General features: G+C 71.3%; 190 protein-coding genes, 1 tRNA gene and 12 pseudogenes (1 of these 203 cut by a window edge). 105 read left to right on the forward strand and 98 right to left on the reverse strand.

Annotated elements, in window-relative coordinates:
* Nucleotides 1–330, reverse strand: the 5' portion of a protein-coding gene (locus ACIQAK_RS07790; RefSeq protein ID WP_093691401.1) for a GntR family transcriptional regulator. 435 nt of this gene lie to the left of the window's left edge; 330 of the gene's 765 nt are visible here — the first part of the coding sequence; the start codon lies at nucleotides 328–330; its stop codon lies off the left edge, out of view.
* A 279-nt stretch (nucleotides 331–609) separates the two neighbouring features.
* Here ACIQAK_RS07790 and ACIQAK_RS07795 point away from each other — a divergent pair, with 279 nt between their 5' ends.
* The 4 genes from ACIQAK_RS07795 (at nucleotide 610) to ACIQAK_RS07810 (ending at nucleotide 5441) form a co-directional block, all read left to right on the forward strand.
* Entirely contained in the window at nucleotides 610–1908 is a 1299-nt protein-coding gene (locus tag ACIQAK_RS07795) for a sugar ABC transporter substrate-binding protein (RefSeq protein WP_366387393.1), read from the forward strand.
* A 114-nt stretch (nucleotides 1909–2022) separates the two neighbouring features.
* The gene (locus tag ACIQAK_RS07800; RefSeq protein ID WP_366387394.1) at nucleotides 2023–3033 is read left to right on the forward strand and encodes a sugar ABC transporter permease; all 1011 of its coding nucleotides are present in this window, start codon (nucleotides 2023–2025) and stop codon (nucleotides 3031–3033) included.
* Complete coding sequence (locus ACIQAK_RS07805; RefSeq protein WP_366387395.1) at nucleotides 3030–3890, forward strand: carbohydrate ABC transporter permease; 861 nt, start codon at nucleotides 3030–3032, stop codon at nucleotides 3888–3890. The genes ACIQAK_RS07800 and ACIQAK_RS07805 overlap by 4 nt, the downstream gene beginning before the upstream one ends.
* Before the next feature lie 9 nt (nucleotides 3891–3899).
* Nucleotides 3900–5441, forward strand: a complete 1542-nt coding sequence (locus tag ACIQAK_RS07810; protein WP_366387396.1) for a glycoside hydrolase family 3 protein — start codon at nucleotides 3900–3902, stop codon at nucleotides 5439–5441.
* 117 nt (nucleotides 5442–5558) lie between these two features.
* Here ACIQAK_RS07810 and nagB read toward each other — a convergent pair whose 3' ends face one another.
* Nucleotides 5559–6344 (reverse strand): glucosamine-6-phosphate deaminase, encoded by a 786-nt coding sequence (nagB, locus tag ACIQAK_RS07815; RefSeq protein WP_366387397.1) that lies wholly within the window; start codon nucleotides 6342–6344, stop codon nucleotides 5559–5561.
* Nucleotides 6345–6577: 233 nt separating this feature from the next.
* Here nagB and ACIQAK_RS07820 point away from each other — a divergent pair.
* Both ACIQAK_RS07820 and ACIQAK_RS07825 read left to right on the forward strand, forming a co-directional pair.
* Nucleotides 6578–7290, forward strand: a pseudogene (locus ACIQAK_RS07820) (SIS domain-containing protein); the annotation flags it as partial.
* 372 nt (nucleotides 7291–7662) lie between these two features.
* Entirely contained in the window at nucleotides 7663–9129 is a 1467-nt protein-coding gene (locus tag ACIQAK_RS07825) for a PAS domain-containing sensor histidine kinase (protein ID WP_366387398.1), read from the forward strand.
* 180 nt (nucleotides 9130–9309) lie between these two features.
* Here ACIQAK_RS07825 and ACIQAK_RS07830 read toward each other — a convergent pair whose 3' ends face one another.
* Nucleotides 9310–9567, reverse strand: a complete 258-nt coding sequence (locus ACIQAK_RS07830) for a WhiB family transcriptional regulator (RefSeq protein ID WP_003953983.1) — start codon at nucleotides 9565–9567, stop codon at nucleotides 9310–9312.
* 320 nt (nucleotides 9568–9887) lie between these two features.
* Nucleotides 9888–10856 carry a diacylglycerol kinase family protein gene (locus tag ACIQAK_RS07835; protein ID WP_366387399.1) on the reverse strand — a complete coding sequence of 323 codons (969 nt, stop codon included), beginning with the start codon at nucleotides 10854–10856 and terminating at the stop codon, nucleotides 9888–9890.
* Between the two features lie 307 nt (nucleotides 10857–11163).
* On the opposite strand from ACIQAK_RS07835, the gene ACIQAK_RS07840 reads away from it, so the two are divergent.
* On the forward strand, nucleotides 11164–11613 hold the full coding sequence (locus ACIQAK_RS07840; RefSeq protein WP_366387400.1) for a hypothetical protein: 450 nt from the start codon (nucleotides 11164–11166) through the stop codon (nucleotides 11611–11613).
* 32 nt (nucleotides 11614–11645) lie between these two features.
* Here ACIQAK_RS07840 and ACIQAK_RS07845 read toward each other — a convergent pair whose 3' ends face one another.
* The 3 genes from ACIQAK_RS07845 to ACIQAK_RS07855 form a co-directional block, all read right to left on the reverse strand.
* On the reverse strand, nucleotides 11646–12572 hold the full coding sequence (locus ACIQAK_RS07845; protein WP_366387401.1) for an RNA polymerase sigma factor SigF: 927 nt from the start codon (nucleotides 12570–12572) through the stop codon (nucleotides 11646–11648).
* A gap of 23 nt (nucleotides 12573–12595) precedes the next feature.
* Nucleotides 12596–13009 (reverse strand): anti-sigma regulatory factor, encoded by a 414-nt coding sequence (locus ACIQAK_RS07850; RefSeq protein WP_014048265.1) that lies wholly within the window; start codon nucleotides 13007–13009, stop codon nucleotides 12596–12598.
* A 231-nt stretch (nucleotides 13010–13240) separates the two neighbouring features.
* Complete coding sequence (locus tag ACIQAK_RS07855; protein ID WP_366387402.1) at nucleotides 13241–13501, reverse strand: UBP-type zinc finger domain-containing protein; 261 nt, start codon at nucleotides 13499–13501, stop codon at nucleotides 13241–13243.
* A 35-nt stretch (nucleotides 13502–13536) separates the two neighbouring features.
* On the opposite strand from ACIQAK_RS07855, the pseudogene ACIQAK_RS07860 reads away from it, so the two are divergent.
* Nucleotides 13537–15138, forward strand: a pseudogene (locus ACIQAK_RS07860) (Na+/H+ antiporter).
* Here ACIQAK_RS07860 and ACIQAK_RS07865 read toward each other — a convergent pair.
* Nucleotides 15114–16043 (reverse strand): pyridoxal-phosphate dependent enzyme, encoded by a 930-nt coding sequence (locus ACIQAK_RS07865; protein WP_366387403.1) that lies wholly within the window; start codon nucleotides 16041–16043, stop codon nucleotides 15114–15116. The pseudogene ACIQAK_RS07860 and the gene ACIQAK_RS07865 overlap by 25 nt on opposite strands.
* Before the next feature lie 129 nt (nucleotides 16044–16172).
* Here ACIQAK_RS07865 and ACIQAK_RS07870 point away from each other — a divergent pair, with 129 nt between their 5' ends.
* From ACIQAK_RS07870 to ACIQAK_RS07885, 4 genes are all read left to right on the forward strand, one after another.
* Nucleotides 16173–17579 (forward strand): family 2B encapsulin nanocompartment shell protein, encoded by a 1407-nt coding sequence (locus ACIQAK_RS07870; RefSeq protein ID WP_366387404.1) that lies wholly within the window; start codon nucleotides 16173–16175, stop codon nucleotides 17577–17579.
* A 96-nt stretch (nucleotides 17580–17675) separates the two neighbouring features.
* On the forward strand, nucleotides 17676–18719 hold the full coding sequence (locus ACIQAK_RS07875) for a family 2 encapsulin nanocompartment cargo protein polyprenyl transferase (RefSeq protein WP_366387405.1): 1044 nt from the start codon (nucleotides 17676–17678) through the stop codon (nucleotides 18717–18719).
* Nucleotides 18720–18812: 93 nt separating this feature from the next.
* Nucleotides 18813–19409 (forward strand): GNAT family N-acetyltransferase, encoded by a 597-nt coding sequence (locus ACIQAK_RS07880; RefSeq protein ID WP_366387406.1) that lies wholly within the window; start codon nucleotides 18813–18815, stop codon nucleotides 19407–19409.
* Between the two features lie 57 nt (nucleotides 19410–19466).
* Nucleotides 19467–20135, forward strand: a complete 669-nt coding sequence (locus ACIQAK_RS07885) for a DUF6304 family protein (protein ID WP_366387407.1) — start codon at nucleotides 19467–19469, stop codon at nucleotides 20133–20135.
* 232 nt (nucleotides 20136–20367) lie between these two features.
* On the opposite strand, the gene snpA is transcribed toward ACIQAK_RS07885, so the two are convergent.
* The gene (gene snpA / locus ACIQAK_RS07890; protein ID WP_366387408.1) at nucleotides 20368–21024 is read right to left on the reverse strand and encodes a snapalysin; all 657 of its coding nucleotides are present in this window, start codon (nucleotides 21022–21024) and stop codon (nucleotides 20368–20370) included.
* 297 nt (nucleotides 21025–21321) lie between these two features.
* On the opposite strand from snpA, the gene ACIQAK_RS07895 reads away from it, so the two are divergent.
* The 5 genes from ACIQAK_RS07895 to ACIQAK_RS07915 all read left to right on the forward strand — a co-directional run bounded on the left by ACIQAK_RS07895 (nucleotide 21322) and on the right by ACIQAK_RS07915 (nucleotide 26173).
* Nucleotides 21322–22275, forward strand: coding sequence for a LysR family transcriptional regulator (locus tag ACIQAK_RS07895; protein WP_366387409.1), 954 nt, complete (start codon nucleotides 21322–21324; stop codon nucleotides 22273–22275).
* Between the two features lie 74 nt (nucleotides 22276–22349).
* Nucleotides 22350–23357 carry an NAD-dependent epimerase/dehydratase family protein gene (locus tag ACIQAK_RS07900; RefSeq protein ID WP_366387410.1) on the forward strand — a complete coding sequence of 336 codons (1008 nt, stop codon included), beginning with the start codon at nucleotides 22350–22352 and terminating at the stop codon, nucleotides 23355–23357.
* Nucleotides 23358–23465: 108 nt separating this feature from the next.
* Complete coding sequence (locus ACIQAK_RS07905) at nucleotides 23466–24899, forward strand: choice-of-anchor A family protein (protein ID WP_366387411.1); 1434 nt, start codon at nucleotides 23466–23468, stop codon at nucleotides 24897–24899.
* 9 nt (nucleotides 24900–24908) lie between these two features.
* Nucleotides 24909–25295 carry a DUF952 domain-containing protein gene (locus ACIQAK_RS07910; protein ID WP_366387412.1) on the forward strand — a complete coding sequence of 129 codons (387 nt, stop codon included), beginning with the start codon at nucleotides 24909–24911 and terminating at the stop codon, nucleotides 25293–25295.
* Nucleotides 25292–26173: an SDR family oxidoreductase gene (locus tag ACIQAK_RS07915; RefSeq protein ID WP_366387413.1), complete on the forward strand. Its 882-nt coding sequence runs from the start codon at nucleotides 25292–25294 to the stop codon at nucleotides 26171–26173. The genes ACIQAK_RS07910 and ACIQAK_RS07915 overlap by 4 nt, the downstream gene beginning before the upstream one ends.
* 15 nt (nucleotides 26174–26188) lie before the next feature.
* Here ACIQAK_RS07915 and ACIQAK_RS07920 read toward each other — a convergent pair whose 3' ends face one another.
* From ACIQAK_RS07920 to ACIQAK_RS07945, 6 genes are all read right to left on the reverse strand, one after another.
* On the reverse strand, nucleotides 26189–27373 hold the full coding sequence (locus ACIQAK_RS07920; protein ID WP_366387414.1) for a DUF1266 domain-containing protein: 1185 nt from the start codon (nucleotides 27371–27373) through the stop codon (nucleotides 26189–26191).
* Complete coding sequence (locus tag ACIQAK_RS07925; RefSeq protein WP_401847801.1) at nucleotides 27370–28647, reverse strand: DUF1266 domain-containing protein; 1278 nt, start codon at nucleotides 28645–28647, stop codon at nucleotides 27370–27372. The genes ACIQAK_RS07920 and ACIQAK_RS07925 overlap by 4 nt, the downstream gene beginning before the upstream one ends.
* Nucleotides 28648–28937: 290 nt before the next feature.
* Complete coding sequence (locus ACIQAK_RS07930) at nucleotides 28938–29612, reverse strand: response regulator transcription factor (RefSeq protein ID WP_366387416.1); 675 nt, start codon at nucleotides 29610–29612, stop codon at nucleotides 28938–28940.
* On the reverse strand, nucleotides 29609–31042 hold the full coding sequence (locus ACIQAK_RS07935) for a sensor histidine kinase (protein WP_401363968.1): 1434 nt from the start codon (nucleotides 31040–31042) through the stop codon (nucleotides 29609–29611). Before ACIQAK_RS07935 ends, ACIQAK_RS07930 begins: the two co-directional genes overlap by 4 nt.
* Nucleotides 31035–32219, reverse strand: a complete 1185-nt coding sequence (locus ACIQAK_RS07940) for an acyltransferase (RefSeq protein WP_366387417.1) — start codon at nucleotides 32217–32219, stop codon at nucleotides 31035–31037. The genes ACIQAK_RS07935 and ACIQAK_RS07940 overlap by 8 nt, the downstream gene beginning before the upstream one ends.
* Nucleotides 32212–33180, reverse strand: a complete 969-nt coding sequence (locus ACIQAK_RS07945; protein WP_366387418.1) for an alpha/beta hydrolase — start codon at nucleotides 33178–33180, stop codon at nucleotides 32212–32214. Before ACIQAK_RS07945 ends, ACIQAK_RS07940 begins: the two co-directional genes overlap by 8 nt.
* Before the next feature lie 337 nt (nucleotides 33181–33517).
* Between ACIQAK_RS07945 and ACIQAK_RS07950 the strand changes: the two genes are divergently transcribed.
* From ACIQAK_RS07950 to ACIQAK_RS07985, 8 genes are all read left to right on the forward strand, one after another.
* Nucleotides 33518–33853: a helix-turn-helix transcriptional regulator gene (locus tag ACIQAK_RS07950; protein WP_366387419.1), complete on the forward strand. Its 336-nt coding sequence runs from the start codon at nucleotides 33518–33520 to the stop codon at nucleotides 33851–33853.
* Nucleotides 33854–34008: 155 nt separating this feature from the next.
* Nucleotides 34009–34326: a hypothetical protein gene (locus ACIQAK_RS07955; RefSeq protein ID WP_366387420.1), complete on the forward strand. Its 318-nt coding sequence runs from the start codon at nucleotides 34009–34011 to the stop codon at nucleotides 34324–34326.
* A gap of 163 nt (nucleotides 34327–34489) precedes the next feature.
* Nucleotides 34490–35236, forward strand: coding sequence for an ATP-binding cassette domain-containing protein (locus ACIQAK_RS07960; protein WP_366387421.1), 747 nt, complete (start codon nucleotides 34490–34492; stop codon nucleotides 35234–35236).
* Complete coding sequence (locus ACIQAK_RS07965; protein WP_366387422.1) at nucleotides 35233–36471, forward strand: hypothetical protein; 1239 nt, start codon at nucleotides 35233–35235, stop codon at nucleotides 36469–36471. The genes ACIQAK_RS07960 and ACIQAK_RS07965 overlap by 4 nt, the downstream gene beginning before the upstream one ends.
* Entirely contained in the window at nucleotides 36464–37078 is a 615-nt protein-coding gene (locus ACIQAK_RS07970) for a hypothetical protein (RefSeq protein WP_366387423.1), read from the forward strand. Before ACIQAK_RS07965 ends, ACIQAK_RS07970 begins: the two co-directional genes overlap by 8 nt.
* 653 nt (nucleotides 37079–37731) lie before the next feature.
* Entirely contained in the window at nucleotides 37732–39264 is a 1533-nt protein-coding gene (locus tag ACIQAK_RS07975) for an AAA family ATPase (RefSeq protein ID WP_366387424.1), read from the forward strand.
* 274 nt (nucleotides 39265–39538) lie between these two features.
* Complete coding sequence (locus ACIQAK_RS07980) at nucleotides 39539–40255, forward strand: hypothetical protein (protein ID WP_366387425.1); 717 nt, start codon at nucleotides 39539–39541, stop codon at nucleotides 40253–40255.
* A complete protein-coding gene (locus tag ACIQAK_RS07985; protein ID WP_366387426.1) occupies nucleotides 40252–40608 on the forward strand; it encodes a hypothetical protein in 357 nt (118 codons plus the stop codon). The genes ACIQAK_RS07980 and ACIQAK_RS07985 overlap by 4 nt, the downstream gene beginning before the upstream one ends.
* 27 nt (nucleotides 40609–40635) lie before the next feature.
* Here the strand turns inward: ACIQAK_RS07985 and ACIQAK_RS07990 are convergent, their stop codons facing one another.
* From ACIQAK_RS07990 to ACIQAK_RS08010, 5 genes are all read right to left on the reverse strand, one after another.
* Nucleotides 40636–41133 carry an NUDIX domain-containing protein gene (locus ACIQAK_RS07990; protein WP_366387427.1) on the reverse strand — a complete coding sequence of 166 codons (498 nt, stop codon included), beginning with the start codon at nucleotides 41131–41133 and terminating at the stop codon, nucleotides 40636–40638.
* A 170-nt stretch (nucleotides 41134–41303) separates the two neighbouring features.
* Complete coding sequence (locus ACIQAK_RS07995; RefSeq protein WP_366387428.1) at nucleotides 41304–42113, reverse strand: aminoglycoside phosphotransferase; 810 nt, start codon at nucleotides 42111–42113, stop codon at nucleotides 41304–41306.
* Nucleotides 42114–42190: 77 nt separating this feature from the next.
* Complete coding sequence (locus ACIQAK_RS08000) at nucleotides 42191–42328, reverse strand: hypothetical protein (protein WP_266640844.1); 138 nt, start codon at nucleotides 42326–42328, stop codon at nucleotides 42191–42193.
* Between the two features lie 3 nt (nucleotides 42329–42331).
* Nucleotides 42332–43444, reverse strand: coding sequence for a radical SAM protein (locus ACIQAK_RS08005; protein ID WP_366387429.1), 1113 nt, complete (start codon nucleotides 43442–43444; stop codon nucleotides 42332–42334).
* Nucleotides 43432–43884, reverse strand: a complete 453-nt coding sequence (locus ACIQAK_RS08010) for an ATP-binding protein (RefSeq protein WP_366387430.1) — start codon at nucleotides 43882–43884, stop codon at nucleotides 43432–43434. Before ACIQAK_RS08010 ends, ACIQAK_RS08005 begins: the two co-directional genes overlap by 13 nt.
* Nucleotides 43885–44034: 150 nt before the next feature.
* Between ACIQAK_RS08010 and ACIQAK_RS08015 the strand changes: the two genes are divergently transcribed.
* On the forward strand, nucleotides 44035–45345 hold the full coding sequence (locus ACIQAK_RS08015; RefSeq protein WP_366387431.1) for a helix-turn-helix domain-containing protein: 1311 nt from the start codon (nucleotides 44035–44037) through the stop codon (nucleotides 45343–45345).
* A 4-nt stretch (nucleotides 45346–45349) separates the two neighbouring features.
* On the opposite strand, the gene ACIQAK_RS08020 is transcribed toward ACIQAK_RS08015, so the two are convergent.
* From ACIQAK_RS08020 to ACIQAK_RS08040, 5 genes and pseudogenes are all read right to left on the reverse strand, one after another.
* Nucleotides 45350–45889, reverse strand: a complete 540-nt coding sequence (locus ACIQAK_RS08020) for an NUDIX domain-containing protein (RefSeq protein ID WP_366387432.1) — start codon at nucleotides 45887–45889, stop codon at nucleotides 45350–45352.
* A gap of 74 nt (nucleotides 45890–45963) precedes the next feature.
* Nucleotides 45964–47643 carry a relaxase/mobilization nuclease domain-containing protein gene (locus tag ACIQAK_RS08025; protein WP_366387433.1) on the reverse strand — a complete coding sequence of 560 codons (1680 nt, stop codon included), beginning with the start codon at nucleotides 47641–47643 and terminating at the stop codon, nucleotides 45964–45966.
* Nucleotides 47633–48200 (reverse strand): annotated as a pseudogene (locus tag ACIQAK_RS08030) (hypothetical protein). The gene ACIQAK_RS08025 and the pseudogene ACIQAK_RS08030 overlap by 11 nt, the downstream one beginning before the upstream one ends.
* A 315-nt stretch (nucleotides 48201–48515) precedes the next feature.
* Nucleotides 48516–49955, reverse strand: a complete 1440-nt coding sequence (locus ACIQAK_RS08035; RefSeq protein ID WP_366387434.1) for a DUF3631 domain-containing protein — start codon at nucleotides 49953–49955, stop codon at nucleotides 48516–48518.
* Between the two features lie 147 nt (nucleotides 49956–50102).
* Entirely contained in the window at nucleotides 50103–50297 is a 195-nt protein-coding gene (locus ACIQAK_RS08040) for a helix-turn-helix domain-containing protein (RefSeq protein WP_350984469.1), read from the reverse strand.
* A 120-nt stretch (nucleotides 50298–50417) separates the two neighbouring features.
* On the opposite strand from ACIQAK_RS08040, the gene ACIQAK_RS08045 reads away from it, so the two are divergent.
* A complete protein-coding gene (locus ACIQAK_RS08045; RefSeq protein WP_365520288.1) occupies nucleotides 50418–50918 on the forward strand; it encodes a helix-turn-helix transcriptional regulator in 501 nt (166 codons plus the stop codon).
* Between the two features lie 24 nt (nucleotides 50919–50942).
* Nucleotides 50943–52096: pseudogene (locus ACIQAK_RS08050) on the forward strand (tyrosine-type recombinase/integrase).
* Nucleotides 52097–52103: 7 nt separating this feature from the next.
* On the opposite strand, the gene sodN reads toward ACIQAK_RS08050, so the two are convergent.
* Nucleotides 52104–52499, reverse strand: a complete 396-nt coding sequence (sodN, locus tag ACIQAK_RS08055; protein WP_109163657.1) for a superoxide dismutase, Ni — start codon at nucleotides 52497–52499, stop codon at nucleotides 52104–52106.
* A 121-nt stretch (nucleotides 52500–52620) separates the two neighbouring features.
* Between sodN and sodX the strand changes: the two genes are divergently transcribed.
* Nucleotides 52621–53112, forward strand: coding sequence for a nickel-type superoxide dismutase maturation protease (gene sodX, locus ACIQAK_RS08060; protein WP_366387435.1), 492 nt, complete (start codon nucleotides 52621–52623; stop codon nucleotides 53110–53112).
* On the opposite strand, the gene ACIQAK_RS08065 is transcribed toward sodX, so the two are convergent.
* Nucleotides 53025–53645 carry a CGNR zinc finger domain-containing protein gene (locus tag ACIQAK_RS08065; RefSeq protein ID WP_366387436.1) on the reverse strand — a complete coding sequence of 207 codons (621 nt, stop codon included), beginning with the start codon at nucleotides 53643–53645 and terminating at the stop codon, nucleotides 53025–53027. The two genes, sodX and ACIQAK_RS08065, sit on opposite strands and share 88 nt — an antisense overlap.
* A gap of 89 nt (nucleotides 53646–53734) precedes the next feature.
* On the opposite strand from ACIQAK_RS08065, the gene ACIQAK_RS08070 reads away from it, so the two are divergent.
* Complete coding sequence (locus tag ACIQAK_RS08070; protein WP_366387437.1) at nucleotides 53735–54496, forward strand: class I SAM-dependent methyltransferase; 762 nt, start codon at nucleotides 53735–53737, stop codon at nucleotides 54494–54496.
* A 77-nt stretch (nucleotides 54497–54573) separates the two neighbouring features.
* Here the strand turns inward: ACIQAK_RS08070 and ACIQAK_RS08075 are convergent, their stop codons facing one another.
* From ACIQAK_RS08075 to ACIQAK_RS08085, 3 genes are read right to left on the reverse strand one after another with little or no spacing between them, the layout of a single operon-like run.
* Nucleotides 54574–55338: an amino acid ABC transporter ATP-binding protein gene (locus ACIQAK_RS08075; RefSeq protein ID WP_366387438.1), complete on the reverse strand. Its 765-nt coding sequence runs from the start codon at nucleotides 55336–55338 to the stop codon at nucleotides 54574–54576.
* Complete coding sequence (locus ACIQAK_RS08080) at nucleotides 55335–56303, reverse strand: amino acid ABC transporter permease (protein ID WP_366387439.1); 969 nt, start codon at nucleotides 56301–56303, stop codon at nucleotides 55335–55337. Before ACIQAK_RS08080 ends, ACIQAK_RS08075 begins: the two co-directional genes overlap by 4 nt.
* A 28-nt stretch (nucleotides 56304–56331) precedes the next feature.
* Nucleotides 56332–57294, reverse strand: coding sequence for an ABC transporter substrate-binding protein (locus ACIQAK_RS08085; protein ID WP_366387440.1), 963 nt, complete (start codon nucleotides 57292–57294; stop codon nucleotides 56332–56334).
* A gap of 525 nt (nucleotides 57295–57819) precedes the next feature.
* Here ACIQAK_RS08085 and ACIQAK_RS08090 point away from each other — a divergent pair.
* The 6 genes and pseudogenes from ACIQAK_RS08090 to ACIQAK_RS08115 all read left to right on the forward strand — a co-directional run bounded on the left by ACIQAK_RS08090 (nucleotide 57820) and on the right by ACIQAK_RS08115 (nucleotide 62619).
* Nucleotides 57820–59061 carry an NADP-dependent malic enzyme gene (locus tag ACIQAK_RS08090; protein WP_366387441.1) on the forward strand — a complete coding sequence of 414 codons (1242 nt, stop codon included), beginning with the start codon at nucleotides 57820–57822 and terminating at the stop codon, nucleotides 59059–59061.
* Between the two features lie 149 nt (nucleotides 59062–59210).
* Nucleotides 59211–60179 (forward strand): zinc-binding dehydrogenase, encoded by a 969-nt coding sequence (locus ACIQAK_RS08095; RefSeq protein ID WP_366387442.1) that lies wholly within the window; start codon nucleotides 59211–59213, stop codon nucleotides 60177–60179.
* 108 nt (nucleotides 60180–60287) lie between these two features.
* Nucleotides 60288–61715 carry a cellulase family glycosylhydrolase gene (locus tag ACIQAK_RS08100; RefSeq protein ID WP_366387443.1) on the forward strand — a complete coding sequence of 476 codons (1428 nt, stop codon included), beginning with the start codon at nucleotides 60288–60290 and terminating at the stop codon, nucleotides 61713–61715.
* Nucleotides 61693–61782: pseudogene (locus ACIQAK_RS08105) on the forward strand (GNAT family N-acetyltransferase); the annotation flags it as partial. The gene ACIQAK_RS08100 and the pseudogene ACIQAK_RS08105, both read left to right, overlap by 23 nt.
* A gap of 49 nt (nucleotides 61783–61831) precedes the next feature.
* Nucleotides 61832–62041 (forward strand): sigma factor-like helix-turn-helix DNA-binding protein, encoded by a 210-nt coding sequence (locus ACIQAK_RS08110; protein ID WP_366387444.1) that lies wholly within the window; start codon nucleotides 61832–61834, stop codon nucleotides 62039–62041.
* Nucleotides 62041–62619: a Clp protease N-terminal domain-containing protein gene (locus tag ACIQAK_RS08115; RefSeq protein WP_366387445.1), complete on the forward strand. Its 579-nt coding sequence runs from the start codon at nucleotides 62041–62043 to the stop codon at nucleotides 62617–62619. The genes ACIQAK_RS08110 and ACIQAK_RS08115 overlap by 1 nt, the downstream gene beginning before the upstream one ends.
* A 59-nt stretch (nucleotides 62620–62678) precedes the next feature.
* Here the strand turns inward: ACIQAK_RS08115 and ACIQAK_RS08120 are convergent, their stop codons facing one another.
* Nucleotides 62679–63758 (reverse strand): helix-turn-helix transcriptional regulator, encoded by a 1080-nt coding sequence (locus tag ACIQAK_RS08120; RefSeq protein ID WP_366387446.1) that lies wholly within the window; start codon nucleotides 63756–63758, stop codon nucleotides 62679–62681.
* A gap of 1 nt (nucleotide 63759) precedes the next feature.
* Nucleotides 63760–64617 (reverse strand): DUF4097 family beta strand repeat-containing protein, encoded by an 858-nt coding sequence (locus tag ACIQAK_RS08125; RefSeq protein ID WP_366387447.1) that lies wholly within the window; start codon nucleotides 64615–64617, stop codon nucleotides 63760–63762.
* Between the two features lie 153 nt (nucleotides 64618–64770).
* Here ACIQAK_RS08125 and ACIQAK_RS08130 point away from each other — a divergent pair, with 153 nt between their 5' ends.
* Nucleotides 64771–65613, forward strand: coding sequence for a hypothetical protein (locus ACIQAK_RS08130; RefSeq protein ID WP_366387448.1), 843 nt, complete (start codon nucleotides 64771–64773; stop codon nucleotides 65611–65613).
* Between the two features lie 3 nt (nucleotides 65614–65616).
* Here the strand turns inward: ACIQAK_RS08130 and ACIQAK_RS08135 are convergent, their stop codons facing one another.
* From ACIQAK_RS08135 to ACIQAK_RS08155, 5 genes are all read right to left on the reverse strand, one after another.
* Nucleotides 65617–65802, reverse strand: coding sequence for a DUF6104 family protein (locus ACIQAK_RS08135; protein WP_003966321.1), 186 nt, complete (start codon nucleotides 65800–65802; stop codon nucleotides 65617–65619).
* Nucleotides 65803–65901: 99 nt separating this feature from the next.
* Complete coding sequence (locus ACIQAK_RS08140) at nucleotides 65902–69789, reverse strand: multifunctional oxoglutarate decarboxylase/oxoglutarate dehydrogenase thiamine pyrophosphate-binding subunit/dihydrolipoyllysine-residue succinyltransferase subunit (RefSeq protein ID WP_366387449.1); 3888 nt, start codon at nucleotides 69787–69789, stop codon at nucleotides 65902–65904.
* A 282-nt stretch (nucleotides 69790–70071) separates the two neighbouring features.
* On the reverse strand, nucleotides 70072–71148 hold the full coding sequence (locus ACIQAK_RS08145) for a HAMP domain-containing sensor histidine kinase (protein ID WP_366387450.1): 1077 nt from the start codon (nucleotides 71146–71148) through the stop codon (nucleotides 70072–70074).
* Entirely contained in the window at nucleotides 71145–71882 is a 738-nt protein-coding gene (locus tag ACIQAK_RS08150; protein WP_018509977.1) for a response regulator transcription factor, read from the reverse strand. The genes ACIQAK_RS08145 and ACIQAK_RS08150 overlap by 4 nt, the downstream gene beginning before the upstream one ends.
* 243 nt (nucleotides 71883–72125) lie before the next feature.
* A complete protein-coding gene (locus ACIQAK_RS08155; protein WP_366387451.1) occupies nucleotides 72126–72827 on the reverse strand; it encodes a spermidine synthase in 702 nt (233 codons plus the stop codon).
* A gap of 463 nt (nucleotides 72828–73290) precedes the next feature.
* On the opposite strand from ACIQAK_RS08155, the gene lon reads away from it, so the two are divergent.
* Nucleotides 73291–75711: an endopeptidase La gene (gene lon / locus ACIQAK_RS08160; protein WP_366387452.1), complete on the forward strand. Its 2421-nt coding sequence runs from the start codon at nucleotides 73291–73293 to the stop codon at nucleotides 75709–75711.
* 106 nt (nucleotides 75712–75817) lie between these two features.
* Here lon and ACIQAK_RS08165 read toward each other — a convergent pair whose 3' ends face one another.
* Nucleotides 75818–76582: a polysaccharide deacetylase family protein gene (locus tag ACIQAK_RS08165; protein ID WP_366387453.1), complete on the reverse strand. Its 765-nt coding sequence runs from the start codon at nucleotides 76580–76582 to the stop codon at nucleotides 75818–75820.
* A gap of 317 nt (nucleotides 76583–76899) precedes the next feature.
* Nucleotides 76900–77002, reverse strand: a pseudogene (locus ACIQAK_RS08170) (transcriptional regulator); the annotation flags it as partial.
* A gap of 197 nt (nucleotides 77003–77199) precedes the next feature.
* Between ACIQAK_RS08170 and ACIQAK_RS08175 the strand changes: the two are divergent.
* Complete coding sequence (locus ACIQAK_RS08175) at nucleotides 77200–77682, forward strand: MarR family transcriptional regulator (RefSeq protein ID WP_366387454.1); 483 nt, start codon at nucleotides 77200–77202, stop codon at nucleotides 77680–77682.
* A 125-nt stretch (nucleotides 77683–77807) separates the two neighbouring features.
* Here the strand turns inward: ACIQAK_RS08175 and ACIQAK_RS08180 are convergent, their stop codons facing one another.
* Complete coding sequence (locus tag ACIQAK_RS08180; RefSeq protein WP_366387455.1) at nucleotides 77808–78599, reverse strand: hypothetical protein; 792 nt, start codon at nucleotides 78597–78599, stop codon at nucleotides 77808–77810.
* A gap of 363 nt (nucleotides 78600–78962) precedes the next feature.
* Between ACIQAK_RS08180 and ACIQAK_RS08185 the strand changes: the two genes are divergently transcribed.
* Genes ACIQAK_RS08185 through ACIQAK_RS08205 form a run of 5 tightly spaced genes read left to right on the forward strand, consistent with a single transcriptional unit; the run spans nucleotide 78963 to nucleotide 84980 of the window.
* Nucleotides 78963–82172, forward strand: coding sequence for a nitrate- and nitrite sensing domain-containing protein (locus ACIQAK_RS08185; protein WP_366387815.1), 3210 nt, complete (start codon nucleotides 78963–78965; stop codon nucleotides 82170–82172).
* Nucleotides 82169–82660: a roadblock/LC7 domain-containing protein gene (locus ACIQAK_RS08190; RefSeq protein ID WP_366387456.1), complete on the forward strand. Its 492-nt coding sequence runs from the start codon at nucleotides 82169–82171 to the stop codon at nucleotides 82658–82660. Before ACIQAK_RS08185 ends, ACIQAK_RS08190 begins: the two co-directional genes overlap by 4 nt.
* Nucleotides 82657–83076, forward strand: coding sequence for a DUF742 domain-containing protein (locus ACIQAK_RS08195; RefSeq protein ID WP_366387457.1), 420 nt, complete (start codon nucleotides 82657–82659; stop codon nucleotides 83074–83076). The genes ACIQAK_RS08190 and ACIQAK_RS08195 overlap by 4 nt, the downstream gene beginning before the upstream one ends.
* On the forward strand, nucleotides 83057–83707 hold the full coding sequence (locus ACIQAK_RS08200) for an ATP/GTP-binding protein (protein WP_366387458.1): 651 nt from the start codon (nucleotides 83057–83059) through the stop codon (nucleotides 83705–83707). The genes ACIQAK_RS08195 and ACIQAK_RS08200 overlap by 20 nt, the downstream gene beginning before the upstream one ends.
* Before the next feature lie 37 nt (nucleotides 83708–83744).
* The gene (locus ACIQAK_RS08205) at nucleotides 83745–84980 is read left to right on the forward strand and encodes a styrene monooxygenase/indole monooxygenase family protein (protein WP_366387459.1); all 1236 of its coding nucleotides are present in this window, start codon (nucleotides 83745–83747) and stop codon (nucleotides 84978–84980) included.
* A 54-nt stretch (nucleotides 84981–85034) separates the two neighbouring features.
* On the opposite strand, the gene ACIQAK_RS08210 is transcribed toward ACIQAK_RS08205, so the two are convergent.
* The 5 genes from ACIQAK_RS08210 to ACIQAK_RS08230 all read right to left on the reverse strand — a co-directional run bounded on the left by ACIQAK_RS08210 (nucleotide 85035) and on the right by ACIQAK_RS08230 (nucleotide 91433).
* Nucleotides 85035–86309 carry a C40 family peptidase gene (locus ACIQAK_RS08210; protein WP_366387460.1) on the reverse strand — a complete coding sequence of 425 codons (1275 nt, stop codon included), beginning with the start codon at nucleotides 86307–86309 and terminating at the stop codon, nucleotides 85035–85037.
* 171 nt (nucleotides 86310–86480) lie between these two features.
* A complete protein-coding gene (locus tag ACIQAK_RS08215; RefSeq protein WP_366387461.1) occupies nucleotides 86481–89315 on the reverse strand; it encodes a PQQ-binding-like beta-propeller repeat protein in 2835 nt (944 codons plus the stop codon).
* Between the two features lie 93 nt (nucleotides 89316–89408).
* Nucleotides 89409–89684, reverse strand: coding sequence for a hypothetical protein (locus ACIQAK_RS08220; protein WP_366387462.1), 276 nt, complete (start codon nucleotides 89682–89684; stop codon nucleotides 89409–89411).
* Between the two features lie 4 nt (nucleotides 89685–89688).
* Complete coding sequence (locus tag ACIQAK_RS08225; protein WP_366387463.1) at nucleotides 89689–90462, reverse strand: TetR/AcrR family transcriptional regulator; 774 nt, start codon at nucleotides 90460–90462, stop codon at nucleotides 89689–89691.
* A gap of 35 nt (nucleotides 90463–90497) precedes the next feature.
* Entirely contained in the window at nucleotides 90498–91433 is a 936-nt protein-coding gene (locus ACIQAK_RS08230) for a diiron oxygenase (RefSeq protein ID WP_366387464.1), read from the reverse strand.
* Between the two features lie 245 nt (nucleotides 91434–91678).
* Between ACIQAK_RS08230 and ACIQAK_RS08235 the strand changes: the two genes are divergently transcribed.
* From ACIQAK_RS08235 to ACIQAK_RS08245, 3 genes are all read left to right on the forward strand, one after another.
* Entirely contained in the window at nucleotides 91679–92788 is a 1110-nt protein-coding gene (locus ACIQAK_RS08235) for a ferritin-like domain-containing protein (RefSeq protein WP_366387465.1), read from the forward strand.
* Between the two features lie 214 nt (nucleotides 92789–93002).
* On the forward strand, nucleotides 93003–93902 hold the full coding sequence (locus tag ACIQAK_RS08240) for an ADP-ribosylglycohydrolase family protein (RefSeq protein WP_366387466.1): 900 nt from the start codon (nucleotides 93003–93005) through the stop codon (nucleotides 93900–93902).
* Nucleotides 93903–94078: 176 nt separating this feature from the next.
* Complete coding sequence (locus tag ACIQAK_RS08245; RefSeq protein ID WP_366387467.1) at nucleotides 94079–94948, forward strand: hypothetical protein; 870 nt, start codon at nucleotides 94079–94081, stop codon at nucleotides 94946–94948.
* A 76-nt stretch (nucleotides 94949–95024) separates the two neighbouring features.
* Here ACIQAK_RS08245 and ACIQAK_RS08250 read toward each other — a convergent pair whose 3' ends face one another.
* From ACIQAK_RS08250 to ligD, 9 genes are all read right to left on the reverse strand, one after another.
* Nucleotides 95025–96101 (reverse strand): amidase family protein, encoded by a 1077-nt coding sequence (locus tag ACIQAK_RS08250; protein ID WP_366387468.1) that lies wholly within the window; start codon nucleotides 96099–96101, stop codon nucleotides 95025–95027.
* 33 nt (nucleotides 96102–96134) lie between these two features.
* Nucleotides 96135–97592: a penicillin-binding transpeptidase domain-containing protein gene (locus ACIQAK_RS08255; RefSeq protein WP_366387469.1), complete on the reverse strand. Its 1458-nt coding sequence runs from the start codon at nucleotides 97590–97592 to the stop codon at nucleotides 96135–96137.
* Nucleotides 97589–98968 carry an FtsW/RodA/SpoVE family cell cycle protein gene (locus tag ACIQAK_RS08260; protein ID WP_366387470.1) on the reverse strand — a complete coding sequence of 460 codons (1380 nt, stop codon included), beginning with the start codon at nucleotides 98966–98968 and terminating at the stop codon, nucleotides 97589–97591. The genes ACIQAK_RS08255 and ACIQAK_RS08260 overlap by 4 nt, the downstream gene beginning before the upstream one ends.
* 137 nt (nucleotides 98969–99105) lie before the next feature.
* On the reverse strand, nucleotides 99106–99603 hold the full coding sequence (locus ACIQAK_RS08265) for an SH3 domain-containing protein (RefSeq protein WP_366387471.1): 498 nt from the start codon (nucleotides 99601–99603) through the stop codon (nucleotides 99106–99108).
* Between the two features lie 105 nt (nucleotides 99604–99708).
* Nucleotides 99709–101052, reverse strand: coding sequence for a HAMP domain-containing sensor histidine kinase (locus ACIQAK_RS08270; protein WP_366387472.1), 1344 nt, complete (start codon nucleotides 101050–101052; stop codon nucleotides 99709–99711).
* Nucleotides 101049–101771 (reverse strand): hypothetical protein, encoded by a 723-nt coding sequence (locus ACIQAK_RS08275; protein ID WP_366387473.1) that lies wholly within the window; start codon nucleotides 101769–101771, stop codon nucleotides 101049–101051. The genes ACIQAK_RS08270 and ACIQAK_RS08275 overlap by 4 nt, the downstream gene beginning before the upstream one ends.
* A gap of 101 nt (nucleotides 101772–101872) precedes the next feature.
* Nucleotides 101873–102187: a zinc-ribbon domain-containing protein gene (locus ACIQAK_RS08280; protein ID WP_366387474.1), complete on the reverse strand. Its 315-nt coding sequence runs from the start codon at nucleotides 102185–102187 to the stop codon at nucleotides 101873–101875.
* Complete coding sequence (locus tag ACIQAK_RS08285; protein WP_366387475.1) at nucleotides 102184–104349, reverse strand: PBS lyase; 2166 nt, start codon at nucleotides 104347–104349, stop codon at nucleotides 102184–102186. Before ACIQAK_RS08285 ends, ACIQAK_RS08280 begins: the two co-directional genes overlap by 4 nt.
* 223 nt (nucleotides 104350–104572) lie before the next feature.
* The gene (gene ligD, locus ACIQAK_RS08290) at nucleotides 104573–105472 is read right to left on the reverse strand and encodes a non-homologous end-joining DNA ligase (protein ID WP_366387476.1); all 900 of its coding nucleotides are present in this window, start codon (nucleotides 105470–105472) and stop codon (nucleotides 104573–104575) included.
* Nucleotides 105473–105551: 79 nt separating this feature from the next.
* Between ligD and ACIQAK_RS08295 the strand changes: the two genes are divergently transcribed.
* Nucleotides 105552–106667 carry a Ku protein gene (locus ACIQAK_RS08295; protein ID WP_366387477.1) on the forward strand — a complete coding sequence of 372 codons (1116 nt, stop codon included), beginning with the start codon at nucleotides 105552–105554 and terminating at the stop codon, nucleotides 106665–106667.
* A gap of 274 nt (nucleotides 106668–106941) precedes the next feature.
* Here ACIQAK_RS08295 and ACIQAK_RS08300 read toward each other — a convergent pair whose 3' ends face one another.
* Together ACIQAK_RS08300 and ACIQAK_RS08305 are read right to left on the reverse strand one after the other, a co-directional pair.
* Nucleotides 106942–108438, reverse strand: a complete 1497-nt coding sequence (locus ACIQAK_RS08300; protein ID WP_366387478.1) for a hypothetical protein — start codon at nucleotides 108436–108438, stop codon at nucleotides 106942–106944.
* A 439-nt stretch (nucleotides 108439–108877) separates the two neighbouring features.
* Nucleotides 108878–108949: transfer RNA gene (locus ACIQAK_RS08305), tRNA-Arg, on the reverse strand.
* 203 nt (nucleotides 108950–109152) lie between these two features.
* Between ACIQAK_RS08305 and ACIQAK_RS08310 the strand changes: the two genes are divergently transcribed.
* The 26 genes from ACIQAK_RS08310 to ACIQAK_RS08435 all read left to right on the forward strand — a co-directional run bounded on the left by ACIQAK_RS08310 (nucleotide 109153) and on the right by ACIQAK_RS08435 (nucleotide 137295).
* The gene (locus ACIQAK_RS08310; protein ID WP_366387479.1) at nucleotides 109153–109632 is read left to right on the forward strand and encodes a response regulator; all 480 of its coding nucleotides are present in this window, start codon (nucleotides 109153–109155) and stop codon (nucleotides 109630–109632) included.
* Nucleotides 109633–109782: 150 nt separating this feature from the next.
* Nucleotides 109783–110898 (forward strand): ArgS-related anticodon-binding protein NrtL, encoded by a 1116-nt coding sequence (nrtL, locus tag ACIQAK_RS08315; RefSeq protein ID WP_366387480.1) that lies wholly within the window; start codon nucleotides 109783–109785, stop codon nucleotides 110896–110898.
* Between the two features lie 29 nt (nucleotides 110899–110927).
* Nucleotides 110928–112319, forward strand: coding sequence for a diaminopimelate decarboxylase (lysA, locus tag ACIQAK_RS08320; protein WP_366387481.1), 1392 nt, complete (start codon nucleotides 110928–110930; stop codon nucleotides 112317–112319).
* 95 nt (nucleotides 112320–112414) lie between these two features.
* Nucleotides 112415–113716: a homoserine dehydrogenase gene (locus ACIQAK_RS08325; protein WP_366387482.1), complete on the forward strand. Its 1302-nt coding sequence runs from the start codon at nucleotides 112415–112417 to the stop codon at nucleotides 113714–113716.
* 7 nt (nucleotides 113717–113723) lie between these two features.
* Nucleotides 113724–114794, forward strand: coding sequence for a threonine synthase (gene thrC, locus ACIQAK_RS08330; protein ID WP_366387483.1), 1071 nt, complete (start codon nucleotides 113724–113726; stop codon nucleotides 114792–114794).
* A 348-nt stretch (nucleotides 114795–115142) separates the two neighbouring features.
* Nucleotides 115143–116060: a homoserine kinase gene (thrB, locus tag ACIQAK_RS08335; protein ID WP_073878335.1), complete on the forward strand. Its 918-nt coding sequence runs from the start codon at nucleotides 115143–115145 to the stop codon at nucleotides 116058–116060.
* Between the two features lie 388 nt (nucleotides 116061–116448).
* Nucleotides 116449–118512 carry a transcription termination factor Rho gene (gene rho / locus ACIQAK_RS08340; RefSeq protein ID WP_366387484.1) on the forward strand — a complete coding sequence of 688 codons (2064 nt, stop codon included), beginning with the start codon at nucleotides 116449–116451 and terminating at the stop codon, nucleotides 118510–118512.
* Nucleotides 118513–118664: 152 nt separating this feature from the next.
* Entirely contained in the window at nucleotides 118665–120386 is a 1722-nt protein-coding gene (locus tag ACIQAK_RS08345) for a trypsin-like serine protease (protein WP_366387485.1), read from the forward strand.
* 187 nt (nucleotides 120387–120573) lie between these two features.
* Nucleotides 120574–121689 carry an LCP family protein gene (locus tag ACIQAK_RS08350; protein WP_366387486.1) on the forward strand — a complete coding sequence of 372 codons (1116 nt, stop codon included), beginning with the start codon at nucleotides 120574–120576 and terminating at the stop codon, nucleotides 121687–121689.
* Between the two features lie 170 nt (nucleotides 121690–121859).
* On the forward strand, nucleotides 121860–122084 hold the full coding sequence (gene rpmE / locus ACIQAK_RS08355; protein WP_030915942.1) for a 50S ribosomal protein L31: 225 nt from the start codon (nucleotides 121860–121862) through the stop codon (nucleotides 122082–122084).
* Nucleotides 122085–122237: 153 nt separating this feature from the next.
* Entirely contained in the window at nucleotides 122238–123314 is a 1077-nt protein-coding gene (gene prfA / locus ACIQAK_RS08360) for a peptide chain release factor 1 (RefSeq protein ID WP_366387487.1), read from the forward strand.
* A 46-nt stretch (nucleotides 123315–123360) separates the two neighbouring features.
* Nucleotides 123361–124206 (forward strand): peptide chain release factor N(5)-glutamine methyltransferase, encoded by an 846-nt coding sequence (gene prmC, locus ACIQAK_RS08365; protein ID WP_366387488.1) that lies wholly within the window; start codon nucleotides 123361–123363, stop codon nucleotides 124204–124206.
* Between the two features lie 52 nt (nucleotides 124207–124258).
* A complete protein-coding gene (locus ACIQAK_RS08370) occupies nucleotides 124259–124906 on the forward strand; it encodes an L-threonylcarbamoyladenylate synthase (protein ID WP_366387489.1) in 648 nt (215 codons plus the stop codon).
* Nucleotides 124903–125544, forward strand: coding sequence for a protein-tyrosine-phosphatase (locus ACIQAK_RS08375; protein ID WP_055558678.1), 642 nt, complete (start codon nucleotides 124903–124905; stop codon nucleotides 125542–125544). The genes ACIQAK_RS08370 and ACIQAK_RS08375 overlap by 4 nt, the downstream gene beginning before the upstream one ends.
* A gap of 303 nt (nucleotides 125545–125847) precedes the next feature.
* Nucleotides 125848–127128: a serine hydroxymethyltransferase gene (gene glyA, locus ACIQAK_RS08380; protein ID WP_366387490.1), complete on the forward strand. Its 1281-nt coding sequence runs from the start codon at nucleotides 125848–125850 to the stop codon at nucleotides 127126–127128.
* Nucleotides 127129–127260: 132 nt separating this feature from the next.
* A complete protein-coding gene (locus tag ACIQAK_RS08385; RefSeq protein ID WP_366387491.1) occupies nucleotides 127261–128652 on the forward strand; it encodes an MraY family glycosyltransferase in 1392 nt (463 codons plus the stop codon).
* Nucleotides 128653–128934: 282 nt separating this feature from the next.
* Nucleotides 128935–129366 (forward strand): hypothetical protein, encoded by a 432-nt coding sequence (locus tag ACIQAK_RS08390; RefSeq protein WP_366387492.1) that lies wholly within the window; start codon nucleotides 128935–128937, stop codon nucleotides 129364–129366.
* Between the two features lie 246 nt (nucleotides 129367–129612).
* Nucleotides 129613–130440 (forward strand): F0F1 ATP synthase subunit A, encoded by an 828-nt coding sequence (gene atpB / locus ACIQAK_RS08395; RefSeq protein ID WP_366387816.1) that lies wholly within the window; start codon nucleotides 129613–129615, stop codon nucleotides 130438–130440.
* An 87-nt stretch (nucleotides 130441–130527) separates the two neighbouring features.
* A complete protein-coding gene (atpE, locus tag ACIQAK_RS08400) occupies nucleotides 130528–130758 on the forward strand; it encodes an ATP synthase F0 subunit C (RefSeq protein ID WP_366387493.1) in 231 nt (76 codons plus the stop codon).
* A gap of 37 nt (nucleotides 130759–130795) precedes the next feature.
* Entirely contained in the window at nucleotides 130796–131332 is a 537-nt protein-coding gene (locus tag ACIQAK_RS08405; protein ID WP_366387494.1) for a F0F1 ATP synthase subunit B, read from the forward strand.
* Nucleotides 131329–132144 carry a F0F1 ATP synthase subunit delta gene (locus tag ACIQAK_RS08410; RefSeq protein ID WP_366387495.1) on the forward strand — a complete coding sequence of 272 codons (816 nt, stop codon included), beginning with the start codon at nucleotides 131329–131331 and terminating at the stop codon, nucleotides 132142–132144. Before ACIQAK_RS08405 ends, ACIQAK_RS08410 begins: the two co-directional genes overlap by 4 nt.
* 135 nt (nucleotides 132145–132279) lie before the next feature.
* Nucleotides 132280–133851, forward strand: coding sequence for a F0F1 ATP synthase subunit alpha (gene atpA, locus ACIQAK_RS08415; RefSeq protein ID WP_366387496.1), 1572 nt, complete (start codon nucleotides 132280–132282; stop codon nucleotides 133849–133851).
* 3 nt (nucleotides 133852–133854) lie between these two features.
* Nucleotides 133855–134772 carry a F0F1 ATP synthase subunit gamma gene (locus tag ACIQAK_RS08420; RefSeq protein ID WP_366387497.1) on the forward strand — a complete coding sequence of 306 codons (918 nt, stop codon included), beginning with the start codon at nucleotides 133855–133857 and terminating at the stop codon, nucleotides 134770–134772.
* Nucleotides 134772–136223 carry a F0F1 ATP synthase subunit beta gene (gene atpD, locus ACIQAK_RS08425; RefSeq protein ID WP_366387498.1) on the forward strand — a complete coding sequence of 484 codons (1452 nt, stop codon included), beginning with the start codon at nucleotides 134772–134774 and terminating at the stop codon, nucleotides 136221–136223. Before ACIQAK_RS08420 ends, atpD begins: the two co-directional genes overlap by 1 nt.
* Before the next feature lie 108 nt (nucleotides 136224–136331).
* On the forward strand, nucleotides 136332–136706 hold the full coding sequence (locus ACIQAK_RS08430; protein WP_366387499.1) for a F0F1 ATP synthase subunit epsilon: 375 nt from the start codon (nucleotides 136332–136334) through the stop codon (nucleotides 136704–136706).
* Nucleotides 136707–136848: 142 nt separating this feature from the next.
* Nucleotides 136849–137295 (forward strand): DUF2550 domain-containing protein, encoded by a 447-nt coding sequence (locus ACIQAK_RS08435; RefSeq protein WP_030569125.1) that lies wholly within the window; start codon nucleotides 136849–136851, stop codon nucleotides 137293–137295.
* 97 nt (nucleotides 137296–137392) lie between these two features.
* Here the strand turns inward: ACIQAK_RS08435 and ACIQAK_RS08440 are convergent, their stop codons facing one another.
* The 3 genes from ACIQAK_RS08440 to ACIQAK_RS08450 all read right to left on the reverse strand — a co-directional run bounded on the left by ACIQAK_RS08440 (nucleotide 137393) and on the right by ACIQAK_RS08450 (nucleotide 141290).
* Nucleotides 137393–139267, reverse strand: a complete 1875-nt coding sequence (locus ACIQAK_RS08440; protein ID WP_366387500.1) for a glycosyl hydrolase family 18 protein — start codon at nucleotides 139265–139267, stop codon at nucleotides 137393–137395.
* 176 nt (nucleotides 139268–139443) lie between these two features.
* On the reverse strand, nucleotides 139444–140094 hold the full coding sequence (locus ACIQAK_RS08445) for a response regulator transcription factor (RefSeq protein ID WP_366387501.1): 651 nt from the start codon (nucleotides 140092–140094) through the stop codon (nucleotides 139444–139446).
* Nucleotides 140091–141290, reverse strand: coding sequence for a histidine kinase (locus ACIQAK_RS08450; RefSeq protein ID WP_366387502.1), 1200 nt, complete (start codon nucleotides 141288–141290; stop codon nucleotides 140091–140093). The genes ACIQAK_RS08445 and ACIQAK_RS08450 overlap by 4 nt, the downstream gene beginning before the upstream one ends.
* A 151-nt stretch (nucleotides 141291–141441) precedes the next feature.
* On the opposite strand from ACIQAK_RS08450, the gene ACIQAK_RS08455 reads away from it, so the two are divergent.
* Nucleotides 141442–142008: a hypothetical protein gene (locus ACIQAK_RS08455; RefSeq protein ID WP_366387503.1), complete on the forward strand. Its 567-nt coding sequence runs from the start codon at nucleotides 141442–141444 to the stop codon at nucleotides 142006–142008.
* A gap of 22 nt (nucleotides 142009–142030) precedes the next feature.
* Here the strand turns inward: ACIQAK_RS08455 and ACIQAK_RS08460 are convergent, their stop codons facing one another.
* Nucleotides 142031–142603, reverse strand: coding sequence for a cob(I)yrinic acid a,c-diamide adenosyltransferase (locus ACIQAK_RS08460; RefSeq protein ID WP_366387504.1), 573 nt, complete (start codon nucleotides 142601–142603; stop codon nucleotides 142031–142033).
* A gap of 207 nt (nucleotides 142604–142810) precedes the next feature.
* On the opposite strand from ACIQAK_RS08460, the gene ACIQAK_RS08465 reads away from it, so the two are divergent.
* The 3 genes from ACIQAK_RS08465 to ACIQAK_RS08475 all read left to right on the forward strand — a co-directional run bounded on the left by ACIQAK_RS08465 (nucleotide 142811) and on the right by ACIQAK_RS08475 (nucleotide 147021).
* Complete coding sequence (locus ACIQAK_RS08465) at nucleotides 142811–143659, forward strand: 3-hydroxyacyl-CoA dehydrogenase family protein (protein WP_366387505.1); 849 nt, start codon at nucleotides 142811–142813, stop codon at nucleotides 143657–143659.
* Nucleotides 143660–143884: 225 nt separating this feature from the next.
* Nucleotides 143885–144208 carry an STAS domain-containing protein gene (locus ACIQAK_RS08470; RefSeq protein WP_018492200.1) on the forward strand — a complete coding sequence of 108 codons (324 nt, stop codon included), beginning with the start codon at nucleotides 143885–143887 and terminating at the stop codon, nucleotides 144206–144208.
* Nucleotides 144209–144507: 299 nt separating this feature from the next.
* Complete coding sequence (locus ACIQAK_RS08475) at nucleotides 144508–147021, forward strand: ATP-binding protein (RefSeq protein WP_366387506.1); 2514 nt, start codon at nucleotides 144508–144510, stop codon at nucleotides 147019–147021.
* A 61-nt stretch (nucleotides 147022–147082) separates the two neighbouring features.
* Here ACIQAK_RS08475 and nucS read toward each other — a convergent pair whose 3' ends face one another.
* The gene (gene nucS, locus ACIQAK_RS08480) at nucleotides 147083–147754 is read right to left on the reverse strand and encodes an endonuclease NucS (RefSeq protein ID WP_366387507.1); all 672 of its coding nucleotides are present in this window, start codon (nucleotides 147752–147754) and stop codon (nucleotides 147083–147085) included.
* 272 nt (nucleotides 147755–148026) lie between these two features.
* On the opposite strand from nucS, the gene ACIQAK_RS08485 reads away from it, so the two are divergent.
* A complete protein-coding gene (locus ACIQAK_RS08485; RefSeq protein ID WP_366387508.1) occupies nucleotides 148027–148419 on the forward strand; it encodes an SCO5389 family protein in 393 nt (130 codons plus the stop codon).
* Nucleotides 148420–148524: 105 nt separating this feature from the next.
* Here ACIQAK_RS08485 and ACIQAK_RS08490 read toward each other — a convergent pair whose 3' ends face one another.
* Nucleotides 148525–149559 carry an LLM class flavin-dependent oxidoreductase gene (locus ACIQAK_RS08490; protein ID WP_366387509.1) on the reverse strand — a complete coding sequence of 345 codons (1035 nt, stop codon included), beginning with the start codon at nucleotides 149557–149559 and terminating at the stop codon, nucleotides 148525–148527.
* Between the two features lie 236 nt (nucleotides 149560–149795).
* Here ACIQAK_RS08490 and ACIQAK_RS08495 point away from each other — a divergent pair, with 236 nt between their 5' ends.
* The gene (locus ACIQAK_RS08495; RefSeq protein ID WP_366387510.1) at nucleotides 149796–150125 is read left to right on the forward strand and encodes an ATP/GTP-binding protein; all 330 of its coding nucleotides are present in this window, start codon (nucleotides 149796–149798) and stop codon (nucleotides 150123–150125) included.
* A 19-nt stretch (nucleotides 150126–150144) separates the two neighbouring features.
* Here ACIQAK_RS08495 and ACIQAK_RS08500 read toward each other — a convergent pair whose 3' ends face one another.
* The 7 genes from ACIQAK_RS08500 to mce form a co-directional block, all read right to left on the reverse strand.
* Nucleotides 150145–151002 (reverse strand): ABC transporter permease, encoded by an 858-nt coding sequence (locus tag ACIQAK_RS08500; RefSeq protein ID WP_366387511.1) that lies wholly within the window; start codon nucleotides 151000–151002, stop codon nucleotides 150145–150147.
* Nucleotides 150999–152168 (reverse strand): ABC transporter ATP-binding protein, encoded by a 1170-nt coding sequence (locus ACIQAK_RS08505; protein ID WP_366387512.1) that lies wholly within the window; start codon nucleotides 152166–152168, stop codon nucleotides 150999–151001. Before ACIQAK_RS08505 ends, ACIQAK_RS08500 begins: the two co-directional genes overlap by 4 nt.
* A gap of 130 nt (nucleotides 152169–152298) precedes the next feature.
* Nucleotides 152299–153078 carry an ABC transporter permease subunit gene (locus ACIQAK_RS08510; protein ID WP_366387513.1) on the reverse strand — a complete coding sequence of 260 codons (780 nt, stop codon included), beginning with the start codon at nucleotides 153076–153078 and terminating at the stop codon, nucleotides 152299–152301.
* Between the two features lie 2 nt (nucleotides 153079–153080).
* The gene (locus ACIQAK_RS08515; protein ID WP_366387514.1) at nucleotides 153081–154103 is read right to left on the reverse strand and encodes an ABC transporter ATP-binding protein; all 1023 of its coding nucleotides are present in this window, start codon (nucleotides 154101–154103) and stop codon (nucleotides 153081–153083) included.
* Between the two features lie 79 nt (nucleotides 154104–154182).
* Nucleotides 154183–155121, reverse strand: coding sequence for a cellulose-binding protein (locus ACIQAK_RS08520; RefSeq protein WP_018509889.1), 939 nt, complete (start codon nucleotides 155119–155121; stop codon nucleotides 154183–154185).
* Nucleotides 155122–155343: 222 nt separating this feature from the next.
* Nucleotides 155344–159237, reverse strand: a complete 3894-nt coding sequence (gene scy, locus ACIQAK_RS08525) for a polarized growth protein Scy (RefSeq protein ID WP_366387515.1) — start codon at nucleotides 159235–159237, stop codon at nucleotides 155344–155346.
* A gap of 180 nt (nucleotides 159238–159417) precedes the next feature.
* Nucleotides 159418–159870, reverse strand: a complete 453-nt coding sequence (gene mce, locus ACIQAK_RS08530; RefSeq protein WP_366387516.1) for a methylmalonyl-CoA epimerase — start codon at nucleotides 159868–159870, stop codon at nucleotides 159418–159420.
* Between the two features lie 145 nt (nucleotides 159871–160015).
* Between mce and ACIQAK_RS08535 the strand changes: the two genes are divergently transcribed.
* Together ACIQAK_RS08535 and meaB are read left to right on the forward strand one after the other, a co-directional pair.
* On the forward strand, nucleotides 160016–161221 hold the full coding sequence (locus ACIQAK_RS08535; RefSeq protein WP_366387517.1) for an acetyl-CoA C-acetyltransferase: 1206 nt from the start codon (nucleotides 160016–160018) through the stop codon (nucleotides 161219–161221).
* A 34-nt stretch (nucleotides 161222–161255) separates the two neighbouring features.
* Complete coding sequence (meaB, locus tag ACIQAK_RS08540) at nucleotides 161256–162224, forward strand: methylmalonyl Co-A mutase-associated GTPase MeaB (protein WP_366387518.1); 969 nt, start codon at nucleotides 161256–161258, stop codon at nucleotides 162222–162224.
* A 355-nt stretch (nucleotides 162225–162579) separates the two neighbouring features.
* Here the strand turns inward: meaB and ACIQAK_RS08545 are convergent, their stop codons facing one another.
* Nucleotides 162580–163293: a PepSY domain-containing protein gene (locus tag ACIQAK_RS08545; protein WP_366387519.1), complete on the reverse strand. Its 714-nt coding sequence runs from the start codon at nucleotides 163291–163293 to the stop codon at nucleotides 162580–162582.
* A 119-nt stretch (nucleotides 163294–163412) separates the two neighbouring features.
* On the opposite strand from ACIQAK_RS08545, the gene ACIQAK_RS08550 reads away from it, so the two are divergent.
* Together ACIQAK_RS08550 and ACIQAK_RS08555 are read left to right on the forward strand one after the other, a co-directional pair.
* Nucleotides 163413–164075, forward strand: a complete 663-nt coding sequence (locus tag ACIQAK_RS08550; RefSeq protein WP_366387520.1) for a response regulator transcription factor — start codon at nucleotides 163413–163415, stop codon at nucleotides 164073–164075.
* The gene (locus tag ACIQAK_RS08555; protein WP_366387521.1) at nucleotides 164072–165517 is read left to right on the forward strand and encodes a HAMP domain-containing sensor histidine kinase; all 1446 of its coding nucleotides are present in this window, start codon (nucleotides 164072–164074) and stop codon (nucleotides 165515–165517) included. Before ACIQAK_RS08550 ends, ACIQAK_RS08555 begins: the two co-directional genes overlap by 4 nt.
* A gap of 72 nt (nucleotides 165518–165589) precedes the next feature.
* Here the strand turns inward: ACIQAK_RS08555 and ACIQAK_RS08560 are convergent, their stop codons facing one another.
* The 4 genes from ACIQAK_RS08560 to ACIQAK_RS08575 all read right to left on the reverse strand — a co-directional run bounded on the left by ACIQAK_RS08560 (nucleotide 165590) and on the right by ACIQAK_RS08575 (nucleotide 168268).
* Nucleotides 165590–166066: a MarR family transcriptional regulator gene (locus tag ACIQAK_RS08560; RefSeq protein WP_366387522.1), complete on the reverse strand. Its 477-nt coding sequence runs from the start codon at nucleotides 166064–166066 to the stop codon at nucleotides 165590–165592.
* Nucleotides 166067–166215: 149 nt separating this feature from the next.
* Entirely contained in the window at nucleotides 166216–166989 is a 774-nt protein-coding gene (locus ACIQAK_RS08565) for an AIM24 family protein (RefSeq protein WP_366387523.1), read from the reverse strand.
* Nucleotides 166986–167636: an AIM24 family protein gene (locus tag ACIQAK_RS08570; protein ID WP_366387524.1), complete on the reverse strand. Its 651-nt coding sequence runs from the start codon at nucleotides 167634–167636 to the stop codon at nucleotides 166986–166988. Before ACIQAK_RS08570 ends, ACIQAK_RS08565 begins: the two co-directional genes overlap by 4 nt.
* The gene (locus ACIQAK_RS08575) at nucleotides 167636–168268 is read right to left on the reverse strand and encodes an AIM24 family protein (RefSeq protein WP_366387817.1); all 633 of its coding nucleotides are present in this window, start codon (nucleotides 168266–168268) and stop codon (nucleotides 167636–167638) included. Before ACIQAK_RS08575 ends, ACIQAK_RS08570 begins: the two co-directional genes overlap by 1 nt.
* 222 nt (nucleotides 168269–168490) lie before the next feature.
* Between ACIQAK_RS08575 and ACIQAK_RS08580 the strand changes: the two genes are divergently transcribed.
* Together ACIQAK_RS08580 and ACIQAK_RS08585 are read left to right on the forward strand one after the other, a co-directional pair.
* The gene (locus tag ACIQAK_RS08580) at nucleotides 168491–168841 is read left to right on the forward strand and encodes a DUF3817 domain-containing protein (protein ID WP_366387525.1); all 351 of its coding nucleotides are present in this window, start codon (nucleotides 168491–168493) and stop codon (nucleotides 168839–168841) included.
* Nucleotides 168838–168975, forward strand: a pseudogene (locus ACIQAK_RS08585) (MTH1187 family thiamine-binding protein); the annotation flags it as partial. The gene ACIQAK_RS08580 and the pseudogene ACIQAK_RS08585, both read left to right, overlap by 4 nt.
* A 73-nt stretch (nucleotides 168976–169048) precedes the next feature.
* On the opposite strand, the gene ACIQAK_RS08590 reads toward ACIQAK_RS08585, so the two are convergent.
* The 6 genes from ACIQAK_RS08590 to ACIQAK_RS08615 all read right to left on the reverse strand — a co-directional run bounded on the left by ACIQAK_RS08590 (nucleotide 169049) and on the right by ACIQAK_RS08615 (nucleotide 173388).
* Nucleotides 169049–169975: a hypothetical protein gene (locus ACIQAK_RS08590; RefSeq protein WP_366387526.1), complete on the reverse strand. Its 927-nt coding sequence runs from the start codon at nucleotides 169973–169975 to the stop codon at nucleotides 169049–169051.
* Between the two features lie 59 nt (nucleotides 169976–170034).
* Complete coding sequence (locus ACIQAK_RS08595; protein WP_366387527.1) at nucleotides 170035–170490, reverse strand: NUDIX domain-containing protein; 456 nt, start codon at nucleotides 170488–170490, stop codon at nucleotides 170035–170037.
* A 621-nt stretch (nucleotides 170491–171111) separates the two neighbouring features.
* Nucleotides 171112–171960: a helix-turn-helix transcriptional regulator gene (locus tag ACIQAK_RS08600; RefSeq protein ID WP_366387528.1), complete on the reverse strand. Its 849-nt coding sequence runs from the start codon at nucleotides 171958–171960 to the stop codon at nucleotides 171112–171114.
* Nucleotides 171961–171972: 12 nt separating this feature from the next.
* On the reverse strand, nucleotides 171973–172491 hold the full coding sequence (locus tag ACIQAK_RS08605; protein ID WP_366387529.1) for a DUF6879 family protein: 519 nt from the start codon (nucleotides 172489–172491) through the stop codon (nucleotides 171973–171975).
* The gene (locus ACIQAK_RS08610) at nucleotides 172472–172738 is read right to left on the reverse strand and encodes a hypothetical protein (RefSeq protein ID WP_164186468.1); all 267 of its coding nucleotides are present in this window, start codon (nucleotides 172736–172738) and stop codon (nucleotides 172472–172474) included. The genes ACIQAK_RS08605 and ACIQAK_RS08610 overlap by 20 nt, the downstream gene beginning before the upstream one ends.
* A gap of 257 nt (nucleotides 172739–172995) precedes the next feature.
* Nucleotides 172996–173388: a recombinase family protein gene (locus tag ACIQAK_RS08615; protein WP_366387530.1), complete on the reverse strand. Its 393-nt coding sequence runs from the start codon at nucleotides 173386–173388 to the stop codon at nucleotides 172996–172998.
* A 139-nt stretch (nucleotides 173389–173527) separates the two neighbouring features.
* On the opposite strand from ACIQAK_RS08615, the pseudogene ACIQAK_RS08620 reads away from it, so the two are divergent.
* The 5 genes and pseudogenes from ACIQAK_RS08620 to ACIQAK_RS08640 form a co-directional block, all read left to right on the forward strand.
* A pseudogene (locus ACIQAK_RS08620) lies at nucleotides 173528–173689 on the forward strand (thiamine-binding protein); the annotation flags it as partial.
* Between the two features lie 173 nt (nucleotides 173690–173862).
* A complete protein-coding gene (locus ACIQAK_RS08625; RefSeq protein WP_366387531.1) occupies nucleotides 173863–175686 on the forward strand; it encodes a cellulose synthase catalytic subunit in 1824 nt (607 codons plus the stop codon).
* A 3-nt stretch (nucleotides 175687–175689) separates the two neighbouring features.
* Nucleotides 175690–177645 carry a galactose oxidase-like domain-containing protein gene (locus ACIQAK_RS08630; RefSeq protein WP_366387532.1) on the forward strand — a complete coding sequence of 652 codons (1956 nt, stop codon included), beginning with the start codon at nucleotides 175690–175692 and terminating at the stop codon, nucleotides 177643–177645.
* Between the two features lie 148 nt (nucleotides 177646–177793).
* On the forward strand, nucleotides 177794–178732 hold the full coding sequence (locus ACIQAK_RS08635) for an SDR family oxidoreductase (protein WP_366387533.1): 939 nt from the start codon (nucleotides 177794–177796) through the stop codon (nucleotides 178730–178732).
* A 76-nt stretch (nucleotides 178733–178808) separates the two neighbouring features.
* Nucleotides 178809–181091: a catalase gene (locus ACIQAK_RS08640; protein WP_366387534.1), complete on the forward strand. Its 2283-nt coding sequence runs from the start codon at nucleotides 178809–178811 to the stop codon at nucleotides 181089–181091.
* Between the two features lie 96 nt (nucleotides 181092–181187).
* Here ACIQAK_RS08640 and ACIQAK_RS08645 read toward each other — a convergent pair whose 3' ends face one another.
* Entirely contained in the window at nucleotides 181188–182237 is a 1050-nt protein-coding gene (locus ACIQAK_RS08645) for a glycoside hydrolase family 6 protein (protein WP_366387535.1), read from the reverse strand.
* 366 nt (nucleotides 182238–182603) lie between these two features.
* Here ACIQAK_RS08645 and ACIQAK_RS08650 point away from each other — a divergent pair, with 366 nt between their 5' ends.
* The 3 genes from ACIQAK_RS08650 (at nucleotide 182604) to ACIQAK_RS08660 (ending at nucleotide 185271) form a co-directional block, all read left to right on the forward strand.
* Nucleotides 182604–183113 carry a MarR family transcriptional regulator gene (locus ACIQAK_RS08650; protein ID WP_366387536.1) on the forward strand — a complete coding sequence of 170 codons (510 nt, stop codon included), beginning with the start codon at nucleotides 182604–182606 and terminating at the stop codon, nucleotides 183111–183113.
* Nucleotides 183114–183168: 55 nt separating this feature from the next.
* Nucleotides 183169–183495, forward strand: coding sequence for a DUF3817 domain-containing protein (locus ACIQAK_RS08655; RefSeq protein ID WP_366387537.1), 327 nt, complete (start codon nucleotides 183169–183171; stop codon nucleotides 183493–183495).
* A gap of 75 nt (nucleotides 183496–183570) precedes the next feature.
* Nucleotides 183571–185271 (forward strand): methylmalonyl-CoA mutase family protein, encoded by a 1701-nt coding sequence (locus tag ACIQAK_RS08660; RefSeq protein ID WP_366387538.1) that lies wholly within the window; start codon nucleotides 183571–183573, stop codon nucleotides 185269–185271.
* 334 nt (nucleotides 185272–185605) lie between these two features.
* Here the strand turns inward: ACIQAK_RS08660 and ACIQAK_RS08665 are convergent.
* Nucleotides 185606–187014: pseudogene (locus tag ACIQAK_RS08665) on the reverse strand (sensor histidine kinase).
* Nucleotides 187011–187502, reverse strand: a pseudogene (locus ACIQAK_RS08670) (response regulator transcription factor); the annotation flags it as partial. The pseudogenes ACIQAK_RS08670 and ACIQAK_RS08665, both read right to left, overlap by 4 nt.
* Here ACIQAK_RS08670 and ACIQAK_RS08675 point away from each other — a divergent pair.
* Both ACIQAK_RS08675 and ACIQAK_RS08680 read left to right on the forward strand, forming a co-directional pair.
* A pseudogene (locus ACIQAK_RS08675) lies at nucleotides 187489–188070 on the forward strand (UDP-N-acetylglucosamine--N-acetylmuramyl-(pentapeptide) pyrophosphoryl-undecaprenol N-acetylglucosamine transferase); the annotation flags it as partial. The pseudogenes ACIQAK_RS08670 and ACIQAK_RS08675 overlap by 14 nt on opposite strands.
* The gene (locus ACIQAK_RS08680) at nucleotides 188067–189074 is read left to right on the forward strand and encodes a GDP-mannose 4,6-dehydratase (RefSeq protein ID WP_366387539.1); all 1008 of its coding nucleotides are present in this window, start codon (nucleotides 188067–188069) and stop codon (nucleotides 189072–189074) included. The pseudogene ACIQAK_RS08675 and the gene ACIQAK_RS08680, both read left to right, overlap by 4 nt.
* 49 nt (nucleotides 189075–189123) lie before the next feature.
* On the opposite strand, the gene ACIQAK_RS08685 is transcribed toward ACIQAK_RS08680, so the two are convergent.
* Entirely contained in the window at nucleotides 189124–189750 is a 627-nt protein-coding gene (locus ACIQAK_RS08685) for a TetR/AcrR family transcriptional regulator (protein WP_366387540.1), read from the reverse strand.
* A gap of 404 nt (nucleotides 189751–190154) precedes the next feature.
* Between ACIQAK_RS08685 and ACIQAK_RS08690 the strand changes: the two genes are divergently transcribed.
* The 4 genes from ACIQAK_RS08690 to ACIQAK_RS08705 all read left to right on the forward strand — a co-directional run bounded on the left by ACIQAK_RS08690 (nucleotide 190155) and on the right by ACIQAK_RS08705 (nucleotide 194369).
* Complete coding sequence (locus ACIQAK_RS08690) at nucleotides 190155–191123, forward strand: tetratricopeptide repeat protein (RefSeq protein ID WP_366387541.1); 969 nt, start codon at nucleotides 190155–190157, stop codon at nucleotides 191121–191123.
* A gap of 620 nt (nucleotides 191124–191743) precedes the next feature.
* Nucleotides 191744–192385, forward strand: a complete 642-nt coding sequence (locus ACIQAK_RS08695; protein ID WP_366387542.1) for a DUF6230 family protein — start codon at nucleotides 191744–191746, stop codon at nucleotides 192383–192385.
* 96 nt (nucleotides 192386–192481) lie between these two features.
* Entirely contained in the window at nucleotides 192482–193051 is a 570-nt protein-coding gene (locus ACIQAK_RS08700; RefSeq protein ID WP_366387543.1) for a DUF6114 domain-containing protein, read from the forward strand.
* Nucleotides 193041–194369 (forward strand): hypothetical protein, encoded by a 1329-nt coding sequence (locus tag ACIQAK_RS08705; protein ID WP_366387544.1) that lies wholly within the window; start codon nucleotides 193041–193043, stop codon nucleotides 194367–194369. The genes ACIQAK_RS08700 and ACIQAK_RS08705 overlap by 11 nt, the downstream gene beginning before the upstream one ends.
* Before the next feature lie 133 nt (nucleotides 194370–194502).
* Here the strand turns inward: ACIQAK_RS08705 and pyk are convergent, their stop codons facing one another.
* The 3 genes from pyk to pta form a co-directional block, all read right to left on the reverse strand.
* The gene (gene pyk, locus ACIQAK_RS08710) at nucleotides 194503–195930 is read right to left on the reverse strand and encodes a pyruvate kinase (protein WP_366387545.1); all 1428 of its coding nucleotides are present in this window, start codon (nucleotides 195928–195930) and stop codon (nucleotides 194503–194505) included.
* A gap of 104 nt (nucleotides 195931–196034) precedes the next feature.
* Complete coding sequence (locus tag ACIQAK_RS08715) at nucleotides 196035–197246, reverse strand: acetate kinase (protein WP_366387818.1); 1212 nt, start codon at nucleotides 197244–197246, stop codon at nucleotides 196035–196037.
* Nucleotides 197247–197299: 53 nt separating this feature from the next.
* The gene (gene pta / locus ACIQAK_RS08720; protein WP_366387546.1) at nucleotides 197300–199435 is read right to left on the reverse strand and encodes a phosphate acetyltransferase; all 2136 of its coding nucleotides are present in this window, start codon (nucleotides 199433–199435) and stop codon (nucleotides 197300–197302) included.
* Nucleotides 199436–199749: 314 nt separating this feature from the next.
* On the opposite strand from pta, the gene ACIQAK_RS08725 reads away from it, so the two are divergent.
* Nucleotides 199750–200775: an ATP-dependent 6-phosphofructokinase gene (locus tag ACIQAK_RS08725; RefSeq protein WP_366387547.1), complete on the forward strand. Its 1026-nt coding sequence runs from the start codon at nucleotides 199750–199752 to the stop codon at nucleotides 200773–200775.
* Here ACIQAK_RS08725 and ACIQAK_RS08730 read toward each other — a convergent pair.
* The 3 genes from ACIQAK_RS08730 to ACIQAK_RS08740 form a co-directional block, all read right to left on the reverse strand.
* A complete protein-coding gene (locus tag ACIQAK_RS08730; RefSeq protein WP_366387819.1) occupies nucleotides 200772–201419 on the reverse strand; it encodes a helix-turn-helix transcriptional regulator in 648 nt (215 codons plus the stop codon). The two genes, ACIQAK_RS08725 and ACIQAK_RS08730, sit on opposite strands and share 4 nt — an antisense overlap.
* Before the next feature lie 264 nt (nucleotides 201420–201683).
* Nucleotides 201684–202358, reverse strand: a complete 675-nt coding sequence (locus tag ACIQAK_RS08735) for a response regulator (protein WP_366387548.1) — start codon at nucleotides 202356–202358, stop codon at nucleotides 201684–201686.
* Entirely contained in the window at nucleotides 202355–204025 is a 1671-nt protein-coding gene (locus ACIQAK_RS08740) for a sensor histidine kinase (protein ID WP_366387549.1), read from the reverse strand. Before ACIQAK_RS08740 ends, ACIQAK_RS08735 begins: the two co-directional genes overlap by 4 nt.
* A gap of 153 nt (nucleotides 204026–204178) precedes the next feature.
* Between ACIQAK_RS08740 and ACIQAK_RS08745 the strand changes: the two genes are divergently transcribed.
* Entirely contained in the window at nucleotides 204179–205543 is a 1365-nt protein-coding gene (locus tag ACIQAK_RS08745) for a cation:dicarboxylate symporter family transporter (RefSeq protein WP_366387550.1), read from the forward strand.
* Between the two features lie 246 nt (nucleotides 205544–205789).
* Here the strand turns inward: ACIQAK_RS08745 and glgB are convergent, their stop codons facing one another.
* From glgB to ACIQAK_RS08765, 4 genes are all read right to left on the reverse strand, one after another.
* Nucleotides 205790–208231, reverse strand: coding sequence for a 1,4-alpha-glucan branching enzyme (gene glgB / locus ACIQAK_RS08750; RefSeq protein ID WP_366387551.1), 2442 nt, complete (start codon nucleotides 208229–208231; stop codon nucleotides 205790–205792).
* Nucleotides 208232–208288: 57 nt separating this feature from the next.
* Nucleotides 208289–209710: a maltokinase N-terminal cap-like domain-containing protein gene (locus tag ACIQAK_RS08755; protein ID WP_366387552.1), complete on the reverse strand. Its 1422-nt coding sequence runs from the start codon at nucleotides 209708–209710 to the stop codon at nucleotides 208289–208291.
* Between the two features lie 216 nt (nucleotides 209711–209926).
* Nucleotides 209927–211633 carry a maltose alpha-D-glucosyltransferase gene (gene treS, locus ACIQAK_RS08760; RefSeq protein ID WP_015611444.1) on the reverse strand — a complete coding sequence of 569 codons (1707 nt, stop codon included), beginning with the start codon at nucleotides 211631–211633 and terminating at the stop codon, nucleotides 209927–209929.
* Nucleotides 211630–213660: an alpha-1,4-glucan--maltose-1-phosphate maltosyltransferase gene (locus ACIQAK_RS08765; protein ID WP_366387553.1), complete on the reverse strand. Its 2031-nt coding sequence runs from the start codon at nucleotides 213658–213660 to the stop codon at nucleotides 211630–211632. Before ACIQAK_RS08765 ends, treS begins: the two co-directional genes overlap by 4 nt.
* A 693-nt stretch (nucleotides 213661–214353) precedes the next feature.
* Here ACIQAK_RS08765 and glgP point away from each other — a divergent pair.
* Nucleotides 214354–217023 (forward strand): alpha-glucan family phosphorylase, encoded by a 2670-nt coding sequence (gene glgP / locus ACIQAK_RS08770; RefSeq protein ID WP_366387554.1) that lies wholly within the window; start codon nucleotides 214354–214356, stop codon nucleotides 217021–217023.
* A 103-nt stretch (nucleotides 217024–217126) separates the two neighbouring features.
* Here the strand turns inward: glgP and ACIQAK_RS08775 are convergent, their stop codons facing one another.
* The 4 genes and pseudogenes from ACIQAK_RS08775 to glgX form a co-directional block, all read right to left on the reverse strand.
* Nucleotides 217127–219169 (reverse strand): M4 family metallopeptidase, encoded by a 2043-nt coding sequence (locus ACIQAK_RS08775; RefSeq protein WP_366387555.1) that lies wholly within the window; start codon nucleotides 219167–219169, stop codon nucleotides 217127–217129.
* Between the two features lie 419 nt (nucleotides 219170–219588).
* A complete protein-coding gene (locus tag ACIQAK_RS08780; RefSeq protein ID WP_366387556.1) occupies nucleotides 219589–221490 on the reverse strand; it encodes an ABC transporter ATP-binding protein in 1902 nt (633 codons plus the stop codon).
* A pseudogene (locus tag ACIQAK_RS08785) lies at nucleotides 221487–223327 on the reverse strand (ABC transporter ATP-binding protein). Before ACIQAK_RS08785 ends, ACIQAK_RS08780 begins: the two are co-directional and overlap by 4 nt.
* Before the next feature lie 149 nt (nucleotides 223328–223476).
* Nucleotides 223477–225810 carry a glycogen debranching protein GlgX gene (glgX, locus tag ACIQAK_RS08790; protein ID WP_366387557.1) on the reverse strand — a complete coding sequence of 778 codons (2334 nt, stop codon included), beginning with the start codon at nucleotides 225808–225810 and terminating at the stop codon, nucleotides 223477–223479.
* 153 nt (nucleotides 225811–225963) lie between these two features.
* On the opposite strand from glgX, the gene ACIQAK_RS08795 reads away from it, so the two are divergent.
* Together ACIQAK_RS08795 and ACIQAK_RS08800 are read left to right on the forward strand one after the other, a co-directional pair.
* Nucleotides 225964–227205 carry an Ig-like domain-containing protein gene (locus ACIQAK_RS08795; RefSeq protein WP_366387558.1) on the forward strand — a complete coding sequence of 414 codons (1242 nt, stop codon included), beginning with the start codon at nucleotides 225964–225966 and terminating at the stop codon, nucleotides 227203–227205.
* A 306-nt stretch (nucleotides 227206–227511) separates the two neighbouring features.
* Entirely contained in the window at nucleotides 227512–228756 is a 1245-nt protein-coding gene (locus tag ACIQAK_RS08800; protein ID WP_366387559.1) for an Ig-like domain-containing protein, read from the forward strand.
* Nucleotides 228757–228843: the final 87 nt, after the last annotated feature.

The raw sequence follows: 228843 nt of genomic DNA on the forward strand, positions 1-228843 counted from the left end.
CGTCGGCTCCAGCCCCTGGGCACGCATGTCCTCGGTGTACGAGGTCAGCTGGAGCGCCTGGGAGACCTTCGGCTTGGCGACGAACGTCCCCTTGCCCTGGATGCGTTCGAGCCGGCCCTCGACGACCAGCTCCTGCAGGGCCTGGCGCACGGTGGTGCGCGAGGTGTCGAACTCGGCCGCCAGGGTGCGCTCCGGCGGCACCGGGGTGCCGGGCGGCAAGGTATCGGTCATGTCCAGGAGATGGCGCTTGAGCCGGTAGTACTTCGGTACGCGCGCGGTGCGCGCACCGTTGCCGGTCTCGCTCCCCGAACTGCCCCCGTCGGCACCCATGGCCCGCCTTTCCGACGCTTGCGTTGCTGCCGTCACCGGCTCCTCCGTCTGTCGCGGCTCACATGGTGGCACGGTCCGGTCACGGGTCGTCGCCCTCCCTTAGGTGTCGGTCCTATAACGGACGCGAGTGCACTTCTTATACACCCTTGACACCCATAAAGGTCTAGGCCAAGCTCCCGGTACTGGTCTAAACCATTAAAGACCAGGTCCAGCCCCAGCAGAACTCGTCGAATGTCTTCGCGGTGGGTGGGGTTGCAGCATCCCTGAGGAGGGTTTGACGTGAAGCGCAAGCTCATCGCGGCGATCGGTGTCGCGGGCATGTTGGTTTCGGTCGCGGCGTGCGGTTCCGACGACAAGGCATCGTCGCAGGACCCGAAGGACCGCAAGGAGACCCTGACCGTCTGGCTCATGGGCGAGGCCCAGTCGACCTGGCCTGAGCTGGTCAAGGACGTCAACGCCGAGTTCAAGAAGAAGTACCCGGGTGTCACGGTCAAGGTTCAGTACCAGCAGTGGGCCGACAAGGTCAAGAAGCTGGACACCTCCCTCGGTGGCGACAAATTCCCGGATGTCGTCGAACTCGGCAATACCGAGACCATGCAGTACATCCTCAATGGTGCGCTCGGGGAAATCGACCCCAAGAAGTACGAGAACTCGGACACCTGGATCAAGGGCCTGAAGGACACCTGCACCTTCGAAGGCAAGACGTACTGCGTTCCCTATTACGCCAGTGCGCGTCTGGCCGTCTACAACAAGGACATGCTGAAGGCGGGCACCGGCACCGACGCCCTCCCGCAGACCGAGGACGAGTTCCTCGCGGCGATGGACAAGGTCTCCGCCGAGCTGGCCAAGAAGGACAAGCGCGCCTCCTCGCTCTACTTCCCGGGCCGCTACTGGTACGCCGCGATGTCCTACGTCGCCGCGTACGGCGGCAAGATAGCCACGTACGACGAGGGCGCCAAGGAGTGGAAGGGCGCGCTGTCCTCCCCCGAGTCGCAGAAGGGCCTTGAGCACTTCGTCAACCTGGTCAAGAAGTACAACAAGGCCGACCAGACGAAGGACGAGCAGGACCACGCCAACGTCATGGCCAACGAGAAGGCCGCCGTGATCTACGGCCAGGCCTGGGAGGCCGGCAGCGTCACCACGGGCGAGAACGGCAACCCGAAGCTCGAGGGCAAGATCGCCACCGCCGGTATCCCCGGCCCCGAGGGCAAGGCGCTCCCGTCCTTCATCGGCGGCTCGGACCTCGCGACGATCTCCAAGTCCAAGGTCCAGGACCTCGGCCAGGAGTGGATCGCCCTCTTCACCAACGCCAAGGGCGGCGAGGTCCTCGCGTCGAAGAACGTCCTCCCCAACAACGAGAAGCAGCTTGAGCCGCTGAAGACGAAGCCGGAGACCGCCGCCATCGCCAACGCGGTGCCGGACGCCTGGTTCACGCCGATCGCGCCGGGCTGGGCCTCCATCGAGAAGGAGGAGATCCTGGAGAACGTCCTCCTGGAGATCCTCAAGGGCTCCTCCGTCGCCGACGCCTCCAAGAAGGCCGACGACAAGATCAACGCCCTGATCAACAAGAAGGCCTGACCTTCCGGTCGCCAGGCGGGGCCCGGTGCAGCTGCCGGGCCCCCGCCCCCTTTTCAGCAAGTAACGCCGTGAATTCCGGGGCCCGCCTCGGACCCGCGATGGAAGGTCAGCCACGTGTCTGCCGCTGATACCAAGGCCGTCGGGCCGCCGGTCCCCCTGCCACCCGACCCGCAGCCGACCGGGAAGTCGTCGTCCGTCGACGGCGACGCGCCCCGGGCACAGAAGAGGAAGCGGAAGAAGGGCGAACTCCTCCCCTACTTCCTGATCCTCCCGGCGATCGTGGCGATCGCCGCCGTGTACCTCTACCCCCTCGGCAAGACGGTGGTCATGTCCTTCCAGGACATGGGCCGGCGCGAACTGTGGACCGGAGAGCCCGCCCCCTGGGTGGGCTTCGAGCAGTTCACCAACATCCTCGGCGACCCCGAGTTCTGGTGGGTCACCTTCCGCACGGTCGTCTTCATGGCCATCTGCGTGTCGCTGACGATGGGCATCGGGCTGCTCGTCGCGCTGCTCATGCGCAAGCTCTCCACCTGGGTCCGGCTCGTCCTGACCGTGGCCCTGATCGCCGCCTGGTCGATGCCGCTGATGGTCGCCGCCTCCATCTTCCGGTTCATGGCCGACTCCGACTACGGCCTGATCAACACCCTGATCGCCAAGGTCGTCGGCGAGGACTGGCTCGGACACAACTGGTACCTCGACCCGGTCCAGGGCTTCGGCATCATCGCCCTGCTGGTCGTCTGGGGCGCCATCCCCTTCGTCGTCGTCACCCTGTACGCCGCCCTCACCCAGGTCCCCCAGGAGCTGGAGGAGGCCGCCGCGCTGGACGGCGCCAGCAGCTACGGCATCTACAAGTTCGTCACCTGGCCGGTCATCAAGCCGGTCTTCACCATGGTCGCCACCCTCTCGGTGATCTGGGACTTCAACGTCTTCGGCCAGATCTGGCTGCTGCGCGGCAACAAGCCCGAGCCGGAGTACGAGACCCTCGGCCTCTACTCCTACTCCAAGGCGTTCGAGTCCACCTCCTTCAGCCAGGGCACCGCGATCGCCCTGATCACGGTGCTGCTGCTGTCCGGCGTGGCCGTGTACTACCTGCGCCAGCTCATGAAGACGGGAGAGGTCGAATGAGCAGCACGACCGACACACAGGCGCTGCGCCCCGACCGCAAGAAGAGCCGGCTCCACTTCGACCTGCTCGGCCTCGGTATCGCCGCCGTCATGATCTTCCCGGTCTACTGGCTGGTCATCAGCGCCCTGCGGCCCAACCGGGAGATCCGCAGCTACGACCAGACCCTGTGGCCCACGTCGGTCACCTTCGACAACTTCGTACGGGCCACCGAGCAGCCGAACTTCGTCACCGCCATCCAGTCCAGCCTGATCGTCGCCGTCACCGCGGTGGTCGGAGGCATGATCATTGCGACGCTGGCCGCCCTGGCGATCGGCCGGTTCCGGTTCTTCGGCCGCAAGGCCCTCGTCCTGGTCATGATCCTGGTCCAGATGCTGCCCCCGACCGCGATGCTCATCCCGATCTACGCCCAGCTCAACGCCATGGGCGGGATCGACGAGTACTGGGGCCTGATCGTCGTCTACCTGGTCTCCACGCTCCCCTTCGCCACCATCATGATCCGCGGCTTCGTGGTGAACATCCCGGTGGAGCTGGAGGAGTCCGCGATGGTGGACGGCTGCACCCGCTTCGGCGCCTTCCGCCGCGTGGTCTTCCCGCTGCTCGCCCCCGGGCTCGCCGCCGCGTCGATCTTCGCCCTGGTGAACGCGTGGAACGAGTACCTCTTCGCGTACATCCTGATCAACGACAACTCCAAGTACACGCTGAACGTGTGGCTGATGACGTTCACCACCGAGCGCGGAACGGACTACGGCGCACTCATGGCGGCCTCGACCATGATCGCCCTGCCCGTCGTCGTGTTCTTCATGATCATCCAGAAGAAGATGGCCGCAGGCCTCACTTCCGGCGCTGTGAAGGGATAGTGCGGGCCCATGACGACCCTCGTTTCCACCACGGACACCCTGACGCGCGACGCGCTCGCGGTGCTCCAGCCCGGATTCACCGGAACCGCCGCACCGGACTGGCTGCTGCGCCGCGTCGGTGAAGGGCTCAATTCCGTCGGGCTGTTCGGCCGCAACATCGCCTCGCCCGAGCAGCTCGCCGCCCTCACCGCGCGGCTGCGCGCCGAACGGGACGACGTCCTCGTCGCCATCGACGAGGAGGGCGGCGACGTGACCCGCCTGGAGGTCAGGGACGGCTCCTCGTTCCCGGGCAACCTCGCCCTCGGCTCCGTCGACGACGTCGACCTCACCCGGGCCGTCGCCCACGAGCTGGGCCGCCGGCTCGCCGCGTGCGGCGTCAACCTGAACTGGGCGCCGTCCGCCGACGTCAACTCCAACCCGGCCAACCCGGTCATCGGCGTACGCTCCTTCGGCGCCGACACCGCACTGGTGGCCCGGCACACCGCCGCGTACGTCGAAGGGCTCCAGGCCGCCGGCGTCGCCGCGTGCACCAAGCACTTCCCCGGCCACGGCGACACCGCGGTCGACTCGCACCTGGCGACGCCCCGCATCGATGTGGATCTCGACACCCTGCACGCCCGTGAGCTGCTGCCTTTCCGGGCGGCCATCGCGGCGGGTTCCCAATCGGTGATGAGCGCGCATATCCTGCTCCCCGCACTCGACCCGGACCGCCCCGCCACCCTGAGTCCGCGGATCCTGACCGGTCTGCTCCGTCAGGAGCTGGGCTACGACGGCCTGATCGTCACCGACGGCGTGGAGATGGAAGCCATCTCCCGGACCTACGGCATCGAGCGCGGATCGGTCCTCGCGATCGCCGCGGGCGCCGACGCCATCTGCGTCGGCGGCGGGCTGGCCGACGAGGAGACGGTGCTGCGCCTGCGCGACGCCCTCGTCGCCGCGGTGCACAGCGGCGACCTGGCCGAGGAGCGGCTCGCGGATGCGGCCGCCCGGGTACGAGCCCTCGCGTCCTGGACGCAGGGGGCCCGGGGGGATGTCCCGGAGCCGGGCGCGGAAGTGCAGGAGGGGACCGCGCCCGGCACCGGAGTCAGCTCCGACATCGGCCTGGTGGCCGCCCGCCGCGCGGTCAGGGTCACCGGCACCGGCGACCGGCTGACCGAGCCGGGTTACGTCGCGGAGTTCTCCGCGGTGGCGAACATCGCGGTCGGCGACGAGACCCCCTGGGGCGTCGCCGCCGGACTCACCCGCCTCCTTCCCGGGACCGCCGCGGGCCGGTACACCAGCGAGAGCGCCGACCCGGCGGCCGAGGTGGTCGCCGCGGCGGGGGAGCGGCGCATCGTCGCCGTCGTCCGCGACGAACACCGCCACGCCTGGATGGCCCAGGCGTTGGACGCCCTGCTGGCGGCGCGCCCGGACACGATCGTGGTCGAGATGGGCGTCCCGGCGTCCACCCCCCGGGGAACCCTCCACATCGCCACCCACGGCGCGTCCAGGGTCTGCGGCCAGGCGGCCGCGGAAGCGGTGACGGACATATCCAGCCCGTCCGGCCGGTAAATCGAGCCCGTCCGGCGATCGAGGACAAAGCCTCTCGCCGGACGGGCGGCACAACGGCCGAGGGCCGGGACACCTGATGGCGTCCCGGCCCTCGGCCGTAGGCGTGCGGCGTACGGACTACAGCCCCTGCCACACCGGCTTCGCCGCATACGTGGCGCGGAAGTACTCCGCCAGCTTCAGCTTCGACGCCGCCGCCTCGTCCACCACCACCGTCGCGTGCGGGTGCAGCTGGAGCGCCGAGGCCGGCACGATCGCGGCCACCGGCCCCTCCACCGTCTGGGCGATGGCCTCCGCCTTGCCCTCCCCGGTGGCCAGCAGGATCGGGTGCCGGGCGTCCAGGATGGTCCCGATGCCCTGGGTGATCACGTGATGCGGCACCTGGTCGATGTCGTCGTCGAAGAAGCGCGCGTTGTCCACCCGGGTCTGTTCGGTCAGCGTCTTGATCCGGGTGCGCGAGGCGAGCGAGGAGCACGGCTCGTTGAAGCCGATGTGCCCGTCGGTGCCGATGCCGAGCAGCTGGAGGTCGACCCCGCCGGCCTCGGCCAGCGCCCGGTCGTACGCCTCGCAGGCGGCCTGGACGTCCTCGGCGGACCCGTCGGGGCCCATGAAGGACGCCTCGGACAGCCCGAGCGGCTCGACGACCTCCCGCAGGACCACGGAGCGGTACGACTCCGGGTGGCCCGCGGGCAGCCCGACGTACTCGTCCAGCTGGCAGATGCGGGCGCGCGAGGCGTCGACGGCCCCGGCGGCGACCTTGGCCGCCAGCGCGCGGTAGATGGGCAGCGGGGTCGAGCCGGTGGCAACGCCGAGCAGGGCGTCGGGCTTGCGGCCGAGCAGGGAGGCGATGGCCTCCGCGATCAGTTCGCCGCCCGCCGTGGCGTCCGGGACGATGACAACTTCCACGCTGTGCCTGCCGATCTGGTGAGGGGAGCCGTGTGGTATAGACCAATCAAGTCCCAATCTAGCAGAATCGGGCAGCCGTGCGCTGAACGGCCAGGCACCGGCCCACCCGCCCGGCCCCGCTGGCGTACCCCGCGTCCGCCTGGTCGACTTGTCCGGTACGGCCCCGGTGGGGCGGTCCGCGGGTGGCTCCGAACGCCGCCACCGCCGACGACGCCGCATGGGAGGCACCCCACATGTCCGCCACCCCTCCGTCCGGCCCGGACGACCGGGGCGACGTGCCCGGTCGCATCATGTCCGGCGAGATGGCCGAGCAGCCCGCGATGCTGCGCCGCATCCTCGACCAGGGTGCTCCCCGCATCGCGAGGTGGCCACCCGGATCGCTGCCGGAGAACCGCGCTTCGTCCTGCTGACCGCGCGCGGCACCTCCGACAACGCGGCGCTCTACGCGAAGTACCTGCTGGAGATCCGGCTCGGCCCGCCCCGCGGCCTCGCCTCCATGTCCACCACGACGGCCTACGGCGCCCGGCCAGACCTGCGGGACGTGCTGGTCGTCACCGTCAGCCAGTCGGGCGGCTCACCGGACCTGGTGGCCTCCACCAAGGCGGCCCGGGAGGCCGGGGCGGTGACCCTGGCGGTCACCAACAACCCGGACTCCGCCCTGGCGGCGGTCTCCGCGCACCACATCGACATCCTGGCGGGCCCGGAGAAGGTGCTCCCGGCCACCAAGACGTACCCGGCCTCCCTGCTCTCGCTCTACCTCTTCGTGGAGGGCCTGGGCGGCGGCGACGGCACCGCGGCCGCCGCTGCCCTGCCCGACCTGGCGGGCGCCGTCCTGGGCCGCCGGGCCGAGGTCAAGGCGTTGGCCCCCCGCTACCGCTTCGCCGAGCGCATGGTGATCACCTCGCGCCCTGGCGAAGATCACGGAGACCCGCCGGCGGCGTCGGCCGTCCCCGGAAACACCCGCGGGCCACGGCGCCGGGACGGGACCCTCAGCCCGCCCGGCACCGCAGCCCGGAGATACCTGGCCGGCGGTGTGCGGTGCCTCCGGCCACAGGAGGCACCGGCGCAGTCAGGGCAGAGAGCGCCGGGTGCCTCGGTCCACTCTCCTGTGCGGGGAGAGCGGAGGTCTTGGTGAACTCATTGTGGACTAGACCAATTACCCCTGTCCATCGGTGTCCAGGACATTCTCCGGCCGCACACCGCACCCTGTCCATGGACATTCCGTGCGACAACGGCCTCCTTCCCCACGGCACGGCCCACCGGACCGATCGGTTCGAACACCTCCATTCACCCCGGGTACGCTCCACAGGTGCCCTCCATGAACGATCTCGTCCGCCAGCACACCGCCCTGAGCGACACCGACCTCGAGTGGCTCCACCTGCTGGTCTCGGAGTGGCAGCTGCTCTCCGACCTGTCCTTCGCCGACCTCGTGCTGTGGGTCCCCACCCGTGACGGCACGCGGTACGTCTCCGTCGCCCAGATGCGGCCCAACACCGGCCCCACCTCCTACCAGGACGACATGGTCGGCCACCTGGTGCCGCGTGGCCGCCGCCCGCTGCTCGACGCCGCCCTGGACGAGGGGCGGATCGTGCGCGAGGGCGACCCGGAGTGGCGCGAGGAGGTCCCCGTACGGGTCGAGTCCATCCCCGTACGCCGTGAGGGCCGGGTCCTCGGGGTGATCGCCCGCAACACCAACCTGCTCACCGTGCGCACCCCCTCCCGGCTGGAGCTCACCTACCTCCAGTCCGCCTCCGACCTGGCCCAGATGATCGCCGCCGGGGCCTTCCCCTTCCCCGGCCAGCAGGTCGACATGGACGCCTCCCCGCGCGTCGGCGACGGCCTGATCCGGCTGGACGCCGACGGGGTCGTGCAGTACGCCAGCCCCAACGGCCTCTCCGCCTACCACCGCCTCGGCCTCGCCTCCGACCTGGTCGGACACCACCTCGGCACCACCACGGCCGAACTGGCCCCCTCCCGGGGGCCGGTGGACGAGGCCCTGGTCAAGGTGGCCAGTGGGTACGCGCCGCGTGAGTTCGAGGTGGAGTGCGCGGGCGGGGTGATCCAGCTGCGGGCCATCCCGCTCAAGCCCAAGGGCGTCCGCATCGGCTCGCTGGTCCTGCTCCGGGACGTCACCGAACTCCGCCGCCGCGAACGCGAGTTGATCACCAAGGACGCGACCATCCGGGAGATCCACCACCGGGTGAAGAACAACCTCCAGACGGTGGCCGCCCTGTTGCGCCTCCAGGCCCGCCGGATGGATTCCGAACAGGGGCGCGAGGCGCTCAACGAGGCGGTGCGGCGCGTCGGTTCGATCGCCATCGTCCACGAGACGCTCTCCCAGAACCTGGACGAGCGCGTCGAGTTCGACGAGATCGCCGACCGGGTCATCGCGATGGTCTCCGAGATCTCACCCGGCAAGGTGACCTGCCGGCGCACCGGACGCTTCGGCATCCTCGAAGCCGAGGTCGCCACCCCGCTCTCCATGGTGCTCACCGAAGTCCTGCAGAACGCCCTGGAACACGCGTTCACCGTGGCGGATCAGGGGACGGTGGAGGTCTCCGCCGTGCGCGGCGGCTCGCCCACCGAGGGCCGGCTGCTCATCACCGTCACCGACGACGGGCGCGGTCTGCCCGAGGGGTTCGACCCGCAGCGGGCCGGCAATCTGGGACTCCAGATCGTACGGACGCTGGTGGAGGGGGAGTTGGGCGGCACCTTCGGCATGGTCCCGGCGCCGGAGCGCGGCACCCAGGTGGTGCTGGACCTGCCGGTCCGGGGCGACAAGTAGGAGCGGATACCGCAGGCGCACACAGCGGAGCGGGCCCGGACCGTGGTGACGGTCCGGGCCCGCTCCGTGATGCTCACGATGCGATGCGCTCCGGGGTACTGCGCGCTGCGACTCGAAGGCGGGGCTGTGCGTACGCTCTGTACGCGCCGCCGGGCTGAGGCGTGTTCGTGGGGGCGTCGGTCAGGCGCTGGCGTTACGCGCCCGGTTGCGAGCGGCGCGGCGCTTCATCGCGCGGCGCTCGTCCTCGCTGAGGCCACCCCAGACGCCGGAGTCCTGGCCGGACTCGAGCGCCCACTGCAGGCACTGCTCCATGACGGGGCAGCGACGGCAGACGGCCTTGGCTTCCTCGATCTGCAGCAGCGCAGGACCGGTGTTGCCGATGGGGAAGAACAGCTCGGGGTCTTCCTCACGACAAACGGCGTTGTGACGCCAGTCCATGGCTGCTACCTCTCCTTGGTATTACACGCTTGTTGCTTGTGAATGTGAACGCTTTCACGAATCCCCCCGCAGATGACGGGCCGACTCCCAGAAGTACTGGGTGTGGTCTGTGATGGTGAGGAGGGGTTCTGGCTCTCAGTGGAGGCCGGTGTTGCGGGCCGTCCCGATCGCCATGTAGAGATTCGCAAACCTCGGCGGCGGATACAACCCCTTCTGGAAAGTTTTTTTTGATTCCTCGGTGTCGACTAGGTCACAGCCGCACTTCTAAGGGGTGGGGGCCAGTCCAAACGTTCGAGTTAAAGGACTTTGAGCCCTTCCACTCACACAATCACACGCAGTGCACGGCGTACGCCTGTGAACGTCACGCTCGTACGCAGTCCCAGGTGGTCGCCGTCCATCTGGAAGGGCAGTGGGACCTTTGAATGCAAGGTGAAGTCCGTGAGGTCATGCAGTGAAACGGCGTGCTTCCCACGCGGTCCTCTGTCAGGGCTGGAAGTGAGCAGCTGGGTGCCGTACCGGGCCACCGCCGTGGTCGACAGACGCTTCAGCCCGAGGACGTCGAGAGCGGTGTCGAAGGAGGCCCTGGGGGAGGCGTACACCGGACGATTCCCCAGGTAGGTCCAGGGGGCGGTGTTGCAGATTATGGAAAGGGCGAGGTCGGTGACGGGGTCCTGGCCGGGCACGTCGAGCGTGATCGTCCCGTGTCTGCGGTGGGTGTCGTCGAGGAACTGCCGTACCACTTGGCGCACATACAGCGCGTGGGTCGACCGCTTGCCGTGCTCGCGTTTCTGTTCGACCCGGCCGACCACTCCGGCGTCGAAGCCGAGGCCGGCACAGAAAGTGAACCAGCGTTCGGGGACGGACTCGTCGTCGGTGCCCGGGGTGCCGGCCGCGAGGCCGAGACCCACCGTGCGCTCGCGCCGGTTCTCCAGGGCGTCCAGGATCGCGCCCGTCGCCTCCACCGCGTCGTTGGGCAGCCCCAGGGCGCGCGCGAAGACATTGGTGGAGCCGCCGGGGACCACGGCGAGCCTCGGCAGGCCCTCCGGGTCCGGCCCCCGGTGCAGCAGACCGTTCACGACCTCGTTCACCGTGCCGTCGCCGCCGAGGGCGACCACCAGGTCGATGTCGTCGCTGTAGGCCGCCCTGCGCCCCAGGTCCCGCGCGTGACCCCGGTACTCCGTGGTCACCGCCTCCAGCTTCATCTCGCTGGCCAGGGCGTGGATGAGAACGTCCCGGGTGCGTGCACTGGTGGTGGTAGCTGCCGGGTTGACCACGAGGAGTGCGCGCATGCCCGCCAGAGTACCTACCGGGCGGTTCGGGCCTGAAGTCGCGGTTCACCGGGCTCCTGGGCAGTCACGCTCCGTGATCCCCTCCTCTGGGGAGGCCGGGCCGGCTGCCGCGGGCCTGGGTGTGACGTGTGCCCGCGGGCCTGTACGTGACGTGTGCCCGCGGGCCTGCACGTGAGGCGCCCCGAGGCCGGGCGCATGCGCGCCCCGGGCCCGGACGGGATGCGCGCCCCGGGCCCGTACGTGATGTGCGCCGCGCCCACGCACCCCGGCTTCACTTACCGCCCCCGGGGATGCCAACCTGAAAGGCGTGAGCACTCAAGCGACCTCGTCCACCCCCTCGCCGGCCGCGACCGGCCGCCCGCGCAGGATCACGGCCCTCGCCGGGATCAACGCCCTGGAAGGTGCCGCGCTCGCCATCAGCGGGCTCTACCTGCTGGTCACGGGGGTGCTCGGCCGCCCCGACAGTCCGCAGCAGGCGGAGACGGTCGGCATCACGCTGATCGCGCTGGGCGCCATCCCGCTGGTCGCCGCCCGCGGACTGATGCTGCTGCGCGGCTGGAGCCGGGGTCCGGCGCTGATCACCCAGATCATGGCGCTGCCGGTGGCCTGGACGCTGCTGCGTTCCCAGGGCGCGCTGATCCCCGCGGGGATCGTCCTGGCGGCGGTGGCCGTGACCGGTCTGACGCTCGTCCTGAACCCCGCGACCACCCGGATCCTGGGCCTGCGCAGGGGCGCCGGGGCGAACCCCGAGGGCTGAGGCCGCCGGGCCTGCCGGGGGGAGCGGGCGGTCTACTCCTCGACGAGCAGGCGCTCGCGGAGCTGGGCCAGGGTGCGGGCCAGCAGCCGGGAGACGTGCATCTGCGAGATGCCGACCTCCTGGGCGATCTGCGACTGGGTCATGTTCCCGAAGAACCGCAGCAGCAGGATCCGCTTCTCGCGCGGCGGCAGGTCCTCCAGGAGCGGCTTGAGCGACTCGCGGTACTCCACGCCCTCCAGCGCCTCGTCCTCCGAGCCCAGCGTGTCCGCGACGGCGGGGGACTCGTCGTCGGTGTCCGGCACGTCCAGCGAGAGCGTGCTGTACGCGTTGGCCGACTCCAGGCCCTCCAGCACCTCCTCCTCGGAGATGCCGAGCCGCTCGGCCAGCTCGTGCACGGTCGGGGAGCGGCCGTGCTGCTGGGAGAGCTCCGCGGTGGCCGTGGTCAGCGACAGCCGCAGCTCCTGGAGGCGCCGTGGCACCCGAACCGCCCAGCCCTTGTCCCGGAAGTGGCGCTTGATCTCGCCGACGACCGTGGGGGTCGCGTACGTGGAGAACTCCACGCCCCGGTCCGGGTCGAACCGGTCCACCGACTTGATCAGCCCGATCGTGGCGACCTGCGTGAGGTCGTCCAGCGGCTCCCCGCGGTTGCGGAAGCGCCGGGCCAGGTGCTCGACCAGCGGCAGATGCATCCGCACCAGCCGGTTGCGCAGCTCCGCCTTCTCCGCGGAGCCGTCGGGAAGCTCCCGCAACTCGACGAACAGGGCCCGGGCCCCGCTGCGGTCGTGTGGATCGTGGTGCCCGTGCTCGCTCATCTGGCCCGCCCGCTCTGCCTGCGACTGCTCCACCGCGACGTTGAGCCCCTGGGACCCGTCCGCTCCGTCCACCGGATGCGGCCGGGCCTGTTGCTCCGGGATGCCCGCTGGGCGCACCACCCCGGGTCGGATCGTCTCGTCCCGCACAGGACCGTCCCCGTTCCCCTCGCTCACGCCGGCCCGGGGCCCGCGCCGCGCTGTTTGTAGAGGCTGATGCTGACCGTACGGTCGTCGGCGACCGTCGAGTCGACCTTGCCGGCCAGCGCGGAGAGCACCGTCCAGGCGAAGGTGTCACGCTCGGGTGCGCGGCCGTCCGTCGTAGGGGCCGACACCGTCACCTCGAGAGAGTCGTCGATGAGACGGAAGACGCAGCTGAGGACGGAGCCGGGTACGGCCTGCTGAAGCAGGATCGCGCAGGCCTCGTCGACCGCGATGCGAAGATCCTCGATCTCGTCGAGAGTGAAGTCCAAACGCGCTGCGAGACCGGCCGTGGCCGTTCGCAGCACCGACAGGTAGGCACCCGCAGCGGGCAGCCGGACCTCTACGAAGTCCTGATTCCCGGGCTCGCCTGCGATCTGGGACACCCTCACCTCCAAGGTGGCACAAACTCTTTCGAGGTTCCGGGAAGGGTGGCCCGGAGCCATGCGGTCGGTCGACGGTTCTCAGCTCGGCGACGCTATCGGATCCATGATGCCGTGTCGCCCGGACCCCATCCCCCGGCCGTCACTCATGGTAAACCCACGAGTACGCACAGTGGCTAGGGGTCTGCGGCGTCCAATTACGAAGAACCGGCGCCGGATTGACGTACCCAGACGTCAGACGATCGAACCGTCCTCGAAGCACCAGCGCCAGCCCTCGCCCGGCTCGAAGCTCCGCATCACCGGGTGACCGGTCTCCCGGAAGTGCCCGGTGGCGTGCCGCAGGGGTGAGGAATCGCAGCAGCCGACGTGCCCGCAGGTCAGGCAGAGCCGCAGCTGTACGGGGTGGGTGCCCGCGGCCCGGCACTCGGGGCAGGTCTCCCCGAGCGGCACCGGCTCGGGGCGTGGCAGTTCCGCTACATGCGCACACTCGCTCATGATGGGCAGGTTACGACGGATCCGAGGACGGTGAGATGGACGCGTTGCCGCTGGTGGCGCTGGTCGCGGCCAGTGCGGCGGTTGCCGGTGCCGCGCGCCGCACCCCGGTCCCCGCCCCGCTGGTCCTGGTCGCCGTGGGCCTTGTCGCGGGCCTGCTGCCGGGCGTTCCGACGTACCACCTGGACGCGCACATCGTGCTCCCGCTGCTGCTGCCACCGCTGCTCCACACGGCGGCCGTCGACAGCTCCTACCTGGACCTGCGGGCCAACATCCGGCCGGTCGCGCTGCTCTCCGTGGGGTACACCCTCTTCGCCACCGTCGCCGTGGGCTGGCTGGCGTACCTCGTGATCCCGGAGTTGCCGCTCACCGCCGCGCTCGTGCTGGGGGCCGTCGTCGCGCCGCCGGACGCCGTGACGGCCGCCGCGATCGCGCGCCGGGTGGGGCTGCCCGCCCGGGTCACGACCATCCTTCAGGGTGAGTCGCTGGTGAACGACGCCACGGCGATCACCGCGTTCCGGGTGGCGCTCGCGGCGGCGGTGGGGGAGGGGATGAGCTGGGGAGCCGGGATCGCGGAGTTCCTGCTGGCGGCGGTCGGCGGGGTCGGGGTCGGGCTGCTGCTGATGGTGCCGCTGCACTGGTTGCGCACCCACCTGAAGGAGGCCCTTCTCCAGAACACGCTCTCTCTTCTGATCCCGTTCGTGGCGTACGCGGCGGCCGAACGGGTGCACGCCTCCGGAGTGCTCGCCGTGGTCGTCGTCGCCCTCTATCTGGGGCACCGGTCCTGGCAGGTCGACTTCGCCACCCGCCTCCAGGAGGCCGCGGTGTGGAAGATGGTCGCCTTCATCCTGGAGTCCGCGGTCTTCGCCCTGATCGGGTTGCAACTGCCCTTCGTACTGAAGGGGCTCGAAGCGGGCGGCGCGGCGGAGGCGCTCGGATACGCGGCCATCGTGTTCGTCGCGGTCGTCGTGGTCCGCTTCATCTGGGTCTACCCGGCCACGTACCTCCCCCGGTAACTCTCCCGACGCGTACGGGAACGGGAGCCGGGCACCGACTGGACCGCACCCCTGATCGTCGGCTGGGCGGGCATGCGCGGGGTCGTCTCGCTCGCCGTCGCCTTCTCCATCCCGCTGACCACACAGGACGGCGAGCCCTTCCCGGGCCGCAACCTGGTGCTCTTCCTGACCTTCACCACCGTCATCGCCACGCTGGTGGTCCAGGGCCTGACCCTGCCCGTCCTCGTCCGCGTACTGAAGCTGCCGGGGCGCGACCCGCAGACCGAGACCCTCATCGAGGCGCAGGCCCAGAGCGAGGCGTCGGTGGCCGCCGAGGCCCGCCTGGACGAGCTGCTCGCCGACCCGCACAACAGCCTGCCCCCGCCACTGGCGGACCGGCTGCGCACCGTGCTGGAGCGCCGCCGCAACGCCGTGTGGGAGCGGCTGGGAACGGCCGACCCGGTCACGGGGGAGTCGGCGGACGACACCTACCGCCGGCTCTCCCGCGAGATGATCGAGGCCGAGCGGGAGGTCTTCGTCCGGCTCCGGGACGAGCGGCGGATCGACGACGAGATGCTGCGTACGCTGCTGCGCCGACTGGACCTGGAGGAGGCGGCCGCCTACCGGGAGACGGACGACTCCTGAGGGGCCGGCGCCTCGGGGGTGCCGGTGATCACGGCGGTCACCCGGGTGCCTGGCGCGAACCCGCCCTCCCTCGCCAGGGCCGTCAGCGCGAACAGCAGCTTGGCGACGTAGACCCGCTCCACCGGCAGTCCGTGCCGGTCCTCGAAGTCGGCGGCGAAGGCGTCCAGTTCCGGGGTCGTACGGGCGTAGCCGCCGAAGGTGAAGCGCTCGTCGAGGGACCAGTTCCCGGCCGGTCCGCCGAACGCCTCCTGCTGGAGCGCGCTGACGGCCGCCCCGAGGAAGCCGCCGCGCAGCACCGGTACGCCGAGGGCGCGCTGCCCGCCGTCCAGCCCGGCCGCCAGTCCGGCCAGGGTGCCACCGGTCCCGCAGGCCACGGCCGCCACATCGGTGTGCCCGCGCAACTCGCGCCCCAGCGCTGCACAGCCCTGTGCGGCCAGCGCGTTGCTGCCGCCCTCCGGGATCACCTCCACGTCCCCGAACAGGCTCAGCAGCCCCTTCAGGACCTCGGGTGAGTGCTTCTCCCGGTAGGTCCCGCGGTCCACGAAGTGCAGCCGCATGCCGTCGGCGGCGCACCGGGCCAGCGAGGGGTTGAGCGGCCGGTGGGCCAGTTCGTCGCCGCGCACCACGCCGATGGTGGCGAACCCCAGCAGCCGACCGGCCGCCGCGGTGGCCCGCAGATGGTTGGAGTACGCGCCGCCGAACGTCAGCACGGTCCGCCCGGCGGCCGCCTCCAGGTTGAGAGCGAGTTTGCGCCACTTGTTGCCCGGCAGGTCGGGATGGATCAGGTCGTCCCGCTTGAGGAGCAGGGCCACCCCGCGCCGGGCGAAGCGCTCGTCCCGGAGCTCCCGCAGCGGGGACGGCACCCGGGGTCGCGGGAGGGTCGCGGGGCGGGGCGGGTGGTTCACCCCTCCATTGTGGCGCCATGTGCCCCGACCGAAGGCCGATTAGTCACACTCTTTTGTGTAATGGCGGGCCGCGTCCTCCTGCTGAAAGGCTTCTCCACGCAGGTCAGCCCATGATCGAAAGGACGTCAGATGTCCGTTGGTGAAGAGGTTCGTGACACGCAGGCGACGCCGCAGCAGAGTCTGGGGACGGCGGCCGCGCGGAACCTCGCCACGACCACCAAGTCCGCGCCGCAGATGCAGGAGATCACCTCGCGGTGGCTGCTGAAGATGCTGCCGTGGGTGCAGGTGCAGGGCGGTACGTACCGGGTGAACCGTCGGCTCAGCTATTCGGTCGGTGACGGCCGGGTGACGTTCGTCCAGACCGGGGGCCGGGTGTCCGTGATCCCCGCCGAGCTGGGGGAGCTGCCCGCTCTGCGCAATTTCGGGGACGAGGAGGTCCTCGCCGAGCTCGCCCGCAGGTGTGAGCAGCGGGACGTGGCAGCGGGAGAGGTGCTCGCCGCCTCGGGGGACGCGGCGGACCGGGTCTTCCTGCTGGCGCACGGAAAGGTGGCGAAGATCGGCTCCGGTCTCTACGGGGACGAGACGGAGCTCGAAGTGCTCGCCGACGGGGCGTACTTCGGCGACCAGAGCCTGGTCGACGGTGACGCCGTCTGGGAGTACACCGCCCGCGCGGTCACCGCGTGCACGCTGCTGACGCTCAGCCGTGCCGACGTGTTCAACCTGGCGGAGCGGGCCGAGCCGCTCCGTGCCCATCTCGCCGGTCTGCTCTCCATCCCGCACCAGCGGACCAACCGGTACGGCGAAGCGGCGATCGATGTCTCCGCCGGGCATGTGGGCGAGGCCGTCGTCCCGCACACCTTCGTCGACTACGACGCCGCGCCCCGCGAGTACGAACTGAGCGTCGCGCAGACGGTGCTCAAGGTGCACAGCAGGGTCGCCGACCTCTACAACCAGCCGATGAACCAGACCGAGCAGCAGTTGCGGCTCACGGTCGAGGCGCTGCGCGAGCGCCAGGAGCACGAGCTGATCAACCACCGGGAGTTCGGCCTCCTCAACAACTGCGACTACGGCCAGCGGCTCCAGCCGCACGACGGGGTGCCCGGCCCCGACGACATGGACGAACTGCTCTCACGCCGGCGTGGATCGAAGCTCTTCCTCGCCCACCCGCGCGCCATCGCCGCCTTCGGCCGCGAGTGCAACCGGCGCGGACTGGTCCCCGAGAGCGTCGACATCGGCGGCCACCACGTGCCGGCCTGGCGCGGGGTGCCGATCTTCCCGTCCAACAAGATCCCGGTCACCGATGCCCGCACCACCTCCATCATCTGCATGAGGACCGGCGAGGCCGAACAGGGCGTCATCGGCCTCCAGCAGACCGGAATCCCGGACGAGATCGAGCCGAGCCTCTCGGTCCGCTTCATGGGCATCGACGAGCAGGCGATCATCTCCTACCTGGTGACCGCGTACTACTCCGCCGCCATCCTGGTACCGGACGCCCTCGGCGTGCTGGAGAACGTGGAGGTGAGCCGCTGGCGCTGACCCCGTGTCACCCCCCGGGGTGGCCCGGTCGGCCGACACCGGCCGGGCTCCCCGGGGGCCCGCCCCATCGCGCCGCCCCAGGGAGTGACCGTGACCATGACCAGTACGGACGCAGCGACGGAAGGGCACGAGGCCGCGGCGCTGCTGGAGCGCACCCGCCGGCTCGTCGACCCGCATCTGCGGTCGGCCGTGGCATCGCTGCCCGGTGGCATACGCCGGATCGCGATGTACCACTTCGGCTGGGAGAACGCCGACGGGACCCCCGCCGCCGGACAGGCGGGCAAGGCCATCCGGCCGGCGCTGGTGCTGGCCGCCGCCCGGGCGCTGGCCGGCGATCCGGAACACGCGGTGCGCGCCGCCGTCGCCGTCGAGCTGGCGCACAACTTCACCCTCCTGCACGACGACGTCATCGACGAGGACACCACGCGCAGACACCGGCCCACCGCCTGGGCCGTCTTCGGCGTCCCGGACGCGATCATCACCGGCGACGCCATGCTCGCCCTCGCCCAACGGCTGCTCGCCGAGGACGCCCACCCGGCCGCTCCGCAGGCCGCCGCCCGCCTCTCCTCCTGCGTCATCGAGCTCTGCGCGGGGCAGCAGGCCGACTGCGCTTTCGAGGGGCGCGGCCCGGACGAGGTCACCCTGGACGAGTGCCTGACCATGGCGACCGCCAAGACCGGGGCCCTGCTCGGCTGCGCCTGCGCGCTCGGCGCCCTCTACGCCGGCGCGGAGGACCGGGCGGTCCGCGCCATGGACGGCTTCGGGCGGGAGGCCGGCCTCTCGTTCCAGCTCATCGACGACCTGATCGGCATCTGGGGCGACCCGGCCCGCACCGGCAAGCCCGTCGGCGCGGATCTGACCGCCCACAAGAAGTCGCTGCCCGTCGTGGCGGCCCTGACCTCCGGCACCCAGGCGGCCGCCGAGCTCGCCGCGCTCTACCGGGGACCGATGACCACCGCCGCGGAGGTGGACCGCGCGGCCGACGCCGTGGACCGGGCCGGCGGCCGGGACTGGGCGCAGGTCTGCGCGGCCGACCGGATGGCCCGGGCGGTGCACCACCTCTCCCGGGCGATCCCCGACCCCGGCGCTGCCGGCGACCTGCTGGCCCTGGCCGAATTCGTCACCCGCCGGACCAACTGAGCGGCCTGCCCGGACCTGCCCCCGCCTCCCAACTCTAGTATTCCGGAGGTCGATCGAGCGTCGAGAGCAGCGGGTGAAGGGCGGGAGCCGGTGATGGGCATACGGATACAGCAGGCGGGCCAGGGCGACAGGGACCTGGTCGTGTCGGTCCTGGAGGAGGCCTTCCACCACGACCCGGTCAGCAGCTGGGTCTTCCCCGACGAGGCGCACCGGCGGGCGGTGCACGGCAGGTTCCTCGGCGTGTTCGCCGACGTCACCCTCGCCGAAGGACGCATCGATGTGGCGGACGACGGCGCCGCGGTGGCCCTGTGGCTGCCGGTGCCCGCCGGTGCGCCCGAGGAGGAGGACCCCACGCCCGCCCTGATGCGGCGGACGGCCGACCCCGACAACGAGCGGTGCGAACTGGTCGGGAGGCTGACCGGGAAGGTGCACCCGCACGACCGCGCCCACTCCTACCTGCTCATGATCGGCGTCCGCCCCCAGCGCCAGGGCGAGGGCGTCGGGGCCGAACTCGTCCGGGCCGAGCTGGACCGCTGCGACCGGGACGGCGTACCCGCCTATCTGGAGGCGAGCAGCGCCCGCAGCCGTACGCTCTACGAACGGCTCGGCTTCCACTTCCTGGGCAGTGCCGTCGAGCTGCCGGACGGCCCCTCGATGTGGCCCATGTGGCGTGAGCCGCAACCGGGTTGAGCCGTCGGTCGAGGGTGGCACGGGGACCGTACCGGGCAGGGGCTACAGTCCCTGCTCATGACAGATGAGTCGTGGGCCGGCTGGTACCGGGACCGGGACGGTTCCGACGCCGTCGTTCTCACCACGGACGGACAGCAGCTCCGGATCCGGATCAGAGGGGTCGACTTCGAGGGCGAGAGCTTCGACGACCTGGCACCGGTGGCGGGCACCCCTCCGGAGAGCGGGATGTTCGCCCTGGCGGACGGCGCGCTCACCGACTGCGTACTGGAGTGGGACCTCCCGCTGCCGGTCCTCGTCGAAGGCGTCCTGCGCCAGGCCACCCTCGGCTGTCTACTCTCCCTGCGCCGGACCGACCCGGACCTCTACCTCACCCTCCACCTGGACGGCGCGGCCTACGAGTCCGCCCGCGCCGAGAGTGACTTCGCCGCCGCCCTGACGGCGATCCAGCGCATCCTCCCGGACGGCATCCAGCTCCAGACCTGCATCGCCTGCGCCTTCTCCGACTACTTCCCGGCCTTGGGCCGCGGCCTCTCCGGCGGCCTCGCCTGCTTCCGCGGCGCCAAGGACGCCTACCGGGACACGGAGGGCGAGGACGCCGTGCTGGACCTGTGGGACCGGCGTACCGGGTTCGTCCAGGAGATCTGGAGCTGCGAGGAGTTCGAGGTGCGCCCGGTCAAGGGCGCCGGGACCGGCCACCGGGGGGCCTTCCCCCTCGAACCGGCCTGAGCCCCGACGCCCTTCCGACCCGCCCGCCCTGCCCCTTTCCGCAACTCCGGTACAGGGCAGAGCTGTTCCGGCAGCCGGGAGACGAGTCAGGAGGCCCGGGTGACGAGTCAGGAGGGCCGGGCGACGAGTCAGGAGGCCACCGCCGTACGGCAGCGGCCCACGCCGCACAGGGCCGTTCCGCGTCCGGAACGGCCCTGCGCTCATGCGGGTGGTGCGGTCGGTGCGCCCGAGGTCAGCGGGCGGTACGGGCCAGAGCGGCCGCGAAGCCGTTCTGCCAGAGGTAGTTCACCCGCGCCCGCTCGTTCGCGTCCGGCTGGGCGTTGGTGCACGACGGGCCGGGGCCCCCGCCGGACATCAGCTGGCTGCACGGACCGGAGTAGGTGTCCGGCAGACCGAGCACGTGCCCGGTCTCGTGAGTGGTGACGCGGGTCGAGTTGTACTGCTGGTTCTGCCGGTAGTCCAGGAAGATGAAGCCCCGGCCGTGCCCGTTGGTCGAGGCGTACGAGCCGCGCGGGTCGTTGCCCTCGCGGTAGGTGAAGTCGGCCCTGGAGCCTTCCTGGAGCCGTACGTTGGTGACCGAGCTGTTCCAGATCCGGGTGCTGTTGGCTATCTGGGTGCGGAAGCTCGGGGCACTGGCCGCACTGTAGGTGACGGTGACGGCCTGGGTGCCCGGGTTGGCGGCCCGCTTCTCGGCGACGGACTTCATGACCGCGTCGAAGAAGGCCCGGTTCGCGGCGGCGTTCTCACCCGACCCGTTGTACGCGGCGATGGTGGCGGGGGTGGAGACGGCAGGGGCAGGAGCGGCGGAGACCGCGGGAGCCGCGCCGAGCGTGGCGACGAGTCCGAGACCGGCGATGGCGGAGGCGATGGCGGTCTTGAGGTGTCTCATGGGGGATTTCTCCTACTGTCCGGTGAACCCGCGCCGTGGGGGTTGTCCGCTGAACGGACGGGGCGCGGGGCGGTACGGGGAGAGTGTGGGGGAGCGGACGCCCGCCGGGGATGATGCCAACCCCCGATAGCACCGCCCTATCCCCGCGACCGCCGAAAGGCCCGCCCTCGGGCCCGCCGGGCCGCGTCATCCTGACATCGCTCGATGTCGTACCGCCCAACACTCCCTGAATTAACGCCCTTTGATGGGGTTGTAGCCGCTGGTGCCACAGGTGCGGCCGGTCGTAGTCTCCGCTCCATGGAGCTTGAGGTGAGGCACCTCAGGGCGCTGTGCGCCATCGCCGACGCGGGCAGTCTGCACCAGGCCGCCCGTCGTCTCGGCGTGAGCCAGCCCTCCCTGACCACCCAGCTGCGGCGGATCGAGAACTCGCTGGGCGCCGAGCTGTTCCGCCGCGAACGCACCGGCTGCCGCCCGACCCCCCTGGGGCGGGCCGTCCTCAGCCGGGCCCGGCCGCTCGTCGACGGGATGAACGCCCTGGTCAGCCACGCCCTGGCGGAGGTCGACGCCAACCGGTCCCGGGGGCCCCGGCTGCGCATCGGCTCCACCGCGAGCCGGGTCATCGGGGGCTGGCTCCGCAGGCTGCGGGTCGCCCTGCCCGGTACGGAGATCTCCCTGCGGGTCGACGTCTCGGCCCACGCCCTCCTGCGCTCGGTCGAGGCGGGCCGGCTGGACGTCGCCTTCGTGCACGAGGTGGAGGGCAGTCCGCTGGCCCTCCCGGACGGCCTGGACCAGCGGGTACTCCTGGACCGCGAACCGCAGTTCATCTCCCTGTCCCGGGACCACCCGGCCGCCCGCCGCAGCGTCGTGGCGCTCGGGGACCTCGCCGGGGACCGGTGGATGGTCGACCCGACGGTGGACGGCGAGTGGGACGGGGTGCGGCGGGTGCTCGGTGCCGCCGGGCTGGACCCGCCGGTCCTGCACGGGGACTACCTCACCGCCGCCTCCCTCGTCGTACTGGGCGAGGCCGTCGCGCCCTGCCAGCCCACCTCCGGACCGCGCGAGGACATGGCGATCCGCCCGCTGCTGGGCGACCCGCTCGCCGTCCGGCTGCTCCTGGTCTCCCGGCCGGAGACGGACACCTCGGTGGCGTACGCGGAACTGGAGGCGGCCTACATGGAGGCGGCCCGGCGGTCCAGCGGCTACTACGCGTGGCTGCTGCGCCACCGCAGCCCGCTCGCCCGCACCCCGTGACCTCGGAGAGTTCCCCGTTCCGCTGACAGCGTCCAGGTGTTCCCCGGGGCGGCCGGAGCGGGCAGGCTCGGTCCATGCGACTACTGATGCTGGGCGGTACGGAGTTCGTCGGACGGGCTGTCACCGAGGCCGCGCTGGAGCGGGACTGGCGGGTCACCGTCTTCCACCGCGGCCACCACGCCCCGCCGCCGGGCGTGGACGTGCTGACGGGCGACCGCACGGGCGGGCGGCAGGGCCTGGTGGCGCTGGCGGACCGCACGGGCGACTGGGACCTGGTGGTCGACACCTGGAGCGGGGCGCCCGCCGCCGTACGCGACGCCGCCCGGCTCCTGGCCGGTCGCGCGGGCCACTACACGTACGTCTCCAGCCGTTCGGTGTACGCCCATCCCGCGCCGGCCGGGCTGGACGAGGACGGGCCGCTGGTGACCGGGGCGTCACCCGACGAGGACGGCGCGGACGGTGACGTGCCGTACGACCGGGCCAAGCGCGGTGGCGAGCTGGCGGCCCTCGACGCCTTCGGGGACCGGGCGCTGCTGGCACGGGCGGGGCTGATCATCGGACCCGGGGAGAACATCGGACGGCTGCCCTGGTGGCTGACGCGGATCGCCCGTGGTGGCCCGGTGATCGCCCCCGGCCCGCGCACCGCAGGCCTCCAGTACGTCGACGCCCGCGACCTGGCGGGCTGGATCCTGGACGCCGGGGCCGCCGGACTGCACGGTGCGTACAACACGGTCAGCCGCCCCGGCCACGCCACCATGGGCGAACTGCTCGACGCCTGCGTCCAGGTCACGGGCTCCGACGCCGAGCTGCGCTGGACGGACCCGGACGCCCTGCTGGCCGCCGGGGTCGAGCCCTGGATCGGGCTGCCGATCTGGCTGCCGGAGGGGGAGTTGTACGACACCCTGTTCCTGGGCGGCCACGCCAGGGCCGAGGCCGCGGGGCTGCGCTGCCGGCCGGTCGAGGAGACCGTGGCCGACACCTGGGCCTGGCTGCGCGAGTGCGGTGGTACCGCACCCCAGCGGCCGGACCGGCCGATCGTCGGCCTCGATCCCCGCCTGGAGGAGAAGCTGCTGGCCCGATGAAGCCTCCGCCGGATCGGCACCCAGCTATAGGCCGACAGATAGGGGTAAATGCAATCCATCCGGCGCGTCATAACAAATGACTAATATTAAAGATGCATATTGCGCGGCATGGAACAACAGGCGCGCAGGCGCGGCAACGCGATCCGGGTGGCCGGGACGGTGGCCACGGCCGTGGCGATGGTGGGCGGGCTGGCCCCGGCCGCGGTCGCCGACCCGCTGCCGGGCGGGCTCGGCCCCTGCCTCGGCGACAGGTGCCCGTCCGTCTGGCACGACCCCGGCAGTGGATCGGTCGTGGGTTTCGACGGCAACGTCAACATCTACGTCGGCGGGGACTTCCTGGTCCGGGAGGCCGCCGCCGAGGCCGAGGGGAAGATCGTCACCCTCGGCCGGTTCGACATGGACAAGCGGCCCGAGGCCTCGCGGATCTACAACGTCGGTGTCGCGGGCGTCGGTTCGCGGGTTCCCCCGCCGGACGGCTCCGACCATCTGACGGTGGGCGGGGACGTCACCATCGCCGCCGGTAAACGCCTCCTCGCCGAGGAAGGCGACCACGCGGGCCGTATCGCCCACGCGGGGGCCCTGACCGGCACGGTGAACCCCACGGGCGCTCCGCGCCGCGACCCGCAGGCCACCGCCCCGTTCACCGGCCTGCGCCCTCAGCTCACCGAGGCCAGCCGGTGCTACGCGTACGAAGGCGACGAGCACCGTGCGACCACCGGCAGGTGGGCGAGGTCCGGGGACACCTTCACCTTCACCGGGGACGGCGCATCGGCGATCCAGATCTTCGACGTGGACGCGGACCTGGTCTCCTCGACGGGCGGCAACGCGGGGTTCGCCTTCGACGCCATCCCCGACGGGGCGACCGTCCTGGTCAACGTCTACGGGAACACGCGCACCGTCGCCACGTTCATGGGCTCCCTCCCCGCCCCGGGGTTCGGCCGGCGCCTGCTGTGGAACTTCCCGGACGCGACGGACCTGACACTGAGCGGACCGGCCCAGTTCCAGGGCAGCGTGCTCGTCGGGCGGCCGACCAGCACCACCAGGCTGTCCATGAGCGGCACCAACGGCCGCTTCTACACCGCCGGTTCGCTGACCCATACCTCGTCCGGGGCCTCGGGCGGCCAGGAGCTCCACGCATACCCCTTCGACGGCGACCTCCCGACCTGCGCCCCGGACCCGACGCCGACGCCGACGGAACCGACCCCGGCCCCCACGGAACCGACCCCGACGCCCACCGGCCCCACGCCGACACCGACGTACCCCTCCCCGGCGCCGACGGACCCGACGCCCGCCCCCACCGAGCCCACGCCGGACCCCACCGAGCCGACGCCCGCCCCCACCGAGCCCACGCCGGACCCCACCGACACGCCGACGTGGCGGCCGAGCCCCTCGCCGTCCCACCCGGATGAACTGCCCGACACCGGATCGTGGGGCGGCGAGTGGATCACCGGGTCCATCGCGGCGGCGCTGGTGGCCACCGGCGGAGCGGTCCTCGTGGCCACGCGCCGGGCGCGCCGCCGCACCTCTGGCAGCGCCCGCTAGCGTGGTCCGATGACCGAACCTCTGCTGCACCTCGCCGAAGCACCCCTGTGGGAGGCGGCCCGCCGGTCAGGGACGTACGAGATGTCCACCCGCGGCCGCACCCTCCAGGAGGAGGGCTTCATCCACCTCTCGCTGCCCCGCCAACTCCCGGGCGTGGCACGGATGCTGTACGGAGACGGACACGGAGACGGGGGCGGGGGTGAGGGTGAGGGCGACGGCCATGACCTGGTGGTCCTGGTCATCGACCCCACCCGCCTCACCGACCCCGTCCGGTACCAGGCGATGAAGCCCGGTGGCGAGGAGTTCCCGCACCTGTACGGACCGCTCCCGGTGGAGGCGGTCGTGGAGGTGCGGCCCTGGAACGGAGTACGACGAGAGGAAGACGAACCCCAGTGATCGGCCCCCTCACCGCGGTGACCGGAGCGAGCGGAGCGGTCGGCGGCCGGGTCGCCGAGCGGCTCGCCCGTACCGGAGTCCCCGTACGCCTCCTCGGCCGCGACCCGGCCCGCCTCCCCGACCTCCCCGGCGCCGACCACGCGCCCGCCGCCCCCTACGGCGACGGGGAGGCGATGCGCCGGGCCCTGGACGGGGCGCACACCCTGTTCCTGGTCTCCGCCCACGAGAGCCCCGACCGGGTGCGCGAGCACATCACGGCGGTGGACGCGGCCCTGGCGGTGGGCGTGGAGCGGATCGTCTACGTGTCCTTCCAGGGCGCCGCGCCCGACGCCACGTTCACCTTCGCCCGCGACCACTGGCACACCGAGGCACACCTGCGCACGGCCGGGGTGCGCCACACGTTCCTGCGGGACAACTGGTACCTGGCGGGGCTGCCGGCGATGACCGGCGCGGACGGGGTGATGCGCGGTCCGGGCGGTGACGGCAGAGTCGCGGCCGTCGCGCACGAGGACATCGCGGACGCGGCGGCCACCGTACTGCTGGACGAGTCGGCCGCCCACGACGACCGGGCCTACGACCTCACCGGCCCCGAGGCGTTCACCCTCGCCGAGGCCGCCGAGGAGCTGAGCCGGGTCACCGGACGCTCCGTCCGGTACGTCCCCGAGACCCGCGAGGAGGCCTACGCCTCCCGGGCGGGGTACGGGGCGCGGGAGTGGGAGGTGGCCGGCTGGGTCACCTCGTACGAGGCCATCGCGGCCGGCGAACTGGCCGACGTCTCGGACGCGGTGCCCACGCTCACCGGCCACCCGGCCAGGAGCTTCGCAGAATTCCTCGCGGAACACCCGGAGAGCTACCGCCACCTGCTGCCCGACAACTGACCGGGAGACCCCGGTTCACCGCCACGGGATGTGGCGCCACGGACTGCCCTCGCTCGTCGCCAGCAGACGGTGGGCGAGGACGCTCTGTTCGTAGAACGGGCCGTACTCCTCCTCGTCGAACCGCAGCACCCGCCCCAGCGCGTACCCCGCGGAGAACTCCTCCCACGACCGGTGGGCCGACTTGCTCAGCGCCCCCGCGTAGACGATCGCCTGCTCGGCGTCGGCCGGGGCGCAGTAGCGGGCCGACAGCCCCCACCGCGCCAGGTTCACCGCCCGCCCGTAGTCGTAGGCGACCGTGGTGCGCACCCGGCCGTCCGGCTCCAGCAGCCCGTCCGCGCGGAACCGGGCCTCGTAGCGCATGATCCGGCGTACGAGGTCCTCGATGCCCTTCACCGTCCCCGCGTCGGCCCCGAGGTCCTGGGCGTGACCGGCGGCCGTCTCCCGCCACAGGTCGGCCGACGGCAGCTCACCGAGGCCGGCCGCCAGCTGTTCACGGGCGCGCAGCACGAAGTCCGGCTCCGGCGGGCTGTTACGGGCGTCCAGCAGGGCATCCAGCTGCCTGCGCCACCCGGCGTGGTCGGTGATGCCCCAGGCGTCGCGGAGCTGCTCGCGCTCGGTCGCGTACTCGCGGTAGACCGTGCCGACCTCGTTCCACGGCACCGCGTTCCCGATGGCCAGGTGCGCCCCGCAGGCCAGCCCGTACGCCAGCGGGCCGTGCAGCGCGCCGTGGCGCACGGCGAGCAGCCGGTTCTCCTGGAGGCGGTCGTTCTCCGCGTACGCGCGCTGCCACAGTGCCAGCTCCGTCGGGGCCGTCGGCAGCAGCAGCTGGCCGGGCGTCCCCACGTTCACCCCCAGGAACACGCCCGGGTCGGGCCAGCCGAACTCGGCGGCCCAGCGCAGCGTGACCCCGTGGAAGACCCAGTCGGGGTGCCATGCGGGGAGCATGCCCCGGGTGAGCACGGGTCGGCAGACGAAACCCGAGGGGTCGCGGTGCGCGCGCCAGGTGATGGTGTCCGGTTTCGCGTCCGCCTCGGCCCGTGGGGCCGGGATGTACAGCTCGGCCCCGGCCAGCGCGGCGAGTTGGCCCCGCGCGTCACAGCGCAGCGTCGCCTCGTGGAGGAGCTGCTCGGTCTCGGAGGGCGGGACCCAGGGGGCGGGCGTCCAGGGGGCCGGGGGAGTGGTGGGGAGGTTCGGGTTCATGACCAGGGGATGTTCCGGTAGGGGCTGGAGGGGTCCTGGGTGAGGGTGCGGTGCTCGGCGAGCGACTGCCGGTACGTGGACTCCGCGGCATCCGGGCCGTCGTCCTCGGCCCGGTGGACCAGGCGGGCCATCAGGTAGCCGAGGGAGAAGTCCGCCCACGACGGGTAGGCCCCCCGGGCGAGTGCGCCGATCCGCAGCACGTCCTGCTCGGCCTCGTGCGGATCGCCGTACCGGGCGCCGAGGGCGAGCCGTACGACGTTGACCGCCCGGCCGAGATCGAAGGCGGCCAGGGTGTCGACGCGGCCGTCCGGGGCAAGCGCGCCGTCGGCCCGGAGCCTGTCCTCGTACCGGGCGATGTGGTGCAGTGACCGGTCCGCCGGCGCCCGGTCGTCGGCGTCGCGCGCGGCGAAGGTACGGGCCACCGCCGCGGACCACTCCTCGCGCGTCGGCGTACGCCCCAGCCGGGCGGCCAGGGTGTGCCGGGTGCGCAGGACGCCCTCCTGGACGCGCCCGACCAGCTGGTTCTTCATCAGCGACGCGAGCCGGTCGCGGTACTCGGCGCGGTGCGGGATGCCCCACGGACTGCGCAGCCGGGCCCGGTCGTTCGCGTAGTCCTCGTAGGCGGCGCCGAGCCGGTTCCAGATCAGGCCGTTGGTGACGGCCAGGTGGGCGCCGAGCGCCAGCCCGTGGGCGAGCGGTCCGTACAGCGGCCCGCCGGTGTCGGTGAGCAGGACACCGTGCTCGTGCCCGCCGGAGTGCTCGTCGGCCCGGAGCCAGGCCTTCAGGTGCTTGGGCCGGGCGTCGACCATCGCCGGGTACGGGGTGCCGTGGTTCACCGCGAGCCGGCGCACGTTGTACGGCCAGGTCCGGGCCAGCTCACCGAGGGTCACCGCGCGGAAGACCCACTCCGGGTGCCAGGGCGGCAGCATCCCCGGGGTCAGCACCGGGACGCAGGTCCGCCGGGTGGCCTCGTCGCGGATCGTGGGCAGCGGGGCCGTCCAGCCGGGGATGTCCGCGTGCAGCCGCGCGACGAGCACGTACAGCCGGGTCCGCGCCAGCACCTCCACCACCGCGTCCCCGCCTCCGCCGGCGACCGCCACGGCCAGCGCGCGCTCGATCTCGGTGGGCGGCGCCGGGGCCGGGTACGCCGGGGGGTGCGGTGCCATGCCCTGCGGTGGCACGCCCGGGTACGCCGGTGGCCGCGGCCGGTACGCCCCGTGCGGGGACGCCACCGCTCCGCCGCCCTCTGTTCCTGCCCCGTTCCCCGTGATCACGGAGCCGATCCTACGGAACGGGGTCCGGCGGTCCGGCGGGGGACGGCCGCAGACCGCACCGAGCGGGACGGAGACCGGCGGGAGGCGAACCGGAGGCCGGCCAGGTCCGGATCAGAGGCCGGCCGGGGCGAACCGGAGGCCGGGCAGGTCCGGATCAGAGGCCGGCCAGAGCGGATCAGAGGTCGGCGACCAGGTCCGGATCAAGGGCCGGCCGGGCGGATCAGAGGTCGGCGACCAGGTCCGGATCAAGGGCCGGCCGGGCGGATCAGAGGTCGGCGACCAGGTCCGGATCAGAGGCCGGCCGGGCGCACCAGCCCCGACTCGTACGCGAACACCGCCGCCTGGGTCCGGTCGCGGACGCCCAACTTGACCAGGATGCGGCCCACATGGGTCTTCACCGTCTGCTCCGCGAGGATCAGACGCTCGGCGATCTCCGCGTTCGACAGACCGGCCGCGATCAGGGACAGCACCTCCGTCTCCCGCTCGGTCAGATCTCCGATCCGCTCCTTCAGCGGGGCGCGCGGGGCCCCGGCCGTCCGGGAGAACTCCACGATCAGCCGCTTGGTGATGTTGGGGGAGAGCAGCGCGTCGCCCGCCGCCACCACCCGCACCGCATGGGCGAGTTCGTCGGCGGAGGCGTCCTTCAGCAGGAAGCCGGAGGCGCCCGCGCGCAGCGCTTCGTACACGTACTCGTCGAGATCGAAGGTGGTGAGCACGAGCACCTTCACCGTGGAGCCCTCGCGCGCGGTGATCCGGCGGGTCGCCTCGATGCCGCCCAGCTCGGGCATCCGGATGTCCATCAGGACGATGTCCGGAGCGCGTTCGCCCACCTGGGCGACCGCGTCGAGGCCGTTGACGGCCTGCCCGACGACCTCGATGTCCGGCTCGGCGTTCAGCAGGACGGTGAAGCCCTGGCGGACCATCATCTGGTCGTCGGCGATCAGTGCGCGGATGGGCGGCGTCATGGTGTGTCCTCGGTCGTGGTGGAGCCGGTGAGGGAGGCCGGGGCGGTGACGGGCAGCAGGGCGGTGACTTCCCAACCCCCGTCGGGTGTCGGCCCGGTGGCCAGATCGCCACCGAGCATCGTGGTGCGCTCGCGCATCCCGAGCAAGCCGTGGCGGACCCCGTGGGAGGGGGGCGCCGGGCGGAGTGCCGCCGTGTTGGTGATGCGGACGGACAGCCCGGCGGCCCGGTGGCCGATCTCCACCCGGGCGCTCGCCCCGGGGGCGTGCCGCATCACGTTGCTCAACGCCTCCTGCACGATGCGGTACGCCGACAGCTCGACGCCCGGCGGCAGCGGGCGCGGTTCGCCGGAGGTGGAGAGGGCGATGGCCAGACCGGCGGAGCGCAGGGAGGCGATCAGGCCGCCGAGCCGGTCGAGGCCGGGCTGCGGGGTGTGCCGGGCGCTTTGCGCGGGTGCCTCCTCCGAGCGCAGGACGCCCAGCACCCTGCGGAGTTCGGCGAGGGCTTCCAGGGCGTTCTCGCGGATGCCTGTGAGGTTCTCCTTGAGCGCGTCCGACGGATCCTCCACCAGGTGCGGGGCCACCTGCGCCTGGATGGAGATCACCGACATGTGGTGGGCCACCACGTCGTGCAGCTCGCGCGCGATCCGGTGCCGCTCCTCCAGCAGGGTGCGCCGGGCCCGCTCGTCGGCGGTCAGCTCGACCTGGTCGACGAGGTCCTGGCGGGCGAGCCGCAGGCTGCGCAGCGCGTTACCGAGCACCATCGAGGTGCCGAACACCAGTACCGAAGCGACCAGGCCCACCTGAGGCAGCGGTGGCGTACGCAGGGCCAGGAACAGCGCCGGTACCAGCGAGAGCACCAGCGCCGCCACCGCGCGGCGGGGCCGGACCCGCAGCGCCAGCAGGAACAGGGCGCCGCCCTGCAGCGCCGCCCCCGCGAAGGGGGAGGGGTACAGAACCTCGGGACTCAGGGGGACGCCGCTGATCCGCCGGAACGGGTCATCCGCAGGCGCGCCGGCCACGACGACCAGTGCCGCCACGACTGTCAGCGCGGTGGCCGCCCACCATGCCTCCACCGGACGGCTCATCCCGGCCACCAGCACCGCCGACTGCGCGACGGCCACCAGCACCGCCAGTCCGCTGACCGTGCCTCCGTGCGGGGAGAGTTCCACGGTACGGAGCACCGTGAGGCCGACCGCGATGATCACCAGCAGCACCAGGAACACCGGCCGCCACACCGGGGCGGCGACCTCCCCCATGCGGGGCACCCGGTCGGCGGGCGACGACCACAGGTCCTCGTACAGGGCGCGCGGCGCCCGTCGCACCGCGGCCCGCAGCCGCGCGCTCCTCGCCGCCCTTCCGGCCCTCGACACCCTCACCGCCCCCACCGCCCCCACCGCCCCCTCGGTCTCACCCGCGTTCAGACTAGGCACGACGCGCCTCCTGCTTCCGCTCGGGGGAAGACTCCCGCACGAGGAGGGAGGGCGCTCCCTCCCGCCGGCCGCCCTGTTCGTAGCCCCGGAACGCGGCCCAGCACACCAGCAGGGCCAGGGCGAACACCGGGAGCCAGAGCAACCGGGCGAGCACCCACCCGGCGCCGTCGGGCACGGTGTGCAGGCCCGGCAGCGGCTCACCGGCGACCAGCAGCGCACTCGCCGTGACGACGATCATCGCCGTCTGGTGCCAGAGGAAGACGGTCATCGCCGCCAGGTTCACCAGCGCCACCGCGGCCCACGCGGCGGGCCTGCGCAGCGCCCGGCGCAGTGGCCCGAGCAGCAGCAGGGCCGCCCCGCACTGCGCCAGGCCGAAGGCGACGGCGGCGAGGGTCGGCGGGTCCAGGTTGGAGATCCGGCCGCCCGGTACGCCGACCATGGCGGCGGGATACCCGGCCCACAGCACGAGCGCGGCGGCCACCGCGGCGCCGCCCAGTATCAGCGCCCACCGGTTCCTCCGCCCGCCCCGCGCGACCAGCGCACCCAGGCAGTACGGCACCAGCCAGCCCGCGACCACGTTGACCCACCCGAGCTCACCGGGCCCGCCGAGGCCAAGGCGTACGAGGTCGACGTGGAGCACCACGGCGAGCGGCCACAGCGGATGGAGCCGGGCCACCAGGGGGGTCAGCGCGGTCAGCGCCGCGAAGACCAGCAGGAACCAGAGTGGCGACCAGACCAGCTTGGCCAGCACCAGCACGGTGGGCTCACCGACCCCCGAGACGAGCATCGCGCCCGCCGCGAGCGTCCACACCACGAGCACCGCCGCCACCGGCCGGAACAGCCGCCTCAGACGGCCGCCCACCCACTGCCCGTACGGCACACCCCTCTTGCGCGCGGAGTCCCAACCAGCGGCCGCCACCTGCCCGCCCACCAGGAAGAACACCGCGAGGGTCTGGAACACCCAGGAGACCGGGGCCAGTTCCGGCAGATACGCCAGCGGGCTCGCCCCGCGCACGGTGCCGCTGTCGGCGACCAGCGCGGTCACCAGCCAGTGCCCGCCCACCACGCCCAGGATGGCCAGGGCCCGCAGGGCGTCGACGGCCCGGTCCCGGCCCTGCGGGGTGGCGGCCTCGATCCGCGCGACCAGGCCACGGGAGGGCTCACGAACTTCAGGCACGGGAGGCCTCCAGCGGGGCGCGGCCGGACGCGATCCGGGCCAGGTTCGTCAGGGAGCGCGAACCGGACAGCAGATAGTCGCTGTGGCCACCGCCGCCCGCGTCGAACACCTCCGCTCCGAACTCCTCCGTCACCGGATCGGTCCCGAAGCCCACCGTTGCGACGAACGGCACCCGCACCCGGGCATGGGGCACCCGGGCGATCCAGTCGTCCCCGCCCCGACCGGCCCACACCCGCGCCCCCGTGCGCAGAGAGGCCACATCCCGGGCGCCGGTCCCCGGACTCCCGTACAGCACGATGGCGTCGGCCGCCGTCCCGGAGGCGGCCCGGGCGCAGATCACCGAACCGTAGGAGTGGCAGAGCAGCGTGATCCGGGCACCCGGCAGCGCGGCCCCCAGCCGGCCCACCAGCGCCCGCAGCCCCGGCGCGGCCTCGGCCGCCCGCGCCTCGGTCACCGAGGCCGGGCTCACGGTGGCGGGCGAGCGGTACCCGAGCCAGGCGACGACCGCCCCGGCCTCCCCCAACTCCCGCTGGAGCGCCACCGCCCCGCGCCGCAGCCGCCCGTACGCGTCGAGCCCGACGCCCGCACCCGGTACCAGCACCGCGACGCGCCGAGCCGAGGACAGCTCCCCGACGACCTCCACGCTCCGGCCGCCGTCGCGCCCGTCGAAGGAGAGGAACTGCCGCCCCGGCGCCGCCATCTCCCGCAGGGAGGCCGCCCGCTTGAGGTCCCCGTGCCCGTCCGCTGCCCGCTCGGCCGCCCGGATGTCCCGCCGGCTCACCGCGTACCGCTCCTCCAGCGCCGCCGCGCTCAGGTCCCGCAACGGCGCCGACACGGTCGGCGCGGGGGCGGGCACGGCGGCGGGCCGGGCCGCCCCGGACACCGGAACGGCCACCGCGAAGGTGACGAGAGCGGCGAGCAGGGTGCGGCGCAGACGGCGTCTGCGCGGGCGGTCCGCCATGGGGTGGGGTCCTTCCGTACCGGGGAGCTTTGCTGCTGTTTCCGGTACAGAAATTACGGAGAGCGAAGGGTAGTTGACGTCACACCGCAGAGTGGATCTTCGGCGTAGCTCCCAGGTATGACAAGGATGAGGCGAAACGACGTCAGCTCCGCCCGGTGCGGTCCGGGATCGCGGCGGCGAGCGGAGCGTGCACCTCTCGGGCCAGCGCGTCCGGGTTCGGCAAGTGCGGTGAGCGGATAGGGCTGATAGCCGGTCACCCGGGCCGGGGCACCGGATTGTGAAGCGCTCGTGCGCGCTCGATGGGTAAAGTGATGATCAAGAGATTCAAGGGGGATGAATGCTCGATCATGCTGTGGTTGTCGATGCGCCGGGCGAGGAGGAACGTGTCGCGCGCTGGCGTGGCGCGGTGGGGCGGACCGCGTCGCTGGCGGGCCCGCAGAGGGAGCTCCTCATGCTGGTGGCCCGGGGATACACCAACGCCGATATCGCGCGCAGGGTCTTCCTGTCCGAGCGCACGGTGGGCGACAGGCTCCGCCATCTCGCGCGCGAGCTGGGACTCGAATCGCGGGACGAGCTCGTCATCGTCGCCGTGTGCATCCACCCTCCGGTCGGCGGTGGGCACATGCGCCACCAGCGCCCCCGGCCGGCGCGAAGCGGTGCCCGGGTCGAGTGAGTCGGGGGTACGTCCCCCTCCCTCCCTGGCAGGGCTGCCACTTATTGGCAGAGATCGCCTTCTTCACTTGTCCGAAAAACATTGGTCGCCATAGGTTCACATCCGGTCCGGCGGCCAGAAGGCCGTCGGCAGTGATAGAGCCTCCAAGGAGAGCGATGTTCAAGAAGGTTCTGCCCATCCTGGCGACGAGCGCCGCGGCGACGGCCCTCGTCCTCGTGCCGGTCACCACCGCTTCGGCGGTGTCGTTCGGCAACTCCGTGAACAACTGCTACGGCGAGCGCTGGAGCACCGACTGGAACCAGGACTGCGACTCGCCCGGCGCGTCCAAGACCGGTACCTACCAGACCGAGGCGGCGTGCGACGCCCAGGCCGACCGGTACGTGACGGCGAAGCGCAACAAGGGTTCCACGGACGAGATCGACGGCTCCGACTGCGCGTTCAGCATCAGCGGTGTCTACACCGTCTTCTGGTAGGCCCAGGCCCCAGATGACCGACATCCCCCGGTGACACAGCACAGGTGACCTGGGGAGCTGGAGGGGTCGTGGCTGGCCTAGAGCCACGACCCCTTCTTTTCACGGTACAGGCGCCCGCCCGACGACACGGTGAGGCCGCCGGAGACATGCGGGAAGAGGACACATGCGCGTGACGTTGAGGAACGCGAGTCAGGGGTACGGGAGGCAGCCCGTATTCCAGGGCCTGGATCTTGAACTCCAGCCGGGGATAACGGCATTGCTCGGACCCAACGGCGCGGGCAAGAGCACGCTGATGCGGTCCATGGCCACGATCCAGCCACTGCGGGCGGGCGAGTTGGCCTTCGACGGCGAAGCCGTCGAGGGCGCGGCGGCCGCACGCCGGGTGCGGCCCCGGATCGGCTACCTGCCGCAGCGGTTCGGCTTCGACCCCGGAACGCGGGTCGGGGACTTCGTGGAGTACGGCGCGTGGCTGCGCGAGGTACCCCGCGACGAGCGCACGGAGCTGGTGCGGGAGGCGCTGGAGCGGGTCAAGCTGGGTGACGAGGCGCGGACCAGGATGTCCGCCCTGTCCGGGGGCATGAGGCAACGGGCCGGGATCGCGTGGGCCACCGTAGGCGACCCGTCGTTCATCATCCTCGACGAGCCGACCGTCGGACTCGACCCGAAACAGCGGCTGTTCTTCCGGCAGGTCCTCGAGCGGCTGACGGACACGACGGTCCTGCTCAGCACGCATCTCATCGACGACGTCTCGGCCATCGCCGACCGCGTGGTCGTCCTGCACGACGGTCGGATCCGCTTCACCGGCACCATCGACGAGATGCTGGAGCGCGGCGACGACTCACTGCCCGGTGACACCGCGCTGGAACGCGCCTACATGGGCGTACTCCCGGAAGTGGAGCGTGCCCTGTGAACGCTCTCCTCCTGCACTGGCGGATGCGTCCGCTGAAGTGGCTGCCCGTCGCGCTGCTCGCCATCCAGCTCACGGTCCTGTTCTGGCGCTTCGACCTCTGGTACGGCCTGTGGGGCGAGACCGGCGCCAACGGCATGGCAAGCGTCCTCTACACCGGCGGGATCGCCGCTGCAATGGCCGCCTGGACAGCGGGTCTGCGCCGCAAGGACGCCGAGATCAACGAGCAGTTGACCTGCTCGCCCAAGCCCACCTGGCAGGTCGAACTGCCCCGGATGGGGGCACTCGTCGTCGGCGTCGTCGGCGCCTACCTCGCCGGGCAGACCGTCGCGTTCGCCGTGACCGCCACGAGCTGGCCCGCGGGAATCGTCCTCTTTCTCGGCTATGTCGCCCTCGGGGCGGCCGCACTCCTGATCGCCTGCGCGGGGGGCTGGGCCCTCGGCATGATGTTCAACCAGTCATGGGGACCGGCTCTGGCCATTCTCGGCTGGCTCGCGAGCTATCTGGCCCTGGACAGCAACCTCGTGGTCATCCAGGGACCGGCCCGCTGGGCGGTCGTGCCCTGGGCGCCGCCGCTGTACGCCCTGGCCGCCTGCGCCCTGCTGGCGCTGTGCCTGTGGCGGACCTGGTTCCAGGAGGCCCCCCGACGCCGCTTCGTGCTGCGGGCCTGCCTGCTCGCCGGCGGTCTCGCACTGGCGGCCACCGTCACAGCGGCACCCGCCGTGGCCGACCGCGACCCCCAGGGACAGGCACGGTGCATCGGGGTCAAGGACGTCGAGACGCTGGTGTGCCTGTGGCCCGAGGAGGAGAAGTACTACCCCATGGCCATCGAGGTCCTGGAACGGCTGGCGGACACGGACGTCGGCCTGACGGACACCGATCGCGTGTACTCCTACGGCCATCTGTACGACAAGCTCAACGACTGGTACTACGGCGACTTCGACCTGGACAACGGGTCGCGGTGGGAGATGGCCGACGGCATCGCTGCTGCGACCCTGGAGTCGACCTTCGCCAAGTGCGACTTCGACCCGGAAGACCTCTCGGTGACCAAGCTCGAGGCCTGGCTGGAGAAGCGGCTCGCCGGCGGCGGCAACACCCCCTACACCATCGAGGGCGCCCGCAAGGAGATCCTCACCGCCATCGAGGAAGGCCGCGCCGCGGCGGATCTGCCGGAGCGCGAGCAGCTCGCTTGGGCGCGCTCGCTGATCACCACGTACAAGTCGACGCACTGTGGTTGACCTCGTCCGCGCCCCGGCGGGCGTATACCGGATCTGGCGTACGGTCCTGGCCTCGGCCGTCCTCGGCCTGGCCGGGTTCCCGCTCAAGGACCAGGTCCTGAAGGTACCGGAGTTCACGGACGGGGCCACCCCGATCCCGGTGTGGACCCTGCTGTCGTCGTTCGCCGCCGTGCTGCCCTGCCTGTGTCTGCACACTCCGATGGGCGAGCTGGAAGCCATGGGCGGCAAGGTGTACGAACGGCGGCGGCTGGCCCGGTTCTTCCTCGCGGCCGTCGCGTCCTGCCTCGCCCACCTGGCCGTCCTGGCCCTCTTCGCGCCGGACCGGACCCTCGCCGCGGTGGCGCTGGCCCTGCCCGGCTGGCTGGGCCTCGCCCTGCTTTCGGGGCGCGTCCTCGGCTGGCGGCAGTCGTGGCTGCTGCCGACGGTGTACCTGGCGGTCGTGGGGTCGACGGGGGCGAAGGACGCGTCGGGGCGTTCCGTGTGGTGGGACTTCACCGAAGGGTTCACCGCCGGCGGCCTGGCGACGGTGACCGGCACCGCGGTGCTGCTGGCATGTGGCACCGCCGCGTTCAGGACGTCCCACCGCAGATGGCTGCCCGTACGCTGACCCGCGGCCCGACACCGGAACCGGACCCACCGGCCGCACCCACACCTTTACCCACCCGCACCCGGAAGACCGCACCCGGACGTGGAAGACCCCACCCGCCCCCGGAAGACCGCACCGGGACGCGGAAGACCGCACCCGGTCCGCAGCAGCCGCCGAGATCGGCGGCCCGCGGACCGGGTGCGGTCGTAGGGGCGGGCCGGCCCACCGCGCGGTGGGCCGGCCGGTCCCATCGAGATCAAGCCTTTTTGGTCTCCTAGTAACGGGCCGGGTCGGTGACCTGCGGGGATCGCTCCTGCGGGCCGCTGACCTGGCCTTTTGTCGTTGGCCAGCGATGGGACGCGACGGTCCTGATCGGGTGTCTTGCGGACTGTGTGCGGACTGCCGCCCGCTCGCAGATAGCAGCGTTCCTGACACATCGACGGACACGAGCCGCGCCGACAAGCGGTGCCGCTGCTGCGCCGCCTGGTCATGGCCCCATGGCTGGCGTTGCCGGCTTCTGCGGATCTTATCATTGTGAATCAGGATGTAATTCGCCAAGTGGACATAAGTACCCGGATGGCCGAGGGACTCCAAAAACCCCATACGTCCGCACCGCCCCACCGCTAGCATTACCCCCCTACATGTGGCACAAGCACCATGGCAGTGGAGTCGGCATGACCGTCACAGATGACCAATCCTTCGATGCAGAACTCCCGGAGAGTGGGGGCGAGCATCGAGATTCGGAGGAAAAGCTCTCTCTGCTGACCTACGCCGACTTGGCCAAGGCTGCTACGAAGATGCAAGCTGGCGCAACTAAGACGAAAGCCGGATGGGAAAACCTGCGAGCGTTGATTGCTCGGCTCCAAGGTGAGAACGAGGGTGCGCTAGACCCCACCCAGGGGGATTTGTGGGGTATCAAAGGGCTTCGCCTCTGCGGGTTTCAGGGAACTGCATCCGAAATTGCCGTGGAGATCGATCCTTCTCCTGGGATCAGCATCTATCACGGGCCGAATGGATCCGGTAAGTCCACCATTTCTGATGGAATTCGAACCGCTCTCTCAGGAAAAACGGGGTGGTGGGCTGAGGTAGCCGCGTCGACAGGGCGAAGTAAATTTGATCCGCTCTGGGAAAAGATCAATAGAGCGCGTGACAGTGTGCAATCTTGGGCAGAGGTCACCCTTGTGCGCAATAGCGAAGAGTTGATCCTGCGTTGCGTGCTCACTGAGAACGGTGATGTTAGCGACGCCTACGGGGAATGGACAACCTCGTCCGGCGAAGTTTGCCGTGTCGACATGGGAAGCACATGGCGTCATGCTCTCGAAGGGCATCCGCCTGTCTTTTCGTACGCCGAGGTGGAGCGGCGCGTTCAGCAAAGTAATGATCTGCAGCGCTATATCGCCAATCTCCTTGCGTTGGGAGGGGCGTTTACGCACCTAGAGGCACTAGTTTTGGAGTTGAGCGAAAGCGCTTCGGCGAGTAAAAGGAAGATCGATGCTGCTCTCAAGGATGGTAAGGAACGAGTTGCCGAGGTTGACCGCCGTTTCCGTCTCAGCGAACCAGTGGTCGATATTGGCGACATTTGCTGGCCAGTCATTACCGAAAACATCGAGGACTGGCTGACTCGGCATAACCTTGTGGACGTTGGTTCCCCTACAGTTGAAGTCACGAACTCCGACGTAGACCGCCTGCGGCGGGCCTTGTTGGCAGTGGACGCAGCCTTCCAGAAACTGGAAAGCGCCCCAGAGTTGACTAGTCCGAGAATCGCCCAGCATTTGGATGCGCTTTATAGGGATGCCATGGAGATCGCTCCAGTCAGCCCCATCTGCCCTGTTTGTGATTCGGAGGTTGCTAACTGGGTGGAAGCCTTGCGGGGAAACGTGGAGCGGCATGCTGTGCTGGCACCGATCCACGAAGAGGCGCGCCATTCATTGACCGACCTAAGGGATACTTCCGTCGTCGTGAATTACGTTGCGGAAGTTCTTGCGCTGACTAAATCGTCTGAAAATAGCGACAGAGATGCGGCGGCGTCTGCAGCGACAGTTGCAGAACGCCTCCGTGCAGTGATGAATTATCACGGAAGTCGGCCCGCTCCGGAGGTGCGTGAGGGATTCCTGGCCTTGAGGAACTCCGTCAACACTTCCGGATGGCGCCAAGCGAGCAGCGCGGCAGTCGAGGCAAGCGAGATCACGCGGCAGTGGCTTCGATAGCGCAGGGGCGCCCTCGAAGGCTTCTTTCATACCTGGCGTATGGAACAAGAGGAAGGCAGAGAGAGTGCCCTATGGCAAGAAACCAAGAAGTGTTCAGCCTCACTCGCCGACAAGCTGAGAAAGGAGCGGACTGAATATTTTAAAGAAAAGGCTGATAAGCGGGTTAGGCAGTTGCTTGAAGACGTTGGAATCTATCTGGACAAAATTCATCTGACGACGGCTCGGGCCGATGTGAGCGTAAGTAATTCGAGTGGTCAAGTAATTGACTCTCTCTATGCTGAGTGCCGGGCAGAGGAATGCCTTCCTGCTCGCTCCGTTGCTCTCTACTGCAGAGTCAGGGCCGTTTTCTTTTCTGATCCTGGATGACCCGGTTCACGCGTTTGATGAGATCCGAGTTGACCGACTGGCCTCTGTTTTGGTTGATCTCAGTTCCGAGCGACGGATTATTGTATTTACCCACGACGAGCGGTTGAAGCAACACCTCCTTGCTCGGGCAGTAAACGGTCAAGCCTGGCGGGTAAGCCGTGATGTCGAGAAGGGGGAAATTAGCATCGAGTCAACGGACGAGATGTGGAGAGTCTTGCTGGATGATGCAAATAACATCGTGCATTGGGCTCCCCGGCCATCGCCTACGGCTTACTTGACTGAATCTCAGGTCGTTAGGGGACTGTGTCGGCAGGCTGTCGATCACGCTCTACATTCCTGCGTCGTCCGTTACTCGCTGGCGCAGAAGAAGGATGTGACGCACAACGTTTCGTATCTTGATGTATTGGATAATACCGCCAGGAGGGTAGCGTTTGTGGAAGGGGTGATAAATCAGACCCATGATGGCAGGAATCCGATCGATGAGTTCAATAGAATTTGTGGACATTACCTGCGCGGCTGGAACAAGGCAATTCACGGATCTGACGACGTTAAGGCGAATCTAACCCAGGAGATTGAGAAGGCTCGGGAGGCTTGCGCAGTGATCACTTCTTGGGATTTCTCATGAAACTCGATACTGCATTTCGGCGTCGCATCGAAGTTTTTGAGCTGAGGCTGCGCATTGAGCTGGCCACTATTAAGGCTTACCATCGGGTTTGTCAACCGGAAAGCCCGCTTTTGTATATCAATAACGTACCTGGCCGGATTTCTATCGTCATCGGACTAGTGCCCCTGGAGGAAGTTACGGAAGCCGCCGGGCTGGTGCGATTGGTCAGGCATGTACATGCTCGAGCATCGGATATTTTGCACGGCAGGTCGAGTATGTTGGATGCTCCGGCCGTGATAATTGATGAATGGCGGAGCATCGTTGAGCGGTTGGAAGCTTTAACCGGTGTGCGGTCGAATGTGGGGTCGCGCTGAACATATCGTCAGAAGGGCCGGGCACCCCTAATTCCAGCCGTTAAGGGAAACCTCTAGGCCCCCCGTGAGGTATCGGTGGAGGGCGCTTGCGGTGGTGTCTACGAACTCTTCGGGAATGGCGTTGGCGTGGACCCAGCGGACCTGAGAATGCTTCCGGGGTTCGCGGTTTTCGGGTTCGCCGGTCCACTCGTGGGCAGTGAATACGACGGTGAGGAACCCGTTGGGGGCTTCGACGCCCCAAGCGCCGTGGATGATGTGGGCGACCTTGAGAGACTCGGTCTTCACGGTGAGGCCGGTCTCCTCATAGAGTTCGCGGACCGCGGTCTCGGTGATGGGCTCACCGGGTTCGCTCTTGCCGACCGGCAGGTCCCACATGCCTTGGGCGAACTTGGCTTTCTCGCTGCGTTGGAGTAGGACGACGCGGGTGGTGGCCCTGTCGTGGACGATGACCGCAGCGACCAGCAGGGTCATCGAATCGAACGCCGGTTTGAGTGCCTTCGGCGGGTCGTCGGTCTGCTGGGGCATTGGGGTCCCTTCGTAGGACTGATTCTCGAGCGAGGGCTCCACGGGGCCGCTATAACAGTTCCGCAGAAGAGGGCAGTTCGGAGAGGTTCGCCGACCCGTCTGTTCGCAGGAGCACGAGATCAAGGTGCGGGAGACTGTGCCACGGTCGATCCATACGCAGGCTACGTCTGTCAGGGGCGATGGCTTCGATGCTGTTGCCAGAGCCGTGCGGCGTTGAGAATGTTCATTGTCCAGTCGTCTGAAGCGGAGCCCGCGATCTCTTCCCAGAGGTTCGCGCTGGCGTGGGCGAAGGCGTCCACTGCTCGGGGTGGCGCCAACGTCCAGGCGGGAAGAAGTGCGACTGACTCTTCTGCGTCGGAGGGTGCGTGGCCCGTCGCGATAAGCCAGATGATCCAGTGGGCCGGATCGAGCCAGGCGACTCCGCGGGTGGCCCAGCCCCAGTCGACGAGGTGGGCGCGGTCGTGGGTGATGAGAACGTTGTGGTTGTTCCAGTCCGTGTGGAGCAGGGCGTCCCCTGCGAAGGCTTCCGCATCGGCGGGGTCGGCCACGTAACCAGCCAAGCGCTGTTCGGCGAGCCGGAGTTCGATGCCAGGGCAAGGAAGAGCCGCAAGCTCTCTGAGGGCCCCGGTCACTTTGGGCAAGTCGGGGGAGCCTGGGGAGTAGTCGGCATGGTGGCCATCAATGGCCTCAAAGCCCAGGAGATTCCAGCCGCCGGCAATGACGTGGAAGAGCAGGCGCGGGGCGAGCGGGGTCACGTACGGGTTGATGTCTGCCTCGCGTTGCTGCGTCCAGACCCATCGGTGGTCGGAACGCAGGCCCTTGAGGAAGACGACTCCGCCTGCGGTGTGTGCGAGCGCGGAGAGGGAGCTGTTGAGACCGGTGCTGACGTCTTCGACCCTGAGAATCGAGCCGATCTCGGCTTCGATGGCGGTACGAGCGCCAGAGGGGAGACCGGCGAAGGTGATGGAGGGTGCGGGCATGGCCGTCAGGTTTCCAGATCTACGCGCCAACAGGGGCCTCCGGCGCGAGGTGCCGCCGAAAGCCCCTGAAGGGATGGTCAGTTGTACGGGTTGTCGTCCCCGCAGCCGGGCGTGGTGGCCGCAGCGAAGGCGTCCACGTCGTCGATGAGGATGATCTCCGCATCAGGCTCGGACGGCGGGCGGATGGGGGCGATCTCGACTGCTACGGCGGTCATGGTTCAGCTTCTTGTAGTCGCGTGTTGGCAGTACCTGTCCAGTGGTGCCTTCGCCTCCTGATAGACCTTGGCCAGCGGCCGGCAGACCCGGCAGGTGCCGGAGAGCTGGCAGCCGGTGCAGCCACCGGTGCGAAGCATCAGGGAGTCAGCGATGCCGCCGAGGCGGCTCAGGCCCTCGACTCCCGTGGTCATGAGGGGGATCGCCTCGTCACGGCCGACCTTGCAGATGGTCGCCATGCCGTGCGGGTCGACGTGGAAGAAGGTGTGGCCGGCGTTGCAGCCGTTGAAGGGTTCGCGGTCTGCGAGGTGGTCCGGGGCCTGGGTGGCGAGGGTTTCCGCGCCACCGTAGATGGTCGGCGACATGTGGGTGTACTCGCGGTACGGCAGGTCGTAGCGGCCGGCGAAGGCGCGCATCTGGTCGGCCTCGTGGGCGTTGTGCCGCGTGATGATCAAGGCGAGATCGAGGGGTAGCCCAGCTTCGTGGGCTGCATCCAGTCCTTTGAGGAACATGCGGTACGCGCCCCGGCGCCGGGTCAGCCCGTCGTAGGACTCTGCGGTGGCCCCGTACAGGCTGAGTGTGATGCGGTTCGGCCTCAAGCGAGTCAGCAGGGCGAGGTTCTTCGGTGCGGCAAGACGCGAGCCATTGGTGAGGATCTCGACCATCATGCCCAGCTCGTACGCCAGCCGGTACGTCTCGGGGAACAGCTTGTCGATCATCGGCTCACCGCCTGTGAGCTGGAGCCAAAGCACCCCCGAGTCCCTGACGGCGTACAGCAGGCGCTCACGCTCAGGCCACTCCAGGCCGGCGAATTGCTTCAGGCCGAGGTAGCAGTGTTCGCAGTCGTAGTTGCAGCCGAGATTCAGCTCGTACGAGGCGCGCCCGTATGCATACGGAGAGCGGGATCGAACCAGCACAGTTTCATCGAGGCGTCGGTCGCTGAGATCGATCTTCCAAGCCTGACGGGCCACGTCGGCCAGCCACGCGGGCACTGCTGAGGTACCCGATGCGGAGTGCAGTTCGTCGTACCGGGAGGCGGGAAGGCGTGCTGCCTTCGGGTTGCCCGGCCGTACGAGGAGGTGGTGGTCGAGGTACGGGGCAGCGATCAGCTCGTGCATACGGACTCCTCGCTCGGGCTGCTGAGGACCAGGCGGGCCCAGACGGTCTTGCCGATCGGGTGGCGGTCGTGGTGGCCGGTTCCTTCAGAGAGCGCTGCGACGAGAAGCAGGCCCCGGCCGCCTTCGTCGTCCTCCCCGGCCTGGATGGGGCGGGGAGGGGTGCGGCCGGCATCGGAGACTTCGACCAGGCAGTGTGGGCCGTCAACCGTCAGTCGAACTTCGAAGAGGTGCCCTCGTCTGCCGCCGTGTTCGACGGCAGTGGCGGAGAGCTCTCCGCAGACGAGGACCACCCGGTCAATGCACTCCTGGCCATATCCCCAGCTGGCGAGCGTCTTGGAGACGAGGGCGCGGGCCAGAGGCACGCACTTGCGTACCGGGCTGAACTGCATCTGCCACCGCAGCGGGGTGGTCTGTCGGTCGTACGTCGTCATCGCGTGCATCGCGTCCCCTCGTCGCGGGCGGGCTGTGGGACACAAGTTCACTGCCGCGACGATCACAGAGTCAGGTCACCGTGGTTACCCAACGTGGGTAATCTCTTTGGCAGTCGGTCCCACGGGCAGCCCGTCCGGACGGGCGAGTGAGGGGGACGAATGGCACGCTCGCAGGATCACCGGGCTCTGCCGGCCGAACTGCTGGCCAGTGCGGAATGGCAGGAAGCCTGTCGCGGCAGGGACTTCGCCCGCATCTTCCGGCTGGTCAAGGTCAAGGCCGGGATCTACCCGTCGCGGGTCGCCGCACTGTGCGACATGACGCCGAGCAGAGTCGGCGAGATCATGGCGGGGCGTCGCGGATTGGCACACATCGACGTGATCGAACGCGTCGCCGACGGCCTTCGCATCCCCGGGGCGATGCTCGGCCTGGCCCACCGCCCTTGGGAGATCCCTGCTTCCTCCACCACCGAGGTGAGACCGCCCGAGCTACTTCCTGCCGCGCCGCGCGAGCCTCAGCGCACCGAAGCGGCAGAGGAATTGGATGACCTTCTTGCCTTGGTCGACGGCCGTGCAACCCGCTCCACCCTCACGGCCCTGCGCTCCTCGGTCCAGGACTACTGGCGGCGCGACAACGCACACGGCGGCGCGACCCTGCGGCCTGCCGTCGTGGGGCATCTGCGATATGTCGGCCGGCTACTCGATACCGCCGAGGCTGGCTTACGGCACGACCTCCAAGGGGTCGCGGCGGAGCTGGCACGGCTTTCCGGCTGGGCCTACTTCGACGCCCGTCAGTACAGCACCGCTCGCACTTACTTCACCCAAGCGCTCAAGCTTTCCCACACGCAGGGCAACAGCCTCTTCATGGCCAATGTGCTGTCCTGCATGAGCCTTCTGGCCACCTACGACGGCAACCCGAGCGATGCCGTGGCCCTTGCATGCCGTGCCCAGGACGCCGCCCGCGCCGCCGGGGAACAGCCGCTCGTCATGTCGATGCTGCACTTGCGTGAAGCGTTCGCCCACGCTGCCCTTCGAGATGCTCAGGCTTGCCACCAGGCCGTTGATCGCTCCCGTGCGCAGTACGAACGCTCACGGGGACATGAGGCCGAGGCGCCTGACTGGGTCCAGTACTTCGACGAGACGAAACTCCTCGTGGACACAGGCATCGCCTACGCGCGCCTCGGCGAACCAGCCCGCGCCGAACCCCTCATCGCCGAGGGCTTGCGTCGAGAAAATACCGACCAGCAGCGAGGCCGGGCCTTCCACTCCTACTGGCTGGCCAGCGCCCAGCTCCAGCTGGGCAAACTCGACGAGGCATGCACCAGCGCCGGCCTCGCCCTCGACCTCGCCGCAGCCATTGACTCGCCACGAGTGAGCGGCCACGTCCAAGAGCTTCACCGCCGAATGCTGCCCTACGCACGCGAAGCCCCCGTCCTCGCCTTCGAGCAACGCATGCGCGAGGCCCTCGGCTGACCCCTCACGAGCCGCCGGTTGCCTCGTCCAGCAGCAGATACAGCAGACCGACCAGGCTGCCGCTGCTGACGATCTCGCGACGGTCGATCATGCCCCTGATATCCGAGATCGGAACCCACTCGATTCGGTTTGACTCGTTCAATTCGGTCGGCGGGCCCGCGTACGAGGCGGGCTCGGCACGAAAGACGAAGTGCTCGGAATCCGTGATGCCGTTCGCTGGTTGCGCGTACACGAGCGGCTTGACGCCCTTCACCCGCCAGCCGGTCTCCTCCTCGGCCTCGCGGGCAGCAGCCTGTTCCGGGGTCTCGTCGGCCTCGATGAGGCCCATCGGAAGCTCCCAGCCCCAGGTGTCGGTGATGAACCGGTGCCGCCACATCATCAGCACGCGCTTCTGGTCGTCGACCACGGCCGCTACGGCCAGGTGCCGCATCCGGACCACATGGTGTTCCCACCGCCGACCGTCAGGCTGCTGAACGTCGACGAGCCAGAGGTTCACCCATGGGTTGTTGTAGATCTGCCGCTCGCCATGGACGGTCCACTGCATGAGCCCAACTCCCTTGTTTCAGTGAAGTATCCAGCATGTCACTTTGACGAGAATCCGACCGCCAGGTTGGGGCATCATCGCCCACGCCGACGAGAGGGAGGAACTTTGAAGTCGGCAGGCACGACCCCCGGCGTGCTCGGTTCTACAGCCATTGTGCTGCTTGCCTTCGCGGCTGCGAGTCGCCGGCTTGACGCGTTGTCGAGCCGCCAGATCAGCACCTGGGCAGGGTGGTCGGGGGTGTCGAGTTCACGTCCTTCAGCGGCTGCGGTGAGAACAGAGGACGGCGAGTAGCTGCCAGCCTCTGCACGGCGCAGGGCAGTGGTCAGAGCAGGCCACGCGGGGTCGGCCAGGATTCGGTCGGCTTGGGCGGGGAGAGTGGCCCGCAGGATGCCTTCGTAGCGCGCGACAGCTTCGAGGGGCGGGGTACGACGGATCAGTTCCGACAGGATGGGTGCAGTCTGTGCCTCGTAGGTGGTGCGGAGGAGGGCGTAAGCCTGCTGGGCGGCGGCTGCCTGCTGGTGGTGATCGCGCTGCTCGTGCCAGTGGGCGGCGGCGAGGGCCAGGTGGACGGTGGCGGCGAGTACGGCGATGACGAGGTCGCCCGCGCTGTTGATTCCATAGAGAAGTTCCTGTCCTGCCTTGCGCAGGGCGTGGCCCGCTCGGTGGTCGGCGCGGATCATGGACCGGTTGGCGCGATTGAATGCGCTGGCCGCAGCCTGTATCTCAGCTCGCAGAGGACGGGGTGCGTGCAGGGAGGCGGTGTGGAGGAAGTCGCCGAATGCCGCAATTTCGCCCTGAGCCCGGTGCACGTCACCGTTCGGGTCCGTGAGGGCAGCGTGTGCAGTGCGCAGAGAGCGTTCGGCCTGGCGCCACGGATGGGCCGGTGGCGCGGTCAACGGGGCGTTTGGCTGCAGGGTGAAGCGTTCGCGCAAACGGTGGATCGACAGGTCGGGTGAGAGTTTGGAGCCGCCGAATTTAACCGGCTCACCGGCAGCAGTGTCACCGGAGGTTGAAAGGCTGTACCCAATGACGTCACCGGTTTCGGGACCGATGCGGGTGTGGACCGTGATACCCAGATCGGTCAAAATCGAGAAGTAGTCCTCCTCGTTGCGTGACGCCGCAGCGGCGGTGTGGGCTTGTTTGCGCAGCCAGGCGCGAGTGGTCACAGCACGGCCCTGGCGCTCCGCCTTGGCGCGCTCGGCACCAGTCGGAGTCTTGGGCCCGGTGGCGTCTCCTTTCTTGAGTTGCCGGAGCCCCAATTCCTTCTCGATCTTTCGGCATTCGGCTTGTGCCCTCTGCCCGCCCCGGTGGGTTCGAGGTATGCGGCCGTCAGCGCGGACGGTGGTGGCCATGATGTGGATGTGGTCGTCAGCGTGGCGTACCGCAATCCATCGGCAGGCCCTCTCGTCGCCGTTGGGGGCGATGCCGGTGGCGTGCACGACGCGGCGGGCGACCTCGGCCCATTCGGTGTCGGTGAGGTAGCGGTCGCCGGGCGCGGTGCGAACCGGGCAGTGCCAGACGTGCTTCGCTGGCTTCGTCCCACCCAGCTCGCGGGTGCGTAGGTCGACGTAGTGGTCGAGTCGCTTGGCGAGCTGGGAGTAGGTGGCTGCCGGGTTGCGGCCGGGGTCTGGAGCGCCGTTCATGTCCCAGGCGGCGACGATGTGGGGGTTGGTGTGCTCGTCGCGGCGGCCGGGGCCGAAGAGGTAGGCGATCAGTCCGCGGCTGTCGGAACCGGTGGAGACGTCAGGAACCATGAGCCGTGCCGTTCGCGAGGAGCTGGTCGATGAGGTGGAAGCTGTTTCGTGCTGCTTGCTCGACGCTGTCGAGAACCGCCTCGGCGCGCTCGGGCACGGTTCCTCGATTGATGGCTGCGGTGATCTGGTTGGGGTTGCCGCCGATGCGGTTCAGCGCGATCGTGTGCGCCTCGACGGCCTCGATCAGCGGGCGCAGAGGATCGTCCTCCGGGCTGCCGACCAGTCCGGCCTTGCCCTGGGCCACGGCCAGGGCGGCGTCCCCGACGAATCCGGCGAACCTCTGACCGCGCTGGCGAGCGGCGGCGCTGATCACCTGGACCGCAGTGCGCGTGAACCGGATGGTCTTCTCCTGGTCGCGCTTCTCCACGGTGCGCTTGCGGTTCATTTGCGCGGGCAGGGCGGGGGCGTCGAGATCCCGCCAGGAAGGCTGCTCGACAAGTGGTGGGGCATCAGCTGGCGTACGGCGAGGAGCGGAGTCGGCTGCGGGCTGGCAAAAGTCCCCGGCCACTCCCTCTTCCGGCTCGGCGCCCCTGGCGCTCGGCCTTGTCCCCCGCCACCCCTGGGGCGGGGGCAAGCGCGAACGAAGCCTCGTTAGAGGCTCGTTCGCTCCAGCTTGCTGCTGGTCGTCGGGTGAGCCTGAACAGCTTCCTGCGGCGGCGGGAGGTGGTGTCGTCGTCGTTCAATTCGGGCATGGTGGTGCTCCGTCAGTCGTGGGGGGTGGGGCTTCGTCGCATCCGTCGCATCCGTCGCGTGGCTGGTCAGCACAGGTACGGAGAGGACCGCAGGTACGGAGTGATCCGTAACGCCGAGGAGATCCGTCCCCGCGCTGACCCGCACGGGGACGGATGCGACGGATTGATGCGGACCTGGTGTCAGCGAGCGACCCGGGGGCTTGCGGGCCCGCTGGGCGGGCGGGCGGGAAGCGTCCCGGACGGAGGGGAGGGCGGCCTGCCCTGGGCCGGACGTGCCGTGATCTCGGCGGTGGGTACCGATGCGGCGGGGGCAGGGCAGTAGCGGGCCCAGGCGTCCACGAACTGGTTACGGGCGTACGCCTTGGCCTGCCTGCCGTTCTCGAACCGTTGGTTGGCCGGGCTGATGCCGAAGTCGCGCAGCAGATTCGCCAGGTGGTAGGCGTTGAGCCCCTTCGTGCCGTACTCGGCCCACGGTGCCTCGGCGTCCTGGATGAGCACGGCGAGCAGGTCCTGGCTGCGCAGCGCCTCCCTGCCGTTCTCTTGGTCGAAGACGCGGCGGATGTCGCGCAGCAGCCGGGTCTTCAGCGTCGTCTGCTCGTCCTGGACCACCTCGTTGCGCGTCATTGCCAGACAGGCGGCACGTGCTCGCGCGGGCCAGTGCCCACCGGCGAGATCGGCGACGATCACGAGCGGCTCCCATGTGTCGGCGGCGCGGTCCTCGACGGGCATCTTCGGCACCGCGCCTGCGACGGTTCCGCGCAGCGGGACCAGCCAGTTGGCCAGCCGGTCGCGCAGCGCGTGCAGTTCCGGCACGGAGTATCGGGAACGGAACGGGGTGATCCGCTCGCCCGGCTTCCGCTTCTGCATCCGGATGACGATCGCGCGGTCCATGATCGTGTCCGGCAGGTCACCGATGCCGGCCAGTGCCGCCATCGCGAAGGTGGGGAAGGCGGTCGGCTTGTGCTCCGGCCCGGAGATCCGCCAGGCGGGCCGGTTGCGCTGGTGCCCGGCGTTCAGCAGGCCGCGCAGGTCCTCCTTGTCGCCTGCCTTGGGGCCGAAGATGGTGTCGGCCTCATCCACCAGCAGAGTCGGCGGGTTCTTGCCGATGACGCGGAAGACAACGGCCGGGGAGGTGTTCACCGTCATCATCGGCTGGTGGACGGTCTCGTAGAGAACGTCCAGGAGACGGGACTTGCCGCACCCCTTGGTCGGCCCGACGACCGCCAGCCGTGGCGCGTGCTGGAGGCCGGGCTGGATGTGGGAAGCCGCGACCCAGAGTGTGACGGCGGTCAGGGCCTCGTCACTCGGCAGAACGACGTACTGCCCAATCGCCGTACGGAGGTCGTCCAGCGGCACGGTGCCTTCGCCTGCTGCCCCGCCGCTGTCTTGGATTTCTGGTCCGCCTGGAGCAGGATCGCCTGCGCTGTCCGACGCAGTCGTCGGGTCACTGACCTTGACAGGTCGCGAATCGCGCGTGCTCCGGTGCGGAGCATCGGTGGCCGGGCCTCCGAGGGAGGGGCCTGCTTCCCGGTCACGAGGCAGGCCCCGGCCCGGGACTGCGATGGGCGGCCAGACAACACGGGATGTGTTCGAGACGGCGGGGGACGTAGGGTCCTTCATAGACGTTCCTCTCGGGTGAGGGGCGAGACGGGCAAGGTCTCGCCCCCACCGGTTCGTTCGTTCAGGGATGGGCGATGTGCAGGGGAATCTCCGGCCCTCGGCGTTGACGCGCCGGGGGCCGTTCCTGCGTCCGGGCAGGGCGGCGGCTCATGAGGCCAGGCCCCACTCGTTTTCGCCGTCGATCAGCGCGCGCTCGTAGCGCAGGAGTTCGACCTCGGGGTAAAGCACCCGCTTGCCGACCTTGATGCCGCGCGGCCCCTTCTTGAGCTGCCGCCAGTAGCGGACGGTGCTCTCGGCGGTGCGGTAGCGCTCAGCGACCTCGGCGGTGGTCAGGTATCGCATGCGTTCCCATTCGGCTAGATGTTGATTCGATCTGCATAATCAGTACCTCACGATCGGCGGTTAGCCAAACCGGGAAGCCCATGTTTCTATTTGGATAGCGACGGTCGCGATGGAGGTTCGATGGCAAGCGAGAAGGCCGGGGGCGGCGAGGTGCCGCTGCTCTACAGCGAAGGCAACGTTGCTGGCCGCGTGGCCCTGGAGCGCGAGGTCAGAGGGTGGAGCACGACGGAGTTGGCAGAGCGCGTGACCAGAGCCGGCGTGAAGATGAACCAGACGGCTGTCTGGCGTATCGAGAACGGGTCGCCCCGCCGTCGGATCAACCTCGATGAGGCGCTCGCCTTCTCCCGGGTCTTCGAGCTCCCCCTCGAAGAGCTGATGTCCCCGCCCCTCGAAGGGCTCGACATCGACAGCCGACGGCTCGTCCAGGAAGCCGTCGAAGCGTTCTACGAAACCCGCGACGCCCGCGACCGCCTGCACCGCGCCGTGGTCGCCGTCGCCGGCCACATCAAGGCCCACCCGGACAGCTCGCGGGCGATCCACGAGCAATGCCTCCGCCTCATGGGGGACGAGCGAGACGCCCGCGTCCTCAGCGGAGACATCGAGGACGGGGGCCACTACTGACAACCAGCACAGAGAAGAAGCCACTTGGCGAACGTACAGAAGCGCCCCAACGGCAAATGGCGCGCCCGATACCGCGACCTCGACGGCAAGGAGCACGCCCGCCACTTCGACCGGAAGCTCGACGCCCAGCGCTGGCTCGACGAGGTCACGGCCAGCGTGGTCACCGGTCAGTACGTCGACCCGCGCGCCGGTCGCATCACCTTCGCGAAGTACGCCGAGAGGTGGCAGGGCTCGCTCATCGCCAGCGAGGCGGGTGAGCGCATCACGGACAACGCGCTGCGGCTCCACCTCGTACCGGCGTTGAGTGTGCGCTCACTGGCGGCGATACGCCGTAATGACATACAGGTGCTCTTCAAGCACCTGTCCGATCAGCTCGCCCCCGGCAGTGTGCGAAACGTCTATGACATCCTCGTGCGTCTCATGACGGCGGCCGTGGACGACAAGGTCATCGCCTCCAGTCCGTGCCGCCGGATCACCCTTCCGGTCATGCCGGACGAGGAGGTCACCCCGCCTACCGTCGCGCAGGTCGAGGCGATGGCGCGTGCGATGCCGCCTTACATCCGCGCGGCCGTCGTCGTGCTCGCCGGGTCAGGCTTGCGGATAGGTGAGTTGCTGGGCTTGAAGGTGGCGGACGTCGACCTCAAGGCCGGCAGCATCCGCGTGGAGCGACAGCGGCTCCAGTCGGGAAAGGTCGGTCAGCCGAAGACCGCCAAATCCCGGCGTACGGTCCCCGTCGGGGAGGTCGTCACCGACGCGCTCCTCGGACACCTCGCCGCGCGCCCTCCACGGAGTGGCTGTTCACGATGGAGGAAGGGGAGCCGCTCAACTACCGCCGCTGGAAGACCGAGTGGAACTGCGCCCGTAGGGCGCTCCAGGCGGAGGAGAGCGAGGAGGCCAAGAACGAGGGCCGCAAGCCCGTCGAGCTGCCGCACATGGTGACCCACGACTTGCGGCACTTCTACGCCTCCGCGCTCATCGCGGGCGGCGCGAGCGTCAAGCAGGTCCAGATGGTCCTCGGCCACGCGTCCGCCGTCATCACGCTGCGGATCTACGCGCACCTGTGGCCCGGCGAAGAAGACCGCACCCGGGCCGTCATGGACGCCGTGCTCGGCGGCCTGCGGACCGGGTGCGGACCGGTAGGGAGCCTGACCGGCGAAACCACAGGTCAGACGGCCTAGTCAGAGATCAAGCCTTCTTGGTCTCCCAGAAGATCTTGTCGACCTCGGCGATCAGGTCCAGGGCCTTCTGGCCCGTCGCCGGGTCGTTCGAGCCCTTGGCCGCGGAGAGCGCCTTCAGGGTGTCGTTGATCAGCTGGTGCAGCTCCGGGTACTTCTCGAAGTGCGGGGGCTTGAAGTAGTCGCTCCAGAGCACCGACACGTGGTGCTTCGCGAGCTCGGCGCGCTGTTCCTTGATCAGGACCGCGCGGGTGCGGAAGTCCGCGTCCTCGTTGGCCTGGTACTTCTCCTGGACGGCCTTGACCGACTCGGCCTCGATGCGGGCCTGGGCCGGGTCGTAGACGCCGCAGGGCAGGTCGCAGTGGGCGCTGACCTTCACCTTGGGGGCAAACAGGCGGGAAAGCATGGAGCTGTCCTCCTCGTGATCGTCTTCTCAGGTGGGACATTACTCCGTGGAGCGCCGCTTTCCGCGGCTGCCCCTGGGGCTTAGGTCAAAAGTCCGGGGTGGGATGCGGGCCGTCGGCCGAATGTACGGAGCGGAACGCGGTACGCGGGACGGTGTGCCGGAGGAGGACCGGGAGGTGGCCGAGGTGCCGGAGCGGGGACGGGTGTCCGGAGGCGGGCGGGCCGGGCGCGGGCCGTTGCGGGTGGTGGAGGTGACGGGACCTTCGATGGTGCCCACGCTCTACCACGGGGACCTGCTGCTGGTGCGGTACGGGGCGCCCGTCCGTCCCGGGGACGTGGTGATCCTGCGCCACCCCTTCCAGCAGGACCTGCTGGTGGTGAAGCGGGCGGTCGAACGGCGGCCGGGCGGCTGGTGGGTGCGGGGGGACAACACGTTCGCCGGCGGGGACAGCACGGACTACGGGGTGGTCCCCGAGGAGCTCGTGCTCGCCCGGGTGCGGGCCCGCTACCGGCCCCCGGCCAGGGGTCAGCTGTCGGTGGCCGAGGTGCTCGGCTGGGCGGTCTCGGCGGTGCGGCCGGTCCGGTCCGACTCCGCGCGCTTGCGGGCTCGGTAGGCGGCCACGTTGGCCCGGGTCGCGCAGCGGTCCGAGCAGTAGCGCCGGGAGCGGTTGGTCGAGGTGTCCAGGTAGGCGTTGCGGCACGGGGCCGCCTCGCACAGGCCCAGCCGGTCCACGCCGTGCGAGGTCAGGTGGAAGGCGAGGCCCATCGCCGCGATGGCCGCGTATCCGGCGGTCGCGTTCGACGGGTGGTCGGCCAGGTGCATGTGCCAGTCCGGCCTGCCGTCCTCGTCCCGGGTGTCATGGCCGGAGATCTGCGGGCTCACCGGGAACTCCAGCAGCAGCGAGTTGAGCAGGTCGACCGCGAGCGTCTCGTCGCCGCTGTCGGCCGCCTCGAAGACCGCCCGCAGCCGGCCCCGTACGGAGCGGAAACGGGTCACGTCCGCGTCCGTCGTCCGCCGCGCGGCCTGCTGGTTGGCGCCGAAGAGCTCCCGTACCGCCTCGACCGAGGTGAGGGCGTCCTTGTTGCGGGCCGGCTCCTCGGTGTTGACCAGGCGCACGGCGTAGTCCGAGTAATAGGCCAGTTCCACTTGTAGTCCTTACCAGGTCGGTCTAGGGTTCGGGGTGTCGGTCAGTGTAATAGGTGGCCGAGGTCCATGAGGCTTACTTGGAGGTTGGCGTGACGGAGACGGGGACGAGCACCGACTGGCAGTCCTGGCAGGAGAGCTGGGACCGGCAGCAGGAGTGGTACATGCCCGACCGCGAGGAGCGGTTCCGGGTGATGCTGGACATGGTCGAGGCGGTCGTCGGCCCCGCGCCCCGGGTGCTCGACCTCGCGTGCGGTACGGGAAGTATTACGGACCGGCTCCTGAAGCGGTTCCCGGACGCCACGAGCACCGGCGTCGACCTCGACCCCGCGCTGCTGGCCATAGCCCGGGGCACCTTCGAGGGCGACGACCGGGTCACCTTCCACGCCGCCGACCTCAAGGACCCCGGCTGGACCACGCGGCTGCCCCACTCCTCGTACGACGCCGTCCTCACCGCCACCGCCCTGCACTGGCTGCACAGCGAGCCGCTCACCACCCTGTACGGGCAGCTCGGCGGCCTCGTCCGGGACGGCGGCCTCTTCATGAACGCCGACCGCACCATCGACCCGGACACCCCCCGGATCAACGCCGCCGAACGCGCCCACCGGCACGCCGCCATGGACCGCGCCAAGGCCGCCGGCGCCCTGGACTGGGCCGAGTGGTGGGCCGTCGCCGCCGAGGACCCCGTACTCGCCGGACCCACCGCCGAACGCTTCGCCATCTACGGCGAGCACGCGGACGGCGACATGCCCTCCGCCGCCTGGCACGCCCGCACCCTGCTCGCCGCCGGCTTCGGTGAGGCCCGCGCGGTCTGGGCCTCGCCCTCGGACACGCTGGTGCTCGCCGTGAAGTGAGGCAAGGGGACGGCAAGCCGCAGCGCCCCGGGCCGACGAGGCCCGGGGCGCTGCGGTCGTACGTGCGGACCGTGCGGCTACAGCACCTTCGACAGGAACGACTTCGTCCGGTCGTGCTGCGGGTTGCCCAGCACGTCACGCGGGTGGCCGGACTCGACCACCACGCCGTCGTCCATGAAGACCAGCGCGTCACCGACCTCGCGGGCGAAGCCCATCTCGTGGGTGACGACGATCATCGTCATGCCGTCCTCGGCCAGACCGCGCATGACGTCCAGGACATCGCCGACCAGCTCCGGGTCGAGCGCGGAGGTCGGCTCGTCGAAGAGCATCAGCTTCGGCTCCATCGCCAGCGCGCGGGCGATGGCGACGCGCTGCTGCTGCCCGCCGGAGAGCTGGGAGGGGTAGTTCTTCGCCTTGTCGGCGAGACCCACCCGGTCCAGCAGCTTCTCGGCGCGGGCCCGGGCCACGGCCCTGGACTCGCCCTTGACCTGGACGGGAGCCTCCATGACGTTCTCGAGGGCCGTCATGTGCGGGAACAGGTTGAAGCGCTGGAAGACCATGCCGATGTCCCGGCGCTGCAGGGCGACCTCGCTGTCCTTCAGCTCGTAGAGCTTGTCGCCCTTCTGCCGGTAGCCGACCAGCTCGCCGTCGACCGAGAGCCGGCCGGCGTTGATCTGCTCCAGGTGGTTGATGCACCGCAGGAACGTGGACTTGCCGGAACCGGACGGGCCGATCAGGCAGAACACCTCACGCGGGGCGACCTCCAGGTCGATGCCCTTGAGGATGTGGGCGGCGCCGAAGGACTTGTGGACGCCCTCGGCCTTCACCATGGGGGTGGTCATGCGGAGACACCTCCGGAGGGCCGGTTGCTGAACGAGGCGAGGTTCACCTTGATGCGCTGCAACGGCGTGAGCGGCAGCGAGCGCAGCGAGCCGCGGGCGTAGCGGCGCTCCAGGTAGTACTGGCCGACGCTGAACACGCTGGTCATCACGATGTACCAGATGGACGCGACGAACAGCATCTCCATCACCGCGTACGACGTGGAGCCGATCTGCGAGGTGGAGCGGAGCAGCTCGTTGTAGGTGACCGCGTAGACCAGCGAGGAGGTCTTCAGCATGTTGATGAACTCGTTGCCGGTCGGCGGGATGATCACCCGCAGCGCCTGCGGCAGGACCACGCGGCGCATGGTCTTCGCCTGCGTCATGCCGAGCGCGTGCGACGCCTCGGTCTGGCCCTCGTCGACCGACTGGATGCCGGCCCGGCAGATCTCCGCCATGTAGGCGGCCTCGTTCAGGGCGAGCCCCAGCAGGGCGCACATGAACGGGGTCATGACGTCCGTCATCTCGTCCTTGTAGATGAACGGGATGTTCAGGACCGGGAAGATCAGCGCCAGGTTGAACCAGAGCAGCAGCTGTACGTAGACCGGGGTGCCCCGGAAGAACCAGATGTACAGCCAGGCGACCCAGCTGGTGACCGGGTTCTTCGAGAGCCGCATCACGGCCAGGACGACGCCGAGGATCACGCCCAGCACCATGGCGAGGACGCTGATCAGCAGGGTGCGGCCCGCTCCGGCGACGACGTTCCTGTCGAACAGCTTGTCGCCCACGGCCTGCCACTGGATGTTGCCCTGCGAGAAGGCGTATCCGAGGGCGATGAGGAGGCCGATGACCACGATGCCGCTGATCCAGCGGCCGACGTGGCGGACCGGGATGGCCTTGATGTTCTCCGGGGCCGTGGTGGCGGTCTTGGAGACGGACACCTGGCCGGCCGGTGAGCCGGGGGGTGTCTTGTCGAACTTGTCAGTCATGGTGACTGCCCTTCGGTGAAGCGTCCGGTCACTTGCCGCCGTTGACGGCGGCCTTGTCGATCGCTCCCGTGCCGGCGCCCCACTTGTCGAGCACCTTCTGGTACGAACCGTCGGCGATGATCGCGTCGACGGCCTCCTTCAGGGCGTCCCGCAGCCCGGTGTTGCCCTTCTTGACGGCGATGCCGAACGGCCCCGCGTCGATCTGCTCGCCGACGACCTCGAAGGCCTTGCCGCCGTCGGCCTTGCGGGCCAGGTCGACCGCGACCGGGTAGTCGTTGACACCGGCGACCGCGCCGCCGGACTTGACCCGGGTCTGGGCCTCGGTGTCGTTCTCGAACGACTCGATCTTGACCGCCTTCTTGCCGCCGTCCGTACACGCCTTGGACTGCTTCTCGAGGGCTTCCTCGTACGTGGTGCCGCGCTGGACGGCAGCGGCCTTCCCGCACAGGTCCTCGATGGACTTGATGTTCTGCGGGTTGCCCTTCTTCGTGTACACGGCGGTGCCGGCGAGGAAGTAGTCGACGAAGTCGACGCCCGCGCCCAGCTTCTTGCCGGAGTCGTCCAGGCCCTCCTGGCGCTGCTTGTTGTCCGTGATGGACGACATGGCGATGTCGTGGCGGCCGGAGTTCAGGGCGGTGATCAGCCCGTCGAAGGAGCCGGAGGTGAACTCGAACTTCACCCCCAGCTGCTTGCCGAGGGCCTCGGCGATGTCAGGGTCGACGCCCACGATCTTGCCGTTCTCCACGGACTCCATCGGGGCGTACTCGGCGTTCGTGCCGACCTTGATGACACCCGACTTCCGGTACTTCTCCGGCAGCTTGGCGAAGAGCGGGGCGCCGGCCTTGGTGGCCGTGCCGTCGCCGCCCTCCGAGGAGGCGCTCTCGGTCTGGTCGCCACAGGCGGTGAGCAGCAGGGTGCCGGCGACCGCGATGGCGCCGACCGCCGCAATCCGGGACTTCGCGGTCTTGCGACGCATGTTGCTTGCGGTCATGTCGGGATCCTCCGGCAGATGAGGGTGAGGTGCTTTCGGGGCGGCTTGGCACGCACCTTCGAGTGTCGCCACCTTGTGTGATGACGGCATCCTGCCATTCGGACCGGCCCATTCAGGGGCCCAGCCATGTCAAAATCGGATAACGGGCGACCCGCGAACTCACGTGGCCGGTACCTCGGGACCGGACCATCTGTCGTGAAGCCTCCCCACCGCCGGAGAATCTTCGGTGTGTCTCTCCTGCTGGGCGGCATTTATGCCGGTTTGCCGACTTGTCCAGATATTCGACTATGAGTCACGTCACCGCATCGGAATGGACTCGTGCGGGAGCGGGTTGGTCCGGTAAGAAAGACGTTTACACCCCTCATCCGGGGCTCAGGGCGCGTGTGCGGCGCGCCCGCGCGTATGTACCTCACCCTGCCGGGGCGGGCCAACCGCTCGGCGCAGGGCTCGTACGCGGTGCCCGCCCACCCCTCCTCAACCAGGAGTGGCCACCCTCAAACGATGAAGACTTAAGGGGTCAACACCATGGCAGCGGAGATCGTCAATCCTCGCAGCGACAGCACGACCGACAGCGGCATCGAGCGCACGAGCGCAGCGGACACCGGGGCCGACGAGCCCTTCGATCCGGCCTTCGCCCTCCACCGGGGAGGAAAGATGGCCGTGCAGTCCACCGTCCCGATCCGGGACAAGGACGACCTTTCCCTGGCGTACACGCCCGGCGTGGCGAAAGTGTGCAGCGCCATCGCCGAGAACCCCGAGCTCGTCCACGACTACACCTGGAAGTCCCAGGTCGTGGCCGTCGTGACGGACGGCACCGCCGTGCTCGGTCTCGGTGACATCGGGCCCGAGGCGTCCCTCCCCGTGATGGAGGGCAAGGCCATCCTCTTCAAGCAGTTCGGCGGCGTCGACGCGGTGCCGATCGCCCTTGCGACCACCGACGCCGACGAGATCGTCGACACCGTCGTCCGGCTCGCCCCCTCCTTCGGCGGGGTCAACCTGGAGGACATCTCGGCGCCCCGGTGCTTCGAGATCGAGCGCAAGCTCCAGGAGCGGCTGGACATCCCGGTCTTCCACGACGACCAGCACGGCACCGCCGTCGTCACCCTCGCCGCCCTGCGCAACGCCGCCAAGCTCTCCGGGCGGACGCTCGGCGACCTGCGCGGCGTGATCTCCGGCGCGGGCGCGGCGGGCGTGGCGATCGCCAAGTTCCTGCTGGAGGCCGGCATCGGCGATGTCGCCGTGGCCGACCGCAAGGGCATCGTGAGCCGGGACCGGGACGACCTGACCGACGTCAAGCGCGAGCTGGCCGAGCTCACCAACCGGGCCGGGATCTCCGGTTCGCTGGAGAAGGCGCTCGCCGGTGCCGACGTCTTCATCGGTGTTTCCGGCGGTACGGTGCCGGAGGCGGCGGTGGCGTCGATGGCGCCCGGTGCGTACGTCTTCGCCATGGCCAACCCGAATCCGGAGGTCCACCCCGAGGTCGCGCACAAGTACGCGGCCGTGGTGGCGACCGGGCGGTCCGACTTCCCGAACCAGATCAACAACGTGCTGGCGTTCCCGGGGATCTTCGCGGGGGCGCTCCAGGTGCGGGCCTCCCGGATCACCGAGGGCATGAAGATCGCCGCGGCGAACGCGTTGGCCGACGTGGTCGGCGATGAGCTGGCGGCGGACTACGTCATTCCCTCGCCGTTCGACGAGCGGGTGGCTCCGGCGGTGACGGCGGCGGTCGCCGCGGCCGCGCGGGCGGAGGGTGTGGCTCGGCGCTGAGGCCGGGCTGAGCGGTTGGAGGTGGGCGGGGTCCGGTCGGTACGGGCCCCGCCCCTTCCCATCCCCTCCGGCGTGTGACCGGGCCACTTGGTGTGCGTCACACGCGCAGGCGGTTACGCCGCCGGGGCCGCCCCGCCTATCGTCTAGCCATGTTCGCCGCCTACGCAGCCCGCATCGATCCCGACCAGCCCCTCAACGGCCTTGAGCTGGGCGAACGCCCGGCCCCGCAGGCGCGTGCCGGATGGAGCACCATCACCGTCCGGGCCGCCTCCCTCAACCACCACGACCTCTGGTCGCTGCGGGGCGTGGGCCTCGCGGAGGACCGGCTTCCGATGATCCTCGGCTGTGACGCCGCCGGCATCGACGAGGACGGCAACGAGGTCGTCCTGCACTCCGTGATCGGCCAGTCCGGGCACGGCGTCGGGCCGAAGGAGCCGCGCTCCATCCTCACCGAGCGCTACCCGGGCACCTTCGCCGAGCAGGTCGCCGTCCCCACCTGGAACGTGCTGCCCAAGCCGAAGGAGCTCTCCTTCGAGGAGGCCGCCTGCCTGCCGACCGCCTGGCTGACCGCGTACCGGATGCTCTTCACCAATGCCGGCGTGCGGCCGGGTGACTCGGTGCTCGTCCAGGGCGCGGGCGGCGGGGTCGCCACCGCCGCGATCGTGCTCGGGAAGGCCGCCGGACTCCGGATCTTCGCCACCAGCCGCGACGAGGCCCGGCGCAAGCGGGCGGTGGAGCTCGGTGCGCTGGAGGCGTACGAGCCCGGGGCGCGGCTGCCGCAGCGGGTGGACGCCGTCATCGAGACCGTCGGGGCCGCCACCTGGTCCCACTCGGTGAAGTCGCTGCGCCCCGGCGGCACCCTCGTCATCTCGGGCGCCACCAGCGGGGACCGGCCCTCGCACGCCGAGCTGACCCGCATCTTCTTCCTGGAGCTGAAGGTCGTCGGCTCCACCATGGGCTCCAAGGACGAGCTGGAGGACCTGCTCGCGTTCTGCGCCACGACCGGGGTGCGTCCGGTCATCGACGAGGTACTGCCGATGGACCGGGCCCGTGAGGCATTCCAGCGGCTGGCCGACGGCGAGCAGTTCGGGAAGATCGTGCTCCGGCCGACCGCGTAGGGCCGGGGGCCGAACGCCGGGACCCGGCAGAATTCACCGGTGACCCATACTTGAACAAGTGTCAGCTCTGCTGATGGGATGCGCCCCATGCGAATGGGCAGAGCACTCATGGCAGTTGTCGTCGCGTCCGTGCTGGCGGCGGGGGTCCTCGTCCCCGCTGCCTCGGCGCACCCCGCATCCACCCCGGCCCCCGCCCCGGCGTCGTACGAACGCTCCATCCCGCCCCTGACCGACGACCGGGGCCGCACCCTCACCCTGCGCGGCTGGAACGTCGAGGACAAGGCGAACCGGGGCGAGGCCGCACTCAGCGCCATCACCGAACGCCACTTCCGCGACCTGCGGGCGAACGGCTTCAACTTCGCCCGGCTGCTGGTCTTCTGGGACGACCTGGAGCCCCGGCGCGGCCAGTACAGCGAGCGCTACCTCCGGCGGATCGAACGCGTCCTGGACTGGGCGAGCAAGCACCGCGTCCACGTCCTCATCGACGCCCACCAGGACGTCTTCGGGCCCGTGTTCGGCCACCGGGGCATCCCCGCCTGGGCCACCAGGACCGACGGGCTGCCGTTCACGCCGAACCCGGACGACTGGTTCTCCGAGTACTTCCAGCCCGCCGTCCAGCGGGCCTTCACCCACCTCTACGAGGACCCCGACCTGCGACGCGCCCAGGCCGCCATGTGGCAGGTCCTCGCGGCACGCGTCGGCCGCCACCCGGCCGTCATCGGCTACGACCTGATCAACGAGCCGATGGGGGAGCTGCGCGAGGGCGAGGACCTGCCCACCGCCGCCCGCCGGATCGAGGCCCAGCACCTCACCCCGATGTACAACCGCCTCGCCCGGGCCATCCGCGCCGAGGACCGGGACACCTGGCTCTTCGTCGAACCGACCCCGATCGTCGGCGAGGGCGTGCCCACCGGCCTCGGCCGGATCGAGGACAGCCGGACGGTGTACGCCCCGCACTTCTACAACACCGCCATGGAGGCGGGCGCGGACTACGACCCCGGGGCCGACTGGATCGAGGCGTACGAGGCCGCCGTCACCGCCTACCCGGCCCGCCACCGGATGCCCGTGGTCGTCGGTGAGTGGGGGCCGCTCAACAACTCCCTCCCCAGCATGGGCCGCTTCTACCGCGAGGCCGTCGCCTCCCTGAACCGCTACAGCTCCGGCTGGGCCGGGTACGTCTGGTGCTACGGCGGCGGCTACTGCGCGGTGGACGAGCGGGGCCGCTTCCGTACGAACAAGGAGCGGACGGCGACCCCGTACGCTCCCGCCGTGGCGGGCACCGTCCGCTCCGACACCTACGACGCGGAGAGCCGCTCCTACCGCATCGCCTACCGGGCCGCCGCTCGCCCCGGTGTCACCGAGCTGTCCCTGCCGCCTTCCGCCCGTGGCTGGCGGGTCTCCGTCACCGGCCGGGCCGCCCGCGTCCTCGGCAAGGCGCCGTACGGGGGCCGCCTGACCGTGCTTGCGTGGCCGGGGACGGAAGTGGTGGTGACGGTGCGGGAAGCTGGTCCGCATGGCCGAACTGACCACCCCTGAAGGGTTCCTGCTGCGCCCCTGGCTCCCCGCCGACGCCTCCGCCGTGCTCCACGCCTTCGCCCCCGCCGGTGTCAACTTTGATTGACGTGACGGTGGTGTCAATGTAGGTTGACGTCATGACCGAAGCAACGGATCTGGCCGCACGCGCCGGTGACCGCGACCCGTGCGTCGGGCTGCGGGCGGTGGCCGCGCTGCGGCGGCTGCTGGAGCAGCTCGAAGCCGTACAGGTACGCAGTGCCCGCGTCCAGGGATGGTCGTGGCAGGAGATCGCCGCCGAGCTGGGTGTCAGCCGGCAGGCCGTGCACAAGAAGTACGGGAGGCGCTGATGTTCGAACGGTTCACCCAAGGAGCCCGCGCGACCGTAAAGGGAGCCGTGGCGCAGGCGGAGCGCGTCGGGGCCGGATCGGTCACCGAGGAACACCTGCTGCTCGCCCTGCTGGATCAGGAAGGGAGCCGGGCCTCCTTCGCCCTCGCCGCCCTCGGGCTCAGCGGGCGCCGCGCCTCCCTCGACGCCTCGTTCGCGGAGGCCCGTCGCCGGGGCGGGCTGACGAAGGCCGACACCGAGGCCCTCGCGGGGATCGGGATCGACGTCGGCGCCATCGTGGACCGGGTCGAAGGGGCCCACGGCGAGGGCGCTCTCGACGCCGGCCGGGGCAGCCGCCGGTGGTGGTCGGGGCACCGCCCCTTCACGCCGGGAGCGAAGAGCATCCTGGAGAAGTCGCTGCGGGTCGCCCTGGGGCGCGGCGACCGCTTCATCGGCGAGGAACACCTGCTCCTGGCGCTCACGGCGACCCCCGGGACCGTCGCCGACGTCCTCGCCGAGCACGGGGCGACGTACGCGACCGCGCACCGCGCACTGTACGGGCCCGAGGCCGACGGGCAAGGGCACGCCAAGGCGGGGTGAGGTGAGGATACGGAGACGGGGCGGGTGCCCTGTGTGTGGCACCCGCCCCGTCTCCGGCCTCAGCTCTTCTCGTCGCCCGTCGCGCCCACTGGGTTCTCCGCGCCCTCCGGCGTCAGCAGCGCCTCGATCCGCGCCGCCGCCGCGCCCAGGTGGCCGCGGGCCTCGGCCAGCTGGTCTCCCGTCACCCCGTGGTCGCGGGCCGTGTCTCGGACGGTGTCGCGGAACCGGTCCAGCAGGCGGTCCAGGTCGCGCGCCGGATCGTCGGTGACCGGGACGTCCGTGCCCCAGTCGGAGGCGGCGTCGGGGCCCGGAGCGGTCTCGGTGGCCGAGGGGCCCTCCGTGGTCTCGGCGTCGAACGGGCCCGGCTTGCCGAACGAGGTCCAGCCGCCCGAGCGGGCGAAGCCGCCGAGCTGTCCGGTGATCTCGGCCAGCCCCTCCCGTACGCCGGAGGGCCAGTCGCCCCGCGCGAAGTGCTCCTGCACCTGGCGGGCGGCGTCCCGCATCTGCTCGCGCGCCCTGTCCTGGGCCTCCTTGGCCTGGCGGCGGGCCTGCTGGGCCTCCTCGCGGGCGCGCCGGGACTCGTCCTTCGCCCGGCGCGCCTGCTCCTTCCACTCCTGCTTGGCCCGGCTCAGCTCCTCCTTGGCCGTGCGCCACGCGTCGCTGTCGCCGAAGTCGCCCAGGGTGCCGAAGTCGCCGAAGTCCCCGAAGGGGGACGACCGCTTGTCCTTCGTGCCGCCGGTCCCCGCGCCCTGCCGGGACTCGGAGGCGGCGGCCCGCATGTCGCTGCGGAGCCGGCCCGCGGCCCCGCGCACGTCGTCGCGTATCTCGGCGGCCAGTTCGGAGAGGGAGTCGCGGATCTCCAGCTCCAGATCGGCCAGTTCGCCGCCGCGGCCCGCGAGTTCCTCGCGTCCGGCACCGGTGATCGAGTAGACCTTGCGGCCGCCCTCGGTGGCGTGGGTGACCAGGCCCTCGGCCTCCAGCTTGGCCAGCCGGGGGTAGACGGTGCCCGCGGACGGGGCGTACAGGCCCTGGAAGCGCTCCTCCAGCAGGCGGATCACCTCGTAACCGTGGCGCGGCGCCTCGTCCAGGAGCTTGAGCAGATACAGCCGCAGACGGCCGTGGGCGAAAACGGGGGGCATGTCAGAGAACCTTTCCGGCCGGTTCGGCACCGTACACGTCGTCCTTGGCGGGGGGCCTGCGCAGCAGGGCGATCGAGCCGGAGAGGGTCGTCGCCCTCAGGGTCCCCGTTCCGGCGCCGAGGGTGCCGGAGATCTTCTTCGCTCCCCACTGCCCGCCGACCCGCAGATCCTCGAAGGCGTTGGAGACGGTCCCGCTCGCGGTGTTCGCCTCGACCCTGGCGTCCGCCGGGTGCGGCAGCCGGATCGCGATCTCGCCGGAGACCGTGGTCAGCCGGATGTCGGTGGGCTTCCCGGAGGGGTCGAGGTCCAGCACCATGTCCCCGCTGACCGACTCGGCCCGGACCGAGGCCCCCGCCCCGTCGACCACCGTCAGATCACCGGCCACGGAGTGGAAGCGCAGGTCCCCGGTGACCCGCTGGGCCTCCAGGCTGCCCGAGACGGACTCCCCGCGCACCGCGCCGGTCAGCCCGACGAGGGTGATGTCGCCGGCGATGCCGCGTACGTCGGTGCGGCCGGCGATCCCGGAGACCACGGCCCCGGCGCCGACCACGCCGACCTCCACCGAGGCGGCGGCGGGCACGGCCAGTGTGACCACCGCCCTGCGGCGGCGCCCGGCGGGGTCGAGCCGGCGCAGGAGGTCCTGCCAGGGGAGGTCCTCGTACGCCACGGTCAGGCGGCCGTCCTCGTGGGTGACGAGGAGTGGCGGCCCCTCGATGGCGGAGACCTCCAGCCGGGCGCCCGGCTCGTCGGTCCCGACCACGTTGACCGTGCCGCCCACGATGCGTACGTGGAGCGCGGTCACCGGGTCGTCGAAGGTGAGCTTCTGCGGCTCGGCGACGGTCCGCTTCGGCACAGTCATGGACAGGACCTCCCGGAGAGGGGTTCCGACGCAACATATCGCGTCTCGTAGGAACACGATATATCGCGGATGGGGGAAGTCAAGCCGCATGTGTGCGTGCCACCGACCGGCAAAGGGCACCAGAGTCGGGCAAATTGCCCTAGCGTGTGGCGTATGAACGCGACATCCACGGGGGCGCTCCTGCTGTGCCGCGCCGAGCCCGAGACCGTACGGCCGCTCGCCCACCTGCTGCGCGAGCAGATGCTGCTGACGCGGGCCGGCGAGGAGTGGAGCGTCCTCGTACCGGAGGGGAAGCCCTGGCGGGACGCCGGCGGCGGTGACGCCGAACCGGTCGACCGGGTCATCGGCGGCTGGGCCACCGCCCTGGCCGTCGGCTCCACCTGGCCGGTGCTCGCCCTGTGGTGGGACGGGGACCGGGCCGGATACACCCTGGCCGCCGGATTCCGCCGCACCGTCGGCTACGTCTGGCTGGCGGACGGCACCCCGGTGGGCGAGGACGAGGCCATGCGCACCTTCGCGGCCCGGCTGGGCCTCGACCCCGTACTGGACCTCCAGGCGCTGGAGGAGCTGACCCGGCCCGACCCGGAGGCGGACGCCGAGGCCCGGCTGCGCGGCCTGCTGGCGGTCCTGACCCGTACCGGACTCACCCTGCCGCCGGGGCTCGGCCCGGGCGGGAGCGCCGACCGGCTGCGCAGCGTCGCCGGGGTGCAGCGCGGGGCGGAGCGCATCGCGTGGGCGGGGTGGCGCGACGCCGTACGGGTCGAGCTCGACGCGGTCGAGAGCAGCGGCCTCGGTCCCTGGGTGCGCGGCCCCCGGGCCCGTGCCGTGGCGGCTCTCCAACTCGCCGCCGGACTCCCGCTCCTGCTGTGGGGCGCGCGCCGCCGCAGCGGAGGCTGGGCGGCCGCCGGGGCGGTGCTCCTGGCGCAGGGCGCACTGGGGCTCGCGTACCACCGGGCCCGGGCGGGCGCGGAGGCCGGTCAGCCGCAGCGGCCCTGACGACTACGCGTCCTCGTCGTCCTCGTCGTCCAGCCGGGCCAGCCAGGTCGCGAGGCGCTCGACCGGCACCTCGAAGTCGGGGTTGAGATCGACGAACGTACGCAGCTGCTCGGCGAGCCACTCGAAGGTGACCTCCTCCTCGCCGCGCCGCTTCTCCAGTTCCTCGATGCCACGGTCCGTGAAGTACATGGGGAAAGGATAGCGAGGCCCGGAGGTGCCCGGAACGCCGGAGACCCGGCCCCGCGACGAGCGCGGAACCGGGTCCCCGGAGGTGCTGCCGTGCGCTGGTCAGGCCTCGAAGACCTCGTTGACCAGCTGCGTCTGCTCCGCCTGGTGACGCTTGGCCGAGCCGACCGCCGGGGACGAGCCGTGCGGCCGCGAGATGCGGCGCAGGCGCTCGCCGTGCGGCACGTCCGCGCCGACGGCCAGGTCCAGGTGGTCGATCAGGTTGAGCGCGATGAACGGCCACGCACCCTGGTTGGCCGGCTCCTCCTGCGCCCAGAGGTACTTCTCGGCGTTCGGGTACTTGGCGATCTCGGCCTGGATCTCCGCACCCGGCAGCGGGTACAGGCGCTCCAGCCGGATGATCGCGGTCTCCGTGTCGCCGCGCTTCTCCCGCTCGGCGTCCAGGTCGTAGTAGAGCTTGCCCGCGCAGAAGACGACCTTGCGGACGTCCTCGGCCTTGACCGACGCGTCGCCGATCACCGGACGGAAGCCGCCGGTGGTGAACTCCTCGATCTTCGACGCCGCGGCCTTCAGACGCAGCATCGACTTCGGGGTGAAGACGATGAGCGGCTTGTGGTGCGGGTTGTGCACCTGCCAGCGCAGCAGGTGGAAGTAGTTCGACGGCAGGGTCGGCATGGCGACCGTCATGTTGTCCTGGGCGCACATCTGCAGGAAGCGCTCCGGGCGGGCGGAGCTGTGGTCCGGGCCCTGGCCCTCGTAGCCGTGCGGCAGCAGCAGCGTGACGCCGGAGGTCTGGGCCCACTTCTGCTCGGCCGAGGAGATGAACTCGTCCACGACGGTCTGGGCGCCGTTGACGAAGTCACCGAACTGGGCCTCCCAGATCACCAGCGACTCCGGGCGGGCCAGCGAGTAGCCGTACTCGAAGCCCATCGCCGCGTACTCGCTGAGCAGCGAGTCGTAGACGTTGTAGCGGGCCTGCTCCTCGGTGAGGTACAGCAGCGGGGTGTAGTCCTCGCCGGTGACCTGGTCCACCAGCACCGCGTGGCGCTGACCGAAGGTGCCCCGGCGGGTGTCCTGGCCGGCGAGCCGGACCGGCGTGCCCTCCATCAGCAGTGAACCGATGGCCAGGGTCTCGCCCATGCCCCAGTCGATCGTGCCGTTCTCTACCGAGGCCGCGCGACGCTGCATCTGCGGCATCAGGCGGGGGTGGACGGTGATCGACTCGGGGATGTTGACCTGGGACTCGGCGATCCGCTTGACGACCTCGGCGGTGACCGCGGTCTCCACGGTGACCGGGAACGCGGCCTGCGGCTCCGGGATGTGCGGGGCGGCCGGCTGCGAGGTGGCCTCGCGGACCTCGGCGAAGACCTTCTCCAGCTGACCCTGGAAGTCCTGGAGCGCCTGCTCCGCCTCTTCCAGCGTGATGTCGCCGCGACCGATGAGGGACTCGGTGTAGAGCTTGCGCACCGAGCGCTTCTTGTCGATCAGGGTGTACATCTGCGGGTTGGTGAACTCCGGGTTGTCGCCCTCGTTGTGACCGCGGCGGCGGTAGCAGATGAGGTCGATCACGACGTCCTTGTTGAACGCCTGCCGGAACTCGAAGGCGAGCCGGGCGACGCGGACCACGGCCTCCGGGTCGTCCCCGTTGACGTGGATGATCGGCGCCTCGATCATGCGCGCCACGTCGGTGGCGTACATCGAGGAACGCGAGGACTCCGGGGCGGCGGTGAAGCCGACCTGATTGTTGATCACCACGTGCACGGTGCCACCGGTGCGGTAGCCGCGCAGCTGCGACATGTTGAGCGTCTCGGCGACGACGCCCTGGCCGGCGAAGGCCGCGTCGCCGTGGAGCGCGATCGGCAGGACCGTGAAGTCCGTGCCGCCCTTGTTGATGATGTCCTGCTTGGCGCGGGCGATGCCCTCCAGGACCGGGTCGACCGCCTCCAGGTGCGAGGGGTTGGCGGCCAGCGAGACCTTGATCTGCTCACCGTCCAGACCGGTGAAGGTGCCCTCGGCGCCCAGGTGGTACTTGACGTCGCCGGAGCCGTGCATCGAGCGCGGGTCGAGGTTGCCCTCGAACTCGCGGAAGATCTGCGCGTACGACTTGCCGACGATGTTCGCCAGCACGTTGAGGCGGCCGCGGTGGGCCATCCCGATGACGACCTCGTCGAGGCGGGCCTCGGCAGCGGAGTCGATGACCGCGTCGAGCAGCGGGATGACGGACTCGCCGCCCTCCAGCGAGAACCGCTTCTGACCGACGTACTTGGTCTGCAGGAACGTCTCGAAGGCCTCCGCCGCGTTCAGCCGGCGCAGGATGCGCAGCTGCTCCTCGCGCTCGGGCTGCTGGGCGCGGGGCCGCTCCACCCGGTCCTGGAGCCACTTGCGCTGCTTCGGGTCCTGGATGTGCATGAACTCGATGCCGGTGGTGCGGCAGTACGACTCACGCAGCACGCCGAGGATGTCGCGGAGCTTCATCATCGACTTGCCTGCGAACCCGCCGACCGCGAAGTCCCGCTCCAGGTCCCACAGGGTGAGGCCGTGCTCGGTGATGTCGAGGTCGGGGTGCTTGCGCTGGCGGTACTCCAGCGGGTCGGTGTCGGCCATGACGTGGCCGCGGACCCGGTAGGAGTGGATCAGCTCGAAGACCCGCGCGGCCTTCGTCACGTCGCTGTCGTGCGACGCGTCGATGTCCGTGAGCCAGCGGACCGGCTCGTACGGGATGCGCAGGGCCTTGAAGATCTCGTCGTAGAAGTCGTTCTGACCGAGCAGCAGCTGGCTCAGCACCCGCAGGAACTCGCCGGATGCCGCGCCCTGGATGACCCGGTGGTCGTAGGTCGACGTCAGCGTCATGACCTTCGAGATGCCGAGCTTGTTCAGGGTGTCCTGGGAGGTGCCCTGGAACTCGGCCGGGTAGTCCATCGCGCCGACGCCCATGATGAGGCCCTGTCCGGGCATCAGGCGGGGCACCGAGTGGACGGTGCCGATCCCGCCGGGGTTGGTCAGCGAGGCGGTGACGCCGGAGAAGTCGTCCATACCGAGCTTGCCGATGCGGGCGCGCCGGACGATGTCCTCGTACGCCTGCCAGAACTCGAAGAAGTTGAGCGTCTCGGCCTTCTTGATGGCCGCGACGACCAGCTGACGGTCGCCGTTCGGCTTCACCAGGTCGATGGCGAGACCGAGGTTGACGTGCTCCGGCTTGACCAGGGTCGGCTTGCCGTCCTTCACCGCGAAGGAGTAGTTCATCGACGGCATGGCCTTGAGGGCCTGCACCATCGCGTACCCGATGAGGTGCGTGAAGGAGATCTTCCCGCCGCGGGCGCGCTTGAGGTGGTTGTTGATGACGATGCGGTTGTCGAAGAGCAGCTTCACCGGCACCGCGCGGACGGACGTGGCCGTCGGCAGCTCCAGCGAGGCGTTCATGTTCTTCGCCACGGCGGCCGAGGGGCCGCGCAGCGTCACGTACTCGGGTCCGACCGGGGCCTCGGTGGCCCCGTCCGCCTTGGCCTTCGCCGGGGCGGGCGCGGCTGCGGGCTTGGCCGCCACGGGCTTCGCCGGGGCCGGTGCGGCCTTGGCCTCGGCGGGCTTCGGCTCGGCGGGCTTCGGCTCGGCGGGCTTCGTCTCGGCCGGCGCGGCCTGGGCCGGGGCTGCCGGAGCAGCGGCGGCGGGCTTCGCCGGGGCCGGTGCGGCCTCGGCGTCGGCGCCGGCCGTCGGCGCGGCCTGCGCCGGAGCGGTGGCGGCCGGGACCTCGGTCGCCGCAGCCCCCGAGGCTGCGGCGCCGGGAGCGGGCTTGTCCGCCGTGCCGGAGGTACCCGGCTTGTAGTCGGCGAAGAAGTCCCACCAGGCGCGATCGACCGAACTGGGATCCTGGAGGTACTGCTGGTAGATCTCGTCGACGAGCCACTCATTCGCGCCGAACGCGGCGGCCGGGTTGGTGCCCGGGCTGGCTTGGTCGGTCGAGATGCTCGAGTTACTGGGGGACTGAGACGACACGGCGGCAACCGCCCTCTTCCGCTTCACAAGGTGATGGACAGCGGAAATCAAGGCTACGCCCCCCGAACCGTTCCTTGCAGACCGGGCCGGTGCTTCGTCGTGCACATCACATCGCAACGCGGGTTTCGGCGCAGGAAATGGCGGGAAACAAGCGAGGTTCCACTGCACTTCGGGTACGCGGGACCGTGGATACGATCAGCTGACCGTATCCCCTTGAGATCCTCTTCCAGGAGGACACGGAGAACGTACCCTTCCGGTTCGAACCCTATGTCAACCGCACCGTCAACCGCGTCGCTCGGTCAACCCCGGAAGGGTGACCTGGATGCGGCAACCCCGAGCGGATTCGGCCACTCCGATCCGGCCGCCGTGCAGATCCACCGCCCAGCGGGCGATGGCCAGCCCGAGCCCCGTCCCTCCGTCGCTGCCCGGACCGTGCGGTGAGGGGGCCTGGCCCCGGTTGAACCGCTCGAAGACCCGGTACCGCTCCGCCTCCGGGATGCCGGGACCCTCGTCGACGACCTCCAGCTCCAGCGACTCCGGGTGGGCCCCGCGCCGCGCCAGGACCGTCACCCGGCCGTGCGGCGGGCTGTGCTTGACCGCGTTGTCGATGAGGTTGGCCACCACCTGGTGCAGCCGCTCCGCGTCCGCGTGCGCGGTGAGCTCCGGCGGCGAGACGTCCAGATGCAGATGGACGTCCGTACGGGAGTGGTTGCCCGACCCCGACGACAGGCGCCGCTGGGACGCGGCGAGATTGGCTTCTTTCAATACGCCCGAGAGATACGGCCACACCTCGAAACGGCGCGCCTTGAGCGTCACCACCCCGTTGTCCAGCCGGGACAGGTCCAGCAGCGTCTCCACCAGCCGGCCGAGCCGCTCCGTCTGCTTCAGCGCCGTACGCATCGTCTCGGGGTCCGCGGCGGACACCCCGTCCACCACGTTCTCCAGCACGGCCCGCAGCGCCGCGATGGGCGTCCGCAGCTCGTGGGAGACGTTGGCGACCAGCTCCTTGCGGTGCCGGTCCTCCGCCTCCAGGTCGTCCGCCATGCGGTTGATCGTCTGGGCCAGGTCGCCCAGCTCGTCGCGCCGCCCGGCGCCGCTCACCCGGCGGGTGTAGTCGCCGTGCGAGATCGACCGGGCCACCGCCCTCATCTCGTCCAGCGGCGCGGTCAGACCGTGCGCCACGAACTGGGTGATCAGCAACGTGGCGATCACCGAGAACACGGTGATGAACTGGAACTCGGTCCGGGTCCGCAGGGCGACGATCAGCAGCCCCGTGGTGATGAACACCGAGACCACGACGAGCGTGCCGAGCTTGGCCTTGATGGAGAAGGGCCGCATCCCCGACCCTGGCCGGCTCATGGGGCCGGGGTCTCCAGGGCGTAGCCCACGCCGTGCACCGTACGGATCCGCTCGGCGCCGATCTTGCGGCGCAGCGCCTTGATGTGGCTGTCGACCGTACGGGTGCCCGAGGCGTCCGCCCAGTCCCAGACCTCGGCCAGCAGCTGCTCACGGGAGAGCACCGCGCGCGGGGTGTTGGCGAGGCACACCAGCAGGTCGAACTCGGTCGGCGTGAGGTGGACGTCCTCCGCGCGCACCCGCACCCGGCGCTGCGCGTGGTCGATCTCCAGCTCGCCGAGGCGCAGTATCCCGCTCCGCGGGGTGACGGCGGCCAGCGCGGCCCGCTCCACCCGGCGCAGCAGGACGTGCACCCGGGCGGCCAGCTCCCGCATGGAGAACGGCTTGGTCATGTAGTCGTCGGCGCCGACCCCGAGCCCGACCAGCATGTCGGTCTCGTCGTCGCGCGCGGTCAGCATCAGCACCGGCACCGGGCGCGTCGCCTGCACCCGGCGGCAGACCTCCAGGCCGTCGAAGCCGGGAAGCATGATGTCGAGCACCATCAGGTCGGGCTGCCAGGCCTCGGCCGCGTCCACGGCCGCGGGCCCGTCCAGTGCGGTCTGCACGAGGAAACCCTCCGCCCGCAACCGGGCGGCGATGGCGTCGACGATCGTGGCGTCGTCCTCGACCACCAGCACCCGGCGTTGAGCCCCTGGGGTGGCCGCGACGCCGTTGTGGGTGGTGTGTGTCTGTTCCATCGCCCCGCCCCTGCCCGTTCTCGCGGAGGCCAATCCCCGCGAGGCACGGTCTTCGCTCGTGGATTTCGTCGGTGATCCCTGTGTGCCGGTCAGCAGCGTAAAGGCTGTGGAGGGCCCACGGCTACGCAGGGTGTTGCCCCGGGGGGCGCGGGCGTATCCGGTGGGGCGACGGATCGTCTGCCTTGTGCCGGTTGACCCCGCTCGCCACCGGACCGCACCCGCCGGGAGGGGCCGGCCGACCCGTCAACGAGCCTTCGATGCGAGATGGACCACGTCGGGCACACCTCGGGCAACAGCCACTTCTTCCGTCCTAACCCCGCTGAACCCGGCATTCCACAGGGCCTGCTCGAAGGCCGGCGACGGCTGCGCGGACCAGACGGCGAGCACCCCGCCCGGGGTCAGCCGGTCATGGCAGTGGGCCAGCCCGGTGGGGGAGTAGAGGCTCCCGTTGTCGTCCGTGACGGTCCAGTCGGGCCCGTTGTCGATGTCCAGGCAGAGCGCGTCGTAACGCTCCGTGGCGGTACGGAGATGGGCGACCAGGTCCGCGTGCAGGACCTCGGTCCGGGGGTCGGCCAGCGCCGCCCCGGAGATCCGCTCCAGCGGCCCTGTCCGGTGCCAGTCGACGATCGCCTGCTCCCGCTCCACGACGACGATCCGCCCCCAGCGGTCCTCCTCGGCGGCCCGTACCAGCGAGAAACCCACACCGAGCCCGCCGATCAGCACGCGGGGGCCGGTCCGGTCGCCCGGCAGGGCGGCCAGAGCGGCGTCGATCAGCAGCCGCTCGGAGCGCCCGTCGGAGGTGTCCATCAGGAAGCAGCCGTTGGCGATGATCTCGAAGTGCTCCCCGCGCTCGCGCAGGACGACCTCGCCGAAAGGGCCTTCGCGGCGGTCCAGGGGGACGGGGGCCGGGGGAACCATGGCGCGGGAGAAGGTGTCGGGCTCCATGGCCCGGATTCTAGGAGAGGGACAGCACCCGGCCTCAGCCGTTAGCCGTTCCGGTGACGGTCACCGGTCCGGGTGCGCGCCGCGCAGGGCCAGGAGCGCCGCCCCCACCACGTACGCCGTCCCCGCCATCACCCAGGCCGCCGTCTGGGGCCCCGGCTGCGTCGGCCAGGGCGGCCGGGGCGGCCGGGGCGGTCCACGGGGCGGCGTGAGGCGATCACCCACAGCCACTACCGGGGCGCAACAGCTGCACACCCTCCCTGTCGACGGCCGGACGCCATGCGGTTCACCAGGCGGGGAGGGCGGCTCCGGGGAATAGCCGTTCCCCGCCGGACGCTCCCGTGGACAGGTGGATCGGGGTGGCGGCGGCCGGCTGATCGCTCACAGCGAACACCACTCGGGGAACAGTCGGCGGCTCAGCAGCATTGAGTCCACATAGCTCAACTTGCCTGCCGAAGGGGAGATCATGACTACCGAGTCCAAGGCGTTCACACCGATCGACCTGCCCGTGCTGCCGCTAGACGACGAGGTCGTCCTGCCCGGCATGGTGGTGCCGCTGGACCTGTCCGACACCGAGGTGCGCGCCGCCGTCGAGGCCGCGCAGGCCGCCGCCCGAGCCGGCGGCGGCAAGCCCGAGGTGCTGCTGGTGCCGCGGATCGACGGGACGTACACGGGGACCGGTGTCCTCGGGACCGTCGAGCAGGTCGGACGCCTTTCGGACGGCGACCCGGGGGCGCTCATCCGGGCCCGCGACCGGGTGCGCATCGGCGCCGGGACCAGTGGACCCGGGCGCGCGCTCTGGGTCGAGGGGACCGTCCTCGACACCGTGGTGCCCGACCCCCTGCCCGGTTCCGCCGTCGAGCTCGTCAAGGAGTACAAGGCGCTCGCCACCAGCTGGCTGAAGAAGCGCGGCGCCTGGCAGGTCGTGGACCGGGTCCAGCAGATAGACGACGTCTCCGCGCTCGCCGACAACTCCGGCTACTCACCGTTCCTCACCACCGCGCAGAAGGTCCAGCTCCTGGAGACCGTGGACCCGATCGCGCGGCTGAAGCTCGCCATCCAGTGGCTGGGCGAACACCTCGCCGAGCAGGATGTGGCCGAGTCCATCGCCAAGGACGTCCAGGAGGGCGTCGACAAGCAGCAGCGCGAGTTCCTGCTCCGCCGCCAGCTGGACGCCGTACGCAAGGAGCTCTCCGAACTCAACGGCGACCCGGAGGACGAGTCCGACGACTACCGGGCCCGCGTCGAGGCCGCCGACCTCCCCGAGCACGTCCGCACCGCCGCGCTCAAGGAGGTCGAGAAGCTGGAGCGCTCCAGCGACCAGTCGCCCGAGGGGTCCTGGATCCGGACCTGGCTGGACACCGTCCTCGAACTGCCGTGGACCGAGCGCACCGAGGACGCCTACGACATCCGCGGCGCCCAGGCGGTCCTGGACGCCGAGCACGCCGGGCTCGCCGACGTGAAGGAGCGCATCACCGAGTACCTGGCGGTGCGCAAGCGGCGCGCCGACCGGGGGCTGGGCGTGGTGGGCGGTCGCCGAGGCGGCGCGGTCCTCGCCCTCGTCGGGCCGCCCGGCGTCGGCAAGACCTCGCTCGGGGAGTCCGTCGCGCACGCCATGGGCCGTAAGTTCGTCCGCGTCGCGCTCGGCGGTGTCCGGGACGAGGCGGAGATCCGGGGCCACCGGCGTACGTACGTGGGTGCTCTCCCCGGCCGTATCGTGCGGGCGATCAAGGAGGCCGGTTCGATGAACCCGGTCGTCCTGCTCGACGAGATCGACAAGGTCGGCTCGGACTTCCGGGGCGACCCGGCCGCCGCCCTCCTCGAAGTCCTCGACCCCGCGCAGAACCACACCTTCCGTGACCACTACCTGGAGGTCGAGCTGGACCTCAGCGACGTCGTCTTCCTGGCCACCGCCAACGTGCTCGAAGCCATCCCCGAGGCCCTGCTCGACCGCATGGAGCTGGTCCGCCTCGACGGCTACACCGAGGACGAGAAGGTCGTCATCGCCCGGGACCACCTGCTCCCGCGCCAGTTGGAGCGGGCCGGTCTGGAGAAGGACGAGGTTGCCCTGGAGGAGTCGGCGCTGCGCAAGCTGGCCGGCGAGTACACCCGCGAGGCGGGCGTACGGAATCTGGAGCGGGCTGTCGCCCGGCTGCTCCGCAAGGTCGCGGCCCAGCACGAACTGGGCGACCGCGAGCTGCCGTTCACGGTGACCGACGCGGACCTGCGCTCCCTGATCGGGCGCCCGCACCACGTGCCCGAGTCCGCCCAGGACCCGGCCGAGCGCCGCACCGCGGTGCCGGGCGTGGCCACCGGGCTCGCGGTGACCGGGGCGGGCGGTGACGTCCTCTTCGTCGAGGCGTCGCTCGCCGACCCGGAGACCGGGGCGTCCGGACTGACCCTGACCGGCCAGCTCGGTGACGTCATGAAGGAGTCGGCCCAGATCGCGCTGAGCTTCCTGCGCTCGCACGGCGCGGAGCTGGAACTGCCGGTCGCCGACCTCAAGGACCGGGGCGTGCACATCCACTTCCCGGCGGGCGCGGTGCCCAAGGACGGCCCGAGCGCGGGCATCACCCTGACGACCGCCCTGGCCTCGCTGCTGTCCGGACGGCTGGTCCGTACGGATGTGGCGATGACCGGTGAGGTGTCGCTGACCGGGCGGGTGCTGCCGATCGGCGGTCTGAAGCAGAAGCTGCTGGCGGCCCACCGCGCGGGCATCACCACCGTGGTGATCCCCCAGCGCAACGAGGCCGACCTGGACGACGTCCCGGCCGAGGTGCTGGAGAAGCTGGACGTCCACCCGGTCACCGACGTCCGCCAGGTGCTGGAGATCGCCCTCACCCCGGCTTCGGCCCGGGCGCAGGAGAGGATCCCGGCCGCGGCCTGACCGCCACGCAGTGACGGGCGCGGTATCAGGTACGTGGCCGGTACGGACGGCCCGCTTCCCGAGTCAACGGGGGCGGGCCGTTCCGCAAGCACCGGCATCACGGCGCTCAGGGGCGGTAGATCGTGCCCGGCACCGGCTCGGCGGGAGCCATCAGCTCCGGGACGGTCACGAAGGTGTAGCCGTCCTTCTGGAGCGCGTCGACGATCCCCGGCACGGCGGGCACGGTGCCCGGGTAGATGTCGTGCAGCAGGATGATGCCGTCCTTGCTCGCCTGGTCCACGATCCGCTTCGTGATCAGCGCCGAGTCGTTCGTCGAGTAGTCCTTGGCGGTGGCGCTCCACAACACCTGCGAGAGCCCCAGGTCCTTGGATATCTCGGAGACCTTGTCGTCGGTGCGGCCCTGCGGTGGGCGCATCAGCCGGGGCTTCTGGCCGGTGACCTTCTCGATCGCCACCTGGGTCTTCTCCAGCTCGGCCCGTATCTCGTCCGGCTCCCGGTCGGTGAGGACCTGGTGCGTCCAGGTGTGGTTGGCCACCTCGTGGCCTTCTTCCTTGATGCGCCGCACGGTCTGCGGGTGCTTGAGGACGTGGTGCTTGCCCAGCAGGAAGAAGGTGGCGTGGACCTTCTTCTCCCTCAGGATGTCCAGCAGCTCCGGGGTGTCCTTGCCCGGCCCGGCGTCGAACGTGAGCGCGATGCACTTCGCCTTGCGGCAGTCCGCCCGCCCGAAGGAACCCTTGGCGTCGGAGGCCGCGTCCTGCCGCGCCGAGCCCGGCGCCGTCGTCTCCATCGAGCAGCCGTTAAGGGTCAGTGTGAGCGCCGTCACCAGGGCGGCGGCCAACCCGCCGCCGAGCAAGGTCGTCTTCTTGGGCACGGGCACACCACTCCTCTGCGCGGAAATCTCCGCACAGGTGTGCGGTACGCCCCGGACTATACATAGCGCGTATACATGGAGTTCATAGCGGGGTGCGAAGCGCCGTTGATCACGGCGGAGGAGTGACACGAGGGCCGACCCGGCCGGATGAAACGGGGCCGTGTCACACCGTCTGCCGTGTCACCGCGCACCGCCGCCTTCCGCATTCTCCTGCTGCGCCTTCCGGGAGCGGGGAACGATCAGGCGGTCGCGGTGAGGGCTGCGCGTGCCGCGCTGAGGATCTCTTCGGAGAAGGGGGAGTCCTGGGCGGCGCCGCGCTTCCCGGAGCCGATCGCTGAGGACCGCCTCCGACAGGCCGATGTGACGGCGGAAGTCCTCGAAGCGGCGGACCCTGTTGCAGGCGTCACGCAGGATCCGCAGGCCGGCCGACTGCCCGCGCCCCCGGTCGGCGCCACGCTGGGCTTCACCTTGCCGGAGGTGGAGAAGGGGCGAGTGGTTTTCTCTGCGCGCCGCCGACGAGCGGACCGGCCCACGCCTGCGAAATACTGGCCGAGCTGCGGCGTTGACCAGCTGCGGCGGAAACTTTCATCGGCAGGAACCGTACGAGGGGTACTGACGTGCAGGGGAGCGAGAGCGCGCGGGAACCGGCCGCGGCTGCCGGAACGGGCGTGGACCACGAATTCCTGGCGCTGGAGCGCGAGCTGGCGGTCTTCCTGCGCCGGGCGCGGGCCAGCTCGGGCGAGATGGCCCGCGAGGTCCACCCCGAACTGGAGCCCGCCGCCTACGGCTTGCTCGTCCGCCTGGAGTCGGCGGGCCGGCAGCGGGCCACCGAGCTGGCGGCCTACTTCGGCGTCGGCAAGGCCACCATGAGCCGTCAGCTTCGGGCCCTGGAGACTCTCGGGCTGGTCGCCCGCGAACCCGACCCGGCGGACGGCCGCGCCTGGCTCGTCCGGCTGACCGACGAGGGCCTCGTCCGCTTCCGCAGCGTCCGTGACGCCCGGCGCGGGCGGTACGTCCGCAAGCTGGCGGGCTGGGACCGGGCCGAGGTGGCGGAGCTGGCCCGGCTGCTGCACCAGCTGAACGCCCGCGCGGAGGACTGAACTCGCTGCCGCACCGGCTGAACGTCCGGGCGGAGGACTGAAACCGCCGCCGCACCGGCTGAACGCCCGCGCGGAGGTGCTGAACCCACTTCGGCGCGGGCGTACAGCTCAACGCGGCGCGGGCCTCACAGCTCCACGAAGACCGCCGTCGCGTCGTCGTGCGTCTTACCGCGACGCAGCCGTACGCGCCCGGCGGCCGCGTCGGCCTCCTCCAGCCCCCGTACCCGGTCGATCAGCCCCTGCGGCCCCGCCGTGCGCAGCAGCTCCAGCGCGGCCGTCCAGTCGCCCTCCTGGAACAGGTCCCTCCAGCGGCTCGCCCCGTCCGTCAGCGCGGCCAGCGACCGGACCCCGGCGGCCGGGACGCTGCCGGTCACCGCGCGTGCGGACACCGCGGGGTCGGCGGCGGCCGTGAAGAAGCCGCCCTCCCTGTTCCGCAACCGGGTGTCGACGACCGCCGCCGAGGAGAGCGACCCCGGCGGCAGCCGGTCGAGCCGGTCGTCGAGCACCGCCCGGACCGTGCCGTCCGGGGCCTCCAGCAGGAGCGCCGAGTCGGAGAGCACCAGGTACTCGACCGCGTGCGCGCTCCAACGCGCCAGGGCCACGGTCGCCTGAGGCGTACGTACGTGAGAAAGGTCACAGGTGATCCGGTGGGCATCGGCGGTGCGCCGGATGGACGCCGACAGGATCTCGGCCAGGCCCATATCTCGCCGTGAACCCGACAGTTCCACCAGCGCGCCGCCCAGCCGGTCGGTGAACCAGGGGACGGAGTGCACACAACCGTCGTCCCCCGCGGGCGGGGTGACGCCGTCGAGCACCACCAGCACTCCCCCCTGGCCGGGCGTGGGCAGGACGGCGGATGCCCAGTCCTCGTTGGGGCGTTCGGGGCCGCCGGGGACGGTGGCGAGTTCGAGACGCATGGCGCCAGTCTGCACGAGCCCTCCACGGAGGCCGCACGGAAGCGGATTCCGGCCGTACCAGCAGGTCAACGCGGGCCCGCCACGCGGCGGGAAAGCCATCAGGGGAGTGCGGGCGGGCATACTGCCAAAGGCTGCGCCGAAGTTCCACCCCGCGCCCTATGCATGGTCAGGGGCGCGCCTGGGGAGACTTGTTCGCCAACTCAAGAGTGATGTTCACTCGTTCGAGTGGCGGAGCGGTTGATGCGCGCCCCCCTCTCAAAAGCGCTGGAATGGTCAGAAGCCGTACCAGGAGCGGGGGGTCCTTCTACGTGACCGAGCGTCACCTCTGCTTCAAGGGTGGACGAGTCAAGATTGCGAGCACCGGTGCAGAAGAAGCGGCCGCGGAGCCAGGGCAGCACGCGCGACGGTTCCGGGGCGACGCCTCCGGCTCCGGGCGCCGACAAGCGGGCCGTACGGGTACGGAGTCGGCTGGTCGCCGGGGTCGCCGTCGTCGGGATCATCGTCATCGCCGCAGGAGCCCCCGCGGCGCTGGGCGCGTCCGCCGATCTGGCCGAGTCCCAGCGGCTGGTGACCCTCGCCGGGCTGAACCAGCAGGCCGTCACCCTGGCGCACTCCCTCGCCGACGAGCGGGACGCCGTCACCGCGTACATCGCGGGGGGCCGCGCCGATGACGGCAAGGCCGGCGCCGAGAGCCGCCTCACCCGCACCACCCGGGTCGACCAGCAGATCGACGAGATCCACCAGCCGGCCCCCGCCGCCCTGCGCCGCGACCTGTCCACCGTGCCCTCCCTGCGCCGGGACGCCCTCACCGGCAAGGGCACGGCGTCGGAGGCCCACCAGGCGTACTCCGAGGTCATCGCCAAACTGCACGGCATCTCCGCCGAGCTGGCCGAGAAGACCCCGCCGCGCGCCGCCGACGCCACCCGCGCCCCGCTCGCCCTCGGGGGAGCCGTCGAGCAGGCCTCCGCCACCCGCGGTCTCCTCCTCGCCGCCCTCGCCGTACCGAACCCCGAGCCCGCCGCCCCGCAGACCGACCCCTTCACCGGCCTGCCGGTGGAGACGAGGAACGACGAGGGCAGGCGGGCGGACCGCGAACGGGACGAGCTCAGCGCCGCCGCCCAGCAGGCCCGGGTCCGGGAGCTGGCCTCGCTCGCCGAGTTCGACCAGTCCGCGAACCCCGTGGCGCGCGACAAGCTCTCCGCCACCGTCACGGGACCCGAGGTCAACAGCGCGGAGAAGTACCTCACCCGCCTCACCGACCGCCCCGAGCTCTCCGGCGACGAGCGCGACACCAGCGCCAAGAAGCTGGAGGCCGTGCTCACCGCCCGGGTCGACCGGATGCGCAGCGTCCAGTCCGCTCTCGGCACCGCCCAGGTCCAGCGCCTGGAAGGGCTCCGCGACGACGACGTCACCGCTCTCGAACTGAGCATCGCCCTGCTCGGCGGCTGTTTCCTGCTCGCCGTCGGCGTCTCCACCGCCGTCGCCCGCACCCTGACCCAGCCGCTCGCCGTCCTGCGCATCGGCGCCGCCCGCCTCGCGGACGAGCCGCAGAGCGCCGACCCGGTCCGCTACACCGGCCGCAACGACGAGTTCGCCCAGGTCGTCCGCTCGACGAACACCCTGCACGCCAAGTTGACGGGGTTGCAGCAGGAGTTCACCGGCCGCTTCGAGAGCCTCAGCGGCGAGCACGCCGAACTGATCGCGGGCCGCGAGGCGCTCACCCTCCAGCGCGCCGAACTCCAGGTCCAGGCCGCCGAGCTCGCCGCCCAGTTGGAGCGGCTGAAGAACACCGTCCACGACACCTTCGTCAACCTCTCGCTTCGCAACCTCGGCCTGGTCGAGCGGCAGCTCGGCGTCATCGAGAGCCTGGAGGAGCGCGAGCAGGACCCGGAGCGCCTCGCCACTCTGTTCAAGCTGGACCACATGGCCACGGTCATGCGCCGCCACAGCGAGAACATGCTCGTCCTGGCGGGCACCGAGCACGGGCACAGCCACGCCGGTCCGATTCCGCTGGTGGACGTGGCCCGTGCGGCCGTCAGCGAGATCGAGCGGTACGAGCGGGTCACCATCCAGTCCCTGCCGCCGCACGCCCAGATCGCCGGCTTCGCCGCCGACGACCTCAGCCACCTCCTCGCCGAACTCCTGGAGAACGCGACCTCCTTCTCGCCGCCGGACTCCCACGTCGAGCTCTCCGGCTGGCTGCTGGAGACCGGCGAGGTGATGCTCTCCGTGCAGGACGGGGGCATCGGCATGTCGGCGGTCCGGGTGGGCGAGCTCAATGCGAGGCTGGCCGACCCGGCCTCGTTCGAGGCGGGGGAGCAGAGTGCCGACGGGGCCGGACTGGGCCTCCAGGTCACCTCGTTGCTGGCCGCCCGGCACGGCGTGCGGGTCCAGCTGCGCGAGCAGAAGGGGAGTGGAGTGACGGCCGTCGTCGTCCTGCCGCAGACCCTGCTGCCCAACTCCCTTCCCGCCTCCTCGCCGCCCACCGTGCAGCTGCCCGGCGAGGCGCCGACGCTCAACCTGCCGGGCTCGGTGGCCGAGGCCAACTCCAACGCCCTGCCCAGCCGTACGCCGATCCTGCCGCCGCCCCCGGCCGCGTCGGAGCCTGGTGCCGAGCCCGGCAGGCCCAAGCCCGAGCCGATGCCCGAGCCCGAGCAGGCCGCCGAGCCCGCCGCCGACCCGATGATCGCCGCCGCCGAGCGGGCGATCCGTGAGGCCGGCGCGAAGGAGCCCGCGCCCATCGAGGACGCGCAGGCGCCCGCGGACCCCGGAGCCACCGCCGTACCGCAGCCCAAGCCCGAAGCGGACGCACAGGTGGAGGCACCGGCGGAGGCACAGGCGGAGGCAAGGGCAGAGACCGAGTCGGAGACGGCGACGGCGACGGAGTCCGAGTCGGACTCCGAGATCACGATGCAGGTCCGGCTGCCGAAGCCCCCGGCAGCCCCGGACACTCGGACGGCTCCCGCCACCCCGGCCGCCCCCACCACCCCCGCCACCCCCACCACTCCGGCCGCCCCCGAAGCCTCGCGGCCCGGCCCGTACGCCATCGGCCCCGACCGCCACGAGCGTCCGGCCGAGAGCGGTCCGGGTGACCGCGACCCGGACGGGCCCGCCGTCCACCCCGCCCCCCGCGCCGAGGCCGCCGCCGACACCGTGCCCGGTCCCCGGAAGCCGCAGGCCGGGCGGGTCACCGACAAGGGGCTGCCCAAGCGCACCCCCAAGGTCGTCCGGCCCGAGGGCGCCCCCACCGCCGGCCGCACCGGCAGCCTGGACAAGGACGACCTGCGCCGCAGGCTGGGCAGCTTCCACCAGGCGGCGAAGGAGGGCCGGCGCGATGTCGAGGCCGAGATCGCCGAGTCCACCGGCAACATCGCCCTGGCCGACCACGGGGGCGTGGCCACCGGCCGCACCGGGCACGAGACCACCACCGCACCCGCGACCGGCACCGCACCCGAGACCACCACCGCACCCGCGACCGGCACCGCACACGACACAGGGACCGAGCAGACCGGCGGCCGCACGGACCGCCGGAACGGAGAGACGGGGGACACAGTCGAGGAGGCACGCAGTTGACTGCGCCCAGCACGTTCGGGCTGAGTACCGAGGCCCGGAACCTTCACTGGTTGCTGAGCAATCTCGTGGAGGAGGTGGCAGGGATCCGCTCGGTCACCGTCGTCTCGTCCGACGGGCTGATGCTCCTCTCCTCCGACCCCGGCCATCTGACCGCGAGGACGGCGGCCCCGGAGGCCGGGAAGCCGGACGGGCCCAAGGGCTCCAGCGCCGACCTGGCCACCATCGTCTCCGGTATCGGATCGCTGACCGTCGGAGCCGCGAAGTTGATGGACGGCGGCGGCGTCAAACAGACGATGGTCGCCATGGACGAGGGCAGCGTCTTCGTCATGTCGATCAGCGACGGCTCCCTGCTCGGCGTCCACGCCACCCCGGACTGCGACATGAGCGTCATCGCGTACCACATGGCCCTCTTCGTCGGCCGGGCCGGACACGTCCTCACCCCCGAACTCCGCAGCGAGCTGCGAACATCGATGGAGAGCGCCCAGTGACGACCGCCGCCGCAGCCGAACCCTCCCCCCGGCTTCCGGTCCGCGGGGCCGGCAGGCGCCCCGCCCGGGTCCGCCCGTACTCCCTCACCGGAGGCCGCACCCGGTTCGGGCACGTCCTGCTCGTGGAGACGTTCGTCGCCGCCCTCGAAGCACCCGAGGAGCGCCGCGAGCTCACCAACGGCAACCTGGCCTCGCGGGTCATGCCCGAGCTCCAGGCCATCGTGGAGATCTGCCGCCGGATGCGTACGGTCGCGGAGATCTCGGCCCTGTTGAAGATGCCGCTCGGAGTCGTCCGGGTGCTGCTCAGCGACTTGGCCGACCAGGGAAAGATCCGCGTGTACGGAACCGGTCACGGCACCGGCCAGCCCGACCGCGCATTGCTCGAAAGGGTGCTCAATGGACTCCGCCGTCTCTGAGGCGCCGCTCTTCGCCCCGCGCCGGCCGGGGCCCCGGGACCAGGCCGAGGAAAACCCCCAGGCCTGGCAGCTCGACCACACCCGCGCCCCCACCGCGACCAAGATCGTGGTGGCGGGCGGATTCGGCGTGGGCAAGACGACGTTCGTCGGCTCGGTCTCCGAGATCACGCCGCTGAAGACCGAAGCGCTGATGACCCAGGCCAGCGAGGAGACCGACGACCTCTCCGCGACGCCCGAGAAGACCACCACCACCGTGGCGATGGACTTCGGCCGGCTCACCCTGGACGACGACCTCGTGCTGTACGTCTTCGGCACCCCCGGCCAGCAGCGCTTCTGGTTCATGTGGGACGACCTGGTGCGCGGGGCGATCGGCGCGGTCGTCCTCGCCGACACCCGCCGGCTGGAGGACTGCTTCCCCGCGCTCGACTACTTCGAGAGCTGCGGGCTGCCGTACATCGTGGCGGTCAACCACTTCGAGGGGACGCCCGGCTACGAGGCGCAGGACGTCAGGGAGGCCCTGACCGTACCGCCGCGGGTGCCGATAGTGATCATGGACGCGCGCAACAGGATCACGGTCGTCGAGTCGCTGCTGGCCCTGGTCGGCCACGCTCTCGACGTCACCCCCGCGTAGACCGCCTCGAATCAGAGACAGACAACGGAGAGCCGCGATGCGGAAGATACTCATAGTGGGAGCCGGCCAGTCCGGACTCCAGCTGGCCCTGGGACTGCAGTCCCGCGGGTACGAAGTCACGCTGATGTCCAACCGCACCGCCGACGAGATCCGCACCGGCCGGGTCATGTCGACGCAGTGCATGTTCCACACCGCGCTCCAGCACGAGCGGGACTACCAGCTGAACTTCTGGGAGTCCCAGGCCCCGAAGATCGAGGGCCTCGGCGTCTCCGTCGCCGCTCCCGACTCCTCCCGCGCCATCGACTGGGTCGGCAGGCTCGACGGGTACGCCCAGTCCGTCGACCAGCGCGTGAAGATGGCCGGCTGGATGGAGACCTTCGCCCAGCGTGGCGGGCAGCTCGTCATCCACGGGGCGGCCGTCTCGGACCTGGACTACTTCTCCCGCGCCTACGACCTGGTGATGGTCTCGGCCGGCAAGGGCGAGCTGGTCTCCATGTTCGGCCGGGACGCGGCCCGTTCGCCGTTCGACGCCCCGCAGCGCGCGCTGGCCGTCGCCTACGTCCACGGGATGGGCCCGCGGCCCGAGCACCCGGAGTTCGACGCGGTCCGCTGCAACCTGGTGCCAGGCGTCGGCGAGCTGTTCGTGATGCCGACCCTGACCACCTCAGGCCGCGCCGACATCCTCTTCTGGGAGGGCATCCCGGGCGGCCCGCTGGATGCCTTCCAGGGCATCAAGGACCCCTCCGAGCACCTGGCCAGGACGCTGGAGCTCATGGAGAAGTTCACGCCGTGGGAGTACGCCCGCGCCACCAGGGTCGAGCTGACCGACGCCAACGCCACCCTTGCCGGGCGGTACGCCCCCACGGTCCGCAAGCCGATCGGCCGGCTCCCCGGCGGCGGTCTGGTCCTCGGCGTCGCGGACGTCGTCGTGGCCAACGACCCGATCACCGGTCAGGGCTCCAACTCGGCCTCCAAGTGCGCCAACTCCTACCTGGACTCGATCATCGAGCACGGCGGGAAGGAGTTCGACGCGGCGTGGATGCAGTCCACCTTCGACCGCTACTGGGACACCGCCCAGCACGTCGTGAAGTGGACCAACGCGATGCTGGGGGTCCCGCCGGAGCACGTGCTGAACCTGATCGGCGCCGCCGGCCAACTCCAGCCCGTCGCGGACCGCTTCGCCAACGGGTTCGACGACCCGGCGGACTTCGACGACTTCTTCTTCGAGCCGGAGAAGACGAACGCGTACCTGGCCTCGGTCTCCGGAGCCTGAGCGGCCCACCGCTCCGGTGGCCGGACCCGCACCACCGGTCCGGCCGCCGCGAGCCTATTCGGAAGTCTCTTCCGGCGCCGCCTCCGTGCTGTACCCGGTGTCCGAGCCGTCCCGGGCGCCCTCGGGCAGCTCCGGGAGCGTGTACGCGGACAGCGGTACGCCACCGGGGTCGGGGCGGACGGCCCCCAGCAGCGGGTTGGACGCCACCGGGGAGACCTTCACCTTCGTACCGGGGCGGGGCGCCTGCACCACCAGGCCGTCGCCGATGTACAGCGCCACGTGCGTCGCCTTCGGGAAGTAGACCACCAGGTCACCGGGGCGCAGCGAGGAGACCGGCACCTTCGAGAGCCGCTTCCACTGTTCCTGGGACGTGCGGGGGATCGCCCGGCCCGCCGCCGCCCAGGCCCGGGAGGTCAGCCCGGAGCAGTCGAAGGAGCCGGGCCCCTCCGCGCCCCACTCGTACGGCTTGCCGATCTGCCGGACCGCGTACGTGATGGCGTCACCGCCCTGCCGTGTCGGTGGCCGGGTCGAGCTGAGCGCCCCGGAGGCGACCAGTTCGCGCTGGGCCGCCTCCACGCCCCGCTGTTCCAGGCCCGCCAGCTGGGCCAGCTGCTCGGCGGAGAGCGTGGCCAGCAGCGTCTCCACCTTCTCCAGCTTGCCGCGCACGGTGTCGCGCTGCTTCTTCTGCTGCGCGACCAGCTTCTTCTGCCGGTCGACCGCCTTGCGCGAGGCGGCCGCCAGGGCGTCGGCGCGGCGGGCGTCGCCGGTCAGCCGCTCCACCGTCGCCGCGCGGCCCGCCGCCACCCGCTCGATGACATGGCTCCGGTCCAGGGCGTGCAGGGGGTCCTTGGCCAGCAGCAGCTGGAGGTAGGCGGAGAACTCGGTGCGCCCCTGGTACTGCTCCCGGGCCAGCCGCCCGGCCTCCCCGCGGCTGAGCTCCAGCGAGGCCCGCGCCTTCGCCAGGCCGGCGCTCACCTTCTTCGCCTGCGCGGTCCGCTGCTTCAGCTTCTCGGCGGTGGCGTTGTAGGCCTCGCTCGCCTCCTCCGCCTCCTGGTAGCGCGTCTGCAACTCCCGCAGCAGGGCGGCGACGCTCTTGGGCGCGACGGCCTCGGGGGCGGCGAGCGCGGTCTCCGCGTCGACCTCTTCCGCGTCGGCCTCTTCCGCGTCACCAGGTGCCGCCGCCGCGTCCTCGCCTTCCGGGCTTTTGGGGCGTACGGGCTCCTCGGACGGTACGGGGGCCGGCTCGGCCGGTGCGGCGACGGCGGGGGAGACCGCGAGGGCCGCGGTGAGCGCGGCCGTGCAGACCACGCGCAGGAGCCTGCCTGACACGACATCACCTCCGTGACGGAGACAAGACCCGGGACCGGGGCTCGTTCATAAGTGAGCAAATCTGATTAATCCGGTCACTTGGTGTCAGGTGATGCAAGCACCGCACGGCGTGCCGCCCGGCGGGTTCCCCGGACGGCGGTACGGCCGCCGGCCCCGGCTCGGGCCCGTCGCTCAGGCCGCCGGGAAGGCGTAGAAGGACCTGTCCCGCTGGACGACGACACTCCCGCCGACGGTGAGGGCCCGGTACGGGGCGCTCACCGTGGCCCCCTTCGGGTCGGCCGCCCCGACGTCCTGGAACTTCCACAGGCGCTCCCCGTCAGCCGCGGAGAACGCGGTGAGCTGGGTGGCGTCGGCGGCGAAGAGTGTCCTTCCGCTGCTGCTCAGGGTGAGGGCGGGAGCGTTCCCGATGCCCGGCACCTCGGTCGAGCGCCGCCAGAGGAGACGCCCGCTCTCCCGCTCCACCGCGCCGACCTGCCGGCTCCGCTCGGTGGTGTGGACGAGGGGTCCGGCCACCACCGGGGTGCCGAAGAGCGAACCCGCCGTGCCCGCGACCCGCCAGAGTGGCTTGGTGGTGTCCGCCTCGAACGCCTGGAGATCGGCGCCGACCGCCGCGTACAGGGTCCCGTCCTCGTCGCCCGCGATGCCCGCGACGGGGGAGGCCGTGCCGTACTGCCTGGCCCACCGGAGCTTGCCGGTCTTCCGGTCGAAGGAGCGGATGGAGCCCTTCCCCTTGGCCGCCTTGACCTCGGCCGCCGTCAGGGTGACCGCTTCCTGGCGGACGAGCAGATCGGCCGAGCGCGCCGCGACGACCCGGTGGAGAGGCGTGCCGGGGGCGCGACCCGCCGGTACCGGCGTACGCCAGACCTCCGCGCGCCGGACGATGTCGTACGCGAAGAAGAACGCCTGGACGACCCGCTTGTCCGCCGCCTTCTTCTTGCCCTTCTTCGGCTTGGGGGCCCTCACGGTGACCGCGTGCGAGCCGGTGAACCAGATGACGGGCCCGGACTGGCCCGCCAGGCGTCCGACCTGAAGGTCCGGCAGGTCGGCGAACCCGTCCGCGTACCGCACACGGTGCACGACCGTGCCGTCCTTCGGCGCCAGCCAGAGGAACTCCGTGGGGCTCGCCACGAAGCACAGGTCGCCCGCCGCCAGCGCCGCCTGGCCCTTGGCGGCGTCCGCGCGCTGCCAGACACGCTTGCCGGTACGCAGGTCGACGGCGCTCGCCTGGCTCTCGCTGGTCACCACCAGCAGCCGGTCCCGCCAGAGCGCGGCGGTCAGCGGGGAGGACTCGGAGGCCGGGTGGGAGTAGCTCCATCGTGGCTCGGGGGGCCGGCCCGGCAGCGTACGGCGCGGCTTCGGCGCGGGCTTGTCGTCCGTGGCGGCCACGCTCTCCCCGCCACCGATGGCGGCGACCGCCCCGCCGCCCACCACGAGCCCGCCGACCGCTGCGGCCGCGATGGCGATCAGGGTCCGGCGGTCGGTGGCGGGGCCGGCCGGAGGAGCGGGCGCGGGCGGGAGGGGCAGCGCCACCATGGGGCTGCCACCGCCTCGCCCACCGCCGCCCTGGCCACCGCCGTGGCCACCGCCGCCGTGGCCACCGCCGTCAGGTCCTGCCCCGTCGGGTCCTGCCCCGTTGGGGGCTTGGCCCGGGCCGGCGGAGCCCGGAAGCACGGCGGCCGGGTAGGGGGCAGGGCTGCCGTAGGCGTGGTGGTGGCCCGGGTCGGAGGCCTGGGCCAGGGCCGGGTTCGGGCCTGGGGGCAGCTCGGGGGGGAGGGTGAGCTGGGCGGTCGCGCGGTCGGACCGGGGCTGCTTGGGGCCGGTGTTGAGGAAGCGGGTGGTGCCCCGGTCCTCGCCGATGTCCCCGCTGCCGGTGCCCTGGGTCTTGCCGGGGCGCGCGTCCGGCGGGGTGGCGGGAGCGGCGACGGCAGCGGCAGCACTCGCGCCCGCTGCTGGAGCCACGTCGGCAGCGGTGGCATCCGCGTCCGCCGCTGGAACTACGCCGGTAGTGGCGGCATCCGCGTCCGCTGCTGGAACCGCGCTGGCAGCGGCGGCATCCGCGTCCGCCGCCCCCGAGGTGTCGGTCTCCTCGGCCTCCCCCGGCACCTCCAGCGCCCGCACCCGCGCCTCCTGGTCCGCGATCGCCGCCGTGAGCCGCTCGGGGAGCCAGCCGCCCCGGGCGAGGCCCGCCGCGCCCTCCAGGGCCAGGTCGGCGGCGACCGTGCCGGCGGTGGGCCGCTCGGCCGGGTCCTTGGCCAGGCAGCCCGCGATCAGGCCGCGCAACTCCTCCGGTACGGCGTCCAGTTCCGGGTCGGCCTCGGCGATCCGGCGGGCGGCCTCCTCGGGCGGGCCCTCCGTGAACGGGGTCGACCCGGTAGCCGCGTACGCCAACAGCAGCCCCAGCACGAACAGGTCGGAAGCCGTACCGACCTCCTGGCCCTGGACCTGCTCCGGCGTGAGATAGCCCAGGCGGACCGAGAGCTGTCCGCCCGGCTTCGCCTCGGCCGCCGCTGCCGCGCCGAGCGGCCCGAACGCGGTGAGCCGGGGCCCGTCCTCGGCCAGCAGCACCGTGCCCGGGGCGAGCCCCTGGAGCGCGGAGCCGGCCGCGTGGACCCGGGAGAGGATCTCGGCGATGCCCGCACCCAGTATCCGCAGGGCGCGTCCCGGCAGCGGACCTGCGACGCCGATCGCCTCCGCCAGCGGCAGCGCGGGGACGTAACCCGTCGCCGTCCACAGGAGTCCGGAGCCCCCGGTCCCGCCCTCACCGGTCTCCAGGAGCGGGGTCACCCAGCCGCCCGCGAGGCGTTCGGCGGTGCGGGCCTCGGCCTGGAAGCGGCGCCGGAAGGCCGGTACGGCGGCGAGCGCGGGGCGCGCGGCGGTGATCACGGCGAGCTCGCCGGAACCGGTGTCCCGTGCCACGTACTGCACGGCGCTCGCGGTTTCGCGGAAGCGGTCCAGCACGGTGAAACGGCCGAACCGGCGCGGATCTTCGCTACGCAGCGCCTCCATGGCGCACCCCCCTTGTGACCGTCCTTCAGCGCCGGGCGACCCGTCCCCCGGCACCTGACCGTCGATCTTAGGGCCTGCGCCCCCGCACGGGTCTCAGCCGCCGCTCGCGGGCTTCGACCAGGGCCACTTGAGGGTGCGGCGGACGCGACCGCCGGGTGCGTAGGCGTACACCCAGCCGCGTTGCAGCCCGAGGCGCTTGGTGTAGCCGGCCGGGACGCGTTCGTAGGCGTACACGGTGGGCGGGCCGCCGTCCGGGGAGGGCACGGGGACCTCGTACCACTTGGGCGGGTGGCCGGTCGGGCCGACCAGGACGGGCAGTACCCGGCCGTCCAGGGGGCCGCCCTTGAAAGGGGTGTTCTCGCTCTTCACCTGGTCAGTCTGCCGCAGGGGCGTGCGGCAGCAGGTGCGCCGCCTCGGCCACGACCGGGATCACCAGCTCGGCCAGCCGTCCGGCCGGTCCGTCCGAGGACTCCAGGGCCAGCAGGTCGCGCACCACCGACGCGGTCTCCTCGTCGGTGGCGGCGGTCGCCGCGAGCAGGGCGATGAGCTGGTCGACCAGCCAGCCGCGCAGCTCGGCCGCCGGGGGCTGCTTGCCCTCGTCCAGCCAGATCAGCGACGCCGCCTCGACGGCCGCGATCCAGCTGCGGACCATCATGCGCAGCCGCGGCCCGGCGCTGCGCGGCCCGGTGCCGCCGATCCGGCCCAGGTGACTGAGGATCTCCTCGGCCGCCGCCCGGCGTACGCCGTCCACGATGGTCGTCGTACGGGAGGTCTCCACCACGCTCCCGCCGCGCAGCAGCGCGCTGAAGCCCGTGTCGTGCTCGTCGACGAAGCGGAGGTAACGGTCCAGCACCCGGGCCACCCGCTCGGTGGGCGGGCCCACCGGCGGCTCGGTGAAGCAGAGCTTCAGCTCGTCGGCGGCCGAGCCGAGCGCGGCCTCGTACAACTGCTGCCGGCCGCCCGGGAAGTAGCGGTAGACCAGCGGCCGGGAGACCCCGGCCGCCACCGCCACCTCGTCCAGCGAGACGTCGTCGGGGGCCCGGTGGGCGAAGAGGCCGAGCGCCGCGACCAGGAGCTGGGCGCGGCGCTCCTCGACACTGAGCCTGCGGTACGCGCGGGGCGGCGGGGCTGCGGCGGTGGACGTCATGCCCCCGAGACTAGAGGGTGTCCGCCGGTACACCCTCAGGCCAGCAGTCCGGAGCTGCGCCACAGCCTGCGGCCGACGCCGTTCAGCAGCCCGATGTCGTCGAAGAAGTCCGTCAGCCGCTTGGCGCCGGTCTGCATCACCTCCGCACGGTGGCCGCTCGCCTTCACCTGGGCGACGGCCTCGCGGCGGTCCAGGCCGACGTTCTCGTACACCTGCGGGTTGACGAAGCAGACGGAGAAGACCCGGGCCGCCTCGCCGCAGCTGACCTTGGTGAGCTCGCGCTCCCAGCGCGGGGCGGTCACCATCTGGCGGCGCAGCTCCTCCCGGGCATACCGGACGTGCCGCGCCTCCTCGATCACATGGATGCGGGTCACGCCGCGCACCAGGGTCTGCACCCGCTCGTCCGGGAAGGTCAGCCGCTGCATCCAGTCGAGGATCTCCTCACCGAGCAGGGTCGCGGCGAACGAACCGGGCGTGGTGGAGACGGTCTTCAGGACCCGGGCCAGGTTGTGGTAGACGCGCGGCACCGGGTAGGTCGGCGCGCCACCCCAGTCGATCATGCGGCCGAACATCATGGAGTGCCGGCACTCGTCGGCTATCTCCGTCAGGGCGTAGCGGACGTGGTTGCTGGTGACGGGCTTGTCGTAGACGTGCCGGACCAGCAGCTGCATCAGGATGATCTCGAACCAGATGCCGAGCGAGGCGAGGGCCGCGCCCTCGTGCCGGGAGAGGTCCAGGCGCTGTTCCTGCGACATCCGGTGCCACATCGGGGTGTCGTAGAGCGAGAGCAGCTCCGGCGGCCAGAACCACCGGCCCTCCTCGACCGCCGCGTCCCAGTCGAGTTCGGTGTCGGGGTCGAAGGAGTGCTTGGCCGAGGATTCGAGCAGGCGCGCGGCGATCTGCTCACGGTCGCGGAGCGGTCCGAGTGCGTCGCGGAGCACGGTGACAGCGCGATCGGTCACGGTCGTCATGGCGGGAGCACCTCACACAGGGGTTGCCGGGCACAGGAGTTACCGGCGGTCATCCCTTATGAGACTGCTCGTCAGCAAGGCCGTCAATCCCTTGCGCACAACTCCGCGCGACTTGTTGACCCGCCGTCTACCAACGTGTGAACCTGCGGGAGGGGGCGGCAGGCGGCCGGCGAACGCGCTCAACCGCCTCCGGCGTCACGGAACTTGTCAAGCCGCACGCGTCAGTCGAGGCGAAGGAGCCGTCCGTGTCCACTCATGACCTCTACACCACCCCGCCGGCGGAACCGCTCTGGCAGGTCCCCGCCACCGGGGCGGCCCGGTTCAGCTGGGACTACGACGACGGCCGCGAGCGCCTCCTCGCCCTCTACCAGAAGGGCAAGGACAAGCAGTGGGACGGTGACAAGCGCATCGACTGGTCGCTGGAGGTCGACCCCACCGACCCGCTCGGCACCCCCGACGAGGCGCTGACGCTGTACGGCACCCCGCACTGGGCGAAGATGACGGAGCGGGACCGGGGCGAGCTGCGCAAGCACTACACCTCCTGGCAGTTCAGCCAGTTCCTCCACGGCGAACAGGGCGCGATGGTCTGCGCGGCCAGGATCGTGGAGTCCGTCCCCGACCTGGACGCCAAGTTCTACTCCGCCACCCAGACCATGGACGAGGCCCGGCACGCGGAGATCTACGGCCGCTTCCTGCACGAGAAGATCGGCATGCTCTACCCGGTCAACGACAACCTCCAGGGGCTGCTGGGCGACACCCTGCGCGACTCCCGCTGGGACATGCCCTACCTCGGGATGCAGGTACTCATAGAGGGACTGGCGCTCGCCGCCTTCGGGATGATCCGCGACACCACCACCAAGCCGCTGCCCAAGCAGATCCTCGCCTACGTGATGCAGGACGAGGCCCGGCACGTCGCCTTCGGGCGGATGGCGCTGCGCGACTACTACAAGCAGCTCGGCGACGCCGAACTCCGCGAGCGCGAGGAGTTCGTCATCGAGGGCTGCTACCTGATGCGCGACCGGCTCAGCGGCGTGGAGGTCCTGGAGAACTTCGGCATCGGCAAGCAGGAGGCGAAGGACCTCTCGGAGCACTCGGAGTTCCTCCAGCTCTTCCGCAAGCTCCTGTTCAGCCGGATCGTCCCGTGCGTCAAGGACATCGGCCTGTGGGGGCCGCGGCTCCAGAAGGCGTACGTCGACATGGGCGTCCTGGAACTCGGCGACTCCAACCTGGACCTGCTCATGTCCCAGGACGAGGAGATAGCCGAGGAACTGGACCGCGAACGCTTCGCCGCCGAGGAGGAGGCCCGGGTGGCGGAGGTCGCGGAGGCGATCGGGGAGGGGCGGGACGCGGCCTGACACGCGTGGCCGCACCGGAGCGTGCGCGCGTACACGAGGAGCGTGCGCGCCTGACAGGGGCGTCGAACGGGGAGCGTACGAGCGGGATGCGCGTCGTCGCACCGGGAGCGTGCGCCGGTGCGGGCCGGCCACCGGTGCGGGCCGGCGACCGGTCGCGGGCCGGCCACCGGATGTCGGGTGTACGCCACCGGCGTCCTCGCGGCACGATGCCGGTATGACGAAGAACCAGCCCCCGACCACCGCCGCCGGACTCACGGCCGCCCGCCGCAGCCTCGAAGCGCTCGCACTCGGCGACGCGTTCGGTGAGCGCTGGTTCCCCCTCTTCCGCGAACGCCGCCGGGCCCTTGAGGAGATCCGGGCCCGGCGCACCCCGCAGGAACCGCTGTGGCCCTGGACCGACGACACGGCCCTGGCCCTCGCCCTACAGCGCTCCCTCGACGAGCACGGCCAGGTCGACCAGGACCATCTGGCGCTCTGCTACGCCCTCGCCTTCGACGCCGACCAGGCCCGTGGCTACGGGCACGGCATGCACCTCCTGCTGCCCCAGCTCCTCGTCGCCCCCTCCGACTGGCGCACCCTGGCCCCCGGGCTCTTCGACGGGGGCAGCCTCGGCAACGGCGCGGCCATGCGGGTCGCCCCGCTCGGCGCCCGCTTCCACGAGGACCTGGACCGGGTGGTGGAGCAGGCCGCGCTCTCCGCGGCCGTCACCCACGCCCACCCGGACGGCATCGCGGGCGCGGTGGCGGTCGCCGTGGCGGCGGCGCTGTCGGTGCGGGGCGAGTTCACGCTGGAGGCGGTCGCGGACCGGACGCCCGAGGGTCCGGTACGGGAGGGAGTGCGGCACGCCGCGCGAACCCCCCTCACCACGGAACCCGCGCGGGCGGCGGATCTCCTCGGCAACGGGCAGCGCATCCGGGCCGACGACACCGTGCCCTTCGCCCTGTGGACCGCGGCCCGCCACGCAGGCGACCTGGAGGCGGCACTCTGGGCCACGGCGGAGGGGTTCGGCGACGTGGACACGACCTGCGCCATCACCGCCGGGGTGGTCGGGGCGGCGACCGTGACGGCCGGGGCACCGGAGGAATGGCTGCGCAGGCGCGAGCCGTTGGGGTGAGGCCCACCGGGGCGACCGGGGCCTCCGGCGCCACTGGGGCCCCCGGGGCGACCGGGGCGACCGGGGTGACCGGGGCCACTGGGCCCACCGGGCCCACCGGGCCCACCGGGGCCGCCGGGGCCACTGGGGCCCCCGGGGCGACCGGGCCCATCGCACACGTGTCGTACGGTGAGCGCATGACCACCCCGCCGCAGGGCCCGTACGGGCCGCCCCCGCCCCCGCAGAACCCCTACGGCTCGCCGGCCGCCGCTCCCGGGGTGCCGCCGCAACAGCCCTACGGCTCCCCGCAGCAGCCCCCGGCCGCCCCGCCCCAACAGGGCGGCGGCTGGGGGCAGCCCGGCTGGGGACAGCAGCCCGGCATACCCGGCGCGGGCGGTCCGGGTGCGGCCGGCTGGCCGCCCCAGGGGCCGCCGCCGCGGAAGAAGCGGACCGCGCTGATCGTCGGCATCGTGGCCGGCGCGGTCCTGTTGGCGGGCGGAATCACCTACGGCGTCTCCCAGTTGGCCGGCAGGACCACCGATGCTGCGTTTCCGGAGGCGGAGTACAAGGTCGTCCTGCAACAGAAGCTGCTGGAAGGCGAGTTCACCCTGTCCCAGGACCTGTCGTCGACCGAGGGCAAAAAGATCGAGGAGATGTACGACCCCACCGTCCGGGACGCGAAGGCCGTGGTCGGGCAGTACAGCTCGGCCAAGGGCGGGGCCTTGGTGATCTCCGGGATGTACGGGCGGTTCAGCAGCCCGGAGGTCATGACCGGCAAGATGATGGAGGGCGGGGCCGCCGGGAACGGCGCGACCGTCCTCGTCCAGCCGAAGGAATTCACCCCCGCCGGCTACGACATCACCCTGACGTGCCAGGTGCTCCAGTCGAGCCAGGGCGGTGTGCGGGCCAACGTGCCGATGTGCGCCTGGGGCGACGACAACACCGGGGTGTCCGTGGGGATCATCCGCCCCGAGACCGCCTTGAAGGACGGCAGGACGATCGACCTGGAGGCGGTCGCGGAAGAGACCGCGAAGATCCGCGAGGAGGTCCGCCGACCGATCGGCTGACCGATCGGCGTCCGGGTGGACGGCGGGGTCCGGTGGACGGCCGGGGTCCCGGTGGACGGCCGGGGTCATGTCGAGGTCATGGCCGCACGGTGGGCAGGGCGTTCTCCACCGCGCGGGCCATGCCGAGCAGCGAGGCGTCCGCCCCGCGCGCCGCCACCAGCTGGAGCCCCACCGGGCAGCCGTCCCCGGTGAAACCGGCGGGCAGGCTGGCTGCCGGATGTCCGCTCAGGTTGAACGCCCAGGTCAGGGCGGTGGAGTACAGCGCGCCCGGGCCTTCGTGCCCGTGCGGCCGGTTCGGCGTGACCGGGGTCAGCAAGAGGGGTACCGCGGCGAAGAGGTCGTCCAGCCGCCCGTCGTTCGCCCGCCGGACCAGGGCCGCCGCCGGGGCCTCGGGCGATCCGCCCCGTACCGCCTGCCAGGCCCGCCCCGGGTCGAGCAGGGCGCAGCCGGTGTCCACCAGGCGTACGGTCCCCGCCGCGTCGAGCCGGTCCACCGCCGCCCGGACGACGGCCGCCACCTCCGGGTCCACATCCGCGAAGCCGAGGTCGTCGCTGTACACGGCGGTCAGCGGGAGGGCGGGGGCGGCGGGCTCCTCGTAGCCGTCGAGTACATGGCGGAGATACCGTTCGGCTCCGGCCGCCGACCGGGCCAGCACCCCCGCCGACGCGAGCCCGGACCGGTCGGCGGAGGGGAGCAGCCCGTTCGTCGTCTTCAGCCCGAACACCCCGCACCAGGCGGCCGGGATGCGGACCGACCCGGCCCCGTCGCCGCCCGTCGCCAGCCCCACCATCCCCGCCGCCACCGCGACCGCCGCCCCCGCCGACGAACCGCCGGGCGTCCGGTCCGCCCGCCACGGGTTGACCGTACGGCCGCGAACGCCCTGTCCCCAGGTCTGCCAGTACGTGCCGGGGCCGGGCACCGAGGTCGCGCCGACCGGGACACCGCCCGCAGCGATCAGCCGGCGGGCCGCGTACGAGCGGATACCGGTGGGCCCCTTCACCGCGAAGGGCAGCCCACGCAGGGGGAGTCGCCGCGCGGCCGGCTCGCGGGCGAGGGCCTCCTCGGGCCAGACCTCGATGAAGGCGTTGAGCGCCGGGTCCCGTCGGGCGATCCGCTCCAGGGCCCGCGCCACGGCGGACGGTGTCCTCGTCATGCGCCCCACTCTCCCCCGTACCACCCCGCCCCCTCACTCCTCCAGCGCCGCCTCCATCACCGCCCGGGCGATCGGGGCGGCGCTGCCGCCGCCGCTGATGTCGGCCCGGTCCGCGGCGGCGTCCTCCACCACCACGGCGACCGCGACGGCCGGGCGGCCGGAGCCCGGGGCCTGGGCCCAGGAGATGAACCAGGCGTACGGCAGACCGGAGTTGTCGACGCCGTGCTGGGCGGTGCCGGTCTTGCCGCCGACCTGCACCCCGTCGATCGCCGCGTTCGACCCGGTGCCGTTCTCCACCACGTCGACCATCATCCGCTGGAGCTGCACCGCCGTGGAGGGGCTCATCGCCCGTTCGAAGGAGCGCGGCCCCTGCTGCTGGACCGTGTCCCCGCCGCCCGTGGTCAGCCGGTCCACCAGGTACGGCCGGCGCAGGTCGCCGTTGTTGGCCACCGCCGCGGCGACCATGGCCATCTGGAGCGGGGTCGCGGTGGTGTTGAACTGCCCGATCGAGGAGAGCGCGAGCTGGTCCTCGCTCATGTCGGTGTCGAAGTTGCTCCGCGCCACCGCGGACGGGATGCGCAGCCCGGTCTCGTTGAAGCCGAAGTTCTCCGCCGCCTCCACCATCCCCGCCAGCCCGACCTCCACCCCCAGGTGGGCCATCACCGTGTTGCAGGAGACCCGGATGGCATCGGCCAGCGACGCCTCCTCGCAGCCCGTGGCCTCGTTGGGCAGGGTGGTCCTCGTGTTCGGCAGGACGTACGGCGACGGGGTGTCCGTGGGCGCGTCCGCGTCGGTCACCACCCGGGCGTCCAGGGCCGCCGCCGCCGTCACGATCTTGAAGGTGGACCCCGGCGGATAGGTCTGCCGGATGGCCCGGTTGAGCATCGGCAGGCTGGTGGCCGCGTTCAGCCGGGCCCAGGCGTCGGTGACCGCGGGGCCGGTGCCGGAGAGCCGCTCGGGGTCGTACGACGGGGTCGAGACCAGCGCCAGGATCTTGCCCGTCGAGGGCTCCAGGGCGGCGACCGCGCCCCGCCGCCCGCTCAGTCCGGCGTACGCGGCGCGCTGCATCGACTCCCTGACGGTCGTGACGATGTCGCCGCCCGGCTGCCGGCCCCGCGTGAACTCGTTCCAGAAGGGCAGCGGGGCCAGCAGCGAGTCCCTCCCCGACAGGACACCGTCCTCCGCGTTCTCCAGGAGCGTGGTGCCGTACGTCTGCGAGGCGTACCCGGTGACCGGCGCGTACAGCGGGCCGTGCAGATAGGTGCGCTCGAAGCTCAGCTGCTCGCCGGTCTCCTTGTTGCCCGTCACGGCCCGGTCGCCGACCAGGATGTTCCCGCGCGGCTGGTCGTAACGGACGATGGTGTCACGCCGGTTGGCCGGGTTGTCGTCCAGCTCCCCGGCCTCGAAGAGCTGGACGCGGGCCGCGTTGACGAGCAGCGCCACGAGCAGCAGCAGGCAGAAGGCCGCGGCCCGCCGGATGTAGCGGATCACCGGTCCTCCTCCCCGGCCCGCGCGATGACCCCGGTCTCCACCTGTTCGGGGTGGGGTCTGCGCGAGACGTCGCTGAGCCGGATCAGCAGCGCCACGATGATCCAGTTGGTGACCACGGAGGAGCCGCCCTGCGCGAGGAACGGCATGGCCATCCCGGTCAGCGGGATCAGCCCCATCACCCCGCCCGCGATCACGAACACCTGGAGCGCCAGGATCGAGGCGAGGCCGATCGCCAGCAGCCGTCCGAACGGGTCGCGCAGGGCGAGCCCGGCCCGGTAGCCGCGCGCCACGAGGAGCGCGTAGAGCAGGAAGACGGCGGTCAGGCCGCTCAGCCCCAGCTCCTCGCCGGCCGTCGCCAGGATGAAGTCGGACTTGGCGGCGAAGCCGATCAGGATGGAGTGGCCCGCTCCGAGCCCGGTCCCGAGCATCCCGCCCGCCGCGAACGCGAACAGCGACTGGGCGAGCTGGCCAGGACCCCGCCCGGCGTCGATCGAGGCGAACGGGTCGAGCCAGTCCTGCACCCGGCTGTGCACATGCGGTTCGAACGAGCCGACGACGAACGCCCCGACGGCGGCGAGCAGCAGCCCGACCGCGATCCAGCCGGTCCGGCCGGTCGCCACGTACAGCATGATGACGAAGAGTCCGAAGAAGAGCAGCGAGGTACCGAGGTCCCGCTCCAGCACCAGCACGCCGACGCTGAGCAGCCAGATCGCCACGATGGGACCGAGCACCCGGCCGGTGGGCAGTTGCAGCTTCCAGAACGTGCGACCGGTGTACGCGAGCGCGTTGCGGTTGGCGGCGAGGTAGGCGGCGAAGAACACCGCGAGCAGGATCTTGGCGAACTCGCCCGGCTGGAAGGAGAGCCCGCCGACCCGGATCCAGATCTTCGCCCCGTTCACCGCCGGGAAGAAGATCGGCACGATCATGAGGACGAGCGCGGCGGCGACCGAGAGATAGGCGTAGCGCTGGAGTACCCGGTGGTCGCGCAGCAGCACCACGACGACGGTGAAGAGCGCGACGCCGAGCGTGGACCAGATCAGCTGGGTGGGCGCGGCCTGGTCGCGCGGGGTCTCCAGGTCGAGCCGGTAGATCAGCACCAGACCCAGACCGTTGAGCAGGACGGCGATCGGCAGCAGCAGCGGATCGGCGTACGGGGCCCGGAAGCGGACCGCGGCGTGGGCCAGCAGGGCGAGCATGCCGAGCCCGGCGCCGTAACCGGCGACATCGGGGGGCACGGCCCCGTCGTGGGCGAGGCCGACGGCCGCGTAACCGTAGACGGAGATCAGCACGGCCCCGATGAGGAGCGAGAGCTCGACCCCACGCCGTCTGGGCAGGCGGAGCTCGGGCGGGGGAGCGTCCGCCGTCGTTGCGGTCATGGATCGCAACGTAGCAAGAGGCGCGCCGTATTTCCCTTATGCCCCAGCTCTTTCGCCCCGGTACGGCGCGTCCGCCCGGGGGGCCCACGGCTGAGGGGCCGGGCTCCACGGGCGGACGGTTGGTGCGGCGGAGGCGGTCAGCACCAGTGCGGCGCGGTACCGATGTTCTCGATGTAACGGGCCGAACCCCAGGCCCAGGTGCCGTCGGTCAGCAGGTACCAGCGGTTGTTGCCGTCGATGTTGTCACCCTTGGTCTTGCAGAAGATGTTGACCACGGTGCCGTACTTCACCGAGCCCACGACCCGGCTGCTGCGGTAGGGCCGGTCGCGGAGCAGCAGGTTCGGCTTGGCGACGACCCGTCCCCTGTAGTTCTTCTCGGCCGCCTGCGGCCGGGCCTGGCCCTGGGCCTCGGCCTCCTGGCGGGCCTCCTGGCGCTGCGCCTCGTGCTCGCGCTGGAGGGCGGAGGCGGACAGTTCGTCGGATGACGGCTTCGGCGCGGCGGCCTCCGTGCGGTGGTCGACGGGGTGGGGGTCCGCCGCCAGAGCGGGCGCGGCGGCCGTGACCGCCGCGAGGGCGCCGGTGGCGACGCAGAGACCGATCCGGCGGAACCGTGAGGGGCGGGACAGGGGGGACATGCTGCCTCCATGAGAAGGAAGGGGGACCGTGGGGGCGCGAGATGAGCTCGCCCTCGCCACGCTAGGTTCGCCACGGAGAGTCCGCAACGCGCACTGTGCGTGAGGTCACCCCGGGCGACCGGTCCCCGCGCCTTCGCCGCCGGTGTTCCCGGCGGAATCCCCGTCGTCGAGGCGGACGTACTCCGGCAGCGTCAGCCGGGCCAGCGCCCCGCCGTCCGGGGGGTTGCCGAACTCCAGCCGGGCCCCGATCACCGCGGCCTGGCCCACGGCGATGGTCAGCCCGAGTCCGTGGCCCCTGCCTGCGCCGTCCGTGCGGAACCGCTGCGGACCGCCCTCCAGGAGGTAGCCCGGGAAGCCCGCGCCGTGATCGCGTACGGAGACCACCGCGCCCGCCACGCCCAGCACCACCGGCCCGGCGCCGTGCCGGTGGGCGTTGGCCACCAGGTTGCCGAGCACCCGCTCCAGCCGCCGCCGGTCGGTCTCCACCCGCGCCGGAGCCTCGACCCGCACCTCGGTGTCCGTGCCGGAGGCCCGCACCACCCGTTCCGCCACCGGGGCGAGATCGTGCACGGCCAGGTCGACCTGCTCCGTACGGGCGTCCAGGCGCGAGATCTCCAGCAGGTCCTCGGTCAGCGCGCGCATCGCCCGCACCCGGTCCCGTACCAGCTCCGCGGGCCGCCCCGGCGGCAGCAGCTCGGCGGCGGCCGACAGGCCGGTGAGCGGGGTGCGCAGCTCGTGCGCCACGTCGGCGGTGAACCGCTGCTCCGTCTGGAGCTTGCGCTGGAGGCTGGAGGCCATGGTGTCCAGCGCGCCCGAGACGATCGCCACCTCGTCCTGGCCGCGTACCGGGCGAGCCGTACGGGGGTCGCCGACCCGGGCGTCGAGGTCGCCCGCGCTGATCCGGCGGGCCACCCGCGCCGTCTGGTGCAGCCTGCGGGTCACCCGGCCGACGGCGAAGAGGCCGACGACCAGGGTGGCGGCGATGGCCAGCAGCGAGGAGCCGACGATCGCCCGGTCCAGGCCGCCGATGGTGGAGGCGCTGTGGCTGTAGTCCGTCCAGGTGGCCAGCGCCCGCCCGTCCGCCGGGCCCGCCGCCCACATCGCGGGGCCGCCCCGTCCGTCCGGGTCACCGGGCCGGTGCGGGCCTTCCGCGACCATGGTGCCCCGCTCGCCGCCCGCCGCCAGGGCGCGCAGCGAGCCGGGCAGCCCCGGCGGGTCGATGCCGGAGCCCCGGGGCAGCGGCTCCCCGGCCTCGTACGCGTCGGTGACGACCTCCAGCCGGTCCAGCGCCTTCTCGCGGGCGTGGGAGACCGTCTGCCGGGTCACCGCGGTGTGCACGAGGATGCCGAGCAGGGCGGCGAGGGTGCAGCACATGGCGGTCAGGAAGACCGCGGACTTCCAGGTGAGGGTCGCGGTCCAGGCGGGAGCGCGCAGGCGGCGCCGCTTCATCGGCCGTCCGCCGAGGGGCTGGAACGGGAGCTGTCCGGGGTGGGGACCGGCCGTCCCTCGGGCCGCTCCGGAGCCCGCAGGATCTCGTCCCGGGTGGCCAGCATCGCGTGCTGCCGGCCGTCCCAGGACCACGCGGTGCGGTACTCGTACCCGGAGATCGCCGACGGGGTCCGCAGGATCAGGTCCCGGCCCGCCAGCTCCACGCTGATCACCGCGTCCGACGTGGACATGATCCGGGTCAGCGCGCCCCGGCCGGCCCGGTAGGCGCGCACGGTGAGCTGACGTTCGGGCATCCGGATGCCGAGCACCAGCTCGTCCCTGCCGTCACCGGTCAGGTCGAGGTGATACGGGGCCAGTACCGGGCAGTCGTCCGGTGCCGTCCGGCACTCCCGGATCTCCCGGACCGTCCCCTCGGGCAGCTCGTCGAGGCCGCTGTCCCGGTCGGTCCTGGCCCTCAGCCCGGCCTGCACCACCGCCACCGGGTCCAGCCGGTGCACGTCGTCACCGGGCACCGTGATCCCGGGGATGCGGGCCGTCTCGCCTTCCCCGTAGTCGTACGGGGCGGCCGAGGCGGGCGGCAGGTCCGGCCAGAGGCGGGCGGGCTCGACCGCCGATGGGGCCTCGCCGGCGCTCTCCAGCCCGCCGGCCGAACCGCAGCCGGAGAGCAGGGCGAGTGCGGCCCCGGCGGACGCGAGGGTACGGACGCGGACCGGGCGCACGGCTCACCCTCCTCGTGGACGTCAGGGGGCCTACACCCTAGGACGTCTCCGTGCGCAATGCCCACTTCGTACCCTTACGGGACCCGAGGGGGCCGGCCGGCTCAGCGCTGGTACGGGTTCTGCCCCGGCTGCGTGAAGCCGGGCTGCTGCGGGGCCTGCCCGTGGCCGCCGTCGGGACCCGAGCCGTGCTGGGCGAGCAGCTGGTCGGCCTGGTCCTTGGATATCTGCTGCTCCCCGCCGCAGAAGGTGCACTGCGTCGCGTACTTCGTCGAGAAGGGGAAGAGCGGCACGAAGAACAGCGTGAACTTCGTGATCCGCTTGCGCAGGGTGTGCGCCGCCGGATTGCCGCACCAGTGGCACACCATCGTCAGGACGGCCAGCTGGTACAGATAGCCCTTGGTACCGAAAATGATCATGACGTGGTCCCCTTTCCCGTCCCCCGGAGTGCCTGCCGGCACAGCGCCAGGAGCTTTTCGTCCTCGTAGGTGTCATGGCTGCCGTACCCGCCGTCCAGTGCGTTGTGACGGCGTACGGAGGAGAGCTCGGCGCGCAGCACCTGTGCCGCCATGGACGCCGGGCCGACCGGTCCCATCCTTGCCAGGCATTCTGCCACCCGGACGCGGACATGGCGGTTCTTCTCCCAGGCGGCGAGCAGCACCTCGGTGCTCTCCTCCGGCCGCCCGGTCACCTCCCAGAGCGCGATCGCCGCGTCCACCCGCAGCCACAGCTCGTCGTGGCCGAGCAGCCCGCGCAGCCGGGGCGCGACCACCGCGGCGTGCGGGCCGAGCGCCCCCAGCGCCGCGGCGGCGGCCCGCCGGTCGTGCACCTGGTCCGACCCGAGCCCCTCGACCAGCACGGGCAGCACCGCGTCCCGGTCCCCGGCGACCGCCCACAGCGCCTCGGCCGCCTCCGTGGCCGTCCCCGCACGGTGGAGCATCGCCCGCAGCTCCGGCACGGCCTCCCGGGCGGCCGGCCCGAACGCCCCGAGCGCCCGCAGCGCCGCCGTACGCAGCCACTCGCCCCGGTACTCCGGGGCGCCGCGCAGCACCCGCAGCACCTCCGGCGTCGCCTCGCCCGCCCGCAGCGCGGTGAGCCCGGCCAGCAACGGGCTCGCCCGGTCGTAGGCCCCCTCATCCAGCTCCACCCCGGCGAGCCTGTGCCGCAGCGCTCCGGCCAGCGGACGGGCGGCCGGCCCGAGATGGCCGACGGTGAACCCCACGTCGTGCGGCACCTCCGGCAGCTCCAGGGCCGCCGCCAAGGCGGGCACCGCACGGGCGTCGCCGAGCCGGGCCAGCGCCTTCACCGTGGAGCCGAGCCCCGGCGGACCGCTGGCCCAGGCCTTCACCCAGCCACCGGGCTCGGCCGCCAGCCGGGCCGCCAGCGCGTCCGCGGTGGGGGCGGCCAGCGAGAACAACTCCTCCAGCACGTGGGAGGCGGCCTCGGCCAGCCGGGGCTCGGGATCGGCGAGCTGATCGCCGACGAGCGCCACCAGCTCCTCGTACGAACCGCGCCAGGCCCGCATCAGCCCGCCGCTCATCCGTACGGCGTCGATGCGCTGCCAGCGGTCGGGGCTGCGCAGCTGGTCGATGAGCAGGGCCGTACGGTCGCCCACCCGGTCGTCCAAGCCGACGTGCAGGGTGCGCAGCAGATCGGCGGCCCAGGGGGCGCCGCGCCCGGCGGCCTCCTGGGCGGAGAGGGCCCGCAACTGGCCCACCAGGGTCGGCGCCGCCACCTGCTCGGCCCGGGAGGCGTCCGTACAGCCGACCGCGTCGGTCTCCGGCTCCGGCTCGGCGTCACCCTCCGGCTCACCGTCCTGGTCGTGCTGCTCGTGCTCCGGAGCGCCGCCCGGGGCCGTACGCAACTCGCGCAGCAGGCCCGACACGACCGGCACCACATCGCGGGGCAGCGCGTCGGGCGAACAGCGCGCCAGCTGGGCCAGGGCCGCCAGCCGCAGCCCCGGCGCGCGCTCCCGGTCCACCAGCCGGGTCAGCCACTGGGCCACCCGCCCCGCCAGCGGACGGTGGCGCAGGGCGACCCGCCCGGCCGCCTCCACCAGGGCGAGACGCACCTCCTCGTCGGGCTCCACCGGCAGCCGCTCCCGCAGCAGCGTCAGGACGCGCACGGGGTGGCGGTGCAGGGTGGCCAGCGCCAGCGGCGCCGCCAGCCGCACCCCGGGGTCCTCGTCGGCGATCAGCTCGAAGAACACGCCCGCCCCCGCGGTGACCGCGGCCGCCGCCATCGCGTAGTTCGCGGCGCCCTCGATCTCGTCCTCGTCGATCTCCGCCTCGTCGTCCTCGTCCAGGTCGAAGCCGCCGATGCTGGTGAGCAGTTCGACGACGCTGCCCCGGTCCTGCACGTCCGGGTCCACGGCGAGCTCGAACAGGAAGGGGATGCACGCGAGGGTGCAGGCGTAGACGTCCCCCTGGTGGTGCACGGCTCCGTACATGCCGTCGAGCGCGCTCTCCCGCTCCGCCGGATCGGCGGAGGCGAGCCCCCGAAGGAGCACCGGCACGTCGTCGGCGGGCCCGTAGGCATGCTCCATCGAAGCCCAGTCGACCTCATCGATCCCCGAGAACACGCCATCCCCTCCCCACGTCACGGCGGCGTCCGGAAACTCCACCCGCTTCCGCACGCCTGTTCCCCACACCCCTGCGGCGCGTCCCGAAGAAAGCGCCTGCGCAGAGTGTGCACCACGGCTCCGACAATCCACCCGCCACTTGTGGCCTTTCCTCATGCCGTAACCAGGTCATGACCCTGTCATGACGCGATGGCGGCGGGAGAACCCGCGGGTTGCCTGTGGATCAGGACGAAACCGTCGGCAGTGGCCGCGCCCGGTCCGGGTCGAGCAGCGGGCCGAGCAGGTCCCCGTACCGCTCCAGCCGCCCGGCCATCCCGTCCGCGCGGAACACCAGCGCCCGCGGCGACCGGCACCCTTCGATCTCGTCCCAGGTGACGGGCGCGGACACGGCGGGCTCCGCCCTGGCCCGCAGGGTGTAGGGCGTGGCGGTGGTCTTCGACGCGGAGTTCTGGCTGAAGTCGACGAAGACCTTTCCCGGCCGCAGGGAGCGCTTCATCCGGTGCAGCGCCAGCTCCGGCAGGGCGCTCTCCGCCTCCATCGCGAGCCTCTTCGCATACGCGGACACCTCGGCGGAGGGGACCGGCTCCAGCGGGACCAGCAGATGCAGTCCCTTGGAGCCGGACGTCTTCCCGTAGGCGAACAGTCCATCGGCGGCGAGCCGCTCCCGCAGCCAGAGAGCCACCGCACAGCACTGCACGACGGTGGCGGGGGAGCCGGGGTCCAGGTCGAAGACCATCCGGTCGGCGATCTCGGGCGTCTCGACCCGCCACTGCGGGGTGTGGAACTCCACCATCAGGTTGGCCGCCCACATCAGCGAGGGCAGGTCCTGGACCATCACCTGGCGGGCGCCCGGGTCCTCGCTCCGCGGCACGGGGGTGGTGCGCACCCAGTCGGGCGTACCGGGCGGCGGATTCTTGGTGAAGAAGAGCTGCCCCTCGGGCCCGTCCGGATAGCGCAGGAAGGAGACCGGTCGGTCGCGCAGATGGGGCAGGATCGCCCCCGCCGCCGTGGCCGCGTAGTAGTGCAGCACCTCGCCCTTGGTCGTCCCGGTGGCCGGATATAGCACCTTGTCGAGATTGCTGAGCGAGAGGCGCCGCCCCTCCACCTCCGTGATCGGCGTCATACGATAAGGGTCACACGAACCACAGGAAAATCGTCCTGACTATCCGTGATCATCATGAACGGCCCAAAAGGGGTGAACGGTGAGGTCCATCTGGAACGGCGCGATCTCCTTCGGGCTGGTCAGCATCCCGATCAAGCTCGTCAACGCCACCGAGAACCACGCGATCCACTTCCGGCAGATCCACCTCGCCGACGGTGGCCGGATCCGGTACCGCAAGGTCTGCGAGCTGGACGAGGAGGAGGTGACCGGCGGCGAGATCGGCAAGGCCTACGAGGACGCCGACGGCACGATGATCCCGATCACCGACGATGATCTCGCCCAGCTCCCGCTGCCCACCGCCAAGACCATCGAGATCGTCGCCTTCGTGCCCGCCGACGAGATCGACCCGCTCCAGATGGACGCGGCGTACTACCTCTCCGCCAACGGGGTGCCGGCCGCCAAGCCGTACACGCTGCTGCGCGAGGCCCTCAAACGCAGCAACAAGGTCGCCGTCGCCAAGTACGCCCTGCGCGGCCGTGAACGGCTCGGCATGCTCCGGGTGGTGGACGACGTGATCGCCATGCACGGGTTGCTGTGGCCCGACGAGATCCGGGCCCCCGAGGGCGTCGCCCCGGACGGCGACGTCACCGTCCGCGACGCCGAACTCGACCTGGCGGACGCCCTGATGGACACCCTCGGCGAGGTCGACATGGACAGCCTCCACGACGACTACCGGGAGGCGTTGGAGGAGCTCGTCGCCGCGAAGGCCTCGGGTGAGGCGGTGCAGCCCTCGGAATCGAAGGACGGTGGCGGGGGCAAGGTCATCGACCTGCTCGCGGCCCTGGAGAGCAGTGTCCGCGCGGCGAAGAAGTCCCGGGGTGAGGGGGAGGACGGGGAAGAGGCCGAGGGCGAGGGGGACATGGCGGACGTCCACCCCATCGAGAAGACGGCGTCAGGCTCGGGGAGGACGGCGAAGAAGACGACCCAGCAGAAGTCCGCGCAGCAGAAGCCCGCCGCGAAGCCGACGCCCAAGTCCACCGGCACGACGAAGTCCACGGCGTCCACGGCCAGGAAGACCGCGCAGAAGAAGACGCCGGCCAAGTCGACGTCCACGGCCAAGGGGTCCTCGTCATCGGCCAAGAAGCAGACGTCGTCCGGCGGCCGGAACACGACGAAGAAGACGGCGGCGGCACCCCGCAAGCGCGCCTCGGCCTGACCCGAGGCGGAGCGCGGGCGCACCTGGCGGCCGGGCCATCGAAAGGCACCGAAAGGCACCCGCAGCAGGACGGCTGAGACCCGGCGGGGCCCTGGCCCCTCCGGGGCCTCGCCCGTCCAGGGCCCTGGCCCCTCGGGGCCCTCGCCCGTCCGGGGCCCTCGCCCGTCCAGGGCCCTGGCCCCTCCGGGCCATCGCCCGTCCGGGGCCCTCGCCCGTCCAGGGCCATCGCCCGTCCGGGGCCCTCGCCCGTCCAGGGCCATCGCCCGTCCGGGGCTCAGTTCCGGGGAGCCGAGACCGGATCGATGTAGTCGGGCAGGGTGGGCAGGTCGAGCCCCAGCGGACTGCGCTCGACGACATAGGTGCAGCTGGTGTAGGTGTACCCGGGCTGCACCTTCGACCCCGCCGCGTAACTGTCCACCCGGGACGACGCACCCGTACCGTGCTTGTAGAGGAAGTGGTATTCGCCGGAGGGCAGTTGGAGCCGCGCCTTCGGGTAACTCCTGCCGCCGTCCTTGCAGGCGAGGCGTGGGCCGGCCGACGCGCCGTAGCGCTTGCAGCCGGCACAGGGCTTCAGGGTGACGGTGCCGGTGACCGGCCCGGTGTAGAGCACCTCGACCGCGTTCGGCGCGTCATTGCTGATGACCAGCTCCATCCGGGGCCCGCCGGGCCGCCCGGACGGCGGCAGCCGCTTGCCCGCGGCCGGCCGGTCGTCGGCTATCTCGGCGGCGATGGCGATCTTCCTGGCCTGCGCCGCCCGGCCGTCGCCCTTGTAGGACCGGGCGAAACCGGCCAGCGTCGTACGGGCCTCGCCGAACTCCTTCTCCTTGAACTGGTCCACCCCGCAGGCGTACACCCCGTTCCGGATCCCCTGGTCCGCCCTGGCGCCCAGCCCCGGGACGCTCTCGGCGGGCAGGGCGGAGACGGTGGAGCTCAGCCCGCGCAACCCTTCGGTGGCCGCACACGGATCGGCGCCCTTCACCTCCGCGAGCCGGCCGTCGATCCGGCCGCCGATCGCGGGCGCCACCTGCCGCGCGGGCGCGGACTCGGGGAAGGTACGCAACAGTTGACCGAACTCCGACGAGCCCCCCGCGGAAACCCCACCCAGACGCGAGACACCACACCCGTACAACGACTCGGCGAGCGGCTCGTCGGGCCAGCCGGCCAGCTTGCCCAGCAGGTCACGCCCGACCGAGTCCGGCAGGGTCCGCAGATACGTCAACGGCTCGATGGCCTCGCAGTGCCGCTTCCCCTGGTACGGGGAGGAGACGGCGTCGTAGTACGCCTCAAGCCGGTCCGGGACGAGCTTGGCCGCCCGGGAGTCGGGGTGGTCCCGGTCGAGCGCGCGGTAGACGCCGAGTGCCCCCTCGTACTCGGCCCGCGCCGTCCCGAACGGCTGCCGGGCCGCGGCCGCGACCCTCCGGTCCCCGGACTCCAGCCGGTCGAGCAGCAGCTGCTCCCTGGCCTCGTCCCGCGCCGACCCGTACGCCACCACCCCACCGGCCGGAACGGCCAGCAGCACCACGCCCAGACCCACCGCCAGCACCGGCCGCCACGAACCACCGAGCGCCGACCGCAGGGCGATCCGCGCCCCGTCGGCGGCGGCGAGGACGAGCACGAGGAGATATCCGACGACGACACCCCCCGCCACCCCGTCCGGATCGGCGGGCAACGCCACGAACAACAGCACCCCGGTGGCAACCCAGCACCCGACGGCCCGCCCCCACCGTCCCAGCAGGGCATACCCCAGCCCCAGCCCGGTCAGATTGAGCAACCCGGCCCCCACGGCCCGGAGTCCCGCACCGGGCGGCGGCGGGCCGACAGCCGGCGCGTGGGAGGGCGGCGGCGGGGCAGGACCGAATCCGGGCGGGTCCGAAGGCGGCGGCGGGGGAGGACCGAACCCGGGCGGCTCCGAAGGCGGCGGCCCGTACCCGGGTGACCCCGAGGGTGGCGGCGGAACGGCCCCACCGGCCCTACCCGCGTGCCCGTCCCCGCCCGCGTCCCGTCCCGCAGTCCCGTTCAGATCACCGGACTCCATCACGGCCCCCCGCCGTCGAGCCTCATAGGTCCTCGTCACTCTGCCCGGTTCGGCCCCGATCCACGCACGATCGGGCGCTCGCCTCCCGGACCCCGCCCCCACCGCCTACCGGAGCTCACCATGAAAAAGACCCCCTGATCAGCGTTTCCACCGATCAGAAGGTCTTTCCGGAAAGTGCCCCCGGCAGGATTCGAACCTGCGCACCCGGCTCCGGAGGCCGATGCTCTATCCCCTGAGCTACGGGGGCGTATCGCGCTGTTGCTCTGCGACGGGTGAAACACTACCAGCTCCCACCGGGTCTCCGTGAACAGGTATTCCGTCGCGTCAGCCCGACCCTCACCCAGCCACGGGACCAGGGCGGGCGCGGCCCGTGGAGGCCGGCGCCACCCGTCCGGGGCGGAAGTGACCAAACGCCGGACGCGGTCGCTGGGGCCGACCTACTCTCGAAGAGTGCCAGGGGCGTACGGCCGCGTGCTGGTTGTCGACGACAACCAGGTCATCCGGCAGCTGATCAGGGTCAATCTCGAGCTGGAGGGCTTCGAGGTCGTGACCGCGGCCGATGGTGTGGAGTGCCTGGACCTGGTCCACCGGATCCGCCCCGATGTGATCACCCTCGATGTCGTGATGCCGCGCCTCGGAGGCCTGGAGACCGCGTCCCGGCTCCGCTCCGACCCCCGCACCCGGCATGTCCCCATCGCCGTCATCAGCGCTTGTACGCCCTATGAAGTGGACATGGGTACGTCGGCCGGGGTCGACGTGTTCCTGGCGAAGCCGTTCGAGCCCAGTGAGCTGGTGCGGATGGTGCACCGGCTGGCCACCGGGGAGGAGCTGCCGTCGGTCGACGGACGGACTGGTGCCGGACGGACCGGTGCCGGACGGACCGGTGCCGGACGGACCGGTGCCGGACGGGCGGGGAGTGCCACCGGCTGACCGGCTGCGGCTGACCGGCTGCGGCGAGCAGGGGACCGGCTCCGCTGACCGCCACCGGCTGACCCGCTCCGGCCAGGCGTGACCGCCACCGCTGACCGGATGGCGAAACCGGGTCGCGGAGTGCCCCTCCTCCTCCCATACGCTTGTCCCGTGACCCCCGCCGATCTCTCCCGGACCGTGCTGCGCGCCGTGCGCCGTGCGGTCGACGAGAATGCGCTGCGCGCGCCCGTGCCCGCGCGCGTGCGGGTGGAGAGGAGCCGGCCCGGCGGAAGCGGCGACTACGCCTGCGCGGTCGCGCTCCAGCTCGCCGGGGACGCCGGGCTGCCGGCCCTGGAGGTCGCCCGGATCCTGCGCGAGCGGGTCGCCGCCGAGCCCGGTATCGGGCGGGTCGAGATCACCGGTCCCGGGTTTCTGAGCCTCACTCTCGACGCCCCCTGCGACAACGACCGGGCCGTGCTCGACGCCGTACGGGAGCAGGGGAGTGCGTACGGACACGGGGGCGCGCTCCGGGACGAGCTCCTGCGGTTCCACCACGCGCGCGAGGTGCGCGCCGCCGTCACCGCCGATGCCGTGCGCCGGCTCCTGATCTCCCAGGGCGCCCGGGTCCGGGTCAGCTGCGAGGAGGCGAGCGATTCGGACTGGAGCCGGCTCGGCGTCACCGTCGACGCGCACGGTACGCCCCCGGTTCCGCTCACCTCGATCCGCCCGGTGCCCGCCGGCGCCACCGCGGCGGAGCTGCTGGAGCGGCTCGGCGCGGACGCGGCTCGCTGGGGGCTGCTGCGGCCCGCCTCGCACGACCGCGCCCCGCTCGGTGACGACCTGCTCGTCCAGGCGGAGGCCAACCCGCTCTTCCGGATCCGGTACGCCCACGCCAGGGCCCGCGCGCTCACCCGGGGCGCCGCCGCCCTCGGGTTCTCCTCCGCTCCGGCTGCCACCCCGTACACCGCGCCCGCCGTCCACGTACACGCCGAGCCCACCCCAGTCCCGTACGGCGGCGCCGCCCGCCCTCTCCTCGATCTTCTCGCCGACCACCCCGGCGTCCTTCTCGCCGCAGCCCGTCACCGCGCGCCCGACCGGGTCGCCCGGCAGCTGGAAGCCGTCGCGCACGCGTTCTTCGACTTCCACGACAGCTGCTCCCCGCTGCCCTCGGGCGACGAGAAACCCTCGGCCGCCCATCGCTCCCGGCTGGCCCTCGCCGAAGCCGCCGGGACGGTGCTGGCAGGCGGCCTGTCCCTGCTCGGTATCAGCGCGCCCGCACACCTCTGACGAATCTGACGAATCCGAGAGACCTCACCATGAGCCGCTCCGCACACCCCGCCGGTCCCCGTCACGCCGACGTCCTGACCGAGGGGCACTACTCCGCCCCCGCCGCCGACCTCAACGTCCTGGACGAGAAGGTCTGGGCCCGTACCGTCACCCGCGACGCCGACGGCGCCCTCACCGTGGGCGGAATCGGCGTCGCCCGGCTCGCCGAGGAGTTCGGCACCCCCGCCTACTTCCTGGACGAGAGCGACTTCCGCGCCCGCTGCCGGGCCTGGGCCGACGCCTTCGGGCCGGACGCCGACGTCTTCTACGCCGGCAAGGCCTTCCTCTCCCGCGCCGTCGTGCGCTGGCTGCGGGAGGAAGGGCTGAACCTGGACGTCTGCTCCGGGGGGGAGCTGACCACCGCCCTCGACGCCGGCATGCCCGCCGAGCGCATCGCCTTCCACGGCAACAACAAGACCGTCGCCGAGATCGAGCGGGCCGTCGAGGCCGGGGTCGGGCGGATCGTGCTCGACTCCTTCCAGGAGATCGTCCGCGTCGCCCACATCGCCCGGAGCCACGGCGTCCGCCAGCGCGTCCAGATCCGGGTCACCGTCGGTGTCGAGGCGCACACCCACGAGTTCATCGCCACCGCGCACGAGGACCAGAAGTTCGGCATCGCGCTGGCCGACGGGCTGGCCGCCGAGGCGGTCCGCAGGGCCCTCGCGCTCGACAGCCTCGAACTCATCGGCATCCACTCGCACATCGGCTCGCAGATCTTCGACATGGCCGGCTTCGAGGTCTCCGCCCGGCGCGTGGTGCAGCTGCTCGCCGAGGTCCGCGACGAGCACGGCGTCGAGCTCCCCGAGATCGACCTGGGCGGCGGCCTCGGTATCGCGTACACCTCCGAGGACGACCCCCGCGAGCCGCACGAGATCGCCAAGGCGCTCAGCGACATCGTCACCCGCGAGTGCGAGGCGGCGAGGCTGCGCACCCCGCGCATCTCGGTCGAGCCGGGGCGGGCCATCGTCGGACCCACCGCCTTCACCCTCTACGAGGTCGGCACCATCAAGCCCCTCGAAGGGCTGCGCACGTATGTCAGCGTCGACGGCGGGATGTCGGACAATATTCGTACCGCGCTGTACGACGCCGAGTACAGCGTGGCGCTCGTCTCACGCACCTCGGACGCCGAGCCGATGCTCGTCCGGGTCGTCGGCAAGCACTGCGAGAGCGGGGACATCGTGGTGAAGGACGCGTTCCTCCCCGCCGACCTGGCACCCGGGGACCTGCTCGCCGTCCCCGCCACCGGCGCGTACTGCCGCTCGATGGCGAGCAACTACAACCACGCCCTGCGCCCCCCGGTCGTCGCCGTCCGGGACGGCGAGGCACGCGTCATCGTCCGGCGCGAGACGGAGGAAGATCTCCTGCGTCTCGATGTCGGCTGATGAAATAGTCATCTCAGGATCCGGACGGGGGTCAGAAACGCCCGTCCGGTGAGTGAGACTGGTCCACACGTGAGCTTGATGAGAAACGAGGTCGGATGATGCGTACGCGTCCGCTGAAGGTGGCGCTGCTGGGCTGTGGAGTGGTCGGCTCAGAGGTGGCGCGCATCATGACGACGCACGCCGATGACCTCGCGGCGCGCATCGGCGCCCCCGTGGAGCTCGTCGGCGTCGCCGTCCGCCGCCCCTCGAAGGTGCGTGAGGGCATCGACCCCGCACTGATCACCACCGACGCGACCGCGCTCGTGCGGCGTGGCGACATCGACGTGGTGGTCGAGGTCATCGGGGGCATCGAGCCGGCCCGCACGCTCATCACCACCGCCTTCGAGAACGGCGCGAGCGTCGTCTCCGCCAACAAGGCGCTGCTCGCCGAGGACGGCGCGGCCCTGCACGCCGCCGCCGAGAAATACGGCCGCGATCTCTACTACGAGGCCGCCGTCGCGGGTGCCATCCCGCTGGTACGGCCACTGCGCGAGTCGCTCGCCGGTGACAAGGTCAACCGGGTGCTCGGCATCGTCAACGGCACGACCAACTTCATCCTCGACAAGATGGACACCAGCGGCGCCGGCTACTCCGAGGCGCTCGACGAGGCCACCGCCCTCGGGTACGCCGAGGCCGACCCGACCGCCGACGTCGAGGGCTTCGACGCCGCCGCGAAGGCCGCGATCCTCGCCGGGATCGCCTTCCACACCCGGGTGAAGATCGGCGATGTGCACCGCGAGGGCATCACCGAGGTCACCGCGGCCGACATCGCCTCCGCCCGCCGGATGGGCTGCACGGTCAAGCTCCTCGCCATCTGCGAGCGCGCCGCCGACGGGGCCTCGGTCACCGCCCGCGTCCACCCCGCGATGATCCCGCTCAGCCACCCGCTGGCCTCCGTCCGCGAGGCGTACAACGCGGTCTTCATCGAGGCCGACGCGGCCGGGCAGCTGATGTTCTACGGGCCCGGGGCCGGCGGCTCCCCGACCGCCTCGGCCGTCCTCGGCGACCTCGTCGCCGTCTGCCGCAACAAACTGGGCGAGGCCACCGGCCCCGGTGAGTCCGCCTACACGCGCCTGCCGGTCAGCCCCATGGGCGAGGTCGTCACGCGCTACCACATCAGCCTCGACGTGGCCGACAAGCCGGGCGTGCTCGCCCAGGTGGCGACGGTCTTCGCCGAGCAGGGCGTATCCATCGATACGGTACGCCAGCAAGGACGTCCGGACGGAGGCGGCGAGGCGTCCCTCGTCGTCGTCACCCACCGCGCGCCCGACGCCGCCCTCTCCGGGACCGTCGAAGCGCTGCGCAAGCTCGACACCGTGCGCGGTGTCGCCAGCATCATGCGTGTTGAAGGGGAGTAAAGGACCCATGACCAGCAAGGGCACCCATCAGTGGCGCGGCATCATCGAGGAGTACCGGGACCGGCTTCCGGTCACGGCCGCCACGCCGGTCGTCACGCTTCGTGAGGGCGGTACGCCGCTCGTTCCGGCGCAGGTCCTCTCCGAGCGCACGGGCTGCGAGGTGCACCTCAAGGTCGAGGGCGCCAACCCCACCGGTTCGTTCAAGGACCGCGGCATGACCATGGCCATCACCCGGGCCAAGGAGGAGGGGGCGAAGGCCGTCATCTGCGCCTCCACCGGCAACACCTCGGCCTCCGCCGCGGCGTACGCGGTGCGTGCGGGGATGGTCTGCGCCGTCCTCGTACCGCAGGGCAAGATCGCGCTCGGCAAGATGGGCCAGGCGCTCGTGCACGGCGCCAAGATCCTCCAGGTCGACGGCAACTTCGACGACTGCCTCACCCTGGCCCGCTCGCTCTCGGACAACTACCCGGTGGCGCTGGTCAATTCGGTCAACCCGGTCCGTATCGAGGGCCAGAAGACCGCCGCGTTCGAGATCGTCGACGCGCTCGGCGACGCCCCCGACATCCACGTCCTGCCGGTCGGCAACGCGGGCAACATCACCGCGTACTGGAAGGGGTACACCGAGTACGCCGGGGACGGCGTCTCCACGCACGCCCCGCGCATGTGGGGCTTCCAGGCCTCCGGCTCCGCGCCCATCGTGCGCGGCGAGGTCGTCAAGGACCCCTCCACCATCGCCACCGCCATCCGCATCGGCAACCCGGCCTCCTGGGACTTCGCCCTGGCCGCGCGGGACGAGTCGGGCGGGTTCATCGACGAGGTGACGGACCGGCAGATCCTGTCCGCCTACCGGCTGTTGGCCTCCCAGGAGGGCGTCTTCGTGGAGCCCGCGTCGGCCGCGTCCGTCGCCGGTCTGCTCAAGGCCGCCGAGGAGGGCAAGGTCGACCCCGGCCAGCGCGTCGTCTGCACGGTCACCGGCAACGGCCTCAAGGACCCGGACTGGGCCGTCGCGGGCGCCCCGCAGCCGGTCACCGTGCCGGTCGACGCGGCCACCGCGGCACAGAAGCTCGGACTGGTCTGACCGGCGTCCGGCCGTCCGTGACAGCCGCCCGTGCCAACCGGGCCCGGCAGACACGGGCGGCCGAGCCGACCAGGACAACCCAGCTCAACCGCCCTCTTTTCGGGGCGGAGAGCGCATAGGAGGCGTGCGACACGCATCGTGCGCCTCCTGTGCGCCCTATGTCGCGGCAGAACCTTCCTTCGATAAGCTGTACCCCATCCGCCCGACCTCCGCCCGCCGGTCCGCCGCGGCGCGGCAGCCGTCGTGACGGCGCGTACGGGCCGGGCCACCGGCCCCATCCGCAGACCCCCACCGCCGCAGAGCCACCGCACCGCAATCCCCGCCGCCTTACAAGGAGTCGTCCAACCGATGGCCGGTCCCGCGTTCCGAGCCGCCGCCGTCCGGGTGCGCGTCCCCGCAACCAGCGCCAACCTGGGCCCGGGCTTCGACGCCCTCGGCCTCTCGCTGGGGCTGTACGACGACGTCGTCGTCCGGGTCGCCGACTCCGGGCTCCACATCGACATCGCGGGTGAGGGCGGCGAGACGCTGCCCCGGGACGAGAGCCACCTGCTCGTACGCTCCCTGCGCACCGCCTTCGACCTGCTCGGCGGCCAGCCCCGCGGCCTGGAGATCGTCTGCGCCAACCGCATCCCGCACGGCCGCGGCCTCGGCTCCTCCTCCGCCGCCATCTGCGCCGGAATCGTCGCCGCCCGCGCCGTGACCACCGGCGGCGACGCCCGTCTCGACGACGAGGCCCTGCTGGAGCTGGCCACCGAGATCGAGGGGCACCCCGACAACGTGGCGGCCTGTCTGCTCGGCGGATTCACCCTCGCGTGGATGGACGGCGGAGCGGCCCGGGCCATCCGGATGGACCCCGCGCCGTCCGTCGTTCCGGTGGTCTTCGTGCCCGGCCGGCCCGTGCTCACCGAGACGGCGCGCGGCCTGCTCCCGCGCACCGTCCCGCACGTCGACGCCGCCCTCAACGCGGGCCGGGCCGCCCTGCTCGTCGAGGCGCTGACCAGGCGCCCCGAGCTGCTGCTCGCCGCCACCGAGGACCGCATCCACCAGGAGTACCGGGGCCCGGCGATGCCTGAGAGCGTCGAGCTGGTGCACCGGCTGCGCGCCGACGGCGTGCCCGCGGTGATCTCCGGCGCGGGCCCCACGGTGCTCGCGCTGGCGGAGGAGGGTTCCGCCGACAAGGTCGCCCGGCTGGCGGGGGAGGGCTGGGCCGCGAACCGGCTGGCCCTCGACGCCGCGGGCGCCACCGTGCTGCCGCTGGCCGCGTGACCGCATGTGATTACCGGTGGCCGAGAGGGGGAATGTTTGTTGGAGCCGGTAGTGTTAACCTCAAGTCTGCAACCGACGTCTTTGAGGCGCGTTGCTTCGTGTCCCCCTCCGGGACCGCCATTCTTCCGGGAGCCTCCCCAACTGCCTGAGCAGCCTGCCTGAGCAGTTTCGAGCACGCTCCGGAACCGGCACGACACCCTCGCTCGTCCAGGAGTGGGCCGAGCAGGGGGATCTCGCGCCGGACCCCGCACGTTCATCTCTCCGCCGTACCCGGCGGACCACCGCCCCGGCAAGGTCCGCGATCCAGCAAGATCAACAGACCGCAGTCGGACAGCACAACCGGTCGCCGAGCCAGAAGGCCGACGTCCGCTCCAGGGAAGGACCCTTCGTGAGCGACACCACCGATCTGATGGGCGTGACTGCCGACAAGAATGTCGACAGCGCCGCGCCCGCCGAAGGTGCTGCCACTGGCACCACCGCACGGCGCCGCCGCTCCGGCACCGGCCTCGAGGGCATGGTCCTGGCCGAGCTGCAGCAGGTCGCGTCCGGCCTCGGCATCAGGGGCACTGCGCGGATGCGCAAGAGCCAGCTGATCGAGGTCATCAAGGAGGCGCAGGCGGGCGGCGGATCCGCCGCCCCCAAGACCTCCGCCAAGACTGGTACCGGGGACGAGGCCCCCGCCGCCGAGGCGGAGAGCAAGCCCAAGCGGCGTGCCACCTCCAAGGCGCGCACCGGGGACGAGGCCGCCGCTGCCGAGCAGGCCACGGCCCAGCAGCAGATCGACATCCCCGGCCAACCGGCCAGCGACGACCAGCCCACGGGCGAGCGCCGTCGCCGCCGCGCGACCGCGCAGGCGGGCAGCCCCGAGACCAAGGCCGAGGCGAAGACCGAGGCCAAGGCGGAGCCGCAGGCCGAGCAGAAGACCGAGGACCGCGGCGAGCCCAGGGGCGAGGCCAAGGCCGAGGCCGCGGCCGACACCGCCGAGGGCCGCCGTGGCGACCGCCAGAGCCGTGGCGACCGCGAGCGTGGTGACCGGGGCGAGCGCGGGGAGCGCCGCGAGCGCCAGCGCGACCGCCGGGGCAAGGGCGACGACCAGGGCCAGCAGGGCGGCGGCGGGCAGCGCCCGCAGCGCCAGGGCCAGGGGCAGAGCCAGAGCCAGGGCCAGGGCCAGCAGAACCGTGACAACGGTCCGCAGGACGACTTCGACGACGAGGCGGGCGGCCGCCGTGGCCGTCGCGGACGCTACCGCGACCGTCGCGGCCGTCGCGGCCGTGACGACTTCGCCAGCGATGTGCAGGTGGCCGACGACGACGTCCTGATCCCCGTCGCGGGCATCCTGGACATCCTCGACAACTACGCGTTCATCCGGACCTCCGGCTACCTGCCGGGCCCGAACGACGTGTACGTCTCGCTCGCCCAGGTCCGCAAGAACGGCCTGCGCAAGGGTGACCACGTCACCGGTGCGGTGCGCCAGCCCAAGGACGGCGAACGGCGCGAGAAGTTCAACGCGCTGGTCCGCCTCGACTCGGTCAACGGCATGGCCCCCGAGTCCGGCCGGGGTCGCCCCGAGTTCCAGAAGCTGACCCCGCTCTACCCGCAGGACCGGCTCCGTCTGGAGACCGACTCCAACATCCTGACGACGCGGATCATCGACCTGGTGGCCCCGATCGGAAAGGGCCAGCGCGGGCTCATCGTGGCCCCGCCGAAGACCGGCAAGACGATGATCCTCCAGGCCATCGCCAACGCCATCACGGTCAACAGCCCCGAGTGCCACCTGATGGTCGTCCTGGTCGACGAGCGTCCGGAAGAGGTCACCGACATGCAGCGGTCGGTGAAGGGCGAGGTCATCTCCTCGACCTTCGACCGTCCCGCCGAGGATCACACCACCGTCGCCGAGCTGGCCATCGAGCGCGCCAAGCGCCTCGTGGAGCTGGGTCACGACGTGGTCGTCCTGCTCGACTCGATCACCCGTCTGGGCCGCGCGTACAACCTCGCGGCGCCCGCCTCCGGCCGCATCCTCTCCGGTGGTGTCGACTCGACCGCGCTGTACCCCCCGAAGCGCTTCTTCGGTGCCGCGCGCAACATCGAGGACGGCGGCTCGCTGACCATCCTGGCCACCGCGCTCGTCGAGACCGGCTCGCGCATGGACGAGGTGATCTTCGAGGAGTTCAAGGGCACCGGCAACATGGAGCTCAAGCTCGACCGGAAGCTCTCGGACAAGCGCATCTTCCCGGCGGTGGACGTCGACGCGTCCTCCACCCGTAAGGAAGAGATCCTGCTCGGCACCGACGAGCTGGCGGTCGTCTGGAAGCTGCGCCGGGTGCTGCACGCGCTCGACCAGCAGCAGGCGATCGAGCTCCTCCTGGACCGGATGAAGAAGACCCAGTCCAACGCGGAGTTCCTGCTGCAGATCCAGAAGACGACGCCGGGCAGCGGAAACGGCAACGACTGATTGCGGTCCTGCGGTTTTCGCCAACCGCCTTGTGAATCCGCCCCGTTACTCGAGTGACGGGGCGGATTCATGCATGTAATATCAATCTGCCGTCAATCTCCCCCCACTTGCGGCACTTTCACCTCATGCCTTTGGACCAACGGGAGACTTGCGTGCGCATATCGCGTCATGCCGGATCAGCACGAATAGCCGGTCGCCTGGCGGCCGTCGCCGCCGCCACACTGGCACTGCTGGGCGGGGGCCTGACGGCCGGCGCTCAGGCGACCGAGGGCGGTGAGCGATTCCTGCCGCCGAAGGGCGTCGAGGTGGTCAGCCCGCAGAAGCTCTCGCCGAAGATCATCGGTGGGACGAACACCGCCTTCAAGGACGCACCCTGGATGGTGCAGCTCCTCTTCGAGTACGACAACGACGGCATCTTCTACTTCTCCTGCGGCGGGACCCTGGTGGCCCCCAACAAGGTGATGACGGCGGCCCACTGCGTCACCGACGACAACGGCAAGGCCCTCGACATGGCCGGCCGCGGGATGGTGCTCGCCGGGACCGCAAAACTGGCGGGCGGCCCCAACGACGAAGGCACGGCCGTCGGGATTTCCCGCTCCTATTTCGCGGGCACGTACAACGCGGCCGAGATAGACAACGACATCGCGCTCCTGACGCTTTCCAAGCCGCTGCCCTATACGCCTGCGCAGCCCGCTTCGTACGGCGATAACGCGCGTTACGCCCCCGGAACGACCGCCACCACCTACGGCTGGGGCATGACCGGCTCCGACTGGGACTTCTCCCCCCTCTCGGACACCCTGCTGCGGCTGCAGCAGCCGCTGCGTTCGGACGCCGAGTGCTCCGAGAACCTCGACGGGGCCATCGGTGTCCCGGGGGCCTACAAGCCGGGCCACATGATCTGCGCGGGCATCGGCGGCACCGGTGACGACTCCACCGGCCGGGCGACCTGCCCCGGCGACTCCGGCAGTCCGATGTTCGTCAGCGGCCGCGTCATCGGCATCACCTCGTGGGGTCCGGCCACCACCTCCCAGGCGTGCAACCTGGAGGGCACCTACGACGCCTACACCAAGGTGTCGACGTACTACCGGTCGATCCAGCCCCGCATCGACGACACCAGCTTCAGCGGTGACCACCGGGCCGACCTGTTCGCCCGGACCACCGGTGCCACCGCGTACACCTTCCCCTCGTCCGGCGAGAAGCTCGCCGCACGCAAGGTGTTCGGCGGCTCCTACAGCGCGTACAACCTGTTCGTCCAGACCGACATCGACCGGGACGGCTACCAGGACCTGATCGCCCGTGAGGCCTCCACCGGGAACGTCTTCTGGCTGCACCGGTCGGCGAGCAGCTCCACCTACGCCAAGACGAAGATCTTCAGCAACTGGAAGTCGGTCCGGGCGATCATCGCTCCGGGCGACGTCAACAACGACGGCAAGGGCGACATCCTGGCCGTCAACGCCGCGGGCGACCTCATGACGTACCCGAGCTTCGGCAACGGCAAGTTCAACACCCCGGCGAAGGCGGCAGCCGGATACCAGGTCTACAACCAGGTGCGCGGGCACGGCGACCTCACCTACGACGGCAAGAACGACCTGCTCCTGCGTCGCGGCGGCTCGAACGACCTCTACCTGGTCAAGGGCACGGGCAAGTCCACCGCCCCCTTCGAGGCGCCGGTCAAGGTCCGCAGCAACCTGTCGGCGTACAACCACCTGGTCACCCCGGGCGATGTGAACGGCGACGCGAAGGCCGACCTCGTGGCGCGCTCCACCTCCGGCGACCTGTACCTCCTCAAGGGCACCGGCCAGGCCACGTCGGAGATCTTCGCCACACAGGTCAAGCTCGGCAGCGGCTGGAACAGCTACTACACCGTCGGCTGAAACCCCAGGTGAGCGGCGGCTGACCGACCGCGCACCGGCACTTCCTGTGGCCCCCGTCGTCCGACGGGGGCCACAGGCGCGTATGCAACCCTTCTTCGTGCTTCGGCCGTCCTGACACGAGGGGCCGGCCGCGCGTGGATCGCCACGGCAGGGGGCAGACGGGCAACAGAGGTGACGAGGGAGACGCGTGAGCGAGCAGAGGAAGACCCCGGGGCGGATACGCGGCACCGGCACCCGCCGGAGAAAGGCCTCGGGCCGGCACCGCGCGAAAGTCGTCACGGCCTGGACGGTGGCGGGTGTGGTGGTCGTCGGCGGGGCCGGCCTCGGATACGCGTACGTCACGCTCGACGGCAACCTCTCCAGCGTCGACATCGACGCCGAACTCGGCACCGACCGCCCCAACGACGTGGACGACGGCTCCCAGGACATCCTGGTGCTGGGCTCCGACTCGCGCTCCGGCGCCAACGGGAAGTACGGCGCCGACGAGGGCGCCGCCCGCTCCGACACGGCGATGGTCGTGCACGTCGACAAGGGCCACAAGTCGGCGAGCGTCGTCTCGATACCCCGCGACACCCTGATCGGACGCCCCGCCTGTACGAGCGACACGACGGGTGACCCGGTCGGCGCCGAGCGGCGCGCCATGTTCAACACCGCCTACGAGGTCGGCGGGCCGGCCTGCGCGGTGAAGACCGTCGAATCGATGTCCGGTATCCGCATGGACCACTACGTCGAGGTCGACTTCACCGGCTTCGAGAAGCTCATCGACGAGCTGGGCGGTGTCGAGATCACCACGAAGACCGCCATCAACGACTCCAAGAGCCACCTCGACCTGGAGCCGGGCACCCACACCCTGGACGGCGAGGAGTCCCTCGGCCTCGTCCGTACCCGCAAGAGCGTCGGCGACGGCAGTGACCTCGGCCGCATCCAGCTCCAGCAGGCGTTCGTCAAGGCGCTGATGGAACAGGCCAGGAGCGTCGGGGTGTTCTCCAGCCCGAGGAAGCTGTTCGGCCTCGCGGACGCCGCCACCAAGGCCGTCACCACCGACTCCGGCCTCGGCTCGGTCAAGAAGCTCGCCGCTTTCGCCGACGGGCTCAAGGGGCTGGGCGCGAAGAACGTGCACATGGTGACCCTGCCGGTGGAGTACGACCCGGCCGACCCCAACCGGGTCCTCCCGCAGGAGCGGGCCGGCCGGCAGGTCTGGGCCGCGCTGAAGCAGGACCGGCCCATCCCGGCCTCCGCGACCGAGAATTCGGCCGGGGACAAGGGGGACGTCGGAAAGGTCGTCGGACAGACCGTCGGATAGGCCGTCGGACAGGCCGCCGGACCGGGTCTGGTGCACCCGGGGGAATACCTGCGGTCCGCCCCCGGTTTTGGGAGATACGGCCGGTCCTGGCAGACTGGTACGTCGGCCCCGGTTCACGGCCGCGCAATCCGCGCGGACGACCCGGCGCCCTCCCGAAACTAGGAGACACCTTGAAGCGCGACATCCACCCCGAGTACGTCGAGACGCAGGTCAGCTGCACCTGCGGTGCGTCGTTCACCACGCGGAGCACCATCGACGGCGGCGCCATCCGTGCCGACGTCTGCTCCGAGTGCCACCCGTTCTACACGGGCAAGCAGAAGATCCTCGACACCGGCGGCCGCGTGGCCCGCTTCGAGGCCCGCTTCGGCAAGGCTGCCGGCTCCGCCAGCAAGTAGCGAGCCACTGCGCCGGTTCTCGGCGCCCTCTTCCCGGGGGCGTCGGAACCGGCGTTTTTTCCGGTCGGGTGTGGGCGGGGGAGCCCCCGGACGCCCCACCGGGCAGTACGCCCTCCAGCAGGCCCGTAGCCGTAACCAACCAGGAGCCCCCGAATGTTCGAGGCGGTCGAGGAACTGATCGGTGAACACACCGGTCTCGAGAAGAAGCTCGCCGACCCGTCGGTCCACGCCGACCAGGCCAACGCGCGCAAGCTGAACAAGCGCTACGCGGAGCTGACCCCGATCGTCTCCACGTACCGGGCCTGGAAGCAGACCGGCGAGGACATCGGGACCGCCCGCGAGTACGCCGCGGACGACCCCGACTTCGCCGCCGAGGTCAAGGACCTGGAGAAGCAGCGCGAAGAGCTCACCGAGAAGCTCCGCCTCCTCCTCGTCCCGCGCGACCCCAGCGACGACAAGGACGTGCTCCTGGAGATCAAGGCGGGCGCGGGTGGCGACGAGTCCGCCCTGTTCGCCGGCGATCTGCTGCGTATGTACCTGCGCTACGCCGAGCGCGTCGGCTGGAAGACCGAGATCATCGACTCCACCGAGTCCGAGCTCGGCGGCTACAAGGACGTCCAGGTCGCCGTCAAGACCAAGGGCGGCAACGGGGCCACCGAGCCCGGCCAGGGCGTCTGGGCCCGGATGAAGTACGAGGGCGGGGTGCACCGCGTGCAGCGCGTGCCCTCCACCGAGTCCCAGGGCCGCATCCACACCTCCGCCGCGGGCGTGCTCGTCACCCCCGAGGCCGAGGAGGTCGACGTCGAGATCCACGCCAACGACCTGCGCATCGACGTCTACCGCTCCTCCGGCCCCGGCGGCCAGTCCGTCAACACGACCGACTCCGCCGTCCGCATCACGCACCTGCCGACCGGCGTCGTCGCCTCCTGCCAGAACGAGAAGAGCCAGCTCCAGAACAAGGAGCAGGCCATGCGCATCCTGCGCTCCCGGCTGCTGGCCGCCGCCCAGGAGGCCGCCGAGCAGGAAGCCTCCGACGTGCGCCGCAGCCAGGTCCGTACGGTCGACCGCTCCGAGAAGATCCGCACCTACAACTTCCCGGAAAACCGCATCTCGGACCACCGCGTCGGCTTCAAGGCGTACAACTTGGACCAGGTGCTCGACGGAGAGCTCGACGCCGTCATCCAGGCGTGCGTCGACGCCGACTCCGCCGCCAAGCTCGCCAACGCGTAAGCGAACCGCCCGCCCCGCACACCCGTGAACCGTACGGAGAACCGCGATGAACCTGCTGCTCGCCGAGGTGGCCCAGGCCACCCAGCGGCTGGCCGACGCCGGTGTCCCCTCACCGCGATTCGACGCCGAGGAACTCGCGGCCTACGTCCACGGTGTGAAGCGGGGCGAGCTGCACGCCGTGCCCGACACCGACTTCGACGCCCGGTACTGGGAGACGATCGCCCGCCGTGAGGCCCGCGAACCGCTCCAGCACATCACCGGCCGCGCCTTCTTCCGCTACCTGGAGCTCCAGGTCGGACCCGGGGTCTTCGTGCCCCGGCCGGAGACCGAGTCGGTCGTCGGCTGGGCCATAGACGCCGTCCGCGCGATGGACGTCGTCGAGCCCGTCGTCGTCGACCTGTGCACCGGATCGGGCGCCATCGCGCTCGCCATGGCGCAGGAGGTCCCGCGCTCGCGCGTCCACGCCGTGGAGCTCTCCGAGGACGCGCTCAGGTGGACCCGGAAGAACGCCGAGGGGTCCAGGGTCACCGTCCACAAGGGGGACGCCCTGAGCGCCCTTCCCGAGCTCGACGGCCAGGTCGACCTGGTGATCTCCAACCCGCCGTACATCCCGCTCACCGAATGGGAGTACGTCGCCCCCGAGGCCCGCGACCACGACCCGGAGATGGCCCTCTTCTCCGGCGAGGACGGCCTCGACACCATCCGCGGCATCGAGCGCACCGCCCACCGTCTGCTGCGCCCCGGCGGCCTCGTCGTCATCGAGCACGCCGACACCCAGGGCGGCCAGGTGCCGTGGATCTTCACCGAGGAGCGGGGCTGGGCCGACGCGGCCGACCACCCCGACCTGAACAAGCGGCCCCGGTTCGCCACCGCCCGCAAGGCCCTGCCGTGACCGGCCCCCGGTTCCACACCCCGTACCCGTACCCGCTTGAGGAGGCCGGCTGATGGCACGGCGATACGACTGCAACGACGCCACCGACCGGACCACGGGACTGCGCGAGGCCGCGTCCGCCGTCCGCCGCGGCGAACTGGTCGTGCTGCCCACCGACACCGTGTACGGGATCGGGGCGGACGCCTTCAGCTCCGAGGGCGTCGCCGACCTGCTGGACGCCAAGGGGCGCGGCCGCAACATGCCCACCCCCGTCCTCATCGGCTCCCCGAACACCCTGCACGGCCTGGTCACCGACTTCTCCGAGCAGGCCTGGGAGCTGGTCGACGCCTTCTGGCCCGGCGCCCTCACCCTGGTCGCCAAGCACCAGCCCTCGCTCCAGTGGGACCTCGGTGACACCCGGGGCACCGTCGCCATCCGGATGCCGCTGCACCCCGTCGCCATCGAGCTGCTGACCGAGGTCGGCCCGATGGCCGTCTCCAGCGCCAACCTCACCGGACACCCCTCGCCGGAGGACTGCGACGCGGCCCAGGGCATGCTCGGCGACTCCGTCTCCGTCTACCTCGACGGCGGCCCGACGCCCGGCATCGTGCCGTCTTCCATCGTCGACGTCACCGGCACGGTCCCGGTCCTCCTGCGGGCCGGCGCGCTCTCCGTGGAGGAGCTGCGCAAGGTGGTCCCCGACCTCGAGGTGGCCAATTGACCGCGCCCGAGGGGCGTGGCATAGCGGGGCGGACCGACACCTTCCGCATCCTCCACGTCAGCACCGGCAACGTCTGCCGCTCGCCGATCACCGAGCGGCTGACCCGCCATGCCCTGATGGACCGCCTCGGCGACCCGCTCAGCGGCGGCCTGATCGTGGAGAGCGCGGGCACCTGGGGCCATGAGGGCGCCCCCATGGAGGCCAACGCCGAGGTGGTGCTCGCCGACTTCGGCGCGGACGCCACCGGCTTCGTCGGCCGAGAGCTCCTCGACGAGCACGTGATCCGCGCCGACCTGGTCCTCACCGCCACCCGCGACCACCGCGCCCAGGTCATCTCCATGGGCCACTCCGCGGGCCTGCGGACCTTCACGCTCAAGGAGTTCACCCGGCTGGTGCGGGCGATAGACCCCGCCACGCTGCCCGACCCGCTGGACGAGGGCGTCGTCGAGCGCGCCCGCGCCCTGGTCCGCGCCGCCGCCGCGCTGCGCGGCTGGCTGCTGGCCCCGACCGCCGAGGCGGACGAGGTCTACGACCCCTACGGCGCCCCCATCACGTTCTTCCGCTCCATCGGCGACGAGATCAACCAGGCGCTCGACCCGGTGGTCACGGCGCTCACCGGCGTACGCGCCCCGCACTGACGGTTCCGCGCGCCCGGCACTGACCGGCGTACGCGCGCCCGCGTCCAGCGTTCGACCGGCACGCGCGCCCGGCGCCGACGGGCCTACGCCGACCCCGCCGAACGGTCTGCGCACGTCGCGTCGCACGCCGACGGGCCTACGTCGACCCCGCCGAACGGCCTCGGCGCCCCGCCCCGCCCGCCGGTGCGCCGACCGGCGTACGGGGCGCCGCGACAGCGGGCACACCGCCCCGCCCCGGCCTACATTGGAGCTGACACCGGTACCCCTCGCCGGCGCACCCACCTCCAGGCCCGGAGCCCTCCCATGCCGGTCACCTCTCCCGCTGCCCCCGCACCCGCGTCGCCCGCGCCCGACACCCTGCCCCAGGACTTCGGCGCGCTGCTCCGCCAGGACCCGGAGATCGCCGGGGTCCTGCTCGCGGAGAGAGGCCGCCAGGCCACCACCCTCCAGCTGATCGCCGCCGAGAACTTCACCTCGCCCGCCGTCCTCGCCGCCCTCGGCTCCCCGCTCGCCAACAAGTACGCCGAGGGGTACCCGGGCGCCCGCCACCACGGCGGCTGCGAACACGCGGACGCCGCCGAACGCGTCGCCGTGCGCCGGGCCACCGCCCTCTTCGGCGCCGAACACGCCAACGTCCAGCCGCACTCCGGCTCCTCCGCCGTCCTCGCCGCCTACGCCGCGCTGCTGCGCCCGGGCGACACGGTGCTGGCGATGGGACTCCCGTACGGGGGACACCTCACCCACGGGGCGCCCGGCAACTTCTCCGGCCGCTGGTTCGACTTCGTCGGGTACGGGGTGGACCCCGCGAGCGGGCTCATCGACCACACCCGGCTGCGCGCCCTGGCCCGAGCCCGCCGCCCCAAGGCGATCGTCTGCGGCTCGATCTCCTACCCCCGCCACCCCGACTACGAGGCGTTCCGCGAGATCGCCGACGAGGTCGGCGCGTACCTGATCGTCGACGCCGCCCACCCGATGGGGCTGATCGCCGGGGGAGCGGCGCCGAGCCCGGTCCCGTACGCCGACGTGGTCTGCGCCACCACCCACAAGGTGCTGCGGGGGCCGCGCGGGGGCATGATCCTGTGCGGCGCGGGACTGGCCGAGCGGATCGACCGGGCGGTGTTCCCGTTCACGCAGGGCGGCGCGCAGATGCACACGGTGGCGGCGAAGGCGGTCGCGTTCGGGGAGGCGGCGACACCGGCGTACACGCTCTACGCCCACCGGGTCGTCGCCCACGCCCGGGCGCTCGCCGCCGGTCTGGAGGCCGAGGGGTTCGAGGTGACCACCGGCGGCACCGACACCCACATCGTCGTCGTGGACCCCGCCCCGCTCGGCGTCGACGGCCGCACCGCCCGCGAACGGCTGGCCGCTGCCGGGATGGTCCTGGACACCTGCGCGCTGCCCTACGGGGAGGCCCGGGGCATCCGGCTGGGGAGCGCGGCCGTCACCACCCAGGGGATGGACGAGAGGGACATGGCGAGGATCGCCGCCCTGTTCGGGGCGGCGGTGCGCGAGCCGGGCGACGTGAGCCCGATCGCGGCGGAGGTCCGGGAGCTGGCGGCGCGCAATCCCCCCTACCCGCAGTAGCGGGCCGCGCCGGATCCGGAGTTGTGGACTCCGCCGCACCCGGGGCAGACGAACCCTGTGCAACCATCACCCGTACCGTGGAGTCCTTGTTTCAGAGACTAGGGTGTGGGGTTTGGATGGCCGGCGAGTTCTGTGGGGCAGCCCGTGCGTGATTACCTGCTGACGCTCTGTGTCACGGCAGCGGTGACCTACCTGCTGACCGGACCGGTGCGTAAGTTCGCCATCGCGGTCGGGGCGATGCCCGCGATCCGTGCGCGCGACGTCCACCGGGAGCCGACACCCCGGCTCGGTGGGATCGCCATGTTCGGCGGACTGTGTGCGGGACTGATCGTCGCCGATCACCTCTTCAATCTGAAGGGTGTCTTCGAACTCTCCAACGAGCCACGGGCGTTGCTCTCCGGCGCGGCCCTGATCTGGCTGATCGGCGTGCTCGACGACAAGTTCGAGATCGACGCCCTGATCAAGCTCGGCGGCCAGATGATCGCCGCCGCCGTCATGGTCATCCAGGGCCTCACGATCCTGTGGCTGCCGATCCCCGGTGTGGGCACGGTCGCCCTCACCCAGTGGCAGGGCACGCTGCTCACGGTGGCGCTGGTCGTCATCACGATCAACGCGGTCAACTTCGTCGACGGCCTGGACGGGCTCGCGGCGGGCATGGTGTGCATCGCCTCGGCCGCGTTCTTCCTGTACGCCTACCGCCTCTGGTTCGGGTACGGGATCGAGGCGGCGGCCCCCGCGACGCTCTTCGCGGCGATCCTGATGGGCATGTGCCTGGGCTTCCTGCCGCACAACATGCACCCGGCGAGGATCTTCATGGGCGACTCGGGCTCGATGCTGATCGGCCTGGTGCTGGCGGCGGGCGCGATCTCGGTCACCGGCCAGGTCGACCCGGACAACATGCGGATCTTCTTCGAGGGCAGCGAGCGCGGGGCCACCCACGCGATGCTCCCGGTCTTCATCCCGCTGGTGCTGCCGCTGACGATCATCGCCATTCCGGCCGCCGACCTGATCCTGGCCATCGTCCGGCGCACCTGGAACGGCCAGTCGCCGTTCGCCGCCGACCGCGGCCACCTGCACCACCGCCTGCTGGAGATCGGCCACTCGCACAGCCGGGCCGTGCTGATCATGTACTTCTGGTCGGCCCTCATCGCCTTCGGCGCCGTCGGTTACTCGGTGCACTCGGCCTCGATGTGGATCGTCTTCGTGATCATCGTGGCGAGCGCGGTGGGCCTGATCCTGCTGCTGATGCCGCGCTTCACCCCCCGCACCCCGCACTGGGCCAACCGCTTCGTGCCGCCGCGCTACCGGCGCCGGGCGGGGGAGCGGGCATCCTCCCCGTCGTACGAGGAGAAGCCGGCACCCGTGCCCTCCGGGGCCCAACAGGGCGCGGCAGAGGCTCAGATGGGCGAGGAGAGCCCCGAACGGGCTCCGGTGGCCGTCGGGGTCTCCGGCGTCAACGGCGCGACCGCGATCGGCGCTCGTTCGCGTCTTCCCGAACGTCGCTCCATCGACTCCTCGCGCTGACGATTCGGATGCTGCGGTGCATTACCAGACATTGCGCTGCCTTGTCGTGCACACACGCGCGGAGTAACTCTCATGTGTGACAGTTGGCACACTTTCCGGGTAAAGACCTCATCAAATAGTTTGTGATACCGTTCACGAGACCTACTGGGCAGCCGATGAACCTGATTGCAGCAAACGGTTCGTCCGGTGCAAGACTCGGCCAGAATCGGTCCTGCTTGTTCGTGCGTCCGTCCGGACGACACCACCGCCCGTCCCCCCCTTTTTGTTAGCGGAGTTGCCGCCATGCCGTCCAACGACGACCGGAACCTCCTTCGGACCGTATTGCCCACCGCCGCCGTCGGTGCGATCGCCACGGTGATCAGTGCTGTGTTCGCCGGGGGGCAGGGGGCGATCGGGGGTGTCCTCGGCGCGGTGGTCGTGATCGCGTTCTTCGGGTCCGGGCTCTACGCCCTGGCCCAGATCGGCCGGCGCTGGCCCGAGGTCTTCCTCGGGGCGGCGATGCTGGTGTACACGACCCAGATCCTGGTGCTGCTCCTGTTGCTGAAGCTCTTCCGGGACGCCACCTTCATGGACGGCCGGGCCTTCGGGTTGACGGCGTTGGTGTGCGTGCTGGTCTGGCTCGGCGCGCAAGCCCGAGCTCAACTGAAGTCCAAGACCCTGTATGTCGAGCCCGCGTCGGACGAAGCTCCGGTCGCGCCCGGTCGGCGCCCGTGACGGGTGCACTCATCAGCCCCCCGGGTAGGGGCGGTATAAGGGCGCCCGGGACGGGCTGCTATCGTCCGCAATCGAGAGCGGAGCGAGTCACGGGGCGCGCGTTGTACGGGACAGCGTTGCGAACCACCCGTCCTCCCCTGGGCCGTACCGCCACCGCGGTGGCCCCATCCTCCCGAGAACCCCAGTCCAGTGCCGCTACGTGGCGTGTGCCACGCAGACACATCGAGGTAGCCGTACCTATGCGTCATATCGAAGGAGCTCGCGGTGAGTGCTGACCAGTTGCTCGCCTTCGAGACCGATTGCCACCTTTTCAAAGGGTGCGGGTTCCCGGCTCCCAGCGTGTGGTCGTTCATCTTCGACCCCATTGCCACCGTCGGCCCGGTCGAGATCAACAAGCCGATGCTGCTGGCGTTCGTCGGCAGCATCGTCATCCTCGGTTTCTTCTGGGCAGGCTTCTCGAAGCCGAAGGTCGTGCCGGGCAAGCTGCAGATGGTCGCGGAGGCGCTCTACGACTTCGTGCACCGCGGCATCGCCAAGGAGGTGATGGGCAAGAAGGGTGAGCCGTTCGTCCCCTTCCTGGTCTCCCTCTTCTTCTTCGTCTGGATGCTGAATCTCTGGGCGATCATCCCGCTCGCCCAGGTCCCGGTGAGCTCGATCATCGCTTACCCGGCCGGTCTCGCGCTGCTCGTCTGGGCCACGTACATGACCGTGACGTTCAAGACGAACGGCTTCGTCGGCGGCATCCGCAACCTCTGCGTACCCAGCGGCCTGCCGAAGCCGATCTACATCATCCTGACGCCGATCGAGTTCGTCTCGAACATCTTCGTGCGACCGTTCACGCTGGCGGTCCGGCTCTTCGCGAACATGTTCGCCGGCCACATCCTGATCCTGATCTTCACGATCGCCACCTGGTACATGCTCGGTACGGTGCTCGGTACGGTCTACGCCTCCGCGTCGTTCATCCTGACGCTGGTGCTGACGGTCTTCGAGCTGTTCATCCAGGCGCTCCAGGCGTACGTGTTCACCGTGCTGACCGCCACGTACCTTTCCCAGGCGCTCGAAGAAGCTCACTGAGAGACCGAAGCCACCGCTCGGTCCCCCGCCCCATAGACGTCCGGTGGACAGACCCCCACCGGCCCATTAAGAGAAGGAACCAAGGACATGTCTGCTCTTGAGACCCTTGCGGCTGTCGAAGGCAACATCGGCACCATCGGTTACGGCCTCGCAGCGATCGGCCCCGGTGTCGGCGTCGGCATCATCTTCGGTAACGGTGTGCAGGCCATCGCCCGCCAGCCCGAGGCCGCCGGCCTCATCCGCCAGAACATGCTGCTCGGCTTCGCCGTCGTCGAGGCCCTGGCCCTCATCGGCTTCGTCGTTCCGTTCATCCTCTGACGTACGGCAGTAGCTCGATTCGACGGAAAGGTCCACCATGATGTACCTGGCAGCTGAGGAACCGCAGAACCCTCTGCTCCCGGTGTGGCCCGAGATCGTCATCGGCCTGATCTGCTTCGCCATCGTCTTCTTCGTCTTCTCCAAGAAGCTCCTCCCGAACATCAACAAGGTTCTGGACGAGCGTCGCGAGGCGATCGAAGGTGGCATCGAGAAGGCCGAAGCGGCTCAGACCGAGGCGCAGAGCGTTCTTGAGCAGTACAAGGCTCAGCTCGCCGAGGCCCGCCACGAGGCTGCTCGTCTCCGCCAGGAGGCGCAGGAGCAGGGTGCCGTCATCATCCAGGAGATGAAGGCGGAAGGTCAGCGGCAGCGCGAAGAGATCATCGCCGCCGGTCACGCCCAGATCGAGGCCGACCGCAAGGCCGCGGCCTCCGCGCTGCGCCAGGACGTGGGCAAGCTCGCCACCGACCTGGCCGGCAAGCTCGTCGGTGAGTCCCTCCAGGACCACGCCCGGCAGAGCGGCACCGTCGACCGTTTCCTCGACGAGCTCGAGGCGAAGGCCGAGGCGGCCCGATGAACGGCGCGAGCCGCGAGGCACTGGCCGCCGCACGCGAGCGGCTCGACGCGCTGACCGACAACACGTCGGTCGACGCGGCGGCCCTCGCCGACGATCTGGCATCGGTCACCGCGCTGCTCGACCGCGAAGTGTCCCTGCGCCGGGTCCTCACCGACCCGGCCCAGAGCGGCGAGAGCAAGGCCGAGCTGGCCGCGCGCCTGCTCAGCGGTCAGGTCAGCGGCGAGGCCGTCGACCTGGTCTCCGGGCTGGTCCGCTCCCGCTGGTCGCAGTCGCGTGACCTGGTGGACTCGGTCGAGGAGCTGGCGAACACCGCAGACCTCACCGCGGCCCAGCGCGGCGGCGCTCTCGACGACGTCGAGGACGAGCTGTTCCGGTTCGGCCGGATCGTCGGCTCCGACACGGAGCTGCGTTCCGCGCTCACCAGCCGTACGGCCACCGCCTCCGCCAAGGGTGAGCTGCTGCGCAGCCTGCTCGGCGGCAAGGCGCGGCCGGTCACCGAGCGGATCATCGTCCGCCTGGTGACGCAGCCGCGGGGACGTAGCCTGGAGGCAGGGATCGAATCCCTGTCCAAGCTCGCCGCGGAGCGCCGTGACCGCGCGGTCGCCGTCGTCACCTCGGCGGTGCCGCTCAGCGACCGGCACAAGCAGCGCCTCGGCGCCGCCCTGGCCAAGCTGTACGGCCGCGAGATGCACCTGAACCTGGACGTGGACCCCGCGGTCCTCGGCGGGATCTCGGTGCGCGTCGGTGACGAGATCATCAACGGCACGGTCGCGGACCGCCTCGACGAGGCGACCCGTCGCATGGCCGGCTGAGACAGCGCAGCGCAGAAGAACAAGCAAGACCAGCGGCCCGGTTGGGCCGTGCAGAAATTGCAGAAGATTCCTGGGGGTCGGCCCCCAGACCCCCTTAAGAAACTTCGGGCCCAACAAGGAGAGCAGGGAACCCAGATGGCGGAGCTCACGATCCGGCCGGAGGAGATCCGGGACGCGCTGGAGAACTTTGTCCAGTCGTACAAGCCGGACGCGGCCTCGCGCGAGGAGGTCGGTACGGTCAGCGTTGCCGGCGACGGCATCGCGAAGGTGGAGGGCCTGCCCTCCGCCATGGCGAACGAGCTGCTGAAGTTCGAGGACGGCACCCTCGGTCTCGCCCTCAACCTCGAGGAGCGCGAGATCGGTGCGATCGTCCTCGGCGAGTTCAGCGGAATCGAGGAGGGCCAGCCGGTGCAGCGCACCGGTGAGGTGCTCTCCGTCGGCGTCGGCGAGGGTTACCTCGGCCGCGTCGTCGACCCGCTCGGCAACCCGATCGACGGCCTCGGCGAGATCGAGACCGACAGCCGCCGCGCCCTCGAGCTGCAGGCCCCTGGCGTCATGGTCCGCAAGTCGGTGCACGAGCCGATGCAGACCGGCTACAAGGCCGTCGACGCCATGGTGCCGATCGGCCGCGGCCAGCGTCAGCTGATCATCGGCGACCGTCAGACGGGTAAGACCGCGCTGGCCGTCGACACGATCATCAACCAGCGCGACAACTGGCGCTCGGGCGACGTGAACAAGCAGGTGCGCTGCATCTACGTCGCCATCGGTCAGAAGGGCTCCACCATCGCCTCCGTGCGTGGTGCGCTCGAAGAGGCCGGTGCGCTGGAGTACACGACCATCGTCGCCGCCCCGGCGTCCGACCCGGCCGGCTTCAAGTACCTGGCGCCGTACACCGGTTCGGCCATCGGCCAGCACTGGATGTACCAGGGCAAGCACGTCCTGATCATCTTCGACGACCTCTCGAAGCAGGCCGACGCCTACCGCGCCGTGTCCCTGCTGCTGCGCCGCCCGCCGGGCCGTGAGGCCTACCCGGGTGACGTCTTCTACCTGCACTCGCGTCTGCTGGAGCGCTGCGCCAAGCTCTCCGACGAGATGGGTGCCGGTTCGATGACGGGCCTCCCGATCGTGGAGACCAAGGCGAACGACGTGTCGGCGTTCATCCCGACCAACGTCATCTCCATCACCGACGGCCAGTGCTTCCTGGAGTCCGACCTGTTCAACGCGGGTCAGCGTCCGGCGCTCAACGTCGGTATCTCGGTCTCCCGAGTCGGTGGCTCCGCCCAGCACAAGGCCATGAAGCAGGTCTCCGGCCGGCTCCGCGTGGACCTCGCCCAGTACCGCGAGCTGGAGGCGTTCGCCGCCTTCGGTTCCGACCTGGACGCGGCCTCGAAGGCCTCGCTGGAGCGCGGTAAGCGCATGGTCGAGCTGCTGAAGCAGCCGCAGTACGCCCCGTTCCCGATGGAGGAGCAGGTCGTCTCCGTCTGGGCCGGCACCACGGGCAAGATGGACGACGTCCCGGTCGAGGACATCCGCCGCTTCGAGGCCGAGCTGCTGGAGTACCTGCGCCGTGAGCGCAAGGACCTCCTGACCAGCATCGCCGAGGGCGGCAAGATGTCCGACGACACGCTGCAGTCGATCGCCGACGCGATCGCCGCCTTCAAGCAGCAGTTCGAGACCTCGGACGGCAAGCTCCTGGGCGAGGGCTGATCGATGGGCGCTCAGCTTCGCGTTTACAAGCGCCGCATCCAAGCCGTCACCGCGACCAAGAAGATCACCAAGGCGATGGAGATGATCGCCGCCTCGCGCATCGTCAAGGCGCAGCGCAAGGTGGCGGCGTCGATGCCGTACGCGACCGAGCTCACCCGTGCGGTGACCGCGGTGGCGACCGGCTCCAACGCCAAGCACCCGCTCACCACCGAGGTCGAGGCGCCGGCCCGCGCCGCGGTCCTGCTCGTCACGAGCGACCGCGGTCTGGCCGGCGGCTACTCCTCCAACGCCATCAAGGCCGCGGAGCGGCTGCGGGAGCGCCTTGCCGGCGAGGGCAAGGAGGTCGACACGTACATCGTCGGCCGCAAGGGTGTCGCGTACTACGGCTTCCGCGAGCGCAAGGTCGAGGAATTCTGGACGGGCTTCACCGACAACCCGGCGTACTCCGATGCCAAGCGCGTCGCCGCCCCGTTGATCGAGGCCATCCAGAAGGAGACGGCCGAGGGTGGCGTCGACGAGCTGCACATCGTCTTCACGGAATTCGTGTCGATGATGACGCAGAACGCGGTCGACGACCGGATGCTGCCGCTTTCGCTCGACGAGGTGGCGGAGGAGAGCACCCGCAAGGGCGAGATCCTTCCGCTGTTCGAGTTCGAGCCGTCGGCTGAGGACGTCCTCGACGCCCTTCTGCCGCGCTACGTCGAGAGCCGTATCTACAACGCCCTGCTGCAGGCTGCCGCTTCCGAGCACGCCGCCCGCCGCCGCGCGATGAAGTCGGCCACCGACAACGCCGGGGACCTCATCAAGAGCCTCTCCCGGCTTGCCAACGCGGCCCGCCAGGCCGAAATCACCCAGGAAATCAGCGAGATCGTCGGCGGTGCCAGTGCTCTGGCCGACGCGACCGCGGGGAGTGACAAGTAATGACGACGACTATTGACAGCGCCGTGACGGCCGCTGCCACGGGCCGCGTCGCCCGGGTCATCGGCCCGGTCGTCGACGTGGAGTTCCCCGTCGACGCGATGCCGGAGATCTACAACGCCCTGCACGTCGACGTGGCGGACCCGGCCGAGGCCGGCGCCCGCAAGACGCTGACCCTCGAAGTCGCCCAGCACCTGGGTGACGGCGTGGTCCGGGCGATCTCGATGCAGCCCACCGACGGTCTGGTCCGCCAGGCCCCGGTGACCGACACGGGCGCGGGCATCACCGTCCCGGTCGGTGACATCACCAAGGGCAAGGTGTTCAACACCCTCGGCCAGATCCTGAACGAGCCGGAGGCCGAGGCGCAGATCACCGAGCGCTGGCCGATCCACCGCAAGGCCCCGGCCTTCGACCAGCTCGAGTCCAAGACCGAGATGTTCGAGACCGGCCTCAAGGTCGTCGACCTGCTGACCCCGTACGTCAAGGGCGGCAAGATCGGTCTGTTCGGTGGTGCGGGCGTCGGCAAGACGGTCCTCATCCAGGAAATGATCATGCGTGTGGCGAAGCTGCACGACGGTGTGTCGGTGTTCGCCGGTGTCGGCGAGCGCACCCGTGAGGGCAACGACCTCATCGACGAGATGACCGAGTCGGGCGTCCTGGAGAAGACCGCGCTGGTCTTCGGCCAGATGGACGAGCCGCCGGGCACCCGTCTGCGGGTCGCGCTGTCCGCCCTGACCATGGCGGAGTACTTCCGCGATGTGCAGAAGCAGGACGTGCTGCTCTTCATCGACAACATCTTCCGTTTCACGCAGGCCGGTTCCGAGGTCTCCACGCTGCTCGGCCGCATGCCGTCCGCGGTGGGTTACCAGCCGACCCTGGCCGACGAGATGGGTGTGCTCCAGGAGCGCATCACCTCGACGCGTGGTCACTCGATCACCTCGATGCAGGCGATCTACGTCCCCGCGGACGACCTGACCGACCCGGCCCCGGCCACCACGTTCGCCCACCTCGACGCGACGACGGTTCTCTCCCGTCCGATCTCCGAGAAGGGCATCTACCCGGCCGTGGACCCGCTGGACTCCACGTCCCGCATCCTGGACCCGCGTTACATCTCCCAGGACCACTACGCCGCGGCCAGCCGCGTCAAGGGAATCCTGCAGAAGTACAAGGACCTCCAGGACATCATCGCCATCCTCGGTATCGACGAGCTGGGCGAGGAGGACAAGCTCGTCGTCCACCGTGCCCGTCGCGTCGAGCGCTTCCTGTCGCAGAACACCCACGCCGCCAAGCAGTTCACCGGCCTGGACGGTTCGGACGTGCCGCTCGACGAGTCGATCGCCGCGTTCAACGCGATCTGTGACGGGGATTACGACCACTTCCCCGAGCAGGCGTTCTTCATGTGCGGTGGCCTGGACGACCTCAAGGCGAAGGCCAAGGAGCTCGGCGTCTCCTGAGCCTCCGGCTCACGGAGGGGGGTGGGTGTGTCCCACCCCCCTCACCACGCCCCGTAGAATTGACCCAACACCCGGCCGGGCGGCCGGGTGGTGACCCGAGGAGCCCCCTTGGCTGCTGAGCTGCATGTCGAGCTGGTCGCCGCGGACCGCAGCGTATGGTCCGGCGAGGCCACCCTGGTCGTCGCGCGTACCACGTCCGGCGACATCGGCGTCATGCCCGGTCACCAGCCGCTTCTCGGTGTGCTGGAATCGGGCCCGGTGACGATCCGCACGAGCGAGGGCGGTACCGTCATCGCCGCTGTGCACGGTGGTTTCATCTCGTTCGCGGACAACAAACTGTCGCTGCTGGCCGAGATCGTCGAGCTGGCGGACGAGATCGATGTCCAGCGCGCCGAGCGTGCGCTGGAGCGCGCGAAGGCCGACGCGGACGCCGCTGCTGAGCGGCGCGCCGAGATCCGTCTGCGCGCGGTGGCGGTGCACTAGCACCCCCACGGACAGATGTTCTTACTCAGCCGCGGCCCGAGCTGGATCCATCCAGCCGTGTCGCGGCTGAGGCGATGCAGGTGCAATTCAGTTCGATTCGGTTCGTTACCCGTTACTCGACGATGCGAGGAGGTCGGTGGAGATGGTCCTCGCATTGTGGGTGGGCGTATCGGTCATCGTGCTGGTCCTGGTGGGGCTGTTCGTCTTCGGCTTGCGCCGGCGGCTGATCCAGCGGTCCGGAGGCACCTTCGACTGCAGCCTCCGCTGGGACGTCTCCGAGGAGCCGGACCCCTCCGGCAAAGGCTGGGTCTACGGGGTCGCCCGCTACAGCGGGGACCGCGTCGACTGGTTCCGTGTCTTCTCCTACGCTCCTCGCCCCCGCCGGGGCCTGGAGCGTTCTGCGATCGAGGTGATCGCCCGCCGGCTGCCGGAGGGCGAGGAGGAGCTCGCGCTGCTGTCCGACTCCGTCGTGCTCGGCTGTCTCCACCGGGGGACCCGCCTGGAGCTGGCGATGAGCGAGGACGCCCTGACCGGCTTCCTCGCCTGGCTGGAGGCGGCGCCGCCCGGCCAGCGGGTCAACGTGGCGTAGGGCGAAGGCTCGTACACAGCGAAAAGCCGGGGAGACGGGGGGCGGACCCGTCTCCCCGGCGCTTTTCGGGGTGGTGCGTGCCGTTATGGCGTGGGGGTCACTTCAGACCGCTGTTGATCGCGCTCACCAGTTCACCGTTGCTGGTGTCACCGGAGAACTCCCAGAAGAACGCGCCACCGAGGCCCTGGCTCTTCGCCCAGGTCATCTTGGTGCCGATGGTGGCCGGGGTGTCGTAGCTCCACCAGTTGGTGCCGCAGTGGGCGTAGGCCGTGCCGGCGATGGTGCCGGTGGCCGGGCAGGTGTTCTTCAGGACCTTGTAGTCCTCGTTGCCCGCCTCGTACGTGCCCGGGGCCGCGCCGGTCGCCGTGCCGCCGGGGGCGGACTGGGTGACGCCGGTCCAGCCGCGGCCGTAGAAGCCGATGCCGAGCAGCAGCTTCTTGGCCGGGACGCCCTTGGCCTTCAGCTTGGCGATGGCCTCGGAGGAGGTGAAGCCCTGCTGCGGGATGCCGGTGTACGGGGTCAGCGGCGAGTGCGGGGCCGTCGGGCCCTTGGTCGCCCAGGAGCCGAAGAAGTCGTACGTCATCACGTTGTACCAGTCGAAGGACTGGGAGGCGCCGCCGTAGTCGGCCGCGTCGATCTTGCCGCCGCTGGAGCCGTCCGCGGTGATGGCGGCGGTGACCAGGTTGTTCGGGCCGAACTTCGCCCGCATGGCGTCGGCCATGTTCTTCAGCGCGGCCGGGCCGCTGGTGTCACAGGTCAGACCACAGGCGTTGGGGTACTCCCAGTCGAGGTCGATGCCGTCGAAGACATCGGCCCAGCGGGGGTCCTCGACCAGGTCGTAGCAGGACTGCGCGAAGGCGGCGGGGTTCTGCACGGCCTGGGGGAAGCCACCGGACCAGGTCCAGCCGCCGAAGGACCAGAGGACCTTGATGTGCGGGTACTTGGCCTTCAGCTTGCGCAGCTGGTTGAAGTTGCCGCGCAGGGGCTGGTCCCAGGTGTCGGCGACGCCGTCGACGGACTGGTCGGCGGTGTACGCCTTGTCGTAGTCGGCGTAGGAGTCACCGATGGTGCACTTGCCGTTCTGCACGTTGCCGAAGGCGTAGTTGATGTGCGTGATCTTCGCCGCGGAGCCGGACGTCACCAGGTTCTTGACGTGGTAGTTGCGCCCGTAGACGCCCCAGTTGGTGAAGTAGCCCAGGTTGATCTTGTCGCCGCCGGGCTGCTCGCCGCCGCCACCACCGGTGGTGCGGACCGAGACGGAGGCCGAGACGGGGCCGGTCTGGTCGATCGTGTCCCGGGCCTGGACCGCGTAGGTGTAGTCGGTGCCGGCGGTCAGTCCGGTGTTGGTGTACGTGGTGCCGGTGACCGTGGCTACCTTGGCGCCGTTGCGCAGGACGTCGTAGTTCTTGACGCCCTTGTCGTCGGTGGCCGCGCTCCAGCTGAGCTTCACCGAGGTGTTGGTGACGTCGCTGGTGGTGGGGGTGCCGGGGGCCGAGGGCGGATTGTCGCCGGGGACGGTGGAGCCGTCACAGGAGGCGCCGTTCAGCTTGCAGCCCGAGGGGGAGCCGGAGCCGGACCCGTTGAAGCCGAAACTGACGCTGGCGCCGGGGGCTATGGACCCGTTCCAGCTGAGGTTCTTGGCGGTCCAGTGGGTCCCGGCACTCGTGACGGTGGCGTCCCAGGCGGAGCCGACCGAGGTGCCGGAGGGGAAGTCCCACTCGATGGTCCAGGAGGAGAGGGCGGTGGTGCCGGTGTTCTTCACCGTCCACTGGCCCTCGAAGCCGTTGCCCCAGTCCGACTTCTTGGTGTACGTGGCGGTGGCCGACGCGGCTGCCGAGGCGGGAGAGGCCAGACCCACCATCGCGGCCAGCGGGACGACGAGTGCGGTGAGGCCGGCGACGACCTTGGACCGGCCGCTCCGGGTGGGGATCCATCTGAATCTGGAACGGCGTAGGGGGGATTCAGTGCTCAACGGTGCTCCTCGGGTGAGGTCCAGCAAACGGGGGTAATTCGTGGACTGCAAACCCTGCGCCGCCCTGAGTACGGGTGCTTCCGTACTCACCGCAGTGTGTGTGGTGACAGTAGGAAGGTCTGGACCAATCGTCAAGAGGTCTGGACCAAAGACCGAAGGCCGGGAGCCGACCGGGGTCAGACCCCCAACTCCTGTGCGAGGACGGCCGCCTGGACCCGGCTCCGCAGCCCCAGCTTGGCCAGCAATCTGCTGACGTGCGTCTTCACCGTCGCCTCCGCCATCGAGAGCCGCAGCGCGATCTCCGCGTTCGACAGCCCCTCGCCGAGACACCCCAGCACCTCCCGCTCGCGCCGGGTCAGGGAGTCCAGCACCGCCGGATCGGCCGCGGCGGCCGTACGAACGGCCCGTGTCCCGGCGAACTCCGCGATCAGCCGGCGGGTCACCGCGGGCGCGATCAGCCCCTCGCCGCGCCCCACCGTCCGTACCGCCTCCAGCAGGTCGTGGGCGTCGGTGTTCTTCAGCAGGAAGCCGGAGGCGCCCGCGCGCAGCGCCCCGAACACGTACTCGTCCAGGTCGAACGTGGTCAGGACCAGGACGTCCGCCAGCTCCTCGGCCACCACCTGACGCGTCGCCGACACCCCGTCCAGGCGCGGCATCTGCACATCCATCAGGACCAGATCCGGCCGGAGTTCACGCGCCAGCCGCACCGCCGCCTCGCCGTCCCCCGCCTCCCCGACGACCTCGATGTCCGGCGCGCTGGAGAGGATCAACACCAGCCCCGCCCGCACGGCCGCCTGGTCCTCCGCGACCAGTACCCGGATGGTCATTCCCGCATCGTCCTCTCCGTCACGGGCAGTTCGGCCCGCACCCGCCAGATCTTCGTGCCGTCGACCCCCGGTTCGGCCTCCGCGCCGAACGTCCCGCCGAGCAGCGCCACCCGCTCCCGCATCCCCACCAGACCGGCGCCCGAACCCGGCGCCGTGGGCCCGGGACGGCTGCCGAACATACTTCTCACCTCGACCCTCAGCACCTCCCCGTCCCGGCTGAGCCGCACCACGACCGGACCTGGCGCCGCGTGCTTGAGGGCGTTGGTCAGGGACTCCTGCACGATCCGGTACGCGGCCAGCTCGACCGGCGTCGGCAGCGCGCCTGACCCCGCCTCCCGGGTGTCCTCCAGGGTGCAGACCAGCCCGCTGGACGCGCCGTTGCCGTTCGCCTGCTCGATCAGGGCGTCCAGCGAGGCGAGCGTCGGTGCGGCGGCCGGGGCGCCGTCCTCGCCGCCTTCCCGCAGCAGCCCGATCAACCGGCGCATCTCCGCGAGCCCCTCGACGCTGTTCTCCCGGATCACCCCGAGCGCGCGCCGTGAGGTCTCCGGGTCGTCGATGGACAGGGCCGCGGTGGAGTGGATGGCGACGGCGGAGAGATGGTTGGCCACCATGTCGTGCAGCTCCCGGGCCATCCGGGCCCGCTCGGCGATCACCGCCTGGACCCGGTCCATCTCGGCCAGCCGCGCGGTCTGGTCGGCGGCCAGCCGGGCGGCCTCGGCGGCGGTGCGGTGATTGCGCACACTCACCCCGGTGATGGCGGGGACGAAGGAGACCAGCCCCGTGACCACCCCGATCAGCAGCGCCTCGGGGGTGCGGAACCAGGCCAGGAAACCGATCGTCGCCGCCACCGTGATCAGCAGCGTGACCACCGGGATACGGCGGGCCGCCGCCGGGGTCCCGTACAGCACGGCCGCGTACATGACGTCCGTGAACATCAGCACCGTGGCCAGGTCGCCCCGGGTGAACTGGTCCGCGACCAGCGCGGCCGTGCCGACGAGCAGCGCCGTCCGCGGGGCGCTGCGCCGCAGCAGCTCCATCGCGGCCAGCACGGTCAGCGGCACCAGGGTGATCCAGGGTGCGGCGAAGGGGCGGCCGCCCTGGGTGTGCAGCCCGAGCAGCCACAGGAGCAGCCCGCCGAGCAGCCCGGAGACGGCGAGGGCCACGTCGTCGCGGTGGGGGCGGATCGAGGTGAACACCTCTCCATCCAACACGCACCGCCGCCGCCGGGCCTCCCTTCGCAGACCGATGCGCGGCTACATCGAAGGATGCAGTGCCGTTTCGTCACTGCCGACGACGTATCCCCGCCCGGCGGACGGGACGCTGAAGGGGAACGGGAGGAGAGAAACTGTGATTGCCCTGCTGGTCGTGGCCTGCGAGGTCGCGTTCTGGGTGCTGCTGGCGGCAGGACTCGCCCTGCGGTACGTCGCCAGGAGACCGAGGCTCGGCGCGGCCGTGCTGCTCTGCGAGCCGCTGCTGGAGGTCGTGCTGCTGGTGGTGACGGCGATCGACCTGAAGAACGGCGCCGAGCCCGACTGGAAGCACGGTCTGGCCGCCGTCTACATCGGCTTCACCGTGGGCCTCGGCCGCCACACCATCCGTTGGGTGGACGCCCGCGTCGCCCACCGCTGGTTCGGCGGGCCGCCGCCGGTGCGGCCGCCGAAGTACGGCACGGCGCGCGCCGTGCACGAGTGGCGCACGGCCGCCCGCTGGATCCTCGCCGCGGTGGTCGCGCTGGGCCTGCTCCAGGCGGCGATCCGGTACGTCGGCCCCAGCGGGGAGATCAGCTCGCTGCAGGGCTGGCAGCAGAAGATGGTCCTGGTGATCGGCATCAACCTGATCATCGCCGCGGGCTACACGCTCTTCCCGAAGCGGGCGCCCGACGGTTCCGTCGAGCGGGAGCCGGCCGGGAAGTAGGACAGGCGCCGGCCCGGGAGGGTCAGCGCTCGCCCCCCGGCACCCACAGCACGTCCCCGACCTCCTTGTTCGCGCTCCGCGCCAGGATGAACAGGAGGTCGGAGAGGCGGTTGAGGTAGGTGGCGGTCAGCGCGTTCATCACCTCGCCGTGCACCTCCAGCGCCGCCCAGGTGGACCGCTCGGCCCGCCGGACCACCGTGCACGCCTGATGGAGCAGGGCGGCCCCCGGTGTGCCCCCGGGGAGGATGAAGCTGCGGAGCTTCTCCAACTCCTCCAGGAAGCGGTCGCAGTCCGCCTCCAGCTTGTCGACGTAGGACTGCTCGACCCGCAGCGGCGGGTACTTCGGCTCCTGGACCACCGGTGTGGACAGATCGGCGCCGACGTCGAAGAGGTCGTTCTGCACCCGTACGAGGACCTTCACCACGTCCTCGGACAGCTGCCCCAGCGCGATGGCGGTCCCGATCACCGCGTTGGCCTCGTTGGCGTCCGCGTACGCCGCGATCCGCAGATCGGTCTTGGCGGTGCGGCTCATGTCGCCGAGGGCCGTGGTGCCCTGGTCGCCGGTCCGGGTGTAGATGCGCGTCAGATTGACCATGGGGCCAGCCTAGTGAGGCTCCGGGGCCTCAACTACTCGTGGCACGGAGCCTCATGACGCGTCCCGGTGTGATGTCCGTCATTCGAGACGTGACGCGCATCTCTTCACGGCCCGAGCGCCCCCGACGGGTACTAATCTCCGCCGGAGAGCATGTGAACCGTCGTGAACGGACGCCGCAGAGGCGGACAGAGAACAAGGGGTGCGAACGTGGCCAGGAAGCTCGCCGTCATCGGAGCCGGACTCATGGGATCCGGGATCGCGCAGGTCTCCGCCCAGGCGGGCTGGGACGTCGTGCTGCGCGATGTCACCGACGCGGCGCTGACCCGCGGCCTCGACGGCATCAAGGCCTCGTACGACAGGTTCGTGTCCAAGGGCAAGCTGGAGGCGTCCGACGCCGAGGCCGCGCTCGCCCGCATCACCGCGACCACCGACCTCGACGCCGTCGCGGACGTGGACGTCGTGGTGGAGGCGGTCTTCGAGAAGCTGGAGGTCAAGCACGAGATCTTCCGCGCCCTGGACAAGGTCGTCGGGGAGGACACCGTGCTCGCCTCGAACACCTCCGCCATCCCGATCACCAAGATCGCGGCCGTGACGGAGCGTCCGGAGCGCGTCGTCGGCGTGCACTTCTTCTCGCCGGTCCCGATGATGCAGCTCTGCGAACTGGTACGCGGCTACAAGACCAGCGACGAAACCCTCGCCACCGCGCGGGAGTTCGCCGAGTCCGTCGGCAAGACCTGCATCGTCGTCAACCGCGATGTGGCAGGCTTCGTCACCACCCGGCTCATCTCCGCCCTCGTCGTCGAGGCCGCGAAGCTGTACGAGTCGGGCGTCGCCACGGCCGAGGACATCGACACCGCCTGCAAGCTGGGGTTCGGCCACGCCATGGGCCCGCTCGCCACCGCCGACCTGACCGGCGTCGACATCCTGCTCCACGCCACCGGCAACATCTACACCGAGTCCCAGGACGAGAAGTTCGCCGCCCCCGAGCTGATGCGCCGGATGGTCGACGCAGGTGACATCGGGCGCAAGAGCGGGCAGGGCTTCTACACGTACTGACGGCAGCCGCACCCCTGCCCCGCCGGCCCGCCGCCGTCGGGGCCCGGGGAGCCGGGGCGTGCACCCGGCCGTGTCCGGCCTCCTGCGAACCGACGTCACTCCACCGGGTGAATTCGGTATCGGTTCGCTTACAGACGGCAACTTCCCTGTCGTTGCGGCAGTCAGTTGTGGCAGAGACAGAACAGACAGACGACCTCGCTACGGAGCGACAGCAGGGGAGCGCATATGCATATCAGGGGCGACCACGCCGAGCTGGTCGTCGGGGGCCGCCTCGACGTCCGAAGCGCGGCGGACGCCCGTACGGTCCTGCACTCGGCCGTCGACGACGGAGCCGGCGATCTGGTGCTGGACCTGACCGAGCTGAATTCCTGGGACGCCACCGGACTCGGCGTCATCATGGGGGCCCACCGCCGGGCCGGCCGGGCCGGGCGCCGTCTGGTGCTGCGCGGCGTGCCGCCGCAGATGCAGCGCCTCCTGGTGGCCACCCGGCTGCACCGCATCCTGGCGATCGAGGGCGGGATCGCCGCCGACTCGCTGCCGCGCGTCTGAGCCGGAACGGAACCGGCCTGCTGCCGCGCGTCCGGGCCGGAACGGGACCGGCCCACCGACGCGCGTCCGACTGCGGACGGACGGACCGCACCCAGCGGCAGAAGACGCGCAATCCTCACCGGAATGTGACGTCCCGGACGGCATGGCACCCCGCCCGTGCGTGGATACTGTGCGAAGGTCTAGGGTTCGGCCGTCTGCCCCATGACACCCACCCGAGGCAGACACCGGACCGGAAGCGACAGCGGGGCGTGCGAGGCCGGAGGGGCATACCGAGCGCGACGCGTCTGGGGGACTTACCGATGGACCCGACACACCAGGGGCCGGAAGAGTACGGGCAGGGCCACGACCGCTCCGACGACCGGCGACGGCCGTCCCGCGAGCCCAACGCCGCCGACTTCGGCCAGCCGGCACCGCAGCAGGTCCGCGTCGTCCAGCTCACGGTCGGCGACCTCCTGCTGACGGTCAACCCGGTCGACGGCAGCGAGGTCGAGACCTGCCCGCCCGGCGCGGAGCCCGAGGCACCCGTGCGCCGCACCCCCGCCGAACGCGCCGACCACGAGCGGGCCGGCGCCCCGCCCGTACCGCCGGGTCCGCCCGCCCCGCAGCTGCCCCTGCTGGAGCGGCAGGAGGAGCGCGAGCGGCTGGTGGGCCTGCTGGCGCGCGGCCGCAGCGTCCGCCTCACCGGCCAGGCCGGATCGGGCCGCACCGCGCTGCTGGACGCCGTCGCCGCCGACTGCGCGGACCTGGCCCCCGACGGCGTCGTACGCCTCAGCGGCCACCGGCGCACCGCCGCCGACCTGCTGTACGGCCTCTTCGACGCGGTCCACCGCGCCCCGCTGCACCGCCCGGACCCCGAGGAGTTGCTCGCCCTCGTCCGTACCGTCGGCGCCGTCGTCGTCATCGACGACCTGGAGATCGGCGGGGCCGCCCTCGGCGAACTCCTCGAAGCCACCCCCGAGTGCGCCTTCCTGCTCGGTACCGCCCCCGACCTCACCGCCTCCGGTGTCGAGCCCCACCTGGAGGAGGTCCTCCTCGCGGGCCTCGGCCGCGCCGCCTCGCTGGAGCTGCTGACCAAGGTCGTCGAGCGCCCGCTCACCGAGGACGAGCGGAACTGGGCGGGCGACCTCTGGTTCGAGTCCGAGGGGCTGCCGCTCCGGTTCGTCCAGGCCGGGTCGCTGCTGCGCCAGCGCGACCGGCTCAACACCGACCCCGCGCCCTTCGACGAGTACGACTACTTCGAGCCACGCCCCGGCGACGCGCCCCCGGTGCCCGAGGCGCCCACCCCCGAGACCGCGGAGGTGCCGCTGCCGAGCCTCGGCGAGGGGGCGGCACCCGCCGTCCTGCTCGCCTCCCGGCTCAGCGAGGCGGCCCGTGAGACCCTGCGCTTCACCGTCGCCCTCGGCGGTGAGGTGCCGCACCAGGCCCATCTGCCGGCCCTCGTCGGCGACACCCACGCGGACGCCGCCCTCGGTGAACTCGCGGGCTGCGGGCTGCTCTCCCCGGCGGGCCCCCGCTACCGACTCGCCGCCGGTGTCCTCGCCCAGCTGGAGGCGGGCGGCTACGCGGAGAGCGCCGCGACCCACGCCCGTACCGCCGCTCAGCACTACGCCTGGTGGGTCTCCCACCCCTCGGTCACCCCGCAGCGGGCCGCCGCCGAGGCCGACGCGATCGTCGCTGCCCTGGGCCGGCTGATCCCCGACGCCGAGGCGGGCCAGGCCAGTGCGGCCGTCCTGCTGGCGCGCAGCGCGGCTCCGGCCCTCGCCGCCGGGCTGAGCTGGGGCGCCTGGGAGAAGGCGCTCAGGGCCGGCCAGGAGGCCGCCAGGATCGCCGGTGAGGTCGCCGAAGAGGCGTACTTCCACCACGAGTTGGGCGTCCTCGCCCTGTGCGCCGGCAGCCTCGACCGGGCCCGTACGGAGCTGGAGACCTCGATCTCCATGCGCGGTGCGCTGGCCGACCGGTCCGGGGCGGTGGCCGGCCGCCGAGCCCTCGCCCTGGTCGCGGACCGCTCCGGCGGCCTCGAACCCCCGGCCCGGTCCCAGGCGGGCGACGAGCTGCCCGCCGTACGCCAGGACGTCCACCCCGGTACGCCGCCGGCCGGGTTCCCGGCCCCGCCGCTCCTCGCCCGGCAGTCGGTCGGGGAGGCCCCGACCGTGGTCGCCCCGCACCCTGCCCCCGCACCGAAGCGGGGCCGCGGCGGCGCGATCCTGGGCGGCGCCCGGCGCAACCTGGCCGCGGCGGGTGCGGGCGCGCTGCTGATCGCCGTGCTCGGCACCGTGGTCACCCTCGGCGTCACCGCGGGCGACAGCGAGGAGCCGGGCAGCCGCAACGTCACCACCGAGCAGTCGTCCCCCGAGGACAGCACCGACGACGGGATCCCCGCCGACGAACCCGACGACGGCCCGGCGCCGGACGGCGGGGCGCCCGGCAACGGGGCCCCCGTGACGCCGGGCTCCTCGGGATCCGCCACGCCCGCCACCTCCGGCTCGCCCTCCCCGGACCCCTCGTCGTCCAACGGGAGCCCGCCGGGTACGGGCGAGCCGTCGAGCGGGCCGCCCACCGACGACCCGACCTCCGGCGGGCCGTCCCCGAGCGGGAAGCCGACCCCACCCACGAAGCCGCCGACGACCCCGCCCACCACACCACCGACGACGCCGCCCACCGAGACGCCGACGACCCCGCCGACCGAGACGCCCACCGAGGAGCCCCCGGGCGACCCGGACACCTCCTCCTCCGCCAGCGGCCCCGCCGAGTCGGCCACCGCCACCGCTGAGACCCCCGCGCAGAGCGGCGACCCCACCGAGGCGGCCGCCTGACACACAGAAGCCGGGCGTCCCCACTGGGGGCACCCGGCTTCGGCCGCTCAGGGGCGGACGGTCAGAACAGCCGCAGCTTGTCGTCCTCGATGCCGCGCATCGCGTCGTAGTCGAGCACCACACAGCCGATCCCGCGGTCGGTCGCCAGCACGCGCGCCTGCGGCTTGATCTCCTGGGCGGCGAAGATGCCCCTGACCGGGGCGAGGTGCGGGTCGCGGTTGAGCAGTTCCAGATAGCGGGTGAGCTGTTCCACCCCGTCGATGTCGCCGCGCCGCTTCAGCTCCACGGCCACCGTCCGGCCGTCCGCGTCCCGGCAGAGGATGTCCACCGGGCCGATGGCGGTCGGGTACTCGCGGCGGATCAGGGTGTGGCCCTCGCCGAGGATCTCGATCCGGTCGGCGAGCAGCTCCTGGAGGTGCGCCTCCACCCCGTCCTTGATGAGTCCCGGGTCGACGCCCAGCTCGTACGAGGAGTCGTGGAGGATCTCCTCCATCGTGATGATCAGTTTTTCGCCCGCCTTGTTCACCACGGTCCAGACGCCCGCCTCATCGCCGGCGCCCTCCTTGAGGGTGCACGGCGGGGACATCCAGTTGAGCGGTTTGTACGCCCGGTCGTCGGCGTGGATCGAGACGCTGCCGTCCGCCTTCACCAGGATCAGACGGGGGGCGGAGGGCAGGTGGGCTGTGAGCCGGCCCGCGTAGTCGACGGAGCAACGGGCGATGACGAGACGCATGGTCGGCAACGCTACTCGACGACGGGGGCCCGACGCGATTTCCCCATCCGTCGACCCCTGTCACTCGTACCCCGGGCCTGAGCGGCCGAACGGGCTTGCCCCTCTTTGCGCCCCTTCGATCGTGGCCGGTTGTGTTCCCAATCTCCTGGTGCGGCTCCTCCCGCACACTTAACGTGGATGCAGGAGGTCGCCGCCCGTGCACGCTGCGTCGTCGCCCTTCTTCCCTGCCCGTAAGGCCTCGGTCACCGTCCGGGGCCGCGAGAGGAGAACCCATGTCGCTCGACGTCTCACCGGCGCTGTTGGAACAGGCCGAGCGAGGCGAGGTCGACGAAGCCGACTTCGTCGACTGCGTCCGGACCTCCCTGCCTTTCGCGTGGGAGATGATCAGCTCTCTGGTGGCTCAGCTGAAGGTCGACGGCGGCCAGTTCGCCGACAACCGGACGCCGCCGCCGGACGAGCAGGCACGTGGTCAGCTGCTGCGTGCGCTCGCGAGTGATGCGATACGCGGCGCGCTCCAGCGGCACTTCGGAGTGCGTATCGCCTTCCAGAACTGCCACCGCGTCGCGGTGTTCCCGCTGGACGCCTCGGTCGACGACCGACTGGCCAAGTTCACCTCGGTGAGGGGCCAGTTGCTCAACCAGTCGCCCGAACTCCGGGACTGCTGAACGCTTCTGCTGCCGCTTCGGGCCGCGGGAGGTGCAACTGGCTCCGGGGCGGCAGCTCCCGCACCACCGCACCACGCGAGGTCGTTTCGCATGCACTGCCGCAGGTCAGGTGAGCAGCGGCAGCACATCGGCGCCCAGCCGCCGCACGTTCTCCTCGGTCGCCGCGAGGTCGCCCGACCCCTCCACCAGGAGCGCGAAGCGGGTGATGCCGGTCCGCTCGGCCGTGGCCGCGAGCCGGTCGGCGGCCAGCCGCGGCGGGCCCACCGGGTGCAGTCCGCACAGCAGCTCCGTGTACGCGACGGGGTCCCGCATCACGCGCTGCCGGTCGTCGACCGTGACATGGGCGTCCAGACCCTGACGCAGCCAGCCGGGCATCGTCTTCACCAGCGTCTCCGTGGCGTCACCGGGCCCGTCCGCGATCTGGGCCACCCCCGCGGACACATGTGCGGCCCCCTCGACCACCTCCGGCGGATGGCCGGCCTCCCGGGCCGTCGTACGCCACAGGGCGACCATCTCCGCCTTCTCCTCGTCCCCGCAGTGCATGCCCAGCAGCATCGGCAGCGCCCGGCCCGCCGCCAGCCGCACGGTCTTCGGCGAGGTGCACGCCACGATCACCTCGGGGCCCCCGGCCGAGCCGTCGTCCAGCAGCTCGTCCGCGCGCGGCACCACCGCCACCTCGCGGAAGCCGAACCGCGCCCCGCGCCCGGCGACCCGCGGCTCCCGCAGCCAGTCGAGCAGCAGCTCCAGCGCCTCGGGGAAACCGTTCTCGTACGCGTCGAGACCGCCGCCGAAGACCTCCAGGTCCACCCACGGTCCACCCCGGCCCACCCCGAGCGAGAACCGTCCGCCGCTGGTCAGATGGAGCAGCGCGGCCTGCTCGCCGAGGGCCACCGGGTGGTGGTTGGGCAGCACGCTGACGGCGGTGCCGACCCGGATCCGCCGGGTCCGGCCGAGCAGCAGCGCGGCCAGCGTGGTGGCGGACGGGCAGACCCCGTACGGCACGAAGTGGTGCTCGGCCAGCCACACCGAATCGAGCCCGGACTCCTCCGCCGCCTCGGCGGACCGGACGGCCCGGTGCAGGGCCTCGCCCGGCCCCTGGCCCGGGAACTGAGCTGCCAGAACGAACGTTCCGATGCGCATCGCGTGTTGCCTCCTCGCGGCCGACGCGTGTCTCCCCCACCGGCAACAACGTCTGACACGTGCCAAAGGCACGGTCCGGGGCGAAGTTGTTGCGATTTTCCGCTAACTCACTCCCGTGCCCGATCGTGTCGGATCTCGTACGGATCGTGCCGCCCCGCCCCACCCGGCACCTGCCCCCGTCGCCAGCCTCTAGGCTTGGAACGAACCGTGCCCGAGCCGCCCCCGTGAGGTGTCCTGTGTCCCCGCGCCGCAACCGCCCCCGTGGCGGCGAGAGTCCCGACGAGCACCCCGGTACGGCGCTGGGGCGGTACGGCGGGGGAGGGGCGACCGAGAGCTGGCAGGGCGAGGAGTGGTCGATGCGCCCGGTGAGCGGCGCGAGCGCCCAGGGCAAGCGGTACCGCTGCCCCGGCTGCGACCAGGAGATCCCCTCCGGCGTCCCGCACCTCGTCGCCTGGCCCGAGTTCGGCGGCATCGAGGACCGCAGGCACTGGCACAAGGCCTGCTGGAACGCGAAGGACCGCCGCACCACCCGGGTGCAGCGGTCCAGGAACGCGCCGCGTTACTGAGCGGCGGGCGGCCGGCGGTTCAGACGTCGCGCCGGTCCAGCGCGAGGTAGGCCCCGCCCATGGCCACGGCCGCGATGCCCAGCATCAGCAGCAGGGGCTCCCAGCCGGACGGGCCGGTCTCGGTGACCACCGAGCCGTACAGCGCGCCGAGCTGGTTGGGGATCGAGTACTCGAACAGGACGCGCTGGAGACCGCGCAGGCTGTCGGAGAACATGAACAGCGCGAGGACCAGCGGCAGCAGCACCACGGCGATCATGACCGTGATGGCGCCGGCGGAGTGCCGGATGATCGCGCCGACCGCCAGCGACACCAGGCCGAGGGCCGCGATGTAGAGACCGACCCCCACGGTGGCGCGCAGCCACACCGAGCCGGAGTCGACGCCACCGCCCACGATCGCCGTCTGGAACGCCGCGACGGCCATGGCCGTCACCGTGGTGATGACGAAGGCGAGCAGGAAGAAGACGATCGCCTTCGCCGTCAGCACCCTGGCCCGGCTCGGGCAGGCGGTCAGCGTCGTACGGATCATGCCGGTGCTGTACTCGGAGCCGATGGTCAGCACGCCGAGGGTGATCACACAGATCGAGCCCAGCAGCACCCCGAAGAAGCCGAGGGACACGACCGGCTGGCCGGCCAGGTCGGTGTCGGCGGCGGCGACCAGCAGCGCGGACGTCAGCCCGATCGCGACCATCAGCACGATCATGACGCCCAGGGTCCACATCGTGGAGCGGACGGAGCGGATCTTCGTCCACTCCGACGCGACCGCGTCGCCGAGCGTGGCCTGGCGGATCGGGATGGGCGACTCGTAGTACCCCGGCAGGCCGCCCGGCACGTACGGCTGCGGCTGCTCGTGGGCCTGCGGGGCGGCCGGCGTCGTCATCGGGAGTCCTCGCTGGTCTGCTCCCCGGCCGGTGCGGCGGGGGAGGGGGCGGCAGCGACCGGGAGCGGCGCGGCGGCCGGGCCGGGGGTCGCGTACGGGTTCTGGCCGGGCGGCGGCGGGGCGTACCAGCTCTGCTGCGCGGCGTGGACCGGCCGGGGCTGCTGCCCGTGGCCGGGCGCGGCTCCGTAACCGCCCTGGGTGTCCCCGTACGCCGCCTGCGGGGGTTCCTGGAGCCCCGCCCTGGCGTCGTCCGTCGAGCGGTAGTCCACGACGCCCTGCGTCATCCGCATGTACGCCTCCTCCAACGAGGCCCGGTGTGGCGACAGCTCCCAGAGCCGTACATCGGCCCCGTGGGCCAGGTCGCTGATCCTCGGCAGCGGGAGGCCGGTGACGCGCAGGGCGCCGTCCGGCTCGGACAGCACGCTGCCGCCCGCCTCGATGAGCGAGGACGTCAGCTTCTCCCGCTCCTCGGGGCTGCTCGAAGGGACCCGGACCCGGGCGAAGTCGGCGGAGTTCGCCGAGATGAAGTCGGTGACGCTCATGTCGGAGAGGAGCCGGCCCCGGCCGATCACGATCAGGTGGTCGGCGGTGAGGGCCATCTCGCTCATCAGATGGCTGGAGACGAAGACCGTGCGCCCCTCCGCCGCGAGCGTCTTCATCAGGTTGCGGACCCAGTGGATGCCCTCGGGGTCGAGACCGTTGACCGGCTCGTCGAAGAGCAGCACCTGCGGGTCGCCGAGCAGCGCCGCCGCGATCCCGAGCCGCTGCCCCATGCCGAGCGAGAAGCCGCTGGAGCGCCGCTTGGCGACGTCCTGGAGCCCGACGACACCCAGCACCTCATCCACCCGCCGGGCCGGGATGCCGGCCAGCTGGGCCAGCGACAGCAGGTGGGTGCGGGCCGTCCGCCCGCCGTGCACGGCCTTGGCGTCCAGCAGCGCGCCCACCTGGCGCGGCGCGTTCGGCAGGCTCCGGTAGGGGTGCCCGCCGATCGTCACCCGGCCCGCCGTCGGCCGGTCCAGGCCGAGGATCATCCGCATGGTCGTGGACTTGCCCGACCCGTTGGGACCGAGGAAGCCGGTGACGGCCCCCGGCCGCACCTGGAAGGAAAGGTCGTCCACGGCCGTCTTCGCGCCGTAGCGCTTGGTCAGGCCGACTGCCTCGATCATGCTCCAGCCCCATCGACTCACTCTGTCGTTCGGGGCTCGGCCCACCTGGCCGCACACCCCCGTAAGAGTTAGGAGGATAACCAGGCGCCGACGGTTCCGGCCAAGTTCCGCACAGCCTGCGAGCGGGCCGCTACGCGTCCCGCTTCCGCAGGACCAGGTAGCCGCCGAGCACCGCCGCCACCACCCAGGCGACCATGATCGCCAGACCGGCCCAGGGTCCGTACGGCGACGGGTCGCTGCCCATCGCCTCCGGAACGACCTGCATGATCTTCGACCCGGCCTGGTCGGGGAAGTACCGGGCGACGTCCTTGGCGTACGGCACCGCGCTCAGGATCTGCGAGACCAGGAAGAAGAACGGCATCAGGATGCCCAGCGACAGCATGGAGCTGCGCAGCATCGCCGCGACGCCCATGGAGAAGATCGCGATCAGCCCCATGTAGAGGCCGCCGCCGACCACCGCGCGCAGCACGTTGTCCGCGCCGAGGTCGGTGCCACGGTCGCCCAGCAGGGCCTGCCCGAGGAAGAACGACACGAAGCTGGTGAGCAGGCCGACGACGAGCGCCAGCGCCCCGGCCACCGCGATCTTGCTGAAGAGGAGCGTCCCGCGCTGCGGCACGGCCGCCAGCGACGTGCGGATCATGCCGGAGCTGTACTCCGTACCGACCACGAGCACCCCGAACACGACCATGGCGAGCTGGCCCAGGACCATCCCGGAGAAGCTGACGAACGTCGGGTCGAAGGTGGCCTGCTCGGCCTCGGAGAGGTCGTCGAAGGTGGCGTTCAGCAGGGCGCTCAGAGCCGCACCCAAGGCGACCGTGACGGCGAACGCGCTGATGAGCGTCCAGGTGGTGGAGGAGACCGTACGGATCTTGGTCCACTCCGAGTTCAGGACAGCGGGTACCGAAGCCATCGTCAGGCCCCCTTCTTCTCGGTGCCTTCGGCGGTTCCGGGGGAGACCGGGCCACCCGGCTGGTTCCAGCTCTCGCCCCAGCCCGCCCCCACCGTCGGCGGAGGTTCGGCGCCGCCCGGTCCGGAGTGGGCGTGGTACTCCACGGAACCGGCGGTCATCTGCATGAACGCCTCCTCCAGGGAGGCCCGCTGGGAGCTCAGCTCGTGCAGCACCACCTGGTGACGCGCCGCCAGTTCGCCGAGCTCCTCGGTGGAGGCGCCGTCGATCTCCAGGGAGCCGCGGTCCGCCTCGACGGCGGTGAAGCCCTCCTGGTGCAGCACGTCCCGCAGCCGCTCCTGCTGCGGCGAGCGCAGCCGGACGTAGCTGCGGGAGTTCTCATGGATGAAGTCGGCCATCGAGGTGTCGGCGAGCAGCCTGCCCTGGCCGATCACGATCAAATGGTCGGCGGTCAGAGCCATTTCGCTCATCAGGTGCGAGGAGACGAAGATGGTCCGGCCCTCGGCGGCGAGCGCCTTCATCAGGTTGCGGATCCAGTGGATGCCCTCGGGGTCCAGTCCGTTGACCGGTTCGTCGAACATCAGGATCTCGGGATCGCCCAGCAGGGCCGACGCGATGCCGAGGCGCTGGCCCATGCCGAGCGAGAAGCCCTTGGACTTCTTCTTCGCCACCGCGCTCAGACCGACGGTGTCGAGCACCTCGTCGACCCGGCTGCGCGGGATGCGGTTGCTCTGCGCCAGGCAGAGCAGGTTGTTGTACGCGCTGCGGCCGCCGTGCATCGACTTGGCGTCGAGCAACGCCCCGATGTACTTCAGGGGTTCCCGCAGTTCGTGGTAGTGCTTGCCGTCGATGCGCACCGTACCGCTGGTCGGGTTGTCCAGATCGAGCATCATGCGCATGGTGGTGGACTTGCCCGCCCCGTTGGGGCCCAGGAAACCGGTCACCATGCCCGGTCTGACCTGGCACGTCAAATGGTCGACGGCAACCTTGCTGCCGAATCGCTTGGTCAGTCCCTCGAGCTCGATCATGCGGACACGCTAGAACGGCCGCGCGCCCGGCGCCACCACAAAGGCGGAACCGGGCGCGCGGAAGGAACCGCTCCGGGGTTCAGCGGGTCTGCTGGGCCGGAACACCGCGCTGGGCGGGCTCGTCGTCCACCGGGGAGCCGGCGGCGGCCACCGCGGCACCGGTCAGCGTCGCCAGCATCTCGCGGACGTTGGTCAGCTGCGCGTTGATCGAGTCGCGGCGGTTGGTGAGCGCCGCCAGCTCGCGCTCGGACTCGCTGCGGATCCGGTCGGCCTTGGCGTTGGCGTCGGCCACGATGTCCTCGGCCTGGCGCTGCGCGGTCTCCACCGTCTGACGGGCCCGGCGCTCGGCGTCCGTACGGAGCTTCTCGGCCTCCAGGCGGAGCTGCTCGGCGCGGTGCTCGATCTCGGCGAGGCGCTTCTCGGCCTTGGCCTGGCGGGAGGCCAGGTCGCGCTCCGACTGCTCGCGGCGCTTGGCGAGGTTCGTCTCGAAGTCGGCGGCTGCCTGCGCGGCCTTGGCGCGGGTCTCCTCGAAGAGGGCGTCCGCCTCCTCGCGCTTCTGCTGGGCGTCCTTCTGGGCGTCGGAGCGCAGCGTGTTCGCCTCGCCCTGCGCCTTCTCGACGATGCGGACGCCCTCGTCCTCGGCCTTCGACTTGCGCTCGGCCGCGAAGGACTCCGCGTCGTTGCGCACCTGCTGGGCGGCCGACTCGGCCAGCTCGCGGTGCTGCTCGGCGGCCCGGCGGGCCTCCTCACGCAGGTCCTTGGCCTCCTCCTCGGCGAGGCGGAGAATCTTCTCGACGCGCGCACCGAGCCCGGCGTACGACGGCTCGGCGTCGTTCACCTGGGCCTGGGCGTTCTGCGTTTCGAGGTGGAGCTCCTCGATGCGCTTTTCCAGAGACGTGATGCGGGCCAGGGCACTATCGCGGTCGGCGACGAGCTTGGTGATGCGGTCGTCCACCTGACCGCGGTCGTAACCACGTCGCACGAGCTCGAAGCCGAAGGGGGAGGAAGGGTCACTCATGGGGTTCCTGTCGAATGAGACCGGTTGAGGTGATAGGGGAATCCTAGGGGCCATAGCGGCGTGTCAGCGTGTAGATACTGGTTTGATCTGGAGAATGACACCCCTTTTGAGTGGCTGACCCCCGGAGTGCTTGCCACTCGAAGGGTTGAATGTCCATGACGAAGCACGCGCCCCGAACGCCTGCTCTCTCCCCCGTCGTCCGCCCGGTCCCCCGTAGACCTGCTATCTCTCCGACGACTTGCCCCCCGATCGGGTGCCCGCCGTCGCGGGTGCCTTGGCACCCCCGGCCGGTCCGCCGGCCGGTTTCCCGCCCCCGCCGGGAGCCTCGAAAGACTCCAACGCCTCCAGCACGTCCTGGACACGGGAGATCTCGGTATTGATGTCCTTGCGCCTGCGCACCAGGACATCCAGCTCGCGCTTGCCCTCGGCGACCGTCTTCTCCGCCTCGGCCGCCGCGTCGGCCCGCAGCTTCTCCGCCTCGCGGATCAGCCCGGCCTTCTTGGTCTCGGCCTCCTTCAGCAGTGACTCGGCCCGCTTCACCGCGGCGATCCGGACCTTGCTCGCCTCCGAATTGGCCTCCGCCAGCAGATCCTTGGCCTTCGCCTCGGCCTCGGCGCGCTGGTCGGTCGCCGCCTTCATCAGGTGGTCGACCCGCTCGCCCGCGGTCTTCATCTGCTCGGACGTCTCCCGGCGGGCCCGCTCGTGGAGCTCCTCGATCTCGCTCTCCAGCCGGGCCCGCAGCTCCTCGGCCCGCTCCCGGATCGCCGTCGCGTCGCGTCGGGCGCCGACCAGCAGCTCGTCGGCGTCCGTACGGGCCCGCTCCACCAGGGTGTTGCCCTCGACGGTCGCGTCCGAGGTGATCCGCTGAGCCTCCTTGCGGGCCGCGCCGACCATCGTGTCGGCCTGCCCCTCCGCCTCGGTGGCCGTACGCAGCGCCTCTTCGCGCGCCTTGTTGATGAGCTGGTCCGCCTGCTCGGCCGCGTCCGCCCGGCGTTTGGCCGCCGCCTCGCGCGCCTCGTCCAGCATCCGGTCCGCCTCGCCGCGGGCCTCGGCGCGCAGCTCCTCGGCCGCCGACTCCGCCTCGGCGCGCAGCCGTTCGGCCTCCTCGTGGGTGCGGGCGGCGTGCTCCTGCGCGGAGCTGAGCCGCTCGGCCGCCTCGCCCCGCAGCCGCTCCGCCTCCTCGCCCGCCTCGGCCAGCAGCCGGTCGGCCTGCTCGGTGGCCTCCTTGCGGCGCCGGCCGGCCTCCGCGGTGGCCTCGACGACGAGCTGCTCGGACGCCTGGGCGGCCTCGGCGCGGACGCGCTCGCTCTCGGTCGTCGACTCGGCCATGAGCCGGTCCGACTGGGCCGCCGCCTCCGAACGGATCCGGTTGGCGTCCTGCCGGGCCTCGGCCCGGGCCTTCGACGCGTCCTGCTCCGCCGAGGTGAGGGCGTCGGACGCCTCCGTACGTACCCGCTGGCTGTACTCCGAGGTGTCCGCGCGCAGCCGCTCGGACTCGGTGATCGCGTCGGAGACCGTCCGCTCGGCCAGCGCCTTCGCGGCCTCGGTCTCCTCGTGGGCCTCCCGGCGGAGCCGGGCCGCCTCCTCGGTGGCCTCCTGCCGCAGGCGGCTCGCGTCCTCGGAGGCGCGGTCCCGCTCGGCGTGGGCGTCGGAGCGGACCCGGTCCGCCTCCTCCTGCGCCTCGGTGCGGGTGCGCTCCGCGACATGCTCCGCGGTCGAGCGCAGCCCGGCGATCTCCTCCTCGGCCTGCTCCTGGAGACCGGCGACGGAGTCCCGGACCTGCTGGGCGGTCTGCTCGGCCGCCGAGACCAGCTCATTCGCCCGGGCGTCCGCCTCCTCGACCAGCCGCTGCGCCTCGGCCTGCGCCTCCTCCACCCGCTTGCGGGCGGAGGCCAGCAGCTCCTCGCTCTGCTCGCGGGCCCGCTCGCGCTCCTGGCCGGCCTCGGTACGGGCCGCGCCGAGGATCTCCTCGGCCTCCCGGCGGCGGCGGGACGCCTCCTCCTGGGCGGCCTCCAGCGCCTCGGCCGCCTCGGTGGCGACCCGCTCGGCGGCGGCCGCCGCCTCGGCCCGCACCCGGTCGGCGCTCTCCTTGGCCTCGGTCCTGAGCCGCTCGGCCTCGGTGGCCGCATCGGTGCGCAGCCGTACGGCGACGTTCTCGCCCTCGGCACGGGACTGCGAGGCGTCCGCCGCGGCCTCGTCGCGCAGCCGCTCCGCCTCCGCCCCGGCCTGTTCGGTCAGCGTACGGACGCGCTCGGCGGCCTCGGCGCGCTGCCGCTCCGCCTCTTCGTTCGTCTCGCGGCGGATGCGCTCCGCCTCCGTACGCGCCTCGCCCAGCGCCTCTTCGGCGGCGGCGAGCCGGGTCTCGGCCTCGGTGCGCAGCCGGTTCAGCTCGGCGGCGGCCTCGGTCTGCCGGGCGGCGACCGCGCGCTCGGTCTCCTCGCGCAGCCCGGCCGCTCCCCGCTCCGCCTCGGCCGTGGTGGCCGTCGCCTGCTCCTCGGCCTCGGCCCGCAGCTTCTCCGCCTCGGCGCGGGTGCGCTCCAGCGTCTCCTCGGCCTGCTTGCGCAGGATGGCCGCGCGCTCGGCGGCCTCGGCGCGGACGCGCTCGCTCTCGCCGCTCGCCTTGGTGCGCAGCTCGTCCGCGTCGGAGCGCGCCTTGGTCAGCAGCTCCTCGGCGGTACGGGCGCCCTCCTCCAGCTGCTGGACCGCCTCGCGGCGGGCCTCGCCCCGGATGCGCTCGCCCTCGGCGACCGCCTCGGCGCGCAGCTGCTCGGCCTCGCCGCGGAGCCGGCGCGCCTCCTCCTGGAGCTCGACCGTCTTGGCCCGGTACTCCTTGGTGTCGTCCTTGGCGGCGCCCTTGAGCTCGTCGGCCTGCTCGGCGGCCTCGCCGCGCAGCCGGTCCGCCTCGGCCTCCGCCTCGCGGCGGATCCGCTCGGCCTCCTCGCTCGCGGCCTTCGTCGTCGACCGCGCGTCCTCGGATGCCTTGGTCAGCACCTCCTCGGCGCTGCGGGCGGCCTTGGCGAGCTGGGCCGCGGCGTCCTCGGCAGCGGCCGTACGGGCCTTCTCGGCCGCCTCGGCGACCAGCCGACCGGCCTCGGCGCGGGCGTCGACGAGGGCCTGCTCGGCCTCCTCCTTGAGCGCCTCGGCACTCTTGGTGGCCTCGCCGACCAGCCGGGCGATCTCCGACTTGGCCGTACGGGTGCGCTGCTCGTTCTGGGACTCGGAGGCGGCCAGCTTCCTGGCGGCGGCGTCCTTCGCCTCCGCGAGGACCTTCTCGGCCTCCAGGCGGGACTCCCGCAGCCGGGTCTCCGCCTCCTGGATCCGCTGCTCGGCGGCCCGGTTCAGTTCGGCCGTCTGCTGGCGGGTCTGCGCGGTCTCGGCGGTGGTGCTGGAGCGCAGCTGCTCCGCGTGGCTGGTCGCCTCCTGGGCCTGCGCCGAGGCGGCGCCCAGCATGCGCTCGGCGTCCTTGCGGGCGCGCAGCAGGATCGCCTCGGCCTCGGCCCGGGCCGTCTCGGCCTCCGAGCCGGCGCGCCGACGGGTCTCCTCGGCCAGCCGGGCGGTCTCGGCCCGCGCGGCGGCCAGGGCCTGTTCGGCCTCGGCGCGCGACTCGTCCAGCAGCCGGCGGGCCTGCGACTCGGTGCGGGCCCGCAGCTGTTCGGCCCAGGCGACGTTCTCGTTGACGTGCGACTCGACGGTCTGCCGACGCTCGGCCAGCTCCTGGTCGAGCTGCTGCCTGCGCTGGACGGCCTCGTTGTGCAACTCCGCCTGGAGGCGCGCCTGGTGCTCGGCGTGCTCCTGGAGTATGCGCTGCGTCCGGGCGCGTGCCTCGCGCAGCTCGCGCTCGGCGTCGCTGCGCAGCTGCTCGGCCTGGATCTGCGCGTTCCGCAGCATCTGTTCGGCCTGGTAGCCCATGTCCGCGCTGTCGTAGGCGGGACGGGTGGCCAGAGTGCGCCGGGCCTCGTGCAGCTTGGCGCGCAAGACCTCGACCTGGTAGCCGAGGTCCTCGGCGTGCTGGACGGCCTTCTCCCGGTCGGTCCTCAGCCGGTCCATCTCGGCTTCGAACCGCGAGAGATGGTCGTCTTCAGCTCGGTGGCTCTGCTGGCTTTCGTAGCCCCGCACTGCGCGGTCCCATCCTTCCCCGAGCTCTCAACGTAGTTCGAGCAGGGGAGACCCCAACCCTGGTCGCAACTCCGTACACGAGTACCGCTCGCCGGCGAGCGGTCCCCCGGGGAATGGTGACAGACAAACGACGGGGACGCGGTGCGGCCCCGACCCGGCCCCGGCCCGGAACCGCCCACTCTACCGGGCCTGGTATCCGCCGGGTCGGTGCTCCGGGCTGCTCGTGACCAGTTCGGTGAGGACGCCGTGGCAGTCCTTGGGGTGCAGGAACGTGATCCGGGACCCCATCGAACCCGTCCTGGGCTCGTCGTACAGCACCCGGACGCCCTTCTCGCGGATGTCCGCGGCGTCCCCGTCGACATCGGCCGTACCGAAGGCGATGTGGTGGACGCCCTCCCCGTTCTTCGCCAGCCACTTGCCCACGGCCGAGTCCTCGCGGGTCGGCTCCAGGAGCTGGAGGTAGGAGGCCCCGCCGTCCGAGGTCTCGTTGATCTTGAGCATGGCCTCCCGGACGCCCTGCTCCTCGTTGATCTCGCTGTGGAACACCTCGAATCCGTACGTGGCACGGTAGAACTCCACCGTCTTGTCCAGGTCGAAACAGGCGATTCCGATGTGATCGATACGCGTCAGCATGGAGTCAGCATGGCTCCGCGCCACCGCTCCCGCCACGGTTACGCAACGTGCGCGCCGTCACACCGGCTGCCGGATGACGGGCGCGGTACCGCTCAGTACATTCAGGTAAACCCTCGTTCACATCCGATCCCAAGGGGCCGAGCCCATGCCAGCAACGACCGGTACCACCACCTCAGTGATCGTCGCGGGCGCCCGGACGCCCATGGGCCGTCTCCTCGGCTCGCTCAAGAGCTTCTCCGCGGCCGACCTCGGCGGCTTCGCGATCAAGGCGGCCCTGGACCGGGCCGGCATCGGCGGCGACCAGGTCCAGTACGTGATCATGGGCCAGGTGCTCCAGGCCGGCGCGGGCCAGATCCCCGCCCGCCAGGCCGCCGTCAAGGCCGGCATCCCGATGAACGTGCCCGCGCTCACCATCAACAAGGTGTGCCTCTCCGGGCTCGACGCCATCGCCCTGGCCGACCAGCTCATCCGCGCCGGGGAGTTCGACGTCGTGGTCGCGGGCGGCCAGGAGTCCATGACCAACGCCCCGCACCTGCTGCCCAAGTCCCGTGAGGGCTACAAGTACGGCGCGATCGAGATGCTGGACTCGATGGCGTACGACGGTCTCACCGACGCGTACGAGAACATCCCCATGGGCGAGTCCACCGAGAAGCACAACAGCCGCCTGGGCCTCGACCGCACCGCCCAGGACGAGATCGGCGCCCTCTCCCACCAGCGGGCCGCCGCCGCGCAGAAGAACGGGATCTTCGAGGCCGAGATCACCCCGGTGGAGATCCCGCAGCGCAAGGGCGAGCCGGTCGTCTTCGCCAAGGACGAGGGCATCCGCGCCGAGACGACCGTGGAGTCCCTCGGCAAGCTGCGCCCCGCCTTCACCAAGGACGGCACGATCACCGCCGGCACCTCCTCGCAGATCTCCGACGGCGCCGCGGCGGTCGTCGTCATGAGCAAGGCCAGGGCGCGGGAGCTGGGCCTGGAGTGGATCGCCGAGATCGGCGCCCACGGGAACGTCGCGGGCCCGGACAACTCCCTCCAGTCGCAGCCCTCGGGCGCCATCCGCCACGCCCTGAAGAAGGACGGTCTGGGCGTCGAGGACCTCGACCTGATCGAGATCAACGAGGCGTTCGCCGCCGTCGCCGTCCAGTCCATGAAGGACCTCGGCGTCAGCTCGGACAAGGTCAACGTCAACGGTGGCGCCATCGCGCTCGGCCACCCGATCGGCATGTCCGGCGCCCGGGTCGTCCTGCACCTGGCCCTGGAGCTGAAGCGGCGCGGCGGCGGCACCGGAGCGGCGGCGCTGTGCGGCGGCGGCGGCCAGGGCGACGCGTTGATCATCCGCGTGCCGGGCAAGTAACACCGTACGGATACGAGGCAAGGCGAACGGAGCGGTGAACGTGGACGTGGACGTCCCCACGCTGGTCGAGCAGGCGCGAGCAGGCAGGCCGCGTGCGGTGGCCCGGCTCATCTCGCTGGTGGAGGGGGCGTCCCCGCAGCTGCGCGAGGTGATGGCCGCGCTGGCCCCGCTGGCCGGCCACGCCTACGTCGTCGGGCTGACCGGCTCGCCGGGCGTCGGCAAGTCCACCTCCACCTCGGCTCTGGTCTCCGCCTACCGCCGGGCGGGCAAGCGGGTCGGCGTCCTGGCCGTCGACCCGTCCTCGCCGTTCTCCGGCGGGGCGCTGCTCGGCGACCGGGTCCGGATGTCGGACCACGCCTCCGACCCCGGCGTCTACATCCGCTCCATGGCCACCCGGGGCCACCTGGGCGGCCTCGCCTGGTCGGCTCCGCAGGCGATCCGGGTGCTGGACGCGGCGGGCTGCGACGTGGTCCTCGTCGAGACGGTCGGCGTCGGCCAGTCCGAGGTGGAGATCGCCTCCCAGGCCGACACGTCCGTCGTCCTGCTCGCGCCGGGCATGGGCGACGGCATCCAGGCGGCCAAGGCCGGAATCCTGGAGATCGGCGATGTCTACGTGGTCAACAAGGCCGACCGCGACGGCGCCGACGCCACCGCCCGCGAGCTGAACCACATGCTGGGCCTCGGCCAGTCCCGCGGCCCCGGCGACTGGCGCCCCCCGATCGTGAAGACGGTCGCCGCCCGGGGCGAGGGCACCGACGAGGTCGTGGAGGCCCTGGAGAAGCACCGCGCCTGGATGGAGGAGCACGGCGTCCTGGCCGAGCGCCGCGCGGCCCGCGCGTCCCACGAGGTCGAGACGATCGCGGTCACCGCCCTCCGGGAGAAGATCGCCGACCTGCGCGGCGACCGCCGGCTCCGCGCCCTGGCGGAACGCATCGTGGCGGGGGATCTGGACCCGTACGCGGCGGCCGATGAGCTGGTGGCGGGGTTGACGGGGGAGGGGTGAGGGCTTCGGCTCGATCGCCGTACGCCCTTCGCCGACTGCCCGCTCGGCCCGGCGGGCGGCTGCCACGCACCTCTGGGCGACTTCCTCCCGTACGCCTCGGGTACCTCGTACGGAGACTCCCGGTGCGGGCCCTGCCGGCGCGAACTCCGGCAGGGCCCGCCGCGTGGGCCGACGGGCGCCGACCGGAGAGCGCGTTCGGGTTGCGTGCGTCGTCCGGATTGGCTTGAACACGTTTCCGGGTGCGGGACGCCGTCCGTGAACACTCCGGAACGGACCGGGAAACAGCGAGGAACGGCCCCGTATCGCAGCTGCGATACGGGGCCGTTCCTGCTCGGAGATGTCGCGCGGCGGGCGGTCAGCCGTCGTCGCCGTCGCGGTCGTCGTCCCGGTCGTCGCGGTCGTCCGCGCCGTCGTCCCGGTCGTCGTCGTGCTGGTCCACGGTGACCTTGCCGGTCTTCGCGTCGACGTTCAGTTCGTGCTGCTTGCCGTCCTTGCCGGCGATGTCGACGCCCCAGCGCAGGACGCTGCCCTTGCTGCCGCTCTCGTCGTCATCGTCGTCCAGGTCGATCGACGTGACGGTGCCCGGCGCGCTCTTCAGGGCCGCTTGTGCCGCCTGGTCCAGGGTGACGGTGGAGGAGCGGGGCGCGTTGCGGTCGCGGTCGTCGTTGCCGTCGTCGCGGGTCCTGAGGACCTTGCCGCTGGTGGCGTCCACCGTCACGTCGTGCCAGGCCTTGTCGGAGCCGTACACGTCGAGCTCCCAGACCGTACGGGCCTTGGCGTCGTCATCGTCGTCGTCCAGCCCGGCCTCGGTGACCGTGCCGGGGGCGCTCTTCAGCGCCGCTGCCACGGCCTGGTCCAGGGTGATACGGGTGTTCTCGGCGACGTCGGAACGGTCGTCCGAGCGGTCGTCGTCGCGGTCGTCGGAGCGGTCGGTGCCCGCCGGCTGCTGCCGGCTCGACGTGCCGGACCGGCCGTCGTTGTCGTCGTCCGCGAAGGCGACGGTGGCGGCGCCCGTGCCGCCGATGAGAACGGCCGCGGTGATCGCCGCGATGGTGATGTTGCGCTTCATGAGGTTCCTCCCCGAGAGCTGCTGTGCTGTTCGACGGGTTCCACACTGCCGACCTGTTGCTGAACGCAGCCTGAAGTCACCTGAAGGCGTCTTCAGGTGGAGTTTGCGAGGCTGTGCGCATGCGCCTGTTGATCGTGGAGGACGAGAAGCGCCTCGCGGTGTCCCTGGCCCGGGGACTCACCGCCGAGGGCTTCGCCGTGGATGTCGTGCACGACGGGGCGGAGGGGCTGCACCGGGCGAGCGAGGGCGGCTACGACCTGGTGATCCTCGACATCATGCTGCCCGGCATGAACGGCTACCGGGTCTGCGGGGCCCTGCGTGCCGCCGGGCACGAGGTGCCGATCCTCATGCTCACCGCCAAGGACGGCGAGTACGACGAGGCCGAGGGGCTGGACACCGGCGCCGACGACTACCTGACCAAGCCCTTCAGCTACGTCGTCCTCGTCGCCCGGGTCCGCGCCCTGCTGCGCCGCCGAGGGGCCGGGACCGCGGCGCCCGTGCTGACCGTCGGCGCGCTGCGCATCGACACCGCCGCCCGCCGTGTCCACCGGGGTGAGGACGAAGTCACCCTCACCGCGAAGGAGTTCGCGGTGCTGGAGCAACTCGCCCTGCGCGCTGGGCAGGTGGTGAGCAAGGCGGAGATCCTGGAGCACGTCTGGGACTTCGCCTACGACGGCGACCCCAACATCGTCGAGGTCTACATCTCCACCCTGCGCCGCAAGTTGGGCGCCTCCTCCATCCGTACGGTGCGCGGCGCCGGCTACCGGCTGGAGGCGCGATGAGGTCCGTACGGGCCAGGGCCGCCATCGGCGCCACCCTGGTGGTCGCCGTCGCCCTGGTCGCCGCCGGGCTGGCCGTGCTCCACGTCCTGCGGGCCAACCTGATCGACCAGGCGGACCTCCAGGCGGAGGTGGCGGCCCGGGAGGTGGCCGGAGAGCTCGCCCTGGACACCCCCTTCGCCGATCTGGACCTGGACGGCGAGGACGACCAGCCGGTCCAGGTGACGGACGAGGAGGGGCGGGTGGTGTTCGTGTCCCAGGGGCTGCGGGCCATCTCCGGGACCGGTTCGCCGGGCGTCAGCCCCGTACCCTCCGCCTCGGCCGGCGCCACCCCGTCACCCGGCGACGACGATGACGACGATGACGGGGGCGCCGACAGCGGTCGGCCCGGCCGGGGCGAGGTCTCCACCGACGACCCGGACTTCTCCGACGGCACCGCCACCGTGGACGGGAAGCGGGCCGACTACCGGTTCGCCGCCGTCGAGGCGACCACCTCCGCCGGAACCACCCTGACCGTCCACGCGGGCGCCCCGCGCGCCGCCGAGCAGGAGGCGGTCGACACCGTACGCGGGGCCATGCTGACCGGGCTGCCGATCCTGCTGGCCGTCGTCGCCGGGGTGACCTGGCTGGTGACCCGGCGCGCGCTGCGGCCCGTGGAGGGCATCCGCCGCGAGATGGCCGCGATCACCGCGTCCGAGGACCTGGCCCGCCGGGTGCCGGAGCCCGACTCGCGCGACGAGATCGCCCGCCTCGCCCGGACGACCAACGAGACGCTCAGCGTCCTGGAGGCGTCCGTGGACCGGCAGCGGCGGTTCGTCGCGGACGCCTCGCACGAGCTGCGTTCCCCGATCGCCTCGCTCCGCACCCAGTTGGAGGTCGCCGAGGCCCATCCGGAGCTGCTCGACCTCCCGGGCGCGGTCGCCGACACCGTACGCCTCCAGGTGCTGGCGGCCGACCTGCTGCTGCTCGCCCGGCTGGACGCGGGGGAGAGGCCCGGAGCCGCGCGGCTGGAGGTGGGGGCGCTGGTCCGCGAGGAGGTGTCCCAGCGGGCCGGGGACCGGATCGCGGTGACCGTGGAGGTGGCCGAGGGCGCGGCGTACGAGGTGACCGGGTCGCGCGGGCAGCTGGTCCGGGTGGTCGGCAACCTGCTGGACAACGCCCAGCGGCACGCCGAGGGCCTGGTCGCCGTCTCCGTGGCGGCGGACGCCGGCGGGGTGCGGGTGGAGGTCCGCGACGACGGGGCGGGTGTTGCGGAGGGCGAGCGGGAGCGGATCTTCGAGCGGTTCGTCCGGCTGGACGACGCCCGCAGCCGCGACGACGGCGGCGCGGGTCTCGGCCTCGCCATCGCCCGGGACGTGGCCACGCGCCACGGCGGGACGCTCACGGTCCACCCCGCCCCGGAAGGTGGCGCGGCGTTCCGGCTGTGGCTGCCGCGCGCGACGTGAGGGGCACCGGGAGGGCCCGTGATGTCTCCGAGGGGCGCCGGGAGGGCCCGGTGCCCTTCGGAGACGTAACCCCTACGGTTTTCCGCGCCGCCCTCGCAGATGCTCCGCGATCGGCGTCAGCGCCGCGTGCAGCTCCGTGAGCGCCTCCGGGGAGAGCAGGTCCATGAAGTGGTTGCGCACCGATTCCACATGGTGCGGGGCGACCTTGCGCATGGTCTCCGCGCCCAGCTCGGTGAGGACCGCGAAGAGCCCCCGCCGGTCCGACTCGCAGTGGATACGGCGGACCAGGCCGGCCGTCTCCATCCGGGTGATCTGGTGCGAGAGCCGGCTCTTGGACTGCAGGGTGGCGGCGGCGAGGTCGCTCATCCGCATCCGCTGTTCGTCCGACTCGGAGAGGTTCACCAGGATCTCGTAGTCGTTCATGGTCAGGCCGAACGGCTGGAGGTCCTTCTCCAGCTGGTGCGTCAGCAGTCTGCTGACGTCCAGGTGGGTGCGCCAGGCGCACTGCTCCGTGTCGCTCAGCCAGCGGGTGGCCGTCTCGGTCTCCATATATCGATTCTACCTAAGATGTTGAAAGCCGGACGAAATTAAGGGGCGTGACGGCGGGCACCCCGGGTCCGCCGGAGTGCCGAAGGGGCCGCCGGCAAGGACCGACAGCTGGGCGCAGACGTTCGACGTCACACTCCGCAGCCTACCGCTCACAAGCCGAAGCGCCGCTGGAGGTCCCCCAGCTGGCCGGGCATGCGCGGTGTGGACCCGCCGCCCGGCGCGAACCCACCGCCGCCCGGAACGCCCGGTTCGTTCGGTACCGCACCCGTCGCCTGCTCCGCCATCAGCGCCTCGCTGGACTGGAGCAGCACCGTGCCCGCACCGACGAACTCGAACTGATGCTCCTCGCCCGACGACCCGCCGACCCCCGTCAGCGACCGGATTCCGCCCATCACGCCCGTCATGTACCCGTGGTCGTAGTGGTGGCACGGCGAGGGGCAGTCGGCCCAGCCCACCAGCGCCTGCGGGTCGACCCGCAGCGGCGGCTCCATGAAGACCACCGGCCCGTTCGACGCGGCCACGAACTTCCCGGTACCGATCAGCGTCACGAACCCCGGCACGATCGACTGCTTCAGCGCCAGCGACGGCTCGTACGCCAGCAGGTTCCCCGAGCGGATCGTCAGGTTCCCCTCCTCCAGGTCGAAGGAGTTCACATCGAAGGCCCGGTCAGCGAGCAGCATCTTCCCGCTGCCCTCGGCCACCACCCAGTCGCTCGCGTGCAGCGGCGAGTGGAAGCTGGAGCGCACCAGCCGTTCGAACCGGCCGTGCCCGATGCCGTCGAAGTTGATCTGCCCGTAGTAGGCGATCATCTTGCCCTTCTGCAGGAACCACCGGCTCCCCTTGAGCTCCACGCAGAAGGTGTAGGCGTTGACGTTGTCGTCCGACGGCAGCGTCATCGGATCGAAGATCACGGGCGTGCTCACAGCTTCTCCTCCGAGGCCTGGACGTACACCGCGCCGCTCCCGCTCAGCTCCAGCTGGAACGCCTCGCCGGAGCCGCGCCCCACCATGTCCCGCCAGCCGAGCGCGGTGGAGAGCTTGTTGCGGACCTCCCCGTGGTGGGCGACGTACGCCTGCGGGTCGACATGGACGTCCCGGCCCGGCGTGATCGGCAGCTCGATCACCCCGCCGTGCGCCATCACCGCGACCGCGCCGTGCCCCTTGAGCGTGGTGGTGAACAGGCCCTGGCCGGTCACCTGGCCGCGCACCATGCCCATCACCCCGCCCTGCGAGCCCATGAACATCGTGCCCTGCTGGAGGGACCCGTCGAAGGCGAGGAGGCGGTCGGCCTCCACGTACAGGGTGTCGCCGGCCAGGTTGATCACCTGGATGTGGTGGCCGCCGTGGCCGAACATCACCGTGCCCGACCCCTCGACCGTCATCAGCGCTGTGGCCTCCCCCGCCACCCGGCGGCCGATCATCGAGGCGAGGCCGCCCTGACCGCCCTGGATGTTCGGGGTGAAGGACACCTCGCCCCGGTAGGCGAGCATCGCGCCGCGCTGGCTGAACAGCTTCTGGCCCGGGGCCACCGTGGCCTCGACCATCTTGGAGTTGATCTCCCGGAACGGCATCAGACATCGCCCCCGACGGTGTTGCGCTCGCTCGGCTGCACGTAGACCAGGCCGTCGCCCTCGAAGCGGATCTGGAACGCCTCGCCCGAGCCCTCGCCCATCAGCGTCCGGAAGTTCACCCCGGCCTGGAAGTGCTGCTGGAGATGGCCCTGATGGGCGATGTACGCGCCGGGGTCGACCATCAGCGGATACTGCGGGGTCACCCGCAGCAGCACCGCCGTCCCGTCCGACGTGATCGCCGCCTGCCCGGTGCCCTCCACCGTGGTGGTGAACAGGCCGTTGCCGGTGGCCCCGCCCCGCAGCCCGGTGAACGTCGTCCCCGTACGCAGCCCGGCGTCGGTGGCCAGCAGATTGCTCGCCTCCACGTACAGCTTGTCGCCGTGCAGCGCGACCAGGTTGATCTCGCTCGCCCGGTCGGCGAAGTAGCAGGTGCCCTGCCCGGAGACCTCCATCACCGTCATCTGTTCGCCGGTCAGCCGGCGGGTCACCATCCCGCGGAGCCCCTCACCGCCGCCGGACACCTTCTTGAAGCTCATCCGGCCGTCGTACGCGACCATCGAGCCGTTCTTCGCCTTGACGGCATCGCCCGTCAGATCGACGGCGAGCGTCTTGCTGCCTTGGAGTCGGAACATCGCCACGCGATGAAGGTAGCCGCCCGCCCCGTGGCTCGGCCAGGTCCGGGCGAACCGTTATGCCCCTGATGCGCACCCGGGCCGGCCCTGATATGCGGCGATACGCCCGCCCGCGGTCCGGCCGGGCCCCGGCGCCGGAGGCGCACCGGAGCGATGCCACAATGGGTGCGGCTTGTGCCCGCGTTCACAAGCCCACACGACCCTCCCACCGAAGGTGCCCCTGTGGACATCAAGACCGCTTCCGCCCTGCACCGGCTGCGCCTCATCTCGATTCCCGAGGCGCTGTCCTTCCCGGCCCTGATCCTCTTCGGCTCGGTCCTCAGCCGGGTCTCGGACATCGACTTCCTGATGATGCCGCTCGGCATGATCCACGGCGTGCTCTTCGTGATCTACGCCGTGTTCCTGCTCGATGTCTGGATGAGGGCCAAGTGGCCGCTCAAGCGCGTCGCCCTCTTCTTCGTCCTGTCGCTGATCCCCTTCGGCGGACTCTACGGCGACAAGCTCCTCAAGGGGTACGAGGCCGACGGCGTCATCGCCGCCCGTGCCCGCCGCGAGGGCACGGTCAGCGCATGATCGTCGCGTTCTCGGTCTCCCCGCTCGGCGTCGGTGAGGACGTCGGCAGTTACGTCGCCGACGCGGTCCGCGTCGTCCGCGAGTCCGGGCTGCCCAACCGCACGGACGCCATGTTCACCTCCATCGAGGGCGAACGAGTGTACCCCTGAGTACATGGGAGCCCTGTCCTCGCACCCATAGGGGGCTTGGGCGGGGCCGTGGGGTCGCTCAGGCAGTCAAGCCAGGCTCGAAGTAGCCCGGAGTGCGGAACAGTCCCGCGAAAGTTCCGGGGCCGTGCCGTTCATCCAGCCACGTTCCCAGCGCCGTCACGTCGCCGCTGATGATGGCAGCGAGTAGGCGCGTGTGGCACTCGTCCTCTTCCCCGGGAGCGAACTCCCCGAGGAAATGCGAGTACCGCCGGTTAACGCCCCTCTCGTAGCCACTGAGAGCCGCCGCGTATCGCGTTTGTTCTTCGCTCTCCGGTATCTCCACCGCGCGCGCGGTGTCCTCGTCGGCCAGCGTTCCCGTCACGTCCCGGAACGCGAGAGCGCCGAGAGTGTCTGAGGGTTCCTTGATGCCGAACCGCCCGGCCGTCTGCCGGGTGATGGAACGTGCCTCCCTGTCGCACGCGCCTTCCATGACGATTCCGAGATTCCGCGTGTGCGGGGTTCCTCGCTGATCGATAGCCGAGTACGACTGTCCCGTTGCGCGGCGGTAGTTGATCCCGTACTGAGTCCGTACCGGTACGCCCGCAACGTCCACGTACCGCCGCCGCGATCCGTAGTGAAGGCAGTCATGGGAGTACGCCCGCAGCAGATCGAGCAGGGCCAGCACGGGACGCTCGGGATTCCGGCGTTCCAACGGCCCGTACATCGTGATGACGGCCACCATTTGAAGGTGCCTGTATCCCTGGTCCGGGTGATGGAACCCGCCGAAGGCACCAGCGCGCGAGGAGTCGGAGCCGACCAACACGCGGTCAAGGGGCAGCATTGCGGCCAGCCCATACCCGGCGTATCGGCGCTTCGCGTTCTCGACGCCCGCATGGAACAGCGTGGTGTCGATGCCGTCGGCCGCCCACCGGCTGAGCATTTCCGACAGGGGCCGGAAGACGTGGGCCGGGTGCTTGCCCGTGAGCGACGATGTGTCGGCACGCATCGCCGCCAGCGCCGCTATTGCCTTAGCGTCACTGACGGATTCGTTCGGGGCGAGTGCCGCTAGGTCGGCGTGCCCGCCTTGATGAGCTGAATGTGACTCTCCTGCATCCCCTCCGGGAGCGCGTCCGGGCTGAACCATTTCGCCTCCAGAATCTCGAAGCTGTCGAGCTTGAGAGTTCCACCCACGCAGAGGGCCTCGTAGGCAATCTCCACGCGGAGCTTGTAGCCGCTGGTCACCTGAACCAGCCGCCCCGGAACCACGTCAAGGCCGGTTTCTTCCCGAACCTCTCGCACAATGGTTTTCGGGAATTCCTCGCTTTTTACCGCGTATCCGGTGGGAAGTCCCCACGGTCGATCAGCGGGCCACATTCGATGCTTCAAAAGCAGGATCTCTCCCGCCTCGTTCCGCACCACGCCCGTTACGCCGATCATAAATTTGGCGTGAGCGAACCACAGGACGCGCCATTGCAGAGGGCCGCGAATGAGTTTCCACACTCGGGCAATGATTCGCTTCATACGCACCCTTTCGATCGGGCAAACGATAGACGCTTGCGGTGCCGGTTCAACCTATGGCGTGAGGTGCGAGTCACGCCCGCACTTCGGTGATGAGGGTTGGAACCCAACCCGTCCCCCTGGGGCCTGTGCCTTGGCACGGGGGGAGCCTTGGCGGCACCGAGAGGGACGGGAGTCAGAGGCGGCCGGTAGCGGCCAGCGTGAGAATCGCCGTACTCGACGCGGCGACCGTGCAGACGAACACGGACCAGCCGAACCGGTGTACGTGTCTCACGGGCTCTCCGCGTACGGCAAGCAGTTGGGGCAGTCGTCGTCATGGAACGGCGACGGGGGATGAGTCGGCCCCGGCAGGTAGACGACGCCCGAGCGCCGATCAAACGCGCCGCCGTACTGGTCCCACCAACCGGCCGGAGAGTCCGCGTACGGGCTTCCGGGGCTGTCTATGAGGCGGGCGCACCCCGGCACGGCCTTGGGGGCGGGGTCCAGCCTCACCGGGAGGTCTACGGGGCTCTCTGCTGTCGTCTGCGTCCTGGTCATCGTCGTCCCCTCGCGTGGATCGATGACGACCAAGCTAGGGAGCCGAGATCCCCAACACACAGCGCTGTGCACGAGGTTGCACGCCCGCTATCCCAAGGCGTCCATGGTTGCCGTGATCAACGCGCGAGCGTTCGACCCGTAGACGGCCAGTGCTGCCAGTTCTGCGAACGTTTCGGCGTACATGCCTACCTCGCTCGGCTGCGTGATCGTGAGGTAGCCGGATACCAACTCCACGTTGACTTGCGCGGCGTCATAGATCCAGAACGCTTCAGCCGGCCAGCGCTCCCGATCCGGCTTCATAGGGACAACTCCCAAGCTGACGTTGGGAAGTGAGGCAACCGCGATCAGGTGCCCGAGCTGACCGGTCATGACCTCAGCGCCGCCGATCCCGGCCCGCAACACCGACTCCTCCACGAGGAACGCGAACCGTCGGTCACCCTCGTACAACACGCGCTGACGTTCCATCCGCGCAGCCACCGCGCCCGCCACGTCGTCCACCAGGCCGCGCCGTTTCTGGATTGCCTGGAGTGCGGCCGTCGTGTACGGCTGCGTCTGGATCATGCCCGGTACGAGCCAGGACGAGTACGACCGAAAGCGGCGGGTGCGCTCGTACAGCGGCAACCGTGCTTCCTGTGCCTGCTTGAGCCCGGCCCGCTCCATGCGCCGCCAGCCGACCCACATCCCTTCCGCCGTCCGCAGCATGGCCGTGAGGTCTTCGGTCTGCTCCTCGGCACCGCACGCCCGGCACCATGCCCGGATGTCTTCAACGGACGGAGGAGTACGGGCGTTCATGATCCGGGACGACTTGGAACGGCTCCACCCGCAACGCTCGGCAAGGTCGAGCCCGGACAGGCCAGCATCCCGGCAGAGTTCCGCGAGACGATCCGCGAGAGCCTGCCGGGCCTGCTGAGCACTGGAGGACGCAGAAAGAGCCATGGTGCGTGATCGTCAGGCAGGCCGGTATTCCGCGTGGGGAATGGCCCTCTCCCACGCTGCCTCGTACGCCGTCGCGTACTGCGCCGCCAACGCCGGATCGTGACGGACTTCCATCCGCTCACCGGTCCACTGCCCGTCACCGCTGAAGTGATGGAGGATCACGATCTCTGCGTCGATCACCCAACCCTCCAGCACGGGGAGCAACAGCCCGTGCGACCGGGCACGGGGCAACCAACGCACGTCCTCACCCGCAGCGACGTTCGTAAAGGTGCCGTCGTACTCGTAGCGCACGTAGTCACTCAGCGGCTCGGAGACGACGCGCAGCCGTCGCATGGAGACGCCCCGGCCAGTCGTCTCCTCCACCACGTCCAGCCACGAGCGCCACCAGGACTCGCGGTCCGCCGGGTCGTGTCGGTGGCCTTCCTGCCAGCGGACGAACTCGGGATCGTCCCGCATGTAGCTGTCCCGCATCTCAAGGTGCATGGCCGAGTGCTGCGCCTTTGCGAGTGCTTCACGTACCGCTGTTGCCACCGTTGGCCTCACTGTCCGGGCGGGGGATGAACTGGAGCATGTTGGCGGGCAGACGGATCATGCTCTCGTGATCCGGAACGTCAGTCGAGTGACCGGGTACGGAACCGACTTCCTGCGCCTGCCGAACGGTCTCGTCGTCGGCAGTCCATGACTGGATGATCAGGTCACCGGTCGTGTCGTCCAGCCAGATCGTGGGCGATCCGTCGTCGGGGGTGTTCGGCCAAATCCCCAGGAACTTTAGGGCCATTGGGCTCTCCTGCACCGAGTCGGTTGCACGGGTGTGCACGAGCCTCACCCCTACGCGTGAGCCGGCGCAAGGGGGCATCCGGCGCGCAGCTTGAACGACTCCGTAACCCGTACGCCCTCGGGGCTGCCATACGCCAACGGTCCCCGTAAGTCGAACCTCGGGGGCACTCCCCACCCCTTAACCATGACTTTCTCGACCGGTGCACTCGGCATCCGCACTGCTCAAGCGGCTATGGCCACGGAAAAACGTGGTCTCACCTAGCGTGCGCATGGCAAGCTTGAGCCGGGATCGCCGGAGCGGTAGTCCGTCGAACCGGGTGGCGTGGCTTCCGTGATGCGGTCTTTGATCATTTCGCGTTCCCACTCGGCCAGCGCTGCGAGCACCACGGCGACCATCCGGCCGGTAGGCGTCAGGGTGTTGATCGTGCCGTCCGTGGTGGCGATCTTCACGCCGTAGTGCTCGCCCCACGCGATGAGCCGAAGGAACTCGGAGACGCTACGTGCGTACCGGTCCAGCTTCCACGCGATGACGAGATCAGGGCGCGCCGCCATGAGCGCGCTCATCTGTTCTCGGGCCTCAAGCGGTTTCGCGCCGGAGACTCCGGCGTCCGGGTACTCGATTGCGTCAGCGGGCTTGTACCCGTTGGCCACCAATCAGCGCCGAGCCGCCTCACGCTGCGTCGTCAGAGACGCAGAGTCGTCAGACTCTCGGGAAAGGCGCAGGTAGATCGCTATTCGCATGGCTCCATCCTCACTCATGACCCTATGTGCTCAGAGGTGAGCACCTTCGGGGGAGTGGGACGAGGTCATGGACGTCGTCAAGCGTGCCGTGGCCGCCGTCGAAGCCCGCGCGGGACGCGTCTCGCTGGTACTGAAGGCCGACATCCGGCCCGGTGTCACCGACGGCCTGACCTCGAAGGTCGACACGGTGGAGCGCTACCTGGCCCCCTGACGGACCGTTCGGCGCCCGTCGCACCCCGTTCACCCGTTGAGCCCCCGCCGCCACACGGCCGGGGGCTTCTCCGGCTCCGGATCGAAAACCCCTCACTCGGACCTGTCAGGTCGACACGCCGTTGCCCGTCCCCTTCTGTGGGGATATCAACCCGTTCGACAGTGGGAGGCACGGTGCGGTCGGAGGGCTACGACTACGACACCTACAGCCGGCTCGCGGGTCCGCTCACCGAGCCGGACCCGACGGGATACCGAGTCCGGTACCGATCCCTGCTCTCGACGGAGAAGCACCGAATAAGGGCCGTGCTCCTGATGACGCTCGCCCCGGTGCTCACCGGGGTCCTGCTGCTCTACCTGGTCTGGCCCACGCACTGGACCGAGCGGGAGAACGGGGAGCGGTGGCTCGTCGTCGCCGACGCCGTGATGCTGGTCTCGATCGGCCTGATCGAGATATTCATGCTGGTCAACGTGGCCTCCATCGCACACGCGACGATGGTCGCCCGGGACCCGGTGCCCGTGACGCCCGAGCCGGGCACCCGGGTCGCCTTCCTCACCACGTACGTCCCCGGCAAGGAACCGCTCGCCATGGTGCGCGCCACCCTGAAGGGCGCGGTGCGCCTCACGCACCCCGGGCCGCTGGACGTCTGGCTCCTGGACGAGGGCGACGACCCCGCCGCCCGGATGCTCTGCGCCGAGCTGGGCGTGCACCACTTCACCCGGCGCGGGGTGCCGGAGTGGAACCGTGACAAGGGCGTCCACAAGGCGAAGACGAAGCACGGCAACTACAACGCCTGGATCGCCCTGCACAGCGACGACTACGACTTCTTCGCCTCCGTCGACACCGACCACGTGCCGATGCCCAACTTCCTGGAGCGGATGCTGGGCTACTTCCGCGACCCGGACGTCGCCTTCGTCGTCGGACCGCAGGTGTACGGGAACTACGACTCGGCCGTCACCAAGGCCGCCGAATCGCAGCAGTTCCTCTTCCACGCGCTGATCCAGCGCGCGGGCAACCGCTACGGCGCCCCGATGTTCGTCGGCACCAACAACGTCGTCCGCGTCGCCGCCGTACGGCAGGTCGGCGGCCTCTACGACTCGATCACCGAGGACATGGCGACCGGCTTCGAGATCCACCGCCGCCGCAACCCCCTCACCGGCCGCTACTGGCGCTCCGTCTACACCCCCGACGTGCTGGCCGTCGGCGAGGGGCCCGCCTCCTGGACGGACTTCTTCACCCAGCAGCTGCGCTGGTCGCGGGGGACGTACGAGACGTTGTTCCAGCAGTACGGCAAGGCGCTGTTCCGGGTGCCGCCCGGCCGGCTCCTCAGCTACACGCTGATGCTCGTCTACTACCCGATGACCGCCGTCAACTGGCTGCTCGGCGTACTCAGCTGCGTGCTCTTCCTCTGGTTCGGGGCCTCCGGCACCCAGGTCGCCGCCTCCATCTGGCTGATGCTCTACAGCGACGCGGCGGCCCTCCAGATCGGGCTCTACCTGTGGAACCGGCGGCACAACGTCTCCCCGCACGAACCCGAGGGCTCCGGCGGCCTCGCCGGGATGGCCATGTCCGCGCTCTCCGCGCCGATCTACCTCAAGTCGCTCGGTTCGGCCGTGCTGCGCACCGACGGCCGGTTCGTCGTCACGCCCAAGGGCGGCCGGGTCTCCCCGGACCGGTTGCTCACCTTCCGTATCCACCTCGTCTGGGCCGCGGTCCTGCTCTCCTCGCTCGCCGCCTCCGTCTTCCTGGGCCACACCCACGCCGCGATGCGGACCTGGGCGACGCTGGGCCTCGGGATATCCCTGTCCCCGGTCGCCGTGTGGGCCTGGACCCAGTGGCAGGACCGCGGTGAGCGGGCCCGCGGCACCGTCCCCGCCCCCGCGCCCACCCCCGTACAGCCGCCGCCCGAGCCGACGTACCTCACCACCACGACCGGCGCCCCGGCGACCAGCGGCGCGAGTGCCGGTACCACCGCCACCACGACCGCAGGAGGGAACTGACCCATGTCCTACCGGCCTTCGAAGAAGATGAGGAAGACGCTCCTCAGCGGTGGCGCCGTGGTCGTGCTCGTCGGGCTCAACGCCCCGGCGGCGCTCTCCTTCGCGGAGGACCAGTACCACGCGTACAAGATCGCCCAGCCCGGCTACAAGGCGGAGTACGGCTCCTGGGAGCGGGTCGACATCCCGGAGGAGTACCGGACCAACGCCATCCACGCGGCGCTCCTGCACACCGGGAAGGTGCTGATCGTCGCGGGCTCCGGCAACGACGAGAAGAACTTCGACGCGGGCACCTTCGACACCGTGCTGTGGGACCCGGCCGAGAACACCTTCCAGAAGATCCCCACCCCCGAGGACTTCTTCTGCGGCGGCCACGCGCAGCTCCCCGACGGGCGGCTGCTGATCGCCGGCGGCACCGCCCGCTACGAGGTCCTGGACGACAAGGTGAAGCGGGCCGGCGGCGGGATGCGGGTGAAGAACGAGAACCCGGACAAGCCGCTGAAGCTGAAGAAGGGCACGGTCTTCCGCTCGCCCTCCGGCGTCGAGTACGCCGCCAAGTTCGACGTCACCGTGCCCAGGGCGAAGCGCGAGTTCGAGGTCGACTACTTCGAGAGCGGCCAGATGAAGCCGTGGAAGACGAAGGTGACGGCGGCCGAGCAGCGGGTCTTCGTGGAGGCGGTGGACGACGGCCCCGAGGCGGTGGCGACCGACGCCGCCCAGTACGAGATCGTCGGGCTGAAGGGCAGGGAGGCCGACAACTCCTACGGGCTCGCCGAGAAGATCACCATGGACAAGCAGGACTTCCAGGGGATCAGGGCGGCCTACGAGTTCGACCCGACGGCGGAGAAGTACATCAAGGTCGATCCGATGAAGGAGGCCCGCTGGTACCCCACGCTCGTCGGCCTGGAGGACGGCCGGGTGCTCGCCGTCTCCGGTCTCGACGACGTCGGCGCGATCCTGCCGGGCGACAACGAGGTCTACGACCCGAAGACCAAGAAGTGGACCAAGGGCCCCTCCCACTACTTCCCGACCTACCCGGCGCTCTTCCTCACCAAGGGCGGCAAGCTCTTCTACCCGGGCGCCAACGCCGGCTACGGCCCCGCCGACAAGGGCCGCGACCCCGGGATCTGGGACATCGGGAAGAACACCTTCACCAAGGTCCCCGGGCTGACCGACACCGACGAACTGGAGACGGCGGCCTCCCTGCTGCTGCCGCCCGCGCAGGACCAGAAGGTGATGGTCCTCGGCGGCGGCGGGGTCGGCGAGTCCAAGAAGTCCACCGCCCGCACGGCCGTCATCGACCTCAAGCAGGCCAGTCCGGCCTTCCGGCCGGGACCCGACCTGCCGCAGGGCACCCGCTACCTCAACAGCGTGATCATGCCGGACGACACCGTCTTCACCAGCGGGGGATCGAAGGACTACCGGGGCCGGGGGAACAGCAACATCCTCAAGGCGCAGTCCTACGACCCGAAGACCGGCAGCTTCACGGAGGCGGCCGAGCCGACGGTGGGCCGCAACTACCACTCCGAGGCGCTGCTGCTGCCCGACGGCCGGGTCGCCACCTTCGGGTCCGACTCGCTCTACGGCGACAAGGACAACACCAAGCTCGGCAAGTTCGAGCAGCGCATGGAGGTCTACACCCCGCCCGCCCTGCACCGCGGCAAGGACGCGCGCCCGGTGATCGGGGACGGCCCGCAGGCGGTCGAGCGCGGCGCGAGGGTCACCTTCGAGACCGCCGACGCGGACCGGATCGCCACGGCCCGGCTGATGCGGCCGAGCGCCGTCACGCACACCACGGACGTGGAGCAGCGCTCCATCGAGCTGGGCCTGACGAAGGGGAGCGGCGAGGTGAGCCTGAGCGTGCCGGACGACGCCACGCTGGTGCCGCCCGGCTGGTACATGCTCTTCGTCACCGACACCGACGGCGTCCCGTCGGAGGCGAAGTGGGTCAAGGCCGGCTGAACCCGGACCGCTCCGCGGACCCGCCCCCTCGCCACCGCCCGCCCCGCCACCCGGCCGACATCCGGTTGCGGACACCGGCCGGCGGCCTGACGGTGGCGAGGGGGCGGACACGCCTGTGCCGGTCCCGGCGCGGGAGCGAGGAGAGACGATGCACGACACCCCTGGCGGGCGCCCGAGCCACCGTGCGCCCACCCACCCGCTGCACGGCCGGGTCGCGGTCGTCACCGGTGCCGCCCGTGGCATCGGCGAAGCCCTCGCGCGAAGCCTCTCCGACGCGGGGATGCGGGTCGCCCTGCTGGGACGGGAGCGGGCGACCCTGCGGGAGGCCGCCGCGTCGCTGCCCGGCCCGACCATCTGTATCGACGCCGATGTCACCGACCGTACGGCTCTCGCCGAGGCCGCCCGCCGGGTGGAAGCCGAACTCGGCCCCGCCGGCGTGGTCGTGGCCAACGCCGGCATCGCCGTGAGCGGGCCCTTCGACCGCACGGCCGCCGAACTCTGGCAACGGGTCATCGACGTCAACCTCACCGGCTCCGCCAACACCGCCCGCGCGTTTCTGCCCCAGCTCACCGCGACGGGCGGCTACTTCCTCCAGGTCGCCTCCACGGCCGCGTTCGGCGCCGCGCCCATGATGAGCGCCTACTGCGCCTCCAAGGCGGGAGCGGAGTCCTTCGCCCTGGCGCTGCGCGGGGAGGTCGAACCGGACGGCGTCCAGGTCGGCATCGCCTACCTGCACTGGACCGGCACCGACATGCTCGACGGCATCGACGACCACCCCGTCCTGGCGGCCCTGCGACGCAACCAGCCCCGCCCCGCCCGCCGCGTGCACACCCCCGACCAGGTGGCCCGGTGGCTCACCCGGGGCATCACCCACCGCGCCCCGCACATCTACGCGCCCCCGTGGCTGCGCTGGTGCCAGCCACTGCGCCCGCTGTTCCCCGCGCTCGTCGCCCGGATCACCCGGCGCGAGCTCCGGAGCCTGCCCAGCGACTCGCTGTCCTCCCCCGTCGAGGTCCTGGGCATAGGGGGGCGGGCGGACTGGGACTCGTACCAGGCCTCCCGCTCCTCGCCGCCACGCGACCGGTAGAGCCCCCGTCCGGACCCCCTCAGGTGTTCCCCGCCGGACCGGCACGAGACCAGACAGGCACAAGAAGGGTGTACGCATGAGTCCGAAGAAGAATCCCCTGCGAGCCGCCGCCGAGAAGGCTGCTGACGCCGTGCTGGGCGCCGGTGGTCCCGAGGGCGGCGTGCCCGGGAAACCGGCCGTGGTCCCACCGTCCGTGCGGGAACCCACGGACCCCCAGGAACCCCTGCCGCCGAAGCCCGACCAGAGCGGCCCGGAGACGGTCGGCCCGACGGGGCAGCCCACGGGCGCGGACCCCGCGCGCAGCGCGCAGAGCGGCGCCTTTCTGACCACCGCGCAGGGTGTCCGGCTCGCGGACACCGACCACTCGCTCAAGGCGGGCCCGCGCGGCCCGGTGCTGCTGCAGGACCACCACCTGCGGGAGAAGATCACCCACTTCGACCACGAGCGCATTCCGGAGCGGGTCGTGCACGCGCGGGGGGCGGCCGCGCACGGAGTCTTCCGTGGCTACGGCACGGCGTCGGAGCTGTCCAAGGCGGCGTTCCTGGCGAAGGACGTCGAGACCCCGGTGTTCGTGCGGTTCTCGACCGTGCTGGGCTCGCGGGGCTCGGCCGACACGGTGCGCGACACCCGGGGGTTCGCCACGAAGTTCTACACCGACGAAGGGGTCTTCGACCTGGTCGGCAACAACATCCCGGTGTTCTTCATCCAGGACGCGATCAAGTTCCCCGACGTCATCCACGCCGGCAAGCCGCACCCGGACCGGGAGATCCCGCAGGCGCAGAGCGCCCACGACACGTTCTGGGACTTCGTCACCCTGCACACCGAGGCGACCCACCACACCCTGTGGAACATGTCGGACCGGGGCCTCCCGCGTTCCTACCGGATGATGGAGGGCTTCGGCGTCCACACCTTCCGCCTCGTCGACGCCGCCGGCGCCACGACGTTGGTGAAGTTCCACTGGAAGCCCAAGCTCGGCGTGCACTCCCTGGTGTGGGAGGAGGCGCAGATCGCGGCGGGGGTGGATCCGGACTTCCACCGCCGGGACCTGGCCGACGCGATCGAGGCGGGCGCGTTCCCCGAGTGGGAGCTGGGCGTGCAGGCCTTCCCGGACACCGAGGACCAGACGTTCGAGGGCATCGACCTGCTCGACGCGACGAAGATCGTGCCCGAGGAGCTGGCCCCGGTCCAGCCGATCGGTCTGATGACCCTGAACGCCAATCCGTCGAACTACTTCGCCGAGACCGAGCAGGTCGCCTTCCACAGCGGCCATCTGGTGCCCGGCATCGACGTCACCGACGACCCGCTGCTGGCAGGGCGCCTGTTCTCCTACCTGGACACCCAGATCAGCCGGCTCGGCGGCCCCAACTTCGGGCAGCTGCCGATCAACCGCACCCACGCTCCGGTCAACGACATGCTGCGCGACGGCATGCACCAGACCGCGGTCCACCGGGGTGTGGCCCCCTACCGGCCCAACTCCCTGGACGGCGGCTGCCCGTTCCTCGCGGGCGGGGACACCGGCGCGTTCGTCGAGGTGCCGGCCGCGGTGGCCGCGAGCCGCAAGGTCCGGGAGCAGCCCGCCTCCTTCGACGACCACTTCGGCCAGCCCCGCCAGTTCTGGCTGAGCATGACCCCGGTCGAGCGCGATCACATCGTCGCCGCCTACACCTTCGAGCTCGGCAAGTGCTACGAGCAGGCCATCAAGGAAAGGGCGTTGACCGTGCTCGCCCGCATCGACGGCCGGCTCTGCGAGGAGGTCGCCGCAGGGCTCGGTCTGCCCGCTCCCGGCCCGGACTCGCAGCTCACCGACCCGGAGCCGAGCCCGGCGCTCTCCCAGTTGGGCGGTGTGTGGCCGCTCGACGGGCGGATCATCGGCATCGTCGCCGACGCGGCCGCGGACCTGGACGGCGTACGCGCCGTCCGGCAAGCGGTGCTCGACGCCGGGATGGTGCCCCTGGTCATCGCCCCGGCCGGCGGCAAGCTCGACGCGGACGGCGACCCCGTCACCGTCCAGCGCACCTTCGCCACGGCCCGCTCCGTCGAGTTCGACGCCGTCCTGCTCGCCGGAGCGCCCGGCCCCGGCGGCGACGCGGCGGGCGCCAGGGACGCCAAGGCCGACAACCCCGGCGGCGCCGCGGAAGCCGTCACCGATCCCCGGGCCCTGCTCCTGGTGAACGAGGCGTTCCGCCACGGCAAGGCCATCGGCGCCTGGGCCGGCGGGGACAGCGTCCTCGCACCGGCCGGCGTACCCGCCGGCGCGCCCGGTGTGGTGACCGCCGACAGCGGCGTCGCCGTACTGCGGGGCATCACCGAACTCCTCGGCGTCCACCGTGTCTGGGAGCGGTTCACCCCGCAGATCTGATCCCGTGGCGGCTGTCCCGGCCGCCCGCCGGCTGTCCCGGCCGCCAGGACGGCCGCCCGCCGGCTGTCCGCCTGGACCGGCCCGTCGCGCGAAACCTCAAAGCTTCGCGCGACGGACCAGTCCCAGCGCGTACTCCGGCCACCAGATGCCCGCCTCGGGTCCGCCCCGGCAGGTGCCGTCCGACTCGCCGGGCCGCTTGATCCACAGGTAGGCGTCCAGGCGGTCGTCACGGGTGTCGGTGCTCGGGGGCGTACCGAGCGCCCGGCCCGGCGGGTTGCACCAGGCCTCGGCGCGGTCCCCGGTCAGGGGGCCGCCGCCGTTGCGGCTGGTGTCGATCACGTAGTGCGCGCCGCCGACGGCGTCGGAGAGGAGGGCCCCGTACTCCCGCACGCTCGCGTTCGACTGGAAGTTGGAGACGTTCAGCGAGAAGCCGTCGGACCGGTCGATCCCGGCCTGCCGCAGCGGTTCCGCGATCTTGCCGGGCTCCTTGATCCAGTCCGGGTTGCCCGCGTCCAGGTAGACCTTGGTCCGCGGCTTGGCCTTGAGCGTGTCCACCGCCTCGGAGAGCAGCTGGTAGCGCTCGGCGTGGTGCTCGGGCGGGGTGCAGCCGTCCGCGATGTGCGGGAGGGCGTCGGGCTCCAGCACCACGGTCGCCGGGGCGTTGCCGATGGCGTCGGCGAACTCCCCGATCCAGGACCGGTAGGCGCCCGCGTCACTCGCCCCGCCCGCGGAGTACAGCCCGCAGTCGCGGTGCGGAATGTTGTACGCGACGAGCAGGAGGCTCTTGTCCGTGCGGGCCGCGGCCTTCGCGGCGGCCCGGATCTCCGGCGCCGGGCCGTCCCAGGCGGGCCAGAGCGCCACCGGCCGGTCGGCGATCCGCCGCAGGGCCTTCGCGTCCGCCGCCCGGCCCGCCCGGTCCCAGGCGCGGACCTGCCGGGCCGCGTCGCTGTCCGGGTCCACCCAGTAGGGGGACGCGGCGCTCGGCGCGGGTTCGCCGCGTACGGGGTCGGCCTCGGCGGCCGTGGGGCTCGCGCCCCCCGGCGAGGAGCAGCCCGCGGTGAGGGTGGCCGCCAGAGTGACGGCGGCGAGGACCGGGAAGGCGCGGAAGACTCCGGAGACGTGGGCGATGGTGCTGCGGCCGGACATCCAGCCCCCTCGGACGACGGTGGCGCACGGACACGGGAACGGGCACGCGTGCGCTGACGGCACGCCGGGACGGCACAGCGGCACGGCTGCGCACAGGGAAGCGCCAGCAATCGTGACATGGCGGTCACCGGGAGTGGCGCCGCGACACCATCGGTAACCGGGCGGGGCCCTGAGTCCGACCCGTCGGAAAGCTCTCCCGGGTGCGATTCCCCCGGCGCGGCCCACTCGTCGGATCCGGAATCCTCGCTACCGCCCGGACGCTCCCCGTCGTCGCCGAGATCCGCCGAACGGCCCCTGGACAGACGTCCGATACCGAAGGACGAGACGGGGCTGACCGGCATGTGACCAGTCGGTAAGGTCGGTGCCGTGCCGAAGCCGCTCAGCCTTCCTTTCGACCCCATCGCCCGTGCCGAGGAACTCTGGCACCAGCGCTGGGGGCCCGTGCCCTCCATGGGGGCGATCACCTCGATCATGCGGGCCCAGCAGATCCTGCTCGCCGAGGTCGACGCCGTCGTCAAGCCGTACGGTCTGACCTTCGCCCGCTACGAGGCGCTGGTGCTGCTGACCTTCTCCAAGGCCGGCGAGCTGCCGATGTCGAAGATCGGCGAGCGGCTGATGGTGCACCCCACCTCGGTCACCAACACCGTGGACCGGCTGGTGAGGTCCGGTCTGGTGAGCAAGCGCCCCAACCCCAACGACGGCCGTGGCACGCTCGCCTCCATCACCGACAAGGGGCGCGAGGTCGTCGAGTCGGCGACGGCGGACCTGGTGGCGATGGACTTCGGGCTCGGGGTGTACGACGCCGAGGAGTGCGCGGAGATCTTCGCCATGCTCCGGCCGCTGCGGGTGGCTGCGCAGGACTTCGACGAGGGGTGAGCGCGCCCGGGGGGCGCGCGAAGATCGCTCGGATCGCCCGGTTACGCTCGTGTGCATGAAACAGAACGTGCTCACCCGCTACCGGGTGATGGCCTACGTCACCGCCATCTGGCTGCTCGTGTTCACGGCGGCGATCATTGCGAAGTACGGGTTCGAGGTCGGCGACACCATGCTGATCTCCCAGATCCACGGCGTGCTGTTCATCGTCTACGTCATCTTCGCCTTCGACCTCGGCTCCAAGGCGAAGTGGCCGTTCGGCAAGCTCCTGTGGGTGCTGGCGGCCGGCTGCATCCCCTTCGCCTCCTTCTTCGTCGAGCCGAAGGTCAGCCGTGAGGCGCGCGCTCTGGTCACCGAGCCCGCGGCCGCGCCCGCCAAGGTCTGACCCCGACCGCCCCGCGCCGAAGCGCCGGGCGGTTTGCCATCGACATTTACTAGGACGTCCTAGTAAATTCGAAGTATGGACGCTGACGCGATCGAGGAAGGCCGCCTCCGCTGGCAGGCCCGTTACGACAAGGCCCGCAAGCGTGACGCGGACTTCACCACGCTCTCCGGGGACCCGGTGGAGCCCGCGTACGGGCCCCGCCCCGGCGACACCTACGAGGGATTCGAACGGATCGGCTGGCCGGGGGAGTACCCCTTCACCCGCGGGCTGCACCCCACCGGCTACCGGGGCCGCACCTGGACCATCCGCCAGTTCGCCGGCTTCGGCAACGCCGAGCAGACCAACGAGCGCTACAAGATGATCCTGGCCGCGGGCGGCGGCGGCCTCAGCGTCGCCTTCGACATGCCGACCCTGATGGGCCGCGACTCCGACGAGCCGCGCTCACTGGGCGAGGTCGGCCACTGCGGGGTCGCCATCGACTCCGCCGCCGACATGGAGATCCTGTTCCAGGACATCCCCCTCGGTGACGTCACCACCTCCATGACGATCAGCGGCCCCGCCGTCCCCGTCTTCTGCATGTACCTGGTCGCCGCCGAGCGCCAGGGCGTCGACCCGGGGGTGCTCAACGGCACGCTCCAGACCGACATCTTCAAGGAGTACATCGCGCAGAAGGAGTGGCTCTTCCAGCCCGAGCCCCACCTGCGCCTCATCGGTGACCTGATGGAGCACTGCGCCCGCTCCATCCCCGCCTACAAGCCGCTCTCCGTCTCCGGCTACCACATCCGCGAGGCCGGGGCGACGGCCGCGCAGGAGCTGGCGTACACCCTCGCGGACGGCTTCGGCTACGTGGAGCTCGGCCTCTCCCGGGGCCTGGACGTCGACACCTTCGCCCCCGGGCTCTCCTTCTTCTTCGACGCGCACCTCGACTTCTTCGAGGAGATCGCCAAGTTCCGCGCCGCCCGCCGCATCTGGGCCCGCTGGATGAAGGAGACCTACGGCGCGAAGACCGACAAGGCGCAGTGGCTGCGCTTCCACACCCAGACCGCCGGGGTCTCCCTCACCGCGCAGCAGCCGTACAACAACGTCGTCCGCACGGCGGTCGAAGCGCTCTCCGCCGTCCTCGGCGGCACCAACTCGCTCCACACCAACGCCTTGGACGAGACCCTGGCGCTCCCCTCCGAGCAGGCCGCCGAGATCGCGCTGCGCACCCAGCAGGTGCTGATGGAGGAGACCGGCGTCGCCAATGTGGCCGACCCGCTGGGCGGCTCCTGGTACGTGGAGCAGCTCACCGACCGGATCGAGGCCGAGGCCGAGAAGATCTTCGACCAGATCAAGGAGCGCGGCACCCGGGCCCATCCCGACGGGCAGCACCCCATCGGGCCGATGACCTCCGGCATCCTGCGCGGCATCGAGGACGGCTGGTTCACCGGCGAGATCGCCGAGTCCGCCTTCCAGTACCAGCGGTCCCTGGAGAAGGGCGACAAGCGGGTCGTCGGCGTCAACGTCCACCACGGCTCGGTCACCGGCGACCTGGAGATCCTCCGGGTCAGTCATGAGGTCGAGCGCGACCAGGTGAGCCAGCTCGGCGCCCGCAAGGCCGCCCGGGACGACGCGAAGGTGAGCGCCGCACTGGACACGATGCTGGCCGCCGCCCGCGACGGCTCGAACATGATCGCGCCGATGCTCGACGCGGTACGGGCCGAGGCCACGCTCGGCGAGATCTGTGAGGCGCTGCGCGAGGAGTGGGGGACGTACACGGAGCCGCCGGGGTTCTGAGGCTCTACGGAGGGAGGGCTCGCCCCGCTCCACGGGCCGGGGCTCCCCTGCGCCCTGCTCCACGGGCCGGGGCTCCCTGCGCCCGGCTCTACGGGCCGGGGCCGCACTGCGCCCGGCTCCACGGGCCGGGGCTCGCCCTGCTCCACGGGCCGGGGCTCCCCTGCTCCCGGCTCTACGGGCCGGGGCTCGCCCTGCTCCACGGGCCGGGGCTCCCCTGCTCCCGGCTCTACGGGCCGGGGCTCGTCCTGCTCCACGGGCCGGGGCTCCCCTGCTCCCGGCTCTACGGGCCGGGGCTCGCCCTGCTCCACGGGCCGGGGCTCCACTGCGCCCTGCTCTACGGACCCTCCCCGCCGAACACCACCGTGAACAGCGCCCCGCCCCCCGGCGCCGCGCTGGCCGTCAGTTCGGCCCGTGCGCGCGGGCGATCTGCCGGGCCATCGCCAGCCCCAGCCCCGAGCCGGGCAGGGCGCGCGCCGCCTCGGCACGGTAGAAGCGGTCGAAGACGTACGGGAGGTCCTCGGCCGAGATCCCCGGCCCGTGGTCCCGGACCGTCAGCCCGAGCCCGCCCCCGTCCCCGTACGCGCTCAGCGCCACCTCCACCGGCGCGTCCGGCGGGCTGAACTTGGCCGCGTTGTCCAGCAGGTTGGTCAGCAGCCGGGCCAGCCGCGCCGGGACCCCGGGCCGGGTCGTCTCCGCCGCGCCCGGCCCCACCTCCAGCTCGAACCGGACGCGCGGCCAGTGCGTACGGGCCGTGGCCACCGCGTGCCCCGCCAGCTCCGCGATCCGCACCTCCTCCAGGAGGGGCAGCGGCTCCTCGTCCCGGGCCAGCTCGATCAGGTCGTTCACCAGCCCGGTCACCTCCCGGATCTGCCGCCCCAGCGCGCCCGACGCCCGCTCGCGCTGCGCGGGCGTCAGGCGGTCCGCCCGGGCCAGCAGCTCCGCGTTGGTGCGCAGGGCGGTCAGCGGGGTCCGCAGCTCGTGGGAGGCGTCCGCGACCAGCCGGCGCTGGGCGCTCACCGACTCCTCCAGCTCCCCGAGCATCGTGTTGAAGCTGGCGGCGAGGCGCGTCACCTCGTCCTGCCGGCCCGGCGGCCCCGGCGGCAGCTCGATGCGGTGGCGCGGGTCCCGGGTCGACGCGATCCGCTCGGCGGTCGAGGTCAGCCGGGCCACCGGGGCCAGGCCCGTCCGCGAGACCGCGTACCCCAGCAGCCCCGCCAGCAGCACGCCCGCCCCGCCGACCGCCGCGAGCAGCGCCGCCGCCTGTCGCACACCCCGCTCCACCGGGTCGGCGCGCAGCGCCACCTGGAGCGCCCGCCCGTCCCCGAACGGGGTCGTCAGCATCCGCAGCGACTGCCCGAGACGGGTGACATTGCTGAAGTACGGGGCCCTCGCCCCCGCCGCCACCTCCCGTACGGGGGCGGAGACGGGCAGCAGATACCCGGCCTCCGGGTCCGCCGCCGGGTCGGCCGGGACCACTTGGGCGCAGGCGGGCGCGGAGAGGAAACGGCACTCGCCGGCCACGATTCCCGGGCCCTCGCCCCGGTTCTCCTGGACCACCCGGGTCGCCGACTGGGTCAGGGACAGGTCCAGCTGGTGCAGCAACTCGTAGCGGATGACGAAGAACGCCGCCGCGCACACCCCGACCGCGACCAGTGCCACCGCCGCCGAGGCCGCCAGTGCCAGCCGGGTCCGCAACGGCCGCCCGCGCCGCCAGCGGGCGCCCAGCCTGCGCACCCCGCTCACACGACGTCCAGCCGGTAGCCGAGCCCGTGCACGGTGTGGACGAGCCGAGGCTCACCGCCCGCCTCCAGCTTGCGGCGCAGGTAACCCACGTACACCGCGAGCGAGTTGGAAACGGGGCCGAAGTCCTGGCCCCAGACCCGCTCCAGGATCACCTCACGCGGGAGCACCTGGCCCGGGTGCCTCAGCAGCAGCTCCAGCAGGGCGGCCTCGGTCCGGGAGAACTCCACCGGGCGGCCGCCGCGCCGCCCGGTCCGCGTCGCCGGGTCCAGCGTCAGATCCGCGAAGGCCAGGTCCCCGTCCGGGGCGGGTGGCGCGGCCCGCCGCAGCAACGCCCTCACCCGCGCCACCAGTTCGTCCAGCGCGAACGGCTTCACCAGATAGTCGTCGGCCCCCGCCTCCAGGCCGTCCACCCGCTCGGCCACCGAGGACAGCGCGGTCAGCACCAGCACCGGCGTCCGGTCCTCCATCGCCCGCAGCCTCCGGCAGACCCGCCTCACCGCCGCCGCCGTGGGCCTCGCCGCCCGCTGGCGGGGCCGCGCGGACGTCCACCTGCTCATCAAGACGGGCCCGGCCGCGCTCGCGGAGACCCGTCGGAAGCTGGCGGAGGCGGGGGTGGCGACTGCCGGGCACCCCCACGGGCCCGACGCGGTCGCCGGCCCCGTCGCCCAGGCGGTCCCCTACCTGGACCGGATGGACCTCGCCTACGCGGTGGCCGACCTGGTGGTCTGCCGGGCCGGCTCGGCCACCGTCGCGGAACTCGCCACGACCGGGGTGCCCGCCGTCCTCGTCCCGTACCCGCACGCTCCCGGCGACCACCAGACCCACAACGCCCGGGTCCTGTCCGACGCCGGTGCCGCCCATCTCGTCCCCGACGCCGGGACCACCGCCGACCGGCTGGCTGAACTGATCGACCCGCTGCTCGCGGACCCGGCCCGGCTGGCCGTGATGGGCCGGGCGGCCGACCCGGGCAACCACGCCCGCGCCGCCGACCTGCTCGCCGAGACCGTCATCCGCCTCGCCGTACAACCCGCCGGCGAAAGGGAGTTCACCCCATGACCAGCACCACCATCGACTGGACCGGCCGCACCGTCCTCGTCACCGGAGCCGAGGGCTTCATCGGCTCCACCCTCGTGGACCTGCTCGTCGAACGCGGCGCGCGCGTGCGGGCGTTCGTCCACTACAAGCCGTACGCGGAGAAGGGCCACCTCGCCCGCTACCTCCAGGACCCGCACAGCCCCGTCGAGATGATCGCCGGGGACGTCGGTGACGCGGGCAGGGTGATGGACGCGGTGGCGGGCTGCGACACGGTCTTCCACCTCGCCGCGCTCATCGGCATCCCGTACAGCTACGACTCGCCGGGCGCCTACGTACGGACGAACGTCGTCGGCACCGAGAACATCGCCGAGGCCTGCCGCCGCCACTCCGTCCGGCGCCTGCTGCACACCTCCACCAGCGAGGTCTACGGCAGTGCCCTGACGGCTCCGATCGGTGAGGACCACCCGCTCCAGCCGCAGTCGCCGTACTCCGCCTCCAAGATCGGCGCGGACATGATGGCGCTCTCCCACTGGCACGCCTTCGAGCTGCCGGTGACGGTCGTGCGGCCGTTCAACACCTACGGGCCCCGCCAGTCGGCCCGCGCGGTGATCCCCACGATCCTGGCCCAACTGCACTCCGGGGCGCGGGAGATCCGGCTCGGCTCCCTGACCCCGACCCGCGACTTCACCTACGTCACCGACACCGCCGCCGGTTTCCTGGCGCTGGCCGACTGCGACCGGGCCCTGGGGGAGAGCGTCAACCTCGGTACCGGCCGGGAGATCTCCGTCGGGGACCTGGCGAAGGCCCTCATCGCCGCCTCCGGCCGGGACGCGGAGGTGGTCGTGGACCCGGCGCGGCTGCGGCCCTCCGGCAGCGAGGTGCACCGGCTGCTCTCGGACAACACCCGGGCCCGGGCGTGGGCGGGCTGGGAGCCCGAAGTCACCCTGGAGGAGGGCCTGGAGCGCACCTACGCCTGGGTGGCGGAGCACCTGCACCTCTTCGCGCCGGGGCGCTACCAGGTCTGACGAGGGACTTTCGTCCGGACAACGCCGGGCTCGGTCCGAAGAGCAGGCCCTACCCCGTCTGGGCGCCGGCCAGCCCCAGCAGCAGCAGCGTGGTGAAGCCGCTCGCCCACTCGGCGTCCACCGGCTCGGCGCTGACCAACGTGCGGTGCACCACGGCTCCGGCGATCACATCGAAGATCAGGTCCGCGTTGCGGGCGGCGGCCGAGGCGTCGTCCTCGTACCGCAGCTCGCCACGGGCCTGGGCGCGTTCCCGGCCGAGGAGCACCAGCCGCTTCTGCCGGTCCACGATGGCCGAGCGGATGCGGCGGCGCAGCGAGTCGTCGCGGGTGGACTCGGCGACCACCGCCATCAGCGCGGTCCGGGTCTCCGGCCGCTCCAGCAGGGCGGCGAACTGGAGCACCACCCCCTGCACATCGGCGGCCAGGCTGCCCCGGTCGGGGAGCTCCAGCTCGTCGAAGAGCACGGCGACCGCGTCCACCACCAGCTCGTTCTTGCCCGTCCAGCGCCGGTAGAGGGTCGTCTTGGCGACGCCCGCCCGGGTCGCCACATCGCCCATGGTCAGTTTCGACCAGCCGAGGTCGACCAGGGACGCGCGCGTCGCCTCCAGGATCGCGGCATCGGCCGCGATGGAGCGCGGACGTCCTGTTCGCGTGGTCGGGGGCTCGGCGTGGCTCATGATGCGGCGACCATACCGGCCGGTAGGGATGGTCGTTCCACCCCGGGTTCCGTGAGACAGATCACCGAGGTGGCCTGTTCCGGGGGGCCGCTCGGCAGTTACGCTACGGGTCGTAGCGTAAGGGAGCGGCAGGCCCGCCCCCGTACGCCACGGAACGAACGAGCGACAGCCACGAGGCGCCGGGTGGGGACCCGGAGCCGCACGGACCGGCCGGATGGGGATCCGGACGGTCCCACCCGGGCCTTTCAGGGGCCCACCGGGGTCTTTTCGGAGCCCCGCCGGGGTTCTTCAGGGCCCCCGGAACCGTCTTCGTCCGCCCGCCCGGCACACCGGCCGGTGCCGCGGACCGGGTCGGTTCCCGTATCGCTTTCCGGAACGGCGTGCCCAGGGGGGAGGATGTACGTATGCAGCCTAGGAACATGTCCATGAGCGGCGTCGTCGACCTCGCCGCTGTCAAGGCGGCCGGCGAGGCCAAGGCCAAGGCGGAGCAGGCCCGTGCGCAGGCCGCCCGCACAGGGGGCACCGGTGCGATCGCGCCCACCGCCCTGGTGATCGACGTCGATGAAGCAGGCTTCGAGCGCGATGTCCTGCAACGCTCCGCCGAGGTCCCGGTCGTCATCGACTTCTGGGCCGAGTGGTGCGAGCCGTGCAAGCAGCTGGGCCCCCTGCTGGAGCGCCTGGCCGTCGAGTACAACGGCCGCTTCCTGCTGGCCAAGGTCGATGTCGACGCCAACCAGATGCTGATGCAGCAGTTCGGTATCCAGGGCATCCCGGCGGTCTTCGCCGTCGTCGCCGGGCAGGCCCTCCCGCTCTTCCAGGGCGCGGCCCCCGAGGCCCAGATCCGCGAGACGCTCGACCAGCTGATCCAGGTGGGCGAGGAGCGGTTCGGCCTCACCGGGATCGCCGTCGACCCGGACGCCGCAGCGGACGCGGCCCCGGCCGAGGTGCCGGCCGGCCCGTACGACGCCCTGCTGGAGGCCGCCGCCTCCGCGCTCGACGCCAACGACTTCGGCGGCGCCGTGCAGGCGTACAAGAACGTGCTGACCGACGACCCGGGCAATCCGGAGGCCAAGCTCGGCCTGGCCCAGGCGGAGCTGCTCGGCCGGGTCCAGAGCATGGACCCCCAGGCGGTCCGCAAGGAAGCCGCGGACAACCCGGGCGATGTGAGCGCCCAGGTCGCCGCCGCCGACCTGGATCTGGTCGGCGGCCATGTCGAGGACGCCTTCGGCCGGCTCGTCGAGGCGGTCCGCCGCAACACCGGCGACGACCGCGACACCGCCCGGCTGCGGCTGCTGGAGCTCTTCGAGGTGATCGGCCCGGAGGACCCCCGGGTCACCGGCGCCCGCACCGCGCTGGCGCGCGTCCTGTTCTGACCGCGCCGATTGTTCCGATGTGACAAGACGGCCGTGACACCCCTCGGGTATCGCGGCCGTTTTGCCGTCCGCGCGCCAAGAGACATCCCCGCTTTACCAAAACTTGACAAAGCGACCGGCTGTTACTGGCAGTAAGTCGGCGGGCTCGCTCTGTCCTGTTTCCGGTATCTTTCCCGGCTTTTCGCTGTCCCTTTCGTGCCACCCTGTGTGGCTGCGCGGTGTCGCCCGGTCGCGGCGTGGTTATCAGGTCGTTACTGGCAAGTAACGAACCCCCTTGTGCGGCGGCTCCGAATGCACCACGATCGGCCACGCTCGGTCCCATACCTTCAGCCCGGCCTCCAGCCGGTGCCGAAGGGCCTGTTGGGTCCCCACCGAGTGGGCCGGCGGCAGTGGTGCCGGCCGTGGACAGGGGGGTTCCCGTCGACAGACGGGGCCTGTCCGATCGGCTGCACACACGTGCGGTCAGTGGTTTGTCGCTCGGGGGTGAACGCCGGTGCAGCGGATGCGGTCCATGCCTCTGTCTGCGGGCGCTCCCCTTCCCGAGGACGTAGCACTTCTCCCATCCCAGGACGGGTTCGACACCCGGCCGGAGATGTACGTCCGAGAAGAAGGAGCAAGTTATGAGTTCCCAGGTTCGCGGTGGGACGAGATGGAAGCGTTTCGCTCTGGTCATGGTGCCGAGCGTCGTCGCCACGGCGGCGGTGGGTGTCGGTCTGGCGCAGGGAGCGCTCGCCGCGTCCTTCAGCGTGTCCGGCCAGAGCTTCAAGGTCAGGACCGACAAGCTGGTGGGCGAGAACTTCGTCCAGTACGGCAGCGTCGCCGTCGGCAAGGACCTTGAGGGCGACCAGGCCGCGCACCCGGTCGCGGTGTCGGGCTTCAGCAAGGCCACCATCACCAACATGTGCCAGTCGGTGGTCACGCCCAAGGTGCCCTTCGGCATCGGCAGTGTGAGCCTGCAGCTGTCCGCGGGTACGGACCCGAAGAAGCCGGTCGAGGCGACCAACCTCTACCTGGACGTCGCGCAGCTCGACGCCGACGCCTACTTCGAGAACATCGACATCGGTGTCGCGGCCGGTTCCGTCGGCGCGCCCGGTATCCAGCCCGGGACCGAGAAGGGGGTCAACCCCAACGGCTTCGCGCAGCGGGCCCAGAAGGCCACCCTGACCGACGTGAAGCAGACGGCGTGGGCGACCACCGCCGGCACCTTCAAGCTCAGCAACCTGAGCCTGAAGCTGCACAAGGGCGTCAAGGAGTGCTTCTAAGCACTCGCCCGGGTGGCCGGAGCGTCCCGGCGGGGCTTTCCGGCCGCCCACCCTTTCTCTTCTCACAGCAGTACCGGTTCCAGGGAGCTGTTTTCCATGAGCCCCGAGTCCACAGGGCAGAACGAGCACAACCTCACCGTCTACCGGCGGGAATTCCGTACCTGGCGGGGTAACCGGCCGTTCTGGGCGGGTCTGTTCACCATGCTGGGCGGTGCGCCCATCGCCTATTTCCCGTACGCCGATCTCCACCTCGGCAACATGACGCTGGCGATGTCCACCACCGCCGGCGCCGCATCCCTCATCATCGGGGCCCTGCTCATCACGCTGGGCCTGACCATGTGGTTCCACCACATCGTGCGGGTCTTCGCCGGGGTGGCGGCCATCCTCCTCGCGCTGATCTCCATACCCGTCGCCAACATCGGCGGTTTCGTGATCGGGTTCCTCCTTGCGATCACCGGCGGAGCCCTGTCCATCTCCTGGGCGCCGGGCCGGCCGCAGGCGGACGAGGCGGCCCCGCGGACCGCGGCTCCCCTGTCGCTGGACAAGCAGCAGCCGGAGAACGGGTACGCCGACGGCGCCCTGCACGGCGCGGCCGTTCCGCAGCAGCAGGCGGGCGAGTACGACGCGGCCCCCGGCTACGACGGGGGGACACATCGTGCGGGGTGACGACGGACGGCGGACGGACGCCCACCCGGGCGAGGACCTCCGCGAGCGCAAGGGCCCCCGCCACGCGGCCCCGAAGAAGTCGCTGCTGACCAAGTTGCACATGCCGAGCGGCAAGAAGGCGTTCGCGCTCGCCGCGATGCCGACCGCGGTCTTCGTGGGCATGGGCCTCACGCCCAAGCTCGCCATGGCCGACGGCAACCCCGACATCCCCTTCGCACCGGGACCGTGCGTCACCCGGTCCGACGAGCCGGACGCGTCCGAGTCCCCGCAGGCCACCCCGTCCCCGTCGGCGACGCCCACGGACGAGCCGGACAAGGGCGAGGAGCCGGGCCGGGACGACAGCCCGACCCCGAGGCCCACGGAGAGCGGCACGGCCACCGAGGACCCGGCGGCCGGCGAGAAGCCCGACGCGGCGAAGGACCCGGTGCACCAGCCCGCCGGGGAGCCGAGCGCCACCCCGGCGCCCGCCAAGTCGAAGAACCCCCTCGACCCGCTCGGCTTGGGCGACGCCCTCAAGGACCTCCTCGACGGGCCGGACAAGAACAAGGACGAGGCCGAGGAGAAGCCCGACGCGACGGCGAGCCCCTCCCCGAGCCCCACGGCCGGGTCCACCGGACCGGCCGACAAGCCGAAGGACCCGGCGCAGGGCTCCTCCGACCCGGCGAAGGACTCCTCGGACAAGGCGAAGGACGAGGCCGACAAGGCGGCCGACGCCATCCGCGAGGCGGCCGACAAGGCGGGCCAGGACGTCGAGGAGCTCGACGAGGACGTCAAGGGACTCGACCCCAAGAAGGACGAGGACATCCCGGACGGCGCCAAGCCCCGGTTCCCCTGCCCCGAACCCGACCCGGAGGCGCTCGCCGCGGCGTCCCTGGAGCCCGGCCTCCCGCTGCTCCCGAGCGACCCGTGGATCCTGGAGTCCTCGCTGCTCACGCTCAACGGCCTGGACTACAAAGGCATCGTCGAGGTGAAGAGGGCGGACGGCTCGATCAAGAAGGTGCTCAAGTTCACCGCGAGCTCCATCGACATCAAGGACCTCCACCAGCTCACCACCGGCCCGGCGGGCACGACGGGCCATGTGAAATCCCGGCCGGGCTCCACGTCGACGATCCGCAACGGCACGGTGACGATGTACACGGAGGAGCTGAAGGGCAACCTCTTCGGCCTCATCCCGATCACCTTCAACCCGCAGACCCCGCCGCCGCTGAACGTGCCCTTCGCCTTCTTCACCAACGTGAGGGTGGTCCAGGCAGGCCAGTTCGGCGGCTCGCTCACAGTCCCGGGGCTGCGGAACTACCTCGACGGCGGCAAGCGCTAGCCCGCCGCCACCCGGTCCCGTCCGGGAGCCGCACAGGGCCGTGGGCCGTACCCCTCAGGTGGGGTACGGCCCACGGTCATCTGTCGCCGAGTACGGCGGGTCCGCGCCCCTCGGGCTCGGTCGCAGCGGTGGACTAGCCCTCTTCGCCGCCCAGGTGGTGCACCCGGACCATGTTCGTGGTGCCGGGGATGCCGGGAGGCGAACCGGCCGTGATGACCATCGTGTCGCCGTTGTTGTAGCGGTTCAGCTTCAGCAGCTCCGCGTCGACCAGGTCGACCATGGCGTCGGTGTTGTCCACGTGCGGGACGACATACGACTCGACGCCCCAGCTCAGCGCGAGCTGGTTGCGGGTGGCCTCGTCCGTGGTGAAGGCCAGGATCGGCTGGGCCACGCGGTAGCGGGAGAGGCGGCGGGCGGTGTCGCCCGACTTGGTGAAGGCGACCAGTGCCTTGCCGTCCAGGAAGTCCGCGATCTCGCAGGCCGCCCGGGCCACCGAACCGCCCTGCGTACGGGGCTTTTTGCCGGGGACCAGCGGCTGCAGGCCCTTGGAGAGCAGCTCCTCCTCGGCGGCGCAGACGATCTTCGACATCGTCTTGACCGTCTCGATCGGGTACGCGCCCACCGACGACTCGGCGGACAGCATGACCGCGTCCGCCCCGTCCAGGATCGCGTTGGCGACGTCGGACGCCTCGGCGCGGGTCGGCCGCGAGTTGGTGATCATCGACTCCATCATCTGGGTCGCCACGATCACCGGCTTGGCATTGCGGCGGCACAGCTCGATGAGGCGCTTCTGCACCATGGGGACCTTCTCCAGCGGGTACTCCACCGCCAGGTCGCCACGGGCCACCATCACACCGTCGAACGCCATGACGACGCCCTCCATGTGCTCGACCGCCTGCGGCTTCTCCACCTTGGCGATGACGGGGACCCGGCGGCCCTCCTCGTCCATCACCTTGTGCACGTCCTTGACGTCGCTCGCGTCCCGGACGAAGGAGAGGGCGACCAGGTCGCAGCCCATCCGCAGGGCGAAGCGCAGGTCCTCGACGTCCTTCTCGGAGAGCGCCGGGACGTTCACCGCCGCGCCGGGCAGGTTGATGCCCTTGTGGTCGGAGATGACACCGCCCTCGATGACGATGGTCTTGACCCGGGGGCCGACGACCTCGATGACCTTCAGCTCGACGTTGCCGTCGTTGATCAGGATCGGGTCGCCCTTGGCGACGTCGCCGGGCAGACCCTTGTAGGTCGTGCCGCAGATCGACTTGTCCCCGGCGACGTCCTCGGAGGTGATGGTGAACTCGTCCCCGCGGACCAGCTCGACCGGACCCTCGGCGAACTTCGCCAGCCGGATCTTCGGGCCCTGGAGGTCGGCGAGCACGCCCACCGCGCGGCCGCTCTCGGCGGCCGCCTTGCGGACACGGTCGTACCGGCCCTGGTGTTCCTCGTGGGAGCCGTGACTGAAGTTGAAACGGGCCACGCTCATGCCGGCCTCGATCAGAGCGACGAGCTGCTCATGGGAGTCGACGGCGGGACCGAGGGTGCAGACGATTTTGGAACGGCGCATGAGGCGGATCCTATCGGTTTGTTTCGCTGCGGAATATTCCGTCTGGTGGAAGATACAAAGGGGCGCGGGGGTGCTCAGTTGTCGACCCGTCCGAGACCGAGGGCTCAAGGAGTTCCGACGAGTGCGAAGGTCTGGTCGGCGATCTCCAGCTCCTCGTCCGTCGGCACCACGGCGACCGCGACCCGCGCGTGCTCCGGCGAGATCAGCCGCGGCTCGCCGGACCGTACGGCGTTGAGACCGGCGTCCACCGCGAGGCCGAATTCCTCCAGACCCGCGACGGCAGCCTCCCGCACCGGGGCCGAGTTCTCCCCGACCCCCGCCGTGAACACCACCGCGTCCACCCGGCCGAGCACCGCCGCGTACGCGCCGATGTACTTCTTCAGCCGGTGGATGTAGATGTCGAAGGCGAGCGCGGCCTGCTCGTCGCCCTCGTCCACCCGGCGGCGGATCTCCCGCATGTCGTTGTCGCCGCAGAGCCCGACCAGCCCGCTCTTCTTGTTCAGCAGGACATCGGTCTCGTCCGTCGACATGCCCGCCACCCGCTTGAGGTGGAAGACGACCGCCGGATCGATGTCCCCGGAGCGCGTACCCATCACGAGCCCCTCCAAGGGGGTCAGCCCCATGGAGGTCTCCACGCACCGCCCGCCAGCGACCGCCGATGCGGACGCCCCGTTGCCCAGGTGCAGCACGATGACGTTGACGTCCTCGGGAGCCCTGCCCAGCAGCTTCGCCGTCCTGCGGGAGACATACGCGTGCGAGGTGCCGTGGAAGCCGTAGCGGCGGATACGGTGCGCGTCGGCGGTCGCCACGTCGATCGCGTACCGCGCGGCCGACTCCGGCATCGTCGTGTGGAACGCCGTGTCGAAGACCGCGACCTGCGGCAGGTCCGGGCGGAGCGCCTGCGCCGTACGGATGCCGGTGATGTTGGCCGGGTTGTGCAGCGGGGCGACCGGGACGAGGCGCTCGATCTCCTTCAGCACCTCGTCGGTGATCACGGTCGGCTCGCTGAACTTCTGCCCGCCGTGCACCACCCGGTGCCCGATCGCGGCGAGTTCGGGGGAGTCGAGGCCGAGCCCGTCCGCCGTCAGCTCCTCGGCCGCCGCCTTGAGGGCGGCCTCGTGGTCCGCGATCCGGCCCGTGCGCTCGCGCGGCTCGGCACCGCCGCCGGCCGGCGGGGTGTGCACCAGGCGCGAGGTCTCCTCGCCGATCCGCTCGACCAGGCCGGAGGCCAGCCGCGAGCGGTCGCGCATGTCGAGCAGCTGGTACTTCACCGAGGAGGAGCCGGAGTTGAGGACGAGTACGCGATGCGGTTCCACAGTGGCTGCCGTGCTTTCGTTTCCGGAGGGAGTGGCGGGAGTGGAGGTCGTGGTCATGCGGGGCGCTCCTCGCCCTGCGCCTGGATCGCCGTGATCGCCACGGTGTTGACGATGTCCTGGACGAGCGCGCCCCGGGAGAGGTCGTTGACCGGCTTGCGCAGCCCCTGGAGCACCGGGCCGACCGCGACCGCGCCCGCCGAGCGCTGCACGGCCTTGTAGGTGTTGTTGCCGGTGTTCAGGTCCGGGAAGATCAGCACGGTGGCCTGCCCGGCCACCTCCGACCCCGGCAGCTTCGTCGCCGCGACGGACGGCTCGACGGCCGCGTCGTACTGGATCGGCCCCTCCACCCGCAGCTCGGGCCGCTCGGCCCGCACCCGCTCGGTGGCCTCGCGCACCTTGTCGACGTCCGCGCCGGAGCCGGAGGTGCCGGTGGAGTACGACAGCATGGCGATCCGCGGCTCGACGCCGAAGCGGGCCGCCGTCACCGCCGACTGCACCGCGATGTCCGCGAGCTGCTCGGCGTCCGGGTCCGGGTTCACCGCGCAGTCGCCGTAGACGAGGACCTTGTCGGCCAGGCACATGAAGAAGACCGAGGAGACGATCGAGGCGTCCGGCTTCGCCCTCCCGTCACCCGCCGCCGCCCTGCCTGACGAGCTGCGCTCGACCCCCTTCGTCTTGATGATCTCGAAGGCGGGGCGGATGGTAGCGGCGGTGGAGTGCACCGACCCCGACACCATGCCGTCGGCCAGCCCCTCCTGCACCATCAGCGTGCCGAAGTAGTTCACGTCCGACACCACGTCGTACGCCAGCTCCACCGTCACCCCCCGGTGCGCGCGCAGCTGCGCGTACCGCTCGGCGAAGGCCTGCCGCAGCTCCGAGGTGTGCGGATCGATGATCTGCGTCCCGGCCAGGTCGATGCCGAGGTCGGCGGCCTTCTTGCGGATCGTGTCCACATCGCCGAGGAGGGTGAGGTCGCAGACGTCCCGGCGCAGCAGGACGTCCGTCGCGCGCAGCACCCGCTCCTCGCCGCCCTCGGGCAGCACCACGCGCTTGCGGTCGGAGCGGGCCTGCTCCAGCAGCTCGTGCTCGAACATCATCGGGGTGACCCGGCCGCTGCGGGCCACCGAGATCCGCTCCAGCAGGGCGCCGGTGTCGACATGGCGCTCGAAGAGGCCGAGCGCGGTCTCCGCCTTACGGGGCGTCGCCGCGTTCAACTTCCCCTCCAGAGTGAAGAGTTCCGCCGCCGTGGGGAAGGAGCCCCCGGCCACCGAGACGACCGGGGTCCCCGGTGCGAGCCGGGCGGCCAGCGTGAGTATCTCCTCGCCGGGGCGCTCGTTCAGGGTCAGCAGGACGCCCGCGATGGGCGGGGTGCCGGCGCTGTGCGCCGCCAGCGAACCCACCACCAGGTCGGCCCGGTCCCCGGGCGTCACCACCATGCAGCCGGGCGTCAGCGCGTTCAGCAGGTTCGGCAGCATCGCCCCGCCGAAGACGAAGTCCAGCGCGTCCCGCGCGAGCCCCGCGTCGTCGCCGAGCAGCACCGTGCCGTCCAGGGCGGCGGTGATCTGGGCGACCGTCGGGGCGGAGAGCGCCGGATCGTCCGGCAGCACGGAGACGGGCACCGGCAGCCGGGCCGCGAGCCGCTCCGCCATCCCCGCCCGGTCCTCGGGCGCGACCCGGTTCACCACCATCGCCAGCACGTCGCAGCCGAGACCGGCGTAGGCGCGGTAGGCGTTACGGGTCTCGGCGCGCACGGACTCCGCGGTCTGCCCCTTGCCGCCGACGACCGCGATCACCGAGGCGCCGAACTCGTTGGCCAGCCGGGCGTTCAGCGCCAGTTCGTCGGGGAGCTGGGTGGCGGCGAAGTCGCTGCCGAGCACCAGGACCACCTCGTACTCCCGGGCCACCTGGTGGAAGCGCTCGACGAGCCGCGAGACCAGCTCGTCGGTGCCCTTCTCCGCCTGCACGGCGGAGGCCTCGTGGTAGTCCAGGCCGTACACCGACGCCGGGCTCTGGGAGAGCCGGTAGCGGGCCCGCAGCAGCTCGTAGAGCCGGTCGGGGCCGTCGTGGACCAGCGGGCGGAAGACCCCGACCCGGTCCACCTGACGCGTCAGTAGCTCCATGACTCCCAGCTCGACGACCTGTCGGCCGTCCCCCCGGTCGATCCCGGTCACGTACACACTGCGCGCCACGCGTGCTCTCCCGTCGTTGTGCGGTGCCGCGACCCGCGGTCCGTCCAGGACATGGGGGTTCTCCCCGCGCTGTCCCCGGCCTTCCGACGGGTGCGGCATTGGCCTGCATTGCCTCTTGACGATACCTGCGCGGCCCGCTATACCGCCCGCCGGAGGTTCCGCCCTCGCATCCCTCCTACCCGCTTCCGCGGCCCGCCCGGCCAAAAGCGCGGTGCGCGTGCCCGACGTGGGACAATCGACCTGGTTCAGGGCACGGGGGCCGCCTCGGTCGGCCTCCTGGAAAGCGCGACTCAACGAGCAGGAGACACACCTCGATGCGCATCGGCATTCTCACCGCGGGCGGCGACTGCCCCGGCCTGAACGCAGTGATCCGGTCGGTCGTCCACCGGGCCGTCGTGGGCCACGGGGACGAGGTCATCGGCTTCGAGGACGGCTTCAAGGGGCTGCTCGACGGCCACTTCCGCCCCCTCGACCTCAACGCGGTCAGCGGCATCCTCGCCCGCGGCGGCACCATCCTCGGCTCGGCCCGCCTGGAGCGCGACCGGCTGCGCGAGGCCGCCGAGAACTGCGAGGAGCTGGCCCGCCGTTACGACCTGGACGCGCTCATCCCGATCGGCGGCGAGGGCACGCTCACCGCGGCCCGGATGCTCGCCGAAGCGGGCATGCCGGTCGTCGGGGTCCCGAAGACCATCGACAACGACATCTCCGCCACCGACCGGACCTTCGGCTTCGACACCGCGGTGGGCGTGGCGACCGAGGCCATAGACCGTCTCAAGACGACCGCCGAGTCCCACCAGCGGGTGATGGTCGTCGAGGTCATGGGCCGCCACGCCGGCTGGATCGCGCTGGAGTCCGGGATGGCCGGCGGCGCCCACGGCATCTGCCTGCCCGAACGCCCCTTCCAGGTCGACGACCTCGTCAAGATGGTCGAGGAGCGGTTCGCCCGCGGCAAGAAGTTCGCCGTCATCTGCGTCGCCGAGGGCGCGCACCCGGCCGAGGGCTCCATGCCGTACGCCAAGGGTGCCATCGACCAGTACGGCCACGAGCGCTTCCAGGGCATCGGCAACCGCCTCGCCGTCGAGCTGGAGACCCGGCTCGGCAAGGAGGCCCGGCCGGTCATCCTCGGCCACGTCCAGCGCGGCGGCACGCCGACCGCGTACGACCGGGTCCTCGCCACCCGCTTCGGCTGGAACGCGGTGGAGGCCGTGCACCGCGGCGACTTCGGCAGGATGACCGCCCTGCGCGGCACCGACATCGCCATGGTGCCGCTCGCGGACGCGGTCACCCGGCTGAAGACGGTCCCGGCGGAGCGGATGTACGAGGCGGAGTCGGTCTTCTAGACCCCGCGGTTCACGCCCCGGCCCACCCCGGCCGTCAGCCAGAACTGCTCCACCACCCGGGCCAGGAACGCCCGTCCCGCGTCGCCCGTCGTCGCGGACCGCTCCTGGCCCGTGCTGCTCCAGCTCAGCGTGGAGACCATCAGGGCCTGGTAGTCGGCGTGCAGCTGTTCCAGCACGTCCTGGATCCGTGCCCGGTCCAGCGGGACGATCTTCGCCACCGGGCGGACGTAGGCCTGCCAGCGTGTGGTGACCGCGCTGGTCAGCAGCTCCGACAGCTCCGCGTCGCGGCCCGTCGCCGTGAGGAACTGCGCGGCCGAGAGATCGAGCGCCCGGCACAGTGCGGCGGACTGCCGCTCGTTGCCCTTCCAGCGCCCCGACTCCTCCATCCGCAGGTACGAGGCCCCGGTCATCCCGAGCTGCCGCGCCAGGTCGTCCACGGAGAGCTCCCGGCTCATCCGGTGCTCGCGCAGGGTGGAGGCGGCGGCCAGCAGTTCGCCGGGGGCGCACCACAGGACACCGGCCAGGGCGGTCAGTTCCCGTTCGCCGGGGGTCGCGATGCCGCGTTCCCAGGCGACGACGGTCTCGGCGGGGACGCGGAGCCCGTACTGGGCGGCGAGGCCGTAGGCGACATGGCCGGGAGCCATCCCCAGTGCCTCACGGAGTCGGCGCGCGGCGGGGGCGTTGAAGGGCGGGGTGGGGTGCACGGCCCCACCGTAGAAGTCCAGGTCCTCTCTGGCTACGGTCCGTCCCGTCCGGAACACGCTTCGTGCGAACCTCCTACCGCGAACCGGACGGGCGGTACGCAAACAGGCGCTTGAGCAGCGCTTTCCTTCCGGGCCCACCCCGCCCCGCACTGCCCCTGCGCGTCGGTGCGGCAAGCGCTTGCGGTACGTCCCGGAGACCGGGGCTCAGCGGCCGTCGGCCAGCCAGCGGTAGTGGAGCTCCGGTCGGCCGACCTGTCCGTAATGTGGACGCCGCGCGGCGCTCCCCGCGGCGACCAGGTGCTCCAGGTAGCGGCGCGCGGTGATCCGGGAGATCCCGAGCCGCTCCCCGGCCGCCGCCGCCGTCACCCCCTCCGGGGACTCCCGCAGGACCCCGGTCACCGCCGCCAGGGTCGGCCCGCTCAGCCCCTTCGGCAGTGCGGCAGGATGCGCGACCCGCAGCGCGCCCAGCGCCCGGTCCACCTCCTCCTGCCCGCTCGCCTCGCCCGCGGCCCCCCGGAACTCCGCGTACCGCACCAGCCGGTCCCGCAGCGTGGGGTACGTGAACGGCTTCAGGACGTACTGCACGACCCCCAGCGACACCCCCTCCCGCACCACCGCGAGGTCCCGCGCCGAGGTCACCGCGATCACGTCCGCCCCGTGCCCGGCGGCCCGCAGCGACCGCAGCAGCCCGAGCCCGTGTCCGTCGGGGAGGTACAGGTCGAGCAGCAGCAGGTCCACCGGGGTCCGCTCCAGCACCCGCACCGCCTCCGCCCGGGTGTGGGCCACCGCGGTGACCGTGAAGCCGGTGACCCGCTCCACGTACATCCGGTGCGCGTCGGCGGCCACCGGATCGTCCTCCACCACCAGCACCCGGATCACGCGGTGACCTCCTTCGCCGTACGGTCCCCGATCGGCAGCCGTACCGTGAACCGCGCCCCGCCCTCCGGTGCCCGGTCCAGCTCCACGCTCCCGCCGTTGCGGTGGGCCGCCTGCCGCACCAGCGCCAGGCCGAGCCCGCGCCCCGCCCCGCGCGTCGACCAGCCGCGCCGGAACACCTCGTCCGTCTCGTCCGGTCCGATGCCCGCCCCGGTGTCCGAGACCCGTAGCAGCAGCTCCCGGTCACCGGCGAGCGCGGTCACGGTGACCCGGGCCCGCCCGGCGCCCCGCGGACCCGTGCGCTGCGCCGGCACGGACCCCGTCGAACCGGGGCCGTCACCCTCCGAGGCCGCGTCGACCGCGTTGTCGATCAGATTGCCGAGGATCGTCACCAGATCCCGCTGAGCCAGCGAGGAGGGCAGCGCCCCGTCGTCGATCAGGCTGTCCTCGGCGAGCTCCAGTTCCACCCCGCGCTCGTTCACCTGGGCCGCCTTGCCCAGCAGCAGCGCGGCCAGCACCGGCTCCTCCACCGCCCCCACCACCCGGTCGGTCAGCACCTGGGCCAGCTCCAGCTCCGCCGTGGCGAAGTCCACCGCCTCCTCCACCCGGCCCAGTTCGATCAGCGACACCACCGTGTGCAGCCGGTTCGCCGCCTCGTGGGCCTGGGAGCGCAGCGCCTGCGTGAAGCCGCGCTCGGAGTCCAGCTCACCGGTCAGCGCCTGGAGCTCGGTATGGTCCCGCAGGGTCACCACCGTGCCGCGCCGCTCACCGCCCACCACCGGACGGGTGTTGACCACGATCACCCGCTCCGCCGTCAGGTGCAGCTCGTCCACCCGTGCCTGTGACGCCAGCAGCGCCCCGGTCAGCGGGGCGGGCAGCGCCAGCTCGTCCACCGTCCGGCCGACCACCTCCGCCTGCGGGCCGAGCCCCAGCAGCTCCCGCCCCGCGTCGTTGATCAGCGCGATCCGGCGCCGCCCGTCCAGCATCAGCAGCCCCTCGCGCACCGCGTGCAGGGTGGCCTGGTGGTAGTCGTGCAGCCGGCTCAGCTGGGCCGCGTTCATCCCGTGGGTGTGCCGCCGCAACCGGGCGTTGATCACGTACGTGCCGATCCCGCCCAGCGCCAGCGCCCCGCCCGCCGCCAGCGCCAGGGCGCCCAGCTGCTCCCGTACCTGCGAGGAGACCCGGTCCACCGTGATGCCCGCGCTGACCAGCCCGATGATCGCCTCGCCGTCGCGGACCGGGGTCACCACCCGGATCGAGGGGCCCAGGGTGCCGGTGTACGTCTCGGTGAAGATCTCCCCGCGCAGCGCCTCCTCGGTGTGGCCGAGGAACGTCTCACCGATCAGCGAGGCGTCGGGGTGCGTCCAGCGGACCCGCTCGGTGTCCATGATCGTGACGAAGGCGATCCCGGTGTCCCGCCGCACCCGCTCCGCGTACGGCTGGAGTACGGCGGAGGGGTCCGGGGTACCGATGGCCTCCCGCACGGACGGGGAGTCGGCCACCGCCACCGCCGCCGCCCGCACCTGGCGGGCGGCCGTCCGCTCCGCCTGCGCGGAGCCGGAGACGTACGCGAAGACCGCGCACCCGGCCACCACCGCGGCGATCAGCACGACCTGCATGGCGAAGAGCTGCCCGGCCAGGCTGCGGGGACGGGTACGGGGGAGGCGCATGGCCACAGTCTGCCTCGCCAGAGCGGACCGCTCCCAGTGGCTCGAAACCGCCCGTGAACGATATGAACGCAAGGGTGACCGGGGTCACAGGGCGGTGGATAGTCACCGAAGCCCCCAGGGACGGGGGCACAAGCCGAGCCGAGGAGCCCCACGATGGCCGTGGCAGCCGAACAGCGGGACCGTACCCACTACCTCTACATCGCCGTGATCGCCGCCGTGGCGCTCGGCATCCTGGTGGGCTTCACGGCCCCCGGGGTGGCCGTCGAGCTCAAGCCCGTCGGCGCCGGCTTCGTGAACCTGATCAAGATGATGATCTCGCCGATCATCTTCTGCACGATCGTGCTGGGCGTCGGCTCGGTGCGCAAGGCGGCCAAGGTCGGCGCCGTCGGCGGCCTGGCGCTGGGCTACTTCCTGGTCATGTCGACCGTCGCCCTCGCCATCGGCCTGCTGGTCGGCAACTTCCTGGAGCCCGGCTCCACCCTCCACATCACCGAGCAGGCGCGGGCCGCGGGCGAGGCGCAGGCGTCCGGGGCGAGCGAGTCGACCGTGGACTTCCTGCTCGGCATCATCCCGACCACCATCGTCTCCGCCTTCACGGCGGGCGAGGTGCTGCAAACCCTCCTGGTCGCGCTGCTCGCGGGCTTCGCGCTCCAGGCGATGGGCTCGGCGGGTGAGCCCATCATCCGCGGCATCACCCACATCCAGCGGCTCGTCTTCCGCATCCTCGCCATGATCATGTGGGCCGCCCCGGTCGGCGCGTTCGGCGCGATCGCCGCGGTGGTCGGCGAGACCGGGCTCGACGCCCTGAAGTCCCTGGCGATCATCATGATCGGCTTCTACCTCACCTGCGGGCTCTTCGTCTTCGTGGTGCTCGGCACCATCCTGCGCCTGGTCGCCGGGGTCAACCTGATCTCCCTGCTGAAGTACCTGGGCCGCGAGTTCCTGCTGATCCTCTCCACCTCCTCATCCGAGTCCGCGCTGCCGCGGCTCATCGCCAAGATGGAGCACCTGGGCGTCAGCAAGCCCGTCGTCGGCATCACCGTGCCGACCGGCTACTCCTTCAACCTCGACGGCACCGCGATCTACCTCACGATGTCCTCGCTCTTCATCGCCAACGCGCTGGGTGACCCGCTGAGCGCGAGCGAGCAGATCTCGCTCCTGGTCTTCATGGTCATCGCCTCGAAGGGCGCGGCGGGCGTGACCGGCGCGGGCCTGGCGACCCTCGCGGGCGGTCTCCAGTCGCACCGCCCCGAACTCGTCGACGGAGTCGGCCTGATCGTCGGCATCGACCGCTTCATGAGTGAGGCCCGCGCGCTGACCAACTTCGCGGGCAACGCGGTCGCCACGGTCCTCGTCGGCCACTGGACCAAGGAGATCGACAAGGAGCGCGCCGGCCAGGTCCTCGCCGGCCGGATCCCGTTCGACGAGCGGACCCTGGTCGACGACCACGCCCCGTCCGGCGGTTCCGGTGACGTCCCCGAGCAGCGCGGGACGGCGGCCGAGCCCGCCAGGATCTGACCGGCCACCGACGCCACTGCGCCCCCCCACCCAAGGACACCCGTACTTCCCCCGGTACGGGTGTCCTTGCCCGGTCTCCACCCTGCCTGTCGCGGGCGCGGCACTGCTCGCGGACGGTGGCATCGTCCGGGCGGTCCGACGCCGGTCGGCGGTACGCAGGCGGGCCGGCCACCCGGCCGGGGACCCCTGTCCGCCGCGTCACCCCCGACGCGGTACGGGCCCCCTCCGTCCGGCCGGCTCAGACGCTCACGCCGGCCGGAACCACACCGTCGCCAGCGGTGGCAGTGTCAGCGAGACGCTGGCCGGCCGGCCGTGCGCGGGCACCGCCTCCGCCTTCACCGGCTCCTCGTTGCGTACGTCGCTGCCGCCGTACCGGGCCGCGTCCGTGTTCAGGACCTCCACCCAGCCCTCGGTCCCGGTCTCCGGCACCCCGAGGCGGTAGTCGTGGCGGACCACCGGGGAGAAGTGCGAGACCGCGAGGAGCGGTGAGCCGTCCGCGTCGTAGCGCAGGAACGCGAAGACGTTGTCCTCGGCCGCCCCGCCGTCCACCCAGCTGAACCCCTCCGGCACGGTGTCGCGCTGCCACAGCGCCGGCACCGCCCCGTACACCGCGTTCAGGTCGCCCACCAGGGTGCGTACCCCGCGGTGGTCACCGGAGGCCTCGTACGTCGGGTCCAGCAGCCACCAGTCCGGGCCGTGGCCCTCCGACCACTCCGCTCCCTGGGCGAACTCCTGGCCCATGAAAAGGAGTTGCTTGCCGGGATGGGCCCACATGAAGCCCAGGTAGGCGCGGTGGTTGGCGCGCTGCTGCCACCAGTCGCCGGGCATCTTCGCCACCAGCGCCTGCTTGCCGTGCACCACCTCGTCGTGCGAGATCGGCAGCACGTAGTTCTCGCTGTACGCGTACACCATCGAGAACGTCATCTCGTTGTGGTGGTACTTGCGGTGCACCGGCTCCTTCGCCACGTACAGCAGCGAGTCGTGCATCCAGCCCATGTTCCACTTGAGCCCGAAGCCCAGGCCCCCGCTGTCGGTGGGCCGGGTGACGCCGTCCCAGGCGGTGGACTCCTCCGCGATGGTGACGACGCCCGGATTGCGGCGGTAGACGGTCGCGTTCATCTCCTGGAGGAAGCCGACCGCGTCCCAGTTCTCGCGCCCGCCCTGGTCGTTGGGCGACCACTGGCCGTCCTCGCGGGAGTAGTCGAGGTAGAGCATCGAGGCCACGGCGTCGACCCGCAGACCGTCGATGTGGAACTCCTCGCACCAGTACGTGGCGTTGGCGACCAGGAAGTTGCGGACCTCGGTACGCCCGTAGTCGAACTCCAGCGTCCCCCAGTCCGGGTGGTGTGCCCGGCGCGGGTCGGAGTGCTCGTACAGCGGCCGCCCGTCGAACTCCGCCAGCGCCCAGTCGTCGCGCGGGAAGTGGGCGGGCACCCAGTCCATGATCACGCCGATGCCCGCCCGGTGCAGGGCGTCCACCAGGTACCGGAAGTCGTCCGGGGTGCCCATCCGGGAGGTCGGGGCGTAGAAACCGGTGACCTGGTAGCCCCAGGAGCCGCCGAAGGGGTGCTCGGAGACCGGCATCAGCTCGACATGGGTGAAGCCGAGGTCCTTGACGTACGCGGGAAGCTGCTCGGCGAGCTGACGGTAGCTCAGGCCCGGCCGCCAGGAGGCGAGATGCACCTCGTACACCGAGAAGGGGGACTCGTGGACCGGCCGGTCGCCCCGGTGGGCCATCCAGTCCGCGTCCCGCCACTCGTGGTGCGACGCGGTGACGATCGACGCGGTCGCGGGCGGGACCTCGGTGCGGCGGGCCATCGGGTCGGCCCGTACCGTGTGCGAACCGTCCGGGCGGCAGATGTCGTACTTGTAGAGCGCGCCCTCGCCCACCCCGGGCAGGAACAGCTCCCACACCCCGGTCGAGCCGAGCGAACGCATCGGGAAGCCGGTGCCGTCCCAGTAGTTGAAGTCACCGGAGATCCGCACTCCACGCGCGTTCGGCGCCCACACGGTGAACCGGGTCCCGGCCACCCCCTGGTGCTCCATGGGCTCCGAACCGAGCGCCCGCCACAGCTCCTCGTGGCGGCCCTCCGCGATCAGATGCAGGTCGAGCTCGCCGAGCGAGGGCCAGAAGCGGTACGGGTCGTCCACCTCGATGGTGTCGTCGTCGTACGCGACCTGGAGCCGGTAGCCGGGCACCTCCGGCACCGGCAGCACACCGGAGAAGAACCCGTCGCCGTCGTCGTGCAGTTCGGCACGCGCCCCTTCGGCCAGCACCGTGACCGAGCGGGCGAACGGGCGCAGCGCCCGTACCAGCACCCCGCCCGGGATCGGACGGGCGCCGAGCACGTCGTGCGGCGCGTGGTGGTCCCCGGCCAGCAGCCGGCCGCGGTCGGCGGTGTCCAGCGCCGGTGCGGGGCGGGCGGCCCCGCCGTCGCCGGCCTGCCGGGGGAGCGAGGGGACCGCGTCCGCGCGCCGGGCGCGCTTGGCGGGTGCGGCCTGGGTGGTCGTGGTGGTGGCACCCGGCGCGACGGCCTCGACGGCTTCGGCCGCCTCCGCGGATTCGAGGGCACCGGGTGCGGAAGCGGGCGCCGGCGTCGGCGCGGTCTCCACGCTCACGGCGTCGGCGGTGGCTTCGGCGGCAGCGGTCTTGCGGGATGCCTTGCGGGAGGGCTTGCGGGCGGTCACAGGGACTGCCTCCTCGGAGGGTTCGGAGGGCGGAGGGGAGAAGAGAGGAGTGCGGACTCAGGCCGCGGCGGACTGGGCCAGTCGCTGGATGGCGGCCATCGGGACCGGCAGCCAGTCGGGGCGGTGCCGGGCCTCGTACACCACCTCGTACACCGCCTTGTCGGTCTCGTGGGCGCGCAGCAGCTCCGGTTCGCCGCGCGGGTCGGTGCCCGACGCCAGCGCGTACCCCTCGCAGTAGGCGGCACGGCAGCGGGCCGCCCACTCGGGGTTCCACGGGCGGTGCGAGCGGGCCGCGTAGTCGAAGGAGCGCAGCATGCCCGCCACATCGCGCACCGGGGGTGCCGGGCGGCGGCGCTCGTCCAGCGGGCGGGCCGGTTCGCCCTCGAAGTCGATCAGCGACCAGAAGCCGTCGGGGGAGCGGAGCGCCTGGCCGAGGTGGAGGTCGCCGTGCACCCGCTGCTGCGCCCAGCCGCCGCCCCGGTGGCCGAGCGCCGTGACGGCGTCGAACGCGGTGCGCAGGGCGGGGACGTAGGGGACGAGGGCCGGCACCGCCTGGGCGGCGGCCTCCAGGCGCTGGGTCATCTGGGCGATCAGCTGCCGGGTCTGCGTCCCGTGCAGCGCGGGCGTGGGCAGGGCCGCGGCGAGTGCGGTGTGCACCTCGGCGGTGGCCCGGCCCAGCGCCCGCGCCTCGGGGACGAAGTCGCGGCCCGCCGTGAGCGCGGTGAGGGCGAGCTGCCAGCCGTCCCGGGCACCGTGCAGGAAGGGCTGGAGCACACCGAGGGTGAGCGGTTCGGGGCCGGGGGCCTCGAACCAGGCGATCGGGGCCGGCACCCGCTCGCACCCCTCACGGGCCAGGGCGAGCGGCAGCTCCAGATCCGGGTTGGTGCCGGGGAAGACCCGGCGGAAGATTTTGAGGATGTACGCGTCGCCGTAGACGAGCGAGGAGTTGGACTGTTCGGCGTCCAGCACCCGGGGTGACAGCCCCGCCGGGATCGCGGCGGTCCGCTCGAAGCGGAGGGCGCCGAGGGTGCCCGGGCGGCGGAACCGTTCCAGCAGAAGGTCCGCCAGGCGTGGGTCGTGCAGCGCGTCGTAGACGGTCCGCCCGGCCAGCGGGCCGCGCTCCACCCGGCCGATCAACGCTCCGGCGAGGGTGGCCGGCAGCGAGGTCCGCACGCCGATCAGGAGCTGGTAGCAGTCGTCCGCCGTACGGGCCGACCGCGACGGCTGCTGGACCCGGACCATCAGATGGAGCAGTCCGGGACCGGCCGTGCCGTCCAGCGGCAGCATCTCGGTGGCCGAGACCAGCGAGAAGCCGGTGACCGCCCGGCCCTTGCCGGCGAACCACCGCTGCCGGGGCAGCCATGCGTGGAGCAGGGGGGCGAGGGACGGCAGCAGGCCACCGTCCGTCGTACTGCTCGGGGTTGCGCTGTTCCTCGTGCTCTTCGCCAGGGCGACGTGACTGGATGCAGCCTCCGACATGGCATCGCGTCCTTTCCCCGGGCACACAGGATGCGAAGAGTGTCCCGGATTGCGGCAATGGCTGTCCGGCTGTGCGGGACGTGTCGGGAGAGGAAGGTGCTTACGGACTCGAACGGCGGAACCGTGAAGTGTGGAGCACCGGGCCGGGAAGGCCCGACAAGGGACGGGTGCCCCGTGCGGGAGGGCGGAAACCGACCCGCACGGGGCACCGCCGGATCAGGCCGGCGGCGCGTCCTTGCGCAGCCGGAACCAGTAGAAGCCGTGTCCGGCCAGGGTCAGCAGGTAGGGCCACTGGCCGATGGCCGGGAAGCGTACCCCGCCGATCAATTCCACCGGATGACGTCCGTTGAACGATCGCAGGTCCAGCTCCGTCGGCTGCGCGAACCGCGAGAAGTTGTGCACGCACAGGACGAGGTCGTCCTTGTACTCGCGGGTGAACGCCAGCACCGCCGGGTTGGACGAGGGCAGCTCGGTGTACTCGCCGAGCCCGAAGGCCGGATTCTGCTTGCGGATCTCGATCATCCGCCGCGTCCAGTGCAGCAGCGAGGACGGCGAGGCCATCGACGCCTCGACGTTGGTCACCTGGTAGCCGTAGACCGGGTCCATGATCGTGGGGAGGTAGAGCCGCCCCGGATCGCTGGAGGAGAAGCCGGCGTTGCGGTCGGGTGTCCACTGCATGGGGGTGCGGACGGCGTCCCGGTCGCCCAGCCAGATGTTGTCGCCCATCCCGATCTCGTCCCCGTAGTAGAGGATCGGGGAGCCGGGCAGCGACAGCAGCAGGGCGGTGAACAGCTCGATCTGGTTGCGGTCGTTGTCCAGCAGCGGGGCCAGGCGGCGGCGGATGCCGATGTTGGCGCGCATCCGCGGGTCCTTGGCGTACTCCGCGTACATGTAGTCGCGCTCTTCGTCGGTGACCATTTCGAGGGTGAGCTCGTCATGGTTGCGCAGGAAGATGCCCCACTGGCAGTTCTTCGGGATCGCCGGGGTCTTCGCCAGGATTTCCGAGACCGGGTAGCGGCTCTCGCGGCGCACCGCCATGAAGATCCGTGGCATCACGGGGAAGTGGAACGCCATGTGGCACTCGTCGCCGCCCGCCTCGTAGTCGCCGAAGTAGTCGACGACGTCCTCCGGCCACTGGTTGGCCTCGGCGAGGAGCACGGTGTCCGGGTAGTTGGCGTCGATCTCCTTGCGGACCCGCTTGAGGAAGTGGTGGGTCTCGGGCAGGTTCTCGCAGTTGGTGCCCTCACGCTGGTAGAGGTAGGGCACCGCGTCCACCCGGAAGCCGTCGATGCCCAGGTCCAGCCAGAAGCGCAGGGCGGCCATGATCTCCTCCTGCACGGCCGGGTTCTCGTAGTTGAGGTCCGGCTGGTGGGAGAAGAAGCGGTGCCAGTAGTACTGCTTGCGTACCGGGTCGAAGGTCCAGTTGGACGTCTCGGTGTCGACGAAGATGATCCGGGCGTCCTGGAACTGCTTGTCGTCGTCGGCCCAGACGTAGTAGTCGCCGTACGGCCCGTCCGGGTCGGTGCGCGACTGCTGGAACCACTCGTGCTGGTCGCTGGTGTGGTTCATGACGAAGTCGATGATGACGCGCATGCCCCGCTGGTGCGAGGCGTCCACGAATTCCACGAAGTCGGCGAGATCGCCGAACTCCGGCAGCACGGCGGTGTAGTCGGAGACGTCGTAACCTCCGTCGCGCAGCGGCGACTTGAAGAACGGCGGCAGCCAGAGGCAGTCGACACCGAGCCACTGGAGGTAGTCCAGCTTGGCGGTGATGCCCTTGAGGTCGCCGATTCCGTCGCCGTTGGAGTCCTGGAAGGACCGGACGAGCACCTCGTAGAAGACGGCGCGCTTGAACCAGTCGGGATCACGGTCCTTGGCGGGTGTGTCCTCGAACGTGTCGTGGACAGGCTCATTGACGATCATGGTGTGGGTGACCCTCCGGTCGGCGGGGACGGTCGCAGGACGGCGATGTGCGCGGGCGTGGTGCCCGGCTCCAGGCGCACATAGAAGGTCCTGCCCCAGTGATAGGTGTCGCCGGTGAGCTCGTCGCGCACCGGTACGCGCTCGTGCCCCTGGAGGCCGAGCCGCTCCATGTCCAACGAGACCGTGGCCTCCTGGGTGTGGTGAGGGTCGAGGTTCACGACCACCACAACGGTGTTCGAACCGGAACGTTTGCTGTAGACGATCAGCGACTCGTTGTCGGCGTGGTGGAAGTGGACCTCGCGCAGCTGCTGGAGCGCGGGGTTACGTCGGCGGATCCGGTTCAGCGAGGTGATCAGGGGTGTCAGCGTGCGGCCCTCGCGCTCCGCCGACTCCCAGTCCCTCGGGCGCAGTTCGTACTTCTCCGAGTGCAGGTACTCCTCGCTCCCCGGCTTGGCCGGAGTGTTCTCGCACAGCTCGAATCCGGCGTAGACGCCCCAGGACGGGGCGAGGGTGGCGGCGAGTACGGCCCGGGCCTCGAAGGCCGGGCGCCCGCCGTGCTGGAGGTAGCCGGGCAGGATGTCCGGGGTGTTCACGAAGAAGTTGGGCCGCATGTAGGAGGCGGCCTCGCCGGACAGCTCCGTGACGTACTCGGTGAGCTCCTGCTTGGTGTTGCGCCAGGTGAAGTACGTGTACGACTGCTGGAACCCGATCGCGCCCAGGGTGTGCATCATCGCCGGGCGGGTGAACGCCTCCGCCAGGAAGATGACGTCGGGGTCGGTGCCGTTGATGTCGGCGATGACCTTCTCCCAGAAGACCACCGGCTTGGTGTGCGGGTTGTCGACGCGGAAGATCCGCACCCCGTGGTCCATCCAGAAGCGCAGGATCCGCACCGTCTCCGCCACCAGACCGCGCAGGTCCTTGTCGAAGGCGATCGGGTAGATGTCCTGGTACTTCTTCGGCGGGTTCTCGGCGTACGCGATCGAGCCGTCCGCGCGGTGGTGGAACCAGTCCGGGTGGTCCTTGACCCACGGGTGGTCCGGCGAGCACTGGAGCGCGAAGTCCAGCGCGATCTCCATCCGCAGGTTGCGGGCCACCGACACGAAGTGGTCGAAGTCCTCGAGCGTGCCCAGCTCCGGGTGGACGGCGTCGTGGCCGCCGTCCGGCGAACCGATCGCCCACGGCACCCCCGGATCGTGCTCACCGGGCGTCAGGGTGTTGTCCGGGCCCTTGCGGTGGGTGGTCCCGATCGGATGGATGGGAGGCAGGTACACGACATCGAAACCCATGGCGGCGACCGCGGGCAGCCGCTCGGCCGCCGTCCGGAACGTGCCGCTGACCAGCCGCGTCCGCGCGTCCGACGAAGCGGCGGGCAGGGTGTCGGAGGGAGCCACCGGCACCCGCCGCGCCCCCTCCGAACGCGGGAACAGCTCGTACCACGACCCGTACAACGCCCGCTCGCGCTCCACGCGCACCGCCAGCGGCTTGGACCGGGTGACCAGCTCGCGCAACGGGTGGCGGGCCAGGACCGCCTCGGCGGCCGGGGTCAGGGAAGCGGCCAGCCGGGCGGCCGGCGGGTGCGCGGCGTCACGCAGCGCGTCCACCGCGGCGAGCACCGCCTCCCGTCCGTTCTTCTTCGGCACTCCCGCGGCGGCCCGCTCCAGCAGGGCGGCGCCCTCCGCCAGCACCAGGTCGGTGTCGATGCCCGCCGGGATCTTGATCGCCGCGTGGTGGCGCCAGGTGGCGACCGGATCGCTCCAGGCCTCCACGGTGTACGTCCAGCGGCCTTCCGACGACGGGGTGATCTCGGCACCCCACCGGTCCGTGCCCGGCGCCAGCTCGCACATCGGGGTCCACGGCCCGACCCGTCCGCTCGGATCGCGCAGCACGACATTGGCCGCCACCGCGTCATGGCCTTCGCGGAAGACGGTGGCGGTGACCTGGAAGGTCTCACCGACGACGGCCTTCGCCGGCCGTCTGCCGCAGTCGACGAGAGGACGGACGTCCAGGACGGGAATACGACCGATCATGGAATCACCTGGGGGCTGGAGGAGCTCGGCGTGCACGGGGGACGGCACGGATGCGGAGGACCGACCGCGCGTGCCGCGATGATGGGGATCGGTCCTTTGTAACTGCTCAGCTGTCTGCTGACGGGCTGTGGGCATGGCCGCTCCTGTCCGCGTTCACTCGAATGGCACTCGAATGGGTGGGGCGCGGGGGTTTCAAGCATGTTTCGGATCCACCGGGAGGGTGTGCGGGCCGGGTCGGGCTGCGTACCGGGAAAGCCTTCCCCACGTTCGTCCTCGGGAAATCCGGCGCTGTGTTAACTACTCGGTCGTAGCCGGTCGGTCAGGTCCGGTCAGGGTCCGGTCGCGCCCGGCGTGCGCCCCGGTGGGCGTACGAGCCAGCAGCACCCTCACAGGTTCCGGATACCCGCTTTGCGGCGCCACACGGCAGCCTTCCCTGTACCAGGAAGGTCCACAAGGCTGTGTACGGGGGTGAAATCGGCCAAACCCCCAGGTGAAGGATGAGGCGGGTGAGGACGGGAGGTACGTGTGGGGTTCCTGTGGGGGAGGCGCGCGGCGGGCGGTCCCGGACCCGGTGAGCCGTCCGCGCGCCGTGGCAGGACGCCACGGCCGGCCGCTACCGTCGAGGGTGACGGAAGGGACGCACACCGTCGTGCGTCCCCTCGGATGCGCAAGTCCCCTGTAAAGGTGGAGTACGTGAAGGCCATTCGTCGATTCACCGTGCGTCCTGTCCTCCCCGAACCCCTCCGACCTCTCCACGACCTCGCGCGCAACCTGCGCTGGTCGTGGCACACCGAGACCCGCGAGCTCTTCCGGGCCGCCGACCCCGAGGGGTGGCGGCCCGCGGCCGCCGACCCCGTACGCCTGCTCGGCTCCCTGACCGCGGGGCGCCTCGCCGAACTGGGCCGGGACCCGGAGTACCTGGGCCGCCTGGCCGAGGCCTCCGCCGACCTGAAGGAGTATCTGGACGGCCCGCGCTGGTACCAGGAACAACAGGCGGCCGGCGCCGAACTCCCCTCCGCCATCGCCTACTTCTCGCCCGAGTTCGGCGTCACCGCCGCACTGCCCCAGTACAGCGGCGGCCTCGGCATCCTGGCCGGCGACCACCTCAAGGCCGCCAGCGACCTGGGCGTCCCGCTCATCGGCGTCGGCCTGCTCTACCGGCACGGCTACTTCCGCCAGAGCCTGTCCCGCGAGGGCTGGCAGCAGGAGCACTACCCGGTCCTCGACCCCAACGAACTCCCGCTCGACCTGGTCCGCGAGAGTGACGGCACCCCCGCCCGGGTGGTGCTCGCCCTGCCCGGCGGGCGCTCGCTGCACGCCTGCGTCTGGCTGGCCCGGGTCGGCCGCGTCCCGCTCCTCCTGCTCGACTCCGACGTCGAGGAGAACGCACCGGGCGAGCGCGACGTCACCGACCGGCTGTACGGCGGCGGCAGCGACCACCGGCTCCTGCAGGAGATGCTGCTCGGCATCGGCGGGGTGCGCGCCGTGCGCACCTGGTGCCGGCTCACCCGGACCCCGGAGCCGGAGGTGTTCCACACCAACGAGGGCCACGCCGGTTTCCTCGGCCTGGAGCGCATCCGGGAACTGGCCGCCGACGGCCTCGACTTCGACGCGGCCCTCGAAGTGGTCCGCGGCGGGACCGTCTTCACCACCCACACCCCGGTGCCCGCCGGGATAGACCGCTTCGACCGGCAGCTGATCGCCCGCCACTTCGGCGACGACGGCGAGCTCTCCGGCGTCCCCGTGGAGAAGATCCTGCCGCTGGGCCGGGAGACCTACCCCGGCGGCGAGCCCGAGCTGTTCAACATGGCCGTGATGGGGCTGCGGCTCGCCCAGCGCGCCAACGGCGTCTCCACCCTGCACGGGGCCGTCAGCCGGGAGATGTTCTCCGGGCTCTGGCCGGGCTTCGACCCGGCGGACGTGCCGATCACCTCGGTCACCAACGGGGTGCACGCCCCCACCTGGGTGGCCCCCGAGGTCTTCCGGCTCGGCGCCGGACAGGTCGGCACCGGCCGCGCCCACCAGGTCCTGGCGGGCGGATCGGTGGCCGACGAGGCCTCCGCGCAGACCGGCACCCCACGCCGCTGGGACGCCGTGGGCGGCATCGGAGACCAGGAGATCTGGGACCTGCGCCGCGAGCTGCGCGGGCAGCTGGTGACCGAGGTCCGCCGCCGCCTCTACGCCTCCTGGCGCCGGCGCGGCGCGGGCACCGCCGAGCTCGGCTGGATCGACGACGTCCTCGACCCGTCCGTCCTGACCATCGGCTTCGCCCGCCGGGTCCCCTCGTACAAGCGTCTTACGCTGATGCTGCGCGACCGCGACCGGCTGCGCGAGCTCCTGCTGCACCCGACACACCCGATCCAGATCGTGGTGGCGGGCAAGGCCCACCCCGCCGACGACGGCGGCAAGCGGCTGGTCCAGGAGCTGGTGCGGTTCGCCGACGACCCGCGCGTGCGCCACCGCATCGTCTTCCTGCCGGACTACGGCATGGGCATGGCGCAGAAGCTCTACCCGGGTTGCGACGTCTGGCTCAACAACCCGTTGCGCCCGCTGGAGGCGTGCGGCACGAGCGGGATGAAGGCGGCGCTCAACGGCTGCCTCAACCTCTCCGTGCGCGACGGTTGGTGGGACGAGTGGTTCGACCCGGACTTCGGCTGGGAGATCCCCACCGCCGACGGCTCGGCGGTCGACGAGGACCGCCGCGACGAGCTGGAGTCGGGCGCCCTGTACGCCCTGATCGAGGACCGGGTCGCCCCGCGCTTCTACGACCGGGGGGCCTCCGGGCTGCCGGACCGGTGGATCGAGATGGTCCGCTCCACCCTGGTCAACCTGGGGCCGAAGGTGCTCGCGGGGCGGATGGTGCGCGAGTACGTGGAGCGGCTGTACGCCCCCGCCGCGCGGTCCCGGCGGGCCCTCGGCCCGGCGGTGGCGCGGGACCTCGCGGAGTGGAAGGCGAAGGTCAAGGCGGCCTGGCGGCACGTCTCCGTCGACCATGTGGAGTCGGTCACCGACACCGTGGCGGGCGGCTCGGCCGAGCTGGGGGCGACCCTGTCGCTGCGGGTGCGGGTCGCCCTCGGCGGCCTGGACCCGGACGACGTGGAGGTCCAGGTCGTCGCGGGCCGGGTGGACTCCGCCGACGCCATCGCGGACGCCCAGGTCTTCCCGCTGAAGCCGGCGGGCGGCCACGACCTGGAGGACCGCTGGCTGTACGAGGGCCCGCTCGCCCTGGACCGGACGGGACCGTACGGCTACACCGTGCGCGTCCTGCCCGCGCACGCGCTGCTCGCCTCCGGAGCCGAGCTGGGCCTGGTCGCGGTGCCGAACGAGGCGACGGGGGAGGGCGCGGGCGTGCTGATGCGCTGAGGGCGCGACGTACGGCGAACGGCCCGGGAGGGGGCGAACCCCTCCCGGGCCGTTCGGTCTTTCCGGTGGTGCCGTGATCCCTTGGTGCGGTGATCCCGTGGGGTCAGAAGGTCAGCTTGAAGCTGTTGATGCGGCCGGTGTCCACCCGTGCGACGTCCTGGACCTTCAGCTTCCAGGCCCCGTTGGCCACCTCGGACGAGGCGTTGACCGTGTAGGTCGCCACCACGTTGTCCGCGGAGTCGCCGGAGGAGGAGTTCTTCAGCCGGTAGGCGGTGCCGTCCGGGGCCACCAGGTCGACGACCAGGTCACCGCGGAAGGTGTGCGTGATGTTCACGTCCACCTTGAGGGCGCTCGGGGCGTTGCCGGTGACACCGGAGACGGTGACCGAGCTGGTGACGGCCGCGCCCGCGTCCGGGATGGTCACGGGGGTGTTGTTCTCGAAGACCTTGCCGCCCGGGTCGGGGTTGCCGCCACCGGGGCGGGCACCCACGTTGATGCCGGCCCAGGCGTGGGCCACGGCCGCGTACTCGGCGCTGGTGGCGCCGTACAGCTCACTGGCGACCGCGAGGGTGCCGGTGCGGGCTGCGGCGTAGTTGGTCGTCGAGGTGAACTTGGTGGTGAGCGCCTTGAACCAGATCAGCGACGCCTTGTCCCGGCCGATGCCGGTGACCGGCAGTCCGTCGGAGGTCGCGGAGTCGTAGGCGACCCCGTTGATCGTCTTGGTGCCGCTGCCCTCGGAGAGCAGGTAGTACCAGTGGTTGGCCGGGCCCGAGGAGTAGTGGACGTCGACGCTGCCGATGCCCGAGTACCAGTAGTCCTTGGAGCTGCCGTCGCGGCTGGGCTTGTCCATGTAGCGCAGCGGGGTGCCGTTGCCACGGATGTCGATCTTCTCGCCGACCAGGTAGTCGCCCTGGTCCTGGGTGTTGTTCGCGTTGAACTCGACGGCGGCGGCGAAGATGTCGGACGTCGCCTCGTTGAGGCCGCCGGACTCACCGCTGTAGACGAGGCCCGCGGTGTTCGACGTGACGCCGTGGGTCATCTCGTGGGCGGCCACGTCGATGGAGGTCAGCGGCTTGGTGTTGCCCGCGCCGTCGCCGTACGTCATGCAGAAGCAGCTGTCCTGCCAGAAGGCGTTGACGTAGTTGTTGCCGTAGTGGACGCGGGAGTACGCGCCGACGCCGTCACCGCGGATGCCGCTGCGGCCGTGCACGTTCTTGAAGTAGTCCCAGGTGAGCGCGGCGCCGTAGTGGGCGTCGGCGCCGGCCGTCTCGGCGTTCTGGGGGGTGCCGTCACCCCAGATGTCGTCCGAGCCGGAGAAGAGGGTCCCGGTGCCGGAGGTGCCCCGGTTCAGGTTGTTGGTCTTGTGGTTGCCGCGCGTGGTGTCGGTCAGCGTGTACGAGGGCGCGGTGCCCAGCGTCACCTGGCCGCTGTACTGGGTGTTGCCGGTCCCGTTGTGGACGGCCTGCCACTCGTACAGCTTCTCGCCGGAGGTGGCGTCGGTGAGCACGTGCAGCTCGTTGGGGGTGCCGTCGTGCTGGAGTCCGCCGACCACGGTCTCGTACGCGAGCTGCGGGGAGCCGCTGCCCAGCCAGACGACCGTGCGCGGCGCCTTCTGAGCCTCCGTCGCCTTGGAACCCTCGGCCTTCGCGGCACCGAGCGCCTGCTTCTCGGCGGCGGCCGGGGCCACGTCGGGGTCGAGGCCGACGGCCTTCAGCTGCGCGGCGGTCGCCTTCGACGCCTTGGTGACACCGAGGGTCTTCCCGGCCGTGGTCTCCTGGACCACCAGGTCGCCGCCGAGGACGGGCAGCCCGCCCAGGGTGCGCTCGTAGCGGGTGTGCGTGGTGCCGTCCCGGTCCTGGACGACATCGCGGACGACCAGCTTCTCCGTGGCCCCGAGGCCCAGCTCCTTGGCGGTGGCGGCCTTGGTGGCGTTGGCCTCGCTGAGGAGTTCGGCGCGCTGGGCGGGGGAGAGCTTGGCGGGGAGCGAACCCGGGTCGGCCTTGGTGCCGGCGGTGATCCCGCCGGCCGGGGCGGCCGATGTCGGGGTGGCGGTGGCGGCGCCGGACTGCAGTCCGACGGCGAGCATGGCTGCTGCGGCTATCAGAGCGCCGGTCGCGGTGGCGCGACGGCTGGGCGTGGATCTCACGCGGACTCCTTCTGCGAGGGGGGTTACCGGCGGCGCTGGATGAGCCGTCCGGCTGGTGCAGGCGGTGCGCAGAACGGGGTGAAGAGTGTCAGCAGATCCGTATGTCTGTCAGGAGCGCGTCAATAAGTTGGCCGGAAGTCGTCCGTTGCCGGAAAGGTCATGTTCGTTAAGCGGACGTTTCGCCGATCATTACCGGAATGTTGCCGTAGTGTGCCGAGGCCCGTATTCACAGGGTGGGCACAGGTTCGGCGCATCGGAGGCGCCGGGGGGCGCTCGGGCCGGTAGCGGTGACGGCCCACCTGGTGAGACAGGGACGGGTTCTGGCCAGATCCCGCCAGCGGAACCGGGCGGTCCGGCGGACCGCCGTCGGCGGGCCACCGGCCGGACGGCGGCCCGCCGCCCGGCCGGAACCGTCCGGCTCAGGCCAGGCTGTCCTGCCACGTCCGGTGCAGCCCCGCGAACCGGCCCGTGCCGCCGATCAGTTCGGCGGGCGCGCCGTCCTCCACGATGCGGCCGCCCTCCATCACCAGCACCCGGTCCGCGATCTCCACGGTGGAGAGGCGGTGGGCGATCACCACCGCTGTGCGGCCGTGCAGCACCGTGTCCATGGCGCGCTGCACCGCCCGCTCGCCGGGGATGTCCAGGGAGCTGGTCGCCTCGTCGAGGATCAGCACCGCCGGGTCCGCCAGCAGCGCGCGGGCGAAGGCGACCAACTGGCGCTGGCCCGCCGAGATCCGGCCGCCGCGCTTGCGTACGTCCGTGTCGTAGCCCTCGGGCAGCGAGGCGATGAAGTCGTGCGCGCCGATCGCCTTCGCCGCCCGCTCGATCTCGTCCGACGTGGCGTCCGGGCGGCCGATCGCGATGTTCTCCGCGACCGTGCCGGAGAACAGGAACGCCTCCTGCGTCACCATCACCACGCCCTTGCGCAGCTCGGCCGTGGCCAGGTCCCGCAGATCCACGCCGTCCAGCAGGACCCGGCCCTCGGTCGGGTCGTAGAACCGGGCCAGCAGTTTGGCGAGCGTCGACTTGCCCGCGCCCGTCGAGCCGACGACCGCCACCGTACGGCCCGCCGGGATGCGCAGGTCGAAGGCGGGCAGCACCTCGCCGCCCGTACGGTAGGCGAACCGCACCCCGTCGAAGACGACCTCCCGGCCCGGGTGGTCGCCGGAGCGGGCGGGCAGCTCCTTCGGGTCCGAGGCGTCCGGGACCGTCGGGTTCTGCGCCAGCAGACCCGCGATCTTCTCCAGCGAGGCCGCCGCCGACTGGTAGGAGTTGAGGAACATCCCGAGCCGGTCGATCGGGTCGTACAGCCGGCGCAGATACAGCACCGCCGCGGCCAGCACCCCGAGCGCCAGCGTCCCCCCGGCCACCCGGTAGGCGCCCCAGAGGACCATCCCGGCGACCGCCGTGTTCGCCACCAGCCGGGAGCCGGTGACATAGCGCGCCATCTCCAGCAGCGCGTCGCCGTTGCGCCGCTCGTGCACGTGGTTGAGCGAGGCGAACGCGGTGTCGTTGGACCGCTCCCGGCGGAAGGCCTGGACCGGCCGGATGCCGTTCATGGTCTCCGCGAACTTGACGATCACCGCCGCGATGGCCGTCGACCGCGCGCCGTACACCACGGCCGCCCGCCGCCGGTAGAGCCGTACCAGCAGATACAGCGGTACGAAGGAGAGGGTGGCGATCGCCCCTATGCCGAGGTCCAGCCAGAGCAGGACCACCGAGATCGACACGAACGACAGGACCACGGTGATCAGCTCCTGGAGCCCCTCGCTCAGCAGCTCCTGCAGCGACTCGACGTCCGAGGTGGACCGGGAGATCAGCCGGCCCGAGGTGTAGCGCTCGTGGAAGTCCACGCTGAGCGCCTGGGCGTGCCGGAAGATCCGGCCGCGCAGGTCCAGCAGCGCGTCCTGGTTGATCCGGGCCGAGCACCGGATGAACGCGTACTGGAGCGTCCCCGCGCCCACCGAGCAGAGCGCGTAGCCCACCGCGACCGCGATCAGGGGCCCGTGGTCGTGGTCCCGGAACGCCGGGACCCCGCTGTCGATCGCGTACGCCACCAGCAGCGGTCCCGCCTGCACCGCCGCCTGCTGGAGCACCAGCAGGAGCGCGGCGAGCACCACCCGGCCGCGCATCGGGGACAGCAGGGAGAACAGGAGCGCCCGGGTCGCGCCGCGCGGTGCGGGCAGGTCGTCCTGGTCGAACGGGTCGCCGGGTCCCTCCGGGGCGGGTGTCGGTGCCGTGGCCGTACGGCCGGGACCCAGCCCCTCGCCGTCACCGGAAGCGGTGCGCGCGGCGTCGTCGTCGGTGGCGGTCGTGGTCATCGGGTGCCCTCCTCGGCGGGTACCTGTTGGGCGGGGGCAGGGGCCTCGGCGGTCGGGGCAGCAGGGTCACCGCCCGGCTCGGCGCCCGACATCAGCCACGCGTACTCCGCGTTCGACCGCAGCAGCTCCTGATGCGTGCCCACCGCCGTGATCCGGCCCTCCGACAGCAGCGCCACCCGGTCCGCGAGCATCACCGTCGAGGGGCGGTGCGCCACCACCACCGCCGTCGTCTCCTCCAGCACCCGCCGCAACGCCGCCTCCACCAGCGTCTCGGTGTGCACGTCCAGCGCCGAGAGCGGGTCGTCCAGCACCAGGAAACGCGGCTCGCCCACCACCGCACGTGCCAGGGCCAGGCGTTGGCGCTGGCCACCGGAGAGGCTCAGGCCCTGCTCGCCGACCTCCGTGTCCAGGCCCTGAGGCAGCCGGTGCACGAAGTCGGCCTGCGCCACCGCGAGCGCCCGCCGCACCTGCTTCTCGTCCGCGTCCTCGGCACCCATCAGCACGTTCTCGCCGACCGTCGCGGAGAACAGCGTCGGCTCCTCGAACGCCACCGACACCAGCTCCCGCAGCCGCGCGCGTTCCATCGTGGCGATGTCCTCGCCGTCCAGCGTGATCCGGCCACCCGTCACCTCGTGCAGCCGGGGGACCAGCGCGGTGAGCGTCGTCTTGCCGGAGCCCGTACCGCCCACCAGGGCCATCGTCTCGCCGGGCCGCACGTGCAGGTCGATCCGGGCCAGGACGGGCGGGGAGCCCGGCTCCGCGTCCGGGTAGCGGAACTCCACCCCCTCGAACACCATCCCGGCGGGCGGCTCCGGCGCCCCCGCGCGGGCGGTCGCCGCCCCCTGCTCCTCCGCCGCGTCCATCACCTCGAAATACCGGTCGGTCGCGGTCGCCGCCTCCTGGCTCATCGCCAGCAGGAAGCCGATCGACTCCACCGGCCACCGCAGCGCCAGAGCCGTCGAGAGGAAGGCGACCAGGGTGCCCGCCGACAGGGTGCCGTCCGCCACCTGGACCGTGCCGAGCACCAGCGCGGCCCCGATCGCCAGCTCCGGGATGGTGGTGATGAGCGCCCAGATCCCGGCGAGCAGCCGCGCCTTGCCCAGCTCCGTGGAGCGCAGCCGCCGGGACAGCACCCTGAAGGCGTGTCCCTGGCTGCGGTGGCGGCCGAAGCCCTTGATGATCCGGATGCCGAGCACGCTCTCCTCGACGACCGTGGTCAGGTCGCCCACCTGGTCCTGAGCCCTCCGCGCCACCAGCGCGTACTTCGTCTCGAACAGCGAGCACAGGACCATCAGCGGCACCGCGGGCGCCAGCAGCACCAGACCGAGCGACCAGTCCTGGGCGAACAGGATGACGAACCGACCAGGATCGTCGCCGCGTTGACGACCAGGAAGGTCAGCGGGAACGCCAGGAACATCCGCAGCAGCATCAGATCCGTCGTGCCGCGCGACAGCAGCTGGCCCGAGGGCCAGCGGTCGTGGAAGGCCACCGGCAGCCGTTGCAGATGTCGGTAGAGACCGGCCCGCAGCGACGCCTCGACCCCGGCCAGCGGCCGTGCCACCAGCCACCGCCGGAACCCGAACAGGACGGCTTCCGCGATGCCGAGCAGCAACAGGTACAGCGCCCCCAGCCAGACGCCGCCCGGGTCCCGGTCGGCGACGGGCCCGTCCACCATCCACTTCAGGATCAGCGGGATCACCAGCGACAGACAGGACGCCAGGATGGCCACGAAGGCGGCGGTGAACAGGCGGAGCCGCACGGGACGGACATAGGGCCACAGACGCAGGAGGGAGCGCACGGCGGACCGGTCCGTGTGCAGTGCAGGTGTTTCGGGCATCAGAACCGACTGTACGTTTCACCACTGACATCGGTCCCGACAATTTCCGCCGGGAGCCCGCCGCTTCCCCCGGCCGGCCGCCCGCGGCCGTCGCCGTCGGCCACGACCGGGGCATCCTCGGCTGATTCCCCCTCCGGCTCCCCCGGCCGTTACGCCGTCACCCGCAGCAGCAGCACCGAGCGGGCCGGGACGGTCATCTCCGCACCGCCTTCCAGGACCGTGCCGGGCGCATCGGCCTGGTCCTCCCGGGAGGTGTCCAGGACCAGTTCGTAGCCGGCCGCCCACGGGGCTCCCGGCAGCTCGAAGGCGACCGGCTCCGCGCCCGCGTGCAGCACGGCGAGGAAGCTGTCGTCGGTGACCGGCTCGCCCCGCGCGTCCCGCCCCGGGATGTCCCGGCCCGAGAGGTAGAGGCCGAGCGAGGCGGTGGGCGCGTACCAGTCGCCCTCCGTCATCTCCCGCCCGTCCCGGGTGAACCAGGCCAGGTCCCGCAGCCCGTCCGGCGCCTGGGCCCGGCCGGAGAAGAACGCGCGGCGGCGCAGCACCGGATGGGCCTGGCGCAGCCTCAGCACCCGGGCCGTCAGCTCGGTCAGCTCCCGCCACTCGGGCTGCTCCAGCAGTGACCAGTCCAGCCAGCCGATCTCGTTGTCCTGGCAGTAGGCGTTGTTGTTGCCGCCCTGCGTCCGGCCCATCTCGTCGCCCGCCACCAGCATCGGCACCCCGGTGGAGAGCAGCAGCGATGTGAGCAGGTTGCGGAGCTGGCGGCGGCGCAACGCGTTGACCTCCGGGTCCTCGCTCTCGCCCTCCGTCCCGCAGTTCCACGCCCGGTTGTCGCTCGTACCGTCCCGGTTGCCCTCCCCGTTGGCCTCGTTGTGCTTGTGCTCGTAGCTGACCAGGTCGCGCAGGGTGAAGCCGTCGTGCGCGGTGACGAAGTTGACCGAGGCGTACGGGCGGCGGCCGCCCCAGGCGTACAGGTCGCTGGAGCCGGTCAGCCGGTAGCCGAGATCCCGTACGTCGGGGAGCGCGCCGCGCCAGAAGTCCCGTACGGCGTCGCGGTAGCGGTCGTTCCACTCGGTCCACAGGGGCGGGAAGGCGCCCACCTGGTAGCCGCCGTTGCCGACGTCCCACGGCTCGGCGATCAGCTTGACCCGGCGCAGCACCGGGTCCTGGGCGATCACCGCGAGAAACGGGGAGAGCATGTCGACGTCGTGCATCGAACGGGCGAGCGCCGCCGCCAGGTCGAAGCGGAAGCCGTCGACGCCCATCTCGGTGACCCAGTAGCGCAGCGAGTCGGTGATGAGCCGCAGCACCTGGGGCTGGACCACGTGCAGGGTGTTGCCGCAGCCGGTGTAGTCGGCGTAGCGGCGGGGGTCGTTCTGGAGCCGGTAGTAGCCGCGGTTGTCGATGCCGCGCAGGGAGAGCATCGGGCCCAGCTCGCCCGCCTCGGCGGTGTGGTTGTAGACGACGTCGAGGATGACCTCGATCCCGGCCCCGTGCAGCGCGTGCACCATCCGCTTGAACTCGCCGACCTGCCCGCCCGCCGAGCCGGAGGCGGAGTAGTCGGCGTGCGGGGCGAAGTAGCCGATGGAGTTGTAGCCCCAGTAGTTGTGCAGCCCGCGCCGCAGCAGATGGTCCTCGTGGGCGAACTGGTGGACCGGCAGCAGCTCCACCGCCGTCACCCCGAGCCGGGTCAGATGGTCGATCGCGGCCGGGTGCGCGAGCCCGGCGTAGGTGCCGCGCAGCTCGGGCGGGATGTCCGGGTGGCGCTTGGTGAAGCCGCGTACGTGGAGTTCGTAGATGACCGAGTCGGCCCACGGGGTCTTGGGGCGGCGGTCCTCCACCCAGTCGTCGTCATCGTGGACGACCACGCCCTTGGGCACATGGGGCGCCGAGTCCCGGTCGTCGCGCACGGTGTCGGCGACATGCTGCTGGGGCCAGTCGCGGACGTGCCCGTAGACCTCGGGCGGCAGGGTGAAGGTGCCGTCCACCGCACGGGCGTACGGGTCCAGCAGCAGCTTGGCCGCGTTCCAGCGGGCCCCGGTCCACGGGTCCCAGCGGCCGTGCACCCGGTAGCCGTAACGCTGTCCGGGCGCGATGCCCGGCAGGAAGCCGTGCCAGATCTCGTGGGTGAGCTCGGTCAGCGGGCAGCGGGTCTCGTTGCCGCGCTCGTCGAAGAGGCACAGCTCGACCGCCTCGGCCCCGCCGGCCCACAGCGCGAAGTTGGTGCCCGCCACTCCGTCCGGACCGACCCGGAAGCGGGCCCCGAGCGGCATCGGCGCCCCGGGCCACACGACGGGGGCGCGGGGCTCGGTGCGTACGGCGTGCGCGATCTCCACGCGGACGGCTCGCGCGGCCTCCACCCGCAGGCCGTTCGGGTCCTCGGTACGTGCGGTGCCGGGTGCCGCGGCCCGGCCCGGTGGTTCCCCGGGCCGCACCGCCGTCCCGGCCGGTTCCTGTACTGCCTCCTGCTCGGCTGCGCTCGACACCGTGTCGCCTCCCGCGGCTCATGAGGACGGGCACCGGAAAGGGGGCGCGCGACGTCCCGGCCGCGGCCCTCTCCTGGTAGTCCTTCCCTCTGTTCTGCCCACCGCGGGGCCCGCACTCACGTTTCCCCCGACCGCCCTGGTCGTTGGGGGAGCGTGAACCACGTAGCGAAGAGCGCACGGGCGGGCTCGGCCGCCGTGCTGACATGGGCAGGACTGCTCACCGTGCTGGTCCTGCTGACCGGATGCACCGATACGAGAGGGGCCCTGCTCAACGGCAAACCGGGCTCTCCCCAGGATGTGATCAGCATCTTTCCCGAAAACGGGGCGAAGGAGGTCGACGCGGAGACCCGGATCGGGGTGAAGATCCCCGACGGCCGGCTGGAGAGCGTCAAGGTGATGCGCGTCGAGGACGCCCAGCAGCAGACCGTGGCCGGGCGCATCGCCGCCGACGGCCTTTCCTGGAAGCCGGACCCCGGCGCCGCCCGGCTCGCCCTGGCCGCGAAGTACAGCGTCGACGCCGTGGCGGTGGACGCGGCCGGGCAGCGCTCGGCGCGCCACGCCACCTTCACCACGCTGGTCCCCGAACACCGGTTCATCGGGTACTTCAAGCCGGAGAACCGGTCCACCGTGGGGACGGGCATGATCGTGTCCTTCTCCTTCAACCGCCCCATCGCCGACCGCGCGGCGGTGCAGAAGGCCATCCGGGTGACCGCGAAACCGGCGGTGGAGGTCGTCGGCCACTGGTTCGGCAAGGACCGGCTCGACTTTCGCCCCCGTACGTACTGGAAGCCGGGCACCGAGGTCACCGTGGACATCGGGCTGCGGGACGTGGAGGGCGCGCCGAAGGTCTACGGCAGCCAGGACAAGACGGTCACCTTCACCGTCGGGCGCTCCCAGGTCTCCCTGGTGGACGCGGAGGCCAAGACCATGGAGGTGCGCCGCGACGGAGAGCTCGTCAGCACGGTCCCGATCACCGCTGGGGCCCCCAGGACGACCACGTACAACGGGAAGATGGTCGTCACCGAGCTGCACGAGGTGACCCGGATGAACGGCGCCACCGTCGGCTTCACGGACAAGAAGGGCAAGGGCGAGTACGACATCAAGGACGTCCCGCACGCCATCCGGCTCACCACCTCCGGCACCTTCCTGCACGGCAACTACTGGGCGGACGAAGACGTGTTCGGCGAGAAGAACGTCAGCCACGGCTGCATCGGGCTGCGCGACGCGAAGGGTGGCAGCGCCACCACGCCGGGCGGCTGGTTCTTCGACCGGACCCTGATCGGGGACGTGGTGGAGGTCGTCAACTCCAAGGACAAGAAGGTCGCGCCGGACAACGGGCTCAGCGGCTGGAACATGGGCTGGAAGAAGTGGCAGGCGGGCTCCGCCCTGCGCTGAGGCCCCCGGGGCCGGCGCCCCCGCCCCGGGGGCGTCCGGCACCCCGCCCCCTCGGGCGTCCGGCACCCCGCCCCCTCGGGCGTGCGGCACCCCGCCCCCTCGGGCGTCCGGCACCCCGCCCCCTCGGGCCTCCGGCACCCCGCCCTACCTGCACGGCTCCCCCTGTCGCTTGGGACGGAACGGTGACATTCCCGAGGGGATCCACCGCCCCCACGGTGTGATTATCTTTGCGAGGAGCGCGTATGTGCAGCGCGCGGGGGATGCGGGCCATGGCGGTGCCAGGCCCGGCGAGGGGAGACGACCACAGTGAACGTGCAGCCGATATCGGGGGCATCGGCCGGGGCGGGCAGGAAGCGGCGCGGCGGATCGGGGCCCTTGGCCCTGGTCATGGGCGCCATGCTGTTGCTGGTGACGGCGTGCGGCGGGGACGCGGAAGCGGGAAGCAAGGGCGGCAGCGGGAGCGGCTCGAAGGCGGAGGACACCTCGGCCTCGCAGGCGGTGGTGACCATCGCGCCCGAGGACGGTTCGGAGTCGGTGGCCACCAGCGGCGCGCTGAAGATTACCGCCGCGCGGGGAAAGCTGACCTCGGTCGAGGTCGCCGACCCCAAGGGCAACGAGGTCGCGGGTGAGATCGCGGCCGACGGCGCGAGCTGGGTGCCGGAGCGGCACCTCGCCGCCGCCACCAAGTACGCGGTGCACGCGGTCGCCAAGGACGCGAAGGGCCGTGAGTCGGCGAAGGACACCACCTTCACCACGCTGGTGCCGGAGAACACCTTCATCGGGCACTACACGCCGGAGGACGGTTCCACCGTCGGGGTCGGCATGCCGGTCTCGATCAACTTCACCCGGGGTATCACCGAGCCGGCCGCCGTGGAGAAGGCCGTCAAGGTCACCGCCGAGCCGCCGGTCGAGATCGAGGGCCACTGGTTCGGCAACGACCGCCTCGACTTCCGCCCGGAGAAGTACTGGGCGCCGGGCACCAAGGTGACCGTGCAGCTCCACCTGGACGGTGTGGAGGGACGGCCGGGGGTCTACGGCAAGCAGGCCAAGACGGTGAAGTTCACCATCGGCCGCAGCCAGGTCTCCACCGTCGACGCGAGCACGAAGCGGATGAAGGTCGTCCGCGACGGCAAGCAGATCAAGGACATCCCGGTCTCCGCGGGCGCCCCGGCGACCACCACGTACAACGGTCAGATGGTCATCAGCGAGAAGCACAAGGTGACCCGGATGAACGGCGACACCGTGGGCTTCGGCGGCGAGTACGACATCAAGGACGTGCCGCACGCCCTGCGGCTGTCCACCTCGGGCACCTTCCTGCACGGCAACTACTGGGGCGCGTCCTCCATCTTCGGCACCACCAACACCAGCCACGGCTGTGTCGGTCTGCGCGATGTGCGCGGCGGCTACGACAGCCAGACCCCGGCGGCCTGGTTCTACAACAAGTCGCTGATCGGTGACGTGGTCGTCGTGAAGAACTCCAAGGACAAGCAGATCCAGCCGGACAACGGCCTCAACGGCTGGAACATGGACTGGGAGGAGTGGAAGAAGTAAGGCTTCTTCCGGAACTTCTCGCAGGACAGACCTCTTCGAGGACGTCCCGTACGACCCCGGCGGGCCCGGTGCTGTGACCAACGGCAC

It is taken from the genome of Streptomyces sp. NPDC088706 (assembly GCF_044752765.1).
Classification (GTDB): Bacteria; Actinomycetota; Actinomycetes; order Streptomycetales; family Streptomycetaceae; genus Streptomyces.

What these genes read in the sequence shown, in the direction of transcription:
- ACIQAK_RS07805 (WP_366387395.1), top strand. Translation starts at nt 3,030, where the DNA reads ATGAGCAGCACGACCGACACACAGGCGCTGCGCCCCGACCGCAAGAAG.
- ACIQAK_RS07810 (WP_366387396.1), top strand. Translation starts at nt 3,900, where the DNA reads ATGACGACCCTCGTTTCCACCACGGACACCCTGACGCGCGACGCGCTC.
- ACIQAK_RS07825 (WP_366387398.1), top strand. Translation starts at nt 7,663, where the DNA reads ATGAACGATCTCGTCCGCCAGCACACCGCCCTGAGCGACACCGACCTC.
- ACIQAK_RS07830 (WP_003953983.1), bottom strand. Translation starts at nt 9,567, where the DNA reads ATGGACTGGCGTCACAACGCCGTTTGTCGTGAGGAAGACCCCGAGCTG.
- ACIQAK_RS07835 (WP_366387399.1), bottom strand. Translation starts at nt 10,856, where the DNA reads ATGCGCGCACTCCTCGTGGTCAACCCGGCAGCTACCACCACCAGTGCA.
- ACIQAK_RS07855 (WP_366387402.1), bottom strand. Translation starts at nt 13,501, where the DNA reads ATGAGCGAGTGTGCGCATGTAGCGGAACTGCCACGCCCCGAGCCGGTG.
- ACIQAK_RS07870 (WP_366387404.1), top strand. Translation starts at nt 16,173, where the DNA reads ATGTCCGTTGGTGAAGAGGTTCGTGACACGCAGGCGACGCCGCAGCAG.
- ACIQAK_RS07875 (WP_366387405.1), top strand. Translation starts at nt 17,676, where the DNA reads ATGACCAGTACGGACGCAGCGACGGAAGGGCACGAGGCCGCGGCGCTG.
- ACIQAK_RS07880 (WP_366387406.1), top strand. Translation starts at nt 18,813, where the DNA reads ATGGGCATACGGATACAGCAGGCGGGCCAGGGCGACAGGGACCTGGTC.
- ACIQAK_RS07885 (WP_366387407.1), top strand. Translation starts at nt 19,467, where the DNA reads ATGACAGATGAGTCGTGGGCCGGCTGGTACCGGGACCGGGACGGTTCC.
- snpA (WP_366387408.1), bottom strand. Translation starts at nt 21,024, where the DNA reads ATGAGACACCTCAAGACCGCCATCGCCTCCGCCATCGCCGGTCTCGGA.
- ACIQAK_RS07895 (WP_366387409.1), top strand. Translation starts at nt 21,322, where the DNA reads ATGGAGCTTGAGGTGAGGCACCTCAGGGCGCTGTGCGCCATCGCCGAC.
- ACIQAK_RS07900 (WP_366387410.1), top strand. Translation starts at nt 22,350, where the DNA reads ATGCGACTACTGATGCTGGGCGGTACGGAGTTCGTCGGACGGGCTGTC.
- ACIQAK_RS07905 (WP_366387411.1), top strand. Translation starts at nt 23,466, where the DNA reads ATGGAACAACAGGCGCGCAGGCGCGGCAACGCGATCCGGGTGGCCGGG.
- ACIQAK_RS07910 (WP_366387412.1), top strand. Translation starts at nt 24,909, where the DNA reads ATGACCGAACCTCTGCTGCACCTCGCCGAAGCACCCCTGTGGGAGGCG.
- ACIQAK_RS07920 (WP_366387414.1), bottom strand. Translation starts at nt 27,373, where the DNA reads ATGAACCCGAACCTCCCCACCACTCCCCCGGCCCCCTGGACGCCCGCC.
- ACIQAK_RS07930 (WP_366387416.1), bottom strand. Translation starts at nt 29,612, where the DNA reads ATGACGCCGCCCATCCGCGCACTGATCGCCGACGACCAGATGATGGTC.
- ACIQAK_RS07945 (WP_366387418.1), bottom strand. Translation starts at nt 33,180, where the DNA reads ATGGCGGACCGCCCGCGCAGACGCCGTCTGCGCCGCACCCTGCTCGCC.
- ACIQAK_RS07950 (WP_366387419.1), top strand. Translation starts at nt 33,518, where the DNA reads ATGCTCGATCATGCTGTGGTTGTCGATGCGCCGGGCGAGGAGGAACGT.
- ACIQAK_RS07955 (WP_366387420.1), top strand. Translation starts at nt 34,009, where the DNA reads ATGTTCAAGAAGGTTCTGCCCATCCTGGCGACGAGCGCCGCGGCGACG.
- ACIQAK_RS07960 (WP_366387421.1), top strand. Translation starts at nt 34,490, where the DNA reads ATGCGCGTGACGTTGAGGAACGCGAGTCAGGGGTACGGGAGGCAGCCC.
- ACIQAK_RS07975 (WP_366387424.1), top strand. Translation starts at nt 37,732, where the DNA reads ATGACCGTCACAGATGACCAATCCTTCGATGCAGAACTCCCGGAGAGT.
- ACIQAK_RS07980 (WP_366387425.1), top strand. Translation starts at nt 39,539, where the DNA reads ATGCTGAGTGCCGGGCAGAGGAATGCCTTCCTGCTCGCTCCGTTGCTC.
- ACIQAK_RS07985 (WP_366387426.1), top strand. Translation starts at nt 40,252, where the DNA reads ATGAAACTCGATACTGCATTTCGGCGTCGCATCGAAGTTTTTGAGCTG.
- ACIQAK_RS07990 (WP_366387427.1), bottom strand. Translation starts at nt 41,133, where the DNA reads ATGCCCCAGCAGACCGACGACCCGCCGAAGGCACTCAAACCGGCGTTC.
- ACIQAK_RS07995 (WP_366387428.1), bottom strand. Translation starts at nt 42,113, where the DNA reads ATGCCCGCACCCTCCATCACCTTCGCCGGTCTCCCCTCTGGCGCTCGT.
- ACIQAK_RS08000 (WP_266640844.1), bottom strand. Translation starts at nt 42,328, where the DNA reads ATGACCGCCGTAGCAGTCGAGATCGCCCCCATCCGCCCGCCGTCCGAG.
- ACIQAK_RS08005 (WP_366387429.1), bottom strand. Translation starts at nt 43,444, where the DNA reads ATGCACGAGCTGATCGCTGCCCCGTACCTCGACCACCACCTCCTCGTA.
- ACIQAK_RS08010 (WP_366387430.1), bottom strand. Translation starts at nt 43,884, where the DNA reads ATGCACGCGATGACGACGTACGACCGACAGACCACCCCGCTGCGGTGG.
- ACIQAK_RS08015 (WP_366387431.1), top strand. Translation starts at nt 44,035, where the DNA reads ATGGCACGCTCGCAGGATCACCGGGCTCTGCCGGCCGAACTGCTGGCC.
- ACIQAK_RS08020 (WP_366387432.1), bottom strand. Translation starts at nt 45,889, where the DNA reads ATGCAGTGGACCGTCCATGGCGAGCGGCAGATCTACAACAACCCATGG.
- ACIQAK_RS08025 (WP_366387433.1), bottom strand. Translation starts at nt 47,643, where the DNA reads ATGGTTCCTGACGTCTCCACCGGTTCCGACAGCCGCGGACTGATCGCC.
- ACIQAK_RS08035 (WP_366387434.1), bottom strand. Translation starts at nt 49,955, where the DNA reads ATGAAGGACCCTACGTCCCCCGCCGTCTCGAACACATCCCGTGTTGTC.
- ACIQAK_RS08040 (WP_350984469.1), bottom strand. Translation starts at nt 50,297, where the DNA reads ATGCGATACCTGACCACCGCCGAGGTCGCTGAGCGCTACCGCACCGCC.
- ACIQAK_RS08045 (WP_365520288.1), top strand. Translation starts at nt 50,418, where the DNA reads ATGGCAAGCGAGAAGGCCGGGGGCGGCGAGGTGCCGCTGCTCTACAGC.
- sodN (WP_109163657.1), bottom strand. Translation starts at nt 52,499, where the DNA reads ATGCTTTCCCGCCTGTTTGCCCCCAAGGTGAAGGTCAGCGCCCACTGC.
- sodX (WP_366387435.1), top strand. Translation starts at nt 52,621, where the DNA reads ATGTACGGAGCGGAACGCGGTACGCGGGACGGTGTGCCGGAGGAGGAC.
- ACIQAK_RS08075 (WP_366387438.1), bottom strand. Translation starts at nt 55,338, where the DNA reads ATGACCACCCCCATGGTGAAGGCCGAGGGCGTCCACAAGTCCTTCGGC.
- ACIQAK_RS08080 (WP_366387439.1), bottom strand. Translation starts at nt 56,303, where the DNA reads ATGACTGACAAGTTCGACAAGACACCCCCCGGCTCACCGGCCGGCCAG.
- ACIQAK_RS08085 (WP_366387440.1), bottom strand. Translation starts at nt 57,294, where the DNA reads ATGACCGCAAGCAACATGCGTCGCAAGACCGCGAAGTCCCGGATTGCG.
- ACIQAK_RS08090 (WP_366387441.1), top strand. Translation starts at nt 57,820, where the DNA reads ATGGCAGCGGAGATCGTCAATCCTCGCAGCGACAGCACGACCGACAGC.
- ACIQAK_RS08095 (WP_366387442.1), top strand. Translation starts at nt 59,211, where the DNA reads ATGTTCGCCGCCTACGCAGCCCGCATCGATCCCGACCAGCCCCTCAAC.
- ACIQAK_RS08100 (WP_366387443.1), top strand. Translation starts at nt 60,288, where the DNA reads ATGGCAGTTGTCGTCGCGTCCGTGCTGGCGGCGGGGGTCCTCGTCCCC.
- ACIQAK_RS08110 (WP_366387444.1), top strand. Translation starts at nt 61,832, where the DNA reads ATGACCGAAGCAACGGATCTGGCCGCACGCGCCGGTGACCGCGACCCG.
- ACIQAK_RS08115 (WP_366387445.1), top strand. Translation starts at nt 62,041, where the DNA reads ATGTTCGAACGGTTCACCCAAGGAGCCCGCGCGACCGTAAAGGGAGCC.
- ACIQAK_RS08120 (WP_366387446.1), bottom strand. Translation starts at nt 63,758, where the DNA reads ATGCCCCCCGTTTTCGCCCACGGCCGTCTGCGGCTGTATCTGCTCAAG.
- ACIQAK_RS08125 (WP_366387447.1), bottom strand. Translation starts at nt 64,617, where the DNA reads ATGACTGTGCCGAAGCGGACCGTCGCCGAGCCGCAGAAGCTCACCTTC.
- ACIQAK_RS08130 (WP_366387448.1), top strand. Translation starts at nt 64,771, where the DNA reads ATGAACGCGACATCCACGGGGGCGCTCCTGCTGTGCCGCGCCGAGCCC.
- ACIQAK_RS08135 (WP_003966321.1), bottom strand. Translation starts at nt 65,802, where the DNA reads ATGTACTTCACGGACCGTGGCATCGAGGAACTGGAGAAGCGGCGCGGC.
- ACIQAK_RS08145 (WP_366387450.1), bottom strand. Translation starts at nt 71,148, where the DNA reads ATGAGCCGGCCAGGGTCGGGGATGCGGCCCTTCTCCATCAAGGCCAAG.
- ACIQAK_RS08150 (WP_018509977.1), bottom strand. Translation starts at nt 71,882, where the DNA reads ATGGAACAGACACACACCACCCACAACGGCGTCGCGGCCACCCCAGGG.
- ACIQAK_RS08155 (WP_366387451.1), bottom strand. Translation starts at nt 72,827, where the DNA reads ATGGAGCCCGACACCTTCTCCCGCGCCATGGTTCCCCCGGCCCCCGTC.
- lon (WP_366387452.1), top strand. Translation starts at nt 73,291, where the DNA reads ATGACTACCGAGTCCAAGGCGTTCACACCGATCGACCTGCCCGTGCTG.
- ACIQAK_RS08180 (WP_366387455.1), bottom strand. Translation starts at nt 78,599, where the DNA reads ATGCGTCTCGAACTCGCCACCGTCCCCGGCGGCCCCGAACGCCCCAAC.
- ACIQAK_RS08200 (WP_366387458.1), top strand. Translation starts at nt 83,057, where the DNA reads ATGGACTCCGCCGTCTCTGAGGCGCCGCTCTTCGCCCCGCGCCGGCCG.
- ACIQAK_RS08205 (WP_366387459.1), top strand. Translation starts at nt 83,745, where the DNA reads ATGCGGAAGATACTCATAGTGGGAGCCGGCCAGTCCGGACTCCAGCTG.
- ACIQAK_RS08215 (WP_366387461.1), bottom strand. Translation starts at nt 89,315, where the DNA reads ATGGAGGCGCTGCGTAGCGAAGATCCGCGCCGGTTCGGCCGTTTCACC.
- ACIQAK_RS08225 (WP_366387463.1), bottom strand. Translation starts at nt 90,462, where the DNA reads ATGACGTCCACCGCCGCAGCCCCGCCGCCCCGCGCGTACCGCAGGCTC.
- ACIQAK_RS08230 (WP_366387464.1), bottom strand. Translation starts at nt 91,433, where the DNA reads ATGACGACCGTGACCGATCGCGCTGTCACCGTGCTCCGCGACGCACTC.
- ACIQAK_RS08240 (WP_366387466.1), top strand. Translation starts at nt 93,003, where the DNA reads ATGACGAAGAACCAGCCCCCGACCACCGCCGCCGGACTCACGGCCGCC.
- ACIQAK_RS08245 (WP_366387467.1), top strand. Translation starts at nt 94,079, where the DNA reads ATGACCACCCCGCCGCAGGGCCCGTACGGGCCGCCCCCGCCCCCGCAG.
- ACIQAK_RS08250 (WP_366387468.1), bottom strand. Translation starts at nt 96,101, where the DNA reads ATGACGAGGACACCGTCCGCCGTGGCGCGGGCCCTGGAGCGGATCGCC.
- ACIQAK_RS08260 (WP_366387470.1), bottom strand. Translation starts at nt 98,968, where the DNA reads ATGACCGCAACGACGGCGGACGCTCCCCCGCCCGAGCTCCGCCTGCCC.
- ACIQAK_RS08265 (WP_366387471.1), bottom strand. Translation starts at nt 99,603, where the DNA reads ATGTCCCCCCTGTCCCGCCCCTCACGGTTCCGCCGGATCGGTCTCTGC.
- ACIQAK_RS08270 (WP_366387472.1), bottom strand. Translation starts at nt 101,052, where the DNA reads ATGAAGCGGCGCCGCCTGCGCGCTCCCGCCTGGACCGCGACCCTCACC.
- ACIQAK_RS08280 (WP_366387474.1), bottom strand. Translation starts at nt 102,187, where the DNA reads ATGATCATTTTCGGTACCAAGGGCTATCTGTACCAGCTGGCCGTCCTG.
- ligD (WP_366387476.1), bottom strand. Translation starts at nt 105,472, where the DNA reads ATGACGCCGATCACGGAGGTGGAGGGGCGGCGCCTCTCGCTCAGCAAT.
- lysA (WP_366387481.1), top strand. Translation starts at nt 110,928, where the DNA reads ATGAGCCGCTCCGCACACCCCGCCGGTCCCCGTCACGCCGACGTCCTG.
- ACIQAK_RS08325 (WP_366387482.1), top strand. Translation starts at nt 112,415, where the DNA reads ATGATGCGTACGCGTCCGCTGAAGGTGGCGCTGCTGGGCTGTGGAGTG.
- thrC (WP_366387483.1), top strand. Translation starts at nt 113,724, where the DNA reads ATGACCAGCAAGGGCACCCATCAGTGGCGCGGCATCATCGAGGAGTAC.
- thrB (WP_073878335.1), top strand. Translation starts at nt 115,143, where the DNA reads ATGGCCGGTCCCGCGTTCCGAGCCGCCGCCGTCCGGGTGCGCGTCCCC.
- prfA (WP_366387487.1), top strand. Translation starts at nt 122,238, where the DNA reads ATGTTCGAGGCGGTCGAGGAACTGATCGGTGAACACACCGGTCTCGAG.
- prmC (WP_366387488.1), top strand. Translation starts at nt 123,361, where the DNA reads ATGAACCTGCTGCTCGCCGAGGTGGCCCAGGCCACCCAGCGGCTGGCC.
- ACIQAK_RS08370 (WP_366387489.1), top strand. Translation starts at nt 124,259, where the DNA reads ATGGCACGGCGATACGACTGCAACGACGCCACCGACCGGACCACGGGA.
- glyA (WP_366387490.1), top strand. Translation starts at nt 125,848, where the DNA reads ATGCCGGTCACCTCTCCCGCTGCCCCCGCACCCGCGTCGCCCGCGCCC.
- ACIQAK_RS08390 (WP_366387492.1), top strand. Translation starts at nt 128,935, where the DNA reads ATGCCGTCCAACGACGACCGGAACCTCCTTCGGACCGTATTGCCCACC.
- atpE (WP_366387493.1), top strand. Translation starts at nt 130,528, where the DNA reads ATGTCTGCTCTTGAGACCCTTGCGGCTGTCGAAGGCAACATCGGCACC.
- ACIQAK_RS08405 (WP_366387494.1), top strand. Translation starts at nt 130,796, where the DNA reads ATGATGTACCTGGCAGCTGAGGAACCGCAGAACCCTCTGCTCCCGGTG.
- ACIQAK_RS08410 (WP_366387495.1), top strand. Translation starts at nt 131,329, where the DNA reads ATGAACGGCGCGAGCCGCGAGGCACTGGCCGCCGCACGCGAGCGGCTC.
- atpA (WP_366387496.1), top strand. Translation starts at nt 132,280, where the DNA reads ATGGCGGAGCTCACGATCCGGCCGGAGGAGATCCGGGACGCGCTGGAG.
- ACIQAK_RS08420 (WP_366387497.1), top strand. Translation starts at nt 133,855, where the DNA reads ATGGGCGCTCAGCTTCGCGTTTACAAGCGCCGCATCCAAGCCGTCACC.
- atpD (WP_366387498.1), top strand. Translation starts at nt 134,772, where the DNA reads ATGACGACGACTATTGACAGCGCCGTGACGGCCGCTGCCACGGGCCGC.
- ACIQAK_RS08435 (WP_030569125.1), top strand. Translation starts at nt 136,849, where the DNA reads ATGGTCCTCGCATTGTGGGTGGGCGTATCGGTCATCGTGCTGGTCCTG.
- ACIQAK_RS08445 (WP_366387501.1), bottom strand. Translation starts at nt 140,094, where the DNA reads ATGACCATCCGGGTACTGGTCGCGGAGGACCAGGCGGCCGTGCGGGCG.
- ACIQAK_RS08460 (WP_366387504.1), bottom strand. Translation starts at nt 142,603, where the DNA reads ATGGTCAATCTGACGCGCATCTACACCCGGACCGGCGACCAGGGCACC.
- ACIQAK_RS08470 (WP_018492200.1), top strand. Translation starts at nt 143,885, where the DNA reads ATGCATATCAGGGGCGACCACGCCGAGCTGGTCGTCGGGGGCCGCCTC.
- ACIQAK_RS08475 (WP_366387506.1), top strand. Translation starts at nt 144,508, where the DNA reads ATGGACCCGACACACCAGGGGCCGGAAGAGTACGGGCAGGGCCACGAC.
- nucS (WP_366387507.1), bottom strand. Translation starts at nt 147,754, where the DNA reads ATGCGTCTCGTCATCGCCCGTTGCTCCGTCGACTACGCGGGCCGGCTC.
- ACIQAK_RS08485 (WP_366387508.1), top strand. Translation starts at nt 148,027, where the DNA reads ATGTCGCTCGACGTCTCACCGGCGCTGTTGGAACAGGCCGAGCGAGGC.
- ACIQAK_RS08490 (WP_366387509.1), bottom strand. Translation starts at nt 149,559, where the DNA reads ATGCGCATCGGAACGTTCGTTCTGGCAGCTCAGTTCCCGGGCCAGGGG.
- ACIQAK_RS08500 (WP_366387511.1), bottom strand. Translation starts at nt 151,002, where the DNA reads ATGACGACGCCGGCCGCCCCGCAGGCCCACGAGCAGCCGCAGCCGTAC.
- ACIQAK_RS08505 (WP_366387512.1), bottom strand. Translation starts at nt 152,168, where the DNA reads ATGATCGAGGCAGTCGGCCTGACCAAGCGCTACGGCGCGAAGACGGCC.
- ACIQAK_RS08510 (WP_366387513.1), bottom strand. Translation starts at nt 153,078, where the DNA reads ATGGCTTCGGTACCCGCTGTCCTGAACTCGGAGTGGACCAAGATCCGT.
- ACIQAK_RS08515 (WP_366387514.1), bottom strand. Translation starts at nt 154,103, where the DNA reads ATGATCGAGCTCGAGGGACTGACCAAGCGATTCGGCAGCAAGGTTGCC.
- ACIQAK_RS08520 (WP_018509889.1), bottom strand. Translation starts at nt 155,121, where the DNA reads ATGAGTGACCCTTCCTCCCCCTTCGGCTTCGAGCTCGTGCGACGTGGT.
- mce (WP_366387516.1), bottom strand. Translation starts at nt 159,870, where the DNA reads ATGCTGACGCGTATCGATCACATCGGAATCGCCTGTTTCGACCTGGAC.
- ACIQAK_RS08535 (WP_366387517.1), top strand. Translation starts at nt 160,016, where the DNA reads ATGCCAGCAACGACCGGTACCACCACCTCAGTGATCGTCGCGGGCGCC.
- ACIQAK_RS08545 (WP_366387519.1), bottom strand. Translation starts at nt 163,293, where the DNA reads ATGAAGCGCAACATCACCATCGCGGCGATCACCGCGGCCGTTCTCATC.
- ACIQAK_RS08550 (WP_366387520.1), top strand. Translation starts at nt 163,413, where the DNA reads ATGCGCCTGTTGATCGTGGAGGACGAGAAGCGCCTCGCGGTGTCCCTG.
- ACIQAK_RS08555 (WP_366387521.1), top strand. Translation starts at nt 164,072, where the DNA reads ATGAGGTCCGTACGGGCCAGGGCCGCCATCGGCGCCACCCTGGTGGTC.
- ACIQAK_RS08560 (WP_366387522.1), bottom strand. Translation starts at nt 166,066, where the DNA reads ATGGAGACCGAGACGGCCACCCGCTGGCTGAGCGACACGGAGCAGTGC.
- ACIQAK_RS08570 (WP_366387524.1), bottom strand. Translation starts at nt 167,636, where the DNA reads ATGCCGTTCCGGGAGATCAACTCCAAGATGGTCGAGGCCACGGTGGCC.
- ACIQAK_RS08575 (WP_366387817.1), bottom strand. Translation starts at nt 168,268, where the DNA reads ATGTTCCGACTCCAAGGCAGCAAGACGCTCGCCGTCGATCTGACGGGC.
- ACIQAK_RS08590 (WP_366387526.1), bottom strand. Translation starts at nt 169,975, where the DNA reads ATGCGTGCCGACACATCGTCGCTCACGGGCAAGCACCCGGCCCACGTC.
- ACIQAK_RS08595 (WP_366387527.1), bottom strand. Translation starts at nt 170,490, where the DNA reads ATGAAGCGAATCATTGCCCGAGTGTGGAAACTCATTCGCGGCCCTCTG.
- ACIQAK_RS08600 (WP_366387528.1), bottom strand. Translation starts at nt 171,960, where the DNA reads ATGGCTCTTTCTGCGTCCTCCAGTGCTCAGCAGGCCCGGCAGGCTCTC.
- ACIQAK_RS08610 (WP_164186468.1), bottom strand. Translation starts at nt 172,738, where the DNA reads ATGGCCCTAAAGTTCCTGGGGATTTGGCCGAACACCCCCGACGACGGA.
- ACIQAK_RS08630 (WP_366387532.1), top strand. Translation starts at nt 175,690, where the DNA reads ATGTCCTACCGGCCTTCGAAGAAGATGAGGAAGACGCTCCTCAGCGGT.
- ACIQAK_RS08635 (WP_366387533.1), top strand. Translation starts at nt 177,794, where the DNA reads ATGCACGACACCCCTGGCGGGCGCCCGAGCCACCGTGCGCCCACCCAC.
- ACIQAK_RS08640 (WP_366387534.1), top strand. Translation starts at nt 178,809, where the DNA reads ATGAGTCCGAAGAAGAATCCCCTGCGAGCCGCCGCCGAGAAGGCTGCT.
- ACIQAK_RS08645 (WP_366387535.1), bottom strand. Translation starts at nt 182,237, where the DNA reads ATGTCCGGCCGCAGCACCATCGCCCACGTCTCCGGAGTCTTCCGCGCC.
- ACIQAK_RS08655 (WP_366387537.1), top strand. Translation starts at nt 183,169, where the DNA reads ATGAAACAGAACGTGCTCACCCGCTACCGGGTGATGGCCTACGTCACC.
- ACIQAK_RS08660 (WP_366387538.1), top strand. Translation starts at nt 183,571, where the DNA reads ATGGACGCTGACGCGATCGAGGAAGGCCGCCTCCGCTGGCAGGCCCGT.
- ACIQAK_RS08680 (WP_366387539.1), top strand. Translation starts at nt 188,067, where the DNA reads ATGACCAGCACCACCATCGACTGGACCGGCCGCACCGTCCTCGTCACC.
- ACIQAK_RS08685 (WP_366387540.1), bottom strand. Translation starts at nt 189,750, where the DNA reads ATGAGCCACGCCGAGCCCCCGACCACGCGAACAGGACGTCCGCGCTCC.
- ACIQAK_RS08690 (WP_366387541.1), top strand. Translation starts at nt 190,155, where the DNA reads ATGCAGCCTAGGAACATGTCCATGAGCGGCGTCGTCGACCTCGCCGCT.
- ACIQAK_RS08695 (WP_366387542.1), top strand. Translation starts at nt 191,744, where the DNA reads ATGAGTTCCCAGGTTCGCGGTGGGACGAGATGGAAGCGTTTCGCTCTG.
- ACIQAK_RS08700 (WP_366387543.1), top strand. Translation starts at nt 192,482, where the DNA reads ATGAGCCCCGAGTCCACAGGGCAGAACGAGCACAACCTCACCGTCTAC.
- pyk (WP_366387545.1), bottom strand. Translation starts at nt 195,930, where the DNA reads ATGCGCCGTTCCAAAATCGTCTGCACCCTCGGTCCCGCCGTCGACTCC.
- ACIQAK_RS08725 (WP_366387547.1), top strand. Translation starts at nt 199,750, where the DNA reads ATGCGCATCGGCATTCTCACCGCGGGCGGCGACTGCCCCGGCCTGAAC.
- ACIQAK_RS08730 (WP_366387819.1), bottom strand. Translation starts at nt 201,419, where the DNA reads ATGGCTCCCGGCCATGTCGCCTACGGCCTCGCCGCCCAGTACGGGCTC.
- ACIQAK_RS08740 (WP_366387549.1), bottom strand. Translation starts at nt 204,025, where the DNA reads ATGCGCCTCCCCCGTACCCGTCCCCGCAGCCTGGCCGGGCAGCTCTTC.
- ACIQAK_RS08745 (WP_366387550.1), top strand. Translation starts at nt 204,179, where the DNA reads ATGGCCGTGGCAGCCGAACAGCGGGACCGTACCCACTACCTCTACATC.
- ACIQAK_RS08755 (WP_366387552.1), bottom strand. Translation starts at nt 209,710, where the DNA reads ATGTCGGAGGCTGCATCCAGTCACGTCGCCCTGGCGAAGAGCACGAGG.
- treS (WP_015611444.1), bottom strand. Translation starts at nt 211,633, where the DNA reads ATGATCGTCAATGAGCCTGTCCACGACACGTTCGAGGACACACCCGCC.
- ACIQAK_RS08765 (WP_366387553.1), bottom strand. Translation starts at nt 213,660, where the DNA reads ATGATCGGTCGTATTCCCGTCCTGGACGTCCGTCCTCTCGTCGACTGC.
- ACIQAK_RS08780 (WP_366387556.1), bottom strand. Translation starts at nt 221,490, where the DNA reads ATGACCACGACCGCCACCGACGACGACGCCGCGCGCACCGCTTCCGGT.